Below are 219,064 nucleotides of genomic sequence, written 5' to 3' on the forward strand. Positions count from 1 at the left end.
CGAGCTTCAGCGGCAGGGTCTGGTACGCCATATCGGGCTGAGCAACGTCACGCCCACGCAGATCACGGAAGGACGCAAGATCGCTGAGATCGTCTGCGTGCAGAACCAGTATAATCTGGCGCATCGGGCCGATGACGCCCTGATTGACGATCTTGCCCGCGACGGCATCGCCTATGTGCCGTACTTTCCGCTCGGCGGGTTCAACCCGCTGCAATCGTCCATCCTGTCCGACGTCGCCGCACGCCTCGGCGTCACGCCCGTGCAGGTCGCGCTTGCCTGGCTGCTTCGCCGCGCACCGAACATCCTGCTGATCCCCGGCACTTCCTCTGTCATGCATCTGCGGGAAAATCTCGCCGCGACCGAACTCGATCTGCCGAACGATGCGCTCGACACACTGGATGGCATCGCGACAAGCATCGCCGCCTGAAGGGCGGACTAAAAGTTGTTAGCGATCCGCTTGCTTCGCAAAATTGTGGCGTAGCGGGCGGTTCGCAATCGGGCGGAAAGCTGAGAGCGTGGTGGTGCTTGGAACTGTCCGTTTTCCAGCCCGATCCGGTCCTTTGCTCTCTTGGGCATGATTGAGCGGCTGATGCACGCGGAACTAAGGAATGCCGCCTCGTAACGGGAAAGCACGCTGAGCCTTCTCGAATTGAAATACGCGGGTGAGGCGGCTTGAGACCGCCCGGTTCACCATTCCGCTCATTTTCGTCCTTTCCTTTTCGCTTCCGGAGCCACCTCGTCATGTCCGGCTGCAAAGGAGCCCGCGAGCGCCTTCATCTCGTGTTCGTCGAGCGTCTCCTTCTCCAGCAGGCGCCTGGCCGAGCGCTCCAGCACGTCCCGCCTTTCGCGCAAAAGAGAGACGGTGCGGTCGAAGGTTTCGTCGACGATCTTGCGCACCTCCTCGTCGACGGCGGCGGCCGTGGTCTCCGAATACTGCCGCTCTTCGGGACCCGGCGAAAGCTGGTTCGGCGTCAGCAGCGACCGCCGGTCCCGATCGAGCGCCACATGCCCCAGCCGGTCCGTCATGCCATAGCGTGTCACGATGGCGCGCGCGATGTCGGTCACTTTCGCGAGGTCGTCGGCCGCCCCCGTCGACAGATGGCCGTAAACGATCCACTCCGCGGCCCGGCCCCCCAGCAGCACCGACATCTTGTTCTCGAGCTCTTCGCGCGTCATCAGGAAGCGGTCTTCGGTCGGGCGCTGGATGGTGTAGCCAAGCGCCCCGATTCCGCGCGGTATGATCGAGACCTTGTGCACCGTGTCGACGCCGGGCAGCGCCATTGCGATCAGCGCATGGCCCATCTCGTGGTAGGCGACGATCTCGCGTTCCCTGGGATTGAGCAGCCGGTTGCGTTTCTCCAGACCCGCGACGATCCGCTCTATCGCATTGTTGAAATCGTCGAGCGCCACGGCGTCAGCTCTGCGGCGCGTGGCCAGCAGCGTCGCTTCGTTGACGAGGTTGGCGAGATCGGCGCCCGTGAAGCCGGGCGTCAATGCGGCGATTTTCTCGGCATCCACGTCCGAAGCGAGTTTCGCCTTCTTCAGGTGCACATCGAGTATCTGGATTCGCCCCGTCTTGTCGGGACGGTCGACCAGGACCTGCCGGTCGAAGCGGCCCGCACGCAGCAATGCCGGATCCAGAATCTCCGGCCGGTTGGTTGCGGCGAGCAGCACCAGGCCGGTCGAGGAATCGAAGCCGTCCAGTTCGACCAGGAGCTGGTTCAGCGTCTGCTCCTTCTCGTCATGGCCGCCGGCAAGCGGACCAATCCCGCGGGCGCGGCCGAGCGCGTCCAGCTCGTCGATGAAGATGATCGCGGGCGCCCTGGCGCGCGCCTGCTCGAACAGGTCTCGCACACGCGCCGCGCCGACGCCCACGAACATCTCTACGAATTCGGAGCCGGAGATCGAAAAGAACGGCACGCTGGCCTCGCCGGCAACCGCCTTCGACAGCAGCGTCTTGCCCGTCCCCGGCGGGCCTACAAGCAGAACGCCCTTGGGCATTCGCCCGCCAAGGCGGCCATAGCCGGACGGATCCTTCAGGAATTCGACGATCTCCTTGAGCTCGTCCTTGGCCTCGTCGACGCCCGCCACGTCGTCGAAAGTGACGCCGGTATTCGATTCGACATAGATCCTGGCCTTGCTCTTGCCGATCTGCATCAGGCCGCCGCCCATGCCGCCGCCCGCGCGCCGGAGAAGGTATATCCAGACGCCGGCAAAGAGCGCGACCGGAACCACCCAGGAGAGGAGATCGCGCAGGAACGTGCTCTCGATCTGGCCCGTGACAACCACGCCGTGCTGCTGCAATTCGCGCGCCAGACCCGGCTCGACGCGCGTTGTGACGAACATGGACCGGCCTTCCAGCGGCTCCTTGAACCGGCCTTGTATGAAATTGTCGGAAACGGCGACCTCGGCGATGCGCCCTTCGCGCATGAGCGTCTCGAACTCGCTGTATGGAATCTGCGCCACCTGCTGGGCCGTGGTGAAGAAATACTGGAACAGCAGCAATCCGAAAAAAGCGGCAACCCAGTACCATAGGTTGAACCGCGTCTTCCTGTTCAGGTCCATGGCAAGCCCTATCCGACAGGTTCATCGCCACGCCAGGAGCGGGGCCAGTCGGCCTCTCCTGCGGGGAGGTCATGTGTTGGATGTAGCGTACCAAGGGAAAAAGGCAGGCCCCGTTGCCGGGCCTGCCTTTAACGGTCAGGCGCTTCCGCTCAAACGGCTTCGGGCGGGATCACGCCTTTGGTGAAGAGGAAGCAGCCGTAGAAACGGGTTTCGCCGGTGGTGATCACGCAATAGGCGTTCTTGGCTTCCTCGTAGAAGGCGAAGCGCTCGATTCCATACATAGGCGCCGGCTTGCCCTCGGCGCGGTCGACCTCCGCCTGCACTTCCTTCTGGACCGGGAGAACCTCGTCCGGCGCGCCCATGACCTCCATGCGGCCGGCGGAGGGCTGCAGGGGCGTGTCCAGCGGCATCACCGAAAGGATGGCCTTGACGGCGCGCGCCGCCGAAACGTTGTCGATGCTGAGCAGCTTGCCGAGCCGGGTCTGGCGGGCGATGGAATCGGAAGGAAAATTGGTGTCGGAAACGACAAGCGTGTCGCCGTGACCCATGGAACGCAGCGCGTGCAGCACATCCGCATTCAAGGCCGGATCGATATTCTTGAGCATTAAAGTCCTCCCAATATAGTCATTTCCGCGGCAAATCGGCCACGGAGCGCATTTGGAAACCGCGGGCCCTGGCCATTCCCCGTCGCGGCCGACGTCGTCCGGGTAATATCCCGCCGGAACGGCCGAGTCTCCCTATTCGCCGTAGGGAATCCAGACATTCTTCACGTCGACGGCGCGGCGCAGGAACAGCGTGCCTTCAGCCGCTGTCCTGTCCATCCAGTCGGTCGCCTTGCCGTAGTCGACGAAGGTCCGCTTCAAATTGCCCGCCGACAGCTTTTCCGCCATCGTCGAAAGTTCGGCCGTTCCGAACGCCCACAGCGCATCGACGTCGTTGTGCGCGGCGAGCGTCTTGGCCAATTCGTCGGCCGAGCCGGTGACGATGTTGATGACGCCGGCCGGAACGTCCGACGTTTCGAGGATCGAGTAGAAGTCCGTGGCGGCCAGCGGATGCGGCTCGCTGGGAACAGCCACGACACGGTTTCCGGTGGCGATCAGTGGCGCGACAAGGCTTATGAACCCCAGCAGCGGCGCCTCCGGCGGACAGATCACGCCGACCACGCCCTGCGGCTCCGGCATGGCCAGCGCCACGCCCCGGAGCGGCGGCAGGTGCACCGCGCCTTCGAATTTGTCGGCCCATGCGCCGTAGCTGAACAGGCGCGAGATCGACGCATCGACCTCCGCCCGCGCGCCGGCAACGGACGCGCCGGTCATGGCGGCGATGCGGCCGGCGAACTCGTCGGCGCGGGCGCTCAGATTCTCGGCGATATAGTAGAGGATCTGCGCGCGATTGTGGGGCGTGGCGCTCGCCCAGCCGGAGGCGCTGCGCGCGGCCGCGACGGCGTTGCGGATATCCTTGCGGTTTCCCTCGCCCACTTCGCCCAGAACCTTGCCCTTGGCCGAGACGATGGCGCGGGAATAATTGCCGTCCGGCCTGGCCTGCTTGCCGCCAATGAACAGTTTCGCCGTCCGGTCCAGCGTTGGAACGGCAAAATCTCCGGCCACAGGCTTCAACTGCGGAACGCTGGCGGCGACGCGCGGCTTGCGGCCGATCCAGGCCTTCGGCTTCAGGTACTCGTAGCAGCCTTCGCGCCCGCCCTCGCGGCCGAAGCCTGATTCGCGCTTGCCCCCGAAGCCGACGGCTGCATCGAAGAGATTGGTGGCGTTCACCCAGACGACACCCGCCGCCAGTTGCGCCGCAACGTTGAGCGCAAGGCCGATCGTCTCGCTCCAGATGCTCGCGGAGAGGCCGTAGCGTGAATGGTTGGCCAGTTGCACCGCCTCTTCGGGCGTGCGGAAGGTCATGGATACAGCGACCGGGCCGAAGATTTCCTCCGTGGCGACAATCGATGTCGACTGGACGCCGGAAAGCAGCGTCGGCGGAAAGAAGCTGCCGCCCGTGGGCAGTTCGATTTTCGCCTGATGCAGGGTCGCCCCTTCGGAAACGCCTTTGCGGACCAGCCTCTCAATGCGGTCCAGTTGCACCGGCGCCACGATCGCACCCATGTCGATGCACTTGTCCAGCGGCTGCCCGACGCGCAGCGTCTGCATGCGGCGCTTCAGCCGCTGGTGGAAGAGATCGGCGACGCCTTCCTGGACCAGAAGCCGCGATCCGGCGCAGCAGACCTGGCCCTGGTTGAACCAGATGGCGTCGACAACGCCCTCGACCGCGCCGTCTATGTCGGCGTCGTCGAAAACGATGAACGGCGACTTGCCGCCGAGTTCGAGCGTCAGCGACTTTCCGCTGCCCGCTGTGCGTTCCCGGATGATGCGGCCGACCTCCGTCGATCCGGTAAAGGCGATCTTGTCGATGTCAGGATGATCGACGATCAGCGCCCCAGTCTCGCCCTCGCCGGTCACCACGTTCAGCACGCCGGCGGGAAGGCCGGCCGCCACCGCGAGTTCGGCGAAGAGAAGTGCCGTCAGCGAAGTGAATTCGGCGGGCTTCAACACGACCGTGTTGCCGAGCGCCAGCGCCGGCGCGATCTTCCAGGCAAGCATAAGGAACGGGAAATTCCACGGAATGATCTGGCCGACCACGCCGACCGGAACCTGGTCGGCGAACTCGGTTTCCTGTAGCTGCGCCCAGCCAGCATGATGGTAGAAATGCCGCGCCGCCAGCGGGACGTCGATGTCGCGCGTTTCGCGGATCGGCTTGCCGTTGTCGAGCGCCTCGACTACGGCGATCAGCCGCCCGTGGCGCTGGATCATCCGGGCGAGCGCATAGAGATGGCGCGCCCGGGCATGGCCAGGCAGCTTCGCCCATGCTCCCTGCGCCTTGCGGGCCGCGGCGACGGCCCTGTCGACATCGGCGCTCTCGCCGGCCGCGATCCTTGCCAGCACGGCGCCGGTGGCGGGTTCGTAGGTTTCGAAGCTCTTGCCTGACGCGGAAGGTGCGAAAGCGCCGTTGATGAAGTGGCCGAACTCAGACTTGTGCCGCGCCAGCCATGCCCGCGCTTCGGTGTCGGCCTCCGGCGCCGGACCATACGACATTTCGTCGAAATATTCTGCGACAGTCATCTCGGTCATCCGATCGGGTGTCTGTTGAAGGCCGAATAGGCACCAGTTGCGTGATGCTCGAGCTGGCGCTCGATATCGGCGAGCAAGCTCGACGCGCCGACGCGGAAAAGGTCCGGCTCCAGCCATTCGCGGCCAAGCTCGTCCTTCATCAGGAACTGGTAGTTCAGAATGTCCTTCGCCGTGGAAATGCCGCCGGCCGGCTTGTAGCCAATCTTGAAGCCAGTGCGCTCCTCGTAGGCGCGGATCGCCCTCAGCATGGTGAGCGTGACCAACAGCGTGGCGTTGACCCCTTCCTTGCCTGTCGAGGTTTTGATGAAGTCGGCACCGGCCATCATGCAGACCTGCGATGCCTTGGCGATGTTGCGCAGCGTCTTCAGGTCGCCGGTCGCCAGAATGGCTTTCACATGGGCGTCGCCGCAGGCCGCGCGGTAGTCCCGCATTTCATGGTAGAGCGCCTTCCAGTTTCCCGTCAGCACATGCTCACGGGTGATGACGATGTCGATCTCGCGGGCGCCGTCGGCGACGGACGCCTCGATCTCGCGCAGCTTCACGTCATGCGGCGCAAGGCCGGCGGGAAAGCCGGTCGAGACCGCGGCGACCGGTATGCCGGACGAGCCCAGCGCCTCGATGGCAGTCGCCACGAACCGGTGGTAAACGCAGACTGCGCCGGTGGTGATGGAGCGGCCTCCCATGCCGAGCGCTTCCAGGATATCGTGCCGCACCGGCGACATCGCCTTGGCGCAAAGCCGCTTCACGCGCTCAGGCGTGTCGTCGCCGCTCAGCGTCGTCAGGTCGATGCAGGTCACGGCCTTGAGAAGCCACGCCGCCTGCGCATCCTTCTTGACGGTCCGGCGTCCGGGCAGACTCGCGACGCGCCGTTCGCTCGCGGAAAGATTGACCCGCGTGTCCAGCACCCAGGAGAGGTCGAGATCCATCGCCTCGTTGCGCGGCCATCCGTTGAACCCGGGGATGGCATGGCCGGCCGCGCCGGCGACCGCCAAGCGGCGGGGTTCGTCAAGCGCTGCGTGTCTTGCGGCTTTTTCCAAGCTGGCTCTCCCTGGCCGATCAGAACCTATTGCGCGGGCGGCGTAAAGAGCATCCGCCGGATCGGCATTCTTGAGGGCCTTGTACGCCAGCGTGTGACCCTTATTCCACCATTTTGTTCGATCGGCCGAGCATCGCCGCGACTTCCGCGCACACAGCAAGGTCGGCCACCCCCGCGATTGGCACGAGCGGCGCACGCACCCGAGACCAGACGGCATCGCCGCTCTGGACGGCCATGATCGCCTTGATCGCCGGCACCACCGGAAGCGCGAGCAGGCGCTCCAGCACGGCGTCGGTCAGCGGATCGTCCTCGCCGCGGGTCAGCTTCGCCACCAGCTTCGGCGCCAGATTGGCGACGCCGCTGATCGCGCCGCTGGCGCCGCCCCGCACCGCCTTGGCGAGGTGGCCCTCATGGCCGACAAGGATGGCGAGATCCCGGTGCTCGGCAAGAAACGCGACGGTCTGCTCCCAGTCGCCGCTCGAATCCTTCACGCCCGCGATAGCCTGCGGAAAGGCGCGGCGGAGCCTGCCGACCAGGTCCGCGCCGATGCGGACACCGGTGAGCGACGGGATGTTATAGAGGATGATGTCGCGGCAGTCCGGGCCTGCGATTTCAAAGACCTCGCTGTACCAGCAATAGATGCCCTCGTCCGCCGGCTGCTTGAAATAGAAGGGCGGCGTGAGCAGGATTCCGCCGCAGCCGGCAGCCAGCGAGCGCCGTACATGCTCGCCGGCCTCCTGCGAGGACGGGCCATAGACGCATTCGACCAGACGACCGGCCTCGATGCCGGCTGCGGCCATGCGCTCATAGAGCGGAGCGCGTGCGGAGGCGGCTATCGAAACACCTTCGCCCGTCGTGCCGAAGGCGGTCACCACCTTCATCCCGCTGTCGAGCAGACGCCGGGCATGGGCGGCAAACCGCGCCCAGTCGATGTTTCCTGCTTCGTCGAAGGGCGTCACGAGCGCGGCGCTGATGCCGATCTTTTCACGCATCGGATGGGATTCTGGCAATGGGAAGACCTTTGTTCAGGCGGTTTCGAGGAGCAGTTTGCGGAGCACGCCGAGATCGGCCGGAAATTTGCCGGTGAAAATGCGGAACGCGTCGATGCCCTGGTGGAAGAACAGTTCGTAGCCGCTGAGCACAGTCAGGCCCGCGGCTTCCGCCTCCTGCTTGAACTGCGTTTCGACCGGCGTGTAGACGGCGTCGAAGGCCCAGCGCTGCTCACCGAGCAGTTCGGCCGAAACGGGCGAGCCAGGATAGCCGACCATGCCAACCGGCGTGCAGTTGACGATGCCGTCCGCGCTGGGCAGCACCGCCGAAACATCGCTGCCGAAGCCCGTCGCGATCCTGCCGCGGCCGGCGTCGCGGACGGTCGCGGCGAGCGACTCCGCCTTGCCGGGCTGCGTGTCGACGACGGTCAGTTCCTCCGCCCCGAGCGCGATCAGCCCGAAGGCGACCGCCTTGCCGACGCCGCCGGCCCCTACCATCACGACCCTGCCCGGCGCCATGTCGCCGAAGGCCTGGCGGTAAGCCGCGATAAAGCCGGTATAGTCGGTGTTGTGGCCCTTCGCGCCGCCCTCTTCGAAAACCACCGTATTGGCCGCGCCGATGCGGTGGACCAGCGGATCTTCGATCGTCACCCTGCCGGCGGCCGTCTCCTTGTAGGGATAAGTGATGTTCACCCCCCGCAGGCCGCTGTCGCGGCAGGCGTCGAAGACGGCGTCGAAATCCTTGCCCAGATCGCGCGGGATGAACAGGTCGTAGCTGACGTCCAGGCCGGAAAGCCGGCCTGCCAGGCGGTGGAGATCGGGCGAGCGCGAGCGCTTGATGTTGTCGCCGATCAGGCCGAGCCTGACGCGGCCGGGATGGTTCCCGGCCGATATGTCGCCGCGCGTCTCGGTCACCCCTGGTACCCGAATTGACGGGGCAGCCACAGCACCAGTTCGGGAAACAGGATCAGCAGCACCAGGGAGACCAGCAGCGCGAAAAAGAACGGCACGCCTTCGCGCACGATATTCTTGACCGGAATCCCGGTCGCCCCGTTGATGACGAAGAGCAGCATGCCGTAGGGCGGCGTGATCAGCCCGATCATGCAGTTGACGACCGTCACGACCCCGAAATGCACGAGGTCGATGCCGAGCACGCGGCAGGCCGGCACGAACAGCGGAACGATGACCAGGATGATCGTCGAGGCGTCGAGCACGCAGCCGAGAAGCAGGAAAAGTATGTTTGCGAAGACCAGGAACGAAAGCGGTGGCAGGTCGAGATAGGCGATGAGCCCCGCGATCGAATTCGGCACGTTCTCGGCGGCTACGATGTAGTTGAAGATCAGGGCGCTGCCGATGACGAGACCAACGGACGCAGATGAGCGCGCGCTTTCGGAAAACACGTTGTAGAGCGATTGCCAGGTCACCGCCCGGTAGAGCAGCGCCGCGAGCAGAAGCGCATAAGCGGCGGCGATGGCGGCGGCCTCCGTCGGCGTGGTCGCGCCGCCATAGATGCCAGCAAGCAGGATGACCGGCATCAGCAGCGCCGGCAGCGCCCTGAAGGTGATGCCCGGCAGCTTGCCCACCGGCACCACCTCCTCGGCCGGAATGCCGCGCTTGTGCGCCAGCCTGGAGGTTATCGCCATCAGCGACACGGTCATGAGAAGGCCGGGTACGACGCCGCCGAGGAACAAATAGCCGATCGAGGCGTCGGAAACGAGCGCGTACATGACCATCGGGATCGACGGCGGGATGATCGGCCCGATCGTGGCCGAAGCCGCCACCACCGCGCCGGCGAAGCCCGGTGCATAGTGGCCGCTCTTGATCATCATATTGATCGTGACCTTGCCGACGCCCGCCGCATCCGCAACCGCCGAGCCCGACATGCCGGAGAAGATCAGGCTGACGAGAATGTCGACCTGCGCCAGCCCGCCCCGGAACCGCCCAACAGCCGCCTTGCAGAATTCGAGCAGCCTGTCGCTGATCGTGCCTTCGTTCATGATGTTCGCCGCAACGATGAACAGCGGCACGGCGAGGATGATGAAGCTGTCGTAGATGCCCTGGATTATCTGCTCGGCGGCAAGCCCCATGTCCTGGCCGGCGACCGCGAGATAGACGACGGCCGCGACGATCATCGAATGCGCGATGGGGGCGCCGATGCCGGCGAGCAGGAACAGGACAAGCAGGCAAAGCTGGAACGCGAAGCTCATATCGTGGGCACCTCTTCATGATCGGCCAGGCTGCCGCCGCGGAGGAGGTGCACGACCCGCAGGGCGCTGCGGACGATCACGGCGAGCGCGAAAAGCGCATAGACGCTGAAGACGACATCGAGCCTAATGCCCAGCGTCGCGCTTTTCTTGATCTTGTAGAAGGTGATGTAGTCGAGCGAAGCCGGGAACGACGCCAGGAATCCGGCGAACAGGGCCGCTGCCGACACGAGGGCGAAGATCCGCCGCGTGCGATAGCCGACCCAGTGGTAGATCACGTCGAACTTGACCTGGTCGCGTTCGTCCAGGACGAAAGCCGAACCCCAGAACACCAGCCACAGCCAGGTGGTCAGGCACACTTCCTGCGTCCAGCCAAGCGGGTTGTTGAAGACGTAGCGGGAGACAATCTGGACCAGGAAGGCCAGGAACATGGCGGCGAGAAGCCCCGTCGCCACGTTGTCTGCCCGCGCCCTCAGCCAGCGGAGGGTTGCCGACATCGCTCGACGTCCCCGTCAGAGGGCGTTGATCTTGTCGACCATGCCTTCCGGCCAGTCCTTGGCGAATTCCGACTCCAGATAGGCCTTCTGCACATGGGTGCGGAAAGCCTCTACATCGGGCGTATAGACCTTCAGCCCTTGGTCCTTGAAGAACTGCTCGAGCTCGGCTTCGAGCTTGAGCTGGCGCTGCCGGCCGAGTTCAGCCGCATCGTCCGCCGCCTTCTGCACCGTCGCCTGCTGCTCAGGCGTGAGTGCATCCCAGACCTTCTTGGAGAAGGCGAGATAGTTCAGGTCGACCAGGTGGCTGGTCAGCACGATCTGCTTGGTGACTTCGTGGAATTTGGAATCCTTGACCGAAGGCAGCGGGTTGTCCTGGCCGTCGACGGCGCCGGTCTGCAGCGCGGTGTAGATCTCGGTGAAAGCGATCGGCACCGGATTGGCGCCAAGCGCGGAGCCCAGGAACTGCCAGGCGTCCGTGCCGGGCATCCGCAGCTTGATGCCGGCCATGTCGGCCGGGGTCTTGATCTCCTTGTCGACGCGGAGATTGACCTGGCGCCGGCCGAGATACATCACCGTCAGCAGCTTGACGCCGAGTTCGTCCTCGACCTTCTTCTTCATCGGCTCCATGAAATCGGCCGCGAACACCCGCTTCTGGTGCTCGGCGTCGCGATGCAGGTAGCCGGCGGTGAAGATCGAGAATTCCGGAAAGATCGTCGCCAGTTCCTGCGCCGACGTGATGGACATTTCGAGATTGCCGCGGGCGATGGCTTCGAGTTCGGTCCCCTGCTTGAACAGGGCCGCGTTCCAGTGCGGCTCGAAGGAGGCAAAACCGGCCACGGCGGGGCCGAAAACCTCGGTCAGCGCGACGGCGCGCTGGTCGGTCGGGGTGGCTGGCGCCGAGAGGCGCAGCGTGATCTTGTCCTGGGCGAAAGCGTGGCCTGCCGAGAGGCCGAAGACGCCTGCGGCAATGGCGAGGCCGGACGCGCCGAGAAATTTGCGGCGATCGATTCTGTTGGTCATGCTGATTCCTCCCTGAATGGCATGTATGCTGGCTACTCGCGCCAGGCGCAGGCGGCCAGAACGGCAACAATTGCACAGCCCCCTTACCAGTTCAACCCACAGACTCGTAGACATCATACATTTCCCGTTTTATATGACGAACCGCAGGCTTGCGGCCTAAGGTAGGAGGATTTGGTGTGCTTGCTTTCGTAGTTGTGCCGGCTCGTTCCGATGGCTGAGACCGGCGAACGACAAGTCCGCAGGAAGGCCCGTCTGGTGGTCATGGGCGCGGGCCTGATCGGCAAGAGACATATCGAACATGTGGCGCGAGAGGCCGAGCTGGCGGCGGTAGTCGACCCCTCTCCTGCTGCCCGTGAGATCGCGGAAGCGCACGGGGCGCCGTGGTTTCCGAGCCTCGCGGCGCTGCTGGACGATCGCTGCCCCGACGGCGTGATCATCGCCACACCCAATCAGCTTCACATCGAAAACGGGATGGAATGCGTGGCGGCAGGGCTCCCGATGCTGATCGAGAAGCCGATCGCCGACGATGTCGCCTCGGCGGAAACCCTGGTCGCGAGGGCCGAAGAGGCCGGCGTCCCGATCCTCGTCGGCCATCATCGCCGCCACAACCCGCTGATCCGCCGCGCCAGGGAAGAAATCCAGTCCGGCCGCATCGGCACGGTGATCGCGGTTCATGGCATGTGCTGGTTCTGCAAGCCGGACGATTATTTCGACGTGCAATGGCGGCGGCAGCCGGGCGCGGGTCCGGTCTTCCTCAACCTGATCCACGACATAGATCTTTTGCGCTACCTGTGCGGCGATGTCGTCTCGGTCCAGGCGCTCGAATCCAATGCGATCCGCGGAAATCCCGTCGAGGAGACAGCGGGCATCCTGCTGCGCTTTCGGAACGGCGCGATCGGAACCGTCACCGTGTCCGACGCGATCGTCGCGCCCTGGAGCTGGGAGCTGACGGCGATGGAAAACCCCGCCTACCCGCGCACGGGCCAGTCCTGCTACATGATCGGCGGCACGCATGGCTCACTGTCCATTCCCGACCTCGGCATCTGGCGAAATCCGGGCAAGAGAAGCTGGTGGGAACCGATCGAGCGGCAGTCGGTCGCGTACGGGACTGACGACCCCCTGGCGCTTCAAATCAGGCATTTCGCCGATGTGGCGCTGGGGCGCGCTAGCCCGCTCGTCTCGGGCCGCGAAGGCCTGGAGACGCTGAGGGTCATCGCCGCCGTGAAGGAGGCGGCGCGGCGCGGCGGGCCGGTCGAGATCGGCTAGGCGTTCAAAGATTTCGGCCTTTACGCTCCTCGGCGGGAGAAGCCCGGCAGTCAGCCGGCGAGGCCATGCTGGACGCCGGCCTCCACATGCCGGCGCAGCACCTCCTGCGCGGTCGCCGCGTCGCGTTTCAGCGCGGCGTCGAGCATCTGCCGATGCTCGTCGGCGGCGATCTGACCGCGGAAGGTAAGCGAGATCATCTGGTAGCGCAGATATTTGTCGAATACGGCCGCGTGGGTTTCCATCAGCACCCGAGAGCCGCAGGCCGAAATCAGCGCCTGATGAAACTCCCAGTCGTAGCGTTTCCAGTCCTTGGTCACCGATCGGTCGCCGCCGATCATCCGGAGTTCCATCTGGTGGAGCTTGTGGTGCGCAGCGACGACGCGGCCTTCCCAGTCCATGTCGCCCGCGGCGAAGGAGAGTTCGAGCGCGTAGCATTCGAGCAGTTGGCGAAGCGCCGCGACCTCCTTCAGGTTTTCGGCCGAAACCGGCGCGACTTCGAAGCCGCGCTGTCCTTCGGCGACCACCAGCCCTTCCGAAGCCAGGCGATTGAGGATTTCGCGAAGCGTCGAAACGCTCGCGCCGTAGCGGCTCTTCAGGCGGTCGAGCTTGAGCTTTTCGTCCGGTGCGAGCCGGCCGAAAAGTATGTCCGTCCTGATCTCGCGATAGGCGGTCTCGGCAATCGTAAGATTCGGATGTTCGTTCATCCGCTCGATATGCCATAAATTCCGGAAAATGTCATAGGTTTTGCAATCCGGCCTCGATGGAGGCCAGATCATGTAACCCGCGTTCGGAACCGTGCCTCCGAGCTAGAAGACGATCGTCTTGTGGCCGTTGAGCATGACGCGGGTTTCAAGATGCAGCTTGACCGCCCGCGCCAGCACCCTGCTTTCGATGTCGCGGCCGACCGCCACGAAATCGTCCGCGCTCATCGAATGCGTCACGCGCTCGGTTTCCTGGTCGATGATCGGCCCTTCGTCGAGGTCCGGCGTAACATAGTGCGCGGTTGCGCCGATCAGCTTGACGCCCCGCTCGAACGCCTGGTGGTAGGGCTTGGCGCCCTTGAAGCTCGGCAGGAACGAGTGGTGGATGTTGATCGCCCGGCCGTACAGGCGCTTGGAGAGCGCGTTCGAAAAGACCTGCATGTAGCGGGCGAGCACCACCAGTTCGGCGCCAGTCTCGCGGACCAGCGCGAGCAGCTTCTCCTCTTGCTCGGCCTTGTTGTCCTTGCTGACCGGCCAGCAATGATACGGGACGCCGTCCAGTTCGGCGTTCCGCCGGCTATCTTCATGGTTGGAGACGATCGCCGCGACCTCGGCGTTCAGCCATCCGACCCTGATCTGGTAGAGGATGTGCAGCAGCGCGTGGTCGAACTTCGACACCAGGACGACGATCTTCGGCCGCCGGCCTTGATCGACCAGCGTAGCCTTCATGCCGAAGCGCTCGATCGGCGATTTCAGCGCACGTTCGATGTCGTCCTTGGCCGCGCCGGCCGGCGCCGCGAATGCGATCCGCATGAAGAAGCGGTTCGTCTGGCGGTCCCAGAACTGGTTGCTCTCGGCGATATTGCCGCCCATGGCTGCAAGTTCGGTGGTGACGCCGGCCACGATGCCGGGGCGGTCGTCGCAGGAAAGGCTGAGTACGTAGATTTGATCCGCCACGGCGTGGTTCCTTGTGATGGGTAACTGTATGGGCGTTCATGCAGCTCGGCAGGCCCTCTGCCGCGAAATCGCGGCACGCCTGCCCGGCATATGATCGCAATTCTGGCCCAATACGTCGCCGTCGAAAAGATACCGGCAGTCGCAGCCGGCTATCGGGGATGGAGCCATGGACGAACCGGGCAGAATCCTGTCTTCGATATCCATCTGCCCGGCGAACATCCAGTCAGCTCCGCCATAAATCCGTCGAAGGCGATAAAGAATCGCCACGATTTTTGTTGACTGCTTTCGGGCCGCCGGACAATGGGATCGGCATCCGCGCCGGTCAGCCACCGGGCAGTCGGGAATAGGGAGGAACAAGGTGCCGGCTGCTCGAACGCCTTCGTTTGCACTCAACCACATGGTTGCGCCCTCGCTTCGCCCGGACGCCTTCTTCGCGCTGTGCCGGAAGGTGGGAGCGCCGCAGGCGGAAATCCGCAACGACCTCGCCGGCAATGCCATCGTCGACGGCACGCCCGCCGCCGAGATCGGCAGCCAGGCGCGCGACGCCGGGGTGTCGCTGATCAGCATCAACGCGCTGCAGCGCTTCAACGAATGGACGCCGGCCCTCGAGGCCGAGGCGGTGGAACTTGCCGACTATGCCCAGACCGCCGGAGCGGCGGCTCTGGTCCTCGTTCCGGTCAATGACGGTTCCGGACGCGCAGATGGCGAGCGCCAGCGGAACATCAGGACCGCGCTCCGCGCCCTGAAGCCTATCCTGCGCGACCGGGGAGTGCTCGGCCTGGTCGAGCCGCTGGGCTTCGCCGCCTGCTCCCTGCGCTCCAAGCAGGAGGCGGCGGACGCGGTCGCCGACATCGACGGCACCGGCACCTTCAAGCTGGTGCACGACACGTTTCATCACCACCTTGCCGGCGAGCCCGCGGTTTTCCCCGAGCTGACCGGCCTCGTTCATATTTCCGGCGTCGCCGACAGGAACCTGCCGATCGATGGCATGCGTGATGCGCATCGCGGGCTCGTCGACGAAGACGACCGCCTCGACAATATCGGCCAGATCCGCGCCTTGCTGAGCGCGGGCTATGCCGGCCCGCTCTCCTTCGAGCCGTTCTCGCCGGCTGTGCATGCGCTCGAATATCCCGCGCGAGCGCTCGCCGACAGCATCGCTTTCATTCGAGCCCGGCTGTAAGAGACCGTTTGAGAATTCGCTCCGGCGAGGCAGATAGCGTGGTTTTCGAGAACCGGAGCGCAGCGGACATTTGGGTCCGTGAGCACCGGAAGCGGAGAAAACTGCGTCAGGTGCCCGCCCGAGTAGAATTATCAAACGGTCTCTAAGACGCATTCGACATTTGCCATAATTGTTCATGAGGTGAGGGAATGACACTTGGATTTGCACTGCTGGGCGCCGGGCGCATCGGCAAGGTTCATGCGAAGGCGGTGGGATCGAACCCGCAGGCGCGGTTGGTAGCCGTAGCGGATGCTTTCGAAAAGGCGGCCAGCGATCTCGCGGCGGCCTATGGCGCGGAAGTGCGCTCCATCGACGAGATCGAGGAATCGCCGGACATCGATGCGGTCGTCATCTGCACGCCGACCGACACCCATGCCGACCTGATCGAGCGCTTCGCCGCGGCAGGCAAGGCGGTGTTCTGCGAAAAGCCGATCGACCTTGACGTAAAGCGGGTCAAGGAATGCCTCGCCGTGGTCGAAAAGACCGGCGCGACGCTGATGGTCGGCTTCAACCGCCGCTTCGACCCGCATTTCATGGCCGTCCGCAAGGCGATCGACGACGGCGCCATTGGCAAGGTCGAGATGGTTACCATCACCTCGCGCGACCCGGGCCCGCCGCCTCACGATTACATCACCCGCTCGGGCGGCATTTTCCGCGACATGACCATCCACGATTTCGATATGGCGCGCTTCCTGCTCGGCGAAGAGCCGGTCTCGGTGTCGGCGCATGCCTCGGTGCTCGTCGACAAGAAGATCGGCGAGCTCGGCGACTTCGACAGCGTCAGCGTCATCCTGGCGACTGCATCGGGCAAGCAGTGCATCATCTCAAATTCGCGCCGCGCCACCTACGGCTACGACCAGCGCATCGAGGTGCACGGCTCGGAAGGCATGATCGCCGCCGAAAATCAGCGCCCCGTGTCCATCGAAATCGCCAACGGCAAGGGCTATACGCGCCCGCCGCTGCACGATTTTTTCATGACCCGCTATCTCGACGCCTACGCCAACGAGATCGCGAGTTTCATCGCCGCGGTGAATTCCCACGCCAAGGCTTCTCCAAGCGGCCAGGACGGGCTCGTGGCGCTGACGCTTGCCGAGGCCGCATTGAGGTCGGCGAAGGAAGGCAAAACCATCCAGGTCAAGGATATCGGCTGAGCGATCGGCAGGCCGCCGCCCGGCGTATACGCGCGGCGGTTGCGGCTGCCCGGCTTCGCCCTAGATGGCGAAGCCATGGGCACGAAAGATTCCCTGAATATCGGCCTCGGCGTCGTCATCGGAGTGGCGATCGGCCTTGCCATGGACAACATGGTCATGGGCATCGGGATCGGCCTCGCGCTCGGCATAGCCATCGGGTTTATCGGCAGGTCTCCGCGCGGCCCGGAGTGACCTTCGTTCGCAGCGCCACTGCCCCAGGGCCCGCAAAAATTGCGGCAATTGCGGCCATCATGGTGTAATGATTGCCAAAACAGCGTGAAATCGCGGGCAATCGCTCGCCCGCGCGACAAGGAGTTTGGCATGGCCCGCAAAGAGGAAAGTCAGAACATGGCGGTGCCGCCGCATCTGCGGCTGCGTTCAGGCGAACTGAAGGCAGCCGCCACGGACGCGGTGGCCCGCGGCATCAATGACGACCGCATCGAGGCGCGCGAGAAGAAGACCGCCCGGCTGAAGGCGCTGCGCGAGGCGAAGGAGGAGAAGGAGCGCGCGGAAGCGGCTGCCAACCCGCCCCCCGCCAAGACGAAGAAGAAGCGCAGCCGCTAAATATCGCATGGTCGCATGGCGGCCGGGCACGGACATTCAGGACCAGAACATGTCAAAGACACCGCGCCGTCCAACTGATCCGATGGCCGCCGCCGAAGCCGCATTCAAACCGGCTAAAAAGCCCACGCCGCCCGCCCCGGTTCCCCAGCGAGTGCCCGCGCCACGCGAACTCGTCTCGATCAGGATCGACCGCGACGTCCTAGAATATTTCCAGGAGGAGGGGCCGGGCTGGCAGGAGCGCATCAACGCGGCGCTGCGCGAGGCGGCCGGCATGTCGGGCTTGTCCGAGGAAGGCAAGCGGCCCGAGGAACTGAACGCCACCAACGACGATTGACGCCTCCCAGCCGGCGGGATTCCCAAGAACAAAAAAGCCCGCCGGGCGCACCGGCGGGCTTTTTTTATGGGTGGCCAGCATCCAGGGGAGGGGGAAAGACGCTGGCCGGGTCCGGCAGGGAGGGAGGAGAGCCCCGCCGAAGAGCGTTAAAGGGATTTGTTGGCGACTGCGGTGATGTCGGCGCGGTTGATGCCGAGATCGTTGAGTTCGCGGTTCGACAGGCGGCTCAGCTCGTTCACGGTATCGCGATAGCGGCGCCAGTTGCGGTAATTGCGGATCAGGTTCATGCTACTCTCGTTCAGTCTGGTATTCGTTTGCCAGCAACAGATAAGTACGAGCGGTTCAATATTGAACAACCGCTGCTGCATGGCGGCATTGCAAATTTTGCATTTCACAAAACCGTGACCGGAAATCCGGACATTCAACCCTTGCGGGCGACAATGCCGTCGCAGAACGCCTCGACGATGAAGGTGATCTGCGCGGCGATCTCGGCCGGCGGCACGGCCATGAAGCGCCGCTGCTGGCCGAGGCTGACGATGCCGTGCACCGCCGAAAACAGCGATTTGGCGAGCAGCGACAGCCGCTCCTGGCTCTCGGTAGGCAAAAGCTGGCGCAGCGGCTTGACGATATGGCCGAGCAGGTGGACGTGCTCGGCCACCTGCCATTCCGGCACTTCCTTGGAAGCGCGGAAGCCGAGTTCGAAAATCGCCGACCACAGCCGCGGGTTGGCCAGCACGAACTCGAAATAGGTCTGGCCGAGCAGCGTCAGCGCGCGCTTGGGCAATGCGCTCGAAGGATCGCGCGCGAAGGCTGCCGCGACCGCCCCCTCGAGCCGTGCCACCGTGCGCGAATTGACCGCCGCCACCAGCGCGTCCATGTCCGGGAAAATATTGTAGATGGCGCCGACCGCGCAGCCGGCCTCCCCCGCCACATCACGCGCCGTCAGCGCCGGATAGCCTTTCTCGGCGATCCTGCGCTCGGCTATTTCGATCAGCGACCGCCTGAGCTGCTCGCGCCGTTCTTGCGTCTTCTTCGCCAATGCTCCATCCTTGGTCGTCACAATTTGAACACTGTTCACAAACATCTTGAACATCGTTCACGGTTGTGGCAATAAAGACGTGAACAAGGTTCAAGTCAAGGTTTACGGACTCGGGGGAGCCGTTCTGATGCCGACACTTTACGCGCTGAAGCCTGCATTCCAATCCACGCTCAGGCCGCTGGTCGACATGCTCGCCGCGAACGGCGCGACGGCCAACCAGGTGACGTTCGCAGCCGCCCTCCTGTCGGTCGCGGCCGGCGCAGCCATAGCGGCGTTTCCAACTATCGGCTGGGTTTTCCTGCTGCTTCCGGCCGTTCTGTTCATCCGCATGGCGCTGAACGCCATCGACGGCATGCTGGCGCGGGAGCATGGCCAGGCCTCGCGGCTCGGAATGTACCTCAACGAACTCTGCGATGTCGTCTCCGACCTCGCGCTCATCCTCCCCTTCGCGCTGGTCGCGGCCTTCCCTGCCTGGGGCGTGGCAGCCTTCGCCATCGCTGCGATCCTTGCCGAGTTTGCCGGCGTTCTCAGTGTGGCGGCAGGCTCCGGCCGAAACTATGCCGGCCCGTTCGGCAAGAGCGACCGCGCCCTGGCGCTCGGCGTCATCGCGGTAGCGGTTGCGGCTGGCTTTGCCCCTCCGCTGATCGCCTCGTGGATATTCCCGGCGATGGCGCTGCTGTCGCTGGTCACCGTCGTCAACCGGGTCCGCGCCGGCCTCGCCGCCGGCGCGGCCTGATTTGCACCCTCAAAGGAACCCGCAAATGCCGCACGAGACCTTGTCCGCCGCGCCGCCTGCCGCCGGGCGACCCGCATTCGAGCGCACCTTTCTCACGCATGACGGCGCGGAAATATTCTACCGCTGCTGGCCGGCGGCAAGTGCTGCCCCCAAGGGTGCAATCGTCCTGTTCCACCGCGGCCACGAACATGGCGGGCGCGTCGTCCATCTGGTCGACGAACTCGCAATGCCGGACTACGCCTTCTACGCCTGGGACGCGCGCGGCCACGGCAGGTCGCCCGGCCAGCGCGGCTATTCCCCCTCCTTCGCCGCATCGGTGCGCGACGTCGATTGCTTCATGCGCGAGATCGCGGCTAGGGATGGCTTCAAGTCCGGCGACATAGCGGTCGTCGCGCAATCCGTCGGCGCGGTGCTGGCCGCGACCTGGGTCCACGACTACGCGCCCGATATCCGCGCCCTGGTGCTGGCCTCACCCGCCTTCTCGGTAAAGCTCTATGTGCCCTTCGCCAAGGAAGGCATCGCCCTGTGGCAGAAGCTGCGCGGCGTGTTCTTCGTCAATTCTTACGTGAAGGCCAAATTCCTGACCCACGATCCGGAGCGCATCGCCTCCTTCGAGGCCGACCCGCTGATCACGCGGCCGATCGCCTCGAACATACTGGTCGAGCTTTACCGGAACGCCGCCCGCGTGGTGAGCGACGCCCGCGCCATCACCGTGCCGACGCAATTGCTGATCTCGGGCAGCGACTGGGTGGTCAGGCATGCCCCGCAGCACGAGTTCTTCGTCAATCTCGGCAGTTCCATCAAGGAGCGCCACGTCCTGAAGGGCTTTTTCCACGACACGCTGGGCGAGCACGACCGCGCGCCGGCGGTAGCAGAGGTGCGCCGCTTCATCGCCGAGCAGTTCGCCGCTCCCATCACCCACGCCGACCTCACCCAGGCGCATCTGTCGGGCTTCACCCGCGATGAAGCCGACCGGCTCGCCTCCCCGCTCGATGCGTTATCACCGAAGGGCCTCTATTGGGCGCTGAACCGCGCCTTCATAAAGCTGGGCGCGTGGTTCTCCAGCGGTCTCAAGACCGGCGTCGCCACCGGCTTCGATTCCGGTTCCACCCTCGACTATGTCTATGAAAACGAGGCGCGTGGCCTCGGGCCTGTCGGCCGCGCCGTCGACCGCATCTTCCTCGACGCAATCGGCTGGCGCGGCATCCGCCAGCGAAAGGTCCATCTAGAGGAGATGATCCCGGCGGCGATCGCTCGCCTGAAACAGGCCCGCCGGCCGGCAAATGTGCTCGACATCGCCGCCGGCCACGGCCGCTATGTACTCGACGCGATCGCCAAATGCCCCGACCAGCCGGCGACCGTGCGGTTGCAGGATTATTCCGACATCAATGTCGCGGCCGGCCAGAAGCTGATCGCGGGACGCAAGCTGCCGCCCAGTTTCTCGTTCCATCGCGCCGACGCGTTCGACGGCGATGCGCTCGCCGCGCAGGATCCGGCGCCCGACCTCGCAATCGTCTCCGGCCTCTACGAGCTGTTTCCGGACAATGCCCTGATCGCGCGGTCGCTCAGTGGGCTCGCCCGCGGCACGACGCCTGGCGCGCTGCTGATCTACACCAACCAGCCCTGGCACCCGCAGCTCGAAATGATCGCGCGCAGCCTGACCTCGCATCGCGGCGGCGAAGCCTGGGTGATGCGGCGGCGCACACAGGGCGAAATGGACCAACTCGTCGAAGCCGCCGGCTTCAGAAAACTCGACCAGCGCATCGACCAGTGGGGCATCTTCACCGTGTCGCTCGCCGAACGCATCTGAGGTTTTGTCCGAATGCACGCGCGAGCCGAAACCGTTGCAGCGCCCTACGGCCCGGTGGCGAAACGGGCAGCCTTGTGGCTGCTGTTTCTCGCCCCGTTCTTCTACCTGACCTACGGCGCCGCCAACTGGCTCGCCTCCCTGCGCGACGATGTCGGCAGCATCGTCTTCGACTGGGAGCGCGCCGTCCCCTTCATGGCCTGGACCATCGTGCCCTACTGGTCGATCAATCTGTTCTATGCGCTGTCGCTGTTCGTCAACGACACGAAAAGCGGCGTCGACCGTCTCGCCGGGCGCTATCTGACCGCGCAGATCGTCGCCGTCTCCTGTTTCTTGGCCTTTCCGCTGGCCGCGACCTTCGTGCGGCCCGAAACCACTGGCCTGCCGGGCTTCATGTTCGCCGTGCTCGGCGGTTTCGACAAGCCGTTCAACCAGGCGCCGTCGTTGCATATCGCCTTGCTCGTCATCATCTGGGATCACCTCAGCTGCCGGCTCTCCGGGCCGGCGAAAATCGTCTGGCACGGATGGTGCCTGCTCATCGGCGCGTCGGTGCTGACCACCTGGCAGCATCATTTCATCGACATCCCGACCGGCGTGCTGCTAGGCCTCTTCGCGCTGTGGCTGTTTCCGCGTGCCGGCACCCTGCCCTTTGCCGGCTTTGTGCTGACCGCCGATCCTTGGACAAGACGGCTCGGCGCTTACTACGCAGGAGCCGCGGCGCTGCTCCTCGCAGCCGCCGTGATCGGGACATTGGCTTCGGCCGTCTGGCTCGTTCTTTTGTGGCCGGCGCTGGCACTCGCCATCGTCGCCTTCGGTTATTTCGGCGCGGGCGCGAAAATCTTCCAGAAGGCAGATGACGGCACGGTCTCGCTTGCCAGCCGCCTCCTGCTGGCGCCCTACCGGCTCGCGGCGAGGATCAATGCCTGGGCCTGGACGCGGCGTCTTCCGGCGCGTGTCGAGATCGCCGACGGCGTATTCCTCGGCCGCTTTCCGGGCTCGGGCGAATACGGCGACTACGGATCGGTCGTCGATCTGGCCGCCGAGTTCGAAAAGCCATTCGGACCGACGCCCACATGGACCAGCATCGCCGTCATGGACCTAGTCTCGCCTTCCACGCCAGATCTCGAACGCGCCACGCAGGCGATCGAGGCGGCGCAAACGCGCGGGACCGTGCTTGTCTGCTGCGCGCTCGGCTTCCAGCGCAGCGCCGGCGCTGTCGCGCATTGGCTGGTTTCCACCGGCAGGGCAAAGGACTGGACCGCGGCGGAAGCGATGCTGCGCAACGCCGGACGGCCGGTCCATCTTTCGCCGCCGCTCATTGCAGCAAAGGAGCCAGCGGAGTGACGCCGGCACTGGGAATCCGCGACGGCTTTGCCGACTGGCTGGCGCGTCAGGCGCTGTGGCCGGCTGTGATCGTGGCGGCCGTGCTGGCAGCCGCACCGCTGGCCGCACTTGCCGGCGCGGTCGCGCCGAGTACCTGGCCGATGGCAATAATCGGCGTTGTCGCCACGGTAGGCGGGCTGGCCGTCCTCGCTCTGTCGGCGCTCATCCGCTTCGACGCCGCGCTTTTCTACCTGATGGCGAGTTACGACGACGAGGCCACCGGCGGGGCAGCGGTCGACGATGTGCTGGCCCGCATGCGCCTGAAGCCGCAACCCGCCCGCGTGCGCGGCCTTCCCGAACGCGTGGCCGGCGCGCTGCGGCTGGTTTTCCGGCAACGCCTCGCCTTGTCTGTCTTCGTGCTTGCTGTCGCGGCCGCACCGCTGGCATTCCAGTCATGAGCGAGACGATGGAAGTCCAGGACAGGTTCGAAACGCCCGGCGACGCGAAGCCGAAGGGCCGCCGTCTGCTCGGCGCGATTGCCTCGGCCGCTCTGGCCGTGCTGGCGCGCGCCGTCACCGGCGTGCGGCCGATCTGGAGCGGTTCCGGACCGTCTGAGCGCCAGCGCATCTACTTCGCCAACCACGCCAGCCATGGCGACTTCATCCTGCTGTCGGCCTGCCTGTCCGCGCCCGAACGGGCCCGCACCCGCGCCGTCGCTGCCGCCGACTACTGGGGCAAGACTAGGCTGCGCCGCTTCATCGCCGAGGATATGCTTGGTTCCGTGCTGGTGCACCGCGCCTGGACCGAGCCCGCCCAGAACCCGATCAAAATCATGCTCGACGTTTTGGACAAGGGCGATTCCCTCATCATCTTTCCGGAGGGGACGCGCAACATGACCGACGAGCCGCTACTGCGCTTTCGCTCCGGCCTCTACAACCTCTCGATCGCCCGGCCCGACGTCGAACTCGTCCCCTGCTGGATCGAGAACATGTCGCGCGTGCTGCCCAAGGGCCAGTTCCTGCCGGTGCCGCTTCTGTGCCGCGTAGTCTTCGGCTCGCCGATCGCCGTCGCCGAAAACGAGGACCGCCGCGATTTCCTGAACCGCGCCCACGCCGCACTTCTGGCGCTCGACCCGTCCACCAGCCGGAGATCTTCCCGATGATGCGCGAAACCACGCTTCTGGTCCTTGCGCTTGCCGGCGTGCTCACCACCGCCAGCGTCGTAGCCGGCATATTGACCTGGCGCGCCGCCGATCCTCAAAGCGCTACGCTGGTCAATCTCAACCAGCGCATCAAGGCCTGGTGGGTGATGGTGGCGCTGATCGCCATCGCTTTCCTGTTCGGCAAGGACGGCATGATTGTGCTGTTCGCGCTGATCTCGTTTGCGGCGCTGCGCGAATTCGTGACGCTCACCCATTCGCGGCGCAGCGACCACTGGGTGCTGCTCGGCATGTTCGGCATCATCATCCCGGTGCAGTACTGGCTGGTGTGGACCGAATGGTACGGCCTCTTCACCATCTTCATTCCGGTTTATTGCTTCCTGATCATGCCGGCGATCACCGCGCTGCACGGCGACACCGAGCGCTTTCTGGAGCGCATAGCAGCGCAGCAATGGGCGGTGATGCTGGCGGTCTATTGCGTCAGCCACGTCCCGGCGCTGATGACCTTGCCGATCCCCGGCTACGAAAATCGCAGCCTGCTGCTCATCGCCTTCCTGATTGTCACCGTCCAGGGCAGCGACGTGTTGCAGTATATTTTCGGCAAGCTTTTCGGAAAGCACCGCTTTTCGCCGACCGTGTCGCCATCCAAGACCTGGGAGGGCCTGATCGGCGGCCTGCTGAGCGCCAGTGCGCTCGGCGCGCTGCTCTACTGGCTGACCCCGTTTTCGCCGCTCGAAGCGGCCGGCGTGGCGTTCCTCGCCTGCCTGATGGGCTTCCTCGGCGGCCTCGTCGCCTCGGCGATCAAGCGCGACCAGGGCGTCAAGGATTGGGGCCATCTGATCGAAGGCCATGGCGGCATGATGGACCGCGCCGACAGCCTTGTCTTCGCGGCCCCGGTTTTCTTTCACATCGTCCGCTATTTTTGGACGGTGTGAAGCTTACTTCACGATGACGATGCTGGTGTTGTCCGGGCCGAAGGCCTGGACGAGTTCGTAGAACTCCGAGGCGTTTTGGGGGTGCAGCCGGATGCAGCCATGCGAGGCGGGCCGGCCCAGCCGCTTGATGTGCGGCGTGGCGTGAACCGCATAGCCGCCATGGAAGAAGATCGAATGCGGCATCGGCGCATTGTCGTATTTGCGCGAGTACCACATCTTGTGCATGCGCGTCGGCTTGAACGAACCGGTCGGCGTCCTGTAGCCTTTGCCGGCGGTCGAGACCTTCCAGGCGAAAGCCGGCCGGCCGTCTATTGTCACGTCCATTCTCTGCTCCGAGATCGAGATGCGGGCAACGACCTGACTGCCGGAGGCATGCGCGCTTCCGGCTTCCAGGAAAAGCGCGATGCCGGCAAGAGCGGCGGCGATGACGTTGATGAGCTTCGCGGTAAGTGTGGCGTTCATTGTTCCCTCCATCATGGCCGTCCGGCCAAATTCGATGGATGCCTTATCCGCCTGCAATGTTTCGGTTCAATTTCGCCGATTAGCGTTTTGGTTTCGAGTTTGTTTCCGTTTTTGGCCCGTTGCTCGGCTAGCACGGCGGCTTCAGCAACCGCTCTGCAACAAAGCCGCCGCCGCGCGGCATCATCCGGAAACATCGCGCCGGTAGTTCTGCGCAAAATCAACCGGAACTGGCGAGATGATGAGAAGGATTGGATCGACCTGGCTGGTGCGGGTGGGTATCGCCACGGCGGCGCTCGCCGGCGCCGGCATGATGGCGGATCCCGCCCACAAAGTGGCCTCGGGAGCGGCTGCCGGCGCAAGCGACGCGACCCTCCTGCATGCAGCGGCCTTGTTTGCGATCGTCTGGCTGATCGCCGGCATCCGCATCCGCCCCGGCCATTGGCGGCTCGGCTTCGACCCGCTGCCGGTCAGGTTCCCCGGCGGCCAACGGTCGCCCGCCGCGTCTGAACAGGCATCCACCGGCGGCGATTCCACCGCATCCGGCAAGTTTTGACCCGTTTTTCAAGTCTCAGGAACGCCGCCATGAATTCGAAATTTGCCGCCGGCGCGCTCACCGCGCTCATCTACTTCCAGGGCCTGCTCGGCTTCGCTGGTCTCGCCACCGTGCTGCTCAAGGAGCGGGCCGATGTCAGCGAGCCGGCCCATCATGCAAGCCTGCCCCATGCCGGGCCTGCGGCCACGGCGCTGTAAGCGGCGTGGGCCGCCGCGCATCATGGTTCACGTTGTTGCGAGGGCGGATCGAAACGGTAGCCGCTGCCGCGGATGGTGACGATGCATTCGGTGTCGAGCTTGCGGCGCAGCCGCACGATCCTGGAATCGATCGAGCGGTCGAACGCTTCCGCGCTTTCGGCGGGTGCGGCCGCCATGATGTCGTCGCGCGTCAGCACCTTGCGCGGGCTGGCGAGAAAAAGCCGCAGCAGCGCTATCTGACCGGCCGAAAGCTGCTCCTCCCCGCCCGAATGGTGCATGACCAGCGCGGCCTTCAGGTCGACGGTCGCGTTCTCGAAGGCGACGAGTTCCGGCGCGGGCCTGCCCCTGCGCGCCAGGAGGCCGCCTATGCGGGCTGCAAGCTCACGCACATTGACCGGGATGTCGACCACGTCGGCCGCTCCGAGTTCGAGCGCCAGCACCTTGTCGACCAGGTCGGCGGGGCGGCACATGACGATGAAAGCCGGCCCGCCTTCGCCGAACCGCTTCAGCAGGTCGCGCGCGGCGCCAGGCGCCATCCCTTCGCCTACAACAACAACATCCAGATCCGCCGCCGAAAGCAGCTCCTCCGCCGCCCACGCCTCGGCGGACTCGCGAACCTCCAGACCCCGCCGCTCGAGGTGGTCGGCAAGTTCAGCGAAAACATCGCCCGCTATGCAGATAAGCCCGATCGCCGGTCTTCTTGCCATGCATCGATCCCGTAATAACCAGCAAATTCAGATGATCACTGGACAACATGTTTATACCCAATCTACTTTCCGCTGAAAGCGGGGCGAGACCAGACTGCGCGCACGTATCGCCATTGTCGAAGACGAGCCCGATTTGCGGGACGCCGTAGCCGAGTATCTCGGCGCGAACGGCTATGACGTGACCGCCGTCGGCGACGCCAGGTCGATGCGCGAACTGGTCGAGACCAACGCGTTCCACCTCGCCATCCTCGATATCGCCATGCCCGGCGAGGACGGCCTGTCGCTCGGTCGTTGGCTGCGCTCCAGAATGCCGATCGGGATCATCTACGCGACCGCCGCCGGCGCCTCGATCGACCGCATCGTCGGACTGGAACTCGGCGCCGACGATTACATGGTCAAGCCTTACGAGTTGCGCGAGATGCTGGCGCGGGTGCGCAGCGTTCTCAGGCGCGTGCCGCAACCCGACGAGATCCGCCCGGCGAAGCCGGCCGGGCAGGGGCGGCGCATCGTCTCTTTTGGTGGCTTCAGCGCCGACCTCGACGGCCGCATGATAACCGGCCCGGATGGCGCGCTGATCGATATGGCCAAGAGCGAATTCGACGTGCTTGAAGTATTCCTGACCCGCGCCAACCGGCTGCTGACCCGCGCAGCGCTTTCCGAGGCGATCGGATTTGCCGAAGAGCCGGAAATCTCGCGCGCCGTCGACATTCGCATCATGCGGCTGCGCAAGAAGATCGAGGACGATCCGGCCAACCCGAAATTCCTGCGCACGGTGCGCGGCGAAGGCTACATCTTCGCGCTCCCCGAGAACGGCGGCGACGCCCATTGAGCGCCAGGCGCCGATCGGGTTTAGGGTATGTTGAGATTCAGGTCAGACCGAGCCGGCATCGAAGATAGGCGCGCAGTGACCAGAACGGCGGATTTCGAAAACCGGAGCGAAGCACACGTTCAGGTGCGTGAACACCGGAAGCGCAGAAAATCGACATTCGCAGGCCGGCATCACCTGAATGTCGACATGCCCTAGAGAACCCGCGGAAACAGCCTGCATGATCGACACCACGCCCCCCAGCATCGACCCGCAGATCGCCGATCCGGGCGCAACCGTAGCGGCGGCCCGCATCGCGCGCCGGCTGCGGCACGCCGATGATTGGCAGCAGGAGATTGGCGATATCCTCGAATTGCTCGGCCGCTCACTGGACATCCACCGTTCCATTCTCTTCCGGCTGCGGGAAACTCCCGAGAAGAGCCTTGTCCAGTCCATCCCCGCCTACTGGCTGGACGAAACCATCGAGGGCATCTCCGGCCCTCCCACCATCATCCTGCAGTCGGATATCCATTCCGATCCGCTGCTTGGGCGGCTTGCGATGGAGGGGCGGCAAGGCAAGATGTTCGCGGGCCTGACCAGCGAGATCGACGGCTTTCTCCGAAAAGATTTCGACCGGCAGAAAATCAAGTCCTTCCTCTCTGTCACCGTATTCGCCCACGGCCATGTCTGGGGCACCGTCGCCATCAACGACTGCGTCAGGGAGCGCGTTTGGACCGACGAGGAGAAGGCGGCGCTCGAAATCGTGGCGCTGGCTCTGGGCGACGCGATCGAACGCTCGCGCTCCGAGCGGCACGTCAGCGAGATCATCCACGCCGCGATCCTTCAGGCCGCCCTCGATGCCGTCATCATCATCGACGAAAGCGGCAAGATCCTCGAATTCAATCCAGCCGCCGAGAAGATGTTCGGCTACGAGCGCGCTAACGTCATCGGCAATGACGTTCTCGACACCATCATTCCCGAATTCTACCGCGCCGGCCACGCCAATGGCGGGGAGTACATGCAGCGCCGCGGCGCGCCGATGATCGGACGCCGTCTCGAAACCGTTTCGCAGCACGCTTCCGGGCAGATTTTTCCGATAGAGCTGACGGCGACCGAGGTGAAGGTCGCCGACCGGCGTCTCTTCATCGGCTCGATCCGCGACCTGCGCGAAAGGCGGCAGGCCGAGGAGGAGATCGGCCGGCAGCGGGAAAAGCTGCACCAGAACGAGAAGATGGCCGCGATGGGTTCGCTGCTGGCCGGCGTTTCGCACGAGCTCAATAACCCGCTTGCCGTGGTGGTGGCGCAGTCGACGCTGCTGCACGAATTCGCGCCGGACCCGCAGACCAAGCTGCGCGCCGAAAAAGTCCGAGCCGCGGCCGAGCGCTGCGGCCGCATCGTCAAGAGCTTTCTCGGCATGGTGCGGCTGCACTCGACCGCGCAGAGCGAAATGGACCTGAACGCCGTGATACGCGCAGCCCTCGAGGTCACCGCCTATGGCGCGCGCAGCAGCGGCATCGGCATCGATACCGAATTCGCTGGCGAGCCGCTGACCGTCATGGGCGATCCGGATCACCTGACGCAGGTGGCGGCGAACTTCCTGGTCAACAGCCAGCACGCGCTCGCCGCCTGGAACGGCGACCGCCGCATCAAGGTGAGCACATTCCGCACCGTCGACGGAAATTGCGGCTTCGCCGTCGCCGACACCGGCCCGGGCATACCCGAAGCGATCCGCCACCGCGTCTTCGAATCCTATTTCACCACCAAGCCGGTCGGGGTGGGCACCGGCATCGGCCTGTCGATCTCCAAATCGATCGTCGAACGCCACAATGGCAAGATACGCTTCGAGGAGGTCGAGCCGACCGGCGCCCGCTTCGTCGTCGAACTGCGGGCGATCGACGCCGGCGCGATCGTGGCGGCGGGCGCGAGCGTGCCGTCCGGCGGATTGCGCCATGCGCTGATCATTGACGACGAGCCGGACGTGGCCGGCTCGCTTTCGGACCTGCTGGAGCTGATGGGCGTCAAGTCGCGCGTCGTCTCGGTCTGGACGTCGGCCGCCGATGTCCTGAACGGCTATGACACCGACATCGTGTTCAGCGACCTGCGCATGCCGGGCGCCAGCGGCATGACGGTCTACCGGCAGCTCCTCGATCAGCGGCCGGGCCTTGCGCGGCGCTTCGTGCTGGTGACCGGCGACATGATCGGCGCGCGCGCCGAAGTCGAGGCGCTTCCCGCCCATCTCAAGCCGCAGATACTGGAAAAGCCCTTCAGCACGCTCGATGTCCGCGGTGTGCTCGCCGCGATCAACGACCAGATCGATCTCGCGCGCTGATCTCCACGCCGGGCCAAAAAGACCCCTCACCGAGGGGCGTCGGTGAAGGGCTGAAGCTGTGGGAGGATGCGGCTTGCGCCTGTCAGAAGATGTTGGGCGTATGGCTCAGCGGTTCGGCGCTGGCGACCATGCGGACCTTGCGCGCCGGCGCGTGCCCCGTTTCCTTGGCGATGACGGTGAGGCAGTCGGCAGTCTCGGCGCCCCACGCCTGGCCGCGGCAGGCGATCTCGGTTAGCGAGAGCGGTAGTCGATATGTCGTGGGCGTCGTGCCCGCTTCGTCCGTCAGCTTGAGCGGCGCGCCGAACGAGGCCCAAGCCGGCCCGGAGGCCGGGATCAGCGCCATCGAAAGGAATGCGGTGGCCACGATGACGGAAAACATCACCATGGGATGCTCGTTCGAGCGCTGGCGCAGCGCCAGGCGCGGAAAACGGGCGAAGCGTTCGCGCGGTTCTAGATGCCGGCCGAACTGGGAGGCCGTTGCGGTGGTCGACATGGGTGTTGCCTTGACGGTTCGTTCACTCTTGTTAACGAAGGTAAACGCCGATTGTATCTGCCCGATGTTGCCCAGCAGGATGCGTGTAACAGGCGCGAAACAAAATCGGGCTATATGCACGGCGCTCTTCGCTACAATAACATTACGAGGACCGGGCCAGGTTCGTCTGTGGCAAAGCTCACACCGATAACACCCGGAAATGCCGCCGGTTTTCCGATCGCCCGCGCCGTAAAGGATGACGATTCAGCCGCCCCGCGCGCAGCGTGTAGGCGGAGCCGGAACAACCGGATTTCATTAACGCATTGCAAATTAAACGTTATTGTGTCTATATTGAACGCACGTTCAATAACTACGTGAGAACGAGCATGAATTTGCACCGGCGCGATTTGGCGATTCCGCACGATTGGGACCGCCGCGGTCTGCCGGGCTGGAGCTATCACAGCGCGGCCTTTCTCGACCTCGAAAAGGAGCATCTCTTCCGCAACCACTGGCAGATCGTCGGTCATGTCGGTGACTTGCCGGATGCCGGCGATTACCTGACCATGGACGTGGTCGGCGAGCGCGCGCTGGTGGTGCGCGGCAAGGATGGCGTCGTGCGAGCCTTCCACAATATCTGCCGCCACCGCGGCAGCCGCGTCGTGGCCGAGAACCAGGGCTCCTGCAAGAACGCGCTTGTCTGCCCGTTCCATGGCTGGGTCTATAATCTCGACGGCACGCTGCGCGGCGCGGCCCACCCGAAGAGCTTCCCCGATCTAGACAAGACCGAGTTCGGGCTAGTTCCGCTCGATCTGGAAATCTGGATGGGCCTGATCTTCGTGCGCTTCCGCTCGGGGCCGCAGCCTTCCGTCGCCGAGCTTATGCAGCCGGTCGAGGCCGAGATCGCGCATTACCGGATCGCGGAGATGGTTCCGTCCTTCGGCAACTGGTCGCAGAAAACGCCGGTGAACTGGAAATCGGTACGCGATGTCGACAATGAGGGCTATCACGTCGCCATGGCCCATCCCGCGCTGCAGGACCTCTACGGCGCGACTTATTTCGACGAGCCCTTCGTTAACGGCGTGTCGCGTTCCTTCGCCACCTACAACCCGCATGCCGGGCGCTGCTGGAGCGTGCGCAACTACATCAGGCTCGCGCCCGAGCCGAAGCGCCTGCCCGAGCATTTGAAGAAGGCCTGGATTTACTACGGCATCTTCCCCAACATGGTGATCTCGGTGATGCCGGAATCGGTGCAGTTTTATCAGGAGTTCCCGCTCTCGACCGGCGAAACGCTGCTGCGCGGCGCGATCTATCGCTATGCCGACGAGAGCCGTGAGCAGGCCGCCGCCCGCTACCTCTCCTTCCGCATCGACCGCGAGACCATGTCCGAGGACGTGCAGCTCTCGGTCTGGTCGAACAGATCCATGATGTCGGAGGCGTTTTCCGGCTTCTATCTGTCCGATCTCGAATATGGCGTGCGCACCCACCATGACCACTTGCGCGCCATGCTGCCGGTGCTGGAGCTTTCCGAAGCGCCGGACGAGCGCGAGATGTGGAACGTCAATGAGGCGATGCGCTCGCGCGGATAACGCGGCCCTCCGCTTATTGAAGAGTGCACGCCGGTTTTTTCCTTTCCTTTGTCCAAATCGGCCGATCTGGCGCGTCATTGTGCCGGCGGGGCATGGACCCTGCCGCCAATAAGAGAGGAGACAGCAATGCAATATCTTCTGATACTCTACGTGAACGAGGCCGGCTGGCCTGAGCTCACCCCGGCCCAGCAGGAAGAGGGCACCGCCGCCTATATGGCCTATTCCGAAGCGCTGCGGAAAGCCGGCGCGCTGGTCGCCAGCAACCGCCTCCGCCCGAGTTCGTCCGCCACGACCATCCGCACTGCCGGCGACAAGCCGCAGGTGCTGGACGGACCCTACGCCGAATCCAGGGAGCAGATCGGCGGCTATTACCTTATCGAAGCGCCCGACCACGATGCCGCCATGGCATGGGCGGCGCGGTGCCCGACCGTCGATCACGGCGTCGTCGAAGTGCGCGAGGTCTGGCAGATGAGCGAATACGCGCGTCGCTAGCGACGCTGTTGCGGAGGCGGAGTGCATGCCGAGACTGGTCGTCTTCAACAACATTTCCCTCGACGGATATTTCACCGGGAGCAACGGCGATCTCGGATGGGCCTATGACGGCCGCGACGATCCGGACTACGACGCCTTCATCGCCGGCAACGCCAGATCGGGCGGCATGCTTCTGCTCGGCCGGATCACATACGTCATGATGGTCCACTATTGGCCGACGCCGGCTGCGGCGCAGAACGACCCCGTCGTCGCCGAGCGCATGAACGCCATGCCCAAGCTCGTATTCTCCAGGACGCTGGAAAATCCGGCTTGGGAGAACACGGGCGTCTCCAGGGATGCAGTGGCGGAGGTGCGGAGGCTCAAGCACGGCGCCGTTCCCGACATGACCGTCCTCGGCAGCGGCGGCATCGTCGCGCAACTGGCGCGGCAAGGGCTGATCGACGAATATCAGTTCATGCTGAACCCGGTTGCGCTCGGCGCCGGAAGAACGTTGTTTGAAGGCATGGAGGACGAGATCCCGATGAAGCTCGTAATGACGCGGTCCTTCGGCAACGGAAAGATCTTCCTGCGCTATGAGCCGGCCGGGTGAAGCGAAGCTTATGACAGCCGGCGACGGGTCGATGGCGGCGCGAGCCGAGGCCGAAGGCGTCGCCCGGCGCAGCTACGGCAAGCTCGTGGCCTACCTCGCCGCGCGCTCCGGCGATGTCGCGGTGGCCGAAGACGCGCTGTCGGAAGCCTTCGCGGCGGCGCTTGCCGACTGGTCGGCGAAGGGCTGCCCGCAAAATCCCGAGGCGTGGCTGCTGACGGTCGCGCGCCGCAAGCTGATCGACGCCGGCCGCCGGCGCCGCATCGGCGATCTTGCCGGCGGGCAATTGCGGATCGCCGCCGAGGAGTTGGAGGCCGCCGAGGACGAAGACATCCCCGACAGGCGCCTGGCGCTGATGTTCGCCTGCGCCGACCCGCGGATTGAGCCAGGCGTTCGCGCGCCGCTGATGCTGCAGGCGGTGCTGGGCCTCGACGCGGCGGCGATCGCCTCGGTGTTCCTGGTCTCGCCGGCTGCCATGGGCAAGCGCCTGGTGCGGGCCAAGGCCGCGATCAAAGAGGCCGGCATTCCCTTTGCCACGCCCGGGCGCGACGAGTTGCACGAGCGGCTGGAGGCCGTGCTCGACGCCATCTACGCCGCCTTCGCGGAAGGCTGGACGCAGCCGCTTGGAACCGATGCCCTCCGCGGCGACCTTGCCGGCGAGGCGATCTTCCTGGCGCGGCTGGTCGTAGCGCTGCTGCCCGACGAGCCGGAAGCGCTCGGCCTGCTTGCGCTGATGCTCCACATCGAGACGCGGCGGGCGGCGAGGCGCAGCGCGGATGGCGACTACGTGCCCCTGGCCGAACAGGACGCCACGCGTTGGGACGCCCGCATGATCGACGAGGCCGAGGCGGCCCTGCGGCGCGCCTCGATGCTGCGTGCGATCGGCCGCTACCAGCTCGAGGCGGCGCTGCAATCGGCTCATGTCCACCGCTGCAGGACCGGGCGGAACAATTGGCGCGACGTGCTGCAGCTTTACGACGCCATTCTGGTGCTGACTGGCTCGCCGGTGGCGGCGGTCAACCGCGCGCTGGCGATCGCCGAATTACAGGGCGCGGATGCCGGCCTCAAAGCCATGCCGGAGGCGTCGCCGGAAAACCGGCTGAACGAATACCAGCCCTACTGGGCGGCGCGCGCCGAGCTTCTCGCCCGCAACGGCGCGGCCGCCGAGGCGCGCCACGCCTACGACATCGCGACGGGCCTCTCGTCCGACCCGGCGATCCGCCGTTTCCTGCTCAAGCGGCGCGAGGCGTTGCGGGAGTAGCTTGGGATCCCTCGGCAGCGCGCAGCGTCTCTTCTGCTGCGCCGAGATGAAGGCCTAAACTCCGAATCGACCCGGCGCTAGAGCGGCTTCATCTCGCCCATTGCAACGCAGGATTTCCAATAAACGCGCCCGTTCTTCGGCAGGTTGTTCCCACCGTCGCTCCGATTGGCGTCACCTAACCTCCATATAAGTTTCTTGGCTTTTGCCCAACCTTCTGCGCTGTCGTTAACCATCTGTTAACCATGCTCGCCATAGACCTGATCAACGGAAAATTAATGAACATGAACAACGTGCTAACAGACACCCGCCCCATCCGCCTCAAGGGCCGCTCCTTTCTCGCGCTCGTGCTTACTCCGGAACTGCCCTTCGACGGCTGGCTGGCGCGGCTCGACGACCTAGCCGCCCGCTCGGCGGGCTTTTTCCTGCGGCGGCCGATCGTTCTCGACGTCGAAGGCCTCGACATCGACCGGTCGCAGTTGAAGGAACTGATCGGCGAGCTTGCCAACCGCAGCGTGCGGGTCCTGGGCGTCGATGGCGCGCGTTCATCGCAACTCGGCGCCGACATACCCCCTGCACTGACGGGCGGGCGGGAGGCATCGGATTTCGAAGCGCCGGCGGCGGAAACGGCGGCCGACGCAGACCCCGGCAAGCCCGAAGCACTCGACCACTATCCCGACCCGCAGCCGGTCAGGGCAATGCCTTCGATCATCATCAGCCAGCCGGTGCGTTCCGGGCAGTCGGTGGTTTTCCCCGAAGGCGATGTCACCATTATCGGATCGGTGGCGTCTGGCGCCGAAGTCGTCGCCGGCGGTTCGATCCATGTCTACGGAACGCTGCGGGGACGCGCGTTAGCCGGGTCGGTGGGCAATTCCTCGGCGCGCATCTTCTGCAGCAAGCTTGAAGCGGAGCTTTTGGCGATCGACGGTCTCTACAAGACGTCCGACGACTTGGAACCTGGGCTTCGCGGACAGGCTGTCCAGCTTTGGCTCGAAGGCGATGCGATCGTGGCGAAGACACTCAATTGAGCCGGCGGGCGGCTAACGGACAGGAGACGAGGATGGCAAAAATAATAGTGGTCACGTCGGGCAAGGGCGGCGTTGGCAAGACGACTTCCACCGCCGCGCTCGGCGCCGCGCTTGCACAGCGGAACGAGAAGACGGTCGTCGTGGATTTCGACGTCGGCCTGCGCAATCTCGATCTGGTCATGGGCGCGGAGCGGAGGGTCGTCTACGACCTGGTCAACGTCATCCAGGGCGACGCGAAGCTGCCGCAGGCGCTGATCCGCGACAAGCGGCTGGAGACGCTCTACCTGCTGCCGGCGTCGCAAACCCGCGACAAGGACAATTTGACGGCGGAGGGCGTCAGACGGGTGATGGACGAGTTGAGGAAATCCTTCGACTGGATCATCTGCGACAGCCCGGCCGGCATCGAGCGGGGCGCGACGCTGGCGATGCGCCACGCCGACATTGCGGTCGTCGTGACCAATCCGGAAGTCTCGTCGGTGCGCGATTCGGATCGCATCATCGGCCTTCTCGATGCCAAGACCGCCAAGGCCGAGCGCGGCGAGCGAGTGGAAAAACATCTTCTCCTGACCCGCTACGATGCAAATCGCGCCGAGCGCGGCGACATGCTGAAGGTCGACGACGTGCTCGAGATCCTGTCGATCCCGCTGCTTGGCATCATCCCCGAAAGCATGGATGTCCTGCGCGCCTCCAACCTCGGCACGCCGGTCACGCTCGCCAATAATCGCAGTGCACCTGCATTGGCCTATCACGATGCCGCGCGCCGGCTCGCCGGCGAAACAGTGCCGATTACCATTCCAGGCGAAAAGCGCAGCCTGTTCGGCAAGATATTCGGAAGGAGGGCGGCATGAAGTTCTTCGATTTCTTCAGCAAGCAGAGTTCTTCGTCGGCTCCGAAGGCACGCGAGCGCCTGCAGGTCCTGCTCGCCCACGAGCGGTCATCAGTAGGCCAGTCCGACCTGGTGGTGCGCCTTCGGGAGGAAATTCTCTCGGCCATCGGCAAGCATGTGAAGATCGACCGGGACAAGGTCACCGTGAAGATGGACCGCGGAGAAAAGGTTTCGACACTGGAAATCGATGTCGAAATCCCCCTGTCCGCGAAACTGCGGGCGGCGTGACAGCAGCCCGATACACTGTGGCGGCATATTAGAGCATCGTGCCGAAAAGTAGATGCCGGTTTTCGGCAAAACGATGCGAAAACAAAAAGCTAGAGCGAAAAGCCCGATGTCGAAATCGGGCGGATGGCTCTAGCCGCCTTATCGACTAAAGGAGACGAGCATGACACGGCTTGCACTTCTCGAGCGGCTCAAGGAACTCCAGCAGATGCCAAAGTTCCAGAACCGCGACATCAGTACAATCAGCGCATGCTTGTCCAAGGAAGCCTTGGCCAAGCACGTGGAACTCTGTGAAAAGGCTGTCGGCACTCCGATACGGCCGGCCCAGCACGAAACCCGAGCGAACTACGCCTGATCCAACCGCCCGCGGAAGGTTCAAGGCGAAGCTCCTTATCCGCTCCTTCTTGCTGCACCGGCAGGAAGACTCCTTGATCCAGCCGCAAGCCCAAATCGCTGGATTTGGCGACCCAGGAAGCGTAAACTTAGTTTTTGGTCCAGGCGATGGAACAGAGACTAGCCGCAATTCTGGCTGCCGATATGGCGGGCTACAGTCGGCTGATGGAGGCCGATGAATCCGGCACGCTCGCACGCCTTCGGACCCATCGCATAGAGCTGGTCGATCCCGCCATCGCGAAGAACAAGGGCCGGATCATCAAGACCACCGGTGATGGCATGCTCGTTGAGTTCCAGAGCGTGACCGATGCCGTGAAATGCGCCGTGGAAATCCAACAACGTATGAAGCGGCGCAATTCGGACGTGCCGCAGGAACGGCGTATCGAATACAGGATCGGCATAAATCTCGGCGACATCATCTTCGAGGATGACGACATTTTTGGCGACGGCGTCAATATCGCGTCGCGCATCGAGCAACTCGCGGACGTAGGCGGCATCTGCGTGACCGCAGCGGTGGCGACCCAAATTGCCGACCGTCTCGAAATTGCCATCGAGGATCTGGGCGAGAAGACGCTGAAGAACATCAGCCGTCCGGTTCGCCTCTATCGCATCGGGTTTGACGGTCCCGTCCTGCCGGAGATCGAAGAAAAACGATCCATTTCGAAACCTTCGATAGTAGTGCTGCCATTCAACAATATGAGCGGCGACCCCGAGCAGGAATTTTTCGCGGACGGACTGACAGAGGACATCATCACGGAATTGTCCCGCCACCACGAGCTGTTCGTCATCTCGCGCAATTCCAGCTTCGTCTACAAGAATCGCGCGGTGAATGTGCGCGAGGTCGCCGAGAAGCTCGGCGCTCAATATCTCGTGGAAGGAAGCGTCCGCAAGATCGGCGACAGGGTGCGCGTGACCGTCCAGCTCATCGACACCGCGAATGACGCTCATATTTGGGCGGACAAATATGACCGGAAGCTGGATGACATATTCGCGATTCAGGATGAGGTAACCGCGGCGATCGCAGCCACGCTGCCCGGTCGTGTCGAGGCGGCTCAGCGGGACCAGCTGGCGCGGGCGAAACCTGCAAACATGGTCGCGTATGAATGCGTGCTTGCTGCCAAGGTGCTGCATCACCGAAGCACGATTGCGGACAATGAACGGGCGCAGCGCTTGATAGTCCGAGCCGTCGCGCTCGATCCCGATTATGCCCATGCCCATGCTTGGCGCGCCTGCATTCTTGGCCAGGCCTGGGTCCACGACTGGTGTGAAGACAAGGATGCTGTTTGGAACGAAATCATGGCCGCGCTGGACCGGGCGCTGGCGCTGGACGACAACGACGCTGATGTCCATCGTATCCTCGCGGCGGTGAACGTGAACAACAATGCGCTGACGACGGCGCGTTACCATCAAGAGCGCGCCCTCGCCCTCAATCCCAATTACGACCTCGTGGTGGTGCAGCAAGGCGAGTTGTTGACGTGGCTGGGCAGGCCGGAAGAGGGAATTGAATGGATCCGAAAGGCTATGCAGCTGAACCCGCATCACCCGGAGAGGTTCTGGAGCCATCTGGGAAAGGCGCATTTCGCCGCGCGCCAGTATGGCGAGGCGATCGAGGCTTTCATGCATCTGTCAACCATGGACTCGGTTCAGCACGCTTTCGCCGCTGCCTGCTACGGCTGGCTGGGCGACGAAATCGCGGCAGCAGCACATGTGGGCAAGATCAGAACACTCGACCCCAAATTCGACCTCGATACATTTATCGAGACTCTGCATTATGCCCAGGAGTCTGATGTGCAGCACGTGCGTGAAGGACTGCTGAGAGCCGGTATTGCCCACCTGCAGTGATTTTCGTTGACGCTGTCCCGCGGCGGCGAATTGGGGTTCGCAAACGCGTCATCTGGCGCCCATCGGGGGCTTGGACCTGTTGTAGCTGGGCAAGCCAAGACATCGCTAGTGGATTGATTCCAACGTTTGGAACCCGCGGTTTCGGGCGGCGATGATGTCATCGGGGTTGGCTTTCCAGATGAATGGTTGCGGGTTCTCGGCATTGTATTCGCGGATAAAGCGGTTGATGGCGGCCTGAAGATCGACAACGGAATGGAAGACGCCGTGCTTGAGCCTGCGCCGGGTGAGTTTGGCGAAGAAGCCCTCGACGGCGTTGAGCCAGGAGCAGGATGTTGGGGTGAAATGGAAGGTCCAGCGCGGGTGGCGGTCGAGCCAGGCGCGGACCTTGTCTTTTTTGTGCGCGGCGTAATTGTCGAGGATCACATGGATTGCCTTGTCCGCCGGCACCTCGCGCTCGATGCGGTTGAGGAAGCGGATGAACTCCTGATGGCGGTGGCGCTGCATGTTCTGCGCCATGACCGTGCCGTCCAGCACGTTGAGGGCAGCGAAGAGCGTCGTTGTGCCGTGCCGCTTGTAGTCGTGTGTCATCGTGCCGGCGCGGCCCTTCTTCATTGGCAGGCCGGGCTGGGTTCGGTCGAGGGCCTGGATCTGCGACTTCTCGTCGACCGACAGCACCACGGCATGGGCCGGCGGATCGACATACAAGCCAACGATGGTCGTCAGCTTCTCGGCGAAGGCCGGGTCGTTGGAGAGCTTGAAGTGCCGCCAGCGATGCGGGCTGAGACCGTGGGCCTTCCAGATACCCTGCACCGTCGACGCTGCAATGCCGGCGACCTTGGCCATCGCGCGCAGCGTCCAATGGGTCGCCTCATGCGGCGGCGTCGCCTGCGTCAGGCGGACGATCTCGGCGACATGCTTCGGCGGGACCGGCGCCTTTCCAGGCGGACGGGACCGGTCGCGAAGCAGTCCATCGACGCCTTCGTGCATGAACCGCTCCTGCCAGCGCCAGACACAGGTCTTGGACTTGTCGGTCTCGGCCATGATTGCCGAGGTGCCCAGACCATCGCCGCTCAGAAGGACAATACGCGCCCGCCAGACATGCTTCTGCGGGCTTCCAGGGGCCGCGACGATCGCTTGCAAGCGCTGACGATCGCTGGCCGAAACGGTGAAGGAGATGCCATTGCGCATGCATCAAACTCGCACGCCACACCGCAAAACGGAATCCCAAAATCGGACTCTTTTGATCCGATCAATCCACTAGGCCGCCGCTGGCGACCCAGTTGCGAGCGTCCGTCGCGCAATACTACGCTAGGCAAGCCGAGGGTCGAGCGGCAATGGCTGAGGCAAAAAACCCGCCCCGCCGCACTGGTCGGCAGGGCGATTGGTCTTCAAGCCGTGGCTGGCTACTGCGTCTTTTGAGGATCGTCAGCCGGGTTGACATATTTGAGGCCCCACGGGCCATTGGTGGTGACCTGGAGCACCGTCTCCTCGTCAAAGTAGACGAAATGCGCCGTGTCGGGCGACAGCGCGAAAAAGCTGCCCGCAGGCATCGCCTTGGCGGCGCTCCGATCGGCGGTCTCGCCCATTCCAAGATGAGTAGTCCCTGATATCACTGTGACCACCTCATCCGCAGGATGTGTGTGCGGTGCTACCGCATACCCAGCCGGCGCTTTGAGTCGAAGGGCAAACAAACCTTCCTTGGTAGGATCGCCGAACAGGACCGCGGCTTCCGCCCCGGCAGGAAGCACTTTGGGGGCAGGGCCCCACTTGACGTCGTCAGGAGCGATCATTGTGTGCGCTTCCTCTGCCGAGGCAAAGGAGGCGAACCCGCAGAATCCGACAAAGCTGAGTGCGAATACCGATGCGATTTTCATGATGAACCTCCCCGTGCAGGCGGCCTTCCACCTCGGCTGCGCGCCGGGGCAGGCTCGCTGAACGTTTCAGAATAAGTCCGCGAAACACGTCTCAACAAGCGCTTCACGCGTGTATTCGGGAGTTGGAATTCGCCTATTCAACTACGACAGTACAGCCTTGATCTGAGGCTGTTGAAGACCCTGGTTCGGGTGAGAGGCAAACGGCCGCTGCCCATCACCCGACGCAGAAATTTTGACATGACAGACCGATGGCGGTCTCGGATCATTTCACGTCCACACCCCTCATGACAAACCTACCGAACAGGACCGACAATCATTCCCGATGGCGCGCATCGCATCAGTGGTTTTCCGCGGCAGCAGCCACCTCGAGCGCCTCGATTTCAGCCGCGTATCAGCTGACGTCTCACGAATTCCAAACGCCTGCAACAATTTCGTGATACGAATGAGGCCTCGCGCGCAATCATGCGCGCTTGTCCAGGTCAAGATCGGACACATTATGGAAATCCCTACATGGACGAAGCCCGCCGTTTACGGCGCGGGTGCAGGGGCCGTCGCGCTCGCAATTGTCGGTTTTACTTGGGGCGGATGGGTCACAGGCGGCGCCGCTCAGAAGATGGCGGAAAGCGCTTCTGTCGCGGCCGTAACGTCCGCAATGACGCCGTATTGCGTTGCACAGTCAAAAAGCGATCCCCGGTCGATAGAGCTGCTTGCGGAACTGAAAGCCGCACAAGGCTACAATCGGCGCGGTGTCATTGAAAAGGCCGGGTGGGCGACGCCGCTTGGCACAGAAAAGCCAAATACCGAGCTGGCAAGGGCATGTGATGCTGCCCTGGCAGCCGGTTAGGCAGTGATTTCTGTAGCGGAGTTGCCTGAAGCAACCCCGTGCTGATCACGGAAGCATCGAAATGCGTATCGCCTGCTTAGGTGCGGGCGATGCGAGCATCTCCAAGGCTATGCCAGGAAAATCGAACGGATGCCTGTTCGGAGCCGATAGGAACCGTCTACTTGGGAGAGTCGGCGCGGCTTCGGCTCACTCCCGTTGAAGACGTTCAGGTTGGCTGCGGCGACTACCGCCTTCGGACCCATCCACCCCCTCAACCCCTCCACACCCCCTCGCGCCGCAGATCGTCCATGGTCCGCGAGATGCCCTCGCGCAGGATCGCCACCATGTCGTCGATCTGCTCCTGCGTGATGATCAGCGGCGGCGACATCACGCACATATTGATCAGCGGGCGCACCAGCAGGCCGAGTTCGTGGCAGTGTGCGTCGATGCGGCTGCCGACCTGCCGGTCCAGCTGAAGCGGGTCGTTGCTCTCGCGGTCGGCGACGCATTCGACGCAGGCCATAAGGCCGAGGCCGCGAACCTCGCCGACCAGCGGCAGCTCTTCCAGCGTCTTCAGCCGCGCCTGGAAATAGGGCGCGATCGCCTGTGCATGGTCGAGGAGGCCGCCTTCGAGGAGGTCGAGGTTCTTCAGCGCGACGGCGCAGCCGACCGGATGGCTCGAATAAGTGAGCCCGTGTGCGAACATCGCGTCGGGATGGTTAGAGCGCCTCAGATCCTCGAGCAGTCGCTGCGACACCATCACGCCGCCGAGCGGAAAATAGCCGGAGGTGACGCCCTTGGCGAAGGTGATCATGTCCGGCTCGATGCCGAACACATCGCCCGACGCGAAGACGTGGCCGAGCCGCCCGAAAGCGGTGACCACTTCGTCGGAAATGAACAATATGTCGTTGGCGCGGCAGAGTTCCCAGATGCGCTTCAGGTAGTTTTCCGGCGGCACGATGACGCCACCCGAAGCCTGCACCGGCTCGGCGATGAATGCGCCGATCTTTTTCGCGCCGAGGCGTGAAACCGCGTCGCCGAACTCGCCGACCAGGAAATCGCAGAACGCCTCGACGCTCATGCCGGCCGGCCGGCGGAACGGGTTGGGTGCAGTCAGCTTGACCACCAGATCGTCGGCGCCGTCCATCCAGTCGCGGTCGCGCGGCCGGCCGTTGAGGGAGGCCGACAGGTAGGTCGAGCCGTGATAGGCGCCGCCGCGCGACAGGATCAGCTTCTTCTCCGGCCGCCCGCGCGCATTGTTGTAGAACTGCATGAAGCGCAGCGCCGTCTCGACGGCGGTCGAGCCGCCGGTCGTGTAGAAGATATGGTTGAGGTCGCCCGGCGCAAGCGCGGCCAGCCGCCCGGCCAGCACCGCCGAGGGCTCGTTCATCGTGTACCACGGCGTGTTGTAGGAAAGCTGCATGGTCTGGTCGTACATCACCCACGCAAGCTCATCGCGCCGGTGACCGGCATTGACGCACCACATGCCGGCCGGCCCGTCGATCAGCCGCCGCCCTTCGCCGTCGGTGATGTAGATGCCGTCGCCGTCGCCGATCAGCCCGCGCGCCTCCGCTCCTATCGCGCCGGCGGTCGGCCACGGCTGGATCAGATGGCGTCTCGCAAGATCCGCCGCTTGGTCCCCGCTTCCCGTCTCCTCGAAATAAAGAACCGCCCCCATTTTCGCCTCGCATGCTTACCATGAGCGCTAGGCAAAAAAATCGCCAAGCGCTGGGAATTCCGTATTTTGCAAACGCAAATTTTGAATGTCTGTTCAATCAACACTCGCAGAAACAGCGCTTGATTTCAATCGGCCGATGCGGTCAAGATCAGGAAAGTTCGGGGCGACGGGAACCGTCCTCGACGGGCAAAAAAGCCTTGAGGCGGCTGATGGCGCGACAGCCAACATTATCTGATGAGACTGCGGACCAACGGGCCTTGCGCCAGTTGGGATGCGGGGCAGTCTCACGCAGAGCTACCCCCATCCCTAGCGCCTCCCCTCAAGGAGGAGGGGTTAGGGGTGGGGGTATGACCCCAGTCCACAGCCCGGAAGCCTCAATGCCCTGTCGACCCACGCCGAACGGCCCGCTAGAATGACGGCGGCCGCGGAAGGGCAGGCGACGCCGCGCATCCGCCGCGCGGCCCAAAAATCCCTTCTGCAATCAGAACAGGCGCAAGGCTGGGCGCTGATCAGCCCGACCTTCCTGTTCGCGCTGGTGCTGCTCGTCGCGCCCATCCTGGTGGTCATCGCGCACAGCTTCTGGACGCAGAACTACCTGACCATCGACCGCACCTTCACGCTGGAGCAGTACCGCATCGCGCTGACCGAACCGATCTATCGCGACCTGCTGTTGCGTTCGCTCACCGTTGCGCTGCTGGTCAGCGTCTTCACCGTCGTGCTCGCCTACCCGATTGCCTATTTCATCTCCTTCCATGGCGGGCGTCACAAGGGCCTATGGCTGTTCCTCATCACGATCCCGTTCTGGACCAGCTATCTGCTGCGCGTCATGTCGTGGAAGGTCATCCTCGGCTACAACGGCGTCTTGAATTCGGGGCTGATGGGGCTGGGCGTCATCGACGAGCCGTCCACCGCGCTGCTCTACAACACCACGGCCGTCGTCATCACGCTCACTCATGCCTGGGCGGCCTTCGCCATCCTGCCCATTTACGTGTCGCTGGAAAAGGTCGACCGCACGCTGCTGGAAGCCGCGACCGATCTCGGCGACGGGCCGCTGCGGCGCTTCCTGCGCATTACGCTGCCGCTTTCCGTGCCCGGCATCATGTCGGCGCTGCTCATTGTCATGATCCCGACCGTCGGCGATTTCGTCACCCCGCGCCTCGTCGGCGGAAAGGACGGCGTCATGATCGCCAACGCCATCCAGGCGCAGTTCGGCAAGGCGTCGAACTGGCCGCTGGGGGCAGCACTTTCGGTGACGACGATGGCGGTCGTCACCGCGATGGCCGCCGTTTCGGTGTTCGTGATCCGCGGCGCGGCGAGGCTCGCGCGATGACCGCGATGCGAAAGCTCCTCGCCAACTGGCTGCCGGCCTACGCCTACCTCTACATCGTCTTCCTCTATATGCCGGTGCTGCTGCTGCCGGTCTTCTCGGTCAATGCCTCGCCGATCCCCAAATTCCCGCTGACCGGCGTCACGCTCGACTGGTATGCCGGCCTGCCGCGGACGCCTGCGCTGCTCGACGCTGCCTGGAACAGTCTTGTCGTCGGCGTCGCCGCATCGCTGCTGTCGACGCTGCTTGGCATCTGCGCCGCCCGCGCCATCACCCGCTACCGCTTTCCGGGCCGCCGCGCCGTCTCCGGCCTGATCATGGCGCCGCTGGTGCTGCCCGAGATCATCGTGGCGATCTCGCTGCTTCTGGTGCTGCTGCAGCTCGGCCTCAGTTTGTCGCTGTTCACCGTCGTGCTCGGCCATGTGCTGATCTGCATCCCCTATTCGATGACGGTGCTGACCTCGGGCTTCGAAGGTTTCGACCGCAGCCTCGAGGAGGCATCCGCCGATCTCGGCGAAAGCGCATTCGGCACGTTCCGCCGCGTGACGCTGCCGATGGTCGCACCGGCGATCGTCTCCAGCCTGCTCGTATCCTTCACCATCTCGCTCGACGAATTCGTCATGGCCTTCTTCCTCACCGGCACCGACCCGACCCTGCCGGTCTATATCTGGGGCCAACTCCGCTTCGCCGCCAAGCTGCCCGGCGTGCTGGCGCTGGGCACGCTGCTGCTTCTGGCCTCGTTCCTGCTCCTCACGCTCGCCGAAATGCTCCGTCGCCGCGCCGAAAGGCGCACCAAGATGGGAGGCGTCCTTGCCTGAACGCACCATGATCGAGATCGCCGGCGTCACCCGCAGCTACGGCGCGTTCAAGGCGCTGGACGACGCCTCGCTTAGCATCCGCGAAGGCGAGTTCTTCTCGCTGCTCGGCCCGTCGGGTTGCGGCAAGACCACGCTTTTGCGGATGATCGCCGGTTTCGATACCCCGACCTCCGGCTCGATCGCCATCGACGGCCAGCCGATGAACGGCATTCCGGCCAACCGCCGCCCGACCAACATGGTGTTCCAGAGCTACGCCATCTTCCCGCACCTCAACGTCGAGCAGAATGTCGGCTACGGGCTGAAGCGGCTGCGGCTCGACGCCGGCGAGGAGAAGCGCCGCGTCGAGGAGGCGCTGGCGCAGGTGTCGCTGTCAGGGCTGGGCAAGCGCGGCGCGACCGAGCTTTCCGGCGGCCAGCGCCAACGCGTCGCGCTCGCCCGCGCGCTGGTCATGCGGCCCAAGGTGCTGCTGCTCGACGAGCCGCTGTCTGCGCTCGACAAGAAGCTGCGCGAGCAGATGCAGGTCGAGCTTCGCCGCCTGCAGAAGGCCGTCGGCATCACCTTCATCCTGGTCACCCACGACCAGTATGAGGCGCTGGCCATATCGGACCGAATCGCGGTGATGTTTGGCGGTCGCATCGCCCAGGTGGCCGCGCCGAAGGAGATCTACCAGCGCCCGGTCAACCGTCAGGTCGCCGATTTCCTCGGCGGCATGAATTTCGTCCAGGCCGAGATCGTCGGCGAGGACGCGAACCAGATCGTGGTCGACACCCGCGCCTTCGGCCGGGTCAGGACCGACAAGCCGAAGCTGTTCCACCGCAATGGCGGCGCGGCCACGCTGGGCATCCGCCCCGAGCGCCTGCGCGTTCTGTGGGACGACGCGACCGCCAAATTCGAGGTGGCCGGCAAGGTCGTCGACCGCCACTATTTCGGCGAGATCACCCATCTGATCGTCGAGATACCCGGGCTGGAGAAACCGCTGTCGGTCACCGAGACCAACGATTTCGGCGCCGACGACATCCCGGTCGGCGCCCCGATAAGGCTCGCCTACGACCCCGACGCTCTGGTCGCGATGGGAGAGTAGCTTCCTTCTCCCCCGTTTACGGGGAGAAGGTGCCGGCAGGCGGATGAGGGGCGGCGCCAAATTCCGCAAGGCTCGCATTGCCCCTCACCCGGCCGCTTCGCGGCCACCCTCTCCCCGTGAACGGGGAGAGGGAAAGCCTCAATACCCCGCTTTGATCTTCTCGAACTCGGCGATCATCTTCTGCTTGAGCTCGGTCGGCACGGGCGACTGGAACAGCGTCTTGTCGACGAACTTTTCGACGTCGTCATAGCCCTTTTCCGCCAGCACCTTCGGGTCGATGCCGGCCATGCTCTTGGCGTTGGCGTGGCCGTAGCCCCAGTCGGTGATGAGGAAGGTCGCGACTTCGGGCGCGCTGATGGCGTTCAGATAATCGTAGGCCTTCTCCTCGCTGCCCGGCGCATCCTTCAGCCTGACATAGCCGCAGACCCAGGTCGACAGGCCCTCGGCCGCGTCGCGGTTGGACTTTATCGGCGCGCCGCTGGCCGCCGCCTGCACGGCCGCGTCGTTCCAGGCCCAGGCGAGGTCGACCTCGCCGCCGCTCATTGCCTGCACGATCTCGGTCGTGTCGGCCCAGTAGAGGCGGACGTTCTCGTGGACTTCGCGCAGGAAGGCCGAGGCTTCGGCAAACTGCGCGTCGGTCATCTGCGTCCAGTCCTTCAGGCCGATGGCGAGGCTCGCCAGTGCATAGGCGTCGTCGACATTGTCGCCGATCGACACGCGATCCTTGAATTTCGGGTCGGCGAAAGCCTTCAGCGACTGCACTTCCTTTTCGTCGACCTTTTCGGAATTGTAGGTGAGCAGCGTATTGCCCCAGTCCCAGGGCATGAACCATGCGGTGCCGTCGGCGGTCATCGCCAGATCCTTCATCGCCATGATGCCGGGATTGAGATCGTTCCAGCCCTCGATCTTCGATGTGTCGAGCGGCTGCAGCAGCCCGGCTTCACGCCATTTGACTACGCTCTGCGAGCACGGATGCGAAAGGTCGGCTTTGAAGCCGGCTCGGATCTTCTGGAAAGCCTCCTCCTCGTCGCCGAAGAATGCGTAGGTCGGCGAATCGCCGTTCTTGGCGATATAGCCGGGGTGGAATTCCGGAAGTTCATATCCGGACCAGTCGAAGACGATCAGGTCCGTATCCTCGGCCAGCGCATTAGTTGCTGCCGATGCCGAAAGCGCAGCGGCCAGCGCGAGCCGCGCGATCTTCCCGTTGAATGCTCTCATCGTTCCATCCTCCCTGTCGTTCAGGCCGGCCTTTTCGACCGCTCCGCCTCCCGCGAAAAATGCTTCGGAAAAGCCGAGGCGAGATATTCCGTGGCCGCCAGATGCGCCGTTTCCCGCGTGACGTTCTCCGTGCCCATCATCAGGCGCAGCCACAGGCCCTCGAGCATGGCGCTGAGCCCCAGCGCCATGGAATGCGGCTCGAAATCATAGCCTGCATCGGCCTTCAGCGCCGCGCAGAGATCGATGATGACGTTCTGGTAGGCCTCGTCGCGCGCGCCGCACAGCGCCTGGTAGGTCGGGCGCGATTTGGCCTCGCCCCAGAAGGCGCACCAGGCCGCCAGCTTCCGCTTGTTGCAGATCGACCGGTCGAAATCGGCCGCCACCAGCATCTGCAGCTGCCGCGCCGGATCGTCGCTGGCCTTCTCCCGAGTGGCGCGCCAGTGGGCCGCATACTCGTCGGCCATGTATTGCAGCGTGGCGACGAGCAGCTTTTCCTTGCTCTCGAAATGGAAGTTGACGATGCCGCGCGAAAGACCGGCGCCGTCCGCGACATCGGCCATCGTCGTTTCGGAATAGCCGCGCTTGGCGAGCGAATCGATCGTCGCCTCGATCAGCTGCTGCCGCCGGGTTTCCTTGGACGCCTTGCGGCCGCGCTTTTCGGTTTCCTGTGTCGCCTCTTTCGGCATGGCCGCATCCGTCCTGAGCATCGCCGGCTACGAACCCCGCTCCGGCTTCCATGCGCGCAGATGAGTGGGGCGGTGCTCGCCACTGTCAAGCACCTTCTGCATGGCCTCCCAGGTGCGGATGTTCTTGTCGACATAGGCCGCGCCGACCGCCGTGGCGACGCTCTGGTAGAGCGGTCCCTTGAGCCGCGCCAGTTCGCCGCGCGCGACTTCGCGATACCACCCGTTGCGGTCGGTGACTTCGATATCGACAAACCCTGCGCACTCTATCGCGAGCCGGTAACGCTCCGGAGATTTCATGCTGAAAGAAAGCCCCTCGGCCTCGACATAGGCCTTCATGTCGGTCGAGAGTTCGCCGTCATGGCCGATCAGCCAGTCGCTGGCGGCAAACACGCCGCCCGGCTTCAGCACGCGGAAAATTTCGGCGAACAGAGCGTCCTTGTCCGGCACATGCAAAAGCGCGTCTTTCGAGAAGACCACATCGAAGGCTTCATCGCCAAAGGGAAGCGGACCGGGCGCGGCCTGGACGAAACGCGCGCGCTCCGACAGACCGCGCTTTTCAGCCCGCCGCCGAGCGGCCGACACGACCGGCTCTTCGACATCGAATCCCGTTGCATGGTCCGCGCCGTGCTTTTCAACCAGATGCAGCGTAACGCCGCCTGAACCGCAGCCGATGTCGAGCACGCTTTTGCCCCGGAGCGAAAGCCCTTTAAGGACGCGATCGACTTCTTCCGGCCCGCCGGGCGACAGATAGCCCTCGCCCCACAGCGCCTCCAGGAACCGGATCGCGGCGTCGTCATATTCGGGCTGGGCGCGGGCGCTGCCGATCACTGTTTTGCCGCCATGCCTCTTCGGTTATCGCTCGCCTCAACCGTATAGCGCGCAAGCAGAATTGCAAGCGTTGTTTGTTGAACATTCATTCAGAATATCTGGACAGGATACGGCTTGGCGTGTCAGATTTTGACGGGAAGAGGAGGCCGTTCATTTGAAACCTTGGGACGCAATCATGATCGGCGGCGGCCATAACGGCCTCGTCAATGCCTGCTACCTGCAGCGGGCCGGTCTGAACGTGCTGGTGGTCGAGAAGAACGAATGGGTCGGGGGCGCGGCGACCAGCCGCGAGCTGACGCCGGGCTTCCTCTACTCCAACTGCTCCTATGTCTGCTCGCTGTTCCGCCCCGAGATCATGCGCGATCTCGAACTGCCGCGCTTCGGCCTCCAGGTGATCTCCTATGAGGGCGGAGCGGTGTTCACCAGCGACGGCGACTATCTCGCCAACTACCGCGACCATCATGCGCACCGCCGCGAATTCGCACGCTTCTCGCCGAAGGACGCCGAGGCCTATGACCGCTATACCCGCGACGTGACGCGGCAATGCCGCTTCATCCAGCCGCTGCTGATGCGCTCCGCACCCGACCCGACGAGTCTCAAGCCGCGCGACCTCGGGGAGCTTCTGTATTTGGCAAAAAAATTCGCCGGGCTTGGCGCCGCCGAAATGGCGCAGACGCTGCGCTTCTGGACCATGTCGATCTCGGATTTTCTCGACGAATATTTCGAGACAGACGTTATCAAGGCCAATTTCGCGCTGTCAGGCATCATCGGAACTGCGCTCGGGCCGATGTCGCCCGGCACCGCCTATGTGCTGCTGCACCACTATATGGGCGAGGTCGACGGCTCGGTCGGCGCATGGGGCTATGCGCGCGGCGGCATGGGCGCGGTCACCCGCGCGCTGGCCGATTCCTTCCGTGCTTCGGGCGGCACGATCCGCACCGGCGCCGAGGTCGAGCAGGTTCTGGTCAAGGGCGGCAAGGCCATGGGCGTGGTGCTGGCCGGCGGCGAGGAAATCCGCGGCCGGCTGGTTGTTTCCAACGCCGATGTGAAACGCACCTTCCTGAAACTCGTCGAGGAGAAAGAGCTGCCGGAGATTTTTCTCCGGCGGGTGAAAAACTTCAAGATCGCGGCTCCTCCGGCAAGGTCAACATCGCGCTCGATTCTATGCCGGAATTTCTGGCGCTGCCCAAGGACTCGCCGGTCTATCGCGGCGACATGCATTTCACCGATTCCATCGAGCGCATGGAGCGCGGCTATGACGACTGGAAGGCGGGCCGCTGGTCGGCCGACCCCTTCCTCGACATGGTCATCCCGACCACGCTCGACCCGACCATGGCGCCGCCCGGCAAGCATTTCATGAGCTGCTTCGTGCAATATTGCCCGCCCAAGGTGGAAGGACGCGACTGGACCGACGCCGACCGCGACGGCTTCGCCGAAACCGTCATCTCGCAGATAGCCGATTATTCGCCAGGCTTCCGCGACCGCATCGTCTATATGGAAGTGCGCACGCCGCGCGAACTCGAGGCCGAGGTCGGGCTCACCGAAGGCAACATCTTCCAGGGCGAGCTGACCTTCGACCAGCTTCTATTCAACCGGCCGGTGCCGGGCTACGCCCAATACCGCTCGCCGGTCCGCGGGCTCTATATGTGCGGCTCCTCTACCCATCCGGGCGGCGGCGTCATGGGCGCTCCGGGCCGCAACGCAGCCGCCGAAATCCTGCGCGACCTCTCCCTCGGCGCGAAGCATATGAGCCCGGCCCATGACGTCATTTGATGCAATCGTCATTGGCGGCGGCCATAACGGCCTCGTCTGCGCGGCTATGCTGGCCAAGTCCGGCCGCAAGGTGCTGGTCCTGGAAGCCGCAAACGAGGTCGGCGGGGCCGCGCGCACGGAAGAATTTTATCCAGCCTTCCGCGCATCCAACGCACACATCCTGAACCGGCTGCATCCCGACGTGGTAAAGACGCTGGAGCTGGAAAAGCACGGCCTGGAGCTGTCGAGCGAACACATGCCGTCAATTGCTTTGTCGGCTAAGGATGCCCCACTGACGCTTTACGGCGCTTATGGCGAAAGCCTGGCCGGAGCTTCAGTGGCCGAGCAGGTGGCATGGAAGGAGTTTCGCGCGCAACTGCTTCGCTATGCCGGCATACTGAAGCCGATGCTTTCGCGCCGCCCGCCCGATCTCGGCGGCATCTCGCTCGCCGAGACTTCGGCTCTTGGCCTCACTGCGCTGTCGCTTAAACGACTCGGCAAGGAGGATATGCGCGACTTCCTGCGCATGCTGCTGATGAACGTCGCCGACGTGCTCGACGAACAATTGCAGGACGACCGGCTGAAGGGACTGCTGGCCTTCGACGCGGTGCTCGGCAGCCATCTCGGGCCGCGCTCGCCGACATCGCTGCTCGGGCTTTATTATCGTCTTACGGGCGAGATCGGCGGCGCGCCGGGCGCCCAGGTCGTACCGCGGGGCGGAATGGGCCAAATCGCGGCCGCGATCGCCGCTGCTGCGGCGAAAGCCGGCGTAATCGTACGCACCGAAGCGGTTGTGAACAAAATCCGCATCGAAAACGGCCGCGCCAAGGGCGTTGTGCTTGAAAACGCTGAGGAAATTTCGTGCGGGTTGATAGTGTCGGCGATTGATCCATCCTCCACCTTCCTCCACCTCGTCGGCCCGCGCGAGATCGACACCGGCTTCGTGCGGAAGGTGAAAAACATCAGAAATCAAGGAGATGCGGCCAAGCTGCACCTCGCGCTCGACTGCCCGCCGGAGTTTCTGGGCGTGCGCGCCGAGGATCACCGCGGCCGGCTGGTCATTGCGCCGTCGGCCGACCATGTCGAACGCGCTTTCAACCCGGCGAAATATGGCGAATTCTCCACTGAGCCGGTAATGGAAATCACGCTGCCCAGCCTTTCCGACCCGTCGCTCGCGCCCGACGGCACCTGTGTTTTGTCCGCAATTGTCCAATACGCGCCCTATAAATTGAAGGAAGGCTGGGAGACAGGCAAGCCTAAATTCCTCAAGATTATCATGGGCTTGCTGGAGTTATACGCGCCCGGCATCGGCGCAACCGTACGTCACGCCGAACTGCTGACGCCGGCCGACATCGAGGCGCGTTACCGCATGCCCGGCGGCCATTGGCACCACGGCGAACTGCAGGCGGACCAGATGCTGATGTCGCGTCCGGTCTCCGGTTGGTCGGGCTACGACACGCCGATCGAGGGGCTTTTCCTGTGCGGCGCCGGCTCACATCCAGGCGGCGGCGTCTCCGGCGCGCCTGGTCTGAACGCCGCCCGGCGTATACTGGCGGCGAGGATCTAAGCCATGGAAAACATTAATGTAATTTCCTCGATTTCCGACCGCATCGCCGCGCAATCGCATTTCCGCACGCTGCGCCTGCCCTCGCCCTTTCAGCCGCGCATCGAGGTGTTGGCGAAGACCGAGGACTGGTACGATTGGGCCGGCTACAAGGCCCCGAACTCATTGTGGGATTCGGAGCTCGAATATTTCGCGATCCGCAGCCAGTCGGCACTTTTCGACATTTCGCCGATGGTCAAATACCGGATCGATGGGCCCTCCGCCGAGGCCTGCCTCAACCGGATAACCCTGAGGAACGTTGCCAAGCTGAAGCCGGGCCGAGTGCATTATACCGCATGGTGCGACGACGAAGGTCATGTGCTGGACGACGGCACGCTGTTCCGACTCACCGAGCAAAAATTCCGGCTATGCTGCCAGGAACGGCATCTGGCGTGGTTGCTCGACAGCGCTTGCGGCTTCGACGTTCGGATCAAGGAGGAGACCGAAGCGATCGCCGGCCTGGCGCTGCAGGGGCCGATCTCGTTCGCGCTGCTGCGCGACGCCGGATTCGCCGGCATCGAGAAACTGCAGCTGTTCGATCTTGCTGATTTTCCTCACGAAAATGGTGCCGTCACCATTTCCCGCACCGGCTTCACCGGCGACCTCGGCTACGAACTTTTTGTCGAAACGAAGCTCGCGCTCAGCCTCTGGGATCGCCTTTGGCAGGCCGGCGAACATCGCGGCCTGCGCGCCATCGGCTACCACGCGCTGAACCGCGCCCGGCTCGAAGCCGGGCTGATCGTGGCCAATGCCGACTTCTCCACCGCCGAGCACGCGCTGCGGGCCGACCGCGCGCGCATGCCCGACGAGATCGGGCTGGGCTTCATGGTCAATGAGAACAAGGGCCATTTCAACGGCAGGCACGCCATCCTCGAGGCGCGACAGAACAAGTCACTGCGCCATATCCTGATCGGGCTGGAGATCGAGGGCAACATCCCGGCCGAGCATGCCATCGTCTATCACCAAAAGAAGCGCGAGGTCGGGCTGGTCAGCGCTGCGATCTGGTCGCCGATGGCCAAGAGAAACATAGCGATTGCAAGCCTTTCGCGGCCTTTCGGCGATACGACCACCGACGATCTCTGGGTCGAGATCTACGCCATGCGCGAACTGAAATACGAGCGGCTGATGAAACGCGCCAAGGTCGTGCCCCGGCCATTCATCAAGCTGGACCGCCGGTCCGCCAACCCGCCCGCCGACTTTTGATATGCCCGAGCCGGACAAGGAAACCGCCGAACAATGGGCGCTGGTCAACACGCCGCTCGGCGAGCCGTGGTCGGGGCGCACACGCTATGCGGCGGCGATGTATTTCTACAAACGCGGCGAATTGAGCGCGGAGGCCCTGGAAGTCTACAGACTCTGCGCGAGACGTGATCCGGAAGACCCGCTGCCGATCATCCGCGAGCGGGGAGTCGGAAGCGAGTGGCTGGAGAGGATGGAGCAGCAATGAAGGTGCGTTCTTCAATGCTCACTGCTTCAGCACATCCGCCCAATCCTTGTGGCGGCGGAATTCGAGCGCTACGAACCGGCAGAGCGGCGTGATCTTCGTGCCTGAAGCGCGGGCGTCGTCGACGGCGCGCACGACCAACCGCTCGGCCACGCCGCGGCCGCGATAGGCGGGGGGCACCCAGGTGTGGTCGATGATGATATGGTCCGGCCCGCTTTCGACATAGGTGAGTTCGGCCGGTTCGCCCTCGGGCATTTCGAGCACGTAGCGGCCCCGGTGGCCGCGCTTTTCCAGCCTTATGCTTAGCTCCGTCGTCTGCATCGCCGCCTCGATCTCCTCAACCTCTCCAGACGAAATGGCTGCTTGAGCCATTGGTTCCTGCCCGCAGGAATCGGACCACCCCGGCAGGTTGCGCGGTTAGCCTTTCAGCACGTCCGCCCATTCGGCATGCTTGCGGAACTGCGCGTTGGCGAAGGGGCAGAGCGGGATGATCTTCTTGCCCGCGGCGCGCATGTCCTCGACGGCGCGGGTGACGAGCCTCAGCCCCGCGCCCTGCCCGCGAAACGCATCCGGAACCTCGGTGTGGTCGATTATGATCAGATGCTCACCGGCCTTGCTGAAGGTCATCTCCGCCACGTCGCCGGCGGCCGAGCGGATGAAATATCGTCCCTTCGAGCCGGTGTCTTCCAGACGGATTTCAGGCAGCGTGTCGTTCATGGTTGCTCCTATGCTTAGGCCGTGGCCAGAAACCGCTTGGCCGCTTCGATCTCGTCCGGCCGGATCTCGTGCCCGCCTTCATGCCAGTGCAATGTGACATCGGCCCCGGCCGACCGCAAATACGCGTCGAGCCGCCCCGTGAGGTTGGGCGGGCAGATCGGATCGCGGCGGCCGGCGGTGATCAGAATCCGCTTTCCCGTGAGGCTGCCCTTCACCTGCGGCTCGAACGGGATCAGCGGGTGCATGAGAACCGCCGTGTCGAACAGGTCCGGTTCGAGAAAGACTGTCGATGCGAGGATGTTCGCGCCGTTGGAATAGCCGAGGCCAAGCACCGCCGAGGGCTTTTGCGCCTCGACAAGCGCCCGGACGAATGCCATCATCTTGCCGGTGCGCAGCGCAAGGTCGTCCATGTCGTAGACGCCCTCGCCGGTGCGCCGGAAGAACCGCGCCGCGCCATATTCCGAGACGTCGCCGCGCGGCGAGACGATCGACGCGCCCGGCAGCATCTCCTGCCCGAGTGAGACGAGCTGGTTCTCGTCGCCGCCGGTGCCGTGGAACAGGAACATGAGCGGCGCGCCCGGCGCGCCGGCTATGGCCTTGTGGATGTAGGCGTCAGCGGACATGGCGGCTCAGCCCTCCAGCGGCTGCAGGTGCTTTTCGAGATAATCGCGCAGGTGCGCATGCTGCTTCGGCAGCTTGAGCGCCTCTCCGAGATGAGCCGTGTTCTCGTCGCGATCAAAGCCCGGCTCGTTGGTTGCGACCTCGAACAGGACGCCGCCCGGCGTGCGGAAGTAGATCGACCAGAAATAGTCGCGGTCGATCACCGGCGTCACCTGGTAGCCCGTGTCCATCAGCGCCTTGCGAACCTCGAGCTGCTTTGCCCGATTTTCGACGGCAAAGGCGATGTGGTGAACCGAGCCGGCGCCGAGATCGGCAAAGGGCGCGCCGGGCACGGTTTCGATGTCGATGACATCGGCCCCGTTGCCATCCTTGATGGCCAGCCGCTTGATGTTGCCGGAGGCGTCGACATCCTCGTAGCCCATGAACTTCAGGAGTTCTTCCATCGCGCCGCCGTCCCGCAGCCTGAGCGAAGCCGAATGGAAGCCGCGTATGGCGTCATCGGCGGGAACGCCGGCCTCGGTCCACGGCTTACGCGGATCATCCTTCGTCTCGACGAGCGCGAAGGAATCGCCGTCCGGCCCGGAAAACGCCAGCCGGTTCTCGCCGAAGCGTGTTTCGCGCTTCACGTCCTTTACGCCCTCGTCGGCGAACCGCTTTTCCCAATAGCCGAGTGTGCCCTGCGGCACCGCAAAGACCGTTGTTCCGACCTCGCCCACGCCATGCCTGCCCTTGCCGATATTCGGGAAGGGAAAGTAGGTCATGACTGAGCCCGGCGTGCCGACCTCGTCGGCATAATAGAGATGATAAACGTCCGGCGCGTCGAAATTGACGGTCTTCTTGACCCGGCGCAGCCCGAGCTTGCCGGTGAAGAATTCGTTGTTGCGGCGCGCATCCTTGGCCATCGACGTGACGTGGTGCAGGCCCTTGATCTGGTCGAGCATTTCCTTGCTCCTTGTTCACAGGCGGCCTCGCCGCCTCTCGGCCCCTTATGTCGGTTGAACGGGCAGCCGGGGTAGAGGCCGAAGTCAGAATGCACTGTCGTCGATCTGTGAACGCACCATGGTGGTCCGTTCACAGGTTCTTGCACACCCGCAGTCTTGCACGCCCGCCAGATTTCCGCTCCACCTGTCGCATACGAGAACGAGGGAGCTCAGCTTGGCACGGAAACCCAACCGCCCCAACGTCCTGCTTATCACCTGCGATCAGTGGCGCGGCGACTGCCTGTCGGCCGCCGGTCATCCGACGGTAGAGACGCCCAACGCGGATGCGCTGGCTCGCGAGGGCGTGATGTTTGCCCGGCACTTTGCCGGAGCCGCTCCCTGCTCGCCGGCCCGCGCCTGCCTCTATACCGGTCTCTACCAGATGAACAACCGCGTTTGCCGCAACGGCACGCCGCTGGACGCGCGGCACGACAATCTGGCGCTGGCGGCAAGACGGCTCGGCTACGAGCCGACCCTGTTCGGCTACACGGATGTCGCGCCCGATCCCCGCTTGCACGCGCCGGGGGATCCGCTGCTGCGCAGCTATGAAGGCGTGCTGCCGGGGCTCTCGGCGCGCCAGCTTCTTCCGGAGCACCAGAAACCCTGGCTGAGCTGGCTCGCCGCCCGCGGTGTCGAATCGAGCGCCGGTTATCCCGACATACACCGGCCGGTGGCCGGCGGTCCCGGCTTGACCAACGCATCGCCGGTTTATTCCCGCGACGAGACGCCGACCGCCTTTATGGCCGGCGAATTCATCCGTTGGCTCGGTGAACAGGAAAAGGACGCGCCCTGGTTCGCGCATGTCTCGTTCATCAGTCCGCATCCGCCCTTCATCGCGCCGGAGCCGTTCAACGAGATGTACGATCCGGCCGAAGGCCCGGAGTTTCGGCGCGGCCGGGATTGGAAGAGCGAGGCCAGGAGCCATCCCTTTCTCGACTACGAACTTGGGCAGCAAAAGCGGTCGAAATTCATCCCCGGCGCGAAGGGCAAGGTCCGCGACTGGGGCGACGATGCCTTCCGCGCGATCCGGGCGATCTATTACGGCATGGTCTCCGAAGTCGACGCGCAGCTCGGCCGCGTCTGGCAGGCGGTCAGGGAGCGCGGCGCGTGGGACGATACTGTCGTGATCCTGACCTCCGATCATGCCGAGATGCTGGGCGACCACTTCATGCTCGGAAAGGGCGGCTTCTTCGACCAGAGTTACCATATCCCGCTGATCGTGCGCGATCCGCGCTACCGTCGGGAGGCAGGCACGGTTGTCGACCGCTTCACCGAGGCGGTGGACATCATGCCGACGCTGCTCGAACTGCTCGACGGACCGGTCCCCGCGCATCTCGACGGCCGCTCGCTCAAACCCTTCGTCGCTGGCGAGAAGCCTCTGGCATGGCGCGATGCCGCGCATTGGGAGTTTGATTTCCGCTCGATCTCGACGGGTGACGCCGAAAGGCGTTTCGGCATCGGGCCGCAAGTCTGCAATCTCGCCGTGATACGGTCCGAACGCTTCAAATACGTCCATTTCGGCGGTGGCCTGCCGCCTCTCCTCTACGATCTCTCGGCCGACCCCAATGAAATTCGCAACGTGGCTGGCGAGCCGGAATATCTAGCCGTCAGGCTGGAATATGCCGAGCGTCTGCTTTCCTGGCGGGCCGAACATCTCGACCAGTCGCTTGCGCTTGTCGAACTGACCGAGAACGGGGTTTTGCGCCACGGCCGGTGAGGCCCTGGACAAGAAAAACCCGCGCCGTTGCCGGCGCGGGTTTCGTCACGGTATGCGGGGATGACTACTGGTTCATCATCAAGCGCTGTTCGTCGCGCTTCTCGGCGAAGGTAGCCTCATCATAGGCCGGCTGTGCGTCCAGCTGCTCCTTGGTGAAGCCGGTGTAGAGGTACTTGTTGCTATCCGCATCGGTCATGAATGCGAGATTGTCCATCGCCACAGCGACTTTCTTCTCGCCGACGCCAAGGAACCCGCCGACATCGACGATGATCGAATCGACCTTCTCGCCTTCGAGGACGACGTCGCCGATTTCGCCGATCATCTCGTCATTGGCGCCGTAGACGGTGGTGCCAACCAGGGCTTCCGAGGTGATTTCGCCAGCCGGCATTTCCGTCAGCTTGGACTTGTCGACCGCTGCCGTCGTGGTCTGGTCAGTGGCCGGAGCGGCCGGATCAGCCGGAGCGGCCGCGGTCTGGTCGTCCGCAGGGGCGGCCGGAGCAGGAGCGGTTGCGGTCTGGTCGTCCGCCGGTGCGGTAGGCTCAGCCGGAGCTGCTGCCGTTTGATCGTCAGCCGGAGCAGCCGGCTCAGCCGGGGCCGTCGCGGTCTGGTCGTCGGCTGGTGCCATAGGCTCGGCCGGGGCCGGAGCCGGGGCAGTCGCGGTCTGGTCGCCTGCCGGAGGCGGCTGCGTGCCGGCGGTTGTCGCCGGAGCAGGCTCATAAGCGCGGGGGTCGAAATCGGCCTGCGCTTCGAGCTGTTCCTTGGTGGTGGGTACGACCAGCCAGCGGTCGCCGTCGCGTTCTGCCCAGTCGACCTCGGCGTAGTTGATGGCCACGTTCTTTTCGCCTAGGCCAAGGAAGCCCCCAACGCCGATGACGATGGATTCGATCTCGCCATTGGAGCCGATGACAATATCATTGACGTCGCCGATGTTCTCGGCGTCGTCGCCGGTGCCGTTGTAGACGGTTTCGCCGATCAGGTTGGTTGCGAGATGGCCGTCGGCGCGTGCAACTGGCGCCTCAGCCGGGGCCTGGACAGTCGGGTCTGGCGCGGCAGGCGCGGGCGCAGTGGTGTCCTGCGCATAGGCCATCGTCGACAACAATGTCGCGATGGCCGTTGTAGCCAGAAGATTGCGGATCATGACAAGTTCTCCTTGTGCGTGAACTTCGATGCACTGTCGCGCCTGGCTGCACCGTCGCAGGGAGGCCGGGCGCGGCCTCACACCCTCACAACGTCGTGACTCCGTTCTAGTTCCGAATTGACTTGGGCGCTTGGTGCGGTTCCAGGAGCCTATCGAGTCGCGCCAGGAACGTCCGGTTGTCCTGATTTCCATACCGGCTTGCCGCGGAACGGGCGGCTAATTCAGCCGGATCAGTTTGGGTTTGCGGGAGGCTGCTCGTTGCCCTGCGTCGTCACGGCGCCCGGCTGCTCGACGCTTCCCGTATCTATCGCCTCGCCCCAGATCTCCACGCCGCCCCAGATGACGAAGGCGAGCACCAAGCCTACCAGAAGTATGACGAGAACCCGGTCGCCACGGCTGCCCTGGCGCGATTTGCCGGGCGGTATTGTCTTGGGCACACCTCTTCTCCGCTGCCGTTGCCTATGCAAGGTCAATGCCTGCGGCTTGGCTTGGTTCCGGGCCGGTCGACCTCAGTCGCGGTCGAGATCTTCCTTCTTGGCCTTCGGACTGCGGTTCTCACGGTAAATCGCGTAGGCGACGAGGGCGATGGCCGGGGCGACCGCCACTCCAAGCCCGCCCTTGCGGCGAAGCAGCGTGGGCAGGGCAGCCAGTGCGGAGGCCACGGCGACCGCCGTCAGATCGCTCGCCCGCCGGTCCTTCGCCCGCCTTGCCTGAGCGCGCGAGATGATGGAGTGGACGACAAGCACGAGCCCGCTCAGAAGCAGGAAAGCGACGCCGATGCCGATCGCCGCTTCGAGCGCTCCATACCGATAGGACGCCCAGATATAGACGGCGCCTATCAGGAAGCCGACGCCGCAGAGCGCGCCGGCGGCGGCTACCAGATAGACAATCGCTGCCTGTCGCGCGCGGCGGATGGCAAGCTTGGTCTCACCCGACGCGAGACCTGCGATCAGCGACGCGAGCATTCGGACGCCCCCGGTGAGTTCTAGCGGCGCGATAGCAGGGCAAACAGGAATCCCACCCCGGCCGCTATTGCGAGCGACGTCACCGGCTTTTCGCGTACTGTCGCGATCACCTGTTCCTGGATATCGTTGGCGTTGCTGCGCAGACCCTCGATCGCTGCCTCTCCCTGGGTGCGCAATTGTTCCACGCCCTCAGCTGCCGCCCTGCGGGCCGCGCTGTAGGAATGTTCCCTAGTGGTCGCCAACTGCTCGGCGAGTTTTGCGATATCGGCCCGCAACTGGCGGATGTCCGCTTCAAGATCGGAGCTCGGTCCCGCTTCGCCCGCGGATTTCGAGGATCTGCCTGCTGCTGCGGCCATGATTCAACTCCTTGTGCTGGTTCGCTGCCGGAACGCCCGATAAGCAGCGAGGTTCCGTCAAGGAACGAAAGGCCATGAGAATGCGTTTTCCGCGGCAAGTCCAGCCGGAAATGTCTGATGGCCAATCGCACTGCCAAGAAGGCACCGATCGTACGATTGCCGCCAAAGTCGAATGTCGAGATATTTCTGGCGCAGGCGGCGCAGGTGTCCGTTATCGTCATTGGCGTTGTTGCACTGGTGTTCGCACTGGCCGCCGGCGAATACATCCTGGCGCCGATCTCGCTGGGCATCGTCATTGGCCTCATGCTCGGCCCGATCGCCGCCCGGCTCGAACGGCAAGGGCTATCGCCGGGAATTTCGGCGACCGTCGTCGTTCTCATCTTCATCTTCATAGTCTGCCTCTTCGCCCTCGCGCTGGCTGCTCCGCTCTCGTTCTGGATCGGCCGCCTGCCGCAGATATGGAGCGATCTCCAGGGGCAACTGGCGCGGTTGAAAGAACCGCTCGAGGCGCTGGGCGGCATCCGCGAACAACTGCGCAATCTGACCGGCGACGAAGGCCTCGCGGTCTCCGTCAATGAAGGCATGGGATTCGAGAGCCTGGCGAGGCTCGCCCCGGCCGTCATTGCCCAGATACTGATCTTTTTCGCCAGCCTCTATTTTTTCGTCGCGACTCGGCATCAGACGCGCCTTGCCATCCTGAACCTGTGCTTCAGGCGCCGCCTGCGCTGGCGCGTCGCGCATATCTTCCGCGACGTCGAAGGTCTTGTCTCGCGCTACCTGCTCTCGATCGGCATCATCAATATCGCCGAAGGATTTGCCGTCGGCGTCGGGCTGTTCCTGATCGGCGTCCCCTCCGCGCCGCTCTGGGGCGCGCTCGCGGCGCTATCCAACTTCGTGCCGTTCATCGGACCGGCGGTTATGGTGGTGATCCTGTTCGCTATCGGGCTGACCGAGTTCGACACGTTCACCGGCAGCCTGCTCCCGGTGGCGGTCTTTCTCGGCATCAACCTTATCGAGGGGCAGTTCGTGACCCCAATGGTGATCGGACGGGCGATGACGCTCAACCCGCTGGTCGTGCTGCTCGCGCTGGTCTTCTGGATATGGCTGTGGGGACCGCTCGGTGGCTTCATCGCAATTCCCGCGCTCCTGGTCACCTACGCGGTCATCAGGAACGTCGTCCCCGGTTTGAACTGGGGAGACTAGGCCGGTTGACCGCGGTCGATCAGCGGGCGCGCAGCCTTCTTGAACCGGCTAACAAAGCGAGTTCCTTCGTCTCGAACTCGCGAAACATTGGCATCAGCTGCAACGGACATAGCGGGCAGTCCGCTTCTCGATATCTCTTTTTTAAATGACAAGGGGCCAATTTGCGTCCATGAGTCCGGCAGTTTCAAGGAGAGATTACAATTGGCTGATTTGCTTGCGGGAATGCGGATTCTGGTTCTGGAGGACGAAGTTCTGATCGCCATGGATGTCGAGCAGCTTTGCCGCGACAGCGGCGCCGCGGGCGTCGTCGTTGCGCGGAGCCTCGCCGAGATAGACCCCGACCGCGCGGCTTCCGAATTCGATGCCGCCATCGTCGACGTCATGCTCGACGGCACGTCCACGCTCGCATTCGCCCGGCACATCCAGGAACGCAACGTGCCGTTCGTCTTCGCCTCGGGCTACACCGATCTCGACGAGATCTTCTCGGCCTTCCCCGGCGTGTCCGTGGTCGGCAAGCCGTACTCCGGTTCGGATCTCGTTGAGGCGGTGGCCGCCGCCGCCCGCCGCCGGTCAAGCGGCGTTTGAACCCATCACCTGCGCCGAGATCGCGTCGGGGCCATAGTCGGCCTCGCCCGAGATCTTGAGAATCTCCTGCAGGCGGTTGCGGGCGCGGCTGACCCTGCTCTTTATGGTGCCGACGGCGCAATTGCAGATTTCGGCGGCTTCCTCGTAGGAAAATCCGGAAGCGCCGATCAATATGATCGCCTCGCGCTGGTCCTCGGGAAGCTGCTCTAGCGCGGCTCGGAAGTCCTCCAGGTCGAGGAGGCCGTGCTGGCTCGGGTGTACCGCGAGACGTTCGGTCATGATGCCGTCGCTGTCCTGGATCTCCCGTCCGCGCTTGCGCATCTGCGAATAGAACTCATTGCGCAGGATGGTGAACAGCCAAGCCTTGAGATTGGTGCCCATCTGGAAGCTCTCGTGCTTGTCCCACGCCTTGACCAGCGTTTCCTGGACGAGGTCGTCGGCCTTGTCCGAATTCTGGGTCAGCGATACGGCAAAGGCTCTCAGGCTCGGTATGGTGCCAAGCAGATCGTTCTTGAACTGCGGGGTTACCACCATTCCGGTCAAGCCTTCTTTCGCTTCTGCGTGGGTTCGGCATTTTCAAGCTGGCTGAGCAGTTCGGCGAAGCGGTCGGGCACTTCGTCGGAAACCAGTTCGTCATAATATTGCTTCAGCTTGCGGCCGATTTCGGAGTTCGCGCCGAGCGGATCCTTCGATCCGTTCCGCCGCGCTTTCGCACCGACTGCACCGGTGGATTGCTTTGTCATACTTGTGTATCGCCCTGTTTGTCCCATCGACCCCAACCCGCCCTCTTTTTCTGAATCCGAGGCGGGATGGCGCGGCCATCTGGCTGCCCAAATTCCGGCTATAACGGGGCCAGTTGAATTAAGTTCCGCAAGGCGGGAACTTTTTCGGAGTTTCGGCGTTAACGGGTTCGGTAACAGTCTGCCAAAAGCGGATCAGGTGAGGGAACCGTACATTATGAGTCTATCCGCAACTATTGCTCCCCATTTACCTTTTCTTCGACGTTTCTCCCGGGCGGTATCTGGTTCACAGCAAAGTGGCGACGCGCTTGTGGCGGCAATGCTGGAGGCGTTGATCGCCGATGTAAGCATTTTCCCCGAGGCTTCCAACGAACGCATCGCGCTTTACAAGACCTTTGCCAAGCTTTTCACCTCTATTGCGATCCGGGTGCCTCAGGAAACGCCGAGTTCGGCCTGGGAGCAGCGCGCCGCCGCCAATCTGACGGCGATCTCGCCCCTTCCCCGCCAGGCATTCCTGCTGGTCGCGGTGGAGGGCTTCACCGACGAGGAAGCGGCCGAGATACTCAGCGTGTCGGAAAACGAGTTCAGCGCGCTCCTGTCCCAGGCCAGCGCGGAGATTTCGCGCCAGGTCGCCACCGACATCCTCATAATCGAGGACGAGCCCCTGATAGCCATGGACATCGAGGAGATGGTGGAGGGTCTTGGCCACAGGGTGGTTGGAATCGCGCGAACCCATGCCGAAGCCACCGCCATGTTCAACAAGACAAGGCCGAGGATGGTGCTGGCCGATATCCAGTTGGCCGACGGCAGCTCCGGCATCGACGCCGTCAACGAGATCCTGGCGTCCGCCGCGGTTCCGGTCATCTTCATCACCGCATTCCCGGAGCGCCTGCTGACCGGAGAGCGTCCCGAGCCTGCCTTCCTGGTCACCAAGCCGTTCAATCCCGACATGGTGAAGGCTTTGATCAGCCAGGCGCTGTTTTTTGACCGGCAGGCCAGGGCAGCCGCTTGACCTCATGGCATGAGATGGAGCAAGGCCGCCTCTGGCGGCCTTTTTCTTTTGTCCGGCACTTTCCTTATTCAGGAACCAACATCGGCCGCCGACGTTTTACCGAACAATCCGAAGGAGATGACCGATGCTTTATTGGGCGCTTGTTTTTCTCGTGGTCGCCATCATAGCCGGCGCGCTGGGCTTCGGCGGCATAGCCGGAACCTCCGCCGGGATAGCCCAGATACTGTTCTTCGTATTCCTGGCGTTCTTGGTGATCTCTTTGATCGCCGGGCTGTTCAGACGGGCCTAGGCGAAACGGAATGCTGGATGCCGTCCCCCTCAAACGGTCTCCAGTGATCCGCCGGGCGAAGCCTCAACGGGTGGAGCCCGGCGGAGCCTGTTGAAGGGAACCCCTTTCGGACGGAGCCGTTTCCATCCAAAGCAGGGTTGAGCCGGCTCATGAATTCATCGCGGAAAATAAGCAACCAGGAGGGGAGCGCGATGGACCTGCAGTTGGCCAGCAGCAATCCGGAGATCGGCCGCAGCCTGCTGCACGCCCTTCGCAACACCGGCATCTCGGTGCTCTGCCAGGATCGTGACCTTCGCGTGCTCTGGTCGCAGAATATACCGGCCGCATGGTCGCAGACCGACGTTTCCGGCAAGACCGACCACGAATTTCTTCCCGCACAGCAAGCCGACCGGTTGCAGACGGCGAAACGCGCCGTTATCGCCACGGGTCAGCCCGAAAGTCTGGAGATAAGCCTTCCGGACCGGGAGGGCGCGCGCTGGTTCGCTATCTGGATCGACCCCGACAAGTTTCCGAACGGAACGGCCCAGGCGGTAGTCACCACGGCCGTAGACATTACCGAGCAGAAGCGGCGCGAGCAGACGCTACGAAATCTTCTGCGCGAAGTCTCCCATCGCTCGAAGAACCTTCTGGCCATCATCCAGGGCATCGCCGCGCAGACCGGACGCCATTCGGATACGATCGAGATATTCCTGGCGCGCTTTCGCGGGCGCCTGCAATCGCTGGCCTCCTCGCAGGATCTCGTGACCTCGTCTAACTGGCGCGGCGCCGGCCTCCGCGAACTCGTTGTCGGACAGGTCAGCCGCTACAGCGCCAAGCCGCGGGACAGCGTCCGCTTCGAGGGCGAAAACCCCTACCTCAACCCTAACGCGGCCCTGCATATCGGCCTGGCAATGCATGAGCTGGCGGTGAACTCGGTCAGCTACGGCGCGCTCGCCCGGCCCGACGGTTTCGTCACGGTCGCGGCGCACTTGATCGCACCGCCCGAGAACATGGACTTGAACCTGTCGTGGTCGGAAAAAATCGCCATCAACGGTAATAACGGGAAGAAGCGTTTCGGCAGCGTCGCCCTGGAGCGTGTCGTGCCGGCCTCGCTGAACGGCACTGCGACGCTGGAGATTTCCGGCGACCGCCTCGACTACCGCCTGCTGGTGCCGCACGGCAGTTTCGAGATCGAATAGCGGGAGCCAATGCAAGGGCGAGAACGCCAGATTAACCTGGGTGCCGCGAGAGGACGAGGCCCGCCATGATCCGGCACTATCTTCGTGTCATGGGCGGAAATCGCCTTGCGGTGGATGTCGGAGGGAATCCCTCCAGTCCCGCTCTAGTGCTGCTGCATGGTTTTCCGAGTTCAGCACGCGCGTTCCGGCGTCTGGCCCCGATGCTCGTTGACGACCTGTTTGTCATCACTCCCGATCTACCGGGATTGGGGAGTCCGATGTCCTCGCCTCGACATCTTTCGAGGCAATGGGGAAGGCAATCCTCGAAGTCCTCGACCACTTTTCCGTCGGTCGTCGCTTCATCTATCTTCACGATTTCGGCGCCCCGGTCGGCTTTCATGTCGCGATGCAAGCGCCCGCGTTGGTGGCGGGTCTGATCATCCAGAATGCCAACGCCCACACAAGCGGGTTCGGCCCTCAATGGGCGGACACCATCGCCTATTGGTCGAAGCCTACCCCGGAGAATGAGGCCGCCGCCACCGCTCACCTGACCTGGGAAGGGGTGCGGAACGAGTATGTCGGGGGCGTACCCGACGATATCGCGAAGTCCATCTCCGCCGAAAACTGGGACGAGGACTGGCGCGTGATGAGCCTGCCCGGAAGGCTTGAGGCCCAACGTGCTCTCGTGGCGGACTATGGGAACTATATGCGCCGTTTCGCCGAGATCCAGGGCTATCTACAAAGCCATCAGCCGCCTGCACTGATGGTATGGGGTCGCCATGACCCCTTCTTCGAACTCGCCGAAATCATGAGTTGGATGAAAGACCTTCCCCGGATGGACGCCCACATTCTCGACGCCGGTCACATGTTGCTCGAAAGCCGTGCGGAAGCGGCAGCTCGCCTGATCCTTGACTTCGCCAACAGACAAAAAGGCTTGGGGTGAATCCGCCGGACTTCGTGGGAATTACAGTGACCGCCTCGACTACCGCCGGCTGGTGCCGCACGGCAGTTCGAGATCGAATAGCGGGAGCCCATGCATGGGCAAAAACGCCAGATTAACCAGGCGTTTACCATAAAGTCCCACGCTTTGCCTGACTCGCATGGAACCGGGAGCCGTGCTTGCCGTTTAGTGCAGTCGAGAGCCGCAGGAGAGATGCATGGTCGCCGAGATGCAAAGGCTGGAAAATGCCGCTCGGATCGCCATGGGCGACGTCCAGGCGCCAGACCAGAACAAACCACAACCACATCTGTTGCCCCATGCCTCGGCCTCGCTTGTCGCCGCTGTGTTGGCCGTGGTCGGCTTCGGCCTGATCGCAATCGCGCTGATCTGACCGCCCCGGATTACCCTTAGGCCCCAACGCGGAGTTTTCTGGGCGTGCGGCTGCACTTCGCCGGCGATTGTGACGGCAACACGGCTCCATGAAGATGCCTCCGGCAAACGGATCTCGTGGAACCATCCTGTCCGGCCTTTCGTTTCTTCGGCGAGAGGATTCACCCCATGGAACACATCGCTGCTCTTCTGTTGGTCATCGGATGCTCGCAAGATCTGCAGCAGTGTCACGAACTCCCCGCCCCCGTTCCGCTTTATGAAACGGCCGAGGAATGCGAGGGCGAAGTTGCTCCGACGCTGAGCGTGCTCAAAAACCAGAGCCCGAAGGTCTTCGTCCAGTGCGTGACCGTCGACCCGGCGCTCGCGGAGGAAGACGCGGTGCTGACTTGGGATATCCTGCCTGACGGTACGCTGTACGCCTCCCTTGACGCGCCTGACGTTATGGTTGCATCTACTCGGGACCGCCGCGAAAAAGACTCTCTTACCCAAGAATGATTTCGGACGGGACACCAGTTTTGATCGTGCAAGTCACCGATTGCGTGACGAAAAGTGAGGAGTGACCATATATGAAGAACGTCATTTTTGCTGTCGCCGCGATGATCGCAGTGACGGGTTGCACCACTGCGGAGCAGGACGCGACGGTGGGCGGCGGCATCGGCGCGGCGGTCGGCGCGCTGGCGACGGGCGACGCAGGCGGCGCGATCGTCGGCGGCGTGGTCGGCGCGGCTTCGGGCGTGCTGCTCGGCAAGGCCACCCGCACGGGCTGGTGCCGCTACCGCGACCGCTATGGGCGTATCTACGAAGCCCGCTGCCGCTAAATTTACCGCTCTCCTGATGAAGAAGCCGCTGGCCATATGATGGCCGGCGGCTTTTCTTCTCAGGCGGCAATCGCCATGGCGCCCGGGCCGGGGATCGCTCCTGGCGGGCACTTGCCGAGGATGATCATGCCGAGCACTTCGTCCTTGGTCACATCGCCGGTACGGGCCGTGCCGACAACCTGGCCGTTCTTCATCACGCAGACGCGGTCGGCGAGGTCGAACACGTCGTGGATGTCGTGGCTGATCAGGAAGATGCCGATGCCTTCCGACTTGAGTTGCTTCACCAGTTCGCCGACCTGGGCGGTCTCCTGCGGCCCGAGAGCGGCGGTCGGCTCGTCCATAATCAGGATGCGGGCGTTGAACAGGATGGCGCGGGCGATGGCGACGGACTGTCGCTGGCCGCCCGATAGCTTGCTGACCGGATCCTTGAAGCGTTGGAAACGCGAATTGAGCCTGCCCATCACCTTGCGGGCCTCGGACTCCATCGCCGAATCGTCGAGCGTGCCCCAAGGCGTGCGCAGTTCGCGGCCGAGGAACAGGTTGGCGGCGGCGTCGACATTGTCCGCCAGCGCCAGCGTCTGGTAAATGGTCTCGATGCCGTATTTCTTGGCGTCGCGCGGGTTGGCGATCGTGGCCTCCTCGCCATTGACGTAGATCACGCCGGCATCGCGCTTGTAGGCGCCGGACAGTATCTTGATCAGCGTCGACTTGCCGGCGCCGTTGTGGCCGAGAAGCGCCACCACTTCGCCCGGATAGAGATCGACCGAAGCGTCGTCGACGGCGCGTATGCCGCCGAACGCGATCGACATGTTCTTCATCTCGACGAGCGGTGCTGCTGGAGCGTCCATGTTTTTCGCCTCCTAGATGATGCGCTTGCGGTAGAGCGTGTCGAGCCAGACGGCCACGACCAGCACCACTCCGACGACGATGTTCTGCAGCGGCGTGTCGACGCCGAGCAGCACCATGCCCGACTGCAGCGACTGCATCAAAAGCGCGCCGAGCATGGCGCCGGCGATCGTGCCGGCACCGCCGGCGAGCGAGGTGCCGCCGATGACGGCCGCGGCGATCACCAGAAGCTCGTCGAGCGTGCCCAGCGAATTGGTCGCAGCGTTGAGGCGCGCGCTCGAGATGCTGGCGCCGATGGCGGCAAGCAGCCCCATCAGCATGAATATCTTCATGATGACCCAGCGCGTGTTGATGCCGGCGAGCTCGGCGGCTTCCGGATTGCCGCCAATGGCGAACACATAGCGGCCGAAGCGGGTACGGGTTGCGATAAAGGTCATGACGATGCCGACGGCTACGGCGATCAGCACCGGTATGGCGATGCCGTGGGCGATGAACAGGCCGCCTTCGGGCAGCGTGATGTTGTTGGCCTCGGCATAGCGCCTGACGATGCCGATCGGCCATGGATAGGAGTTGGCGATCCACACCGCGCCGAGAATGGCAGCGCACGCGATCGCTCCGATGAAGCCTTCGGCCCAGACAGGGCGCAGGGGAAAGCGGAAGCGCTTGCGCCGCGAACGGGCGACGAGAAGCAGAAGCACGAAGGCGACGCAGGCGAGAATGCCGACCGCCCAGCTCGCCGTCGCGCCTATCGAGCCTTCCGGCCCGCCGCCGATCAGCCGGAACGTCGGGTCCATCGGGGCGACGGTCCGCCCGCTGGTCACCCACCAGGCCGCGCCGCGCCACACAAGAAGCCCGCCCAGCGTGACGATGAAGGCGGGAATGCCGAGATAGGCGATCAGGAAGCCTTGGAAGCCGCCAATGGCGAGGCCGACCAGCAGGCCCGAGATCAGCGCCAGGATCCAGATCGACGGGCTGCCGAGCGGTATGCCCATCACCTGCGGCAGGAATTCGGCCTGGACCACGCCCATGATCATGCCGATCAGCCCGAGCGCCGAGCCGATCGACAGGTCGATGTTGCGGGTGACGATGACCAGCACCATGCCCGTCGCCATGACCGCGATCGACGAGGACTGGACAGACAGATTCCACAGATTGCGGGGCGTCAGGAACAGGCCGCCCGAGAGGATGTGGAAGCCGACCCAGATGATCAGCAAGGCGCCGATCATGCCCAGCATCCGCGTGTCGAGCTCTGTCGCCCTGAGGAAGCGGGCGACGGGCCCAAGCTCGGACGCGCGGGCGCGGTCTGCCGGCGCTGTCGAGGTCACCTCGGTCATGACGTTCCTCCCGCCGGCATCCGTCTCGCGCGGACCGCCGGACAATTTTCAGCTTAGCGAAACGCCGCGGTTTTCGTCAAACCGCGGCGTTGGCGTATTGGTCGAAGGTCAGTTGCAGGCCGGCACCGTGCCGGCGGCGACACCCTGGCAGACCACGTCTTTGGAGACCCAGCCCGCGTCGATGACGACGTTCAAATTGTCCTTGGTGATCGCGATCGGCGTGAGGAACACCGAGTTCATCTCGACGCCGGCGGGGCCGCCGTTGAACTTGACGACGTTCGGGATCGCATCCATGGCCGTGCCGTCGGCGAGCTGCGAGGCGATTTCAGCCGCCGCCTTGCCGAGTTCGCGCGAGTCCTTCCAGACCGAGACGGTCTGCGTGCCGAGCGCGATGCGGTTCAGCGCGGCATGGTCGCCGTCCTGGCCCGACACCGGAACCGCGCCGGCCAGGCCCTGCGCCGACAAGGCAGCGATGGCGCCGCCGGCCGTGCCGTCATTGGAGGCTACGACCGCGTCGATCTTGTTGTCGTTGGCGGTCAGGAACTGCTCCATGTTCTTCTGGGCGTTGGCGGGCAGCCAGCCGTCGGTGTAGGCCTCGCCGACATTCTTGATCTTGCCGGCGTCGATTGCTTCCTTGAGCACTTCCATCTGGCCGGCGAACAGGAAATCGGCGTTCGGATCGGAGCCCGAACCCTTGATGAAGACGTAGTTGCCTTCCGGCTTCACGGCGAACACGCCCTTGGCCTGCAAGCGGCCGACTTCCTTGTTGTCGAAGGTCAGGTAGAAGGCGTCCTTGTTTTCGATCAGGCGATCGTAGCCGACCACCGGAATGCCCTCGGCGACCGCCTTCTCGACGGCCGGCGCAATCGCGCTCGAATCCTGCGCCAGGATGATCAGCGCGTTGGCGCCCTGGCCGATCAGGCTTTCGACATCGGTGAGCTGCTTGCCCGGATTGGACTGGGCATCCGCGGAGATGTACTTGTCGCCGGCTGCTTCGAGCGCCGCCTTGATCGCCGCCTCGTCAGTCTTCCAGCGCTCTTCCTGGAAGTTGGACCAGGATACGCCAATGATCTTGTCCTTCGCCTCGGCCACTGCCGCAAGCGACACGGTCATCGCCACACCCGCCAGAATGGCGGTTGCAAATTTTTTCATGATTACCTCCCTAGTGCGCCCGGAGGCGCATTGAACGTCGTCCGAAGCTCTTTTTTCGAGCCTCGAAAAAAGAATGACGCATGCGGCGACTTCTGTCAATATTGTTGCGGCGCTGTTGACGGACCTTGGCTTGGAAGGGAAGGTCTGCGGCGGCAGCCGCGGGAGGATTGCAGGAAATGTCGGTCGGAATCCGTCACGACGATTTGCGCAGGCGCAACCGCGCAATGGTCATCTCGGCGGTGCGCCGCGCCTTCCAGCCGTCGCGCACCGAGATCGCTCGCGCCACCGGCCTCAGCCACTCCACGATATCGGCGATTTCGTCGGACCTGATCGCCGAGGGCATCCTGGCCGAGACCAAAAGCGGCGAGGCGGTTTCGCTGAAGCGGGGACGGCCGCAGGTAGCACTGGCGCTGAAGCCTGAAGCGGCAGCCGTCGTCACCATCGTCCTGGCGCTGAATTTCCTTTCCGTCGCCGTTGTCGACTATGCCGGCCAGACGGTCACCAGCGAGCAGCGCAAGCTGTCGACGCTGACCTTGCCCGAGGACGAGCTGATAGGCGAATGCCTGGCGATGGTGCGGCGGCGGCTCGGCGCAGCGGGCGGAAGGCGCATCATGCGCATGGTGCTTGCCGTCCAGGGCACGACCGACGCCGGGCGGCGCACCATGCTGTGGTCGCCGATCACCCCGCATTCGGGCATCGGCTTCGCCGATACGCTCGAAGGCGAGTTCGGCATTCCGGTGACGGTCGAGAACGACTGCAACATGATCGCCGAGGCGCTGAAGTGGCGCGATCCCGAGCGCTACCGCGACGATTTCATCGCGATCCTGCTGTCGCACGGCATCGGCATGGGCCTGGTGCTGAAGGGCGAGCTTTTCACCGGCACTCAATCTTCAGGCGGCGAGTTCGGGCACATGATCCACCGTCCCGATGGCGCTCTTTGCCGCTGCGGACGCCGCGGCTGCGTCGAGGCCTATGCCGGCAATTACGCGATCTGGCGGGCCGCCCGTCAATCGAGCGAGGACGAGGAGCCGGTAGCCGACATCAGCGACGCCGACATGAAAGCGCTCGCGGCAACCGCCCGCGCGAAAGAAGGGCCCGAGCGCGAGGCGTTCCGTCGGGCCGGCGAGGCGATCGGCTTCGGCCTAGGCAGCCTGTTCGCGCTCATCGACCCCGCCCCGGTGGCGATGGTCGGCATAGGCGCCGCCGCCTTCGACTTGATCGAGCCGCCTCTGCGCGAGGCGATCGCCAGAACCGCCGGCGGCCAGCATTCAGGCGCGATCTCCTTCGCCGTCGAGCCGGACGAGGTTCCGCTGATCCGCGAAGGCTGCGCCATGCGCGCGCTGACCCTCATCGACCAGGAAATCTTCGCCGCCGGCGCGCCAACGGAAACGCCTGCCAGGAAGACCGAAGTGGCGTAAACGCTATTCCTCGCGGATTGCGTAGCCGGCGCCGCGGATGGTGCGGATGACGTCCGGCATGCGGCCGTTGTTGACCGCCTTGCGCAGCCGCCCGACATGCACGTCGACGGTACGCTCGTCGATATAGATCGTCTCGCCCCACACATTGTCGAGCAATTGCCCGCGCGAGAACACCCGGCCTGGATGCCGCATCATGAATTCCAGCAGCCGGAACTCGGTCGGCCCGAGCTTGACCTCGCTCTTCTTGCGGTAGACCCGGTGCGCCTCGCGGTCGAGAACGATGTCGCCGACCTTGAGCACGCTGGACAGCACCTCGGGCTTTGCCCGCCGCAGCAGCGCCTTGACCCGCGCCATGAATTCCGGCGTCGAGAACGGCTTGACCAGATAGTCGTCGGCGCCGGTGGCGAGCCCCCTGACGCGATCGCTTTCCTCGCCGCGGGCAGTCAGCATGATGATCGGCAGGCGCTCGGTTTCAGGTCGCATTCTTAGCCGGCGGCAGAGCTCGATGCCCGAAAGCGCCGGCAGCATCCAGTCCAGCACCAGAAGGTCCGGCACGTTCTCCTGCAGCCTTATCTCGGCCTCGTCGCCGCGCGGCACGATCTCGACCTGATAGCCTTCGGATTCCAGATTGTAGCGCAGGAGCACGCCCAGCGGCTCCTCGTCTTCGACAACCATGATTTTCGGAGCGATCATAAATGAAATCCCAATGCCGATTTGCTTACTCGGCCGACACCGTCTGCGTGGTCTCGTCGAGCTTCGGCCGGTTCGGCGGCAGTTGCGAACCGGTCATGACGAAATAGGCGTTTTCGGCGATGTTGGTGACATGGTCGCCTATGCGCTCGAGGTTCTTGGCGCAGAACAGGAGATGCGTGCAGGCGGTGATGTTGCGCGGGTCTTCCATCATGTAGGTCAGCAATTCGCGGAACACCGACGTGTATTTGACGTCGATCTTCTCGTCATCGGCGCGCAGCGTCTGCAGCGCCTCCGGTTCGCGCGCGACATATTTGTCGACCACGCCATGAACCTGGGCGAGCACCATCTGGGCCATGGCGTCGATGCTGTGCGAGAGGTCGCGCGGCGTCGCGCTCTGGCCGACAGCGCTGACGCGCTTGGCGATGTTCTTGGCGAGATCGCCTATACGCTCGAGATCGCCTGCCATGCGGATAGCGCCGAGCACGGCGCGCAGATCCTGCGCCATCGGCTGGCGCTTGGCGATCAGCGTGATGGCGCGGTCGTCGAGTTCGCGCTGCCTGGCGTCCATGATGGCGTCGTCGGAGATGACCCGCTGCGCCAGTGCATTGTCGGATGACAGAAGCGCCCTGATCGAAGCGCCGACCATCGCGCCGGCGAGATCGCCCATGTCGCGGATCAGCCGGTCGACATGCCCGAGTTCTTCGTCGAAAGAGGCAACCGTGTGCTCACCCATTCTATCGTCCTCGCCTTGTCACTCAGCCGAACCGGCCGGTGATATAGTCCTGCGTGCGTTTGTCGTCGGGGTTCGTGAACATTTTGTCGGTCGCACCCTCCTCGACCAGATAGCCGAGGTGGAACATGGCGGTGCGCTGCGAAACGCGGGCCGCCTGCTGCATCGAATGGGTGACGATGACAATCGTGTAGTTCTCGCGCAATTCATCGATCAGTTCCTCCACCCTGGCGGTGGCGATCGGGTCGAGTGCCGAGCACGGCTCGTCCATAAGGATCACTTCGGGCGAGACGGCAATTGCGCGCGCGATGCACAGGCGCTGCTGCTGGCCGCCGGATAGCCCGGTGCCGGATTCGAGCAGGCGGTCCTTCACCTCGTTGAACAGGCCGGCCTTCTTCAGGCTGGATTCGACGATGCCATCGAGATCCGTCTTGTTTTTCGCAAGGCCATGGATACGCGGGCCGTAGGCGACGTTCTCGTAGATCGACTTGGGAAACGGGTTGGGCTTCTGGAATACCATGCCGACGCGGGCGCGCAGTTCGACCACGTCGATCTTCGGATCGTAGACGTCCTCGCCGTCGAGCGTGATCTTGCCCGACACCCGCGCGATGTCGATCGTGTCGTTCATGCGGTTCAGACAGCGCAGGAAGGTCGACTTGCCGCAGCCGGACGGGCCGATCAACGCCGTCACCTGGTTTTCGCGAACATCGAGGTCGACATCGAACAGCGCGCGCTTCTCGCCGTAGTGAACATTGACCTTCTCACCCTTCATCTTGATCGGGGGCTCGTTGGTTCTCTGCGCCAGCTTCTGTTCCATTCCGGCTTCGGTCATGATGTTCATATCCTCTGCTCCCCTTACCAGCGCCGCTCGAAGCGCTTGCGCAGGATCACCGCGATGGCGTTCATGATGACCAGAAACGCCAGCAAAATCAAAATTGCCGCCGAGGTCTTCTGCTGAAAGCCGGGTTCGGGGAAATCCGCCCACATGAAAATCTGAACCGGCAGGATGGTCGCCGGGTCGGTGAAGCCGCCGGGAATGTCGACGATGAAGGCAACCATGCCGATCATCAGCAGCGGCGCGGTCTCGCCCAGCGCATGCGCCATCCCCAATATAGTGCCGGTCATGATGCCGGGCATCGCCAGCGGCAGCACGTGATGGAACACGGTCTGCACCTTGGATGCGCCGATGCCGAGCGCCGCCTCCCGGATCGACGGCGGCACGGCGCGCAGCGAGGCGCGCGAGGCGATGATGATGATCGGCAAGGTCATCAGCGCCAGCACCATGCCGCCGACCACCGGCGCGGAGCGCGGCAGGCCGAAGAAATTCAGGAACACGGCAAGGCCGAGCAGACCGAAGACGATCGACGGCACCGCAGCCAGGTTGTTGATGTTGACCTCGATGATCGTCGTCAGCCGGTTCTTGGGCGCGAACTCCTCGAGATAGATCGCCGCCGAAACGCCGATCGGGAAGGCGATGGCGAGCGTCACGATCATTGTCAGGAACGATCCGACGACCGCGCCCCAGATGCCGGCGAGTTCCGGCTCGCGGCTGGCGCCGGTGAAGAAGAAGATCGAGTTAAAGCGGCTTTCGGTCAGGTCTTCGCTCTTCAGCCTGTCGAGCCAGACAATCTCCTTGTCGGAGATTTTGCGCGACGATTCCGGCGTGTCGATGACGCGTAGCGCCGCCTGTCCAGTGGCCGCCGGAGCGGTGCTGTCGAGCGCCTCGATGACCAGGCCCTTGGCGACGGCTGTGCCGTTTTCGCCCGGCGTCAGCGCCGTCAGCTTGACCGTGCCGCCGTCGAGCGCGACCAAAAGAGAAGCAGCGCCGCTGGTCAGCGTCAGCGCGCCGTTCTCGCCCTCCGTAGCGCCATGGCCGCGGGCGAGAGCCAACATGCCATCGTCGCCAAAAGTCAACTCGATGTCGCCGGTCGTACCCGAAGGTGTGACGGTCGTGGCGATCGCTTCGTCGGTACCGACATCGGCGAGCAGGCCCTTCAGGTAGAGGTCGGCGAAATCATCGAGCGGAACGGCGTAGTCCACCGACGTGCCGAGCATGCCCGGATTTTCGGCGATATCCTTGCGCAGGAAGGTTCCGGCGCCTGTCGAGATCAGGCCGCGCAGCAGACGCCTGTCCTGCCTGCTCGTCACATCCGGGAATTCGGCGGTCAGCGCGTCGTTGATGACGCCCTGGAAATCGAAGCCATCGAGCTTGGCCGGATCGACCTTTGCCGCCGACAGATCGAGCGGCAGCATCAGGTAGTTCATGCGTAGCGCCGGCCACGCCTGCGTAACCACGGTAGAAAGGAGCAGCACCAGGAAAAAGCCGGCCAGCGCCACGGCCCCCGCGCCCAGCCATTTGAACCGCATCTCGGCCGCATAACGGGCCTTCAGCCGCGCTTTCGCCGCATCGTCGGTATGGACGCTGACGGGGCGTCCGCCGCCCAATGTCGAGATCGCATCAGTCATATTGCTCTCGGTACTTCTGGACGACGCGCAGGGCGACGATGTTGAGGGCGAGCGTGATGCAGAACAGCACCAGGCCAAGCGCGAAGGCGGCCAGCGTCTTGGCGCTGTCGAACTCCTGATCGCCGACCAGCAGCGTCACGATCTGAACCGTCACGGTGGTCACAGCTTCGAGCGGATTGGCCGTCAGGTTCGCGGCAAGGCCGGCCGCCATCACCACGATCATGGTTTCGCCGATGGCGCGGCTGACCGCCAGGAGCATCGCCGAGACGATGCCCGGCAGGGCCGCGGGCAGCACAACCTTGCGGATGGTCTCGGACTTGGTCGCGCCGAGACCGGCGGAGCCGTCGCGCAGCGATTGCGGCACGGCGTTGATGACGTCGTCGGACAGCGACGAGACGAAGGGGATGATCATGATGCCCATGACCACGCCGGCGGCGAGCGCCGATTCCGACGCGACGTTGAGGCCCAGGCTCTCGCCCATGCCGCGGAAGAACGGCGCGACGGTTAGCGCGGCAAAGAAGCCGTAGACCACGGTCGGGATGCCGGCGAGGATTTCCAGCACCGGCTTGGCGACCGCGCGGACGCTTTTCGACGCATAGTCGGACAGATAGATCGCCGCCATCAGGCCGATCGGTGCAGCGACAAGCATGGCAATGAAGGTGATGAGCAGCGTGCCGGCGAAGAGCGGTATGGCGCCGAAAATGTCCTCGTTGACGGCGCCCGCTTCGGTGCCCGCGCCGGTGAAGGCGCTCTGCGGCGACCAGTGGGTGCCGAACAGGAACTTGTAGAACGGCACCTGCTGGAAGAAGCGCAGGGATTCGAAGATCAGCGACAGCACGATGCCGATCGTGGTCAGGATCGCGACGACGGAGCATGCGATAAGGAATGCGCGCAGGATGCGCTCGACAACATGGCGCGCGCGGTAGGCCGGCGCAATGCGCCCATAGGCCCAGAAAAACCCGCCGGCTGCGAGGACGAGCGCGACGATCCAGATGATCCAGAGGCTGGTCGTGTGGATGGATTTATAGACGGCGGCAGCCGCCTCTTTCGCGGGATCGGTGAAGCCGACCAACCCACCGAAGGCAATGGCGCGGGCGTCGCGGATGAACGCCTCGACCTGGGGAACGCCCATTCCGGACAGTTCGGCCGCGAAACGGTCGGCAATGATCGAAGATTCCACGCCCGGCGTAACCATCGCCCAGATGAGGACCGCAAGCAGTGCGGGGCCGGCGGTGAACAGCGCCAGGAACATGGCGTGCTGGCCGGGCAGCGAATGCAGCCGCGCGACCTCGCCGTTGACGCTCGCGATGGCGCGATTGCGGCCGATCCAGTATGCGGCCGCGGCAAGGGCCAGAAGAAGAAAAACGAGATAACCGACCATGATGCAGGACGTCCCCTCGACCGCCGGTTATTCACCGGCTCAAAGCACGAGACCTCAGGCCTCGCGCTTCGCATTTTGTCCTAAAACATGCGGGGCCAAGGCGAAATCCACCCCGGCCCCGACACGCTTATCAGGAACCCATGCCCTTCAGAGCCTTGGCGTTCTCGGCGACCGACGCGCGTTCTGCGTCCGGCAGCGGGATCAGGCCCTTGTCGGCCAGGTAACCATCGGGGCCCCAGGCAGCTTCAGAGGTGTATTCGGCGATGAACTCTTCCATGCCGGGGATGACGCCGACATGTTCCTTCTTCGCATAGACGAATAGCGAGCGGGATACGCCGTAGTCGCCCGAGGCGATGTTCTCGAAGGTCGGCTCGACACCGCCAACCTTGGAGCCCTGCAGCTTGTCGGCGTTCTGGTCGAGGAAGGAGAAGCCGAAGATGCCGAAGGCGTTAGCGTTGGCCTCGAGCTTCTGCACGATCAGATTGTCGTTTTCGCCGGCTTCGACATAGGCGCCGTCCTCGCGGATTTCGCCGCAGCCCTTTTCGTTGGCCGCCTTGACTTCTTCCTGGCAGGCCGCGTCCATGACCAGCTCGACGAAAGCGTCGCGCGTGCCGGAGGTCGGCGGCGGGCCGAGCACTTCGATCTTGGTCGCCGGCAGCGAAGCGTCGACATCCGACCAGTTCACATACGGGTTCGGGACGACCTTGCCGTCGACGGCGACATTCTTGGCGAGCGCCTTGAATATCTGGTCCTTGGTGACGTCAATGACGGTGCCAGCCTTGGAGTTGGCGAGCACGATGCCGTCGAAGCCGACCTTGATCTCGACCGGCGTCACGCCATTGCCCTTGCAGGTTTCGAGTTCGCTATCCTTGATGGCGCGCGAGGCGTTGGTGAAATCGGCGGTGTTCTCGCCGACGCCGGCGCAGAACAGCTTCATGCCGCCGCCCGTTCCGGTCGATTCGACAACCGGGGTCTTCAGCTGGCCGCCCTGGCCGAGCTTCTCGGCAACGGCCGTGGTGAACGGAAACACGGTCGACGAACCGACGATCTGGATCTGGTCGCGCGCAGCGGCGTAGCCGGCGGAGGCGGCGAGCGCCAACGCCGCAGCCGACGCTGTAAGGGGGAATTTCTTCATGTGGCCTACTCCTGTCGGAATTGTTCTCGACGCTCTCTTTGTCAGCGTCGCGTGAGGCCATAGCGCCCGTTTGTAACAGTTGCATGACACTTTCGTGTCGGCTGGATAACGCCTGCGGCGGCCCGCTCGAGCCCAACACCGGAGCTGGCGCGCAGATGTTTCCGGAATCAAGCGCTTAGGCCAGCAACAGCTAAACCAAGCCGGCTATGCGCCGGTTCCGGAACTGCACGAATTTTATTTGCCTGGAGGAAGGTTCGGCGCTCAGCTGGCGTTGCGCCGGTCGCCGGCCTTGTCCCCGGCCCAGCGCTCGATCTTGTCCAGCAACGCCTTCGGACTGATCGGTTTGGGCAGGTAGTCGTCCATGCCGGCTTCGATGCAGCGTTCACGATCGCCCTTCAGCGCATGCGCCGTGACGCCGACGATCGGAATGCGGCCCTGCGTCGCCGCTTCAAGCTCTCGTATGGCGGCCGTCGCCTCCAGCCCGTTCATCATCGGCATGGAGACATCCATCAGGATCATGCGTGGGTTCATTTCCTGGAACGCGGCAACCGCCAGCCGGCCATTGCCGACGATCTGGAAGGTGCAATCGGTTTCGCCGAGTATCTGCGTGAAGACCAGTTGATTGACCTCGTTGTCTTCCGCCACAAGAATGTCGAGCCGGTGTCCGTCCAGTTTCGGAGCCCGGTTGCGCGGCCGCACGCTTTCGACCGGCTGTACTGTTTCGCGCACGGCTTCGGGCGCGGCCGCCGCAGGGTGGGCGCCCTGCACGAAGCGCCGCTTCTGGATGGTGGAGACCAGAGCCTCGAGAAGCGTCGAGGAGCGCGCCGGCTTGATAAGCTGCGCATCTATCGAGAGATCGCGGTAGCTCGCGGTCGCCAGCGACTGATCGACGGATGTCAGCATGACGATGGGCGTATCCGCCAGGTTCGGCGTTGCGCGGACCGTGCGCGCCATTTCCGCGCCCGTCATTCCCGGCATCTGGTAGTCGAGCACGACGCAATCGACCGGCACGCCATAGGCCGCCGCCGCCTCAAGAACTTTCAAGCCCTCGGCCCCGCTTTCGGCCGCGCAGGAATCGAACGTCCACGACGCCATCTGCTCGGTCAGAATCGCCCGGTTGACCGCATTGTCGTCGACGACCAGGATTCGCGCGCCTGTCACGTCGACCGGCGCCGCCCGGCGGCCGTTCGGCCTTCCGGCGTTCGGCAGCGACAGCGTGAACCAGAAGGTCGAACCCTTGCCCTCGGTGCTCTCCACGCCGATCTCGCCGTCCATAAGGTGGACGAGGCGCGAGGTGATCGCCAGGCCGAGGCCGGTACCTTCATGCCGCCTCGTCGACGAGGTGTCGACCTGGCTGAACTTCTCGAACACCTGCTTCAGCTTGTCCTGCGGAATGCCGATGCCCGTGTCGGTCACCGAAACGCGCAGCTTCGACATGCCGCCGTCGATGTCTCCCGTCACATCGACCAGTACATGGCCCGAATCCGTGAACTTGACCGCGTTGCCGACGAGGTTGGTGACGATCTGGCGGATGCGGCCGACATCGCCCACCACGAGATCGTGGAGGTGCGGCGCGACCCGCACGATGAGTTCGAGATCCTTTTCCTTGGCGCGAGTCGAAACCAGCGTCGCCACATCCTCGATCGCCTCGCCCAGATTGAACGGGGCCGGGTCGAGCACAAGCTGCCCGGCGTCGATCTTGGAGAAGTCGAGAATGTCGTTGATGATCGTCAGCAGCGCATTGCCCGACTTCACGATGATGTCGGTGAAAGTCTTCTGCTTCGGGTCCAGGTCGGATTTGGCGAGGAGTTCGGCCATACCGAGAACGCCGTTCATCGGCGTGCGGATTTCATGGCTCATGTTGGCCAGGAACTCCGATTTTGCGCGGTCGGCGAGCACTGCCCTGCGTTGCGCCTCCTGAAGCTCGCTCTCGCGCTGCTTCAGTTCGGTGATGTCGGTGCTGGACCCGATGAGATGGACGGAACCGTCGATCGAGACCAACCGGTTCTTCTTGGCGATGAGTTGACGCACCATGCCGTCGGGCTGGGTCAGGGTCTCCTCGAATTCGTTCAGTTGGCCCGTGCGCAGCACTTCGAGGTCGCGTTCCGCAAAACCCTCGCCTTCCTCGCCGAAGAAATCGCGGTCGGTAAGACCGATCGCGGCTTCCTGCGAGACCCCTGTCATATTGGCCCAGGCCTTGTTGACGAACTCGAACGCCAGGTCGGCATTTTTCACGTAGGTCGAAACCGGAAGCTCGTCGAGCACGTGCCGGAACAGGTCGATCTGCCGCATGCTGTCGCGGAGAGCCTCCTCGCGCTCCTTCAACTCGGTGATCTCGACGCGCACGCCAATGAAAGTGCCGTCGTCGGTGCGCGTGTCGAATACCTGATACCAGCGCCCGTCGGGGTTCCTGCGCTGGAAAACCGAATGGCGGAGGCGATAATGCCGCAGCATTCCCTCGAGCCAGTTTTCGTGATCGGTTTCGTAGATCGCATCGAGTTCCGGGTCGCCGCTGGCGCGGAAATAACCCACGGAGTGACCAAGTTCGAGCGCTTCGCGGAAACTGCACCCCACCTGCCAGGTCGGCTTTAGCGCCGGCAAGGAATCCTGAAGTTTTCTGTTCGCAAAGACGAATTTGTCGTCGCGGTCGTAGATGATGACGCCGGCGGGCAGCGATTCCAGCACGTTGGCCAGATGCTGGCGCGCCTCCTGCGCCTCGTTCTCGCGGCTCTTGATGTCCGACACGTCGAACATCAAGCCGGAAACATAAGCCTTTCCGCTGGCGGTCTGGATCCGGTTCTTCCGCACGATCCTGGTGCGGCTTTCATCTGAAACCTCCGCAGCTTTCTCGAATTCCAGAGATTCACCGCTGGCGAGCAGCTGGCGTTCGGCCTCGGCGAATGCGGCAGCTTCCTTCGGCCCGAACAAATCAAGGTCGGACTTGCCCACCAGGTCCCGCGGCGTCAGACCGAACATGCCGGAAAAGGCTTCGTTGGCCATGACGAAATTCAGGTCGCTGTCCTTGACGAAGATCGGATCCCTGACGCCATTGATCACGGCCTCCGCCAATCTGGACCTTTCATGGGTCGCGGCGAGTTCGGCTTCGCGCTGCTTCATCTCTGTGACGTCGTAATAGGAGACAAGCCGCTTGCCGCCCGACAGCGCCGTCACGGAGTAGATCATCGTGCAGCCGTCGGCGCGGCTGAATTCACGCGGCGCAACATCGCCAGCGCGGATTTCGGCCAGCCGCGAGGCGACGTAGCGTTCCCATTCGACCTCGTCGACGTCGTAGATGCCGTTGTGCCGGTTGATGTCCATCAGCGCCCGGAACGGGCTGCCTACGGCGACGTCGCCCGGCGCGAGCTTCCATATATCGTAAAATGCCCGGTTGATGATTTCCGCATTCAGATGGGCGTCGAGCAGCACGACGCCCATCTTCATGGAATCGATCGTCCGCTCGAGATCGAACAGCAATTGCTCCGTCCGCTCGTCGGCATGGTGCGCCTGGACGCCGGGTTGCGTGGATTTCTCGCGCGTCGCTTCCAGTTCCTGAAGGGCCGCCACCATTGCGGTGACGTTGCGCGCTACGCCGCGATAGCCAACGAACGCGCCCGCCGTGTCGAACCTCGGAAATCCGGTGGTCGAGATCCAGCGGCAGTCCGGCCGCCCCCCGGCAAGCTCATAGACGAAGTCGCGGAACGGCCGGTGGGCCTGCAGATCTTCCAGATGGTCGATGGCGCTCTTGCTGCCCTTGGCGACCTGGCTGAGGAAATCGAAGCGGAAACGTCCGAGCACCTCGTCGGGCGAAACGCCGGTGACCTGCTCGTAATTGCCCGATAGCCACGAAAAGCGGAGCTCGCCGTCGGTTTCCCAGATCCAGTCCGAACCGGCGTCGACGATCTGGCGCATCTCCTCGGCGCCGAGATCGAGAGGGGCACAGAATCCGGCGCCGGAATAAAGTGCGCCGTTGCTCCGACGCGGCCGCTCTGCGCCTTCAGCTTCGATCATGCCTTCCCCATTCCGCCCTGCTCGGCGGCCCGCCACAGCTCGATCGGCAATATGGGCGACAAGCCTTAACGATCCGCTAACCTTAACGGATCGCTGTCCGCCAAACGGAAGCAGGGGGCAGCATTGTCATTTCGAGGGCGGCCGCTAATTTCAGTCCGCGGAAACAAACCCGGACCGGAGATGCAAATGCCGAAAATGCCGATCGAGACCGCGCCCAGGGACGGCAGCAGCATTGAGGTCTGCTGGACCGACCGCGACGGCCAGGAGAACCAGTCCGTCGCGCGATACCGGTCGATCGAAAGGCTGAAGGCGGCCGGCGGCGACTGGGACGAAGCCGATACCGGCTGGTGGACGTTCATCGATAGCGAAACACAGAAAAGGATTTCACCGCATTCCTGGATTTCGGGCGAGCATGAGGACTGACTTCAGGCGCCTTTTTCGCCCCCTCAGATTTCCTGCTCCGCCACCGCCGGGCCGAACTCGCTCTTCTTCCGCCTCTGAAGCAAGCCACGGATCTCTTCCAGCACCGCATCGGCGGCCGCGAGATGGGCACGGTCGCGCGGACTCAGGCAATGAGGCCGCTGGAGCCTCAGGCGCGCGGTCGCGTAAGTAGCAAGATGGGCGGCGTGGATACGGGAAAGCTCGCGGAACGCTTTCTCGCCGGTGCTTGTGCGGGGCGAAGTCATTGTGGTTCCTTCCTCGGCGAGCCAACGTCCGCTTTCGGACAAAGTTGCGGCGGACCTGGCGGCGTGGTTAAGCAATTGTTACCCGGCCCAGCCGGCGCTAGACGTGGCCCGACTGGCCCGCAGGAAAGCCGGCTTATTGGTCCAGCGGCGCCGCAGGCTGTTTGTCACTTGATATTGGCCCGGCCATTTGCATCATCGCGCCAATGCCAAGGGGTCCGATGCAAGCAGTTTTCGACGGCCACAACGACGTTCTGCTCCGTCTCTGGAAGCGCCGGAAGGAAGGCGCCGATCCGATCGCCGATATGGCAGGGGGCGTGGCGGCCGGCCATATCGACCTGCCGCGCGCCCGCGCGGGCGGCCTGATCGGCGGCCTCTGCGCCATCTACATTCCATCCGGCGCCCTGGTGCTCGACAAGCCCCGAGAAGATGGTCGCTATTCGACCCCACTTTCCGAACCGCTCGAACGGGCGCCGTCGCTGGACATAGCCATCGAGATGGCGGCGATCGCCTTGCAGCTGGAGCGCGCCGGCTCGTGGAACCTTTGCCGGTCCAGCGCCGACATCGATGCGGCGATGGTTGGCGAGAAATTCGCCGCGGTGCTGCACATGGAAGGCTGCGAGGCGATAGGCGAGGACCTCGCCGCGCTGGAAGTGTTTTACGCCGCCGGCCTGCGCTCGCTCGGCCCAGTCTGGAGCCGCAACAACATCTTCGCGCATGGGGTTCCCTTCGCGTACCCGATGAGCCCCGACACCGGGCCGGGCCTGACCGACGCCGGCCGCGCCCTCGTGCGGGAGTGCAATCGCCTCGGCGTGCTGATCGACCTGTCACACATCACCGAAAAAGGTTTTTGGGACGTGGCGAAGCTGAGCGACCAGCCATTGGTCGCGAGCCATTCGAACGCCCATGCGCTCGTTCCCGTCGCCCGCAACCTCACCGACCGGCAGCTCGGCGCCATTCGCGAAAGCAACGGCCTGGTCGGCTTGAATTTCGCCGTCACGATGCTGCGCCCCGACGGCCGCGAAAACGCCGATACGCCGATCAGCGACATGATCCGCCATATCGACTATCTCGTCGAGCATCTCGGCATCGACGGGGTGGCAATCGGTTCGGACTTCGACGGCGCGTTGATCCCGAAGGAAATCGGCGACGCGAGCGGTCTTCAGAACCTCGTTGCCGGACTGAAAAGCGCCGGATATGGTGACGGCGATCTCGCGAAAATATGCCGCGAAAACTGGTTCAGGGTGCTGCGTTCCGCCTGGAAGGAGCACCCGGCGAACTGATCCAAAGACAAAACTCGTCAACAAAAAAACAGGGAACACTTAAAATGATGATGGGAAAGATAAACGGACGCTACCGCGTTCTTCTCGCAGGCGCCGCACTGTCGGCGATGGTTTTCGCAGGCGCGCCTGCTTACGCCGAAACCCCGGCCGACACGCTTGTCGAGGGCTTTGCCATCGACGACATCATCTCCATGGATCCGGGTGAGGCTTTCGAACTCTCGACCGCGGAAATGACCAGCAACACCTACGACCTGCTGGTGCGCCTTGACATGGACGACACCTCAAAGGTCAAGGGCGACCTGGCCGAGAGCTGGACGGTTTCCGACGACGGCCTGACCTATACATTCAAGCTGAAGCCCGGCATGAAATTCGCCTCCGGCAACCCGATCACCGCGGAAGACGTCGCCTATTCGTTCGAGCGCGTCATCAAGCTCGACAAGAGCCCGGCTTTCATCCTGTCGCAATTCGGACTGACCGGCGACAATGTGACGGAAAAAGCCAAGGCGGCCGACGAGACGACCTTCGTCTTCACCGTCGACAAGGCCTATGCGCCAAGCTTCGTGCTCAACTGCCTGACCGCCACGGTCGGCTCGGTGGTCGACAAGAAGCTGGTGCTGGAGCACATCAAGCCGGTGACGCCGAGCGACGACTACAAATACGACAACGACTTCGGCAATGAGTGGCTGAAGACCGGCTATGCCGGCTCCGGCGCCTACAAGTTGCGCGAATGGCGCGCCAATGAAGCCGTCGTGCTCGAGCGCAACGACAATTATCACGGCGAGAAAGCCAAGCTTGCCCGTGTCATCTACCGCCACATGAAGGAGAGCTCCGGTCAGCGTCTCGCGCTCGAGTCGGGCGACATCGACATCGCCCGCAACCTTGAGCCGAACGATCTGGAGGCCGTCTCCAAGAACCCCGACCTCAAGACCACCAGCGCGCCGAAGGGCACCGTCTACTATATCAGCCTGAACCAGAAGAACCCGACACTGGCCAAACCGGAAGTGCGCGAGGCCTTCAAATATCTCGTCGACTACGACGCGATCGGCGAAACGCTGATCAAGGGCATCGGCGAGATCCACCAGACCTTCCTGCCCAAGGGCGTGCTCGGCGAACTCGACGAGAATCCCTTCAAGCTGGACGTCGCCAAAGCCAAGGAATTGCTGGCGAAGGCCGGGCTGGCCGAAGGTTTCTCGGTGACGATGGACGTGCGCAACACGCAGCCGGTGACCGGCATTGCCGAATCCTTCCAGCAGAGCCTGGCTGAGGCCGGCGTGAAGCTGGAAATCATCCCCGGCGACGGCAAGCAGACGTTGACCAAATACCGGGCACGCAACCACGACATGTATATCGGCCAGTGGGGCATGGATTATTTCGATCCGAACTCCAATGCCGAAACCTTTGCCAGCAATCCGGACAATTCGGACGAGGGCAAGGTATCGACGCTCGCCTGGCGCAATGCCTGGGACGTTCCGGAACTGACGGAAAAGACGAAGGCGGCCCTGCTGGAGAAGGATGCGGCCAACCGCGCCGCGGCCTACCAGGAACTGCAGAAAACGGTCCTGGAAACCAGCCCCTTCATCATCATTTTCCAGCAGACCGAGGTTGCCGGCTATCGCGGCAATCTCAAGGACTTCAAGCTCGGGCCGAGCTTCGACACCAATTTCACCTACACGATCTCGAAGGAATAGCTCCAAGAGGCGTGTGGCTTGTCCATGGCTGAAACCAGGACGGAAGCGCGGCGCAGAGGCGCGCGCGCTTCCGCCGTCACGTCGGCGATCGCGCGCTTCCTCGTGATCGCCGTCACGACTTATCTCGGGCTTCTCGCAGTCACCTTCTTCATCGGGCGCGTGATCCCGATCGATCCGGTGCTGGCGATCGTCGGCGACCGCGCGCCGGCCCATGTGGTCGACCGAACGCGCGAGGAGATGGGCCTCAACCTGCCGCTCTACCAACAGTTCTTCATTTATGTGAAAGGCGCGCTGGCCGGGGAGTTCGGCACGTCGGTGCTGACGACCAATCCGGTCATGACGGACATCCGCCGCGCCTTTCCGGCAACGATGGAACTGGCGACGCTCGGCACCATCATCGGCTCCGTGATCGGCGTACCGCTCGGCGTGCTGGCGGCCGTGAAACGCGGCAGCATCATCGACCAGATCGTGCGCGTCATCGGGCTGATCGGTTATTCCGTGCCGATCTTCTGGCTCGGCCTGCTGGCGCTGGTGCTGTTCTACGCCAAACTGGGCTGGGTCGCGTATCCCGGCCGCATCGACATCACATACGAATACACGTTCACCTCGGTGACAGGATTTTTCCTGCTGGATGCGTTGTGGCAGCGGCAGTGGGATGTGTTTCGCGACGTGTTCCGCCACATCATCCTGCCGGCATCGCTGCTCGGCTATTTCTCTCTCGCCTATATCAGCCGCATGACGCGCTCCTTTATGCTCAACGAGCTTAGCCAGGAGTATGTGGCGGCGGCGCGCGCCAAGGGGCTCAGCGAGACCCGCATCATCTGGCGGCACGCGCTGCGCAATGCCGCCGTGCCGCTGGTTACCGTCATCGCGCTTTCCTATGCCGGGCTGCTCGAAGGCTCGGTGCTGACCGAGACGGTGTTTTCATGGCCGGGGCTTGGTCTCTACATCACCAATTCGCTGCAGAATGCCGACATGAACGCGGTGCTGGGCGGCACGATCGTCATCGGCTCGGTGTTCATCGCGCTCAACCTGTTTTCCGACCTGCTCTACCGGACCCTTGATCCAAGGACGCGGGCGCGATGAGCGCGACCGTCCAGACCACCCGAGATTGGCTGCTGACGGAACGGCCGGGGTCGCGCCTGCAGGCAAGGCTAGGCCGCGCTTACAACAGCTGGCAGCGGTTTTCATCCAATCGGCTGGCAGTGATCGGGCTCGGCATCATCCTGCTTCTTCTGTTCGTCGCGGCCTTCGCCGACGCGCTGTCGCCCTACTCGCCCGTGATCGGCGACCTGCGCGGATCGCGGCTGATGCCGGCCAATGCCGAACATTGGCTTGGCACGGACGACCAGGGCCGCGACATCCTTTCGCGCATCATCCATGGATCGCGGCTAACGCTCTATGTGGTGATCCTGGTCGCCATCATCGCTGCGCCCATCGGGCTCCTGGTCGGCACCGTCGCCGGTTATGCCGGCGGCTGGACCGACGCCGTGCTGATGCGCATCACCGACATCTTTCTCGCCTTTCCCAAACTGATCCTGGCGCTGGCCTTCGTTGCAGCGCTCGGGCCCGGCATCGAGAATGCGGTGCTCGCCATCGCCATCACCTCATGGCCGCCATATGCCCGCATTGCGCGCGCGGAAACCATGACGGTGCGCAATTCGGACTACATCGCCGCAGTCCGGCTGATGGGCGCGTCACCAATGCGGATCGTGTTACGGCACATCATGCCGCTCTGTATCTCCTCGTTAATCGTGCGCGTCACGCTCGACATGGCCGGCATCATCCTGACGGCGGCCGGCCTCGGCTTCCTCGGACTTGGCGCGCAGCCACCGCTGCCCGAGTGGGGCGCGATGATCGCGTCGGGCCGGCGCTTCATCCTCGACCAGTGGTGGGTGGCCGCAGCGCCCGGCGCGGCGATCCTGATCGTCAGCCTCGGCTTCAATCTTCTCGGCGACGGCCTGCGCGACGCGCTTGACCCGCGAGGCGGCGATCAGTGAAACCATTGCTCGACGTCGCGGATTTGAGGGTGCGCTTTCCGACCAGAGCCGGGATGATCGAAGCGGTGCGTGGCATCTCCTTCTCGCTCGGACGCGAGCGGCTGGGCATCGTCGGCGAATCCGGCTCGGGAAAGTCCCAGACCGGCCGCGCGATCATGGGGCTGACGCCGCCCAACGCGCTGATTTCGGCGGACAAGCTCGAATTCGACGGCATCGACCTATTGCGCGCGCCCCCGAAATTGCGCCGCGACCTGCGTGGCAACCGCATCGCCATGATCCTGCAGGACCCGAAATATTCGCTGAACCCGGTAATGAGCATAGGCCGGCAGATCGTAGAGACGTTGCGGACGCATGAGGACGTGGGAAAATCGGAGGCGCGCGACCGTGCGCTCGCTATGCTGGAAGCGGTGCAGATCAGGGATGCGCGGCGCGTCTACGACCTTTACCCGCATGAGGTTTCGGGCGGCATGGGCCAGCGCGCCATGATCGCCATGATGCTGGTCGCCGGTCCCGAGTTGCTGATCGCCGACGAGCCGACATCGGCGCTCGACGTGACGGTGCAGCTCGATATCCTCGGCATTCTCGACCGCCTGGTGCGCGAGCGCGGCATGGGGCTGATCTTCATCTCGCACGACCTGCGCCTGGTGTCATCCTTCTGCGACCGCGTCATCGTCATGTACGCCGGCAGGATCGTGGAGGAACTGCCGGCAACGGAACTCGCCAATGCCGAGCATCCCTATACGCGCGGGCTCCTGAACTGCATGCCCGAGATCGGCGCCGGCCGCCACCCGCTGCCTGTGCTCGACCGCCGGCCGGAGTGGGCGTTATGAGCTCCGCCCTGACAATCGACCGGCTCGAGGTCGCCTATGATCATTTCCGCGCGCTGAAGGGCGTCAGCCTCGATGTCGCCGCCGGCGAGTCCTTCGGCCTCGTCGGCGAATCCGGCTCGGGGAAATCGACGCTGCTGCGCGCCGTCGCCGGCCTCGCTCCGGTGACCGGCGGGCAGATCATCGTCAACGGCGCAAAGCTCGGCCACAGGCGCGACAAGGCGTTCTACCGCCAGGTCCAGATGGTGTTCCAGGATCCCTACGGCTCGCTGCATCCGCGCCAGACCGTCGACCGGCTGCTGCTGGAGCCGCTGGTCATCCATGGCTTCAAGGACATCGAGCCGCGCATCATCCGCGCGCTTGACGAGGTGGGCCTGGGCTCCGGCTTCCGCTTCCGCTATTCGCACCAGCTTTCCGGCGGCCAGCGCCAGCGCGTGGCGATCGCCCGCGCGCTGATCCTCGAACCGTCGATCCTGCTTCTCGACGAGCCGACATCGGCGCTCGACGCCTCGGTGCAGGCCGAGGTGCTCAATCTCCTGGAACAGGTGCGCCGCGATCGCCGCCTGACCTTCGTCATGGTCAGCCACGATCTGGCGGTGATCACCCATATGTGCGACCGGCTGATGGTCATGCAGGAAGGTGAGGAGGTCGAACGGCTGTCGGCTCCGGACCTTTCGGCGCGGCGGGTGACCAAGGACTATACGCGCAACCTGCTTGTCGCCAGCGAGGGTTTCAGGCGCACTGCCTAAACGCGGTGATCGCCAATGTCGATTTCAGTCGAACGAAGTAGGAGATTATTTAGTGTCGCTCGAACTCATCAACCCCGATGATCTGCCAACTCCAGAGATGTACACGCAGGTTGTCGTCGCGACTGGATCCAAGCTGGTATTCGTCTCAGGTCAGCAGCCCGAAGACATACACGGCAAGCTCGTTGGGCATGGTGATTTTGCGGCGCAAGCGCGCCTGGCATTCGGCAATCTCGGCCGAGCGCTCAGTGCGGCAGGTGCACGGCCTGAGCAAGTTTGCAAGATCACAATCTACATTGTCGATTATAGGCGCGATGAACACGTTCCGATCATCGAAGAAGCGCAGATTTCGCTGTTTGGAGATCACAAACCAGCGAATGTGGTGGTCGGGGTAGCGATAATGTCCCCAGGCTACCTCATAGAGGTCGACGCGATAGCGGTCATTGACGAGGCCATCAGAAGCTAGCGTCGCTACAATGCCATTTTTCTCTCCGTCAAAAGCCAGTCATTCCACCCGGCGAACGAATAATATCCAAAATGTGGTTTGTAGCAGATAACTAGAACATTCGACTCTGATGGAAATTGCTCCTCACCTGCCTCCTGAGCGAAGTCGAATGGGCGGCACCCTCTCCGGGGGAAGGAAAGCAGGCCCTGCGTTGACTACCCCCTTTAGCCATCCTGAGCTTGTCGAAGGATCGCGGAGAGCGGGTAAGGGTGAGGGGCTTCTTCTGTTTGAGAGCCAAGGCAGCCAGCCCGCGCGCCGCATGAGCCACAGGGAAAACGTTTCATCTGTGGGTTTTGCCTAGCCGCTCGCACATCGGCGTTGCCGCGGTGCTAAGCAGGGCGGCAGATTTCGACCCGAGTCTCGGCTTGCGGCATCACGAGGGCAGTACATGACAGTCGTTACGGGGGCCGGAAAAACCGCATGAAAGTCGGCATCGACATGGGGGTGACGTCCGCCGGGACGCCGGCGACGCTCGACCTCGAGGAATTGCTGGCGACGCGCCTTCTGGTCCAGGGCAACTCCGGCTCCGGCAAATCGCATCTGCTGCGCCGCCTGCTTGAACAGAGCGCACCATGGGTCCAGCAATGCGTCATCGACCCGGAGGGCGACTTCGTCACACTGACGGAAAAGTTCGGCCATGTGGTGGTCGACGCCGCCCGCACCGAGGGCGAGCTCACCCGCATCGCCGCGCGCATCCGCCAGCATCGCGTCTCCGTGGTGCTCAATCTCGAAGGCCTTGATGTCGAGCAGCAGATGCGCGCCGCGGCGGCCTTTCTAGGTGGCCTGTTCGATGCCGAGCGCGACTACTGGTATCCGGTCTTGGTAGTGGTCGACGAGGCGCAGCTTTTCGCACCGGCGGTGGCCGGCGAAGTCAGCGACGACACCCGAAAGCTCTCGCTCGGCGCGATGACCAACCTGATGTGCCGCGGCCGCAAGCGTGGGCTTGCCGGCGTGATCGCCACACAGCGGCTGGCCAAGCTCGCCAAGAACGTCGCGGCGGAAGCCTCGAACTTCCTGATGGGCCGCACCTTCCTCGACATCGACATGGCGCGCGCCGCCGACCTGCTCGGTATGGAGCGGCGTCAGGCGGAGATGTTCCGCGACCTTGGCCGCGGCCATTTCGTAGCGCTCGGCCCGGCGATGTCGCGCAGGCCGCTGCCCATCACCATCGGCACGGTCGAGACCGCGCCGCGCTCGTCAAGCCCGAAGCTGACGCCGCTGCCCGACGCGCCGGAAGATGCGAGCGAACTGATCTTCACGCCCGGCCCCGAGGAACGGCGGCCGATCGTCCGCCGTCCGCCGCCGCCTCCAGTGCCGACCCCGACCGCAGACATTCTTGCTCAGCTGTCGCGCCCAAAACCTCTGGCGGAACCGGCAGCCGAACCACAGTTCCCAGCGATCGACCAGGCCGAGCGCGAGGCGCTGGTGGAAAGCGTGTTGCGCGAAATATTGGAGGACGCCGACGCTTCGTTCCGCTCCGACGCCGTTCTCTATCAGGATTTCCTGGTGCGCTGCCGCATACGCCGCGTGCCGGGCGAACCTCTGACGCTGCCGGTCTTTCGGCGAAGATTCGCCGTCGCCCGCGCCGGCGTCGACCAGAAGACCGCCTCCGGCGAGGCGTGGCAGCAGGCGCTGGCGATGTCGGAGAGCGTTCCCGACGACATACAGGGCGTGTTCCTGCTCGTCGCGCAGGCCGCGATCACCTCCGCCCCCTGCCCTTCCGACGCCGAACTGGCGCGCGCCTATGGCAGCCATTCGGCAAGGCGCGCGCGGCGGCTCCTGACCTATTTCGAGGAACGCGGGCTCCTGGTGCTGCGCACCGATTTTCGCGGCAACCGTGTCGCGGCCTTTCCCGATCTCGGCTGCGAGACCGCGCCCGGCGATCCGAACCGGCCTGACGCCGGTTTGGACGAGCGACTGGCGGCGGAATAGGCCAGCCGAAAATATGCTGAAGAAATTTTTAGAATCGGCTGGAACCTTTTCCGGGCCAGCCGGTTTTAGCGATGCAGCAGGCGTCAGGATCCCCTCCACCAGCCTGTTGCGAGCATAAAAAAGCCGCCTTCCCCCCGAGGCGGCTTTTTTTATGCGCTATCCGATCCTATTCGCACACGACGCGTATGCGGCCGCTCGCCTGAGTGTCATTCCTGCAGACCAGCGGCTTTGCCGGCTCGTTGTTGGCTGCCGGCTTGATGCTGGCTGCCGACTGCGGCGGTGGCGCCGCAGCGGCGCGGCGCGGCCGCGGGCGCGCCTTTGCCGGTGCGGGTTTTATGGGGGCGACCTGCTGCGGCGCGGGTGGCTTGCGCGGAAATTGTGCCGCGGCGGTTTGCACGGGAGCCGGCTGCGACGCTCGCCAACCGGGGAGCCGGAGCTTGAACAGGTTTGGGATCTTGGGCTGCGCAAGCTCCAGCCTGTTGAGTTCGATCGAGCCGTCCGAAGTCCGCGTGCACGCGGCCGCCGCCAGAATGGCGCAGCACGCCAGAACGGAGATTGCCAGCCGCGATGCTGGTTCGAACCGCTTTGCCGGTATTGACGAGGCCACCGATTCCACCGATTGCACCGAGTTCCGGAAGCAGCCCCGCCACCGAATGATTGGTATATGCCGAAAAACTGGTACGCCCAAGGGTAGCCAGTCTCTCCCCTGACATCAATAGGTTAGAATGTCCAACCCCCGCAAGTCCGGGTGTTGATGCGATTGGGCTTCTTCCCCCGTTGTCCAACCGGATTTCCGCTGCGGTGCACTGGCTGCTGTCGACGCCACCGGCCGAACGTGGCCATGTCATCCCTAAACTGAAAAGGCGCTTCGATCTGACCGCCCTGGAGGCGTGTATCGCCTGCCGAGAGGCTGGAAAGCGAACCGCCGCCCCGAGGAACGAGGTCGGGAGCGGCGGCATCACAGGGACAGTTGAAACCTTTGCGGCGGCTTCACGCAAACATATAGCGCGACAAGCCGGTTTCGCAAACATAGCAATCGTGGGGTAAGCCTGACGTGCAAGAATCCCGCAACCATTGCTCGACCCGTGTCTGCTCGGAAGTTCCCGGCGGCGATGGTGGTGCGTTGCGTTCAATCGGCGGTCTTCTCACGATCTTGACCCTGCCGATCGCCTCGACAAGAGGCGCCGATGAAGATCATCAGGCCCGCCGCGGCCGTAGGCAATTCGCGGAATCAAAAAAATACACGGCTCTGGTGTGCCCATTCCACCCGTGTGCCTTGAGACCGGGCAAACCCCGGGAACGGTATCGAACGGCGTGTGGCTGTCATCGGGATGACGACCTGACCAGCGCGCGCCGTGGATGCGCCGAAAAAAGCAGCCGGCGGACAGCGTAGGGACAATGCGCTGCCCCTCTTGCGGGAGGGGAAGGGAAGCCGAGTACGCGGTGCACTGTGCGCCTCCCTCGTCGGGGACTTGAAGGAAGGCCAAGGGCCATACCTCAAGGCGGAAAGGGCGGAGCTATGGAAGGGACGCCTGAAATGAGCGACATAACAAGCCTACGATCAATCAAGCCCGCCGCTGCCGAACCTGCGCCCGTTCGCATGGCCGGATATTTCGAGCCGGACCGTCAGGCGGAGAAGCCAATAGAGAGCGACAGCGATTACGATCATGACGCCAAGAGCCGCTGCCGAAGCCGCCCAGGTTCTTTCTGCGATCAGGAAAAAGAACGGCGGCAAGATCATCAACCAAGCGATAAGAACGGCAGCATAGAAGAACACGCCGCGGATTGCCTCCCAGAGGATCCATTCGATGCCTTCGAGACTGGATCGAACTTCGTCCTTATCGGTCACGTAGGGCAGCGTCTCGCAGGCCTCCTCAAAGGCGGCATGATAGTCCCGGCCCGTAAACGCCATGGCGCAGCACTCCCGCTTAGCTCGGCACTGCAAGCTATTGCTGTAAACGATCGACCACAACAGCCGGGAGAGTTGGGAGGCGCCGCATGAGCACGCTCATCATCATCGCCGCAGCGTCGGCGCCGGTTTTGTTGTCGGCGACTGGCGTGCTGTGGCCAGACATGCCCGCCTCCTCGAACAGATCATCCGAGATGACGACGCCGACCGCATCGAGCGCGAGACCTATCACCGAGCATCGTCGCCCCGGTGCCAGGCCGGGAGGAAGCATGACGGGGTGGCTATCTGCGAGGGCGAGCCCGAGATTTTCCACGCCTGGAGCAAATTGGGCTCTTGGCGATGTGTTGAAGCTCGGGGCCGCGGGCACGGTCATGAGGAACGACAGGCCGATTGCACGTCAGGCAGCGGTAGGCGACGTGCCGCCCGAGGTAAACCGCGTCGCGGGCTCTGCAGGTCAGGTAATCATTTGCTGCTGGAGACCAGCGGAGCGCTTCAAGCATCTTCGGCACGGGAATCACCTCCAATGTGCCGGGCTACTGTTGTCGATTGCTCAAATGCTGCCAAGACGCTCATCTGCCCATAAGGAGTGCGGGGCACATCCCATCCCCGACCTGCTCCATGTGGCCACCCGTGCCGCTTCTCCACTCGCATTGAGTGTTGCCGGTCGGGGGATGTTAGGGCTGTTTGGCCAGTAGACGGGGGTCTGCCGCGCCAAAACTTTCGAGAACGGGAAAGGACCCACGCAATGACGGTCATGCCAAATCCTGATGTCAATGCTGGCGAGACTGCCACTGAAGGAGACCAAGTAAATCCTTCTCGTGATTTGAGAACCGTCCAGATGGGCTGGCGAACCCCGGGGCAAACGCTGCTTTCGGCTGCCCGCATCGAAGCAGAAGCGGCTCAAGCGTCTCCTGCCAAGGCATTCGCGGCCCGCATGTTCGCCCAAGGCCTTTCGGAGCAGGTCGTCTAATCGCTCGGCCGTCAAGGGGGTGAGTGCAAGGCAGTCGTCCTTTCTGTTCATGCTCGTTCGTTCGTATGCCGGGTACAGGGTCGTCTACGCGGTCGATGCAAAGATCGCCGCAGGATGAGTTTCGCAGGTGAGATCTTCCTATGTTCGTTGCGCAATCTGCTTAACGAAGCAGTTGCTTCCCGCTTCGCGGAATGATCTCAGCCACGTCCCGGCAGGGACGGCTCGGTGCGTCCTGTAAGAACGCTATTGGTTGAATGGCCTGAAGAAAATCGTCGTGGTCGAGCGTCTGCAGGATCAGGCGGCGGGCGTTCCTCCGTGCGGATCGAACAGCTCGCCCGTCCGGAGCATCGCATGCATGATCACTGCCAGCTTGCGCGCCAGGGCCACGGCGGCTCGTTTGAAGCCGAGCCGTTCTTTGAGCTCCAACGCCCAGGTTCGCAGGGTGCTGGTATCCGTCGACCGGTTCAGGATGACCGCGGCCGCTTCGTATAGCAGTCCGCGCAACTGATTGTCGCCACGGCGCGAGATATGGCCGTCATTATCGACTTCGCCGGACTGGTAGCGTCTCGGGGTCAGGCCTACCCATGCGCCCACGGCGCGCGAGTTTCTGAAGTTCGCCGGATCCTCCACGGCCGCGGCAAAGGCGGTGGCTGTGACGGTGCCGACACCGGGCACCGACATGAGCAGACGGCAGTGCTGGTCTTCACGAGCCATCGCGGCCAGTTGCTTGCTCAGCTCTGCTATCTGATATCGGATATTGCTCCATGCCCGAAGCATTGGCACGACGATGCGCGCCAGCTTTGCTTCGCCCTGCAGAAGATCGTGAACGTTGCGCTCGAACACGCTGCCGGCACCCTTGGGCACAACAAGGCCGAACGTCTTCATCAATCCGCGGATTTGGTTGGATATCTGCAAACGCATCTTGAGAAGCTGGCGCCGCGCGGTGATCAGCGTGCGGATCAGCATGCTATCGAAACCTTTGACCCGAACCTCTCGGTAGAAGCCGACCTCGGCCAGATGTGCCAGGCCATCGGCATCGTTCGCATCGGTCTTGTTCGCGGCCATGTCGAGCGCGGCCTTGGCATGCCGCGCGTCGATGCAGATCACCGGCAGCCCCTCTGCCATCAGCGCATGGTAGAACCACACCGACAGCGGCCCCGTCTCGAATACCACCCGCCGCACATCGGGTGCGCGCTTGCGGATCAGCGCCGCGAGCAGTTGCGGGTCGGACGCGCACTTGCCCCGCCAAATCCTCTTGCCGTCCTGCCGGATCGATATTGCCGTCTCTTTCATGGATACGTCGAGACCGATATACTGCTCCATGGCTGTCCTCCGTTCGATGCCTGGGCCCGGTGTCCATCGTGAGCCCGTTCTTCATCCTATCGGGGGACAGCCAGCCGGCTAGAGCTCCGAACATCGCCGCCACAGCTTTGGTGGCCACCGCTCCCGCGATTACGTCATGTTCGTTGTGAGGTGCCTGCTGCACTGCAATCATTCGGGGCAGGAGGAGAGTTGGTCCCGGCCGACGCAGGGCAAGGGTCCGGCGCACTGGCGTTGAAAAACACGGTCGACAACCCGGACTATGTCGCAGCCGACGCCAGCCGCAATCGGCTGGAACTGGCCAGTCGCGCAGGGGTACTCGAAACCGCGCTCGATGCGGCCGACACAATCAACGCACAAAATAGCCTCGAGAAGATGTTAGCCCATCAGATGGCTGCTGTTCACCGTTCGGCTATGGTGCTTGCGGCACAATCTGACCGACGTTTGGAGCGGCTTGCCCGCTCAAACCTCAGCTACCCGGACATAGATTTGAAGACAGTCGAAGCCGCCACAAGGCTCGCAGGAGCTGTGGCCCGCTCAACCTTGGCCTTCCAGCAGGGACTGCTCACGCTCCATAAGATCAGAAACGGGGGTTCCCAGCGGATTGTGGTGCAGCATGTCACGGTTTCCCCCGGTGGTCAGGCCGTGGTCGCCGGCGAGATGAAGACAGGGGGTGGGGGTAGCCGGCGCAACCGGGAGGGGGTTGCCAAAAATGGCCGATGAACCTCAGGCACCCGGAAACCCTCGGTGGCGTGAGCATCTTGAGCTTGCAAATGCCGCCACTCGCTGCGGAGCCAGGCGGCGGGACGGCGGTTCATGCCTGTCCCCAGCCATGCCGAATGGACGCTGCCGAATGCACGGGGGTAAGAGCACCGGACCAAGAACGGCGGAGGGGCTCGAGAGATCCCGCAAGGCAAACTGGCGGCACGGATACTACGCTGCGGAAGCGAAGCTCGAACGGATGCAGGCGCGGATCGAGATGGCCGCACTCCGGAAGCTGCTGAAGCTCTGAAGGATTTCGCCGGGGTGAGGCGCAGACAAGGCAAGCCATTCCGCCCTCCAAGCCGCGGATGGCCGCTTTGCGCCCCAGTATCGGTCGTACAGCTCTCGTATGCCTACTCCGAAAAGCGGACATCAAGTTCGTAAAGGTGAGAATGAAAGAACAACTTCTCCGTCGGCGCTGCTACGCAACATGTCGGATGCTGCTCCAGCGTATTAGCCGCAGAACGATGTCGAGGACGAAACAGTGCCCTCCTTGGAATGAACATGAGGAATGACCCCACCTAGTCTAGAGCAAATGCAGTTGAGCGCTCCGTGGGGGGGCCGAGCGAACGCTGTAAAATTCCTCAAGACATCCGATGAACTCGCTCCGCCCTCCATAGCTAGGATGGCGAACGGCAGTAGCCTCAAGTCCAAGATCAGCCAAAGCAGCCTGAGCATCACGCCCGATTGCAACAAGGTGTTTCGGACGCAAAGCATCAACTAGCGCTTCTAAAATAGGTTTGCATGCCAGACGCTCGTTGCGGGTATGACACCGATTTGTCATCGGTTCATTGGCCCCATGTGGATGAAATGGAAAGACGTTCCAGAGAAAGATCGGCTGCTTAATTGAACGCAGCATCTGCCATACAACGCTCGCGGTGCGTTCTGCTACGGGTGGGCCCTTGGTGGCCCTCCTCAGCGGTTCAGTTCCGAGAAGTTCTGCATGCCAATCGAGATGCGCCTCGTCGGTCAACGCGAGACCTGTTCGGCGGCCACCACGATACCCGAGATCTCTAGCAATCCAGAAGGAATGAACCCCTCTCTCAATTGCTGCTTTCAAGACGGCTTCGAGGTTCCGCCGCCGGACTGCTGGCGCATCCTCCGCGTCAAACTCTGGACATGCATCGGCATACGGATTGAACGTATTGGCAAAATGGTAGGAAGCGAGTTCTTCGACAAAGGCACCTGGTTTCATGGCGCAAGCTCCTGCACAATCATATCACGCTTGTCCAGATCAAGGATGAGGCGTCCGCGTCGGTGCTCGCGCAAAAATCGATAGGCGGCGTTACCTTTCAGGATCGCTTCCTCCCAAAGCCACAGCGGACATTTTTCCGCCTCGAACCCCTGAACGAAACTCCGAACAGTCTTCAGCAGATTGAAGTCCACCTCGGTGCGTCCCTCAAAGAACTGATGTTCCTTGGCTCTCGCGAAGACGTAGGCCGCGACGCCCTCTTCCAGAATGATCGCGCGCGCACCGTCCTCGCCATCGTCGACCTTGGTCTTGCTCTTTCTTTTCAGTTTCAGCAGAGCGCGAGTCACGGGCGACCAACCGAGTATGGCCGCATAGGCATAGTGAAAGGCGTCATGAAATCTGTAAAAGTCTTCCACGACGCTATTATCGGTAAGGCGGTCACCGATATTGACGCCGTTGCACCGCTGATAGACGTATTGCTTCGGGCCAGAATAGCGCTCGAAGATCTCAATCTCGATATTCCGAGGAAGCTGTTCTTCGGGAGGAAACTCAAGATCGAACAGGGGAGGCGGGGTGCGATCCGTTGGCCAACGGTCCTGCGCCTTCCACAGATTGTGAGCAGCCGCTTCGCCCAGTATCACGCCTGCCTCGTTGGCAGCATGCACCAGATTGCGGAAGATAATTCTCAGCTTTTCCGCAAAAGCGGCTGGATCGGCACCTGAAAGAGCTTGACCCTCGCTATCGGCGAGATTGCCGACGGAGTTCGCCAATTTCAAAAGTGTTCGTGCGAATTCCGTCGTCGGAGCAGCGAGGTTGAGCGTTTGTTGCGGTTGCAGATTGACGAAGAGAAGTGCCTCGTTTGAGCCGTGCCCAAATTCGTCTGCAATATCCGCAAGCCGGATATTTGCGTGGGCTGCAATGACGGCCAAATACCAGAGTGCGTCACCAAACTCCTCGATGACGCCGCTTTCGTACGAGTCGTAAGCCTTCGAGTCCCGCTGCTTCTTTTTTACTTCACTAAGGAGGCTGCCGGTTTCACCAAACAGCCCTAGAATTGGCAAGCTCAAATTTCCGGATTTCAGGCGTGTTCGATCTGTCCTGACCGCCAAATTTTGATATTCGTTTAGTGATAAAGACGATCCATCCATCGCGAATCCCCCGCGGGAGAAGATTGCCAGATGATCGTGGCGTAAGGAATCGCAGAGACTGAACTTAGGCGTGCTGTTGCTTTCCAGTCACACGTAATGGAGCAACGCACTCGGTCAATCAAAGTGCCGTATCCGGCACCGGCAAAGCGGTTAAGCGTCACCAATCCCCAGGTTCACCTACATACCCACGCTCGAGCAACGTTGCCAGCCAAGCCTCGATGGTGACCCGCTGCTCGTCTGAAAACCGGCATTTGTGGCCTGGACCTTTTTTGATCAAAAAACGCACGTCTTCCGGGATGACGGGAGCCGACTTCCCGAAATATGCGAAGTCGGTCGCAAGCATGACCTTTTCCGTCGTGCCGGTATCGCGTTCCCGATTTGCCACACTCAGACTGCCGTCGTCCTCGCTATGAAAAGAGTCGATCTGCTGGAATATGCCGTCGCCACCGGTATGGTAGATGTTGTCGCCATAGCGATGCATCATGCTGCCGTTCATGTTTGGCTTTTTGCGTATGAAGCGCGGGTCTGACCAATAGCCGTCGAACGAGGTGATTTCCGATATTCGCATCCAGTAGACGAGGCGGTCAGTAGCCTGCAGGTCTGCCGAGCCTGTTCCGATTATGAGGTCGCCTGCGCTGGCAAACTTTCGGATTATCGGCTTGCAGTTTGCTAGCGTACATACTCCCCAGAACGGGTTCGGAGCAAAGCCAAGGTCATGTTCGACGACATAGGAGTAGATTCGGCTCACGGCTCAGCACTTATTGCGTTTGGTGCGAGGTTTTGGCCTCTTCTCCCCGCCGCGCTGTTCCCAGATTTCCGTCTCGCCCTTCAGCGTCGGCGTCAAGGCGTCGGAACCGCTGTCAACTGTGGTGGCGTATTTTCCGATCGATTCAGGGACACCGCCTGTCCCGCCCTCGTCCGCGCGCAACCAAATCGCCACGACCCGAATGCCAGCGCCGGCAAAAGCCATCGTCCGAGCGTCAATGATACCGACGTCTTCTGGCGCGGCTGGGAGCCCGACAACGCCGATGTCAGTGTGCGGGTCGACCGAGGAAACATCATCCGGAACATCGTATCGTGGATCGTATCCTGCTGCTTGCAAGATCACCTCGATTGTTTCGAGATCGTCGCTATTGAGGTGTCCATTGAAAACATATGCGTCGGCCATTCACGATCCTCCTAAAGCCTTGAAAGCCAAGCTCGCAACCAGGCCGGAGACCGCAGCCACTGCAAACGCGCCAGCAAGTGACAGTATACCGACGGCGTACGAAATGCGCCGCTCGATTTGATCCATCCTTTTGTTGATCGAGTTAAGCGATGCGGTCTCCGTCGGGAGTAACCCCATCAGTGTCGTGTCGATTTCCCGAAATCCGGGTTTTTTCCGGGCATACTTTTCCGTTGCGCCATCGAGACGCGCGAACCAGATCAAGAATGCGTCCTGGTCGCAACGCACCGTCACTGTCTGCGGTCCCGCGTTGAAGATAGCGAACAGAAGCTTTCCCTTGTACCCCGGATCAACGTGAAACCCGCTTACATTCACGAGGCCGCTGTTTTTTAGCGTACTCTTCATGTTGATGAAGCCGAGCAAGTTATGCGGGAGTGTTACGAACTCTCGCGTGGTCAGATAGGCGAACTGCCCGGGCGGGATCAAGACGGCCGCCTTGTGCTCAAGACGTTGAACTAGGCCCGGCTTGCGGGTGTCTCGACCTTCAGGGCTAACGAACGCCTCATCACCAATCCGTAGAGTATAGGCAGCGCCATCAACCCGCGCCGGATCGAATGGTGTAATCCAGTCGCCACCTTGAGCGGCAAGGAGGTCACCCGATAGAAACATTTATGTCTCCTGGCCGTAAACCTGCCTACGCGCCAGCTGCCAGCGACGTTCGTCTACCAGGGCGTCGAGATCGAAACCAGTGGCCACCGCGCTGCAGATGATCCACTCTGAGAGCGCGGCATTTGCAGCAAGAGCGATCGAACGGAATTCCTCAAGATGATCGATTTTTTCGCATGCGTCGGCGAAACGTCCAGCATGGTCTGTGAAGGAAAGGTCTGAGGGTGCCTCGACGATCGGCTGTCCGACTTCTACGTCCGGCAACGCTTGATTAAGCGCATTCGCAGCGCTCAGAACAACGAGGAAAGCGTCGACAAGCGTTTCCTTTCTGGTTTTGACTTCGGCATCACCTCGGGCAAACCGTCCCGCATATTTCGCGAAATGCAACCCGTAATGCTTGAGGCGTTCCGAGCGCGATAGCGACAAAATATCGAAGTGATTGTGCAAATCGTGCTCATACTGTGCCCGCTGACGAGCCCGCATCGAAATGCGGGGCGCCTTCGGACTTGCCTTTCGATGCTTAGCTGTGACTGACGCCATCGTTGTAGCCCGCCTCCGCTTGCTCAAGTTGCTCATATGCAAGTATGCCGGCCATTAACATGGCCTGGATGGGCTCGATCTCCGCGGAAACGGCTTTAGTCACTTCGCCGGCGTCAATTTCAAAACGCTTGGCAAGCCGGAGAGCCTTTTCTTCTTCTCCCTCAATGCATCCGATAACGATACGTTGGCCCAGAAAGTCGACTTCGATCTGCCCGATATCCTCAAAGGCTGGATGCTTCGCGTCGTTCATAGGATCACTCCTTTGTCGTTGTGGCGCTCGCAGGGCGCAGATTATCGAGCGTCAACCCGTTGTTGCACACTGTTGCGGTTCAAAGAGGTAGTGGGGGAAGTGGGGGCGTCACAAGCTTCTATAAGATCGAAAACCTCGCCGCGTTGCAGGTCCGGATCAAGGCACGCGTGCGTGGATTGGATTGTTAGCGTCCCAATGTCGAAACCCGCTTCGTTGGCGATGAACTGCAGCAGGCGTCCGAGGCCAATCAGATTGCCAAGCGTGCGCTGGACATAGTAATGGTTGCGATAGACGGCCATCATGCTGAGCCGCCACGTATTCCCGTTGCGCTCGGGCTTCAACTCAATGAAGCTCAAGCATTGCCTGTTCATTTTCTTGCGTAGATCGCGAGCCGGATCGAAGAGTGCGATCTCGGTCACGTTGCTGAAAAACTTAGCTTCTCCGCTTCTCATCGCCCGGAGCGTTTCGATATTCTCGGAAAGCTGATTCACGGTGCCCGCAGCCTTGCCGCTGCCTTTCGGCCAAGCGACCATACGCTGAAAATAACGACCCCATTCGCCCTGACGATGCATGCGGCGCTCATAGACCTGCATGTAACGTTCCGTCAGCGCTTTGATGCCATCGCCTCTATCAAGGGCGGCGGGGAAGATCGTATTTGTGACCGTGCTCACGCTGCATTTGTCATGATCGCGCAGGAACGCGTCGACATTGCACACGATCTCGTCCTCTCCCGGCAAGAATCCAACTGGATCCTCAATGTGCAGCATAAGCCCGTGTTGATCGCCATCCGTCTTGAGCCGACGGGCAGCCCTAACCCACGCGGAGACGGGGGTGGGTGCGGGCTTCATGGGATTGTACATCGTCGGATGCTCCATGTTGGATGACAAAGGCGCTTGCAAAACGGCGGGTGAGATAAGTCTCGGGGATCCAGGCATATCCAGCCCATCCCCAACTCGGCCCCCAGGAGTTGCGGAGCAGGAAATGCGATACGCCACTCAGGTCACCGTATCCGGCCAGGACGACCGCATGCGCCAGTGCAGGATCAATCGGAATGAGATCCTCTGCCATCAGCGCTTCCGGTCCAACAAATCGGGCCGGGTGATAAAACGCGGGAGAAATAAACAAGGTGATCACGACGGGCGAGCCCGCATTGATCTCAGAGCGCCAGCGGTCAGCATTGCCGCTGCGTTGGCCGGTTTCACAGCGGACGACGACCGGGGGTTGGCCAGGCGGCTGATAGGGGCCGGGAAAAACGTCGCGACCCTGATAAGGCCAGAAAACCTCATCGGGTTGGCCGTCATTCAAAATCACCGCACAGGTTGCTTCGATCGTCGAGCCTTGATCCGGCTCCAGGCCATCACGTCGCGTTGCGTGGTAGTAGAGCCATTCAGGAGACAACTCGCTTGGATGGTTATGTGCTGCACGGTGGGTCGCGCTCGCCGCGAAAGACAGACAGGTGGGGCGGCGACCTTGATCGCGGACCGGCTCAAGCTGCCTTCTCAGATCGGCGACGACATTCAACATTAGCGCGCACCGCCCGCGTGTCTGAACGAGGGGCGAAACAGCCCGGCATCGTGCGAATAGACAGGCCTATAGTCGAACGACCAATATTTGGGATCGTCCTCCGGCGCCCACGGCCGGCGTTCCGACAACGTGTAGACACCGTGCGCGGTCGCGCCGGAAGCACGCGCGAGCACATGTCGGATCGTAGGAGCGCCAACGACTCCCTCAGCGACGTGTTCGCGACCATCCTTGAGGATCGCGAAACCAGCCTTTTCCAGTTCATCGAAGTTCCAGACGTAACCGGCGTTACTGTCTTCCCGCAGCTTGACGAAGAATAAGTCGTCCAAGCCGGCTTCAATTACCGTGCCTTCGTCTCGCTCCGACAAGTGCCAAACATCGATGTTTTGCGTGGACTCAATTGGATGGTCGGGCACGAGTGCGCGCTTGATCGTCGCAGGCTTTGACTTGAGAAGTTGCTGCCGGATACCAGCCCCGATAACCCTGTTGCGCACCAGAGCGTAGAGGGTCGCGCGATAGCTTGCGCCAACACGTAACGCCATCTGGTAGACGATGTCAGGATGCTGAAGATGCTGCGGCGTCCAATGCTGACGCTGCATCAGTGTCGTGATCAACCAGTCAGGCACAAGGAAGTATGAGGCGAAGGCATCAGCCTCCTGCTCTGCCGGCGGAAGGTTTATGTAGTCTCGAGCATGATCCGGCGACCGGCGCAGAATACTGTCATCGTCAGCGTGGGGATCATGGTTTAGCACATGGTGGCCGAGTTCATGAGCCGCGGTAAAGCGCTGTTGGCCAAGCGGGCGACGCGTTGTCAGGATGATTCCTGGATTACCTTGCTCGCGCAGATAAGCCCCCAGCAGCGGTTCGAGCTTGCGAAACAGCAAGGGGACATTCTGTCTGTGGATTGCACCGAAGACGTCCACGCGATTCCCTCGCGCGGCGCCTTGATCCAGGCCGAGGTCACGCTGCAGGCGCAGGGCAGCCCGCATGCCTTTCAGTACTGCATCGCGTGTGGGCGCCCTAGCCATTCTTGTTCACCTTCGACCGAGAACGCAGGAATTCGGCGAAGCTTGCCAACTCACCTTTATCGTTCTCCGATAGATCGCTCACCGTGCGCGCCAGAAACGCGACGTCCTCGGGCACGTGGTGCTCAATTTCGCCGGTAAACCAAGACGTCGGCCGCTCATAGAGAGCGGCCAAGCTTTTCATTTCAAGGGCGCCGACTCCCCGCTTGCCTGCCTCCATTTCCGAAATTGCCGAGCGGCGGACTTTCAGATGGCTCGCGGCTTCTTCTTGCGTAATGCCCACATATTCGCGCGCTTCCTTGAGGCGCTTGCCGAGCTGAACGGCCTCGGAGTTTGAACCTGCAAATCCGACGGGGGTCCGGGCCATATTACGCCTCCTCGCTTTCACGCTGGCTCACGCGCCATAGCTCGCGACAGATTTCCATGACGGTCACGACGCAGTGCTCCACACTGCTGAAGCCACCAGCTGGCATTACGTCGTCCGGGAGATCGAGTGCGAACTCCTCCTCGAGCCGCAGAACGACCCGAACCATCACGAGCGAGTCGACCGCAGGCTCCCACGCCGGGCGCGGGGCAGGGCGGTCATTAAGCGCCGTACTGATTTCATTTCGGATGGCGTCTTCGAACGCGCGAGCAGGAAACATGATCATACCTCCAATGTCTACTGATCCGACGCGGGTCTAGCATATGTCTGAAAATCAGACAATAGCCGCCGTAAAAGATCTTCGCGGAAGGTTCGCTGCCTTGCGAGACGGGACTCAGGTTTCACCGTGAAGAAAATGCCGCGCATTGGCTTGACATGTACTGGCAGCTATCCGGGGCAATGGCCTCAATAGCGGGCTGTCTGCTCACGGCCGCGAATGTAACCAATGGCTTCGTGCCTACAGATCCGTCACTGCGGGCGATCTTGTAGCCCCTAAAGTCGACACCCTATCGGAATGGCGGCCGGACCGAAGAAAGGCAGGGATGCTGACAGGCGCGACCGACTCGGAACGCCGAAAAAGATCAGCGCTAGGAGACTCCAAAAAGGCAGAACGGCGGGGTGCTCACCTTCGACATACTGCAAATTGAGCTTATCCAGCGCCAAGGCGTGATCTTCATGCCGCCCGTCGGCGAAAATCAGACCGAGGTCCCTTTTTGATCAGATCGACCCGAGAACAAGCGCTGCTAAACCGGCAGCCCGAGGATCATATTCCAGCCATTGCTGACGTTCTCGATGATCGCTCGCAGAGATCGATCGCCACCGGTCGCAACTACCACAACCTGTGGCGTGCCGTTTGCACGGCCTTCGTCGAAAGCAACCGGCTTGCCGTGGGAAATCCGCACTACGACTCCGGTATGCGGTACCTCAATGATGTTCGGGTCCTTTAGCTCCGCATGCTTCACTGCGTTTGCGAGGCCACCCAGGATGCGATGGTCGTCAGGACGAGCATCTCCCGTGACTGAATGAGAATTGGCCTGGATGAGGGCTCGCATCGCAGCGATACTCTCAGGGTGTGGGTTCACCGCGTTCCGCTCAAACGCAACCTCCGCGAAATGATAAAGAAAGATCGCAGCAGACATGCCTGTTCGAAGGGCCTCATATGCTGCGTCCTGAGCCGCATAGGCATCACCTGCGGCAGTTGCGTTGACCAGCCATTCTTCTGCTTGGATAAACTGGTGATTGGAGCGACGAACCAATCTCTCCCAATGCGTTTCAATGACCAGCTGGCCCATCCCGCGCCTCCCAAATTTAGCCTGCTCTGTTTAGCATGATCTGAAGCACTGAAGCACTTCGCGCTGTTCGCAAAGACGGCGTGGTAATACCACACCATCTTGACAATGGACGCCCCCTGCGCGCCTCCGTGATTTGCGCAGCTTATCGATCGTGACACAGGGGTGTGCTGATCGGGGCGGATACGCTTGTCGGCGATTCGGCGTACGGGCACCCGCGCCGTAGATGCAACAAGAAAGATTGTCTTTTGCGACGTGCGGCAGGACGCGATAAAGACTTACATTGATGAATATGGTCGAGCGCTTCTAAAAGATGCTGCCTTGCAGAGCGCGTTCATTCGCAAATTTGATGGCCTGGGAAGAGCTTCTACCCGTTCAGGATTCATCGCATGATGCCACCCTCGCGACACAGGCCGCAGAGAAATTTTACCATGGACTCGAACGAGCGAAGTGATGAAGAAGTAGCTGCCGCGCATCTATTAGGAAGCGTCGCGACGGATCATTTTCTACAGACGCTAGCTGCTCTCGTAGAAGAGACGACCAACGTCGATGCACTAGAATTTCTCGCCCGCGCTTCTATGTCGGTGATTATTCACGGTTTGAATCCCTCAAAGCGAGTAGACGAATCCGATCTGCAGCTTTTTCATCTTGAGCTAATCCAGGCTCTGGCTCTGTCACGCAAGCACATCGCCTGCGATTCTAACACCGATTATCCGGCCGTTACTGAGCGTATCACCAGACTTATTAGGCAAAACGCAAAGGCCTATCAGGATCAAGAGAAAAGCAAGGTTTCGCCCGACACAGCCGAAAAACCGTCAACAGGAAATGTTGAACCTGATCCGACGCTGGACGCTTGCAGTTAGGGGGCGCGGCAGGGGTTTCAAACTCGGCAGTATGCTTCAGAGCTAGCAATGTCGGTCAATGGGTCTTTCCGGCATCACTATGGTTGCGACGCGACAGAAGTCGTTGCTGCACTTTCGGCGATCATCGACATTTGTGAAAGCCGGGTTCAGGCTCACTTGGAAGATATGCGCGCCTGGATGACTCGGAAAAACTCCGAAAGGGCGATGCTTGAGGCATTCATCCGGAACCTCGAACCAGATGAGCGGGCAAAGATTTCTTCCCGTGCCGCTGTGGTCCAACATGACCGGCAACAACTCTTCGAACTGTTGTGGAACATCAACGAACAACGCTGGATGAGCCTTTTCACGTTTTCCTATGCTGAGCTGGTCGCAACTGCGCCGATCGGACAGAGACGGTCGATCATCTCTGTGCTCTGGCAGTTGTCGCTCGATTTCGGTGCGGTTACGGAGGCGGACCTTCAACACCTGCATCTTGATAACCCGATTCAACGCAGGCCGCTCATTAAGCTGAACGATCGCAGCTTTTTCTGTGTCGGACCTCAGATAGTAGGTGTTCATCTCGCAGAGATTGTCGAAAGCCTTTGCGGGAAAGTGCCAACGCTCAAGAAGGCCGCCGAGCGAGCGCGGGCGGACTGGCTAGAAGCTCGGCTAAGTGCCACAGTACGAGAATACTTGCCCCAAGCCGATGTTCGCGAGCAGGTGAAATGGAGCGATGACGCTTCGGTCATCGCCTGCTGAACGTCAACATCTCTCAACAGAAACAGATCGAGAGATTGATGAAAAAGGGAATGAGAAAGAAGAGCGGAAAGCCGCATCTTTTCTTTCATTCCGGATCACATTCGGCGTGCTCAAGAAGATGCAGACAATCGCCGTCGCGGTCGGCGCTCCAGTGCCCCCGGGGCAATTTGAGCACAACCTCATGACTTGCGCAGAGAGTGCGCTTGATCAGGGGGGTCAGGATGAAATTCTGGTCTTGTATTGGTTTATGCCACGAACTTCAGAACCATACGACTTTATCGGGGTCGTCAAGCGACGGCGATTTCAAGCACCCATTACGCAGTTCGGTACCCCGGCATAGGTATTGGCCGGGTGATGATCCGTTTCATCAATTTAGGAGCCGCAGAACTCAGGTGACAGGCTCACCGAGATTAAGCGAGGGTCTTCTTTTAGGAGCGGACCGTTTTCGTTACCGAGCGCTCAACGTCAGCTTATTGATCCCCAGTCCCCGAAACCGGACGGTCTGAAGTCGGCCCCATTGGGGTCATAGCGGCACTCGCTGTGGATCGACCGCTTACAGCCAAATTCGCTCATTCGAATTGTCGCTGGCGTGCCTGCCTGCCAATAGGGCAAGGCCTAACGTCAGGTTGCGAGCGGGCCGAAATGACGGCGGAATTCCTGCCACATGGGTTGACGCCGAGTTTTGGCACAGCTACGGATAGGGCACATACCCTAATGGCAGGAGAATGACCGCGATGAACTTCGGATATGCTCGTACGTCGACCGCCGATCAGACCGCAGGTCTAGACGCCCAGATTGCAGCGCTAGAGGCTGCGGGCTGCAAACGGGTGTACCGAGAACATGCTTCGGCGGTTGGCAAGCGCGAACAGTTCGATCGGCTGGTGGAGCGTCTTGAAGAAGGCGACACGCTGACGGTCACGAAGATGGACCGGCTGGCCCGCAACGTGCGGCAACTCCTCGCCATCGTGGAGGAACTCGAGGGGCGTCGGGTAGCCCTTCGCATCCTCGACTTCAATGGCGGGGTCCTTGACACCAAGACACCGACTGGGAAGCTCATGCTCCAGATGTTTGGTGCCTTCGCTGAGTTCGAGAGATCGGTTATGCTGGAAAGGCAGCGCATCGGTATCGACGCCGCCAAGGGTGACAAGGCCAAGTATCCGGGCAGGCAGCCCACTGCCATGCGCCAGCGGGACAGGGTTAGGGAACTCGACAATCAAGGTATGTCCCGCGCGAACATCGCTGCCACCTTGAAGATTAGCGAACGAAGCGTCTATCGCGCGCTCGCAGGTTGATCGAGGGCATCACTCCGAAGAAATGAACTCTTGGGCTCCCGACGTGCGTGATGCGCGGTCGCTAGGGCCGGTCCAGAAGAGCGGTGAACACAAAAGTCGCAAAAGCGCCTCGATCTCGGCCGTTGAGGTCCACGAGGCCAGGATAATGTGGCCCCCCATCTCAAGAGCAGCAAACTTGATCTGATCCAGCCGCTCCAGGCCGTGTTGTTCGCGGGCTGCGCACAAAATTTCTTCAAGCGACCCGCGCGCCTCATGGCGCGGCCTGGGGCGCGGCCGGGAGGAAGCATGACGGTGTCAGGCATGACTGCTCAGATTCCGCTGCCCGCGACCGCAGTCAACGCGAACGCAATAGGGCACGAAGGCGGAACGTCGCAGACAACTGTGGATATATCCTGCGAGTTATCCACACGCCAAGGAACGGAACTGGAACGCAGGCGATGTAGGGGTCAGCAGCGTACTACGTTCCGGGTTGTTGCTCCACTGGCGGGGCCTCGTCCTCCTCAACCGGCGATTCAGGCACCGGCTCCCTGTCGTGCTGGAATTGAACCGTCCAGGGTAAAGGCTCCAGCCATTCCTCCCGCCTTTCAATCCAAATCTCATGGTCGGGCGCAATGTCGCTCGGCGCTTGATCCAGACTCCCAAGCATCACTTCGGCTTCGTCGTCGCGGAGCGAGAAAATGCGGCCGCCGCATTCCCTGCAGAAGCTGCGGCCCTTGTATTTGCCCACCTCACCAGTCCCCTGGAACTTGCTTCGAGGCCATATCCCAAACGCCGAATAGAAGGACCCGCTGGCCTTGCGGCAATCAAGGCAATGACAAAGGCCCGCTCTCAGCGGCTGGCCTTGCACCTGAAAACGGACGGCGCCGCACAGGCACCCGCCTTCGCGTTTGACGGGATGTAGGTAGGACATATCGTGCTCCTTTCCGCGCTCAACGGTGGCCGTCCGACAACCGTTCCCAACGCCATTTGCTTTGCTTTTGCCGCGGGTGCTGCCGCGAGCAATAGCCAGTCTCTTCGATCGGTAACCAGCGGGCAGGGTGGCCGCGCGCTTGGTGGCGCAACTCCGTTCGCACAAAGAGTTTCCAATGGGGGGTGATCGGTCCAGGCCGCCTCGCTCGTTAGACCCGCGGCATTCCTCAGGTCTCATAAACCGCAACAATTTTGGAGATCCGAAATGACTGACGAAAAGACGAATGCTGTCGAACTCGCAAAGACAGATCTTCGGGCCGCCTGCGATATGGTGATCGAGCGTAGCGCGGCCATGATGGTTGAGGAACTCGGCGCACCGATCGAGATGATGCTCGATCGCATGCTGACCGACGCCGGCCCAAGCATGTGTGCAACAGGCAAGCCCAGCCGCGGCGATAGCACCGGCGACCATACCGGGCGCGAAGCACCAAGCGGGCAATCTGCCGATCATCCAGAGGAATTTCCACAAGAACGGAACTGTTGCCACGCGCATGACTGCGCCGCTCGAGCTCCGGTTCGAAGGCTCGGCCGGCGGCATAGAAGGTTACGCCAGCGCGTTCGGCGGAACGTGACGCCGATGGAGAAGGTTCATCCCTCGATCTCTCTATGGTTAACCCGGGGGCGGTCGCAAAGTTCGCAGGATTGCCGGCCCCCGGACCCGCGTCACCGCCAGCAAACGACGGCTTTCCCGGAGTGTGTATGCCGAATTCTTGGACGAGCGACCTCTTGGTCCGCTACCGGAACGTTCGCCAATGCGAAATATTGACCCTAGTCGGACATCGGTGAAGACCATACGAGCGACTGCTTTAGCTCGGAATGTGGACAATAACGATCCAGAGCTGGTCCGTGCACATCACTGGTTCGATTCGACGTGGCGCGCGTTTTGGCTTTGGTCGATGACGGGGGTCGTTGCGGCATCGATCTGGCTCAGAATGTGCTCCGAAATGCCTCGCGCGATCTCCCGTTCGCCCATGATGATCAGGTTCGCGCCGAACTTCTTCAGGTAATCCACCTCAGCATCGGAATGAGCGCGGGCGATGATCTCGAGCTTCGGATTGACGGCATGGGCGTGCTCGATGAGATTGCCACTCTCGAACGGATTTGGGATGGCGCTGATCAACCATCGGGCTGAGGCGACGTTGGCAGCCTCAAGTAATCCCGGCTGGGCGGCATTTCCCGAAATGACATCAACGCCGCTTGCGCGGAGTTGATCTACAATTGCCTGCCGTTCCTCGATTACCAAGTAGGGCTGCCTTGCCTTTTGCAACGTCTCTGCAACCAGGCTGCCAACCCGACCATGGCCGACAAGCACGGCATGGTCGGTAAGATTGGAAATTCCGAGCTCGGGTGTTTCGGCTCTACCTTCTTGTGCCGCAATGGTTCGCTCTCGTGCTTTGAGCCACGGCGTCAGCCGATCCAAGCCCGCGAATAGGAGCGGGTTGATGAGGATCGGAGGATCGCGCCGGCGAGCACCAGGTCACGTCCCGCCTCGGGAAGAAGTTCGAGCTCGACACCCAGCCCCGCAAGGATGAAGGAGAACTCGCCGATTTGTGCTAGGCTTAGGCCAAGTGTCAGGGCCACGTAGGGCGGATAGCCGAACACGAATGCGATGGCCGATGCGGCTGTGGCATTGCCAATGACGATGATCAGAAATGTCGCGCCGACGAGCAGCGGCTGCTCAACCAGGATCATGGGGTTGAACAGCATGCCGACCGAGACGAAGAACAGGACGGCGAATGCGTCGCGGAGTGGAAGCGTTTCCTGAGCGGCGCTTTGGCTTAGCTGGGATTCGGCAAGGACCATTCCGGCGAAAAAAGCGCCAAGTGCAAACGAGACGCCGAAAAGTTCGGATGCTCCAAAAGCAACACCGAGAGCAATCGCCAGGACGGCCAAACGGAAAAGTTCTCGTGAACCCGTGTGAGCAACGTAGTGAAGTATCCACGGGATGACACGCCGGCCAACGATAACCATAATCGCGAAGAAGGCCGCCAATTTGGCTAACGTAAGTCCGAGCGCACCCCAGACAGTATGCGGCTCAGAGAACGTGAACAGGCCGCCGCCGGCAGTGTTCGCCTGGTTGGCATTGCCGCCGAGAACCCCGGCGAAGGCCGGTAACAGTACGAGCGCTAGGATCATGGCGAGATCCTCCACGATCAGCCAGCCGACTGCGATGCGTCCTCCATCCGTTTCGAGTTGCCGCTTTTCCTGCAGCGTCCGCAGAACCACGACCGTACTTGCAACCGACAGGGCCAACCCAAACACCACTCCGGCTCCGATCGGCCAGCCGATCGCCTGCGTCACGACGAGCCCGAGCATCGTCACTATTGCCATTTGACCGACAGCGCCAGGAAGCGCGATCTTTCTTACCGAGAGCAGATCGTTCAACGAGAAATGTAGTCCTATGCCAAACATCAGCAGGATTACGCCGAGTTCGGCGAGTTGGCGCGCCAGTGCTTGGTCGGCAACGAAGCCGGGCGTGAACGGGCCTATCAAGACACCAGCCACGAGGTAGCCGACCAGCGGTGATAGGCGAAGTCGGTTCGCTAGCGTGCCGAGAATGAAGGCAAGTCCGAGGCCGGCGACAAGGGTGGCGATAAGTGGCGCGTGAGGCATCTCTCCCAATCCAGTTCCGGCCACCTGGCGCTCTGGTCAAGCGTGGCACGAACCCACAGATAATGGACTAAGACGCGGCGGTCTCAACATCTTTAGCAAAAGCGTGCCGAAGCATATGTCGCCTTCAGGCCGCACAGCAGACCCCCAAGGCACCTGGACGTTTGAAGAGGGTCAGCTTGGTCCGGCTTCTTGTTGTTCGCAGCGCCTGCTTCCTCGACTTTGGCTGGAATGTGAATGCAGTCTGGACCTACTTGGGTTTGGGAGTGCTCTCCACTGCTGTATCGGCTTGGGCAATCTTGGACGACCGCAATCATCAACAAGCCGCATCTCCTTTCCGCCATCCTTGCCAACCGCAGAGGCATTGCCCGTTGTGACATTGAGGGGATCACTGCCGTCCTTCCTTTCCCGGATATGATCGGAGAAGAGGCGTGATGGCCGGCACGACGCAGGACGGTAGCCGCCAGGGCCCGGTGCTCCGGGGTGAGCAGTTCAGCGTGTGCCTTCTTCTCCGGCGGGCGCGCGCAGCGGGTGTCGAGGGTGCGCAGCGCTGGCTTCGGCATTCGGACCATTGCGACGCCTCGGAGATGATGTTTTGTTGCCCTCCTTCAGGGAAGGATTTGTTAATGCTTCGACCCATATCGGCCCCACATGTCTCCAATGGCGATGTGACATTTGAGTGTTGGGACGAGCAGTTCGGGAAAGTGCATGTGACCGTTAGCGCCGAAGCTATCGAGGATTACGCTAACCCACGCGGATTGAAGGGCTCTCTTAGCCAGAAATTAGCAGCAGCTTTTGACGACGTCGTTGAAGCTGCTGGCAGGGTGTATGACAAAGACGCGGGCAGACCTCGCAGCATCTTGGTCACCACCCGGGATCTGAACGGTTGATTGCTGGTGTAGTGCTCTGCCTCAGATGCCGGGCGCTACCGTGCGGGTCTGCCTTTGGGCCGCCCGCCGAAGGGAAGAGCAGACAAAGGTCAGCGTTTACGCGAGGCACGCGAGGAAATGAACGTGTTTTTGGGAGCCTAAGCGGTCACTCGCAACGCGGACGGCGGAGGTCACCGATGGTGCACGAGCGCTGGTTGCGCTCAATGTCCGGTTTTGGGAACGGATATAGGCTGCGGGAGGGCTCGAAAGGGTTAAGAATACTGGTTGCAGCGAAGAAAATCGGGTCAGGAATGTCCGACTAGGATCATGGCATCACGTTGATGCCCATTCGGTTTGACACTCGAACGTTTCCATCAACGTGAATTCCCGCCATATCAGCCAGTGTTAACCGGCCGAGATTGGGAGCCCTGCTTCATGATAATCTCGCGGTGCGGGTAAGGGATGCCAACTCCGTTCTCCTTGAACGTATCCCACAGCGCGAGCAGCACTTTTCCGCGCACGTTGGTCAGGCCCTGCTGAGGCTCATGGACCCAGAAGCGCAGGACGAAATCCAGCGAGGATTCGCCGAAGGCCGTGAGCCAGCAGACCGGCCGTCGATCCGCTTCCACGCGCGGGACGGTCAAGGCGGCCTGTATCGCTAGCTGGCTGACCTTATGCGGGTCCGCGTCATAAGAAACGCCGAATTCCACGTCGAGCCGTACAAGGTCGTCGCGGAAGGTCCAGTTGATCACCCGCTGGGTGATGAAGTCCTCGTTCGGGATCAGGTATTCGCGGCCGTCCCGCGTCACCACTGAGACAAAACGGGCCCGCAGGTCGCGTATCCATCCGAAGGTATCTTCGAGTGAAATCGTGTCCCCCGGCTTGATCGATTTGTCGAGCAGGATAATCACGCCGGAAATGAAATTCGAAACGACCTTTTGCAGTCCGAAACCCACGCCAAGGCCGACGGCCCCGGAAAACACCGTCAATGCCGTGAGATCAACACCAACTGAAGAAAGCGCAACCGAACCGGCAAACAGCACAAGTCCGATTTTTGCGAACTTGCCTATCAGGACGCGGATCGACGGTGTGAGCTCTTCCGAACTCTGAACGCGCTCGTCGAGATACCTGCCAACAACCACAGCGAGCCAGACGGTCGCGGTCAGCAGCAGTGTCGCCTTCAACACCGTGAGGGCCGACAGGCGAATCTGGCCCAGAGGCAAAGCGAAGTAGTCCAGGAATGCCGCCGCGTCGTCACTGATGCCAAGGATGACAAGGGCCGCATAGATCCAGGCAAGCCAACCAAGAGTGCGCGCCGCCAGCCGATTGCGGATGATGCGCGAGAGCACCGAAGCGAACAGCCAGGCTAGTGACAGCGCCAACGCGATGGAAATGATATAACTCCTGCTCGGCCAAGTGACGCCACGCAAGAGAGCGAGGGCAACGAGCAGAAAAACCGTGAAAAGAAGCCAGTCGGTGCGCCGTAACAGTGCAACCGCGACCCGCAGCAGCCCGGGATGTCCTTTGATCTGGCGCGCCCGGGTTTCCAGAAGCGGTTCGATGCGACTTGCAGTGAGCTTTGCCGCCAGAAAAAGCCCAACGATGATACCGGTCTGATAGAAGAACCAGGGCGCGCCGCCATAGTCGAACCAACCGCGGGCCCACACCAGCGCTTCATCGACGGCGTTGCGAAAATCCATTTCCACACAACCGTTATGGCGCACGCATTGTGATCGGCAAGCTTAGCCAGAAGAGAACCGGGATTGCGACATCGATCCATCGATCTAACGTGGGAGGCCCATCAGGAACCGGTCCGAGGGCGATGCTCGGTTCAGGCGCTATGGAACTCTTTCCGCAAGCAAAAGGTTGAGGGGATCGAAGGGGCTCGACTAATGGAGAGCCGTCATGGACAACAAGCACTATGATGGAGCCGATCTAATTTCCGTCGTGAAGGCTTGCGCCCATAGCAGATGCGCAGGGTCGTTGCTGTCGACCTCCAAGGCGGTCGAAGAACTCCGGATAATCTCAGGGGATTTTGTCACCCCTGACGAGGAGATGGCAGAAGCAATATCCGAGATTGCCATCGCGCTAGGCTGTACGGTCGTTTTCGACGAACGAGCGGGCGCTGACACTCTGAACATGACGCCACGACACGTTGCCGGCCGCGCCGCCTAGAGGAGCTGCGACAGAGTCGCTCACGAAGGCTTTGGGGTGGGGTCAATCCTTATTCTAAAGCGTCGCGATCGGCGGGGATCGGTGGTGCGTCCTCGCCCTCCCCCGTCAGGAGAAATTTTGTTAATGCTGCCATCAAGGCTTCTGCGGTCCGTCGATCCAGTTGCAGTTCGATAGGCTCGCCATCGTCATCCGTCAGCTCCAAGGTCCCAATTAGCGGCGCTCTGGAGAGTATGGTGATATCCCCATCCTGATACTCTGCCGTCTTCAACGGGTCGTCATTCACTATATTCCCTCTCCCTGTTGAGGAGCGCGGGGCTGGTGATCCCCGCCACGACCATATTCTTTCCGCTCCACCCGATCCAATTCTTGCAGTTTGCGCCGGTGTTCGGCAGACGCCGCTTTAGGCACGGCAAAGCACGGGTGCGATTGGAGGTTGCCCATCTGCTGCCGAACCAATCGGGATGCCCTGGCGTGATACGATTGCCGTCTCATGCACGTTCAATTTGCCAGCTATTAGTTAGTTCCACTTTTTAACGGTTTAGGTTGCTAGAATGTTCTCTCGAAGCGCCCACCGCATTGCTTATGAGCCTGCCTGCCTTTTAGGTATTTCCTTACCGAATAACTGATCCGGTGTTCGACAACTGGCATCGTCTGTCGCAAACGAACCGCCTGACGGAAACCGATTTGGTCGAACAGTCGGGAGCACCATACCGAGGTGGCGAGGTAGCGCTCGCCATCCGCGCTTTTTTTCAGCCGAGATCATGATAGATCTGCGTTACCGCAAAGAGATTGGCACGGACACAAGCAGCATGGTCATCATATCAAATGGAGGCGCATACTTGCAGGCCAACGCAATCGAATGCAGTTTGCGCAGGTTGATGCCATCCTTCCACGACAACCGCGCGGTATCTTGTGAATAGAGCAGCCATTCGCGCGGCGGTCCACGTCGCAGCTGTCTTTGCCCTCTATCTCTCGGCAGCGATGCTCATTCCCGCTGCGGTCGACCTTTATTATGGCCACGAGGATTGGCCGGTTTTTGCGTTTTCGGCATTTTTTCGCCGGCGGGCTGTCACTGGCGGTGGCGCTGGCTACACATGGCACCCCGCCGCCGGTAACCACCCGGTTCGGGTTTCTTCTGGTAAACCTTCTTTGGCTGACGATGGCGGTCGCTGGCACCGTACCGTTTCTTTTCTCCTCGCTTGATCTCAGCCTGACGGATGCTGTTTTCGAGTCGGTCTCCGGCATTACGACCACCGGGTCGACGATCATCAACGGGTTGGATTCAGCACCGCCGGGATTGCTGATGTGGCGCTCACTGCTCAGCTTCATGGGCGGCATCGGTGTGATCGCGCTCGGCCTCTTTCTGCTCCCGTTCCTGAATATCGGTGGCGTTTCGTACTTCAAGATCGAGTCCTCAGATATCGAGGACCGACCTTTCGAACGCTTTCAGACCTTCACGCTCGGCATCATCGGCATCTATACGGTGCTCGTCGTAGCCTGTGGCTTCTGTTACGCGGCGGCCGGAATGGAGTCGTTTCATGCGATCAACCACGCTATGTCGACTGTCGCCACGGGTGGTTTCTCGACCCATGACACGTCCTTCATCCGCTATTCGGGATCGCCGGGCATACTGTGGACCGGGACCGTCTTCATGTTCATCGGCTCGCTGCCCTTCTCGATCATAATCCTGTTTGCCTTTCGCGGCCGCTTCGACGCATTGCGCGACCCGCAGATACGGGTTTTCGCCGGATATACCGTCGTCTTTGCGCTCGCAGTGACAATCTATCTGCGGGTCAAGCTGGACATGCCGTTCCTCGACGCGCTGACCCATTCCGCGTTCAATTTCGTCTCGATCATCTCGACCGGAGGCTTTGCCAGCGACGATTATACGCGCTGGGGGCCATTTGCCGTGGCCTGCATCTTCGTGGCGACTTTTCTGGGAGGCTGCTCGGGCTCGACGACAGGTGGCATAAAGGCCTACCGGTTCCTGATCCTGTTCGAGCTGATGGGCAATGGTCTGCGCCGCCTGGTCTATCCGCATACGGTCTTGCCGGTGCGCTATGGCGAGCGCACGGTCGGCGACGACATGCAACGCGCTGTGGTGCTGTTCATTGCCTCGTTTTTCGTCCTTTGGGCAATCATCACCGTGCTTCTGGGCGCGACGGGACTCGATTTCATTACTGCAGTGACGGGATCGCTGTCGTCGCTCACCAATGTCGGTCCAGGCCTCGGGCCAGTGATCGGGCCGTTGGGCAATTTTTCGACGCTGCCCGACGCGGCGAAATGGATCTGTTCAGTGACTATGTTGCTGGGCCGCCTCGAAATTCTGGCTGTCATCGTTGTGTTTTCGCCCACTTTTTGGCGCGGTTGAAGTTTTGGGTGCGCCGCGGTTCTGCCAGGCAACCAAAAGAACAATCCATCTCAGACCTTTGTTCATAACTAATCAGATGTCGCAGCCCAGGCGATAGCCGATGTCGACTCATGCGGCTGCTTCAGCATGTCCCGATGCCTGAGCGCACCCGTCTCAGGCTCGGCAGCGCCCCTAACGGAAAAGCATCACCGGCACTTTGCACGACCGTATCATCTCGGTCGTCGTAGAGCCGATGACAAGGCTGCGGATGCGCGAGTGCCCGTAGGCTCCCATGACCAGGAGGTTGACGCCCTCGGTCTCGACCATCCGGGCAATGACAGCGTCGGGTTGACCCGCAACGATGTCGGCTTCGATGGAATGTCCGCCGGCCTCAAGAATGGAACCTGCATCCTGGAGCCGTTTTTGGGCTTCTGGCGTGTCTTGCGCAACCATCAGAAGCCGACAGAATAGGCCTTCGAACAACCGGATTCGAGCGACGTGGTCAACAGCCTTCAAGCTGCTAGCGCCGCCGTCGAAGGCGATCAGAAAGCTCTCGATGGGTTTGAAGGCTCGTGATGCGACGAAGATGGGCTTACGACTCGAACGGGCGATGCGCTCGAGGTTCGACCCCAGATGCAGCTTTGCGAAATCGGCACCTTCGCCACGTTTGCCGATCACCACCATATCGGCATCGGCTTCGATCTCGGCGATCGTTTCGACGATATCCCCGAGCCGCAGCCTGGTCGCAACATCTGTGACGCCGGAAGCCTCGACCGCAGCCTGGGCGTCCTCAAGAATTGCGCGGCCACGCTTCTGCGCGAGCTTTGCTCGCTGCTCGTCGAGCGCGCTCAATTCAGCGAGCAGCGTGCTTCGAGCGCCGAGCGCGATGCTCCCGCTTAGATCCGCCGGCGCGCTTGCGGTTTTGCGACGGCCGAGGACTTGAAGAATCTCGTTGGGCGATCCTGTGCGCTTTGCGATCCAGGCTGCGTGGTCGCAAACGCTCTTCGAGTAGATCGACCCGTCTACCAGCGCGATCAGTTTCGACATTTGTTTCCTCCCTCAGTGTCCCATGAGGCGTTCGAGCGCGCCCGGCTTGTCGTGGATGGCGAGCCTGTCCACGATCGTCTCGCTCGCCTCGTTCAGTCCTATGATATCGACCGCCGCTCCCTCCCGGCGGAATTTCAGCACGATCATGTCGAGCGCAGCGACGCTGGAGATTTCCCAGATATGTGCCCGGCTGACATCGATGGTGACCTTCTCCAGCGCTTCCTTGAAATCGAAGGCGGCGGTGAAGTCGTCGGCCGACGCAAAGAAGACCTGGCCTTCGACGACGTAGGTTCGTGCCGCCCCATCCTCCGACAGCGTGGATGTGACCCGGAAATCTGCGCGATCTTCCAGGCAAAGAAAATGCCGGACAGAAGAACGCCGACGAGGACGCCGATCGCCAGATTGTGGGTGAAGACGACGCAGACGACGGTCGCCAGCACGACGACGGACGAACTGCGCGGGTGGTGCTTGAGGTTCCTTACCGACGACCAGGAGAATGTTCCGATCGAGACCATGATCATGATGGCGACGAGCGCCGCCATCGGTATCTGCTTCACCCAGTCGCCGAGAACGACGATCATGAACAACAAGAACATACCCGCGCAGAACGTCGACAGGCGACCCCTGCCGCCGGACTTCACATTGATGATCGACTGGCCGATCATGGCGCAGCCCGCCATGCCGCCGATGAACCCGGTCGCGGTGATGGCGATGCCCTGGCCGATGCATTCCTGGTTCTTGTCGCTCGGCGTATCGGTAAGGTCGTCGACGATCGAGCGGTCATTAGCGATTCCAGCAATCCGACTGCCGCCACCGCCGCCGAGTACGGGCACGGGCGATGACGACGTCATTCCGCTACCCTGATTTCCTCGGTTGCCACGCTTGATGTCCCGGATGCGCAAGGCGTATGGTTTCACGATTGTAAGGCGGCTTAAGCCGCCCGGAGGCGATCGATGGACAGGATGCAGTTCCCACTGCCGGTGCGCATCGTGACCGAAGCCGGTGAGGCGGTGACCGAAATCTACGATGTTGAAGAGGCGCTCACGTTTCTTCAGAACTGGCCAGCCGCACGGGGCAGCCCGATCTTCCAAAGGGCCTTGAATGCCTGTTTCGCCGTTACGATAGACGAGGGCACAGTCGAGGAAGCGCGAAAGGCCTTGGCGGCGTTCGCCCGGATTGCCGGTGTTCTGGCCAAAGATGAGCCGCTGCCGAGGTTGCGGGAAGTCGAGGATTGGACAAGGTCGCCGGCAAGGTGAGCCCCCATGCTGCGGGAAATCTACTGGACCAAGCCTGTGCGCGTCGAAACCGCGGGCCGGTTCCGTGTCATCAGCTCCACGCAGGCCGCAGCGCAATGGCTGCTCTACCACTGGCCGACGGAAGGCGGGCCTGAGCACCGGGCAGCTCGGGTGGCGTGCATCGCAGTTCTGAAGAACGAAGCCGCCAGATCATGCGCGACAGGCATTCATTGCCGCCGCCAAGGAAGCCGGCATCCTGATCGGCGACGCCGTTCGCGTTCCGATCCCAAAGCACATTGAAAGGATGATCCCACCATGAGCGATACGCCCATGCCGGTCACCGGCTTCTCCGTGGACGTGGCCATGGCCGAAGATGGCCAGACAATGGTTGCTTTGCTCACGCTGGAGACCGCGAACTGACATTCGAGTTTGCCATCAATGAAGCCGGCGCCCAAGCGATGGTCGGGAACCTGCAGCAGTTCCTCGATTCTATCCGATCGTTAGCGGGTTGACCGGCTCGATGCAGTCGGCGCCGTCGTCTTTGGACGAGTTGACCTGACGGCCGACGCGGTAGAATTCGAGGTTGCCGTTGAGGTTCTGCGAAAGCACCTGCTTCGGAGCCGTGTTAGTGGGTTCAAGCCAGGCATCATAGGCGGACTGGTCGAGAATGACCGGCATGCGGTCGTGGATCTGGCTCACGGGCTCGACCGCCGGCGCCGTGATGATTGTGCAGCTGGTGATGCCGAGCTTCTTGTTGTTCGCCCAGAGCCCGGCAAACGAGAACGGCTGGTGATCCGGCAGGTGGATGTGCCACGGGTCCCTGCCGTCATCAACTGCGGATTTCGTCCATTCGTAAAAGCCGTCGGCCGGAATCAGGCAGCGCGTCGACTGAAAGGCATCCTTGAACGCACCGGAGGTGTCGACCGATTCGATGCGGGCGTTGAACATCGCCGCCTTCGGCATCTCCTTCGCCCACCACGGGACCAGCCACCAGCGGCCTTCGCGGAGCTTGTGGTTGCCATCCTCGCCGGCCGTGACGAACGGCACATCGACAGTCGGCGCGATGTTGTAGGCCGGTGCCGTGTTTTTGTTGATCTCATAGTCCAGCGTCAGCCGGTAGAGCCGGACGATTTCCGGCCAGGGGAGGTATCTTGTGAAACGTCCGCACATGGGCGGCGACATTATCCGAAGAAATTTTCAGTCGCCAGAAGTTGTTGGGACATCTGCAGAACGCTGGAAGGGATGGTGAAAGCCGGCGTTCAAGGATGGGAATGACGCCGGCTCGTGATGGCGACGGCCCCGCTAGACAGCCAAAAAATCGGCGTTGGTGACAGCCAAGCCGCTGGCGAGATCGGCGAACAGGAAATTGCCGCCGGCGGCATTGCCGTTCGAGTCGTAGTAAACTTGACCGTTGGCGCTGTTGTAGATGATGCGGTCGTCGGCATCCTGGGCCAGGCCGCTGGCGTTCGAGCGGAAGGCATTCGCCGAAAGCACGCCGGCGCCGAGGGCGGTGAAGATCGCATCATCGAGCTGGATCGTGTCGTCGACCGGCTTGAAGTCGGTGATCGTGTCGATGTTCGTTGCACCGAGCGCCGTGTTGAAGACGAAGGTGTCATTGCCGTAGCCGCCCGTCAGGGTATCGCTGCCTTCCCGGCCGTTCATCGCGTTGTTGGCGCCGTTGCCGACGATGGTGTTGGCGAGGCCGTTGCCTGTCGTGTTGATGTTGCCCGAGCCCGAGAGCCGGATCATCTCGACGAACTGGTCGGAGAAGGCCTTGGACACGGTGGTGTAGACGGTATCAGTGCCGGCGCCATCGGTCTCGATCGTGCGGTCGAGCACATTGTCGACATAGTAGGTGTCGTTGCCCAAGCCACCTTCCATGACATCAATGCCGCCCCGGCCGTCAATGGCGTTGTTGCCGGCATTGCCGGTGATGGTGTTGGCGAGATTGTTGCCGATGGCGTTGATCGAGCCGCTGCCCAAAAGCTCGACGTTTTCGACGAACTGCGAGACCACGGAATAGCTGACGGTGGTGCGCACCGTATCCATGCCCGTACCGGCACCGTTCGCCTCGATCACCCTGGCGGCGAACGCGCTAACATAATACGTGTCGTTGCCAAAGCCTCCTTCCATGTGGTCGACGCCTGGGCCGCCGTTCAGAACGTCGTCACCTCCGTTGCCAAGAATGCTGTCGTCCCCATCACGGCCGAACAATATATCTCCAGAAGACCCGCCTAACAGCACGTCATTCACGAGACTTCCTTCTATATTCCGAGCAGACGAGCCGAAGAGCCCGGAGATCGATGTAGCGGCGAGCGCGGGTCCAAACGTTTGCTCTCCAGGATCAAACACGATGGTGAAGGCGTTAGATCCGTCAAACCAGTAGGTTATATACGTGAGCGGAGTGTTGGATGGGTATTCAAATAAAAGCCCGTTGCCTTCGGGTGGAGTAAAGTTCCCCTGAACCCGAAGCCTAGATATCGGTTCACCATCAACGACATACTCAACGAGATCATCTTCCCAATATTCAAAATCCAAACTGTTTTTGAATGGGGCCGTTGAACCCAATAGACATGTCTATGGAGGCGTATTGTGAAGTTACAAGTAGACTAACCACATTTTCAAACCCCTCCAATCATTCGGCCAAAGGTGAGGGCTTCGCCCCCGCTTACCCAGTAGGGTAGCCGCCAGTTCCCGTCGACACAATTTAAATGACGGCCTGTTGCCCACGCGGTGCATTGTGAAAGAAAAAGGCCGGCGTCCTTGTTGTGGGGTTTCGACGAGGAGGGACAGACGCCGCCCGGGCCATATGGGGATATGGTAATGATCAGATATACCGCTGCGAGGCGCTGACGGCAGCTTGGCCGATTTGATTAGGCCGTCGTTTCTTTGGCCTCTTGGCCTCCCGCGCCAGGACGATGTAGTTCCATCAGCCGTTCAGTCCCACCGTTTCGTCTGCCATGGTCAATCCCGCCACGCGGTGTTTGGCTAATCAATGGAGCACGTGAGAGCGCTGCACTGACGATAAGATATGTATCCCCGGATAAGTCGCCGGACGCGAAGCTAACGACATCCTCAGCCTGGTAAGTGGATATTGCGGGAGACTTGCCGGGCCTTCGGTCGGCCACGTGCGGTGCCTGAAAGGCGAGGGAGGCTTGCGCCATGCAACGCTGACCGAGGTGCGTGAAGACTAATCTGCCCTGCAGATTTCCTTGCTGAACATGGTGCCGTTTCGATTGAAAGCCCTGAGATTATCGAGCGTGCCGGCGTCATCCACCGTGTCACCCCAGCTGCCGACGATTGCAAGGAGTTCGTCTGGAGCACCGAGCTTCGAAAGCGCGAAGTAGATTTCGTTGACAATGGCCCGTTTGGTAGAGTCGTCTCCCGGCGAAACGTTGATTTGGGTCTCTCTCATCGATCACCTGTTAAAGTGTAGGGCAGATCGCCGAAGGATAGGACTTTGCATTCAGCGATCTGCCCTCACCCCTATGAAATCGACAGTCACTTAATGATGTGCACGATCTTGCGGGTATCCGGTTCGACAAGAATCGTCTGGCCGCCGGCGACGACGTAGCTGTACTTAACGTTCGGAAGGTCGACTTTGTGCACCTCGACCGTCTCCGGCAGAGTGGCTCCGACTTCGATCTTCACGTCGGCAGGCAGTTCGACCGACGCCACGTTCTGTTTCGTCACATACTCCCGAATAACGGTCTCCTGTTCAGGAGCGATCACGACGGTCTGAGCAGTCGCAATGCTGACGCTGCCAAGAAGCAGAAGGCCAGCAGCGATGCCGGAAAGATGCATTCTCATAAATTTTCTCCCTTGTATAAACAATTGATTAGCCGTCGCATTGCGGCAGCAGCAGATCATAAACACCGTGACAAGCACCTCCGCCCGGCGACCCAAATCAAACTCGACTAGACAAAATATGTTCCTTTGGAAGCCCTTATTGAAGTCGACAGGACCTGCCTGGTAGCATTCTTCCCCAAATCACCAAATTTGCCGCTATTTCGCATGCTCGCGGAAGGCGTACGTGGGAACCAACCCGAAACGACCCCGTTTATCGCGATGATCCGCATCCGCAGGGCGGAGGTGGCGACAGCCCGGCGGGACGCCCCCATGTCTCCTCGACATATTCCCGCCGGGCTGTTTCTAGCCGACGCTCAAAGCGGGTTAACCGGCACGATACAGTCGGGGCTTTCATATTTGGATGAATTGACCTGCTGGCCGACGCGGTAGAATTCGAGCTTGTCATTGAGGTTCTGCGAAAGCACCTGCTTCGGAGCTGTGGTGGTCGGATCAAACCACGCACCGTAGGCGGCCTGGTCGAGAATGACCGGCAGACGATCGTGAATCCGGCTCACAGGCTCGACGGCCGGCTTCTCCCGGTTCGGTTACACGATGACAATATCGCTGTTGGTAAGCGCGAGGCCGCTGGCAAGGTCGGCAAACAGGAAGTTGCCGCCGGCAGCATTGCCGTTGCTGTCGTACCAGACCCTGCCTGAATCGCTTTCGTAGATGACGCGGTCGTCGGCGTCCTGCGCGGCGCCGGTGACATTGGTGCGGAAAGCGCCGGCCGCCAGCACGCCCAGTCCAAGCGTCGTGAATATGGCGTTGTCGATCTGAATGGTGTCGTTGGCGACGTTGAAGTCGGTAATGGTGTCGATGTTGCCTGATCCGAGGGCTGTATTGAACACGAAGGTATCGTTGCCGAAGCCGCCGGTCAGAGTGTCGGCGCCGCCGCGGCCGTTCATCGCGTTGTTGGCACCGTTGCCGATGATGGTGTTGTCGAGGTTGTTTCCCGTCGTGTTGATGTTGTCGGCGCCCGAGAGCCGGATCACCTCGACGAACTGGTCGACGAAAGCCTTGGACACGCTGGTGTAGACGGTGTCGGTGCCGACGACATTGGCCTCGATCGTCTTGTCGAGCACGTTGTCGACGTAGTAGGTGTCGTTACCTGCTCCGCCGATCATCGTGTCGACGCCGCCCCGGCCGTCAATGGCGTTGTTGCCGGCATTCCCGGTGATGGTGTTGGCGAGATTGTTGCCGATAGCGTTGAACGAGCCGCTGCCCAAGAGCTCGATGTTCTCGACGAACTGCGACACCACGGAAAAGCTGACGGTGGTGCGCACCGTATCGGTGCCGGTGCCTGCGCCATTCGCTTCGATTACCTTGTCGGCGATATTGTCGACGTAATAGGTGTCGTTGCCTGCGCCGCCGAGCATCGTGTCTGCGCCGGCCCCGCCGTCTATGATGTCGCGCAGATCATCGCCGGTCAGGGTCTCATTCGTTCCATCGCCAGTCGTGGTGCGGACGAACTCCGTGCCCTGCGCAGACACATGGTACCCGGAAAGGTCGCCCACGGTATCGTCATCCTGCCAAGCCGCGAAGAAACGGCCTCCGCCCAAGCCAGCTAGGCTCGATGCAGTCTGATCGCTGGACGTGACCTCCAGGTTGAACTCTGCGCCTATTTTGTTGCCTGAGAAATCAAATACCTGACCGAGTACATCGTTATCTCCATTGCGGTCCGAGGTGTAGCTCACCAGGAGGTACTTGCTGGAGATGACGGCAATATCGGGACTGGACACCAAGTCGCTACCAAAATCGATGATGCCGGTGTTGCCGACTTGATTGCCCGAAGCATCGAAGCATTTGACCTCGATTTCGGTGTCACTCGCGCTGCCGCCAAACTGGTCGACATAGGCGAGGGCGAAGCCGCCATTCGGCAGCGCGGCAAGCACTGGATTGTCCTGGTCGTCGGGGTCGGCATTGGCCGTGAACTCCGTACTCACCGAGCCACCGGCAGAATTGTAGACGCGGAATTTGACGTTGGTGTCGCCACCACCAACATCCTCCGTCCAGGTGACGACGAAATTGCCGCCAGTCAGACCGACCACGGCAGGCTGCGACACTGCCAGGCTTGCCGTATTGCCCCCTGCAATCGTCGCGCCGGCACGAACCGAGCCGTCATTGTTGTAGATCACGAATTCAGCGTTGGTATTCGTTCCGGAACCGGCGAACTCATCGGTGTAGACCACCACAAATCCCCCGCCAGAAAGGGCCGCGACAGCCGGGTCGGTCTGATTGTCTGTGGCCTGGCCCTCCGCCTGCGTAACAATGTTTTGGGTGTTCACACCGGCACCCGAGGGATCGAAGACATGGAACTCCACATCGTCTTCCGTGCCGCCGTCATTATCCTCGTTGACAACCACCACATTGCCGTTTGAGAGAACCGCGACGGCTGAGTCATCCTCGTCGTCCGCCCCGCCACCGGCAGACACCACGATATCCTCGACGTCGAGCGCATTGCCATTCGCGTCGAAGCGCCGGAACATCACATCCTGGAACAATGGGTCACCGGCCCTGTCGCTTTCGAAGGAGAAGAAGAGGTCGCCATTGGCTAGGACCGCCACATCTGGCGCGGCCTGATCGTTGGCTGTCGTGTTGTTGACCACGAACTCGGAAACGAAATTCTGGAAGGAGTAGGTGACGGTCGCCATGATGATATTGCTCCTGAATATCTCAGCCGATTACGTGCGGCGCCGGCTATATCGAGGTTTCCTGTAACCGCATGATGTCGCCCGATACGCGGCGCGGTTGCAGTTCCGTTTCAGTAAGTCCGGGGGTTGCGCAGCCAAATGAGCGGATTGCTCGCCGTCTCACGCTCGACGTGATCTACCGGGATCTCTTCATTCGCGGTTAGGACAGCAAACCTATGGCGCTTCTCTGTTGCGCAGAAGGTCGCATTCATGCAAGCAATCGTCATCCCTCAGCAGGAGAAGCGAAGTTGCTTGCACGAACGGTGATCTTGCGAAATTTCATTTTTCATTCCTCTCCGACATAAACCCCGCCGCTGCCTGCGGGCTCAATAGGGCGGAAAAATGATTATCGCCGGCTTTGGCTTGCCCTGGTTGCGCAGTTTCGCGCGAGCTTTCTGTTGCGCCAAAGAGGCCCGCTATGTTGGTCGGCGGGCCTTCACACTTCATGCGACCCATCAGCGAATCGATATCCGCATCGCCGAAAATCTGGATCAGGTCCGAGGGAAAGTAGCTGTGCGTCCGCTTGCAGTAGGGAGCACCGGACGCGGACCATCTGTCTGCGCTGGTTAATATTGGACAGCGGGTAGTCGTTTCCCTTCGGCCAATAGGGTTCCGGCATGGACTGAAATAGGAACGCATTCCTTCCGCCGTCAAGCTCATATTGACTCCTTCGTTCTCATTTTGTTCACTGTGGCATGCGTACGAAAAAGAGGTGCCCAATGTACAAGGAAACTCCCCTGACAGTGGCTGAGGAAGTCGCACTGCAGCATGCGGCCGAAAAGCTGATCGCTCCACGGCGGCGACAAGCTGAAGGCTCTCAAGGCTGCGATGCTCCACAATGGCTATCTCGAAGGCCAGCTAGAACAGATCTCCGAAGCAGTTCCGGGGCTTATCAAGATCCGCTACGACGGCCCTATGGCTTCGAACTAGGCGGCCTGATGATGCCTAGAAATTATCCGACCAGCATGACGATCTGGAGCGCGACGTCGACGCCGTCATCGTCTCCTGCGACGGCGACGCGAGAGCAGCGGTTCGCGCCCTGATCGGGCAGGTTGCCTACCTGGAGCGCGAGATTCAATGTTTTCGGGTCGCGGTCTCCTCAGGCTTCGGCCGGCAGTGGCATCACAAGAGATGGGAGGTCGAGACTGATGCCGGGTCGGAGGATGGGTGAGCTCTCTTACTCAGCGATCGACCGCGCCTACCCATATCAGGTGGCGCTGCCAGACGACATTTGCTGCATGCACAACCTGGCTCTGATCATGGAGTTTTGCAGGAAACGTGGTGTCATCCATCTGACGCGACACGTCACGGCAATCTGGCCAAACGGCAAGCAGGAGCACTATCGCCTCCACTGCTTTGCCGATCTAGCATCCGCAGAGTCCTTCAAGGATCATTTCGGCGGTGTGATGTTCGATCCGAAGCGCGATCGCGAGAATGGTCGGGCACGAGGTGCATGGCACCGGAAGGATGAATACAAGAGGATTCTGGAAAGCGGCCCATTAAGAGTGCCGGAAATCTTACGGGATTAGATCATGTGCGGTCGTTACACTCGATATCTGTCCTGGACCGAAATTAGCCGGCTTTACCGGCTCACCACGGACTCGGAGCGGCAGCGTAACGACTGGCAGACGCACTTCTGCTCAGCGAGATATTCATGCTGACGACTCCATCCTGAGGCAATGCGCGTCTGGCGGTCCGCGACGCCGAGCTTGCGCTCGAGCGCCGCTCGAGTCTGGTTTCGGCTTCCTTGCAATCCAACCCCTGAACAGCGCTGAAAGGACCGGCAATGACTGTGCTTGCTTTGCAGCGGCGGCTGATCAAGCTAGTACGTCATGTCTGTGCGACGGTGCTCGTGGAGTAGCGGCGCGACCCGAAGTAGCGATCTGCAAGTCGCTGGAGCAAGCTTTTCCTGAACGGGTTGCGTCCCCAATCCCGCGACACGCCAGGAAATGACGGAGCTGGTCGGCGGTCCTTCAATTCTGGAAACGGTTGCTGGGTTCCTCGTGACGGACGCGGCCGTCTGTCGGGGGGATAGGGGCCGCACTTCGTATCGGCGCCCTGTGTAAACAGACAGCATTCGCCCTTCTCGTTGATGAGATAACCATGGCGGATCCAACCTACGAACTCGCCGTCGCAGGTGTGGACCTTGTCGCCTTTTCGCGTAGCCAGCGGTCTGCCGTCCCAAGAGTAAATACGACCTGTTTGGGTGACGTAGCAGACAGCATGGCCGTTGCTGTCGAAGAACTCCATCCGCGCGGCCCCTGCCAAAGAAATACGCGCGATACTTGCACCTTCAACTTCAACAATCAATCCGCCGCTAGTGTCTCAGCAGTGGCGGCCAAAAGCTGCACCGAAGGCGGCAGCAGACCCCACCTTCCCAGAAAATCACAGGAAATCACCGATGACGAGGACGCTGGACATCCAGCGCCGTCTGGCGGGACTCGGCTTAAACCCCGGGCCCCTTGACGGCGTCCGCGGCCCTAAAGGCAGAACCTCGTTAAGTGCAAAAGCGGCACCTGCATCAACCGCTTGTCACCCCACGAAGAGTAGCAAAGGAGGATGTAGTTTCTTGAGATTTGGCAACGACTTCGATTGCAAAGGTATTCCGGACGTTCCACGGACAATGATCTTGATGTTGGGTTGCTTGCGGACCTCAATTGTGAATTTGGCCAAGAGGTTGATGCCCGAAGAATTCAGAAATTCAAGATCCGTTAGATTGATCGTTATGGAAGGAGGAGACGAAGCAAGAACATTCATCATCAAAGACAGAATTGATTCATATTCCCGAGTGGCAAGCCTCATGACGCCATCGAAGTAGATATCGCTTCCTTCATTCCAGACACGATAGCGCTCTGTGATGATTTCCATGTCGTGCCTTTGTTTCCCTTATGCATGCATTTGCGAGATCTGAAGCGAAGTCCGTGACCTCAAGGGCAGCGTCGCCACGCTTCACGAACGCATGGACCGGTTCGTTGAACCCGAATGCGCGGCGGAACAAGCTGCCACCTGTCAGATAGAACCGGGCCCGGCGGTTCCGGGCAACTCCCTGAACTTTGCCCGCGTCTCTTCGGAGGCGCGGGCTTTTTGCGTTTGGGTTTGGGAACAGAATGCTTACGCTGTAGTTTTCGAGCCCAAGGGGAGTTTTCCCTCCACTCACCCCATCCCTTTGGCTAAGAAGCCCGCCGCCGCTTGGGGCCCCCACTCGTGCGCGGCGGGCTTTTTGCGTTTCAGACTTGGCAGATGACTTCTTCTACATGGATCCGGTGCGGTTCAGCGAGCGCAGCAACTGCAGCGCTTTGCGATCGTCGATCGTGTCGCCGCGGCTCCCCTCGATGCAGAGCAGTTCGAAGTGCTCGCCATATTTGGCGCGGGCGATCTCCAGCTCGCGGCGTACTTTCTCTCGGAGGGCTTCTTCCAAGGAAACGAGTTCCGCGTCGGCTGTCATTTTCGGCTTCTGGGTGGCCCTTTTCAATGCAGCGTAATCATTGCCATAGAAGAGCTTCATGAGCGCGCGTGCTTTGATTGGCGAAAGATCGAACCTGTCGGCGATATCGCTGACGTCGTAGTCCTGATTGGCCGCCTCGCGGGCACGCCCCTGCCTGCCAATCTTGCCCTTGTCGTCGACCATCTCGCTATCCTGCCCGCTCTGCCTGTTCCGCAACGCGGCCCCGCTTCGATCGTTCCCTTCCTTGTACGTTCCCGCAAAACTCTAGCTAAGAAAGGAACCGGATGCTCGGTGGCGAGTTCCCGGCTGACTTCAGGGGACGTTTGTCATGGCCAGGGCCAGCCTTCTCGTGCGCGCAATGCAGCTTGCGGAGAGCGGGGAGCACATCGATTGCCTTACCGTGGAAAGCGCCTTGGCCGTTGAGGGCTATGCCGACGCATTCGAAGTCTTCAAAAACGACCGCCTGCGCGCTGGCATTCGGGCCATGTGCCAAAAACACTGGCCACCGTATCCCGAGGCAGAAGCGAACGACAATCGGCCTTCGAGGGCCGACGCAGACGCCGCCCAAGAAGCCCCTCACAGCTGACACTTTTGTCATGATTGGTACCAAGACTTTAATCCTAAACGCTCTGGCATTACTTTCTTGCCCCAAGGGCAAGGGGCAAGGGCAAATGCCGCAATTTGAGACTAAGCTTGGCGTCTGGGAGCCAGACGAGCTCAAGGTTTTGGAAGCCGTGTTCGAGGAGGCTTGTGGGCTATTGCAAATCGACCGGCATTCGCCCGACGCCGAGAACATTGCGCTCAAGATTATGTTGATGTTTCAAAGCGGCGTTGATGACCGCAGGCAGTTGCTCGAGGCGGCGATTACACTGCCTTATGCCGACGCGACCCAAGTCGACTTACGGTGTAACTGATCCGACGGCTGGCCTGCCCCCGTTCGCCGAGAAAGACCCGCTCGCCCGGCTGCTCGGATCAAGCACACGCTCGGCGGCGACTGGATTGAGTTCCAATCCGGCGATGAACGATCCGGCCCGGATCGTCATGGTGGACCGCAAGATGACGCGGCAGTAGGTTCGTCTGATTGCGTCGCCGGAACCAAACCTATGCGTGCAGCATTTATTGATTGCATCCCTTCCATAGGGCGGAGGATGGCAGACAGCCCGGCGGGACGACAAAGTCCCCCTCCAAATCTCGCCGGGCTGTTCTGTTCGCCGCCGCCTGAGCTCTTTTGATCGGGCCTGGCCGCTCGCTCCTCTCAGCGAATTGATAGGCTCGATGCAGTCGGCGCCCTCGTATTTCGACGAGTTCACCTGTCGGCCGGCGCGTTAGAACTCCGGCAGTTGCCTTCTCTGCTTCTCCGGTTCGGTTAGACGATTACGAAGTCGTTGTTGGTGATGGCGAGGCCAGGGTCGAGGTCGGCGAACAGGTAGTTGCCGCCGGCGGCGTTGCCGTTGCTGTCGTACCAAAGCCTGCCAGAGTCGCTTTCGTAGATGATACGGTCGTCGGCGTCCTGTGCGGCGCCGCTCAGATTGGTCCTGAACTGGCCGGCCAACAAGGTGCCGAGGCCGCCACCGCCGCCACCGGCTTGCGTGAAGATAAAATCTTCAAGCTGGATAATGTCATCCACAACGTTGAAATCGGTGATGGTGTCGACGTTGGTCGTGCCGTTCAGCCCGGTCCGGAACAAGAAGCTATCTGCGCCGAGCGCCCCGGTGAGAACATTGTTTGCGGCATTGCCGGCGATCGTGTTGGCGAGATTGTTGCCCGTGGCATTGATCACTGCGGTTCCGGTCAGCGTGATGTTCTCAACGAATTGCGCGGCGGCCGAATAGGTCACGGACGAGTTCACCGTATCGGTGCCGGTGCCGGCTCCGTTCGCCTCGACCACCTTGTCGGCGGCATTGTCGATGTAATAGGTATCGTTGCCCAATCCACCCGTCATCGTGTCGGCACCACCGCGCCCGTCGATGGCGTTATTGCCATCGTTGCCGGTGATGGTGTTGTTCAGATTGTTGCCGACGGCATTGATCGAGCCGGTGCCAAGCAACACCATCTTCTCGACGAACTGCGCAACCACCGAATAGTTGACGGAGGTTCGGACGGTGTCAATGCCCGTGCCGGCTCCGTTCGCTTCGAAAACTTTGTCGCCGATGTTGTCGACGATGAACGTGTCGTTGCCGGCGCCGCCGAACATGGTGTCGACGCCGGAGCCGCCGTCAAGCGTGTCGCTGTCATTGCCGCCGAACAGCAGATCGTCTTCGCTGCCGCCGTTCAGTTCGTCGTTGCCGCCGCCGCCGAGCAAGTAGTCCTTACCACCGAGACCGTGAACGATGTCGCGCAACTGGTCGCCCTCGAAATAGTCGTGCGCACCATCCCCGGTCGTGGTGCGCACGATCTCCGTCACTTCGGCGGTGATCTGCCCGCCGGTGCCGTCCGAACTATTGTCCTGCCAGGCGGTGACGAACTTCCCGGATAGAAGGCCGGCGACAGCCGACTTCACATCCATATCGGCGGAAACGGTGATGGAGAATTCACCCATCACCGCGACACCGTCAGCGGTGTACACGCGCGCTATGACATCGGAATCGGTCACGGTATACTGCCTGGTCCAACTGACCACGATGAAGCCGTTCTCCAGGACCGTGATGTCGGGTTCGATATCGGGCTGCGTGGAAGGATTGTTGACGCGGATGAAACTGCCAGGCGTGATATTGGCGCCGCCGTTGAAAATCTGCAGCGCGATGCCCGAATTGCCGCTGTCAGCGCCGTCCCAGCCCGTGTCGGTATAGACCACCGCCCATTTGCCGTCCGCCAGGCCGACAACCTTCGACTGGGTGTTGTCGGCGCCAGTGGCGATGTTGAAGTCGTTCACATGCGTCGATCCGTCGGCATTGTAGACACGGGCGCGTATCGTCGTCTGGTCGGCCAGATCGGTGTCGGTATAGGTGACGACATAGCCGCCGGTGCTCAATGCCGCGACGGCGCTGTCTGCCTGGTCGCCTTCGAGCGTATTGACCTGCTGGCCGGCATCGATTTTTAGGCCATCGTTGTTGTAGTGATTTCTGTAGATGTTGCTCGAGTAGGTCTGCGTAACCACGAAACCGCCGAATTCCAGGGCCGCGACCTGAATGTCTGTATCCTCGCCCGCTATATTAATGCCGACATAAATCTCACCTCCGATTGGCTCGCCGGCGGCCGTGAACAAATGACCCTTGACGCCGGCATCGCCGGGCGCATCATCCTTCCAGGTCACCAGTACATTCCCGTTATCGAGTTCGACCACTTGCGGCTGGCCCAGCGCCTTGGTGGCCCCGTCGGAAGGTACCTTGAACGTGCCGACCGGGTTGTGGGCGGCATCGTAGAAGTCGACCAGGACAAAGCCGTCGGCAATGTTGTTATTGTTATAGGCGACGGCGAAGCCGCCATTCGACAGGCCGGTCACCTCCGGCAGAAGCTGGTCGCCGGGTTCGAAGCTGTTGGCCTGGAATTTGGTCTTGGTTGCAAGGTGGGAGTAGGTGCTGGTGACGGCCATCTTGGTACTTTCCTAAGAGACAGCGGGATCGCTCCGGGGCGAGTGCCTTCGGCGAAAACTGTCGACAAACGTGGGGGTTGACCGACTCAGTCGGTTGCGAGGAACGCCGCTATTTCGACGCCTACTGTAACCGGAAGATGTCGCCCGATACGCGGCTGGTTGCAGGCCGTTTCATTCAACGTTAACGTTGAACGAACAGAGCGGCTGACTGTCGGCGCGATGGTGTAGGGGCCGTGTTCTTGTTGATCTCGTAATCCAGCGTAAGCCGGTAGAGCCGGACGATTTCCGGCCAAGGGAGATAGCGTGTGAAGGTCCGCACATGGCGGGACCTTATCCGGATAAACTTTCAGCTGCCAGAAAATGTGACCACGTGCGGAAAGCCGAAAGAAGGGTCTGAGCCGGCGTTCAAGGATGGGAATGACGCCGGCTCGTGATGGCGACGGCCCCGCTAGACGACCAAAAAGTCGGCGTTGGTGACAGCCAAGCCGCTGGCGAGATCGGCAAACAGGAAATTGCCGCCGGCGGCATTGCCGTTCGAGTCGTAGTAAACTTGACCGTTGGCGCTGTTGTAGATGATGCGGTCGTCGGCATCCTGGGCCAGGCCGCTGGCGTTCGAGCGGAAGGCATTCGCCGAAAGCACGCCGGCGCCGAGGGCGGTGAAGATCGCATCATCGAGCTGGATCGTGTCGTCGACCGGCTTGAAGTCGGTGATCGTGTCGATGTTGCCGCCCCCCAGCGCGGTGTTAAACACGAAGCTGTCGTTGCCGTAGCCACCGGTCAGCGTGTCGGCGCCTTCACGGCCGTTTATTCCGTTGTTGGCGTTGTTGCCGACTATGGTGTTAGCCAGGGCGTTGCCTGTCGTGTTGATGTTGCTCGCGCCGACGAGCCGGATCACTTCGACGAATTGGTCTGAAAAAGCCTTGGAAACTGTGGTGTACACGGTGTCGGTGCCTGCGCCATTGGCCTCGACGGTCTTGTCGAGCACGTTGTCGACATAGTAGGTGTCGTTGCCCGCGCCGCCCTCCATCCTATCGACGCCGCCGCGCCCATCCATGGCGTTGTTGCCTGCGTTACCGGTGATGGTGTTGGCGAGATTATTGCCGACGGCATTGATCGAGCCGCTGCCCAAAAGCACCATGTTCTCGACGAACTGCGACACCACCGAGAAGCTGACGCTGGTGCGCACCGTGTCAACGCCCGCGCCGTTGGCCTCGATCACCGTGTCGCCGATGTTGTCGACGTAAAGCGCGTCGTTTCCTAACCCACCTTCAAGCCGGTCAGTCCCCGCTCCGCCAATCAGCGTGTCGTTTCCGTCTCCGCCGACGAGGGTGTCTCCTCCGTCGCCGCCCGCAATGTAGTCGTTGCCGCCGCGGCCTGACAGCGTGTTTGCGTGACCACCACCGTAAAGCTTGTCATCGAAGTCCGTGGCAACAATGTTTCGGACCCCAACGATCGAATCCGTATTCCCAAAGCCGTCGATTACGGTGTCGGGAGCGATCCCACCCTGAAAGTGGGTAGCGGATTGATTGGCGATAATGCCCAGAGTACCACCGTGCGCGCATCGAGTCGGTAATCTGCAATATCTTTGTCGACCCCACCGCCGCCAACAAAAACGTCATTCCCAGCCAACCCATGATAGCGATCCTGCCCTCCGCCTCCATCGAGACGGTTGTCGCCTGCATTCCCAATGATTGTGTTGTCTAGGCCATTTCCGGTGACGTCAATGTTGGAGGCGCCACCCAAGGTAATACTGCTGATCCCAGCTCCGAGTATCAAGTCGATGCCGCCAACCGCAGCAGGCGCGCTGATCGTAAGGTTCTCGACAGTAATCGTGACGGTTTCGTTCCCGGCATAGCTATCGCTTACGAGAATCGTGTCGCCCGGGGCGGAATTAGCTACGGCCAATGCTATTGTGGGATAGTCGCTTGGGACGTGAATTACAGGCATCGTACATCTCCCCCTTGTAATAGTTGGCGGATGCTACGCCTGTTTCGCACAGGGCGGAAGAAGATTCCGGGGGACCAGAAGTGGTACAATAGCTCACCCTTTGGTTTTGAGGTCCGGCACTTGTCGATTGCGATGCCAGCCGCGGGAATAGCCAAACGAAACCGCCGCCCGAGTCAGTTCCAGTTCATGCTCCAGAAAACCGTTTGCAGCCAGCAGCGCAATGACGGCATCGCCGCCGCACAACGCAACAGCCTCATCGGCGGCTCTCTCCAGATCGGGAACAGCTTCGCCGTCCGGCGCCGGGTGTGGTTCGGTCATGACAATCTTCCTTGATGGAGGAAATTTCTGACACAAAACCCCTTGCCGACGCAAGGCATATGTTCCTAATTCGTTCTCGTGCCGGAACAGCCTCCATCGAAGCGACCAAGCGCCTGGACACTTTAAAAAGGGCACAGCGCTTGCCAGTTGGTTCGCGTCCAGTGTGCGCATTGCAACATCAAGCGATGGTACGCGCCGGCCGATCTGCAACGGCTGGCCGGCGATGTGCCGGCAACTGCAATCAAGATGCGCTGTGAGAAGTGCGGCAAGCGCGAATGGATGCGCATCAGCTTCGAAAGTCTGCCCGCCGCTGAGCGCCAGGGGATCCGCGTAAGGCGGCTTGCCGACATCAAGATGAGGCGCGTTCCAGTTTGGCGGGATGAGTAGCGTCAGTTCCAGCCCTTCCAGAGAACATACGCCGCCACGATATTCGCAGCGGCGGCGAGGAGCCATGCTGGTATCGAAGGCCGCCAGAACGCGTACGCGGCCAGGACCAACGCAACGAGCGACGCTACACCCATAATTGGCTTCCCCCATCCGTCAGGGCAACAAGCGCCCCTGCGCCTAGGCCGCAAACTCATAAATTGAGGTACCGCTTTGTGACGAGTTCTGATTCAAGGCTTCTTTTGGAGGCCTGAATGCGCCGTTACGAACTGAGTGACTTTGAATGGAGTGTGATCCAGCCTCATCTGCCGAACAAGGTTCGCGGCGTGGCGCGCGTTGACGACCGCAAGGTTCTGAACGGCATTCTTTGGCGTTTCCGGACCGGATCGCCCTGGGCGGATGTGCCGGATCGATATGGCCCCTACACCACATGCTACAACCGGTTCGTGCGATGGCGCAAAGCCGGGGTCTGGGATCGGCTGCTCGCTGCGGTTTCCAAGGCTTTCGACGGCGAGATCATCATGATCGACTCCTCCTGTGTCCGCGTTCATCAACATGCGGCCACGGCAAAAAAGGGGGCGATGACGATGGTTGCATGGGACGTTCCCGCGGCGGGCTCACGACCAAGATCCACGCGCTCGTCGATGCCGAAGGCCGACCGGTCGATCTCGTCCTGACCGCAGGGCAGGCACATGACGGCAAACCCGCAGTCGCCATGCTCGACGTCCTTCAGCCCGATGCGATCCTGCTCGCAGATCGCGCCTACGACAGCAACGTCATTCGCGACCTGGCGGCGCAGCGAGGCGCATGGGCAAACATCCCGCCGAAGAAAACCCGAACCGGCAGCTTCCCCTTCAGCGCATGGGTCTACAAGCAGCGCAATCTCATCGAGCGATACTTCAACAAACTCAAACACTTCAGAGGCATCGCAACGCGCTACGACAGAGACCCGCTAAACTTCCTCGCAGCAATCAAACTCGCGTCGGTTCGCATCTGGTTGAAAAGTTATGAGTCTGCGGCCTAGTATCGCGATACGCATCAGGCCTTCAACCAAGCTCTGTATGCCCGGCCGCTCGCGAACGTCGACCGTGAGAGTGATTATAGCGGCCGCTCCACCGCTAAGCACTGTGACCGCTGCGATTGAAATGAGAGCAAGCTGTGATTCCATGGGAGCCTCCTATTGGAATAGGAGGATTTTCCCATGTGACTGGCCCCTGTGGACAAGATGAATGGAAATCGGGTGGAAGTGCGCGGGAAATGGCGGGTTCCGGCTCGATTTTATCCACGCTTCCGGGGTCTCAAGGCCTTAGCTACTGAGCGCATCCACAAAGCGGCACAGACGCGCGTGTTGGCCCGGCGCGCCAATGTGGGTCCAGCGGCCCATGTCGGCTCTAGTTGAACTTTTCAACCAGCGCAGCAATCTGCTGGGGTTCCGGATCTGATATGATGGAGATTACCGCCCAACAACCCAGCGCTCCTGCTAACACCAAAGGACCGATCTCCTTCGCGCGTGATAGAAACCGCCAATTGCGGCGAGGAGCGCCGACCGGGCCGCAGCTAGGCGCCCATGCCAGGCTGCTCATGCGACGTGCGGCTTCGGCACTCGATGGAGCATTCATCAAGCAGGTGTATTCGATCCCGTTGCTGACATAGCGGCAAGTGTACTTGGGCATGGTCGTGCAAAGCTCTCTAAAGGTGGCCAAACGGGGATCGAGGACGCAATGTTCCAAATTCCGAGGGCAGGGCCTCGAGCCGGCCAGCACAAGGTCACGAGCGCGCAGCCTCCTTCAGCTTAACTCTGCAGGCGCAGCCGGTCTGTGCGATACACCACAGGCGGCCGTCGTCGCGAGCGGCCCGGAATTGTTGCGGAAAATCCAGGGCGCTTCCTTGCCGGTTACGTCGATGATTGTCTGTTGCAGCGCGTCGTGAAGCCGGCTCATGGCGCGGTAGTCATCGCATTTGACACGGAGGCCGTCGCCATAGGGGGTATGGTAACGATCAGAGTATAGGGCTGCCAGGCGCCGAAGGCAGCTTGGCCGATTTGATTAGGGCTATCGTTTCTCTGGCCTTTTGGCCTCACGCGCCAGGGCGACGATGTAGTTCCATCAGCCGTTCTTCCCACCGTTTCGTCTGCCATGGTCAATCCCGCCATGCGGTGTTTGGCTAATCAATAGAGCGCTGCACTGACGATAAGATATGTATTCCCGGATAGGTTGCTGGATGCGAAGGTAACGACAATTTTCGGCCTGGTAGTAGATTGTTCTCAAGGGCTGGGGCGCAGACCTCCCCAGTTCGACTTGGAGCCCGGCCGTTACGTCCCTTCCGGTCACTCGTTCGGAAGGGCACTGGCAGCCTGCTTATAGCCAGGATGCAGTTCGGCCCTCGGTGTGCGCATCCATGGCGCTTTATCGCCCGTGACTGCCTCAATCGCGGTGACGATTGGCTGGGTGAGGTAGGTGGTTTTCTTGCGCCTGGACATGGCTATTTCCGAACGGTTGAGAATCGCCGCACTAGGACATTATTCCTGACGCGCTGTTTGGGATCAAGGTGACGATGAGACCGGGACTTCACGTAGATCTCAGAGAGGCGGGAGGAAAAGTGCTATGCGTATCGTTATTGCCGGCTTGATGCTGGCAGCTTCAACAGGAATCTCATTCCCTGGATGCGAATTGGTCACCGGTCCGTGCTCCACCGACAGTTCCGGCAACACTTACTTCACGGAGCAGAACCTCGGCGGCGGTTACAACACCTATCGGAATGGGGATCTTAGCTCGCAGACCAGCCAGAATTTGGGTGGCAGCTATACCGAGACGTTTTCGAACGGCGCTACGCGCACCCATTCCGACAATCCGTATGGCTCGCAGTTCGGGCAGCTGCCTACGAGCCAGTTCGGAACCATCGATCTATACAACGACTGACTGAGACCTTCGCTCGTGCCGGTCGGGACGGTGATCCCTTGCCGGTATCCGACTCGTCGCTGTAGCATCACGCCGCGACGAGTATGGGGTTGGGTATGGGTGCGCTTGAGGACAAGCTGTTCGACGACTACGTGACGATCAAGGCGGCGCGCGGCCAACGCCAGAACATCTCCAGCACCCGCCAGGCGGCCGAGTGGCTGCTCTACAAGTGGCCGACCGAGGAGGACACGGACAAGGCTTGGCGGGCGCGCAAGGCCTGCTTTGAAGCTCTGCAGGGCAAAGTAGATGCCGCAGCAGCTCGCAAGGCTTTCCGCGATGCCGCGGAGGAGGCCGGCATCCTGATCAGCGGCGATCGGCGCCCGACTTTCAGGCCCGTAAAGCGGAAAAGATAGCGGGCATCTTTCCGGAAGTCTGTCCCGGAATCCGGAACATCCAGGCCACTAACGCGGTTCGGCGTCAGATCGTGGGTTCCCATCAGTTTCCACGATCGAAAAGGCCCAGCCAATGGGGCCGAAGCCCGCCGCGTTCGACGTGACACCCTCCTACGTGGCGGGCTCTGCGCAATAATCTTGCATCATAGCGCAGTTTCGCGCAAACATCCCGCATGCTCCTCGCGCCCTGGTCATCCGCTGCCTCTGCGGCGGCCTAGGACGCGTTCGAGGCGCCTACACCGGCCAGAGCAGAACGCGCTGGCGGGGCTGTGTGGGCGAATCCGGGGCTTCCGGGATCGGCCAGCCGCAAACAAAAAGACCCGGCACAATCTGGCGGGAGGTGCCGGGTCCTTTAGGTCACGAGGAGTCCAATGCAGCGGTAACATCTCAAAGCCTGCGCCCGTTTGGTTAATGAGCGGTTAAGGAGGGCGACGATTGGAACCGCGGAGCCAGCACTGTCATCCAGCGAGGCGTTTCCTTCAAGTGTAGAGGCGAATGTGCTCACGCCTTCCCTTTTCCCAGCCTGACGCCTGCGCCGCCATCCACACGGGATCAAGTAAGTTGTCGCGTCATCGGCGCGTCCGGAGTAGTCGCACAGTTGGTCTGCGGCTGAGCCATTTATCGGCAAGAGCCGTGCTTCCTTGTTTTTTGGACCTCGTTATCTAGTTTCTGTTCCGACAGGTGTGCTTGTTAGCGGTTGCTTCGCTGCAGGGAGATCCTTTGACGAAATCTATTCACGACCGGGGAGTGTTGAAGCCAGTTGATCTCGCCAAGCTTCAGCGGGTCTTCGACGAGGCCTGCCGGAATTGCGAGGCCGAGCCCGATTCAGATGACGCAAGGGAGATTGCGCTAAGGTTGCTCGCTCTGCATGACGCTGGGCTGGTCGATGAGGAACTACTGGTGGCGGCAACCAGTTTCCGGCCGCTTAAAATTCGAACACCACTTGCAAACCAGAATTGAACCTTGGCTCGGCCAGGTCTGCGATCGGTATGGGAGGCGCACCTGGCGCTCTCCTCCGGCTGATTGTCGAGACCGGCAGCGGGGGAGAACTCCACGCCGGGACCATCTCGGCAATATCGATCATCCTGCAATCAGGCATGGTGGAGATCGGCGGCAGTCTCTTCGAGCGGCTCGACGGGATCGATCTGGGGCGGCTCAGGCGGACTTGGTGCGCGTTGCCGGGCTCTACGGCCTCAGAGTTGATGGCCGCCGCACTCGTCGCGCTTCTACAGGCCCAGGAAATGGCAAGGACGGCTTAGCCACGGGCAGCCTTCCGTTGCAGTCTGTTACGAACCGTCAAGGAACGCTTCCGACAAGCCGTCGTTGACGCCTCGAATTGGGAGGCTCTAATGGACAAAAGTATTTATGAAGCACGCTGGTTGCTCGCACCGATTGTCGGCCTGTGGATCGTCGTGGCAGTCGCTGGAGCTACGCTGAGTTGACGGGCCTGATGCGACCCCTCCCAAGTGACGTAGACGCCGAAGTTGTTGTCGCGTTCGACCGCCTTCTCGACGGGCATGCCAAAACAAGGCCCGTGTCCATCATGTGGCTGATCGACGAAGTCCGCCAGAGGATGGTATCTTCGATGTCGACCGACGCCTTGGAGATGCTGGCAGTCGAAATGGCTGCGGCTCGACATCTTCCGGTCATGCTGGATCGAAAACCCAAGTCAGCGCGACGTCGTGCCCCGTCCCAGGGGACCGAAACCGGAGGCGCGTAATTGAAGGTTCAGCGAATCACTGTGACTGCTCAACAGCAAATGTCGGCGCGTCGTCGCCTCCGCCAGATTGGAGGGTGTTGTCCCAGGGTCAACAAAGCTGCACCAGGGCCTCTGATGATTGCATTCTAAGCCCTCACCCCATCGTCGCCGAGGCAAAAAGCCATTCAAATCCCCGGCGACTTCACGTTCCAATAGGAGTACCTAACACTTCGATTGCATGGATTTCTCCATCCGGGTGACGATTGGGTCGTAATCGACCTTCAAGTCCCGATGGTACTCCATCAGGAGGAAAGCGGCGCGGTCATCACACACGGTGATCGCTTTGACGTAGCGGATCATGTCATCTTTGACGCCGGAATAGGCCGCCCAATCGTATTCCACCCGCTCGTAGGTGACCTCCCAACCTTCCTTCTCGTCACTGCTGATCTGGTCCTCGATCGCTACGCGGAAATCGTGGGGTTCTACCTTGATGCCCCAGACCGCCAAGAGATCGCCCTCGGGTGAGACGAATGCCGCGCCGCCACCGCCTTCATATTCTTTGATCAGCTCGTAGGTCGGCGGTACGTCGAAGATGAAATCGAATTTCTTGATGCCGAACTGCTGCCATTCCTGCGCTGTTGCCTGAGTCAGGAAGAGTACAAGGGCTGAGGAGATAATTGAGGCTCGCTTCACTGCTCGCTCCCATTCGCTCAGCAAAAGCTCTGCGTCAGCCGAGTTGACGGAACATTAGGCAACGCGAATATATCATCGCTTCTCGAAGGCAGTCATTTAAAAGTGACACACCGGGTGTCGCTGTCTGAAACTGGACAGGCGGCTCTTTTATCGGAACCGGCCTTAGCCTTCGCCGTTTGGCTGGTCCAGGGGTCAATCCATCACGCATCACCCTTGGAGCCCGCCGTTGTCCAAGCCCCTCTTGCGCGGCGGGCTTCTTGTGTTCAGCAGCCTCGCCCCGGATGCAGGTAAGCCGGCGGTGTCTGCATCCAGGGCGCTTTGTCGCCGGTTATGGCCTCAATGGCCGTGACAATTGCCGCATTCAATGCTGTCAGCGCGCGGGAATGGTCGCATGACGGAGCTATGAACAGATCGTGGTTGCCTCGGACGACCTGGAGGCGAGCCTTCTCCAACTTGGCGACCGCTACGGTTCGCCCTGGCGGGCTTTTTTCTCTAGGGGGCGACGCTATTGGCCCCTGGTATTTCATCGAACATAACCACATAGCCCAAGGCGATGGCGGTATCCATTATTGCAATCGCTAGCTCCTCGTCGGGGGTCACAAAGTCTCCCGACAACATCCGGAATTTCCCGATGGCCTTGGAGGTAAACAGCAGCGACCCCTCGTGGGCGATATTGACACAGGCATTCACGGCCGAAAGCAGATCGGCTCGATCGAACTTGCTGTTGTCCACAAAGGCTCTCCGTCAGTCGAGGCCCTTCGGGCAATTCAACCCACAGCTACCGAATGAGTTGCATTAGAAAAGGCTGATGGAACATCGCATGATCAAGTGCAAGGTTAGCGACCCCAGACCCGGCCACGGTTCGCCCTGGCGGTTGTTTGTTCGTTGGGACAACCTCCGACAGCGAACTGTCACTTTGGCAGAGGCTTTAAACCATTGTCTGAGCCCCGCGGCCTAGGGAGGTGGGTTTTTTCCTTGGCCAGAATGCCGGTGATTCGTGCGAAGCTTGCGAAAGATTTGCGGGCATCTTCCGTTGAAAGCTGCGCGGCGATTGCTGCCGAACAGGCGTTAAGCGCGCATCGATAGACAGGGCCTTGCCGAGCGCCCGGCCACTGCTGAAGGAAGTACAGTGCCTCTTCAACGCTTTCGATCTCTTCGACCGGCTCCCCGGGCGCTGCAAAGACCTGAACAGGCTTACGGAACCGCAGGCGGTCCACATTCATCTCCAGATTCGCGGTTTTGCCGCTAGTCTTCAATCATCTCAACATAGGCTTGTCGATCATGATGATAAGTGGCGCTTCCCAGCCAGCATAGCAGGATGCGCGGGCCCCCGACCAGATTGGTGAGCCCCCGCTCTATCAGGAGAGGCCGCCTCATTACGGGTTAGTTCTTCGTGGGGCTCTCTGTGCGGACCTCGTGCTCCGCGCCAATCACCTGAAGGCGTGCGAACTCGTGCCGCTCGTAAAGCTCTAAATAACGCTTGCGGCCGTCTCTGCTTTGCCTGCGCAACGTGTCGTCAATCCGCTCCGCGAGCCATTGGCGCTTGTGCTCGATATACCAGATGGATTCTTCCACTGTCAGTCCGACAAGCGTCAGCCGGCCTTTGCTGTCTATGGTAAGGGCACGGTCCGCCGTCAACGCTTCCTCTTCGCCTGGCGTGAGTTCTAGCGGCACGTTCATCAATTCCGCCCTCTCTCATGTCGCGCGCATGTCGCACGGATTTGCCGATAGTCGCAGGAAACCCTTGGAAATCAACGGGAGCCGTTTGCAACATGACGCGACATGAAACGGCAGCGCCGGTCAGTTAGCCTTCCGATAAATAGCTGAATTCATTGATAGAATTTTGGTACGGTTGGGTGGGCTCGAACCACCGACCTCCGGATCCACAATCCGGCGCTCTAACCAAGTGAGCTACAACCGCACTTCGCCCCGAGTAGGCCACTAGCGACCAACAACAGCAAATCCCCGACGACTCCCGCACGGTGCATGATCAACCCTCCCAAGCCTGGCGCACCGTCGTGCAAGCAAGGAAAGGCGTCAAGCGTTGCGGAGCCTCACACCGACCGGCGGCGGCCTGCGCGGGGACTCCTTGTGCCCGGTATCCGTAACCGCCGAGAAGGAAGCGCGTGTTTGGTCGCCAGGTGAATTCGGGAACTGCCCCGAACGTCTGGAGTTCAACGGCGCATGGATTTGAAGCTTTTCCCTTCGCCAGTGCCTATCCGATTTGGCAAAATCGGGCTGATACACAGCGTCGCCACTGTGGAGGAGGCCGCGAAATTGCTGCGGGATCCCCGTTGGCCTAATAAGGGCCGCGTCAACCTGCGGGCTCGCATGGCTTGCATTGATGCGTCAAACGGCCTGGGAACTTGCCACGATGCCTGGGCGGCGTTCGTCAAGGCCGCCCGCGAGGCCGAGGTGCTGGTGGAGGGCGACTGATGCCGACACGGTCGGGACCGTCCCGGTCATGTCAGTGTCCTTTCGGTTTTCGGAGGATTAGTTTGAAGCTGAGTTTCATGAGGACGTACTCACGTTGTGTGAGCGCAGGCGCTGAATCGTTATGATCGGCGACGACCGCCGCCCTGCGCCCAAGCCGATGAAGCGGAAAAGATAACGGCATCATTCTGGAAGGCTGCCCCGGAATTTTCCGGAACATCCGGCCACTAGCACGGTTCGGTGCCAGATCGTGGGGTCCCTCAACTCCTTCGACCGAAAGGCCCAGCTAATGAGGCCGAGGCCCGCCGCCGACACTCCCTCTCTGTTGTGCGCGGCGGGCTTCTTTGCTTTCGGCGATGCCCTCTCGGCAGGCAGCCGTGAGATCGCCCTCGAGGTCAATTGTCGCTTTCGTGCAAGAAATCGTCATTCCTAAGCAGAAGATGCGAACTTGCTTGCACGACCACCTGCCGCCCGTAAAATCCCTCTGCAGCGTTCTACATCGAAATCATTCCCGCCAACGTCTATCCACTGCCAGGGCAAACGAAGGCGCCCGCCACCATCCGAAGGCTCATCGACAAGCACGGCGCCGAGCACGCGCGCCTCGTGCTGTGCATCTTGGCCGAAGGCAAGGGAAACGACGCCCTGATTGACGAAACCAGCCTGTCGGCCATCCGACCTGCTCCTGGCCTGTCCCGACATCGTGGATGGCAGCACGTCGGATCTCCTCGCGCTCTTCGATACCGTTCCGCTCGGCCCATACATGGCTATTGCCAACGAACTACGCATTCCAGCGGCCGGGGCGTGATGCTCGTCGCATCCCTTCCCGCCGGCGCAGCATTGACAGGAGCCGCCAAGAAGCCACGCCGAAGCATCGAGGAACTTTTGAACCAGTTGCCTCCTGAAGTCGCTACCGATCTCCGGGCCAAGCTTACCGCGATCCTCTCCTATGGTTTAGCCAGGCTGAGAGCGGGGGAAAACAAATATGTGGTGCTCGCGGATGTGAGGGCGCAGATCAGAGCAGCTGGACCGTCGGCGCCAAAAAGAGCCCGGCTGAAAGTGGCTGGGCATTTTCATGTGGCTGGGCTGTCTTCCTTGTCGTCGCCTGGGTGCAAAGGGAAGCCGGCGTCCTTGCTGCCTTTGTTGGCAATCATCGTTCGCAGCGCATCCATGAACGTTGGGCTCAGATGACCGTCCGACTTGGCGATCGTCTCCAGCAGCCGGATGGTCGCAGACTGCTGTTCCTGCATCCACTTGAAAACCGCAGTTGTGTGCGTCGCGTCGCGGGCAGCCAACTCTGCGATCTCGCCAGACTCGGCCAAAATCTCGCCCAGATGGAAACTCTGTTCGAGCCGACGAACTATCTCAGCGGTAAGCGATCGCTTGTTTTGCCGAGCATGCGCCTCCAGCCGCTCCTTTAGTTCAGCGGGGAACCTGAGATTTACCTGGGGATCCGTCCTTGCCATGCCTCTCCATAAAGCACCGTACTATTGACCGCAATAAAGACCCGTGCTTTATGGGTGAACAACGAAGCAAGCCTAGAAGGTTCGAGCAATGGCCCGCGGTGATCCTCAGGTTCCTGTCCGGCTTCCCCCAGATGTCAAGGCGTTCATCAAAGCGGAAGCGCAAGAGAACGCCAGTTCGCAAACCTCCGAGATTGTTCGCGCCATACGTGCCGCTATGAGGGCCAAGGCTCGCGAGCACGATTCGTCCCCCGCGGAGGCATGAGTTTCGAATGAACCGACCAGCGCCATTCCGCCAGGCTGATCTCTCCCGCGCGCTGAAGGCGTGGCGTTCGGCCGGCTTGGAGCTCGGGCGCGTCGAGATCGAGCCGAGTGGCAAGATCGTGATGACGCCGCGCCGCGGTGAGAGTGATCCGGTCAACGGCTATCCCAACGAATGGGACGATACGCTGCAATGAAAAAGCGGACCCGCAACCCGTTCCCAGGCTTGACCCGCGTCGTCGACCAGCACGGCAAGGTTCGCTGGCGCTTCCGCATGAAGGGCCGTCCCGCTTGCTACATCACCGGCGAATATGCGTCTGTCGAGTTCCGCGCCGCATATGAGGCCGCGTCCAAGAAATCGCCTGACATGCTGCCAGTGATGGCGCGGGCCGAATTCGGCACCTTCAACTGGCTGATTGAGCACTACATGCGCCTGCCGAAGTGGCAAAAGCTGGCGCCAATCAGCAAGCGCAATCTCTTGCACGAGTTCGGCCGGTTCCGAGTCGACCATGGTTCGAAGCGGGTGAAGATGCTTCGGCGTGAACATGTCGAGGCGCTGATCGCCAAAAAGAGCGGCACGCCTGCGGCCGCTAATCGCCTTCTGAAATTGCTGCGGAGACTCTGCCGCTTCGCAATCCTCAAGGGCGTCATTGTCGCTGATCCGACCGTCGGGACCGATCGCTATGCCGAGAACCCTGACGGCTATCACACATGGACGGAGGAGGAGATCCTGCAGTTCGAGGCGCACCACGGCATAGAATCGAAAGCGGTGCTGGCGCTGCGCCTGATCCTCAACACCGGAGCCGCGCGGCAGGACGTCATCCGTCTTGGCCGGCAGAGCGTCCGGGACGGTCGCATCGCCTACAGGCGCGGCAAGACCGGCGGCGACGTCGACCTGCCGATGCTAGGCGAGCTCCTCGAGGTTCTGGCTCCGCTGCCGTCTGACCGATTGCTGTTCCTGACCCACACCGGCGCGCGACCCTACAAGGCCACGACGTTCGGCAACTGGTTCAGGGACCAATGCGTCGCCGCAGGGCTCCCGAATTGCTCCTCGCACGGGCTGCGGAAAGCCGGCGCGACCCGTCTCGCCGATGCCGGCGCGACCGAACTGGAGATCATGTCCTTCCTCGGTCACCGAACTCCCGACGAGGCTCGCAAGTACGTCAAGAAATTCAACCGGGCCAGGCTAGGCGATTCCGGAATGGAGAAGGTCGCGAGAGCGAAAAGGGAACAAGGTGTGTCCAACCATGTCGAAAGGTTAGACATTCGTCGGCGCAACGATTTGAAAGTAAAGCGGGATTAGAAAATGGTGGTACGCCCAAGGGGAATCGAACCCCTGTTCCCGCCGTGAGAGGGCGGTGTCCTGACCGCTAGACGATGGGCGCTGACAGTTCGGCGCGTATAATCCGGCGGCCGGAAAAATGCAACCGCGATTCGCGAGCCATAGGCAGCGACCGCAAGCGTACGTGCGGATTCATGTCATAGAGCCCCTTACGCGCACGAAGGGATGCGCGGCGCTCTAGCGACGCGGCTCGATCAGATCCCAGAGATTGCCGTAGAGATCGGCGAAAACCGCGACCGTACCATAAGCCTCACGGCGCGGTTCTTCGCGAAACTCGACGCTTCGCGCCAACATGGCTTCGTGGTCGCGGGAGAAATCGTCAGTTTCAAGGAACAAGAAAACCCGGCCGCCGGTCTGGTTGCCGATGCGCGAGCGCTGCTCGTCGCCATCGGCCCGTGCGAGAAGCAGATGCGGGCCGGCGCCGGCGGTGGGGCTGACCGTGACCCAGCGCTTGCCACCGCCGAGGTCTACGTCCTGGACGAGGCGGAAGCCGAGCTTCTGCGTGTACCAGGCAATGGCTTCGTCGTAATCGGCCACGACCAGCGCGACTGTGGCGATCTTTCGCGCAGGCGTCTCTGCCATCGTTCCGCTCACTCGGATTTCAGATCGAAGCGGCCGATTATTCGGCGCTCGGCGATGTCGTAGAGGAAAATCGCCCGCCCGCCGCCGGCAAGCTCGGCATCCAGCGTGATGCGGTTTCCCGACAGCGAATGCGAAACGAGCCTCGCGCCGGCGGGAAGCAAGATGTCGCCGGCGATCACGCCACTTTCGGCCGGAGACGGCACGGCCTCGTTGCCGCCGACGGCCGCGACCTCGCTCGGCACGCCGGTTTTGTAGACAATCGCCGCCAGCACCGCCATAAGGGCCAGGAACAGCAGGCCGAGATTGATCGCTACGAAGCGGACGAGCTTGCGGCGCACCTTCTCGACGGCCGGGTCGAGCGGTTTTTCCTCGTTATCGTCAATCGCTGGCCGCGCCATAGTGGGAAAAACCTGGAATTGTCTGCAATGAGCGACCCTGATAGCGAAGCCGGCGCTGCAATGAAAGGGCTGACGGCCGGCCCCGACGCCGCAGGACTGCGGCTCGACCAGTGGCTCGCGGCAGCTCTCGGGCCGGATTTTTCGCGCAACCGCGTCCAGACGCTGATAAGGCAGGGTGCGGTTCGCGTCGGCGGCGCGGTCGTCAGCGAGCCGAAGCGCAAGATGGTCTCGGGCGACGCCATATCCTTGGAGCTGCCCGAACCGGAACCGGCGGAGCCGGCCGGCGAAGACATCCCGCTCGACATACTTTTCGAAGACGACCAGCTGATCGTACTCAACAAGCCGCCGGGCCTTGTGGTGCATCCCGGCGCCGGCAACTGGACCGGTACGCTCGTCAACGCACTGATCCACCATTGCAGCGACAGCCTTTCGGGCATAGGCGGCGTCAAGCGGCCGGGCATCGTGCACCGCCTCGACAAAGACACCAGCGGCGTCATGGTCGTTGCCAAGACTGACCGCGCGCACCAGGCGCTGTCGGAAGCCTTCGCCGATCACGGGCGGGCCGGCGACCTCGAACGGGCCTATATGGCGCTGGTCTGGAACATCCCGCAGCGCAGGGCCGGCACGATTGACGCGCCGCTCGGCCGCGCCTCCGACAGGACCCGACGGGCGGTGGTGCCGGAAGGCCGCGACGACGCCCGCCACGCCGTAACTCACTACGCCGTGCTGGAGCGCTTCGGCGAAAAGCAGGAGGAATTCGCCAAATCCGCCCTGGTCGAATGCCGCCTGGAAACCGGCCGCACGCATCAGATCCGCGTGCACATGGCCCATATTGGCCACCCCGTGATCGGCGATCCCGACTACGGCGCGGCCTTCCGCAGCAAGGCCAACCGCCTGCCCGAACCACTCAGATCGCAGGTCAATGCCTTTCCGCGCCAGGCGCTGCATGCGCGGCTTCTGGCCTTCCGCCATCCGGTTTCGGGCGAGCTGATGCGCTTCGAGGCGCCGTTGCCGGCCGACATGGAAGAGCTCGTCGCCGGCTTTCGGAATCTCTGAACCTCGGTTGAGAAAACCTGAATGGCGTTGTTCACTTTGGCGTGACACACTGTTTAGGATTGAACAAATACTGGATTTTCCGGTTTTGTTCCTATATAAGGGTGTTTGTCGCGGACGGGCGGCAACGCCACCGCGCCATATGCCTGCCTTGTTCAGGGGGCAAATATTCGAGAGGAGGGTGCTTTATGGCCCAGACACTACCAAGCATTGTTTCCGGGGAAGGCGGCCTCAGCCGCTATCTGGAAGAAATCCGCCGTTTTCCGATGCTTCAGCCGCAGGAAGAGTACATGCTCGCCAAGCGGTATCAGGAGCATGAGGATACAGGCGCGGCCCACAAGCTCGTGACCAGCCATCTGCGCCTCGTGGCCAAGATCGCCATGGGCTATCGCGGCTATGGACTGCCGATCGGCGAGGTCATTTCCGAGGGCAATGTCGGCCTGATGCAGGCCGTCAAGAAATTCGAACCGGAGCGCGGCTTCCGGCTGGCGACCTACGCCATGTGGTGGATCAAGGCGTCGATCCAGGAATACATCCTGCGCTCGTGGAGCCTCGTGAAGATGGGCACCACCGCCAACCAGAAACGGCTGTTCTTCAACCTGCGCAAGGTGAAGGGCAAGATCCAGGCGCTGGACGAGGGCGACCTTAAGCCGGAGCAGATCACCGAGATCGCGACCCGGCTTAACGTCAGCGAGGCCGAGGTCGTCTCGATGAACCGCCGGCTCTCGGGCGATGCCTCGCTCAATGCGCCGATCCGCGCCACCGAAGGCGAATCCGGCGAATGGCAGGACTGGCTGGTCGACGACCACGACAGCGCCGAAACGGTGCTGATCGAGCAGGACGAGCTGGAAAACCGCCGCTCGATGCTGGCCGGCGCGATGTCGGTCCTCAATGATCGCGAAAAGCGCATCTTCGAGGCCCGTCGCCTGTCGGAAGAGCCGCTGACGCTCGAGGAGTTGTCGAGCGAGTTCGACATCAGCCGCGAGCGCGTCCGCCAGATCGAGGTGCGCGCCTTCGAGAAGGTGCAGGATGCGGTGAAAGCCGCGGCCAAGCGCCAGGCCCAGGCCCTGCGCACCATCGAGGCCCAGCCGGCGGCGTAAGCCCCGGCGCTTCGGCGAGATGAACTGAAAGCAAAAACCGCGTCGGCTTGCCGGCGCGGTTTTTGTTTGGAGCCTGAGGCAGTCGCGCCTCTCCCTTCTCCCCTTGTGGGAGAAGGCGGACTGGTGCGCAGCACCAAGACGGATGAGGGGTTGGAAGAAATGAGGCGGGGAAATCAGGGCACGACATTGTCGAATGCTGTGCAATTGCGGCCGTTGGCACTCCGTCCAGCACCCCTCATCCGACCTCGCTTTCGCTCGGCCACCTTCTCCCACAAGGGGAGAAGGGACAACGCGCCTCGCTACTCCTTCCGCACCGCCAGCTTCAGCGCCAGGTCTTCCATCCGCTGCGCCAGGCCGCTGAGCGCGCCGGTGAGTGCGGCGTCGTTCTTGTCGGCCTTGATGAGCGCATCGTCGCGGGTCTTGCGGAGCGTCATGATCTCGCTCTCCATACCCTTGACGCGCTTTTGTAGTTCGGCCAACTCGTCCATGACCATGATCCCGGACATCACGGTCAGCCGCTGGTCGCCGATTTCGCCGAAGGAATCCTTCAAATGCGAAACGTAGCGGTCGAAGCGCTGGGCGAGGTCAATCAGATGTTCTTCCTGGCCCTCGTCGCAGGCCATGCGGTAGGCTTTGCCGTCGATCGTGACTGTCACTTGCGCCATCTGATCACCTGTCCAGAACCGCGCGGATAGTTTCCATGGCCGTTACGAGACGCCGGGAAACTTCCTTGTTGGCCTCCTCCAGCCTCTCGGCGCGGGCCTCGGAATTGTCGAGTTCCTGCGCCAGCCGGCTGCGGTCGGCGTTCATGCGCTGCACTTCGGCTTCGGCTTCGGAATAATCCTGTTCGTGTTCGAGGCGGGCCGCGACGCCTTGTTCCAGCGCGTCGATGGCCCTGCCGAGCCGGCTAATGACTTCCTTGAGCGTCGTTTCCCCGGTCATGGCTCCTGTCCAACCCCGCCCATCACTGAATCGTCCGCATTCAGAACGATTTATCCCCGAAACATTAGGCGTCGTGTGAAGCAGCCGTCAACAAAGTGATTCGGGCTGTCCCCTGCTATCGCGCGACGGCCCGCCGCAAGGGTTCGGAGTTCAGCCGGAAAGAGCGCCGCTTTTGTTGACTCACGCGGCGCGCCTGCTATGTGTCGCCTGCCTTTTTCGGGGGACACGACGCAGCTGTTGCCCCGCCGTTCAATCTGCAGCGAGCACATGATGAACCAGCGCGAAAAACATGACCGGATGGCCAATGCGATCCGCTTCCTTTCGATGGACGCGGTCGAAAAGGCGAATTCCGGCCATCCCGGCCTGCCTATGGGCGCGGCCGACATGGCGACGGTGCTCTACACCCGCTTCATGAAGCACGACCCGAAGAACCCGTCCTGGCCGGACCGCGACCGCTTCATCCTGTCGGCCGGCCACGGCTCCATGCTGCTCTACTCCCTGCTCTATCTGACCGGCTACGAAGACATCACGATCGACGAGATCAAGAACTTCCGCCAGCTCGGCTCGCGCACCGCCGGCCATCCCGAATACGGCCATGCCGCCGGCATCGAGACCACCACCGGCCCGCTCGGCCAGGGCTTGGCCAATTCGGTCGGCATGGCGCTCGCAGAGCGCATCCTCAACGCGCGCTTCGGCGACGCCCTGGTCGACCACTACACCTATGTGATCGCCGGCGACGGCTGCCTTATGGAAGGCATAAGCCAGGAGGCGATCTCGCTTGCCGGACACTTGAAACTGTCGAAGCTGATCGTGCTCTGGGACGACAACAACATCTCCATCGACGGCCCCGTATCCCTCGCCGATTCCACCGACCAGCTTGAGCGTTTCGCCGCCTCCGGCTGGAACACCATGCGCTGCGACGGCCATGACCCGGACGCCATAGCCGACGCGATCGAACTGGCCCGCCATTCCGACCGCCCGACGCTGATCGCCTGCAAGACCACAATCGGCTTCGGCGCACCGACCAAGGCTGGCACCAACAAGGTGCATGGCTCGCCACTCGGTGCCGAAGAGATCGCGGCCACGCGCAAAACGCTGGGCTGGACCGCCCCGGCGTTCGAGGTGCCTTCCGACATCCTCGATGCATGGCGCCTGTCCGGCCTCAATGCCGGCAGGAAGCGCAAGGAATGGGAACAGCGCCTCGCCGCCGCCGAAGGCGAGATCCGCGCCGAATTCGAGCGCCGCATGCGCGGCGAACTACCCGGCGGCCTGGACGGGATGATCGCGGAGTACAAGCAGAAGCTCGCCCGCGATAGGCCGAAGGTCGCCACCCGCAAATCGAGCGAAATGGCGCTGGAGGTCATCAACGCGGCTGTGCCGGAAACCATCGGCGGCTCAGCCGACCTGACCGGCTCCAACAACACCAAGACCAGCCAGACCAAGCCGATTTCGGCCGGCAACTACGGCGAGCGCTACGTTCACTACGGCGTCCGCGAGCATGGCATGGCCGCCGCGATGAACGGCATGGCGCTGCATGGCGGCGTCATCCCCTATTCGGGCACGTTTCTCGTCTTTTCCGACTATGCGCGCCCGGCCATGCGGCTGGCCTCGCTGATGGGCATACGCTCGATCTTCGTGATGACCCACGATTCGATCGGCCTCGGCGAGGACGGCCCGACGCATCAGCCGGTAGAGCAGTTGGCGGCGTTGCGCGCGATCCCGAACCACACCGTGTTCCGCCCCGCCGACGCGACCGAAGTCGCCGAATGCTGGCAGCTCGCGCTGGACTCGGCGAAGACGCCATCGACCATTGCGCTTACCCGCCAGAACCTTTCGGCGGTGCGCACCGAGTTTGTCGAGGAGAACCTCTGCGCCTATGGCGCCTACGAACTCGCGACGGCCAACGGCGATGCGCAGGTGACGATCTTCGCCAGTGGCTCCGAGGTCGAGATCGCACTGGCTGCCCGCACTGCATTGCAGGCGCACGGCCACCCAACCCGCGTCGTGTCGGTGCCAGCCTTCGAACTGTTCGAGAAGCAGAGCGACGACTACAAGGCCGCGATAATCGGCAACGCGCCCGTCAAGATCGCCATCGAAGCGGCGATCCGGCTCGGCTGGGATCGCTTCATCGGCCTGGACGGCATCTTCATCGGCATGACCGGCTTTGGCGCCAGCGGGTCGATCGAGCAGCTCTACCCGCATTTCGGCATCACCGCCGAAGCGACGGTGAAGGCAGCGGAAGCGCGGCTGCACAAGAAGTCACATTGATCTTTGCCACGGGCGCGTTGATCTTGGCCCCGCGGCACCGACTTTCGCCCCCCAAGGAGAACCGAGCATGACTGTCAGAGTTGCCATTAACGGATTTGGCCGCATCGGCCGCAACATCGTGCGCGCCATCTACGAATCCGGCCGCACGGATATCGATGTCGTCGCCGTCAACGATCTCGGCCCGGTCGAGACCAACGCTCATCTGTTGCGCTATGACAGCGTCCATGGCCGCTTCCCGCGCGACGTGGAAGTCCACGGCGACATGATCAGCGTCGGCAAGGAGAAGTTCAAGGTGCTGGCGGTGAAGGACCCGTCGCAGCTGCCCTGGAAGGATCTCGGCGTCGACATCGCGCTCGAATGCACCGGCATCTTCACCGCCAGGGACAAGGCGTCCGCGCATCTTGCCGCCGGGGCCAAGCGCGTCATCGTCTCCGCCCCTTCGGACGGCGCCGACCTGACCGTGGTCTACGGCTGCAACCACGACAAGATCACCAAAGACCACATGGTGATCTCCAACGCCTCCTGCACCACCAACTGCCTGGCGCCCGTGGCGATGGTCCTCAACAATGCCATCGGCATCGAAAAGGGCTTCATGACGACCATCCATGCCTATACCGGCGACCAGCCGACACTGGACACGATGCACAAGGACCTCTACCGCGCCCGCGCCGCGGCGATGTCGATGATCCCGACCTCGACCGGCGCAGCCAAGGCCGTGGGCCTGGTGCTGCCGGAACTGAAGGGCAAGCTCGACGGCGTCTCGATCCGCGTGCCGGTGCCGAACGTCTCGGTGATCGATTTCAAATTCGTCGCCAAGCGCAACGTCACGGTGGAAGAGGTCAACGAGATTCTCGTCGCCGCCGCCAACGGCCCGCTGAAAGGCATCCTCGCCTACACCAACGAGCCGCTGGTTTCGATCGACATGAACCACAACCCGGCATCCTCGACCTTCGCGCTCGACCAGACCAAGGTGATCGAGGGCAACCTCGTGCGCGTCATGTCCTGGTACGACAATGAATGGGGCTTCTCGAACCGCATGGCCGACACCGCCGCCGCGTTCGGCAAGGTCATCGCCTGACGCCGGGTTCGAAATTCACACGATCAAAACGCCCGGCATCGTCCGGGCGTTTTTTGTTTAGGGGCTGCGGCAAATGCGGCGCAGAGCCATGATAATCATGCAATTTTCTTGCGCGCCACCTTACCTTCGCCGCACTCTGCGTTAAGCAGGAGAACACGCAGAGGGGAAGGGGTTGAATGGAGCAGTCGATCTATCTCGTTACGCTGGTCGGTGCTGCTCTTGTGCTGGCCGCTGCGTTTTCGAGCCTGATCGCCTTCCGGTTCGGCGCCCCGCTGCTTCTGCTCTTTCTCGGCATCGGCTTGGCCTCGGGCGTCGACGGCCTCGGCATCCAGTTCGACAACGCGCAGTTCGCCTATTTCGTCGGCTCGCTGGCGCTGGCGGTCATCCTGTTCGATTCGGGCTTCGGCACTCCGCTCAACGTGCTCCGCCAGGCAGCGCTGCCGGCCCTGTCGCTCGCGACAATCGGCGTGCTGGTGACGGCCGGCATATTCGGCGTCGTCGCCTTCTACATGACCGACTTCACCTGGCTGGAAAGCTTCCTGCTGGGAGCGGCCGTCGCCTCGACCGACGCGGCGGCCGTGTTCTTCCTGCTGCGCGCCGGCAACGTCAATTTGCGCGAACGCGTCCGCTCTACGCTCGAAATCGAGTCCGGCACCAACGATCCGATCGCCATCTTCCTGACCATCACACTGGTCGAGATCATCGCCGCGGGCGCAAACCCCAATGCCGAACTCCTGTTCATCGACCTCGTTATCGGCTTCGTCGTGCATATGGGGCTTGGCGCGGCGGCGGGACTGATCGGCGGCTTCCTGATCGTGCGCCTGGTCGAACGGCTCAATCTCGACCAGGCGCTGCTGCCGATCTTCGTCTTGACCCTGTCGCTGATAGTGTTCGCCGCCGCCGGCGCGATCCACGGGTCGGGCTTTCTCGCGGTCTATCTGGCGGGGCTCGTCGCCGGCAATTCCGATATACGCGCGGTGTCGGTGCTGAGGCGCTTCCAGGCCGGCATGTCCTGGCTGGCCCAGATCATCATGTTCCTGGTGCTCGGCCTGTTCGCGACGCCGTCGCAATTTCCCGAGATCCTGGCAGTCGCCTTCGTGCTCGGCCTGTTCCTGATCTTCGTCGCCCGCCCGCTGGCGGTCTGGATCTGCCTGCTGCCCTTCAACATGCCGCGCCAGGAGACGGCGTTCATCTCCTGGGTGGGCCTGCGCGGCGCTGTGTCGATCCTGCTCGCCATCACGCCGATACTCGGCGGGCTGGAAAATGGCCGCGATATCTTCAACATCGCCTTCATCGTGGTGCTCGTTTCGCTGGTGATCCAGGGCTGGACTGTCGGCCCGCTGGCCCGCCGCCTGGGGCTGATCGTGCCGGCGCGGCTCGGCCCGCTGGAAAAGGTGGAGCTGGAGCTCCCCGGCTCAGCCCATCACGAACTCCTCGCCTATACGATCGTGCCTGGCAGCCCGGTGGCGCGCGGCCAGCGCATTCCCCGCTGGGCGCGCCCCTCCCTGGTGGTGCGCGAAGGCCGGTCGATCAAGTACCAGGACGCCGGCCGGTTGCTTGCCGGCGATCATGTCTACATCTTCGTGCCCGACCGCTATCCGCGTCTGCTCGACCGGCTGTTCGCCAGCCGGACCGAAGTCGATCCGGAGGACGCCGATTTCTTCGGCGCCTTCGCCGTGGACCCGACCCGTCCGGCCGCGGACCTCGAAGCAGCTTACGGAACGGGCCTGATCGAGGCCGAAACCGCTATGACCATCGGCCAGCTGATTCTCTCCCGGCTCGGCGGACGCGCCGAATATGCCGATCGGGTCACCATCGGGCCGATCGAGCTGATCGTGCGCGAGGTCGACGAGAAGGGCCGCATCATTTCCGTCGGCGTGTCGCTGGAGCCGGCCCCGCCGGCGCCGCCGATCCCCGCCTTCCTGAGCGCCAGTGAAATCGGCGACCGGTTGCGCAGTCTTTTCGCCAGGCTTAAGAAACGCGGTGTCGCATCGGCGCCGGCCGCCGATGCCGAGACGCCCGATTCCTACAACAGCCGCGGCCATTGAACTCATTGCATCCGCCGTTCGGCGCGATAGGCTGCGGCAAATTAAGTTCAAAGGTGGTGTAATGGCCGGTTTCAGGACGCTCGACGATATTGGCAATGCGAAGGGCAAGCGCGTCCTGGTCCGCGTCGATTTGAATGTGCCCGTCTCCGACGGCAAGATCAGCGACTTCACCCGCATCGAGCGGATCATGCCGACCCTCACCGAACTGTCGGACAAGGGCGCCAAGGTCATCCTGCTGGCACATTTCGGCCGGCCGAAGGACGGCCCGGATCCGGTCTTCTCGCTCGACCCGGTGGCGAACGCCGTTTCCGCGATGATCGGCCGCCCGGTCGCCTTCGCCGCCGATTGCGTCGGCAAGGAAGCCGCGGACGCCGTATCCGCGATGAAGGACGGCGACATCCTGCTCCTGGAAAATACGCGCTTCCACAAGGGCGAGGAGAAGAACGATCCGGCCTTCGCCAAGGCGCTCGCCGCCAATGGCGACATCTACGTCAACGATGCCTTCTCGGCCGCGCACCGCGCGCATGCCTCGACCGAAGGCCTCGCCCACCTGCTGCCGGCCTATGCCGGGCGCACGATGGAGGCGGAACTGCAGGCGCTGGAAAAGGGCCTCGGCAACCCCGCCCGCCCGGTGGTCGCCATCGTCGGCGGCGCCAAGGTATCGAGCAAGCTCGATCTCCTGATGAACCTGGTGAAAAAGGTCGACGCGCTGGTGATCGGCGGCGGCATGGCCAACACCTTCCTCGCCGCGCGCGGCGAAAGCGTCGGCAAGTCGCTTTGCGAGCACGACCTGGCCCCGACGGCGCGCCAGATCATGATCGAGGCGGCGAGCGCCGGCTGCGCCATCATCCTGCCGTCCGACGGCGTCGTCGCCCGCGAATTCAAGGCGGGCGCGGCCAACGAGACGGTGGCGATCGACGCCGTGCCCGTGGATGCCATGATCCTCGACGTCGGTCCCAAAACCGTAGAGACGGTAAACCAGTGGATCGACCGCGCGGCGACGCTGGTCTGGAACGGACCGCTCGGCGCGTTCGAGATCGAGCCCTTCGATGCCGCGACCGTTGCCGCAGCCAAACACGCAGCAGAGCGCACCCGCGAGGGCAAGCTGATTTCCGTGGCCGGCGGAGGCGATACGGTCTCGGCGCTCAACCATGCGGGCGCGGCCGACGATTTCACCTATGTTTCCACCGCGGGCGGCGCATTTCTCGAATGGATGGAAGGCAAGGACCTGCCGGGAGTGGATGTGCTCAAGGCGTAGAGCACTTTGCAGCCAGGTGGACCCGAATGCATTCGGCTTCTTCTCGGGGCGGATGAAACACTTCCACACCGCAAGTGATATCTTTCAATCGATTCAGGTTTTTGCTGGCATTCCATCGCAAAAAATCTTCTGATAATCGCCCGGGCAGACAATCAGGAGAGTGATGAGATGAACAAGGAAATGGCCGCGCAGGCCGCAAACAAGGACGGCTTCATTGCAGCGCTCGATCAGTCGGGCGGCTCTACACCGAAAGCGCTCAAGCTTTACGGCGTCGATGAAAGCGCCTGGTCGAATGAAGCGGAGATGTTCGACCTCGTTCACCAGATGCGCACGCGGATCATCAAGTCACCCACCTTCACCGGCGACAAGGTGATGGGCGCGATCCTGTTCGAGCAGACCATGGATCGCGACATCGACGGCACGCCGACGGCGCAATATCTATGGGAAAAGCGCGGCGTGGTGCCGTTCCTGAAAGTCGACAAGGGGCTGGCGGACGCGAAGGACGGGGTGAAGCTGATGAAGCCCATGCCGGATCTCGACGCGCTCCTGAAACGCGCCGTCGCGAAGGGAGTATTTGGCACCAAGATGCGTTCGGTGATCGACGCGGCGAACCCGAAAGGCATCGCTGCCGTCGTCGACCAGCAGTTCGAAGTCGGCAAGCAGATACTGTCTCACGGCCTCGTCCCGATCATCGAGCCGGAAGTCACGATCTCGATCCCGGACAAGGCGGAAGCGGAAGACATCCTGCTTAAGGAAATCACGAAGCAGCTCGACAGCGTGCCGGCCGGCAAGCAGATCATGCTGAAGTTGACGCTGCCGACGAAAGCCAACCTCTACAAGCCGCTGATCGACGATCCGCGCGTCATGCGCGTGGTCGCTCTCTCCGGTGGCTACTCCCGCGATGAAGCGAATGAAAAGCTCGCGCAGAACAAGGGCATGATCGCGAGCTTTTCGCGCGCATTGACCGAGGGTCTGTCGGCGGGCCAGAGCGATCAGCAATTCAACGCCGCGCTGGCTTCGGCGATCGACAGCATTTTCGAAGCATCCCGCGCCGGCTGACTGGTACCCGCGGCGGCTTAGGGGGAACGACAGCTCCAATGTCGCGCATCGCCACTCTCCTCACCTGGTTCGCATTCCCGGTCTATGTCTGGCAGGGCATCGGCGTGCGCCGGCGCACCGAGCGCATGTTCCCGGCAAAGGGGCCTGTGCTCCACGCCATCGCGGGCGGCGAGCCGCCGCTTTCGCTTCTGGTGCTCGGCGATTCCTCTGCCGCCTCGGTCGGCATCGGCCATTCCGAAAACGGCCTTGCCGCGCAGCTTGCTCTGATCCTCTCCAAGCGCACCGGCCGAGCCGTCCGCTGGCGCGCGGCTGGTTTCAATTCGGCGACCTCCGGGCAGATCCGCGATCACGTCCTGCCGAACCTTTCGGCAGAACCGTGGACGCATATCGTGCTGTCCATCGGCACCAACGACACCAAGAACTTCCATTCGCTTCCGCGCTTCAAGAAGGAGTTCGGCGGTCTTCTTTATGCCCTTCGCGCCAAATGGCCGGAGGCGCGTGTCGTCTGGTCGCCGGTGGTCGAGTTCACCCGCGTCCCGGCGCTGCCGCCGCTGCTTGGGCGCATCCTCGAAATCCGGGCGCAGGCGATCAACGGGCTGGGCGAGCGCTTGTGCCTGGAGCGCGGCGCGGTACCATCCGCGCGCCTGCCGATCCTCGATCCTCAGCTTGGCTTCTCGACCGACGGCTTCCATGCCTCGGAAGCAGGCTACCGCGCCTGGGCCGAGCATCTGGCCGACCTGGTGCTCGGCGAGGCTGAAAATTCAGCCCTGCCCGTGGCTTAAGAGAACCGTCAGCGAGATCGCCCCCAGCGCGACGACCGCCAGCTTCCAGAAATCGCGCCTGTGCCGCAGGCCCGGCAGGCCGAGCGGCTTGATGATCTGGATGACCATCATGGCGACGATGACGAGCGACAGGGCTTTGGACATGCGGCGTTTGAGCAGGAACGCAGCACTCTGTCAAAGCACCGGCTAACCCATTAGGCCGATGGACGCACGGGTCGGCGATTAGCTAGGGTATGTTGAGATTCAGGTCAGGCCGAGCCGGAATCGAAGAGGGCGCGGAGCGACCAAAATGGTGGATTTCGAGAACCGGAGCGGAGCGTACATTCGGGTACGTGAGCACCGGAAGCGCAGAAAGCCGCCATTTGCAGGCCGGGATCACCTGAATATCAACATACCCTAGGGAGGGCGGCGGCATGGCATCGCGCTATCGCGAAGTTTACGAAAGCTGGAAACGCGATCCCGAAGGTTTTTGGGCGGAGGCCGCGCGCGCGATCGACTGGTTCAAGCCGTGGGACGCGGTCTTCGACCCGAATTCCGGGCCGTACGGCCGCTGGTTCCCCGGGGCAGAGTGCAACGCCTGCCACAATGCCGTTGATCGCCATGCCGACGGCGAAAGGGCCAGGCAGCTCGCCCTCATCCACGACAGCGCCTACACCGGCGAGCGCAGAAAATTCACCTACGCCGAGCTCAAGGCGGAAGTGGTCGCGCTGGCCGCCGTGCTCAGGGACCGCGGCGTCGAAAAGGGCGATCGCGTCATCATCTACATGCCGATGGTGCCGGAGGCGGTGTTCGCCATGCTTGCCTGCGCCCGGCTGGGCGCGATCCACTCCGTCGTCTTCGGCGGCTTCGCCGCCAAGGAACTGGCGACCCGCATCGAGGACGCGACGCCGAAGCTGATACTCACTGCCTCGTGCGGCATCGAGCCCGGCCGTGTGATCGCCTATAAGCCCCTGCTCGATCAGGCGATCGAATTCTCGCGCCACAAGCCCGAGGGCTGCATCATCCTGCAGCGGCCGCAGCAGACCTGCGAGCTGACCGCAGGCCGCGACATCGACTACGCGGAAAGTGTGGCGGCCGCTAAGGCTGCGGCGCGAAAAGTACCCTGCGTTCCGGTCCTCGCGACCGACCCGCTCTACATCCTCTACACCTCGGGCACCACCGGCCAGCCAAAGGGCGTGGTGCGCGACAATGGCGGCCATATGGTCGCGCTGAAATGGTCGATGGAAAACGAGTTCGGCGTGAAGCCGGGCGAAACATTCTGGGCTGCGTCGGACGTCGGCTGGGTGGTCGGCCATTCCTACATCGTCTATGCGCCGCTGCTGCATGGCTGCACGACCATCCTTTACGAGGGCAAGCCGGTCGGCACGCCGGACGCCGGAACTTTCTGGCGGGTCATAGCCGAGCACGGCGTCGTCGCCCTGTTCACCGCGCCGACCGCCTTCCGCGCCATCAAGGGCCAGGATCCAAAAGGCGAGTTCGTGCCGAACTACGATCTGTCGCGCTTCCGCACCCTGTTCCTCGCCGGCGAGCGCGCCGACCCCGAGACGGTCAAATGGGCCGAGCAGAAGCTTTCCGTGCCGGTTATCGACCATTGGTGGCAGACCGAGACCGGCGGGCCCATCAGCCAGAACCCGGTCGGGCTCGGTCTACTGCCGGTGAAATACGGCTCGCCCGGCGTGCCGATGCCGGGCTACGACGTTCGGATTCTCGACGACGCCGGCCATGCCGTTCCGCGCGGCACGCTCGGCAATGTGGTCATAAAACTGCCGCTGCCGCCCGGCTGCCTGCCGACGCTGTGGAATGCCGACCGGCGCTTCCACGAGGCCTATCTCGCCGAGTTTCCCGGCTTCTACAAAACCGCCGACGCCGGCTACATCGACGAGGACGGCTATCTCTTCATCATGGCGCGCACCGACGACATCATCAATGTCGCCGGGCACCGCCTGTCGACCGGCGCGATGGAGGAGGTGCTGGCCGAGCATCGGGACGTCGCCGAATGCGCCGTTGTGGGCATCGCCGACGCCATGAAGGGCCAGATTCCCTGCGGCTTCGTCGTGCTCAATTCTGGCGTCGCGCGCGATGCGGAGGCGATCGAAAAGGAGATCGTCCAGCTCGTCCGCGACCGCATCGGGCCGGTCGCCGCCTTCAAGACGGTGGTGATCATCAAGCGGCTGCCCAAGACCCGCTCCGGCAAGATCCTGCGCGCGACCATGCAGAAGATCGCCGACGGCGAAGCCTGGACCATGCCCGCCACCATCGACGACCCCGCGATCCTCGACGAAATCACGCAGGCATTGCGGGCAAAGGGCGTCGGAGGGTAGTCCATCCGGCGTGCAACCCCGAACATTTCGTATCGCGCGCTAGCGCCTCGGACCTGTCGCGGACCTTCGTTCGGATGGCCGCCGGCAGGTTTAATCTCATTGCTGACGTTTGGCCGACGAGGAATCCTTTGGGCTCCTTGCCGCGCCGCGTATCGCAAACTTCCTCGCGCGAGCTGAACAGCGGCCTGCGGCCAGCAGATTTGCCCGCCGGCGGTAACAGTTCGACACCAAATTTTACCGAGCCGGCCAATCTTTTGCTGCGGCGTGTGATTATTTCATGACGGTTTTATGACGATGCGAAAAGGCGAAGCACCATGAGCCGAGAGAATGTGGCGTTCGCCATCGCAACGTTTATTGGTGTAGTGCTGCTTTTTACGATCGGCTTGTCCAGACCGGATTTGTTTGTCGAGGACGGTCTGGTGGAGAACCTGAGTGCCGTTGGCTTTGCGGCCGCCACGCTGTTCGCTCTGAGTGCGGCTCTTCAAGGACGTGTCTCGTTGACGTCCGCCGAGAGGAGGATTCTCGTCGGAACGAGCGCTCTGTCGTTGGTGCTCTTTCTCAGTGAAATCAGTTTTGGCGCTCGCATTTTCGGTATCCAGATGCCGCAGATGAGCGGCGGCGGCGAGTTCGACGGCGGGCATGACATCGTTATCCTCGTGGTTCGCCAACTACGCGACGCAGGGCCCACCGGCATACTCGCGGCGGTCATAGCGGGAGGGCTTCTCCTGGCCATCGTATTTGCCGTTCTGCGCCGGTTTCGACAGCGGGCTCAGATGCTCGCAGCGCATGTCCTCTCGAAACCGTTCGTGTTCCGCTTGGCTATGGCCCTTGGCCTCCTCGCGAGCGCCGTAACCCTTGATGTCATTCCATCGTACAAGGCGTCGATCCTGGAAGAGGTCCTGGAATTCTCCGTCAGCGTTGTGTTGATCCTGGCCGTGTCTGCGCTCTTTCGGTCAAAGAGTGTGGTGGCTGTTCAGCGCGGCTGTCGCCATGTGCGCGGCAATTTCCTGCCTCACCCCTGCCAGTCAGATGGAGAATGAAGCGTGCCTTCGAAACAGAATCTGGACCTGATCGCCAAACTGAAAGGCATGATTCATGATTGCCTGAAGGACTGTGTCTCCAGGGACGAGCCGCTGGCGATTCTCGACTTTCCGGACATCCGCAACTGCGGCGATTCCGCCATCTGGCTGGGCGAGATGGCCTATCTGCAAGATCGGTTCGGCAAGCGGCCTGCCTATGTCTCGCGAATGGACGATTTCTCGGCTGAAGACCTCGAACGCATCATGCCGACGGGTCCAATCTTCATTCATGGCGGCGGCAATTTCGGAGATATCTGGGATGCGCATCAGGATTTCCGCGAGCGAGTGATCGAACGCTTCCCCGATCGTCAAATCATCCAGTTTCCCCAGTCGATCCATTACAAATCGTGGGAACGAGTGCGAAAGAGCGCGCAGGTCATTGGACGCCACAGGAATTTCGTGCTGCTGGTCCGCGACGAGGAATCGAAGCAGTTCGCGGAAAAGCATTTCGATTGCCAGGTGCGCCTTTGCCCGGACATGGCCTTCTGCATCGGCCCGGTTCAGCCCGCTCCGCCAGAATTCCCGGTGCTTGCGATGCTCAGGTCAGATCTTGAGAAGGCGGTCGATGCCGATCGCTCAGCCAATCCGGGCGTCCCGAAGGAAGACTGGATTACCGAGTCCGCCAAGTACGTCCGCGTTTCCAAGGCGTTCGGCGCAATGTCGGCATTCCTGGCGCTCAAACCGGCTGAGGTGCGGCTGCGCAAGCTTGATGCGGCGGCGCACAACCGCTTCAGGCGCGGCATCCGGCAAATATCGCGCGGGCGCGCGGTCGTGACCGATCGCCTGCACGTCCACATTTGCTCGCTGCTCCTCGGGCGGCCGCACGCCGTCCTCGACAACAATTATGGCAAGATACGACGGTTCATGGCCGCATTCTCCGGTGGAAGCGATCTCTCCTATAAGGCGACCTCGCTGGAGGATGGAATTGCCTGGGCGCGTGCCCAAGCCGATTAGAGCCAACCGGAGCGGCGCTGAGGGACAAAGGCTTTGGGGCGATAGCCTCGCCCGGCGGAGGAAGTCGTTCCGACAGGTGGACCAGCTCTGGGTCGACGACATGGCGACTGCCGGCCGCGGTCGACCGGGCAGGCCCGCGTGATCAGTGAAGTTCGATCTGGTGCTCCCGCCGGGATGCGGCGGATCCAGTCTGGTGGAGGCTCAGGGCCTTGAGAATAGCGTCGTGGCTTTGAAGCACCATGACTTCTCCGCGCGTGTGCACCAACAACGTCCTGTCGCCGTGCTCCTTGATCATGACCAGTTGCGTCGAGTTCAAAGAGATGGTCTGGCCACCGCTATCAGGTAGCTGAATCCACATGATTTTGTTCCCCGGCGTGGTCCATCGACCCTCACTTGGGTGGATGCCAAAGCACCCAACCCCGGGAGGGCGGTCTGAGCGTGGATGACATGTTATGGTTCAATCAAGGGCGCCGCAGCCCCCATTTGGGGGATGGTGTTGGTGCGCGGACTTCGGTAACGGATCGTGGGCTAGGCTCAGACCGACCTATTGCGCCGGACTATCGTAAGCTGCAAATTGCTCGGGATAGCTGAACAGCGGCGTGAGGCAATCCCATGGTGCGGAACTGGATCGTCAGGTTCTGGCTGTCCTTCTCGACGACCGGGCTGCTGCTCGGCACGCTGTTCTTCGCGGCCTCGCTGACGCCCACTCTCCTGCCGCGCAACTATCTGACCCAAGGCGTGCTGTCGGGATGCAGCCTGGCCGTCGGATATGGCATCGGCGTGTTCCTGCACTGGCTTTGGGAATATATGGAACTGCCTGAGCCCAAGGCCCGGATCAGGCGGAACACCAAGCTCGTCGCCGCACTCGCCTGCGCCGTTGTCGGAATCGTCTTCCTGTGGCGGGCGACGGGATGGCAGAACTCGGTCCGCGAAGTGATGAGCATGGAGCCGGTCGACAGCGCCCACCCGCTCGAAGTCGGCCTGATCGCGCTCGCCACCTTCCTCGTCCTCATCGCGCTGGCCCGATTGTTCCGGCTGACGCTCGTCTACATATCCGAAAAGCTCAACCGGTTCGTGCCGAGGCGCGTTTCGTATGTCATCGGCAGCACCATCGCGATCCTGCTGTTCTGGTCGATCGCCGACGGCATCCTGTTCCGATACGCGCTGCGCGCCGCCGACAGCTCGTTCCGGACGCTCGATGCTCTGCTGGAACCCACGACGCAGCAACCGTCGGACCCGACCAAGACCGGCAGCGCCGCATCGCTGGTCCGCTGGGACGAACTCGGCAGGAGAGGGCGCGAATTCGTCGCGACGGGACCGACGCGCGCGGAGTTGAACGCCTTCCTCGGCAGGGAGGCGCTCGAGCCCGTCCGCGTCTATGTCGGCCTGCAATCGGCCGAAACCCCGCAGGAGCGGGCAAAGCTTGCCCTGGAAGAGATCAAGCGCACCGGCGGGTTCGAGCGCTCGGTGCTTCTCGTCATCATGCCGACCGGCACCGGCTGGATCGACCCCGCGGCTATGAACCCGGTGGAATACCTCCATGCCGGCGACATCGCCAGCGTCGCCATCCAGTATTCATATCTCGCAAGCTGGCTGTCGCTGCTGGTCGAGCCCGGCTATGGCGGGGAGGCCGCCCGCGCCCTGTTCTCGGAAGTCTACGGCTACTGGACCACCCTGCCCAAGGACCAGCGCCCCCGCCTCTATCTCTACGGCCTCAGCCTCGGCGCGCTGAGTTCGGAGTTGTCGACAGAATTGTTCGAGGTGCTCGGCGACCCCTATCATGGCGCGCTGTGGAGCGGCCCGCCCTTTCAAAGCAGCGGCTGGCGCTCGATCACCAATCGCCGCAATCCAGGTTCGCCGGAATGGCTCCCCCGCTTCCGCGACGGCTCCTTCGTCCGCTTCACCAGCCAGGAGAATGCGCTCGACATTCCGGACGCCAAATGGGGGCCGCTGCGCATCGTCTACCTGCAATACGCCAGCGATCCGATCACCTTCTTCGACTACCATTCGTTCTACCGCGAGCCAGACTGGATGAAGGCGCCGCGCGGGCCGGATGTTTCGCCGGAACTGCGCTGGTATCCTGTCGTCACCTTCCTGCAACTCGCGCTCGACATGGCGATGGGCACGACGACTCCCATGGGATACGGCCATGTCTATGCGCCCGAACACCATGTCGACGCCTGGATGGAAGTGACCGACGTCCAGGGCTGGACACCTGAGGACGTCGAAAGGCTGAGGCGGAAGTTGGAAACGCGGTAGCCGACGCCAGGCTGCGGCCTGTTTGCGCGGCTGGCTTTGCGGTTCACGCAAAAACAACCCGGAAATGCAACCCTGCTGCGGTCCTGTGGCGGGAGGCCGGTTCTTTGTCAGTCAAGCTATGGTCACGTTCCTTCGACCTGTTCCTTGTTGTGCTGGGATTGGCGGCGCTGCTGTGCCTGAGTCCACTGGGCACCGCACTGGCGATGATTGCGGCGATCGCCGTGATCGGCCTGCCGATCACGCTGGCGATGGCGGCGATACCGACGCTGTTCTTGGTCCTGCTCACCGCCCGATTGATCTATCTCGCGCTGCTTGCCTTCGGCTTGCGCGCCAAGATCCTCAGCGCCGTCCTCGCGCTCGGGATATTGGCCATTGTTCCCTGGCAGGAAAACCGCCGGCTTGACGCCATTGCGGACTCGGTGATTGACGGCGACATGAACCGACTGGCTGGCCCGCCGTCTATCGAAACGCTCGCCGTTGTAACCCCGAAGGCCTATCACGCGACCGGCATCTGCGACGATTTCTGCCAGCGCACGCTGCTGAACAAGGTTGTCGGTTCGCTGATCATGGTAAAGCAGGAGACGCCACTGGCGGAACCGGCCGATGACGTCTCCGGGACAATGTACCGGCTGGAAAAGCGGTCGATTTGTCCGCCGATCGATCTGAAGGACGGAGTCGGCAACCTGGAGATTCCCGGCGAAAAGCGGGAATGGGGCGACAAGACGCCCGCCGACCTTTTGCGCCTCAAAGCCGCAGAGGGGCTATGCCTCATCGCCGAAAAGGCGCCCATCGCCAACGCCGACGCGGTGTTGGTCCGGGGTCCGGTCCGCAGGGGCATGTCGCCAGACACCGCGGGATTCTCGCCCGTCGCCGATACCGTAAGCGCCGATCGCCTGTCCTTCTATGTTCGGGATAACGGAGCGCTGGTCGAACGGTATCGGTCGACCGGTGTCACCTATTACAGGCTGCTGCCGATACTCGCACCGAGCTATGCCTCGAGTTCCGGCATGGGGTTGAAACCGGGCCTGCTGCGCCGCGCCGCCTATAGGGGCGGCGCCCGGCAATACGATCCCGCGCCTCCGCTTGAGCCGTTCCTGAGCGATGTCCTGGGGTTCGACCTCGTCTTGCGCGGAGGGGATGCGAAGCAGGCAACCACGCGCCTGATCGCCGCCGCGCTGGATCGGCCGGGGCTGGTCGACCGCGCCTCGGCGAAGGTCATGAGCGATTTTTTCGAAGACATCCATCGCCGCAAGGATGTGATGGAAGACGATGCGCGGCTGGCTTTGCGGATCCTCAAGGACCGCAGAGTTCCCGTGCCGCGCCTGGCCTCCGCTCCGGTGAGAAAATTCGCCACGGCCGACGGTGCGTTGACGCCACAGTTCGCCGAAGCCCTGTTCGACCGCCTGTCCGACGCCAAGCCAGGAGAGCGGGAGGACGATCCCGACTACCTGGGCTATACGCTCGATTATCTCGGCGACGCCATAGCCGCCCTTCCCGACGAGGCCATACGTCCCTACCGCGCCGCGCTTGAAAAACTCGCCCGCGATCGCGAGGCTCGCGTCGAGGCTTATAGCGCGCTGACGAGGCTGAGCGTCTTCGGAGCGGACGGCGTTCCGACGCTGATCTACCTGATAGACGATGCGGCAAGCCGCAAGGTGAAAAATAAAGCCGGAAACGAATGGCAGCACCCATATCTTGCGGGGTTGATCGGATTGTGCCGCACTGGGCCGGCGGGCAATGCGGCCATTCCCATGATCTACGATCGCCTCGCCAGTGGAGTCATGGTGAAATTCGGCTCTTATCGGGATCTGACCATCAATACGCTGGTTCATCTCGGCGCTGGCGCCGAGGACATCTGGGCTCACATGGAAACCGGCGACAGGAATCACACCCGCGAACGCCTCGACCGCCAGGTCCAAAGAGCGGGCACGAAAGTCGACTGCTCCTATTAGCCGGTTTTTCCGCAGGCAGGTCATCGGCAGACGACCTCCGCAATTTTGTTCCTCGATCGGCGCAATCCAGGGAACGCGCTTCCGCAACCGGGATGCCTCCCCAAACTGCTGGTCTTGTTCGGGGCCGCCGCTGTCCTAAATTGCAGCGTCATCCTCCAGCGGCGAAAAATCCCCGCCAGACTAACGGAAAACACACATGAACTGGCTCAAATCCCTCATCATCGCCGGCGCCATCCAGGCGCTTGCCATCCTGCCCGGCCATGCCGGCGCAAACCTCGACGCCATCAAGTCGGCAGGAGTCTTCAAGATCGGCACCGAAGGCACCTACGCCCCGTTCACCTATCACGACGAGAGCGGCAAGCTTGTCGGCTTCGACGTAGAGATCGGCGAGGAGATCGCCAAGCGGCTCGGCGTGAAGGCCGAATTCCTCGAAGGCAAGTGGGACGGCCTCATCGCAGGCCTCGATGCCAGCCGCTACGACGCCGTCATCAACCAGGTCGGCATCACCGAGGAGCGCAAGGCGAAATACGATTTCTCCGATCCGTATATCGCCTCCAAGGCGGCGCTGATCGTCCGCGAAGACAATGCCGAGATCAAGGGTTTTGCCGATCTCACCGGCAAGAGGGCGGCGCAGTCGCTGACCAGCAATTACGGCAAGATGGCGGAGCAAGCGGGTGCCGAACTCATCGGCACTGATGGCTTCGACCAGTCGATCGCGCTCGTCGTACAGGGCCGCGCCGACGCCACCATCAACGACAGCCTGTCCTTCCTCGATTTCAAGAAGAAGCAGCCCAACGCGCCGGTGAAGATCGCTGCGACCGAGGACGAAGCGGCCTATTCCGGCGTCATCGTCCGCAAGGGCGACCCCGAACTCGTGGCCGCGATCAACGAGGCCCTCAAGGAGATGAAGGCCGACGGCGCCTATCAGAGGATAGCCGACAAGTATTTCGGCCAGGACGTTTCGCAGTAAACCAGCGGGAGGCCATGGGCCGCGCCTTGCGGCCCGTGCCCTCGACCCGTTAAACCCGATTGACCGTTTGACGGGAGTTTTCCGGTGCCGCACTGGCTGCAATTGATGCTCGATTCGCTCGGCCCGCTTCTGTGGGCCGGTCTCATTTTCACGATCCCGCTGACGCTGCTGTCCTTCGTGCTCGGCCTCAGCCTCGGATTGATCTCGGCGCTGATCCGCCTGTTCGGGCCGAGGCCGCTGGCGGCAGCCGTCCGCTTCTATGTCTGGATCATCCGCGGCACGCCGCTGCTGGTCCAGCTTTTCCTCATCTTCTACGGCCTGCCCTCGATCGGCATCGTGCTCGACGCATTCCCGGCGGCGCTTATCGGCTTCACGTTGAACATCGGCGCCTACACCTCGGAGATCATCCGCGCGGCAATCTCGTCGGTTGCCAAGGGTCAGTGGGAGGCGTCCTTCTCGATCGGCATGTCGTGGGGCCAGACCATGCGCCGCACCATCCTGCCGCAGGCGGCCCGCGTCGCCGTACCGCCGCTGTCGAACACCTTCATCTCGCTGGTCAAGGACACCTCGCTCGCCGCCGCCATCACTGTGCCCGAACTCTTCCAGGCCGCCCAGCGCATCGTCGCAACCACCTATGAGCCGCTGATCCTCTACGTCCAGGCGGCGATCATCTATCTCGCCATCAGTTCGGTGCTTTCGGCGCTGCAGGCGCGGCTGGAGGTACGTCTCGGCCGCTATGGCGGCTTCATGGAGGCGCGCTCGTGATAGAGCTGTCGCATATCGAGAAGAAGTTCGGCGACCACACCGTGCTGGACGACGTCAGCGTTTCCTTCGCGGAAGGCAGCGTCACCGCGCTTGTCGGCCCGTCGGGCGGGGGCAAGTCGACGCTGCTGCGCTGCATCAACCTTCTGGAGATCCCGACTTCCGGCCGCGTCCGGATCGGCGACGATGCGCTCGACTTTCATCCCGGCGACAAGGTCGGCTGGGCAGCCATCCAGCGGCTGCGCCGGCAAACCGGAATGGTGTTCCAGAATTTCCAGCTTTTTCCACACCGCACCGCCATCGACAATGTGTCGGAGGCGCTGACGACCGTGCTGAAATGGCCGAAGCAGAGAGCCTTGCAGCGCGCGCGCGAACTCCTCGAAAAGGTCGGGCTGGCGCACAAGGCCGAAGCCTGGCCGGCGACGCTGTCCGGCGGCCAGCAGCAGCGCGTGGCGATCGCACGGGCGCTCGCACCCTCGCCGAAGGTTCTGCTTTGCGACGAGCCGACCTCCGCGCTCGATCCAGAACTGGCGGGCGAGGTGGTGGAGGTGCTGGCCCAGCTCGCGCGCGAAGGCACCACGATGGTCATCGCCACCCACGACCTGCGCCTCGCCTCCACAATAGCGCAGGAAGCGATTTTCCTCGATGCTGGCGTGGTTGTCGAAAAGGGCCCTGCCCGCGACCTGTTTTCCAATCCCGAGCGCCAGCGCACCAAGCGCTTCATCGCGACGCTTACGCAAAAGCCCGTCGAGCAGGAAGGCAGCGGGATTTGAACCACGGCCGAAGCCGGCACGACTTCCCTTCCCGTCAAGCCCCTGTCCGAGGCCTGCCCCGCCCGCTATAAGGACGGCAAAGCAGGAGAAAACGGCATGGCGCTCGACGGCAAGACGGCGATCGTGACGGGCGGAGGCGGCGGCATCGGCTTCGCCATCGCGCAACGTTTCCTGCGCGACGGCGCCCGCGTGATGATTGCCGACACAGACCAGGAAAAGGGCGCGAAGGCCGAGCGCGATCTGGCCAAGCTCGGCGAGGTGCAGTTCGTCAAGGCCGACATCGGCAAGCGGCTCGACATCCACAATCTCGTGGCCGCTACCATCGACGCCTTTGGTGACATCGACATCCTTGTCAACAACGCGGCGATCGTTCACGGCGCGGATTTTCTCGACCTCAGGGAGGACGATTTCGACCGCGTGCTCCGCGTCAATCTGAAAGGCCCCTTCCTCGCCGGCCAGGCCGTCGCCCGCTACATGGTCGAAAAGGTCAAGGCCGGCGGCGCGGCCGGATCGATCGTTAACATGTCTTCGGTGAACGCCGTCTTCGCGATCGCCGAGCAGCTCGCCTATTCGGTGTCGAAGGGCGGCGTCAACCAGTTGACCAAGGCGATGGCGCTGTCGCTGGCGCCTTACGGCATAAGGGTCAACGCGATCGGCCCGGGCTCGATCCTGACCGAAATGCTGGAAGCCACCAACAGCGATCCGGCGGACAGAAAGCGCCTGCTGTCGCGCACGCCGCTCGGACGCCTGGGCGAGCCGTCGGAGATCGCCGCCGTCGCGGCTTTCCTGGCTTCGGAGGACGCCAGCTACATCACCGGCCAGACGATTTACGCCGATGGCGGGCGGTTGCCGCTGAACTATACAGTCGCTGTGCCGGAAACCTGATTTGAAGCGGTTGCTCCTGACAGACTGCTGTCAGTAGGGGTGTGCGATAGTGTCTCCATCAAACAAGGAGGCACCGCCATGAACATCACGCCGAACATCTTCCGCGCCATCAGGCACTATGCCGGCAAGGTTCAGACAATGCGCGACGAAGTCCGCACCGAGCGGCTTCTCAACTCGCTGCCGGCATCCGTCCGCAAGGACATCGGCTGGCCGGACAATTACGCGATTCGCCGCTCCCGTCGCGGCTGAGCCGGTAAACCGATTTCTTCCGGCAGGACAGGCGTTCTGCCGGAAGTTCAAAACGGAGGAGACCGACATGTCCGCTGCAAAAACCATAGGGTTCATTTTCATCGACGGTTTCGCGGACTGGGAATACGGCCTCCTGTCGGCCTCCGCGGTCGAGTGGTTCGGGGCGCGGGCCGTCTCGCTCTCGCCCGGCGGCTCACCCAGGAAATCGATGAGCGGCTTCCATCTGACGCCGGACCGCAGCCTCGAAGTTGCGGAAAACGCCGATCTCGACGCCGTGGCCGTCATCGGATCAGACCACTGGGCTTCCAACTCACATCCCGATCCTTCGCCCCTGTTGAAGGCAGTGGCGGCGCGCGGCGGCGTTGTCGGCGGCATTTGCGCAGGCACGCTGGCGCTCGCCCGCTCTGGCCTCTTCGAAACCGCCAGGCATACCAGCAATGGCCGCGACTGGATCCTGAGGCACGAGCCCGACTATGCCGGCTCGGCGCATTACGAGGACCTGCCGTACGCGGTCGCCGATGGCAGGATCGTATCTGCCCCCGGCTCCGCGCCAGGCACGTTCGCGCTTGCGTTCATGAAGGCGCTATATCCGGAGCAGGAAGGGCAGCTCGCCGAAATGAAGACGCTCTTCGCCAGGGAATTCACCGGCGCGCCGGCCCGAGCCTCCTGACAATATGCTGTCAGGAGCAGCGTGCCATGGTGATCGGACCGATCGAGGGAGAAGACATATGAACGCCCATGTACCTGCCCACGCCGCCGTCTGGTTCGAGATCCCGGTAACCGACATGGAGCGCGCCCGCATATTTTACGGCGCCGTTCTTCAAAACGAGCTTTCGCTGAACGAGGACGGGCCGAATCCGATGGGAATGTTCGTCGCCAGGGATCGGGACTCGGTCGCCGGCCACGTATATCCAGGCAAGCCCGCGGCTGCTGGAACAGGCCCGACCATCCATCTTTCAGTCGCTGCGCCGATCGAAGCGGCAATGGAGCGCGTGACCGGAAATGGCGGCCGGATCGTTTCGCCGGTCATCGAGATTCCCGCCGGGCGTTTCGCATACTGCCTCGACCCGGACGGCAACAGTTTTGGCTTGTTCGTGAAGTAGGTGATAGATGAAGGACTGCGGATTGGCAGGTTAGCACATGCGGCGCGCAGACAGACTTTTCCAGATCGTCCAGCACTTTCGCGGTGGCCGGCTCGTCACTGCGCAGAAGCTCGGCCAATGGCTGGAGGTTTCCGAGCGAACGATCTACCGCGATATCGCCGACCTTCAGTCGACCGGTGTCCCTATCGATGGCGAAGCCGGTGTCGGCTACATTATGAGAGAGGGTTTCGACCTTCCACCGCTGATGTTCACACGCGATGAAATCGTTGCCCTGGTCGCCGGCGCCCGCATGGTCAGGGCCTTTGGCGGCGCGGCCATGGCGCGCGCCGCCGACGAGGCGCTGGTCAAGATCGGCGCGGTCCTGCCCGACGCCGAGAAGGACCGCATCGCCCGTACCGAGATCCATACGCCGATGTGGGTGGTCAGCGATGCCGACCGCGTGAACATCGATCTGATCGAGCGAGCAGTCGAAAAGCGCCAGGTGCTTACGCTCGACTACCACGACGAGGCCGGGCGCGGCTCGGTGCGCGACGTGCGCCCACTTGGCCTGTGGTTCTGGGGCAAGGTCTGGACGCTTGTCGCGTGGTGCGAGATGCGCAACGATTTTCGCGCTTTCCGCATCGACCGGATCGCCACGGTGAACCCCGCCGACCGCACCTTCAAGCCCGAGCGCGGCAAGACGCTGACCGATTTCTACCGCACCATGGAGCGCGGCGGAGAATCCGGCGACCGGGCGGCGCAGACTTGATTGCGACCCATGCCGTGACTTTTCGGACGCCAGCCGAAATGCAGGACGGCGATTGGTGCGGCCCTTCTTCTTCGTAGCGCTCGTGATTTACCGCGTGCCGAGGACCCATGCCGTGACGGTCGGGACAGCTGAGACTATGCAGGAGGGCGACGGCGCGGACCTTGCTGTTCGATTCTGGACCGCCGAAGCACTGCCGCAAGGGTACGGCGGTTCAGAACCAGCAACGGCCCGATCCGTGCCGATCGGTCGTGAGAGGCGCTTGCCAGGGAACAAATTCCCGCTCCCACAAAATTTTTAACGCCCTGAAATCAACGTCTTGCACGATTTCTTCGCTTTTTTCGCGCTCGCTTTTTTCCACACCCTCCCCTGATGCCCGCATACTCCATCCCGCAGCTTGCTGGTGGGAACGGGTGTGCACGACCGGCATCCAGGCAAGTGTGGCGCCGGAGATGTTCCCCGCATGGTCGTGCGGGGCGCTCCGGCCCCGGGTCGAACCTGTGCGCCCGCTCCTTGTCCCAGAATACCGGGACAGGGCATGGGCCGGGAGCGGCAAGGGGAGAAAACGCCGGCGGCGCATGGCAGCGCGTCACTAAATTAAATTGATTAGGCGTCGCTGCCATGCGCCGCTTCCCACACCCCGGCTTCGAGAAGAAGCGCATGACCCGGAAGACAAAACCCGAGATCGAATTCAGCCCCGAATGCCAAGTCGCCCTGGACCGCCTTGTCGCTTTGGCGCACCAGCTGGCTGCGATGCTCCCCGGCGACAGCCTGTCGCCTGAAACCGGCCTCACCGACACGCCGCCCTCGCAGGCGCTGGCGATGGGCATGATCTGCTTCCTGATGCGCGCCGACCCGGAGGATATCCGCGCCGCGCTCTTCGCCGAGAAGTCGCTCGGCGAACTGCCGTTCAGGCCCTTCCCCGCCGGCCACACCAGACAGGCGCCGCTGGCGGAGATGTTTTAAGACAGAGGAGACCCCGTCGGCCTCTATCTCCTTGCACAGGCCCCTCCATCGCCCTCGGCGGTGGAGGGCCCACGCGAAAGCGTGGTGGAGGAGGCACGTGGACAGGCGGTTTTGGCAAACTTCTCCTGGAAAAAGGAGACGAAACTACTCGTCTTCCTCTTTGTCCTTCGACTTCAGCGCCGTCAGCTTCGCGAACACGGCGTTGGCGTCGAGTTCCTTGTCCTCGTCCTTCGGCTTCTCGGTCTCGGGCGTCAGCCGCTCGGTCATCGAGGCCGGCAGCAGCGTGTCGCCGGTCGGAGCCGCCGGCTGCTTGCCGTGCGAGGCGCGCTGCACCTCGATGTCCAGGTCGATCTGCGAGCAGAGGCCGAGCGTCACCGGGTCCATTGGCACCAGGCTGGCCGAGTTCCAGTGCTTGCGTTCACGGATCTGGTCGATGGTCGACTTGGTCGTGCCAACCAGCCGCGAAATCTGCGCGTCCTTCAATTCGGGATGGTTGCGCACCAGCCAGAGGATTGCGTTGGGGCGATCCTGGCGCTTGGACAGCGGCGTGTAGCGCGGGCCCTTGCGCTTCGATTCCGGCACGCGCACCTTCGGGTCGAGCAGCTTCAGCCGGTGGTTCGGATCGGCGACGGCCTTGGCAATCTCCTCGCGGCTGAGCTGGCCGGTCATGATCGGATCCATGCCCTTGATCCCCTGCGCCGATTCGCCATCGGCGATTGCCTTCACCTCGAGCGGATGCAGGCCGCAGAACTGCGCGATCTGCTCGAAGGAGAGCGCAGTATTGTCGACCAGCCAGACTGCGGTCGCCTTGGGCATCAAAAGCGTATTGGCCATCAGATAATATCCTCTCGTTCGCCCGCGTCCCGTGCGCGGGCGGTGGTCAGACCACCGGAAATGGGAATTCGGGGCGTATATAACGCTGTTTCCGGCCCGGGGCAAGAAATCTTCGCCGGAGCCGCGGCTGTCGTGGAACCGTCGCGAAAGCGTCATCCCGCTGAAATATCAGGCGCTCAAAGCAAGACCGCACCCTATCGAACAGGAGAGGTCTTCGATGCCCCGCCATTCCCGCCTTTTCGCCCTGACCGCCGCATTCGCGGCGTCCGTCGCGATGCCTGCCCATGCCGAGATGATGTTCAACCGGATCGCCACCTTCGCCGTCGCCGACAATCTACCGGCCGACGCCGACCGGACCAAGCCGACCTCCTCCGAAATCATCGCAGCGAGCGAGGACGGCATGACGCTGGTTTATTCCGACAGCCCGTTTGGAGCCGTCGGCTTCATCGACATCACTGACCCGAAAGCTCCGAAAGCCGCCGGCACGGTGAAGATCGACGGCGAACCGACCTCGGTCGTTGTTTCCGGAGTCAAAGTGCTGGCCGGCATCAGCACGTCGGAAAGCAAGGCCGCCCCCTCCGGGAACCTTGCCGTCATCGACCTCGCCTCGAAAACCATCGAGAGCACTTGCGATCTCGGCGGCCAGCCGGATTCGCTTGCATTGAGCAAGGACGGGAAATTCCTGGCAGTCGCCATCGAGAACGAGCGTGACGAAGAGCTGAACGATGGCGAGATCCCGCAATTGCCGGCCGGCGACCTGAAGATATTCACGCTCTCGGCCGGCCTGCCCGACTGCGCAACGATGAAGACCGTGACGTTGACCGGCCTCGCCGAAGTGGCCGGCGACGATCCGGAACCGGAATTCGTCGCCTTCAACGAAGCGGGCGAGATCGCGGTAACGCTGCAGGAAAACAACCACATCGCCATCGTCGACGCCGCGACAGGCCAGGTCACCACGCATTTCTCGGCGGGTGCCACCTCGCTCGAAAACATCGACACGAAAAAGGACGGTGCGCTGAACTTCACCGGCAAGATGGAAGACGTCGCGCGGGAACCCGATGCGGTGAAATGGCTCGATAACGATCGCCTCGTCATCGCCAATGAGGGGGACTACAAGGGCGGTTCGCGCGGCTTCACCATCTTCGACAAGGCCGGCAAGGTGCTGTTCGAGGCCGGCAACGCCCTCGACCACGCCGCAGCCAATGTCGGCCACTATCCGGAGGCCCGCAACAAGAAGGGCGTCGAGCCGGAAGGCCTGGAAGCCGCCAAATTCGGCGACGAGCAGCTGTTCTTCGTGGCGCTCGAACGCGCCTCGCTGATCGGCGTCTACAAGGACGCGGGTGCAGCCCCGGAACTTCTCCAGCTTCTGCCTTCCGGCGTCGGCCCGGAAGGCCTGGTTGCCATCCCCTCGCGCAACCTCCTGGTCACGGCTAACGAGACCGACCTTGTCGAAGACGGCCTCGCCCGCTCGCATGTCATGATCTACGAGCGCGCCGAGGGTGCGGCGGCATATCCGCAGATCACGGCGTCGCTGACCGATGACGGCACGCCGCTCGGCTGGGGCGCGCTTTCGGGGCTCGCCGCCGATCCGAAGGATGCCGGCAAGCTCTATGCCGTGTCGGACTCGGTCTATCGCTCCGCGCCTTCGATTTTCACCGTCGACACGACGCAAACGCCGGCGCTGATCACCGCAAAGACGATCGTCACGCGCGACGGCTCGCCGGCCCAAAAGCTCGATCTCGAAGGCATCGCGCCGGATAGCGAGGGCGGCTTCTGGCTGGCATCGGAGGGCAATTCGGACAAGCTGACCCCGCACGGCATCATCCGCGTCAACGACAAGGGCGAGATCAAGCAGGAGATCGCCTTTCCGGCGGAACTTCTGGCTCATGAAATCCGCTTCGGGCTGGAGGGCATCACCACCATCGGCGAAGGCGACGACCTCATGCTTGTGATGGCCATGCAGCGCGAGTGGAAGGACGATCCCAAGGGCCATGTCAAGCTTCTCGCCTACAAGCCGAAGGCGAAGGAATGGTCGGCCGTGCGCTATCCGCTCGAAGCTGCCGGCGCGGGCTGGATCGGCCTGTCGGAAATCACCGCCCACAACGGCAAGCTCTATATCGTCGAGCGTGACAATCTGATCGGCGCAGATGCCAAGGTGAAGCGCGTCTACAGCGTGGCGCTCGACGCCTTCAAGCCGGCCGCACTCGGCGGCGAATTGCCGTTAGTCGAAAAGACGCTGGTTCGCGACCTGATCGACGATCTGAAGTCAGCCGCCAACGGCTATGTCGCAGACAAGGTCGAGGGTTTCACCATCGACGCCGGCGGCGAAGCCTTCGTCGTCACCGATAATGACGGCGCCGACGATTCGTCCGGCGAAACCCTCTTCATCCGCCTCGGCAACATCGAAGCGGTGAACTGAACGCCGAGCCCGTGATTTCCTCTCCCCCTCGCAACAGGGGAGAGGAGGCCGCTACCGTGCATCAGACGATAGGCGTCACGGTGCAGCCGCGGGCGCGCAGCCGCGGCAGTATGCCGGTTTCGCCCGTGAGTATGCCGATGGGCAGGACCACGAAGGCGGTCGGGGCATCCGTGGAGTCAAGCAACCCAAGAAGACGATCGAACGCCAGTGCTCCAGCCTTCTCTTCCTCGATAAACGTCGAGGGATCGGGTATGCCCTGGTTGGCAATTTCGGCGGTAAAGCGATAGATTTCCTCTCCCCGCCTGGCGCGATAGAGCTGTTCCAGATGGGCGCCGATGGGCCCGACGCGCCGGCGCACATCAAGGAGAAAGGCGATCTTCGGTTCGTCGATAGTGTCGTTTAAGACGATGGGGTCGCGCGGAAGCCAAAACTGCTCCCGTATCTCCTTCTCGGTGATGAGGAAGGCTACTGGGCGACCGCGCGACCTGGAATGCCGCGCGAGCACGTCACCGAGATAGGGGTTCGGCGGGGTCTGACCCTCGCCCATCAGAAGCCAGGAAACCTCGATTCCCGACAATTCTTCGATGGGTACGCCGTCGGGAAGCCCGGCCAGGGCCGCGCGGAGCTCATCGGCGACGGGTCGGCTGATGCTCTTCCATATCGGAGGCAGAGTTCTTCGCGGCAGATCCCAGGCGGTCATCTCGACGTTGGGGAAGGCAGCGATGATACGCTGCGTTTCATCGATCAGCCTTTTGCCGTCGCTGACAATGTCCGGGACGAGCGAAGCATCAATTCGCGCATAACCGAACAGCACGTTCGCGTTCCGGCCGGGCATGGCCGCGCGCCAAAAGACCGCCTGCTCCTGATCGGCCGCGTAAGCCCTCGGTTCCCGAACCGAGACAGTCAATGCTGCGACGGCCAGAAATTGCCTACGCGTGATCGGCATCGGATTCCCTGCCGGCGGATGGCTGTCCGATCTACCTAGCGGCGGCGGGAGGCGCGTCAAGGCGCTCCCGGTTGCCTATGCAACATCCAGCACGATCTTGCCGATGTGCTCGCCCTCCTCCATCCGCTCATGCGCCCGCCAGGCTTCCCTGAGCGGAAAAATCATGTCCATGACCGGGACCACCCGCCGCGCCGCCAGCAGCGGCCAGACCTGGGCCTCGAGGGCGGCCGCGATCCGGCCCTTGAACTCGACGGTGCGCGGCCTGAGCGTCGAACCGGTATGCACGAGCCGCTTGACCATCAGCTTGGAAAAATCGGCGCTCGCCACCGCTCCACCCTGGGTGGCGATCTGGACGATGCGGCCCTCGACCGCCGCCGCATCGTAATTGCGCCCGACATAGTCGCCGCCGACCATGTCGAGGATGACGTTGGCGCCGCGCCCGTCCGTCACTTCCTTCACGGCCGCGACGAAATCCTGCTCGCGGTAATTGACCGCCCGGTCGGCGCCGAGCTTCAGGCAGGCCTCGCATTTTTCCGCCGAGCCGGCAGTCGTGATCACATAGGCGCCGAGGGCAGAGGCGAGCTGGATCGCCGTAGTGCCGATGCCCGACGAGCCGCCATGGACGAGCAGCGTTTCGCCGGCCTTCAGGCCGCCGCGCTCGAACACATTGTGCCAGACTGTGAAGAAGGTCTCCGGCAGCGCCGCCGCCTCGGTGAGCGTAAAGCCCTGCGGCACGGGCAGCGCGTTGCTTTCATGCACTTTGGCGTATTCGGCGTAACCGCCCCCCGGTGTCAACGCGCAGACCGCGTCGCCCGGCCGCCAGCGCCTGGCCCCCTGGCCGACCGCGACAACCTCGCCCGACACCTCCAGGCCCGGCAGATCGGATGCGCCCGGCGGCGGCGGATAAGCGCCCTTGCGCTGCTGCACATCGGGACGGTTGACGCCGGCGGCGCGCACGCGAATGAGTATCTCGCCTTCGCCGGGCTCCGGCACGTCGCGCTTTTCGGGCTTCAACACCAAGGGCCCTCCAGGCTGCGAAATCGCCACCGCCGTCATTTTCGCCGGTATCTTGTCTCCGTTAGCCATTCTAGGCATCCTCTTTGGGGTCGGCCCTGCCCGCGGGCGATTGCATCGCCGCCCGCCTGTTATGTAGTCTGGCGGCCAATCAGGCAAATTGGAGATGCGACGATGGCGATCTTCGAGGACGAACCGAAAAAGCCCGCGAACAGGCACGAGATCGGCAAGGATCTTTCGCTGCTGTCCGTCTCGGAGCTTGCCGAACGGATCGGGCTATTGCGCGAAGAGATCGCCCGGCTGGAAGCCGAACTGAACGCCAAGAGCGCGACCAAGAGCGCGGCGGAAGCGCTTTTCAACCGTCGATAGTCGCACCGCCGCCGCCGGAACGCCTCAAAGGGCGGTATGTTCGGGGCTGATTCTCCTCCAGCCGGACCAGCGCATGTTCATGTTCGCCGCCTACCGACCGATCCTCTCGCTCCTGCGCGGCACGGCCTTCCTGCTTGCGGCGTCCGGCCTGCACGGACTGCTTCTGCCGTTGAGAGGCCAGGAGGAAGGGTTTTCGACGGCCGTGCTCGGCCTTTTGGGAACCGCATGGGCGGGCGGCTTCGTCGCCGGCTGCTTCTTTGCGCCGCGCCTTGTGCGGCGCGCCGGCCATGTCCGCGCCTTCGGTGCATTCGCGGCTTCCGGCGCGATCGTCGCATTGCTGACGGGACTGCTCATCAACGAGCCCGCCTGGATCGTGCTGCGCGCCTTCACCGGCTTCACCATGGCCGGCGCCTTCATGGTCATCGAAAGCTGGCTCAACGAGAAGTCCACCAACGAGAACCGCGGCACCGTGTTCGGCCTCTACATGATGGTCACATACGCTTCCATCATGGCCGGGCAGATGATCGTGGCAGCAGGCGACGTGAAATCCGCCTCGCTGTTCATGGTGGCCGGCATCTTCTTTTGCCTGTCGCTCATCCCGACAGCGGTTTCGACCGCCGCAACCCCCAAGCCGCTGCAGGACGTGTCGCTCGATCTGAAGGGGCTTTACGCCAATTCGCCTGTCGCCTCCGTCGCCTGCGTGCTGATCGGCATCGCCAATGGGGCATGGGGCACGCTCGGGGCGGTCTATGGCGCGCGGATCGGCATCTCGACCCCCGAGATCGCGTTGATGATGAGCCTCGTCGTGGTCGCCGGCGCGGCCATGCAATTGCCAGTCGGGCGGGTTTCCGACAAGACCGACCGCCGCTTCGTCCTCGCCGCCGCTTCGCTGGGATCGGCGGTGTTCGCGCTCCTGGTCTTCGTGGCGACGCCGCGCTCGGGCGTCTTCGTCATCGCAATGACGGCCTGCTACGGTGCGCTTGCCTACACGCTCTATTCCCTCGCCGTCGCCCACGCCAACGACCACGCCAGTCCGGAGGATTTTGTCAAGGTCTCGGGTGGCCTGCTGCTGCTCTACGGCTTCGGGACCATGATCGGTCCGGTGATTGGCGCCGTGCTGATGGGCTCGATGCGGCCGGAGAGCCTGTTCCTGGCCACCGCGCTCGCCCATTTCACGCTTGCCGGCTACACCGTGCTTCGCATCGGCCGCCGTGCGCCGGTCCCGGTAGAGGACCGCGAAGCCTTCAAGACGCTGCCTTCCGAGCGCGGTGTGACGCCCGAGGCAGTGCGGCTCGACCCGCGCACGCCGGCCGAACAAGACAGTTGAGATTTGGCGATTATTGCCTCACAAAGAGCGATGATCCTGACAGATGCTTTCGTGGCCATTGCGGATCCCAACCGGCGCCATCTCCTGGAGGAGTTGCGCCGCGGCCCGAAGACCGTCGGGCAATTGGCGTTAGGTCTGCCGGTCTCGAGGCCCGCCGTATCGCAGCACCTGAAGGTCCTGCTCGACGCCGGACTGGTCAATGCCCGTCCCGAGGGCGCGCGCCGCGTCTATGCCGTCAGCGAACACGGTTTCCTCAAGCTCAATATCTGGCTGGATCAGTTCTGGCAGGCTTGAACGCCCGCGGGACGGTTTTCCGCCGCAAAAATCACAGCCCTGTCACCCGCACCGGCAGCGCCTGAATGACAAGATAATAGCCCCGGCGACACGGCGTGCCGCCGGCAAGCTGTCCGCGCCTTATGGGCGCGCTGTCTTCAGCCTTAATGTTTCGTGGGATTTGCCTTCAGTTTCTCAATCTCGTCCTTGAGTGCCAACTTGCGCCGCTTCAGAGTCACGATTTCCAGGTCGTCCACGGAAGGATGGGTCATCGCCTGGTCGAGTTCGCGTTCGATATCGCCGTGTTTCCGCTGCAGCTCTTCAAGATGGTTTGCAAGAGACATGATTGGTTCTCCCTTTCATGGATTTCCTCGGACAATACGCGTCACGGGCGCGTCCACCGCTGGGCGCTCCATGACGGTACGATGACAGTGTGCCACCAGATGGTTTGGATGTCGAATGCGTGTTCGTAGGATTTCCTGAAAGCTCGAAATGTGCTAAGGGCTGCGCGCCGGGCGGCTTGGTCCTCCGGACCCGCCCTGATTGGCGCAACGTGGGCGCCGGAACCCTACAGACGGTACATAATGTCGGACCAGGAACAGACCGAGATTCGTCTTGAGTTTGCGAAGCTGAAGCAGGAACACGCGGACTTCGACGCCGCGATCAACGCCATGATCGCGACCTCCTGTGATCCGCTGCAGATCCAGCGCATGAAGAAAAAGAAGCTGATCCTGAAGGACAGGCTCTCCAAGCTCGAAGACAAGATAATCCCTGATATCATCGCCTGACAGGGCGGCGAGAGGCTGGCGCTGTCCTTGCGGCAGGCGCGGATTTCCGTTATTCGCCACCCTTCAACCGGCCGGGGATCGAGTTTGAGCAGCAGAAGCGCCGACGTAGCGATCATCATGGGCAGCCAATCAGATTGGGCGACCATGTCGCATGCCGCCGAAACGCTCGCAGCGCTCGGCGTCTCCCACGAAAAGCGCATCATCTCGGCGCACCGCACGCCGGAGCGCCTCTACGATTTTGCCCGGGGCGCCAAGGCGGCGGGATTCAAGATCATCATCGCCGGCGCCGGCGGCGCGGCCCACCTGCCCGGCATGACCGCAGCGCTGACGCCACTGCCGGTGTTCGGCGTGCCGGTCGAGATCGAAGGCGCTTTCCGGCCAGGATTCGTTACTGTCCATCGTCCAGATGCCGGCCGGAATTCCTGTTGGCACGCTCGCCATCGGCAAGGCCGGAGCCATCAACGCAGCGCTGCTGGCCGCCGCCGTGCTGGCGCTCGGCGACCCGGAACTCGCAGCCAGGCTCGATGCATGGCGGGCCGCTCAGACGGCGAAGGTGGCCGACGCCCCCACGGACGCATCGTGACGCAAGCCCTCGTAGCAGGCTCGACCATCGGCATCATCGGCGGCGGCCAGCTCGGCCGCATGCTGGCGATGGCGGCGGCCCGGCTCGGCTACCGAACGATTATTCTCGAACCGCAGGCAGACTGCCCGGCCGCGCAGACCGCCAACCGGCAGATCGCTGCCGCCTATGACGATCGCGCCGCACTCGCCGAATTGGCTGCCGCTTGCGACGTGGTCACCTACGAATTCGAGAATGTTCCGGTCGAAGCGGCGAAATTCCTGGCTGCGGCCGTGCCGGTGCACCCGCCGGCCCGCGCGCTTGAAGTCGCCCAGGACCGCCTCGCCGAAAAGACCTTCCTGAACGGCATCGGGATATCCACAGCCGATTTCCGTCCTGTGGATAACGACCGCGACCTGGCGGCGGCGCTGGCGGCGTTCGGCGGCAGCGGAATACTGAAGACACGCCGCATGGGCTATGACGGCAAGGGCCAGCGGGTCTTCCGCGAGTTTGCCGGCGATGTCGCAGGCATTTTCGACGCGATGGGCGGCGTTCCGCTCATTCTGGAGTCGTTCGTTTCATTCGAGCGCGAAATTTCGGTGATCGCGGCGCGGGGCGCCGACGGCGCGTCGGCCGCCTACGATCCGGCGGAAAACATCCACCGCGCCGGCATCCTCCACACCTCCACCGTGCCGGCCTCGATCCGGCCCGACACCGCAAAGGCGGCGGTCGAGGCGGCTTTCGCGATCCTGCGGGCGCTGGATTATGTCGGCGTCATCGGCGTCGAACTTTTCGTGCTGCCCGACGGCAGCATTCTATCCAACGAGATCGCGCCGCGCGTTCACAATTCCGGCCACTGGACCGAGGCCGCGTGCGCCGTCTCGCAGTTCGAGCAGCATATCCGCGCGGTCGCCGGCCTGCCGCTCGGCGACACGCGGCGCCATTCCGACTGCCTGATGGAAAACCTTATCGGCGACGATGTTCTCCGCGCCGAAGCGCTTCTGGCGGAGCCCGACCTTGTCCTGCATCTCTACGGCAAGTCCGAGGTCCGCCCCGGCCGCAAGATGGGTCATTTCACGCGGCTGAAGCCGAGGGGCATTTAGTTGGCTGTGTCGATTATTCCGCACGCACACGCGAAGTGGCGCCGCATGGTTGCTGAGTGGGAAGCGCTCGATCCCGGAACCATGACAAGTCGCAGCGGGCGGTTGACACACGCCAGCCACCTCGTCTATGAGCCAGTCACGAATTTGGGCGCGCTCTTGGGCGCGTCTTTTAGTTAGGCCCGATAAGGCCCCATTCGACAGGCAAGACCATGAAGATCAAAAACTCGCTCAAGGCCCTCAAGGGTCGCCATCGCGACAACCAGCTGGTTCGCCGCAAGGGCCGCGTCTACATCATCAACAAGACCGCGCCGCGCTACAAGGCTCGCCAGGGCTGATCGCGCCTTCACGCGAAATTCAGTTTGACGTTCTGCGGCGCGGGGTTAGATTCCGCGCATGCGGAACTTTTTTGCATTTCTGCCAGCAGTTGCCCTTACGATCGCGCTAGCACCTGCCAGCGCTGCCGAAACGGCGGCTCCTCCCCCCACTGAACCAGTTGCCGTCGCGAAGCCCGAAAACCGCCTCGAAACGCTGTATGGCGAGTTGAAGCGCCAGCGAAACGAAAAGGCGGCCGAGCGCATCGCCTCCAGGATTTTCGAGGAGTGGAACCACTCCGGCAGCGCGTCCATCGATCTGATGATGCTCTGGTCGCAAAAGGCCATCGAGGCGGAGAAGTTCGACGTCGCCCTCGATTTCCTCGACCAGGTAGTGACGCTGTCGCCCGATTTCGCCGAGGGCTGGAATCGCCGCGCCACCGTCCACTTCATGATGCGCAGTTTCGGCAAGTCGATGGCCGACATCGACCGCACGCTGCAGCTCGAGCCGCGCCATTTCGGCGCGCTGGCCGGCATGGCGCAGATCATGAAGGAGCGCGGCAGCAAGGAACTGGCGCTTGAAGCATACCAGCGGGTTCTCGACATCTATCCTATGATGCGCAGTGCCCAGAACGAGGTCGCAACCCTTTCGGAAGAACTCGCCGGCGAAGGCATCTGAGGCGTCCCGGCGAGGACGCATATTCGTTTCGATTCGATTTCAGCTCCCGTTTCCGCTCCCTCCGGCCGAACATCTCCTGCGTGAACCTGATCTACGCCCTCGTCGCCTTTCTGCTCGCGCTGATGCTGGTTCTGGCCGGCGTCACTCGCATCGGAACGTGGCTGATCGAACGCCGCAATCCTCCCGTGGGCAGTTTCGCCGAAATCGACGGGGCCCGCCTGCACTACGTCCATGTGCCTGCGCCGGAAAATCCCGACCTTCCGCCGATTGTCTTCATCCACGGCGCCAGCGCCAATCTCCGAGACCAGATGATACCGCTGAAGCCGCTCCTGGAGGGTCGGGCGGAGATGCTGTTTCTCGACCGTCCCGGACACGGCTGGTCGGGCCGCGGGTCAGGCAACAATGAGAGCCCACCTGCGCAGGCCGCCACGATCGCAGCCCTGATGGACCAGCTCGGCATCGGGAACGCGATTATTGTCGGGCATTCCTTTGGAGGCTCGATCGCTGCCGCATTCGCGCTCGGCCATCCTGAGAAGACGCGCGGGCTAGCGTTCGCCGCCGCCGCCACCCATCCGTGGCCGGGCGGCAAGACTTCCTGGTATTACCATCTGACGACGATCCCCGTGCTCGGCCTGCTGTTTTCGGAAACCCTGGCAAACCCGATGGGTTCGCGGCGCATCGTCCAGTCCGCAACCTGCGTCTTCGCGCCCAATCCGGTGCCGGAGGCCTATCTCGACGATGCGGCGATCTCGCTGGTTCTGGAGACCCCGCGCCTTCCGCTCCAACGCGGTCGATGTCGAGGGGCTGTACCGCCATGTGCTGGAAGCCGCGCTGCGCTACCGCGAGATCGCGGCTCCGACAGTGATCATCTCAGGCGACTACGACACCGTCGTCTATGAGGAGTTGCACTCGGTGGGGCTTGCCCGCGACATCCCCGGCGCGGAACTCGTGTGGGTGAAGAATCTCGGCCACAAGCCGGACTGGATCGCGCGCGACCTGGTTGTCGCGGCGATCGAGAAAGCCGCCGGGATCGATCGCGACCTTCCCGCTGCCGCCCGTGTGGTAGAGGCGCGGATCGCCGCCGACCGCTCCGGCGAAGGCGTCTGCATCAACGAGAAGGCGCCGACGGCGGAGCCGGAGTTGGCGCCGGAATAGCGAATAGCGAATAGCGAATAGCGAATAGCGAATAGCGAGAAAGTATCTCGCGGCGAGCGCGAACAAGGAATTTTTCTTCCCTATTCGCTATTCGCTACTCCCTATTTGCTACGTTCCTTCACACCCCATGCCCGTCCGTCCCAACATATGCGATCCGCAGCATGTTGGTGGCGCCCGGCGTGCGCAGCGGCACGCCGGCGGTGACGATCACGCGGTCGCCGGAACCCGCGAACGTCTCGGCATAGGCGATGCGGCAGGCGCGGTCGACCATGTCGTCCAGGTCGACGGCGTCCGGCGTGACCACGCAATGAGTGCCCCAGACCAGCGACAGCCGCCGCGCCGTCTCGACGACCGGCGACAGCGCGATGATGGGCACCTGCGGACGCTCGCGCGCGGCGCGCAGGCCAGTCGTGCCGGAGGCGGTATAGGTGACGATCGCAGCCAGTTTAAGCGTCTCGGCGATCTGGCGGGCCGCGAGCGAGATGGCGTCCGCGCCGGTCGCTTCCGGCTCGGAGCGTTGTGCATTGATGATGCCGGGGAAGGTCGGATCCTGCTCCACCTTCTCGGCGATCCGGTTCATCGTCGCAACGGCTTCAACCGGATATTCGCCAGCCGCAGATTCGGCCGACAGCATGATCGCGTCGGCGCCTTCGAATACGGCGGTGGCGACGTCCGACACCTCGGCGCGGGTCGGCACCGGGGCGGATATCATCGATTCCAGCATCTGGGTGGCAACGACCACCGGCTTGCCGGCGCGGCGGCAGGCGCGCGTGATCTGCTTCTGGATGCCGGGCACCGCCTCGAGCGGCATTTCGACCCCGAGATCGCCGCGCGCCACCATGACGGCGTCCGAAAGCTCGATGATCTCGGCGAGCCGCGCGACGGCTTGAGGTTTTTCGATCTTGGACAGGAGCAGCGCCCGGCCGCGCGCGATCTTGCGCGCTTCGGCGAGATCCTCGGGGCGCTGGATGAACGACAGCGCCACCCAGTCCACGCCTGTGGACAGGACGGCATCGAGGTCGGCTCGATCCTTTTCGGTGAGCGCGCCGACCGGCAGGTCTGTGTCGGGCAGGCTGACGCCCTTCTTGTCCGAAATCCTGTTGCCGGCGATCACCGTGCAGACGATGGATCTGCCGTCGCTTCTGACGGCCTTCAGCTCCAGCTTGCCGTCGTCGATCAGCAGGCGGTGGCCCGCTTCAACGGAAGTGAGGATTTCCGGATGCGGCAGGTGCACGCGCGAGGCGTCTCCGAGCGCCGGATTGTCATCGAGCGTGAACGTCTGGCCCGCTTCGAGCGACACCTTGCCTGCCGCGAATTTGCCGACCCTGAGCTTCGGTCCCTGGAGGTCCGCCAGTATGCCGATGGGGCGGCCGAGCTTGGCTTCGACGGAGCGGATGCGCTCGACCAGCGTCCGCATCAGCGGATGATCGGTATGGCTCATATTGATGCGGAATGCGTCGGCGCCGGCCTGGAAGAGCTTTTGGATCATTTCCTCGGATGAGGAGGCGGGACCGAGCGTGGCGAGTATCTTGACCTTGCGGCTGCGTCTCATTGAGGGGGTGTTCCCGTGACGGCGGTGGCGCCGTCCGTTGCGGGCTCGTCGGTGAGCTGGACCATCCAGCTCGCCTGCTCGCCCGTGTCGTATTCCTGGAAACCGGCGCGCTGGAAACCGCGAGCGACGCAGTCGTTGACGCCGGCGATCTTGAACTCTTTTTCGGCCACGCACATGTTGATCGGGCCGTCCCAGCGCCCGCCGCGCTCCGCGTCTTCCGCATATAGATAATAGAACCGCGACGACAACGGGCCTTCGATGAGCGTCTTGCAGGACGAGCCTTCAATGTGCCACCAGCCCTCGGTCACCCAGCCGGCCTTGGCGCGGTAGCCGATGCCGACGCCAACGAGATTCTGCGTGGCGTTGCAGACGCGGAAATCGGCAAATGCGGCGGTGGCGGAAAAAAGCGGGACAACCAGGGCAAGGGTCAGCGCAGCCAAGGCGGAGCGAACCCGCGTGCCTCCGGCCATGAACATTCCCAAACTCCTCGATCGCGCGGCAATCATCTTCGAAGCCCCTTTTCGGAAAAGTCCGGGCGCATGTCAACGCGCGCAACCGGGCCTATCCAATCGATTTAGAGGCCGCCGCGCAGCGCTTCGTTCCGCCCGTTGCCGATTTCGGCCAAAAAGATTGGCGAAACAACGGCGTTGCGCAAGACAACGCTTCGTGGAAAGACAGCCGAACTCCTTCAACGACCGGTTTCCGGGACGCTTCCAGCCCATGCGATCTGCAGTTTTCGCTCCTTTCGAGATCATCGACGGCGACCGCAAGCGCGGCATGGTTCTGTTGGCCGACCATGCGCGGCGCGAGCTGCCCGAGGAATATGCCGGCCTGGGACTGCCGGCGGAAGAATTCCAGCGCCACATCGCCTATGACATCGGCGTCGAGATGGTGACGCGCAAGCTCGCGGCGCTCACCGGCGCGCCGGCGGTGCTGGCCAACTTTTCAAGGCTGCTGATCGACCCGAACCGCGGCGAGGACGACCCGACGCTGATTCGCCAGCTCTATGACGGCACGGTTGTGCCCGGCAACTATCCCATGGCCGAGGAAGAGCGCGAAAGGCGGCTCGAACGCTACTACCGGCCCTATCATGAAGCAGTCGGCGCGCTCGTTTCTTCGGTGGCGAAAGAATCGGGCGCGGCGCCTTTCATCTTCTCCGTACATTCCTTCACGCCGATCATGCAGGGCCATGTGCGCCCGTGGCAGGTCGGCGTGCTATGGGACATGGACCATCGCGCCGCTTGGCCGCTCATCGAGATGCTGGCAGCGGACCACACACTGACCGTCGGCGACAACGAGCCCTATGACGGCGCGCTGCGCGGCGACACCATGTTCCGGCATGCCATCGTCAACGGCTACGCGCATGCGCTGATCGAGATCCGCCAGGATCTGATTGCCGAACAAGCCGGCGCCGACGATTGGGCGGCGAGGCTCGCCCCGATCGTTGACGCCATCAACGCCCGCTCCGATATACACGAGGTAAGGCAATTCGGCTCGCGTACCGGGCCGGTGTGAAGGATCCTTCCCATGACGCAATTGACCGACGAGCAGAAGCGCGATTTCGAGGCGGCGGCCTTCCGCACACTGGTCGAGCATCTGCGGACCCGCAGCGACGTTCAGAACATCGACATGATGAATCTTGCCGGCTTCTGCCGCAACTGCCTGTCCAACTGGTACGGCGACGCTGCAAACTCAGCCGGCGTCGACATGTCCAAAGACGAATCGCGCGAAATCATCTACGGCATGCCCTATGCCGAATGGCAGGCGCTCCACCAGACCGATGCTTCCGAGGCCAAGAAGGCCGAGTTCGAAGCCAGGCGCCCCAAGGACCACTGAGTTTCTCTTCCTCTCCTTGGGAGAAGGATTCCGCCCTTGACCCCTCTCGCGCCATCGGGCATCGAACGCTCCACCTTGAGCCGCGAGTCGCGGACCCCTTCCCCTGGAGAAAAGCATGGCCGACGAGATCACCGAAACCAGCCAGACTGTTGCCGCCGGCCAACTCCGCGCCTTCATCGAGCGCGTCGAGCGGTTGGAAGAGGAAAAGCAGACGATCGCCGATGACATCAAGGAGGTGTTCGCGGAAATGAAGGGCACCGGCTTCGACACCAAGGCGGTCCGCACCATCATCCGGCTGCGCAAGAAGGATCAGGCCGAGCGCCAGGAAGAGGAAGCGATCCTCGACCTCTACAAGGCCGCCCTCGGCATGGAATGAGGCCGGATGCTGGCGTGGGCGGCCTTTGACCGCCTTCCCAGCGTTCCGGATTCACCTGAAGGCGATCATGCTGACTATGATGAAGACCGGAATCAACACGGCACCCGACCACAGCATGTAGCCGAAGAAGCTCGGCATGCGCACGCCTTGCTGGCGGGCGATGGCGTAGACCATGAAATTGGGCGCGTTGCCGATATAGGTGTTGGCGCCCATGAACACCGCGCCGGCAGAAATCGCCGCAAGCGTGGTGCCGAGCGTGGTCATCAGCGTCTCCGGATCGCCGCCGGCGAGTTCGAAGAAGACCAGGTAGGTCGGCGCATTGTCTAGGAATGACGACAGCAGGCCGGTCATCCAGAAATAGGCGAAATCGTTCGGGCCGCCGTCGGGGCCGGTCACCAACGCCACGAGCGGCGCGAGCGCGCCTTCCGCGCCGGCCCGCAGGATCGCGATGACCGGGATGATGCAGATGAAGATCCCGGCGAACAGCTTCGCCACCTCCAAAATTGGTCCCCAGTTGAAGCCGTTGGCGCGGCGGTATTCTTTCTTCGTGACATAGAGCGAGATCAGCGCCAGCGCCACGATGATGCCGTCGCGCACCAGGTTCTGCAGCTCCACCTCCACGCCCTCGAAGGTGAAGGCGGTTCCCGGCTTCCACACCGCGGACATCAGGATCGCAGCAATCACGCCGGCAAGCAGCGGAATGTTGGCGAGGCCGCGAAGGCGCACCTTGGTGTCGGGCGTCGGATCCTTGATCTTGGGCATGCCCTCCTCGCGAAGGTGCAGGACGATGTCGATCACGACGAAGGCGGTAAGCACGAGCGCGCCGACGATCAGCGTTTGGGCCCACAGATTGGCCGTCGTCCAGAAAAAGTCGACGCCGCGCAGGAAGCCGACGAACAGCGGCGGATCGCCGAGCGGTGTCAGCGAACCGCCTATGTTGGAAACCAGAAAGATGAAAAACACCACGACGTGGGCGTTGAGCGGCCGGTTGTCATTGGCCCGGATCATCGGTCGGATCATGATCATCGACGCGCCGGTGGTGCCGACGACCGAGGCGAGGCATGCGCCTATGACCAGCAGCACGGCGTTCATGGCCGGCGTGCCGTGAATGTTGCCCGCGACGAGTATGCCACCCGAAATGGTGAACAGCGCAAACAACAGGATGATGAACGACATGTACTCGAGGAGCACCGTATGCAGGACCGCCACGGTCGTTGCTTCGGTCCCGAACGACAGCGCCATCGGCACCACGACCAGCGCCGACCAGACGGCGGTGATCTTGCCGTAGTGGTGCTCCCAAAAATGCGGGTAGAGCAGCGGGCCGGTGGCGATCGAAAGCAGGATGCCGGCGAAAGGCAACGCCCAGAGAAGCGACATTGTCTCGCCGGGCAGGCCGTGTACTTCCGCTGCCGCGGCCGGACTTGCGGTCGCCGTCAAGGCAAGGACAAGTGCGCCGGCGGCCGCCGCCGCATTGCTCGAGACCCGCATTCGATTCATTCTCCCCGCATTGCGATAGCCGGCGTCTAGCATGGCAGGATGCGAGCGCCAAATCGCTCCGTCCCCCTTTGACAACGCGCCGCGCCCGGCCGATTAACGGGGCCTGAAAGTAGCAGCGCAAGGCAGGCCGGGAATGTCGTTTTTTGCGTCACGCTGGCGCGGCGAAGCGCCGCTCGATCGCCTGTTCTGGCGCGACATGGTGCTGGTCGGCACCTTGCTGAATTTGCTGACGACCGCCGCTGCGATTCTGATGCTCGGGCTGAAGGCACCGATGGCGGCTGTGCTTGCGGTGCATTTTTTGCCCCTGCCCTACAATCTGTTCCTGTTCGCCGCCGTCTGGCGCACGGCTGACGCCACGGGCAATGCCAGGGCTGCCTTCTTCAGGAGCGGCGCGCTTCTGTGGCTGGTCGCCGCGACGGTCATCTGACGCGATCAGGCGATGGCGGCGAGATAGCGGTCGACCGACACGGCAACCGCCTGCTTGCCGCCGCCGATCACGTTGGTGTTCCACCAGGCGCCGTAAATGTCGTCGAAATCGAACGGCTCGACCGCTGCGGCGATCTTGCGTACGGCCGCCGCGTTCAGCGGGATGTGGTTCGGATAGCTGTACATGAAGCTGACATGGCGGCGGGTCGGCACGACCTGCAGAATGTCGCCGGCGAGGAGGGCGTTTCCCCGGCCGCGCTTCCAGTGCAGCACCTGGCCGCCTGCGAAATGCCCGCCGCAACGGATGAGCGTCAGCGACGGGTTGATGGCGAGCGTTTCGCCTTCCCAGCTGACGATCGACGGATGCGGCCGCATGATCCACTGGCGGTCGTCGGAATGCAGATAGATCGGCACGCCGCCGAAGGCTTCGCTCCAGTCGACCATCACCGAGTAATAGTGGCTGTGCGAGATGGCGATCGCCTGCAGACCGCCGCGCCGCGTGATCTCGGCCACCGCCTCGTCGCTTACCATCGAGACGCAGTCCCACAGGACATTGCCGTGCGGCGTTTCGGCGAGCAGCGCGCGCTGGCCGATGGCGAAGCGCGGCTCGATGCCGAAGGCGAGCACGCCGGCATCCTCCCGCATCACTAGATTGTGGCTGTCCGCCAGCTCCCGCGCGGTGGTCCAGGCCTGGCCCTCCCAGCGCACATATTGCCGCTCATCCTCGCAGACCGGGCAGCGCTCGGGCGGCGTATCGCGTTTCGCGAACTGGACGCCGCATTGCATGCAGATGAAGCAGGTCATGCCGCTCTCAGGCAGCCGGCTCGAAGTTGAGCGCCACGCCGTTGATGCAATAGCGCTGGTAGGTCGGCGGCGGCCCATCCGGGAAGACATGGCCCAGATGGCTGCCGCAGCGGGCGCAGTGGACTTCGGTGCGCGCCATGCCGAGGCTGCGGTCGGTCGTCGTCTCCACGGAACCCGGAACCGGGTCGTTGAAGCTCGGCCAGCCGGTTCCGCTTTCGAATTTCAGCTTAGATTCGAACAGCGGCTGGTCGCAGCCGGCGCATTTGAAGGTGCCGGCGCGCTTCTCATAGAGCAGGGCGCAACTGCCGGGGCGCTCGGTGCCGTGCTGGCGCATGATGTAATATTGCTCAGGTGTCAGCTTCGCACGCCATTCGGCGTCGGTGCGGGTGACGGGGTAGCGATGCTCGTCCATTTGACCTCCTGCCTTTGCGGCTTGCTGTCGCCTCAACATAGGTATTCGTCGTGGGTGCGCCTAGCCTGCGGTGCGTCCTTCAATGCTTCCTCGACAGTTCCCTGGTCGCGCTTTCCAGCCCGGCCAGGGTCAGTGGATACATGCGGTTGGCAAATATCTCGCGGACGATGGCGATCGAATGCGTGTAGCCCCAGTGCTTCTGGGTAATTGGATTCACCCACACCGCATTCGGCCATTGCTGGAGCACGCGGGCGAGCCAGAGCGCGCCGGCTTCCGCGTTCCAGTGCTCGACGGAGCCGCCGGATTGCGCGATTTCATAGGGGCTCATCGAGGCGTCGCCGACGAAGATCACCTTGTAGTCGTGGCTGTATTTGTGGAGCACGTCGAAGGTCGGGATCACCTCGGAATGACGGCGGCGATTGTCCTTCCACACACCCTCGTAGAGGCAGTTGTGGAAATAAAAATATTCGAGCTGGCGAAACTCCGCCCGGACCGCCGAAAACAACTCTTCCACCACCTTGATGTGGTCGTCCATCGAGCCGCCGACATCGAAGAACATCAGGAGCTTGACCGCATTGCGCCGCTCCGGTCGGGTCTTGACGTCGAGATAGCCGTGCTCGGCGGTGGCGTGGATGGTGCCGGGCAAGTCGAACTCCTCCTCAGCACCCTCGCGCACCCAGCGGCGCAAGCGCTTCAGCGCGATCTTGATGTTGCGCGTGCCGAGTTCGACGGAATCGTCGAAATTTTTGAACTCGCGCTTATCCCAGACCTTTACCGCGCGTCGGTGGCGGCTTTCGTGCTGGCCGATCCTGACCCCTTCGGGATTGTAGCCATAGGCCCCAAACGGCGAGGTGCCGCCCGTGCCGATCCATTTCGAACCGCCCTGATGCCGCCCCTTCTGCTCCTCCAGCCGCTTCCTTAGCGTCTCCATCAGCTTCTCGAAGCCGCCCAGCGCCTCAACCAGCTTCTTCTCGTCGTCTGTCAGGTGCTTTTCGGCCAGGCGGCGCAGCCATTCTTCCGGGATGTTCGCGACGTCGATCCCCGCCTCGCCGGAGACCGCCTCGACGCCCTTGAACACGTGCGAGAATACCTGGTCGAAGCGGTCGATGTGGCGCTCATCCTTCACCAGCGCCGACCGGGCGAGATAATAAAATCCCTCGACATCGTACTGGACCAGCCCCGCATCCATGCCTTCGAGCAGCGTCAGATATTCCCGCAGCGAGACGGGAATTTTCGCGACCTTCAGTTCGAGGAAGAAGGGGATGAACATGGGGTCCAGACCCTAGTGCGGCGGCAACAAATCGTATTCGATGAAGCCCGTCCTTCGCGCCACGCGGTCGTAGAGTTTTCGCGCGGTGGCGTTGGTCTCGTGGGTCATCCAGTAGACATTGGCGACGCCCCTGGCCTCTGCGTGGCCGCGGACTGCCTCGATCAGCGCCGCGCCTGCGCCTGAGCCCCGCGCGTCCGGATCGGTGAACAGATCCTGCAGGTAGCAATTGCCCTCCAGCGACCAGCAGGAGCGGTGATAGAGGAAGTGCACCAGGCCGACAGGCTTGCCGTCGAGGAACGCCAGAAAACCTTTCGGCTCGAATTCGCCTTCGGTGAACAGCCGCTTCCACGTCGTCTGGTAGACCTCCTCCGGCACCGTCGCCTCGTAGAAGGTGAGGTAGTCGGTCCACAGCCGCCGCCATTCGGCATGGTCGGACTGCTCGAGCGGGCGGATGGTGATTGCGGTCATTTTCTCTACCCCTGCCTTCGCGCCATGAATGCCAGCCGCTCGAAGAGATGCACGTCCTGCTCGTTCTTCAAAAGCGCGCCGTGCAGTTTCGGCAGCGCGTTCTTCGGGTCGGCCCGCAGATCCTCCGGTGCGATGTCGTCGGCCACGAGCAACCGTATCCAGTCGAGCGCTTCGGAAGTGGACGGCTTCTTCTTGAGGCCGGGCACGTCGCGGATCTCGTAGAACTGCGTCAGCGCCGCGCGCACCAGGTTCTGCTTGATGCCGGGATAATGCACGTCGACGATTTTTGTCAGCGTCTCGGCGTCGGGAAAGCGGATGTAGTGGAAGAAGCAGCGGCGCAGGAAAGCGTCGGGCAGCTCCTTCTCATTGTTGGAGGTGATGATGACGATCGGCCGGTTTTCGGCGCGGATCGTCTCGCCGGTCTCGTAGACGAAGAACTCCATGCGATCGAGTTCCTGCAGGAGGTCGTTGGGAAACTCGATGTCGGCCTTGTCGATCTCGTCGATCAGCAGCACCACCTTGCGATCGGCGGCGAAGGCGTCCCAGAGCTTGCCGCGCCTGATGTAGTTGCGGATATCGTTGAAACGCTCGTCGCCGAGCTGGCTGTCGCGCAGCCGCGACACCGCGTCATATTCGTAGAGCCCCTGCTGCGCCTTGGTCGTCGACTTGACGTGCCACTCGATCAGGTCGAGGCCGAGAGCGGCCGCCACCTGCCGGGCAAGCTCGGTCTTGCCGGTACCGGGCTCGCCCTTGACCAGCAGCGGCCGCTCCAGCGCGATCGCCGCATTGACAGCCACCATCAGATCCTTTTCGGCGACATAGGCCGCCGTGCCTTCAAAACGCATTCGCTGCTCCATGTTTTGCGCCGGACAGTAGGGTCGGGTGCGGGAGAGGGCAAGGGTGCCGGCGAAGGGGAGGTGGTAGGGCGCGGTAGGGCTGGGGGAGTATCTCCCTTCTCCGCTTGTGGGAGAAGGTGGCCGACCCTGAGCTTGTCGAAGGGGCGGTCGGATGAGGGGTGTTGGACGGAGTGCCACGTCCATTGTTAGTCGCATTGTGAGAGCTCAATCTTCGCCGCCTCATTTCTTCCAACACCCCTCATCCGCCTTCACTTCGTTCAGGCACCTTCTCCCACAAGGGGAGAAGGGAGAGGCATGCACTTCTCCCTCGCCACGCTGCGTTTCCGCCCTGGCTATTGTGGGAAAATGGGAAGACGGGCGGGCAGGAAAGCACCGCACGAATTCGTAAAGAAGAACAGGCACTCCCATGCCCGCCCGTCCGGTGTCTGTCGCCACGGTCGACCGGTCACGCGCCCCGCTCCATGTTCTTTCCATGGACAATGACGCGCGGATGATCCGCCTCCTGTGCGATCACGCATTGGTGCCTGACCCACAGCATGCCGGCCCGTCGGACGCCCTCGGAGACGTGGATACCGAACCCACGCCGGGAGGTCACCGCCATTCTGCCTGATACCCGGTGCGCACCAGGTCCCGCCAGAACGGTGAGGAGATTATGCGCGAGGGGCAGGGGGGTGGGGACAAACGGGGATGCGAAGATTCTTCTCGCCGGCTGTCATGCCATTGATCCGCAACAGTTCTTTTTGCGAACGAGCCGAAATGGAAGTGGATTCTATCCACAGTTGGGTGACAGTGCGTTCCGCGAACCGGCGGCCTGCCCGGCCCTCCGCTATGGCTCCGGGCGTTCGAAGCTCAAAAAGCCAAATCATTGGCTTTTTGCCGGCTTCGCCGGACAGCCCTGCCGGGTCCCCGCTGCTTCGCAGCGTCCCGGCGTTCGCTGCCTTTCGCCCTGCCACCGGCATGGCGAATTCGCGTTCCGCGAACCGGCGGCTCACCCCATGGAATCGATCTTGCGCTGCATGGCGGCGATCTGTTCCTTCAGTTCCTGAAGGTCGTCGGCTTTCGGAGAGGCTTCCTTCTTCGCCGGCTCGGGGGGCGCGGGCGCAGTCGAGCCGGCCGGCGGGAAGGGCGTGAACAGGCGCATCGCATTCTGGAACATCTCCATGTTGCGCCGCGTCTGTTCTTCCAGCGCCTTAAGCGGGGCCGGCATCTTCATCATGTCGATCGGCCCCTTGCCGAGCGCCGACTTCATCTGCTCGCGAAATCGCTCCTGCTCCTTGGCGAAAGCACTCATCGACTGTTCGAGAAAACTCGGCACGATCATCTGCATCTGGTCGCCATAGAAGGCGATGAGCTGGCGCAGGAACGGGATCGGCAGCATGTTCTGGCCGTCCTTGTTCTCCAGCTCGAAAATGATCTGCGTCAGCACCGGATGGGTGATGTCGTCGCCGGTCTTGGCGTCCTGGACGGTGAAATCCTCGCCCTTCTTGACCATCTCGGCCAGGTCTTCCAGCGTCACATACGTGCTGGTGCCCGTATTGTATAGCCGTCGGTTGGCGTATTTTTTTATCACAACCGGATCGTCTTTTGCGGGCATTCACATTCCTCCCAGGAAGTCCCGGGCTTGCGTAAGCAGCCGGTAACGATTGCGCCGCAAACAGGATATGCGCAAAAGCTTCATAATTCCAAGCGCTTTGTGCAGTGCGAAAGCGCATGCTGCAGTCATGCTGCGCAGAACGGCGTCTCACGCCGCACGCCAGCGGTCCGATGCAGGGCAATTCGATTTGACTCGGCTGGTGGAAAGGGCAAGAAAAGCCTGAACCCTGCACCAGCCCGGAGACGAAAATGTCCGCTTCGAACGCAATCGTAGTCGCCAGCGCCGCCCGTACGCCTGTCGGTTCCTTCAATGGCGCCTTCGCCAACACCACGGCGCACGAGCTCGGCGCGGTCGTGATCAAGGAGGTGCTGGCGCGCGCCGGCGTCGACGGGCAGGAGGTCGACGAGGTCATCCTCGGCCAGGTGCTGACTGCCGGCCAGGGCCAGAATCCGGCCCGCCAGGCATCTATCAACGCCGGCCTGCCGAAGGAGACGACGGCCTGGGGCCTGAACCAGGTGTGCGGCTCGGGACTGCGCGCTATCGCGCTCGGCATGCAGCAGATCGCCACCGGCGACGCAAAGATCATCGTCGCAGGCGGCCAGGAATCGATGTCGCTGTCGCCGCACTGCCAGCATATGCGCGCCGGCGTGAAGATGGGCGATTTCAAGCTGATCGACACGATGATCAAGGATGGGCTGTGGGACGCCTTCCACGGCTACCATATGGGCACGACGGCCGAGAACGTCGCCCGCCAGTTCCAGATCACCCGCGAAGCGCAGGACGAGTTCGCGCTCGCCTCGCAGAACAAGGCGGAGGCAGCGCAGAAGGCCGGAAAGTTCAAGGACGAGATCGTTGCGGTGACGGTGAAGGGCCGCAAGGGCGACACCATCGTCGACCAGGACGAGTATATCCGCCACGGCGCAACGATCGAGGCCATGCAGAAGCTGCGCCCGGCCTTCGACAAGGACGGCACGGTGACCGCGGCCAACGCGTCGGGGCTGAACGACGGCGCGGCGGCAACCGTGCTGATGACGGAGGCCGAAGCCTCGCGGCGCGGGATCACGCCGCTGGTGCGCATCGTTTCCTGGGCGACGGCCGGCGTCGATCCGCAGGTCATGGGCACCGGCCCGATTCCGGCCTCGCGCCGCGCGCTGGAAAAGGCCGGCTGGTCGATCTCCGACCTGGACCTGGTCGAGGCCAACGAGGCGTTCGCCGCGCAAGCCTGCGCGGTCAACAAGGACCTCGGCTGGAATCCCGAAATCGTCAACGTCAATGGCGGCGCCATCGCCATCGGCCACCCGATCGGCGCATCCGGCGCGCGCATCTTCAACACGCTGGTCCATGAGATGAAGCGCCGCGGCGCCAAGAAGGGCCTCGCCACGCTGTGCATCGGAGGCGGCATGGGCGTGGCGATGTGCGTGGAGGCGATGTGAAGACGAGCGAATAGGGAGTAGCGAGTAGGGAATTAGCTCCTGGCGATCAGGCATTCTTCCCTATTCGCTACTCCCTATTCGCTACTCGCTAATAAATGGAGGAGGACCACCAATGACCAGAACCGCACTAGTCACCGGCGGATCGCGCGGCATAGGCGCGGCGATCTCGATCGCGTTGAAAAAAGCCGGCTACAACGTTGCCGCGAACTATGCCGGCAATGACGAGGCGGCGAAGAAGTTCACCGACGAGACCGGCATAGCCACCTACAGGTGGTCGGTGGCCGATTACGATTCCTGCGTCGCCGGCATCAAGGCGGTCGAGGAGGATCTCGGGCCGGTGGACGTCCTGGTCAACAATGCCGGCATCACCCGCGACGCGCCGTTTCATAAGATGACGCCGCAGCAGTGGAACGAGGTCATCGGCACCAATTTGAACGGCGTCTTCAACATGACGCATCCGGTGTGGAACGGCATGCGCGAACGCAAATTCGGCCGCGTCATCACCATCTCGTCGATCAACGGCCAGAAGGGCCAGTTCGCGCAGGCGAACTATTCGGCGGCAAAGGCGGGCGACCTCGGCTTCACCAAGGCGCTGGCGCAGGAGGGCGCGCGGGCGGGGATCACCGTCAACGCGATCTGCCCCGGCTATATAGCCACCGACATGGTGATGGCCGTGCCGGAGAAGGTGCGGGAATCGATCATCGCGCAGATCCCGGTCGGGCGGCTCGGCGAAGCGGACGAGATCGCGCGCTGCGCCGTGTTTCTCGCCTCCGACGAAGCCGGTTTCATCACCGGCTCGACGATCACCGCCAATGGCGGGCAATATTTCGCCTGATCGGCGACGCTGATATCGCAAACGCCGGGCCGATTGTGCCCGGCGCTTTCGCGAGAAATCTTGCATCAGCAGGAAATGAAAACGGCGCCACAAGGGCGCCGTTTCTCCGACATGCCGTGGGTTCAGGCCGGCGTGCCGGCGGTCGCGCCGGGACGCTTTTCGAACAGCGCGTTGTTGGCAAGCCCGGCAAGGGCGGCGCCGACGATGGGCGCGACCCAGAACAGCCAGAGCTGCTGGATCGCCCAGCCGCCGACCAGCAACGCCGGTCCGGTCGAGCGCGCCGGGTTCACCGAGGTGTTGGTCACCGGTATCGAGATCAGATGGATGAGCGTCAGCGTCAGGCCGATGGCGATCGGCGCGAAGCCGGCGGGCACGTCGCCCGAGGTGACGCGCAGGATTATCATCAGGAACATGAAGGTCAGCACGATCTCGGCAACGAGCGCCGCGCCCATCGAATAGCCGCCGGGCGAGTGCTCGCCATAACCGTTGGAAGCGAAGCCGCCCGCCAGCGAGAAATCCGCCTTGCCGCTGGCGATGAGATAGAGGACCACCGAGCCCGCGACCGCGCCGACGATCTGGGCGGCGATGTAGGGAACCAGGTCCTTCGCCGGAAACCGCCCGCCGACAAAAAGGCCGACTGAGACGGCCGGATTGAAATGGCCGCCCGAAATGCCGCCGACGGCGTAAGCCATCGTCAGGACCGTCAGGCCGAACGCGAACGATACGCCCAGCAGCCCGATGCCGACATCGGGGAAGGCGGCGGCGAGGACGGCGCTGCCGCAGCCGCCGAAGACAAGCCAGAACGTGCCGAGGAACTCTGCGAAAAGACGCTTGGACATGGTGATTTTCCCTCCTGGTACCACCGCCGAAGAAGGCCACAAAAATGCGAAAAACACAATCGGAGGATGCAACAGGATGCTCCCCGCAAGTCACGCGAGGGCTGTCGGCCAGATGAGGAGAAACGGAGCGTCTGTGCGCTGACGGCACAGCTTCGTTAACGCAAGCGAGGTGCCGTGCGGCGGCGGCGGCGCCGATCCCGGTTTTCTGGACGCCGCTCTCCGCTCCGCCACAAGATGTAGCCATGAACAAAGCCGGAAACCTGCTCGACAAGCGATTCGTCGCCGCTTCGTTCCGCCTTTGATCGAAGCGTTAACGGAATTTGCGTCCGGCGCTGCGTCCGACGCAAGGAACCGGAAAGATTTCGGCGCCGTCCACCGCCATCACCCGTTAGGCGACGGTCGATGGCAGGCGTCGACGGGCAAAGATTAACGCAAGCGGAAAATCCGGTCCGATCGGCCGCAATTGCGATTCACGATGTGGATCGGAAAAACCTGTCAAGGCCCAGATGTTGTGGCGAACAAAGCGGGAAACCGGCGGAATCAGCGATTCGTCGCCGATTCGTTCCGTGTTTGGCCGAGTAGTTAAGCGGGCGCGGAGGAGCGTCCATTGCCGAGTGCGCCTGGATCTGAAACGCACAGGGATTTCAAATGCTTAGGCTTCCGTTGGGCAGCACAGCGACGCGCCTCGCACCCAAAAGTTAACGGTTTCGGCGAAGCGCGTGCTTTTGGCGTGGCGGCGATTCACGATCTGGTGCGCGGAGGGGTCGGCCAAGCTAGATGTTGCCGTGAACAAAGCCTGAATCGCGGCGAGTCACTGATTCGTGTCCGATTCGTTCCAGACTCGTTCCAACGTTAATTTTGATGCTTTTCGCTTTCGTTTCCGGGATTGAAACCCTATTTGTCGCTCATCAGCCGATTGTCGCTCCCGCGGCCCCCGTTTCCCTGCGTTGCGAGACGCCAAGCCGACAAGCCGAGCCAGAAAGGCCGCTTCCCGTTCCGATGAATCTGCAGCAGCCAAAGAACGATCCGCTCATCCTTTCGGGACGAGACGTGACGGCCGTGCTCGGCCCGACCAACACCGGCAAGACGCATCTGGCGATCGAGCGCATGGTGGCGCATGAGAGCGGCGTGATCGGCCTGCCGCTCAGGCTGCTGGCGCGCGAGGTCTATGGCCGCGTCTGCGAAAAGGTCGGGGCGAACAAGGTCGCGCTGGTAACCGGCGAGGAGAAAATCCTGCCGGCCGGCGCGAAATATTCGGTGTGCACGGTCGAGGCCATGCCGCGCGAGACCGACGCCGCCTTCGTGGCGATCGACGAGGTGCAGCTCGCCGGCGATCTCGAACGCGGGCACATCTTCACCGATCGCATCCTGCACCTGCGCGGCCGCCAGGAAACGCTGCTGCTCGGCGCGGCAACGATGCAGGGCATCCTCCAGCGCCTGCTGCGCGGCGTTTCGGTGGTGACGCGGCCGCGGCTTTCGCACCTCGCCTATTCCGGGTCGAAGAAGCTGACGCGGCTGCCGAGCCGCTCGGCCATCGTCGCCTTCTCGGCCGACGAGGTTTATGCGATCGGCGAATTGATCCGCCGTCAGCGCGGCGGCGTCGCCGTGGTGCTCGGCGCGCTCAGCCCGCGCACCCGCAACGCCCAGGTCGCGCTCTACCAGTCGGGCGATGTCGATTTCCTTGTCGCCACCGACGCCATCGGTATGGGGCTGAATCTCGATCTCGACCACGTGGCCTTCGCGCAGAACCGCAAGTTCGACGGCTTCCAGTACCGCAACCTCAACGCCGCCGAACTCGGACAGATCGCCGGCCGCGCCGGGCGGCATCTGCGCGACGGCACTTTCGGCGTCACAGGCCAGGTCGATCCGTTTCCGGACGAACTGGTCGACAAGATCGAGAGCCACGATTTCGATCCGGTCAAGGTGCTGCAATGGCGCACCGCCCATTTCGATTTCTCCAGCATCGATGCCCTCAAACGTTCGATCGACACGACCGCGCCGGTCGAAGGCTTGACGCGCGCCCTGCCGGCGGTCGACAGCCGGGCGCTGGAGCAGCTTTCGCTCGACCCGGAAATCCAGGCGCTTGCCACCGGCCGCGAGCGGGTGGCGCGACTGTGGGAAGTCTGCGCGCTGCCGGACTATCGCAAGATCGCACCGGCGCAGCACTCGGAACTCGTCGCCTCGATCTACCTCGACATTGCGCGCCATGGCCATGTCGACGAAAATTACATGGCCGAACAGGTGCGCCGCGCCGACACGGTCGAGGGCGACATCGACACCCTGTCGCACCGCATCGCGCAGATCCGCACCTGGACCTACGTCTCGAATCGGCCGGGATGGCTTGCAGATCCGCAGCACTGGCAGCAAAAAACGCGCGAGATCGAGGACAGATTGTCGGATGCGCTGCATGAGCGGTTGACGAAACGCTTCGTAGACCGCAGGACTTCCGTCCTCATGCGCCGCCTTAGAGAAAATACGATGCTTGAAGCCGAAATAAGCCCTGCCGGAACAGTCCTCGTCGAAGGCCACCATGTCGGAGAACTACAGGGGTTCCGTTTCACGGCCGATCAGTCCGCCGGCGGCGAAGACGGCAAGGCGATCAAGGCCGCCGCGCAAAAGGCGCTGGCGCTGGAATTCGACAGCCGCGCGGAGCGGTTTGCCGCTTCCGGCAACGGCGACATCGCGCTCGGCTCCGACGGCATCCTGCGCTGGATCGGCGCTCCGATCGGAACGCTCGCCGCGACCGACGACGCGCTCAGGCCGCGCGTCATCCTGCTTGCCGACGAACAGCTCACCGGCCCGGCCCGCGACAAGGTGGCAGCGCGCGCGGAGCGCTTCGTCAACCACCAGATCGACACGGCGCTGAAGCCGCTGATCGAGCTCAAGGGCGCCGAACAGCTCTCGGGCATCGCGCGCGGCATCGCCTTCCAGCTTGTCGAGCATTTCGGGCTGATAAACCGGCGCGAGATCGCCGACGACATCAAGTCGCTCGACCAGGAAGGACGCGCGGGGCTGCGCCGTCTCGGCGTGCGCTTCGGCGCCTACCACGTCTTCGTGCCGAGTCTGATCAAGCCCGGCCCGGCCAGCCTTGTGACGCTGCTTTGGGCTCTGAAGAACGACGGCAAGGACAAGCCCGGCTTCGGCGATGTCGTCCACGCGCTTGCGGCCGGCAGGACTTCGGTGGTCGTCGACCCCACCTTCGACCGCGCATTCTACAAGCTCGCCGGCTTTCGCATGCTGGGACGCCGCGCCGTGCGCGTCGACATTCTGGAGCGGCTTGCCGACCTGATCCGTCCGGCGCTGGCCTGGAAGGCCGGGACCGGCGCGCGGCCCGATGGCGCGTTCGACGGCAGCGCCTTCCTGGTGACGCCGGCGATGATGTCGATCCTCGGCGCCAATGCCGACGACATCGAGGAAATCCTGAAAGGCCTCGGCTATCGCGCCGAGCCGAAGCCGGCGCCCGAGGTGAAGGCACGGCTCGAGGCGCTGGACCAAGCCGCACGCGAGGCGGCGGAAGCCGCCGCCGCGAAGCGGGAAGCAGAGAAGGCGGCGAAGGAAGCCGAGAAAGCAGCAGCGGAAGCCGAGAAGGCTGCGGCCGCCGAGCAGAAGTCCGGCGAGACAGTCGAAGCGCCGATCGCCGCCGACGGTGATATGCCCGCCGCTGGGGCGGATGAAGTGGCCGCAAGCGCCGAAGCGTCCTCCTCGCTTGCGGGGGAAGTGTCTGCGGAGCAGACGGAGGGGCGTGGAGACGACGTGCTCGGTTCTTCGCCACCCGCACCCGAACTGACTGCGTCGGAGGGAGAAGCTGTCGCTTCCGAGCCATTGTCGTCCGCCGCCGAGGCAATCGCGCCGGTTGTGCAGGATGAGCCTGTCGTGGAGGACCAGCCTGCCGAAGCCGAGGCTCCTACGGAAGCCGCCACGCCGCCGCTCGAAGCTGCGACCTGGAGGCCTGATGCGGACGAGTTACCCGCTGACCTGGCTCCGGCTGTGCCCGGACCGGAGAGCGTCGGCGAAGCTGCCGCACCTGCGGCAGAAGTCGATACGGAACACGTGGATGGTGCGGGTTTGAGCTCTGTCGCGGAGTCTGCCGAAGCGACAAACATCAAGCCCGCGCCGAAAGGTGACGGCGAGGAAGCCGAGGAGCCCAAGCCTATCCTTTTGTGGCGGCCGGCCCGGTTCGAGCAGCGGCCGCGCCATCACCGGCAGGACAACCGCCAGCGCCGCGGCCAGCACGACGGCGGCGCCGGAGGCGACGGCAAGGCGCAGGGCGAGCGGACGCAGCGAGACGGCGATCGTCCGCCGCGCAGCGACGCCCGGCCGCCGCGCGAGAATGGCGGCAAGGAGCGTTTCGAGCGCGGCAAGTTCAAGGGCAAGCCGAGCCCCGACGGACAGCAGCGGCCGGATCGCCGCGACAACCGTCCGGGTGACAAGGGCGGCTTCCAAGGCAAGCAGCCGTTCCAGGCAAGGCCACCGCGCGAGGAGCGCCCGGTGCGCGTCGACCCGGATTCGCCCTTCGCCAAGCTCGCTGCGTTGCGCGACCAGCTCAAGAAGTAGATGGTCGCCGAAGGCCGGCAGCGCATCGACAAGTGGCTGTTCTTCGCGCGCGTGGTCAAGTCGCGTTCGCTGGCCGCCAAACTGGCGGTCGCAGGGCGGGTCCGCATCAATGGCGACAAGGCCGGCCAGGCGTCGGATTCGGTTAAGCCAGGCGACGTGCTGACCATCACGCTCGAGCGGCGGATACTGGTCTACAAAGTGCTGCAGCAGGGCAGCCGCCGCGGTCCCGCCGAGGAGGCGCGGACGCTCTACGAGGATTTGTCGCCGCCGCCTGCGCCGAAGGGCGAGGCTCCTCCCGACGCGCTGCCGCCGCTGCGCGAAGCAGGCAGCGGCCGCCCGACCAAGAAGGAGCGGCGCGAGACCGACCGGCTGCGCAACGGCGAGGAATAAAGCGCCGTCCGCACCATCAAGCCGAACGGCCGTGAAATTGCGTTCCGCCTACAGGTCGCTGCGGGGAATGGCCGCCCTTGCAACAGCCCTGTAAAGGCGATACCTCACCGCCCATATTAGTCGAGAAAGCAAGGCTCCGGAGCCGCAGCATGACCTATATCGTCACCGACAACTGCATCAAATGCAAATATATGGATTGCATTGAAGTGTGTCCGGTCGACTGCTTCTACGAAGGCGAGAACATGCTCGTCATCCATCCGGACGAGTGCATCGACTGCGGCGTCTGCGAGCCCGAATGCCCGGCAGACGCGATCAAGCCCGACACCGAGCCGGGTCTCGACAAATGGCTGCAGATCAACACCGAATACGCTTCGAAATGGCCTAATATTACCGCCAAGAAGGAACCGCCCGAGGACGCGAAATCGTTTGACGGCGTAGAAGGCAAGTTCGAGAAGTATTTTTCGGAAAATCCCGGCGAGGGCGATTAGAGCGTCCGTTGCGCGTCCGAAAGGACGCGCGGGCGCTCCGGACTTTGAACCTGCGCATGATCCTTTCAGAAAACCTATTCCGGATTTTGGCGTCATGCGCTAAAACCTTGCCAGCAGGATTTCTTGAGCCGACTGTCATGCCCGGCGTTGTCGCCGCTTGACACGCTGTTGCTTCGCGCGTGCAGCAAATTGTTGATTCTTGCTGGTTTTTGTGATAGGGGTACTAAATATGCCGCTGACACACCGTCGATATATGGCGCTGAGCCTTAATCACTGAAAGGTGAAAACCCCAATCCGGACCAAGGCAACTTGGGCCAGGCAACGCTTATTTCAGGCGGATTGCCCGGGCCTTTGGGCTTTTTCCGGTGGTTTGGTCTGTTTGCGGCACTAGATTCGGCCAATCGGGCCGCAGCAGGTCAGCCGGCACTGCAGCCGGCCCAACAAGGAGTTCACCGCGTATGGCAACCGCAATCCCGCAGAAGAAATCCGCAGTCCGGCACGGGTTCAAGACCAGCGAGTACATCGTTTATCCGGCCCATGGCGTAGGCCAGATCGTGTCGATCGACGAGCAGGAAGTCGCGGGCCACAAGCTTGAACTCTTCGTCATCGATTTCGCCAAGGACAAGATGCGGCTGAAAGTGCCGGTCGCCAAGGCGACCGCGATTGGCATGCGCAAGCTTTCCGAGACGGATTATGTCGACCGCGCGCTCAAGGTCCTGCAGGGCCGCGCCCGCGTAAAGCGCACCATGTGGTCGCGCCGCGCGCAGGAATATGATGCGAAGATCAATTCCGGCGACCTGCTTTCGATCTCGGAAGTGGTGCGCGACCTCTACCGCGCCGAGAACCAGCCTGAGCAGTCCTATTCCGAGCGGCAGCTCTACGAAGCGGCGCTCGACCGCATGGCGCGCGAAATCGCCGCAGTCAACCGCGTCTCCGAAACCGAAGCAGTGCGGATGATCGAGACCAATCTCAACAAGGGTCCGAAGCGCGGCGCCAAGGCCGACAACGAGGAAGCCGAGGTCGCGGAACAGGAAGAGGCCGCATAAGCGCCTTCACCCACGCAATCGACAAGAACCCGGCGGCGACGCCGGGTTTTTTGTTGTCCTGCGACAGCCGGGCCGCCTCAGCTTCAACCAGCATTTCCCGGCCTGCGGATGACGCCGCTTGCCACCCGGCGGCCACGGCCTACAATCGCTGAACCCACACAGACAGGAGCGCCGCCATGGACGAAGACAAATTCAACATGTCGATCCGCAAATTCCTGAAGGAGGTCGGCGTCACCTCGCAGCGGGAGATCGAGGCGGTCGTGCGCGAGGGCAGGACGAGCGGCAACAAACTGCGCGTCCGCATGACCCTGACGGCCGAAGGCACCGATCTGAACCATGTGGTGGACGGCGAGATCAATCTCTCCTGAGTATCTATTGATATTCAGGTGATGCCGGCCTGCAAATGGCTGCTTTCATTGATTCCGGGATAATTAAAACCACTCCGGCCGCATCTTGAGCGTGGTGTCGTCGAGGCTGTCGAGGAGCGCGCGCTGGGTGCGGGTCTTCGGCAGTTCATAGGCGAAGAAATAGCGGCAGGCGGCGAGTTTCCCGTCGAGGAAATCATTGTCCGGTTCGGGAGCGGCGCGCCTGCGCGTCGCCGCCATCGCCTGGCGCAGCCACATCCAGGCGATGACCACATGGCCCATCATGTCGAGGTAGATCGTCGCATTGGCGAGGCCGAGCCGCGCATCCGAGCCGACAGTTCCGGCAAGCTTGCCGGTGGTGGCGACGGCCTCGGCGAGATGCGACGCCAGATCCGCCGCATGTGCGGTCAGCCCCTCGACGCCATGCGCCTGCGTCACATCGGCCATGATCCTTGCGGCGAGCGTCTTCACACCAGCGCCGTTCTCCTGCATCACCTTGCGGCCAAGCAGGTCGAGCGCCTGAATGCCGTGCGTGCCTTCATGGATCGCGTTCAGGCGGTTGTCGCGGTAGAGCCGCTCGACGGGATAGTCGCGTGTATAACCATAGCCGCCGAGCACCTGGATGGCGTGCTTGTTGGCTTCGAGACAGAATTCCGACGGCCAGGATTTCGCGATCGGCGTCAGGAGATCGAGCAGGATGCGCGTCTCGTGGCGCGCCTCCTCGCTGGGTGCGGCCTTGATCGCGTCGACCAGGAAAGCGGCGTAGAGCAGCAGCGCCAGCGAGCCTTCCACGGCGGTTTTCTGGGCCAAAAGCAGACGCCTCACATCGGCATGCTCGATGATCGGAATTTGCGGCGAGGAGGCGTCCTTGCCGTCCGGGTGGCGGCCCTGCAAACGCTCGCGGGCATAGGCCAGCGAGGCGCGGTAGCCGGCCGCGCCGAGGGCTGCCGCGCCGAGGCCGACGCCGATGCGCGCCTCGTTCATCATCTGGAACATGTAGCTCAGGCCCTTGTCGGGCTCACCGACGAGGTAGCCGCGGCACGGGCCGTCCTCACCGAGATTGAGCGCCGCGTTGGTTGCGCCGCGATAGCCCATCTTGTGGTTCAGCCCTGCGAGCGCAACGCCGTTCGGCGAGCCAATTGAGCCGTCGTCGTCGACAAGGAATTTCGGCACGATGAACAGCGAAATGCCCTTCACGCCGGGCGGACTGCCGGGGATCTTCGCCAGGACCATGTGGACGATGTTTTCGGAAATCTCCTGGTCGCCGCCCGAGATCCACATCTTCCTGCCGGTCAGGAAATAGGAGCCGTCCTCCTGCGGCTCGGCCTTTGTCGTGATATCGGCCAGGGAAGAGCCGGCCTGCGGCTCCGAAAGGCACATGGTGCCGAAGAACCGGCCTTCCACCAGAGGCTTCAGGAAGCGCGCCTTCTGCTCGGGCGATCCGAAGGCGTCGATCAGATTGGCCGCGGCCGCAGTCAGGAACGGATAGGCCGCCGTGGCGACGTTGGCCATGGAGAAGATGAAGCCCACGGCGCTGCGCACGGTTTCCGGCATCTGCGCGCCGCCCAGTTCCTGATCGAAGCCGGCGCCGAAAAACCCGGCTTCGCGATAGGCTGCGAGTGCGGCACCGACGCGCTCGTCCATGACCACTTTTCCGTCGGCGAATTTCGGCTCGTTGAGGTCGAGATCTGCCGCATGCGGCAGGAAATGCTCCATCGCGATCTGCTCCGCCGTGTCCAGGACACCGTCGATAGCGGCGCGGTCGTAGTCCGCGATCTGGGCAAGGCGGCGAGGCTCGCCGTGGGGAGAGCGTCGAAAAGCTGGAAGGTGATGTCTGCGCGGTCGACCGAGATCATGGAACATTCCTGGGCACGGGGCGTTGGGAGGCGTCTAGGGCGGTTTGCCTTGAGGTCAAGGCCAAAGCCCCCGACGACGCTCCGCAAACCGGAGCGCGGTCCCCCTTAAAGGATCGGGATTAGTGGAATAGCCGGCAAATGCGCCAGAGTTTGGGAGCGCGGGTATGCGAGACAAAGCCAAGAGAGCGATGATCCGGGCAGCCATGAAGGCGCCTTATCTCGATCGCGGCGAAGAACACGAGCTTGCGCTTCGCTGGAAGCAGCACCGCGACCAGGATGCCATGCACCGCATCACCACAGCGCACATGCGGCTGGTCATCTCCATGGCGATGAAGTTCCGCTATTTCGGCCTGTCGATGGGCGACCTGATCCAGGAGGGCCATGTCGGTCTCCTGGAGGCGGCGGCGCGCTTCGAACCGGAGCGCGACGTGCGCTTCTCGACCTATGCGACATGGTGGATACGCGCATCGATGCAGGACTATATCTTGCGGAACTGGTCGATCGTGCGCGGCGGGACCAGTTCGGCGCAGAAGGCGCTGTTCTTCAATTTGAGACGGCTGCGAGCCAAGCTGGCGCAAGGACCGGAGACCATGTCCGGGACGGCCCTCTACAAGGAAATCTCAACCGCGCTCGGCGTTTCCGAGGCCGATGTGGCAATGATGGATTCGCGCCTGTCGGGCCCGGACACCTCGCTCAACGCACCGCTGGTCGACGATGGCGGCAGTTCGGCCGACCGAATGGACTTCCTCGTTTCGGACGCGCCGCTTCCTGACGAGATCGTCGGCGAGACGATCGACGACGAACGCCGCTCAGGCTGGCTGAGAAATGCGCTGGGGGTCCTCAACGAGCGTGAGATGCGCATCATCGCCGAAAGGCGGCTGCAGGACGAAGGCGCGACGCTGGAGGCGCTCGGCGAGACGCTCGGCATCTCCAAGGAGCGCGTGCGCCAGATCGAGAGCCGGGCGCTGGAAAAGCTGAAATCGGCCCTGGTGAAGGAAAGCCCGGCGTTCCTGTCGTCGGCGGCCTAACTCAGATCACCTGTCGGAAATGATCTTGACCTTGTCGCCGGCCGAAACCGTCGCGCCCGGCGACAGCGCGTTGAGCAGTTTGAACAGTTCAAGTTTCTTGTCGACCCCGGCCATGCGGGCGGCTAGCGATCCGATGGTGTCGCCGGGCTTCACGCTGACCACGCGGATACGCAGCGGCTTGAGCGCCGCCTTTTCGCTGGCGCTCAGCGCCTTGAAGCTGCCGCTGACGGCGCGCGCGACCGGGTCGAGCGAAGTGTTGGCCAGGGGCGCTGCCGTCAAGAGCCGGTAGACCTGCCCGCCGGCGCGGATGACCGTTATGTCGAACTGCCAGCCTTCGGCGCGCGCGCTGGCCACCGCCGCCTGATTGCCGTTGATGGTTTCGGCGCGCACGCTGGCCTCATTGAGACCGGCGACCCAGCCGCTGCGGACATAATCGGTCAGCTGCACGTTGGCGTCGAGAGATACGCCGTCGAAGCGGATTGCCATGTCGCCCGGGCCGGTGGCGGTGACCGCCGCGGCCGAATTGTCGATGACGAAGCCGGGCGGCACCGAGAACGACACGCCGAGCCCCGGATGCAGGAAGGTGTTGCCGCGCACATAACCTTCCTCCGGCGTATCGCCGAACAGCAGGCCGTCGATGCCCGCCAGGAAGGAGTCGCGGTCGGTTACGCCGGTTCCCTGGGTGCCGAACTGGCGTGCATGGCGCTGCGCCAACTCGATGCGCTGCGGCGCGTTGGGATGGCTCGCCAGGAAGTCGAGATTGGGGTCGCTCGCCCCGCTGATGCTGCGCATCTCGCTGTAGGTGGCCATAGACTGCAGAAAACGCCCGGCGGCGAACGGGTCGAAGCCGGCCTGGCCGCTGGCCTTGATGCCGATGGCGTCGGCCTCCAGTTCCTGGTTGCGCGAGAACTGTGCGAGGCGAAGCTTGCCGCGGATCAGCGCCGCCTTGGCGGTCGGATTTTCGCCGAGGACGTCGGTGACGACTTTGGTGGCCAGCACCTCCTCGGCTTCCTTCTGCTGGCGCTGAAGGCCGTGATTGGCGGTCACGTGGCCCATCTCGTGCGCGATGACGGCGGCAAGCTCGGCCGAATCATTGGCCAGCGCCAGAAGCCCGCGTGTCACGTAGAGATATCCGCCCGGCAGCGCAAAGGCGTTGACGTTGGGCGAGTTGAGGATGGTGATCCTGTAGGCCTGGGTCGGGTTGCCGGAAACGGTGGTCAGATTGCCCACCACCTTGGCCACCATGCGCTCCAGCTTGGGGTCGGAATACTCGCCGCCATAGGTCGCGAGAATACGCGGATGCTGGCCGCGTGCGATCTCCGCGAGCCTGTCGTTGCGCGAAACATTGTCGACGGTGATCGGATTGTCGGAAGGCTGGAAACCAGACTTCCTTGATGTCGGGCGTCAATGACTGGCAGCCCGCGAGAAGCGCAGCCAAAGCGACCGCCACGCCGAAACGCACGCCAAAACGCGCCGGCTTAGGCGCAGTCACGTCTCTGGTCTGGCGGGTCGGCAGAATGCGTTCCTTTCTCGCGGAATCCGGAGCATGATCGCTGATCATGGTTACCCGTACCTGAACACGGCGATGGCGGAGATGCTCGAATGCGGTTTGCCTGCTAATTATGTCCGCTTCCGGGCGGTTTTGCGTGAAGCCCCCGCTGTCTCTTCCGTACCGATATAATGCCTGAACGCCGCAGGTCCATCGGGCCCGAAGAAAAACTCCGTCTCACCGCCGGCAGCGACGGTTCCATTATCGAGGAAAATCATGCGCTGCGCTACGCGGCGCGCGTCCTCCGGCCGGTGGGTGACGAGGACCACGGTCATCTTGCGCTCTTCATGAACGTCCTGGACGAGGTCCAGCATGTCGTCGCGCAGCGCCGGGCCGAGCGCCGCAAAAGGCTCGTCCAGGAGCAGGACCGGGCGGTCGCGCACCAGCACGCGGGCCAGCGCGACGCGCTGGCGCTCGCCGCCGGAAAGCTCACGCGGCAGGCGCTTCTCCTTGCCGGCAAGCCCGGTGCGTGCGAGTGCCTCGGCTATCGCTTCGCGATCCCGATCCTTCAGCCTTAGCGCCGGCGAGCGGCCGAGCCCGACATTCTGCTCGACGCTCAGATGCGCGAAAAGGTTGTTTTCCTGGAACACCATCGACACCGGCCGCGCGGCGGGTTCCAGATGGGTGACGTCCGCTCCGCCGATCAGGATACGGCCAGCCTGCGGCGTCTCGAATCCGGCAATCAGGTTGAGCAGCGTCGATTTTCCGGAGCCACTGGGGCCCATGACAGCTGTGATGACGGACGCCTCGATCCCGGCGTCGAAATTCATTGCAGCCTCGCCATAGCTGAAGGCGACACGGTCGAGCCGGATTGCAGCGCCAGTGGTCATCGCGGGAAAAAAGCCTTTCCAAGCCGGTCGGCGAGCATCATCAGGGCCAGACAGAGCAGACCGAGCAGCAGGGCGAGGCCTGCGGCATCGTCGGTTCGGTAGCTGCCCATGCGCGCCAGAAGCAGGTAGGGCAGGGTCTGCACGGCATCGCTGCCGAACAGCGCTATCACGCCAAGATCGCCGAGCGACAGCGCCATGGCGAAGGCCAGCGCGGTCATCAGCGGCCGCCGCAGCACCGGCCAGTCGACCAGCCTCAACCGGTTCCAGCCGGCGATGCCGAGTTGCGCGCACAGGCGCTCGTGGCGCTCGCTTGCCGCATCGTGGGCTGGGCGGATGGCGCGGATGGCAAAGGGCATCGCCATGACCGCGTTGACAGTCACCACCATGATGGGGGCCACGGCGAAGACATCGCCGAAATGACGCAGGAGCACAAACCATCCTGCACCGATGACGATCGGCGGCACGACGAGGACAAAACCTGCGCCTGTGTCGACCACGTTTTCCAGGAGCGTCTTGCTTCCGGCGCGGCGACTGAGCGCCAACGCCCGCCGCGCCATGACCAGCGACAGCGCCAATGCCGCCGAAAGCAGCGCCGATAGCGTCGCCAGAACGATGCTGGTCGCCGTCGCCTGCTGCACCGCGGTTTCACCCGCCAATCGGCCAAGGTCAGCATCCAGCCCGGCGATAACCGTCGCCAGCATCGGGCCGGCGACGAACAGCAGCGCAACGATGAGGAGCACGGCGTTGAGCGCCGTTTCGGCAGCGCTCGCGGAGACGAAGCGGCGCGGCGCGACCGACAGATTGGCGTCTCCGGCAAGATTGGCGCCGAGCCGCATCAGCGCGGCAACCACCGCCATGGTCAGCGCGATCTGCAGGATTGTCAGCGCGACGGCGCGGGCGGGATCGAAGTCGAAGCGCAGCGACTGGTAGATCGCCACTTCCAGCGTGGTGGCGCGCGGCCCGCCGCCCAGCGTCAGAACGATCGTGAAAGATGTTATGCAGAGCATGAAGACCAGCCCTGCGATGCCAGGCAGGCTGGCCCGCAGCGCCGGCCACTCGATCAGGCGGAAGGCTGATCTTGCCCCCATGCCGAGTTGGCTGGCGAGCCGCCACTGGTCGGCGGGCACGGTGTCGAGCGCTTCGAGAAACAGCCGGGCCGCCAGCGGCAGGTTGAAGAAGACATGCGCGACGAGGATGCCGGACAGGCCGTAAATGCCCGGCCAGCTCTGGCCGGCCATGGCGCTGAAAGCGTCAGCGAAAAAACCGGCGCGGCCGTAGAGCGCCAGCACGCCGAGCGCCGCGACGATGGCCGGCAGCGCCAGCGGCACGGCGAAGAGGCGCAGGATCAGGGCACGGCCGGGGAAGCTTGGATGGCGAGACAAGGCGCGGGCGACGAAGATTGCAGGAACGACCGACAGCGTTGTCGACAGCAGCGCCTGCCACAGCGTGAAGCGCACGACGCGGAGCAGGTAGGAATCGAAGGCAGCGAGCGCGCCGGACATGTCCTGCACGCCTTCGGCGGCGAGGCCGGCGAACGCGCCGCCGATCAGGATTGTGATAGCCGCCAGCGAGACGATGCCGGCGGTGATGCGGGGGTTGGTCGCAGTCAGTCTCGCCATGCGGGCGCTGCCCCTCACCCTTACCCTCTCCCCGTGGAGAACGGGGAGAGGGGGTCGCCAGCGTTGCTGACATCTCTCCTCTCCCCATCCTGAGCTTGTCGAAGGACACAGGGAGAGGATGCCCTCCATTCGACTTCGCTCAGGAGGCAGGTGAGGGGCAGCCGGCTCATGGCCGATTAAATCTCCGGCGGCGGGCAAGCATTATTCGCTCATCACCGCCAGCCACTCGTCGACCCAGGCCTTGCGGTTCTCGGCGATCTCCTCCGGAGTGAAGGCCAGCGTCTTTGCCGGCTGCACCAGATTGGCGAATGCCGGGTTGAGCGGCTTCTCGGTCCGGCCCGCCGGGAACATCCAGTTGGTCTCCGGAATGACGTCCTGGAAGCCGGGCCCGGTCATGAACGCCATGAACTTTTGCGACAGCGGATTTTTTGCGCCGGTGGTGGTAACGCCAGCCACTTCGACCTGGAGGTAATGGCCTTCCTCGAAGGCCGCCGCCTGGTATTTTTGTGTGTTTTCCGCCACGACATGGTAGGCCGGCGAGGTGGTGTAGGACAGCACCATGGGGGCTTCGCCCTTGGTGAACAGGCCGTAGGACTCGCTCCAGCCCGGCGTCACTGTCAGCACGCGCTTTTGCAACTTTGCCCATGCGTCCGGCGCCTCGTCGCCATAGACCGACTTGACCCAGAGCAGCAGGCCGAGACCGGGCGTCGAGGTGCGCGGATCCTGGATGACGATCTTCTGTTCCGGATCGCCCTCGACCAGTTCCCTCAGGCTTTTGGGCGGGTTCTTCAGCTTCTCCGTGTCGTAGACGATGGCGAAATAGCCGTAGTCGAACGGCACGAAGATGTCGTCGGTCCAGCCGCCGGGAACTTTTATGCCGGCGACATCGGCACCGGACGGCGCAAACAGGCCGGTCGCCTCGGCTTCGGCGGTCAGGTTGGTATCGAGGCCGAGCACGATGTCGGCCTTGGTCGACGCGCCTTCCAGCTTGACGCGGTTGAGCAGCGCCACGCCGTCTGCCACCGCGACGAATTCGAGGTCGCAGGCGCAATCGGCCTCGAAGGCCTTCTCGACCTGCGGTCCCGGCCCCCATTCGGCGGTGAAGCTCTCATAGGTGTAGACGGTGAGTTTTTCCTGCGCGAAAGCCGGAACGGCCGCGGCGGAAATCGCGAGTGCTGAGACAAGGGACAACAAAATGCGCATCGGCGCCTCCTTCATTCGTGTTGAAAGGGAATTGAAGCGCCGGGCGTCCGAAGCATCTAATCCCTCCGCCGGTGCAAACCGGATCAGGTTCAGCGGGTTGGCGATCTGCCTCTCAGCCGGCATGCGAAACGTCGCATCCGGCACCCCGTTAGAGCGGTTCAAGACATAGGCCCGTCGGGCGGACGGGGCAAGCGCTCGTTTGCGGAGCGGCGCGCAATCGCCACCTTCCGTTTCGGGGGCGGCGCGTGATAAGGGCCACCGCCATGAGCAGATTTGCAATCCTCCTCGGCGGCGGTCTCGTCCGCACGCCGCGTCTCGACGCGCAGGTCGCAGGCGCGCGGGTCATCGCGGCCGACTCCGGGATACGGCACGCGGCATCGCTTGGCGTCACGCCGGAACTGTGGGTCGGCGACTTCGATTCCGTGCCGCCCATGCTGCCGGCGCACTACGCCGATATTCCACGCAAGACCTTTCCGCACGAGAAGGACAAGACCGACGGCGAACTGGCCATCGCCGACGCGCTCGGCCTCGGCGCGACCTCGCTGGTGCTGTGCGGCGCGTTTGGCGGACAGCGTGCCGATCACGAATTCCTGCATCTGGCGCTGGCGGTCCAACTCGCCGAAGCCGGCATCGAAGTGACGCTGACCAGCGGCTCGCAGGAAGGATTTCCGCTGCTGCCGGGCACGGCCGATTTCGACTATGAAGACGGCACGCTGTTTTCCATTCTCGGCTTCTCCGAGCTCTTCGGGCTGTCGGTCGAAGGCGCAAAATGGCCGCTCCGCAATGTCGAGGTGGCGTTCGGCTCGTCGCTGACGATCTCCAACGAGACGCGCGGACGCCTGCGCATTTCGCTGGAACGCGGCCGCGCCGTCCTGCTCGCCCACCCTTACCCGCTTCCGGAATACTGAACGACATGGCGCCACCGCTTCTCAATCTCGACGGCATCAGACTGACCTTCGGCGGCGCGCCATTGCTCGACGGGGCATCGCTTTCGGCCTCGGCCGGCGAGCGCATCGCGCTGGTCGGCCGCAACGGTTCGGGCAAGTCGACGCTGCTCAAGATCGCCGCCGGCCTGGTCGAGCCGCAGGACGGCGAGGTGTTCCGCCAGCCGTCGGCGACGATCCGCTACCTGCCGCAGATGCCCGACATGGAAGGGTTCGCGAGCGTCCGCGCTTATGTCGAGGCCGGGCTCGGGCCGGCCGACGATCCCTATCGCGCCACCTATCTGATGGAGCATCTCGGCCTGACCGGCGAGGAAAACCCGGACGATCTTTCCGGCGGCGAGGCGCGGCGCGCCGCGCTTGCCCGCGTCATGGCGCCTGAACCCGACATTCTGCTGCTCGACGAGCCGACCAACCATCTCGACCTGCAGGTCATCGAATGGCTGGAAGAGGAGCTGATCCGCTCGTCGTCGGCGCTGATCGTGATTTCGCATGACCGCCGCTTCCTGGAGCGCGTGTCGCGGAACACCGTCTGGCTCGATCGCGGCCAGACCCGCCGGCTGGAAAAGGGTTTTGCGCATTTCGAGGAATGGCGGGACACCATCCTCGAAGAAGAGGAGCGCGAGCAGCACAAGCTTGGCCGCCAGATCGTTCGCGAGGAGCATTGGCTGCGTTATGGCGTGACAGCCCGGCGCAAGCGCAACATGCGTCGGCTCGGCGAGCTCCAGTCGATGCGGCAACGCTTTCGCGGCCATCGCGGCGCGGAGGGCGTCGCCACGATGGCGGCCAGCGATGCGGCCGAATCCGGGAAGCTGGTCATCGAGGCGAAAAACATCGAGAAGAGCTTCGCCGATTCGACTGTCGTGAAGGGCTTTTCCACCCGCATCCAGCGCGGCGACCGCATCGGTCTGGTCGGGCCGAACGGAGCGGGCAAGACGACGCTGCTCAAAATGCTGACCGGCGAGTTGAAGCCCGACGCCGGCACTGTACGCCTCGGCACGAATCTCGAAATCGCCACTCTCGACCAGAAGCGCGAGGCGGTCGATCCGCAGGAGACGCTGGCGCACTTCCTCACCGACGGGCGCGGCGAGACCCTGGTCATCAATGGCGAGGAGCGCCACGTCGTCTCCTACATGAAGGATTTCCTGTTCAAGGCCGAACAGGCGCGAACGCCGGTGCGCGAGCTTTCGGGCGGCGAGCGGGCGCGGCTGATCCTGGCGCGGGTGCTGGCCCGCCCGGCCAACCTTCTGGTTCTGGACGAGCCGACCAACGACCTCGACATGGAGACGCTGGAGCTCTTGCAGGAGCTTGTCGCGGGGTTCGCGGGCACGGTCATCCTGGTCAGCCACGATCGCGATTTCCTCGACCGCACCGTGACCAGCATCATCGCGCCGGATGGCGACGGCCGCTGGATCGAATATGCGGGCGGCTATTCGGACATGCTGGCTCAGCGCGGCGGCACAAGGCTCGACGACCGGCGCGCCATTCCGAAAACTCCGGCGGAAGCATCCCGCGCAGACTCTGCTCCGGCGAAAGGCCCTGCGAAAAAGCTGTCGTTCAAGCAGAAATTCGCGCTGGAGAACCTGCCAACGAAAATGGCGGCGGTGTCGGCATCGATCTCGGCGCTCGAGAACAACATTGCCGATCCCGCTTTCTATGAACGCGACCCAAAAGGCTTCCAGAAAACCATCGCCGCCCTCGACAAGGAGCGCGCCACGCTCGCCACGATGGAGGAGGAGTGGCTGGAGCTCGAAATGCTGAGGGAAGAACTGGAAGGCTGAGCGGCGTTGCGATCGCATTTTGATGCGCATAGATTATGCGC

228 protein-coding genes, 2 tRNA genes, 10 pseudogenes and 1 riboswitch (1 of these 241 cut by a window edge) are annotated in these 219,064 nt (G+C 62.6%); of the genes and pseudogenes, 125 read left to right on the plus strand and 115 right to left on the minus strand.

The window, feature by feature from the left end:
- Positions 1 to 427 carry the 3' portion of an aldo/keto reductase family oxidoreductase gene (locus ACG873_RS21035; protein WP_394887304.1) on the plus strand. It extends 452 nt beyond the left edge of the window, so 427 of the gene's 879 nt are visible here — the last part of the coding sequence; its start codon lies beyond the left edge, outside the window; its stop codon occupies positions 425 to 427.
- Between the two features lie 272 nt (positions 428 to 699).
- Here the strand turns inward: ACG873_RS21035 and ftsH are convergent, their stop codons facing one another.
- From ftsH to ACG873_RS21080, 9 genes are all read right to left on the minus strand, one after another.
- Positions 700 to 2,565, minus strand: coding sequence for an ATP-dependent zinc metalloprotease FtsH (gene ftsH / locus ACG873_RS21040; RefSeq protein WP_394887306.1), 1,866 nt, complete (start codon positions 2,563 to 2,565; stop codon positions 700 to 702).
- Between the two features lie 149 nt (positions 2,566 to 2,714).
- Entirely contained in the window at positions 2,715 to 3,170 is a 456-nt protein-coding gene (locus ACG873_RS21045) for an RbsD/FucU family protein (protein ID WP_394887308.1), read from the minus strand.
- Positions 3,171 to 3,302: 132 nt separating this feature from the next.
- Positions 3,303 to 5,687: an aldehyde dehydrogenase family protein gene (locus ACG873_RS21050; RefSeq protein ID WP_394887309.1), complete on the minus strand. Its 2,385-nt coding sequence runs from the start codon at positions 5,685 to 5,687 to the stop codon at positions 3,303 to 3,305.
- A 5-nt stretch (positions 5,688 to 5,692) separates the two neighbouring features.
- Positions 5,693 to 6,622 carry a deoxyribose-phosphate aldolase gene (gene deoC / locus ACG873_RS21055; protein ID WP_394893628.1) on the minus strand — a complete coding sequence of 310 codons (930 nt, stop codon included), beginning with the start codon at positions 6,620 to 6,622 and terminating at the stop codon, positions 5,693 to 5,695.
- 211 nt (positions 6,623 to 6,833) lie between these two features.
- Positions 6,834 to 7,724: a dihydrodipicolinate synthase family protein gene (locus tag ACG873_RS21060; protein ID WP_394887311.1), complete on the minus strand. Its 891-nt coding sequence runs from the start codon at positions 7,722 to 7,724 to the stop codon at positions 6,834 to 6,836.
- Positions 7,725 to 7,757: 33 nt separating this feature from the next.
- The gene (locus ACG873_RS21065) at positions 7,758 to 8,636 is read right to left on the minus strand and encodes a shikimate dehydrogenase family protein (RefSeq protein ID WP_394887313.1); all 879 of its coding nucleotides are present in this window, start codon (positions 8,634 to 8,636) and stop codon (positions 7,758 to 7,760) included.
- A complete protein-coding gene (locus ACG873_RS21070; RefSeq protein ID WP_394887315.1) occupies positions 8,633 to 9,928 on the minus strand; it encodes a TRAP transporter large permease in 1,296 nt (431 codons plus the stop codon). The genes ACG873_RS21065 and ACG873_RS21070 overlap by 4 nt, the downstream gene beginning before the upstream one ends.
- Positions 9,925 to 10,422: a TRAP transporter small permease gene (locus ACG873_RS21075; protein WP_394887317.1), complete on the minus strand. Its 498-nt coding sequence runs from the start codon at positions 10,420 to 10,422 to the stop codon at positions 9,925 to 9,927. Before ACG873_RS21075 ends, ACG873_RS21070 begins: the two co-directional genes overlap by 4 nt.
- A gap of 15 nt (positions 10,423 to 10,437) precedes the next feature.
- Positions 10,438 to 11,442 carry a sialic acid TRAP transporter substrate-binding protein SiaP gene (locus ACG873_RS21080; RefSeq protein ID WP_394887319.1) on the minus strand — a complete coding sequence of 335 codons (1,005 nt, stop codon included), beginning with the start codon at positions 11,440 to 11,442 and terminating at the stop codon, positions 10,438 to 10,440.
- Positions 11,443 to 11,652: 210 nt separating this feature from the next.
- Here ACG873_RS21080 and ACG873_RS21085 point away from each other — a divergent pair, with 210 nt between their 5' ends.
- A complete protein-coding gene (locus tag ACG873_RS21085; protein WP_394887321.1) occupies positions 11,653 to 12,708 on the plus strand; it encodes a Gfo/Idh/MocA family protein in 1,056 nt (351 codons plus the stop codon).
- Positions 12,709 to 12,758: 50 nt separating this feature from the next.
- Here ACG873_RS21085 and ACG873_RS21090 read toward each other — a convergent pair whose 3' ends face one another.
- Both ACG873_RS21090 and purU read right to left on the minus strand, forming a co-directional pair.
- A complete protein-coding gene (locus ACG873_RS21090) occupies positions 12,759 to 13,412 on the minus strand; it encodes a GntR family transcriptional regulator (RefSeq protein WP_394887323.1) in 654 nt (217 codons plus the stop codon).
- 102 nt (positions 13,413 to 13,514) lie between these two features.
- Complete coding sequence (gene purU / locus ACG873_RS21095; RefSeq protein ID WP_394887325.1) at positions 13,515 to 14,366, minus strand: formyltetrahydrofolate deformylase; 852 nt, start codon at positions 14,364 to 14,366, stop codon at positions 13,515 to 13,517.
- A 397-nt stretch (positions 14,367 to 14,763) separates the two neighbouring features.
- On the opposite strand from purU, the gene ACG873_RS21100 reads away from it, so the two are divergent.
- From ACG873_RS21100 to ACG873_RS21120, 5 genes are all read left to right on the plus strand, one after another.
- Positions 14,764 to 15,546 carry a TIM barrel protein gene (locus tag ACG873_RS21100; RefSeq protein WP_394893630.1) on the plus strand — a complete coding sequence of 261 codons (783 nt, stop codon included), beginning with the start codon at positions 14,764 to 14,766 and terminating at the stop codon, positions 15,544 to 15,546.
- Positions 15,547 to 15,734: 188 nt separating this feature from the next.
- Positions 15,735 to 16,736, plus strand: coding sequence for an inositol 2-dehydrogenase (gene iolG, locus ACG873_RS21105; RefSeq protein WP_394887327.1), 1,002 nt, complete (start codon positions 15,735 to 15,737; stop codon positions 16,734 to 16,736).
- A 75-nt stretch (positions 16,737 to 16,811) separates the two neighbouring features.
- Complete coding sequence (locus ACG873_RS21110; protein ID WP_394887329.1) at positions 16,812 to 16,967, plus strand: hypothetical protein; 156 nt, start codon at positions 16,812 to 16,814, stop codon at positions 16,965 to 16,967.
- Between the two features lie 129 nt (positions 16,968 to 17,096).
- On the plus strand, positions 17,097 to 17,339 hold the full coding sequence (locus ACG873_RS21115; RefSeq protein WP_394887331.1) for a hypothetical protein: 243 nt from the start codon (positions 17,097 to 17,099) through the stop codon (positions 17,337 to 17,339).
- Between the two features lie 49 nt (positions 17,340 to 17,388).
- Positions 17,389 to 17,673, plus strand: coding sequence for a BrnA antitoxin family protein (locus ACG873_RS21120; RefSeq protein WP_394887333.1), 285 nt, complete (start codon positions 17,389 to 17,391; stop codon positions 17,671 to 17,673).
- Between the two features lie 146 nt (positions 17,674 to 17,819).
- Here ACG873_RS21120 and ACG873_RS21125 read toward each other — a convergent pair whose 3' ends face one another.
- Positions 17,820 to 17,960 carry a DUF1127 domain-containing protein gene (locus tag ACG873_RS21125; protein ID WP_165031048.1) on the minus strand — a complete coding sequence of 47 codons (141 nt, stop codon included), beginning with the start codon at positions 17,958 to 17,960 and terminating at the stop codon, positions 17,820 to 17,822.
- A gap of 134 nt (positions 17,961 to 18,094) precedes the next feature.
- Positions 18,095 to 18,712, minus strand: coding sequence for a TetR/AcrR family transcriptional regulator (locus ACG873_RS21130; protein ID WP_394887335.1), 618 nt, complete (start codon positions 18,710 to 18,712; stop codon positions 18,095 to 18,097).
- A 127-nt stretch (positions 18,713 to 18,839) separates the two neighbouring features.
- Here ACG873_RS21130 and ACG873_RS21135 point away from each other — a divergent pair, with 127 nt between their 5' ends.
- Genes ACG873_RS21135 through ACG873_RS21160 form a run of 6 tightly spaced genes read left to right on the plus strand, consistent with a single transcriptional unit; the run spans position 18,840 to position 24,672 of the window.
- Positions 18,840 to 19,448 carry a CDP-alcohol phosphatidyltransferase family protein gene (locus ACG873_RS21135; protein ID WP_394887337.1) on the plus strand — a complete coding sequence of 203 codons (609 nt, stop codon included), beginning with the start codon at positions 18,840 to 18,842 and terminating at the stop codon, positions 19,446 to 19,448.
- A 25-nt stretch (positions 19,449 to 19,473) separates the two neighbouring features.
- Positions 19,474 to 21,258, plus strand: a complete 1,785-nt coding sequence (locus tag ACG873_RS21140) for a bifunctional alpha/beta hydrolase/class I SAM-dependent methyltransferase (protein ID WP_394887339.1) — start codon at positions 19,474 to 19,476, stop codon at positions 21,256 to 21,258.
- A 12-nt stretch (positions 21,259 to 21,270) separates the two neighbouring features.
- Positions 21,271 to 22,599 (plus strand): phosphatase PAP2/dual specificity phosphatase family protein, encoded by a 1,329-nt coding sequence (locus tag ACG873_RS21145; protein ID WP_394887340.1) that lies wholly within the window; start codon positions 21,271 to 21,273, stop codon positions 22,597 to 22,599.
- Positions 22,596 to 23,036, plus strand: a complete 441-nt coding sequence (locus ACG873_RS21150; protein WP_394887342.1) for a hypothetical protein — start codon at positions 22,596 to 22,598, stop codon at positions 23,034 to 23,036. Before ACG873_RS21145 ends, ACG873_RS21150 begins: the two co-directional genes overlap by 4 nt.
- Positions 23,033 to 23,740, plus strand: coding sequence for a lysophospholipid acyltransferase family protein (locus ACG873_RS21155; RefSeq protein WP_394887343.1), 708 nt, complete (start codon positions 23,033 to 23,035; stop codon positions 23,738 to 23,740). Before ACG873_RS21150 ends, ACG873_RS21155 begins: the two co-directional genes overlap by 4 nt.
- Positions 23,740 to 24,672 carry a phosphatidate cytidylyltransferase gene (locus tag ACG873_RS21160; RefSeq protein ID WP_394893632.1) on the plus strand — a complete coding sequence of 311 codons (933 nt, stop codon included), beginning with the start codon at positions 23,740 to 23,742 and terminating at the stop codon, positions 24,670 to 24,672. The genes ACG873_RS21155 and ACG873_RS21160 overlap by 1 nt, the downstream gene beginning before the upstream one ends.
- Positions 24,673 to 24,675: 3 nt before the next feature.
- Here the strand turns inward: ACG873_RS21160 and ACG873_RS21165 are convergent, their stop codons facing one another.
- Entirely contained in the window at positions 24,676 to 25,134 is a 459-nt protein-coding gene (locus ACG873_RS21165; protein WP_394887345.1) for a L,D-transpeptidase, read from the minus strand.
- A 235-nt stretch (positions 25,135 to 25,369) separates the two neighbouring features.
- Here ACG873_RS21165 and ACG873_RS21170 point away from each other — a divergent pair, with 235 nt between their 5' ends.
- Together ACG873_RS21170 and ACG873_RS21175 are read left to right on the plus strand one after the other, a co-directional pair.
- Positions 25,370 to 25,687: a hypothetical protein gene (locus tag ACG873_RS21170; protein WP_394887347.1), complete on the plus strand. Its 318-nt coding sequence runs from the start codon at positions 25,370 to 25,372 to the stop codon at positions 25,685 to 25,687.
- 29 nt (positions 25,688 to 25,716) lie between these two features.
- Positions 25,717 to 25,884, plus strand: a complete 168-nt coding sequence (locus tag ACG873_RS21175) for a hypothetical protein (RefSeq protein WP_394887348.1) — start codon at positions 25,717 to 25,719, stop codon at positions 25,882 to 25,884.
- Between the two features lie 20 nt (positions 25,885 to 25,904).
- Here ACG873_RS21175 and ACG873_RS21180 read toward each other — a convergent pair whose 3' ends face one another.
- Positions 25,905 to 26,591 carry a winged helix-turn-helix domain-containing protein gene (locus ACG873_RS21180; RefSeq protein ID WP_394887350.1) on the minus strand — a complete coding sequence of 229 codons (687 nt, stop codon included), beginning with the start codon at positions 26,589 to 26,591 and terminating at the stop codon, positions 25,905 to 25,907.
- A 133-nt stretch (positions 26,592 to 26,724) separates the two neighbouring features.
- Here ACG873_RS21180 and ACG873_RS21185 point away from each other — a divergent pair, with 133 nt between their 5' ends.
- Complete coding sequence (locus ACG873_RS21185) at positions 26,725 to 27,420, plus strand: response regulator (protein ID WP_394887352.1); 696 nt, start codon at positions 26,725 to 26,727, stop codon at positions 27,418 to 27,420.
- A 42-nt stretch (positions 27,421 to 27,462) separates the two neighbouring features.
- On the opposite strand, the gene ACG873_RS21190 is transcribed toward ACG873_RS21185, so the two are convergent.
- Positions 27,463 to 27,648, minus strand: coding sequence for a hypothetical protein (locus ACG873_RS21190; protein ID WP_394887353.1), 186 nt, complete (start codon positions 27,646 to 27,648; stop codon positions 27,463 to 27,465).
- Between ACG873_RS21190 and ACG873_RS21195 the strand changes: the two genes are divergently transcribed.
- Complete coding sequence (locus ACG873_RS21195; RefSeq protein ID WP_394887354.1) at positions 27,638 to 29,725, plus strand: PAS domain S-box protein; 2,088 nt, start codon at positions 27,638 to 27,640, stop codon at positions 29,723 to 29,725. The two genes, ACG873_RS21190 and ACG873_RS21195, sit on opposite strands and share 11 nt — an antisense overlap.
- Positions 29,726 to 29,807: 82 nt before the next feature.
- Here the strand turns inward: ACG873_RS21195 and ACG873_RS21200 are convergent, their stop codons facing one another.
- Positions 29,808 to 30,218: a hypothetical protein gene (locus ACG873_RS21200; RefSeq protein ID WP_394887355.1), complete on the minus strand. Its 411-nt coding sequence runs from the start codon at positions 30,216 to 30,218 to the stop codon at positions 29,808 to 29,810.
- A gap of 365 nt (positions 30,219 to 30,583) precedes the next feature.
- On the opposite strand from ACG873_RS21200, the gene ACG873_RS21205 reads away from it, so the two are divergent.
- From ACG873_RS21205 to ACG873_RS21245, 9 genes are all read left to right on the plus strand, one after another.
- A complete protein-coding gene (locus ACG873_RS21205; protein ID WP_394887357.1) occupies positions 30,584 to 31,783 on the plus strand; it encodes an aromatic ring-hydroxylating oxygenase subunit alpha in 1,200 nt (399 codons plus the stop codon).
- Between the two features lie 126 nt (positions 31,784 to 31,909).
- On the plus strand, positions 31,910 to 32,275 hold the full coding sequence (locus ACG873_RS21210; RefSeq protein ID WP_394887359.1) for a YciI family protein: 366 nt from the start codon (positions 31,910 to 31,912) through the stop codon (positions 32,273 to 32,275).
- A gap of 25 nt (positions 32,276 to 32,300) precedes the next feature.
- Positions 32,301 to 32,864 (plus strand): dihydrofolate reductase family protein, encoded by a 564-nt coding sequence (locus ACG873_RS21215; protein ID WP_394887360.1) that lies wholly within the window; start codon positions 32,301 to 32,303, stop codon positions 32,862 to 32,864.
- A gap of 10 nt (positions 32,865 to 32,874) precedes the next feature.
- A complete protein-coding gene (locus ACG873_RS21220) occupies positions 32,875 to 34,122 on the plus strand; it encodes an RNA polymerase sigma factor (RefSeq protein WP_394887361.1) in 1,248 nt (415 codons plus the stop codon).
- Positions 34,123 to 34,403: 281 nt separating this feature from the next.
- Positions 34,404 to 35,147: a septum site-determining protein MinC gene (gene minC, locus ACG873_RS21225; RefSeq protein ID WP_394893633.1), complete on the plus strand. Its 744-nt coding sequence runs from the start codon at positions 34,404 to 34,406 to the stop codon at positions 35,145 to 35,147.
- A 32-nt stretch (positions 35,148 to 35,179) separates the two neighbouring features.
- Positions 35,180 to 35,995 (plus strand): septum site-determining protein MinD, encoded by an 816-nt coding sequence (minD, locus tag ACG873_RS21230; RefSeq protein ID WP_394887362.1) that lies wholly within the window; start codon positions 35,180 to 35,182, stop codon positions 35,993 to 35,995.
- Entirely contained in the window at positions 35,992 to 36,261 is a 270-nt protein-coding gene (gene minE / locus ACG873_RS21235) for a cell division topological specificity factor MinE (protein WP_394887364.1), read from the plus strand. Before minD ends, minE begins: the two co-directional genes overlap by 4 nt.
- A 160-nt stretch (positions 36,262 to 36,421) precedes the next feature.
- The gene (locus tag ACG873_RS21240; RefSeq protein ID WP_394887365.1) at positions 36,422 to 36,613 is read left to right on the plus strand and encodes a hypothetical protein; all 192 of its coding nucleotides are present in this window, start codon (positions 36,422 to 36,424) and stop codon (positions 36,611 to 36,613) included.
- Positions 36,614 to 36,759: 146 nt separating this feature from the next.
- Positions 36,760 to 38,493, plus strand: coding sequence for an adenylate/guanylate cyclase domain-containing protein (locus ACG873_RS21245; protein ID WP_394887367.1), 1,734 nt, complete (start codon positions 36,760 to 36,762; stop codon positions 38,491 to 38,493).
- A 105-nt stretch (positions 38,494 to 38,598) separates the two neighbouring features.
- On the opposite strand, the gene ACG873_RS21250 is transcribed toward ACG873_RS21245, so the two are convergent.
- Positions 38,599 to 39,681 (minus strand): IS630 family transposase, encoded by a 1,083-nt coding sequence (locus ACG873_RS21250; protein ID WP_394887369.1) that lies wholly within the window; start codon positions 39,679 to 39,681, stop codon positions 38,599 to 38,601.
- Between the two features lie 215 nt (positions 39,682 to 39,896).
- Positions 39,897 to 40,367 (minus strand): cupin domain-containing protein, encoded by a 471-nt coding sequence (locus ACG873_RS21255; RefSeq protein ID WP_394887371.1) that lies wholly within the window; start codon positions 40,365 to 40,367, stop codon positions 39,897 to 39,899.
- A gap of 322 nt (positions 40,368 to 40,689) precedes the next feature.
- Here ACG873_RS21255 and ACG873_RS21260 point away from each other — a divergent pair, with 322 nt between their 5' ends.
- Positions 40,690 to 41,211, plus strand: coding sequence for a hypothetical protein (locus ACG873_RS21260; RefSeq protein WP_394887373.1), 522 nt, complete (start codon positions 40,690 to 40,692; stop codon positions 41,209 to 41,211).
- 250 nt (positions 41,212 to 41,461) lie between these two features.
- On the opposite strand, the gene ACG873_RS21265 is transcribed toward ACG873_RS21260, so the two are convergent.
- Entirely contained in the window at positions 41,462 to 42,868 is a 1,407-nt protein-coding gene (locus ACG873_RS21265) for an aminotransferase (protein WP_394887375.1), read from the minus strand.
- Between the two features lie 412 nt (positions 42,869 to 43,280).
- On the opposite strand from ACG873_RS21265, the gene ACG873_RS21270 reads away from it, so the two are divergent.
- The 3 genes from ACG873_RS21270 to ACG873_RS21280 are packed head-to-tail and all read left to right on the plus strand — an operon-like array spanning position 43,281 to position 46,094.
- Positions 43,281 to 44,198, plus strand: a complete 918-nt coding sequence (locus ACG873_RS21270) for an ABC transporter permease (RefSeq protein ID WP_394887377.1) — start codon at positions 43,281 to 43,283, stop codon at positions 44,196 to 44,198.
- Positions 44,195 to 45,013, plus strand: coding sequence for an ABC transporter permease (locus ACG873_RS21275; protein WP_394887379.1), 819 nt, complete (start codon positions 44,195 to 44,197; stop codon positions 45,011 to 45,013). Before ACG873_RS21270 ends, ACG873_RS21275 begins: the two co-directional genes overlap by 4 nt.
- Positions 45,014 to 45,020: 7 nt before the next feature.
- A complete protein-coding gene (locus ACG873_RS21280; RefSeq protein WP_394893635.1) occupies positions 45,021 to 46,094 on the plus strand; it encodes an ABC transporter ATP-binding protein in 1,074 nt (357 codons plus the stop codon).
- Between the two features lie 138 nt (positions 46,095 to 46,232).
- Here the strand turns inward: ACG873_RS21280 and ACG873_RS21285 are convergent, their stop codons facing one another.
- From ACG873_RS21285 to ACG873_RS21295, 3 genes are read right to left on the minus strand one after another with little or no spacing between them, the layout of a single operon-like run.
- Entirely contained in the window at positions 46,233 to 47,312 is a 1,080-nt protein-coding gene (locus tag ACG873_RS21285; protein WP_394887381.1) for an ABC transporter substrate-binding protein, read from the minus strand.
- A gap of 20 nt (positions 47,313 to 47,332) precedes the next feature.
- Complete coding sequence (gene betI, locus ACG873_RS21290; protein ID WP_394887382.1) at positions 47,333 to 47,998, minus strand: transcriptional regulator BetI; 666 nt, start codon at positions 47,996 to 47,998, stop codon at positions 47,333 to 47,335.
- Between the two features lie 27 nt (positions 47,999 to 48,025).
- Positions 48,026 to 48,826 carry a class I SAM-dependent methyltransferase gene (locus ACG873_RS21295; RefSeq protein WP_394887383.1) on the minus strand — a complete coding sequence of 267 codons (801 nt, stop codon included), beginning with the start codon at positions 48,824 to 48,826 and terminating at the stop codon, positions 48,026 to 48,028.
- Between the two features lie 154 nt (positions 48,827 to 48,980).
- Between ACG873_RS21295 and ACG873_RS21300 the strand changes: the two are divergent.
- From ACG873_RS21300 to ACG873_RS21315, 4 genes and pseudogenes are all read left to right on the plus strand, one after another.
- A pseudogene (locus ACG873_RS21300) lies at positions 48,981 to 50,599 on the plus strand (phytoene desaturase family protein).
- The gene (locus ACG873_RS21305) at positions 50,586 to 52,145 is read left to right on the plus strand and encodes a phytoene desaturase family protein (protein ID WP_394887384.1); all 1,560 of its coding nucleotides are present in this window, start codon (positions 50,586 to 50,588) and stop codon (positions 52,143 to 52,145) included. The pseudogene ACG873_RS21300 and the gene ACG873_RS21305 overlap by 14 nt, the downstream one beginning before the upstream one ends.
- Before the next feature lie 3 nt (positions 52,146 to 52,148).
- Complete coding sequence (locus ACG873_RS21310; RefSeq protein ID WP_394887386.1) at positions 52,149 to 53,384, plus strand: aminomethyltransferase family protein; 1,236 nt, start codon at positions 52,149 to 52,151, stop codon at positions 53,382 to 53,384.
- A gap of 1 nt (position 53,385) precedes the next feature.
- Complete coding sequence (locus tag ACG873_RS21315; protein WP_394887387.1) at positions 53,386 to 53,628, plus strand: hypothetical protein; 243 nt, start codon at positions 53,386 to 53,388, stop codon at positions 53,626 to 53,628.
- A gap of 18 nt (positions 53,629 to 53,646) precedes the next feature.
- Here ACG873_RS21315 and ACG873_RS21320 read toward each other — a convergent pair whose 3' ends face one another.
- The 4 genes from ACG873_RS21320 to ACG873_RS21335 form a co-directional block, all read right to left on the minus strand.
- Complete coding sequence (locus ACG873_RS21320) at positions 53,647 to 53,946, minus strand: GNAT family N-acetyltransferase (protein WP_394893636.1); 300 nt, start codon at positions 53,944 to 53,946, stop codon at positions 53,647 to 53,649.
- Between the two features lie 96 nt (positions 53,947 to 54,042).
- Positions 54,043 to 54,342 carry a GNAT family N-acetyltransferase gene (locus ACG873_RS21325; protein ID WP_394887389.1) on the minus strand — a complete coding sequence of 100 codons (300 nt, stop codon included), beginning with the start codon at positions 54,340 to 54,342 and terminating at the stop codon, positions 54,043 to 54,045.
- 14 nt (positions 54,343 to 54,356) lie between these two features.
- A complete protein-coding gene (locus ACG873_RS21330; RefSeq protein ID WP_394887391.1) occupies positions 54,357 to 54,965 on the minus strand; it encodes an alpha/beta hydrolase in 609 nt (202 codons plus the stop codon).
- Between the two features lie 6 nt (positions 54,966 to 54,971).
- Positions 54,972 to 55,904 (minus strand): VOC family protein, encoded by a 933-nt coding sequence (locus ACG873_RS21335; RefSeq protein ID WP_394887392.1) that lies wholly within the window; start codon positions 55,902 to 55,904, stop codon positions 54,972 to 54,974.
- A gap of 214 nt (positions 55,905 to 56,118) precedes the next feature.
- Here ACG873_RS21335 and ACG873_RS21340 point away from each other — a divergent pair, with 214 nt between their 5' ends.
- A complete protein-coding gene (locus ACG873_RS21340) occupies positions 56,119 to 57,660 on the plus strand; it encodes an alkaline phosphatase family protein (RefSeq protein WP_394887394.1) in 1,542 nt (513 codons plus the stop codon).
- Between the two features lie 64 nt (positions 57,661 to 57,724).
- Here ACG873_RS21340 and ACG873_RS21345 read toward each other — a convergent pair whose 3' ends face one another.
- From ACG873_RS21345 to ACG873_RS21360, 4 genes are all read right to left on the minus strand, one after another.
- On the minus strand, positions 57,725 to 58,798 hold the full coding sequence (locus tag ACG873_RS21345; RefSeq protein WP_394887396.1) for a PRC-barrel domain-containing protein: 1,074 nt from the start codon (positions 58,796 to 58,798) through the stop codon (positions 57,725 to 57,727).
- A gap of 230 nt (positions 58,799 to 59,028) precedes the next feature.
- A complete protein-coding gene (locus tag ACG873_RS21350; RefSeq protein WP_394887398.1) occupies positions 59,029 to 59,235 on the minus strand; it encodes a hypothetical protein in 207 nt (68 codons plus the stop codon).
- A 72-nt stretch (positions 59,236 to 59,307) separates the two neighbouring features.
- Positions 59,308 to 59,763, minus strand: coding sequence for a hypothetical protein (locus ACG873_RS21355; protein ID WP_394887400.1), 456 nt, complete (start codon positions 59,761 to 59,763; stop codon positions 59,308 to 59,310).
- Between the two features lie 20 nt (positions 59,764 to 59,783).
- Entirely contained in the window at positions 59,784 to 60,119 is a 336-nt protein-coding gene (locus ACG873_RS21360; RefSeq protein WP_394887402.1) for a DUF883 family protein, read from the minus strand.
- Positions 60,120 to 60,236: 117 nt separating this feature from the next.
- Here ACG873_RS21360 and ACG873_RS21365 point away from each other — a divergent pair, with 117 nt between their 5' ends.
- Positions 60,237 to 61,322 carry an AI-2E family transporter gene (locus tag ACG873_RS21365; protein WP_394887404.1) on the plus strand — a complete coding sequence of 362 codons (1,086 nt, stop codon included), beginning with the start codon at positions 60,237 to 60,239 and terminating at the stop codon, positions 61,320 to 61,322.
- Between the two features lie 201 nt (positions 61,323 to 61,523).
- On the plus strand, positions 61,524 to 61,907 hold the full coding sequence (locus ACG873_RS21370; RefSeq protein WP_394887406.1) for a response regulator: 384 nt from the start codon (positions 61,524 to 61,526) through the stop codon (positions 61,905 to 61,907).
- On the opposite strand, the gene ACG873_RS21375 is transcribed toward ACG873_RS21370, so the two are convergent.
- Positions 61,893 to 62,441 carry an RNA polymerase sigma factor gene (locus ACG873_RS21375; protein ID WP_394893638.1) on the minus strand — a complete coding sequence of 183 codons (549 nt, stop codon included), beginning with the start codon at positions 62,439 to 62,441 and terminating at the stop codon, positions 61,893 to 61,895. The genes ACG873_RS21370 and ACG873_RS21375 overlap by 15 nt on opposite strands.
- A gap of 5 nt (positions 62,442 to 62,446) precedes the next feature.
- A complete protein-coding gene (locus ACG873_RS21380; protein WP_394887408.1) occupies positions 62,447 to 62,650 on the minus strand; it encodes a NepR family anti-sigma factor in 204 nt (67 codons plus the stop codon).
- Between the two features lie 214 nt (positions 62,651 to 62,864).
- On the opposite strand from ACG873_RS21380, the gene ACG873_RS21385 reads away from it, so the two are divergent.
- From ACG873_RS21385 to ACG873_RS21415, 7 genes and pseudogenes are all read left to right on the plus strand, one after another.
- Positions 62,865 to 63,659: a response regulator gene (locus ACG873_RS21385; RefSeq protein ID WP_394893639.1), complete on the plus strand. Its 795-nt coding sequence runs from the start codon at positions 62,865 to 62,867 to the stop codon at positions 63,657 to 63,659.
- A 124-nt stretch (positions 63,660 to 63,783) separates the two neighbouring features.
- Entirely contained in the window at positions 63,784 to 63,948 is a 165-nt protein-coding gene (locus ACG873_RS21390; protein ID WP_108606680.1) for a DUF1328 domain-containing protein, read from the plus strand.
- A 191-nt stretch (positions 63,949 to 64,139) separates the two neighbouring features.
- Complete coding sequence (locus tag ACG873_RS21395; RefSeq protein ID WP_394887411.1) at positions 64,140 to 65,126, plus strand: sensor histidine kinase; 987 nt, start codon at positions 64,140 to 64,142, stop codon at positions 65,124 to 65,126.
- Positions 65,127 to 65,215: 89 nt separating this feature from the next.
- Positions 65,216 to 66,048: pseudogene (locus ACG873_RS21400) on the plus strand (alpha/beta fold hydrolase).
- A 214-nt stretch (positions 66,049 to 66,262) separates the two neighbouring features.
- Positions 66,263 to 66,436 carry a hypothetical protein gene (locus ACG873_RS21405; protein WP_394887413.1) on the plus strand — a complete coding sequence of 58 codons (174 nt, stop codon included), beginning with the start codon at positions 66,263 to 66,265 and terminating at the stop codon, positions 66,434 to 66,436.
- A 167-nt stretch (positions 66,437 to 66,603) separates the two neighbouring features.
- Entirely contained in the window at positions 66,604 to 66,930 is a 327-nt protein-coding gene (locus ACG873_RS21410) for a hypothetical protein (RefSeq protein WP_394887415.1), read from the plus strand.
- 71 nt (positions 66,931 to 67,001) lie between these two features.
- Complete coding sequence (locus tag ACG873_RS21415) at positions 67,002 to 67,253, plus strand: hypothetical protein (RefSeq protein WP_394887417.1); 252 nt, start codon at positions 67,002 to 67,004, stop codon at positions 67,251 to 67,253.
- Positions 67,254 to 67,312: 59 nt separating this feature from the next.
- Here the strand turns inward: ACG873_RS21415 and ACG873_RS21420 are convergent, their stop codons facing one another.
- The 3 genes from ACG873_RS21420 to xylF form a co-directional block, all read right to left on the minus strand.
- Positions 67,313 to 68,101 (minus strand): ATP-binding cassette domain-containing protein, encoded by a 789-nt coding sequence (locus ACG873_RS21420; protein WP_394887419.1) that lies wholly within the window; start codon positions 68,099 to 68,101, stop codon positions 67,313 to 67,315.
- A gap of 12 nt (positions 68,102 to 68,113) precedes the next feature.
- Complete coding sequence (locus tag ACG873_RS21425) at positions 68,114 to 69,433, minus strand: sugar ABC transporter permease (RefSeq protein WP_394887421.1); 1,320 nt, start codon at positions 69,431 to 69,433, stop codon at positions 68,114 to 68,116.
- Positions 69,434 to 69,541: 108 nt separating this feature from the next.
- On the minus strand, positions 69,542 to 70,585 hold the full coding sequence (gene xylF, locus ACG873_RS21430) for a D-xylose ABC transporter substrate-binding protein (RefSeq protein ID WP_394887423.1): 1,044 nt from the start codon (positions 70,583 to 70,585) through the stop codon (positions 69,542 to 69,544).
- Between the two features lie 176 nt (positions 70,586 to 70,761).
- On the opposite strand from xylF, the gene ACG873_RS21435 reads away from it, so the two are divergent.
- Positions 70,762 to 72,003 (plus strand): ROK family protein, encoded by a 1,242-nt coding sequence (locus tag ACG873_RS21435; protein ID WP_394887425.1) that lies wholly within the window; start codon positions 70,762 to 70,764, stop codon positions 72,001 to 72,003.
- A gap of 3 nt (positions 72,004 to 72,006) precedes the next feature.
- Here ACG873_RS21435 and phoB read toward each other — a convergent pair whose 3' ends face one another.
- The 7 genes from phoB to ACG873_RS21470 form a co-directional block, all read right to left on the minus strand.
- Positions 72,007 to 72,696 (minus strand): phosphate regulon transcriptional regulator PhoB, encoded by a 690-nt coding sequence (phoB, locus tag ACG873_RS21440; RefSeq protein WP_394887427.1) that lies wholly within the window; start codon positions 72,694 to 72,696, stop codon positions 72,007 to 72,009.
- Between the two features lie 25 nt (positions 72,697 to 72,721).
- Positions 72,722 to 73,429, minus strand: a complete 708-nt coding sequence (gene phoU / locus ACG873_RS21445) for a phosphate signaling complex protein PhoU (protein ID WP_394887429.1) — start codon at positions 73,427 to 73,429, stop codon at positions 72,722 to 72,724.
- Between the two features lie 22 nt (positions 73,430 to 73,451).
- Complete coding sequence (gene pstB / locus ACG873_RS21450; protein ID WP_394887431.1) at positions 73,452 to 74,267, minus strand: phosphate ABC transporter ATP-binding protein PstB; 816 nt, start codon at positions 74,265 to 74,267, stop codon at positions 73,452 to 73,454.
- 14 nt (positions 74,268 to 74,281) lie between these two features.
- Entirely contained in the window at positions 74,282 to 75,892 is a 1,611-nt protein-coding gene (pstA, locus tag ACG873_RS21455) for a phosphate ABC transporter permease PstA (protein ID WP_394887432.1), read from the minus strand.
- Entirely contained in the window at positions 75,885 to 77,273 is a 1,389-nt protein-coding gene (pstC, locus tag ACG873_RS21460) for a phosphate ABC transporter permease subunit PstC (RefSeq protein WP_394887434.1), read from the minus strand. The genes pstA and pstC overlap by 8 nt, the downstream gene beginning before the upstream one ends.
- A gap of 130 nt (positions 77,274 to 77,403) precedes the next feature.
- Positions 77,404 to 78,408, minus strand: a complete 1,005-nt coding sequence (locus tag ACG873_RS21465) for a PstS family phosphate ABC transporter substrate-binding protein (RefSeq protein WP_394887436.1) — start codon at positions 78,406 to 78,408, stop codon at positions 77,404 to 77,406.
- Positions 78,409 to 78,669: 261 nt separating this feature from the next.
- Positions 78,670 to 82,416 (minus strand): PAS domain-containing protein, encoded by a 3,747-nt coding sequence (locus tag ACG873_RS21470; protein WP_394887438.1) that lies wholly within the window; start codon positions 82,414 to 82,416, stop codon positions 78,670 to 78,672.
- A 186-nt stretch (positions 82,417 to 82,602) separates the two neighbouring features.
- On the opposite strand from ACG873_RS21470, the gene ACG873_RS21475 reads away from it, so the two are divergent.
- On the plus strand, positions 82,603 to 82,839 hold the full coding sequence (locus ACG873_RS21475) for a hypothetical protein (RefSeq protein ID WP_394887440.1): 237 nt from the start codon (positions 82,603 to 82,605) through the stop codon (positions 82,837 to 82,839).
- A 23-nt stretch (positions 82,840 to 82,862) separates the two neighbouring features.
- On the opposite strand, the gene ACG873_RS21480 is transcribed toward ACG873_RS21475, so the two are convergent.
- Positions 82,863 to 83,102, minus strand: a complete 240-nt coding sequence (locus tag ACG873_RS21480) for a hypothetical protein (protein WP_394887442.1) — start codon at positions 83,100 to 83,102, stop codon at positions 82,863 to 82,865.
- 218 nt (positions 83,103 to 83,320) lie between these two features.
- Here ACG873_RS21480 and ACG873_RS21485 point away from each other — a divergent pair, with 218 nt between their 5' ends.
- From ACG873_RS21485 to ACG873_RS21520, 8 genes are all read left to right on the plus strand, one after another.
- Complete coding sequence (locus tag ACG873_RS21485) at positions 83,321 to 84,382, plus strand: dipeptidase (protein WP_394887444.1); 1,062 nt, start codon at positions 83,321 to 83,323, stop codon at positions 84,380 to 84,382.
- A gap of 47 nt (positions 84,383 to 84,429) precedes the next feature.
- Positions 84,430 to 86,070, plus strand: coding sequence for an ABC transporter substrate-binding protein (locus ACG873_RS21490; protein WP_394893641.1), 1,641 nt, complete (start codon positions 84,430 to 84,432; stop codon positions 86,068 to 86,070).
- Positions 86,071 to 86,094: 24 nt separating this feature from the next.
- Positions 86,095 to 87,156 carry an ABC transporter permease gene (locus ACG873_RS21495; protein ID WP_394887446.1) on the plus strand — a complete coding sequence of 354 codons (1,062 nt, stop codon included), beginning with the start codon at positions 86,095 to 86,097 and terminating at the stop codon, positions 87,154 to 87,156.
- A complete protein-coding gene (nikC, locus tag ACG873_RS21500; protein ID WP_394887448.1) occupies positions 87,153 to 88,070 on the plus strand; it encodes a nickel transporter permease in 918 nt (305 codons plus the stop codon). Before ACG873_RS21495 ends, nikC begins: the two co-directional genes overlap by 4 nt.
- Positions 88,067 to 88,900: an ABC transporter ATP-binding protein gene (locus tag ACG873_RS21505; protein WP_394887450.1), complete on the plus strand. Its 834-nt coding sequence runs from the start codon at positions 88,067 to 88,069 to the stop codon at positions 88,898 to 88,900. Before nikC ends, ACG873_RS21505 begins: the two co-directional genes overlap by 4 nt.
- On the plus strand, positions 88,897 to 89,646 hold the full coding sequence (locus tag ACG873_RS21510; protein WP_394887452.1) for an ABC transporter ATP-binding protein: 750 nt from the start codon (positions 88,897 to 88,899) through the stop codon (positions 89,644 to 89,646). The genes ACG873_RS21505 and ACG873_RS21510 overlap by 4 nt, the downstream gene beginning before the upstream one ends.
- Before the next feature lie 52 nt (positions 89,647 to 89,698).
- Positions 89,699 to 90,109, plus strand: coding sequence for a RidA family protein (locus ACG873_RS21515; protein ID WP_394887453.1), 411 nt, complete (start codon positions 89,699 to 89,701; stop codon positions 90,107 to 90,109).
- A 459-nt stretch (positions 90,110 to 90,568) separates the two neighbouring features.
- Positions 90,569 to 92,080: an ATP-binding protein gene (locus ACG873_RS21520; RefSeq protein WP_394887455.1), complete on the plus strand. Its 1,512-nt coding sequence runs from the start codon at positions 90,569 to 90,571 to the stop codon at positions 92,078 to 92,080.
- 1,561 nt (positions 92,081 to 93,641) lie between these two features.
- Here the strand turns inward: ACG873_RS21520 and ACG873_RS21525 are convergent.
- Positions 93,642 to 93,992, minus strand: coding sequence for a hypothetical protein (locus ACG873_RS21525; protein WP_394887457.1), 351 nt, complete (start codon positions 93,990 to 93,992; stop codon positions 93,642 to 93,644).
- A 34-nt stretch (positions 93,993 to 94,026) separates the two neighbouring features.
- Positions 94,027 to 94,362 carry a hypothetical protein gene (locus ACG873_RS21530; RefSeq protein WP_394887459.1) on the minus strand — a complete coding sequence of 112 codons (336 nt, stop codon included), beginning with the start codon at positions 94,360 to 94,362 and terminating at the stop codon, positions 94,027 to 94,029.
- A gap of 372 nt (positions 94,363 to 94,734) precedes the next feature.
- Here ACG873_RS21530 and ACG873_RS21535 point away from each other — a divergent pair, with 372 nt between their 5' ends.
- Positions 94,735 to 94,959: a hypothetical protein gene (locus tag ACG873_RS21535; RefSeq protein WP_394887461.1), complete on the plus strand. Its 225-nt coding sequence runs from the start codon at positions 94,735 to 94,737 to the stop codon at positions 94,957 to 94,959.
- Between the two features lie 294 nt (positions 94,960 to 95,253).
- Here ACG873_RS21535 and ACG873_RS21540 read toward each other — a convergent pair whose 3' ends face one another.
- Positions 95,254 to 96,282, minus strand: coding sequence for an IS110 family transposase (locus tag ACG873_RS21540; RefSeq protein ID WP_394885887.1), 1,029 nt, complete (start codon positions 96,280 to 96,282; stop codon positions 95,254 to 95,256).
- 189 nt (positions 96,283 to 96,471) lie between these two features.
- Here ACG873_RS21540 and ACG873_RS21545 point away from each other — a divergent pair, with 189 nt between their 5' ends.
- Together ACG873_RS21545 and ACG873_RS21550 are read left to right on the plus strand one after the other, a co-directional pair.
- Positions 96,472 to 97,002, plus strand: coding sequence for a hypothetical protein (locus ACG873_RS21545; protein ID WP_394887463.1), 531 nt, complete (start codon positions 96,472 to 96,474; stop codon positions 97,000 to 97,002).
- Positions 97,003 to 97,132: 130 nt separating this feature from the next.
- On the plus strand, positions 97,133 to 97,291 hold the full coding sequence (locus tag ACG873_RS21550; RefSeq protein WP_394893820.1) for a hypothetical protein: 159 nt from the start codon (positions 97,133 to 97,135) through the stop codon (positions 97,289 to 97,291).
- A 276-nt stretch (positions 97,292 to 97,567) separates the two neighbouring features.
- On the opposite strand, the gene ACG873_RS21555 is transcribed toward ACG873_RS21550, so the two are convergent.
- From ACG873_RS21555 to ACG873_RS21615, 13 genes are all read right to left on the minus strand, one after another.
- On the minus strand, positions 97,568 to 98,236 hold the full coding sequence (locus tag ACG873_RS21555) for a uracil-DNA glycosylase (RefSeq protein WP_394887465.1): 669 nt from the start codon (positions 98,234 to 98,236) through the stop codon (positions 97,568 to 97,570).
- On the minus strand, positions 98,233 to 99,381 hold the full coding sequence (locus tag ACG873_RS21560; protein WP_394887467.1) for a nucleoside triphosphate pyrophosphohydrolase family protein: 1,149 nt from the start codon (positions 99,379 to 99,381) through the stop codon (positions 98,233 to 98,235). The genes ACG873_RS21555 and ACG873_RS21560 overlap by 4 nt, the downstream gene beginning before the upstream one ends.
- 157 nt (positions 99,382 to 99,538) lie before the next feature.
- Positions 99,539 to 100,129 carry a hypothetical protein gene (locus ACG873_RS21565; protein WP_394887469.1) on the minus strand — a complete coding sequence of 197 codons (591 nt, stop codon included), beginning with the start codon at positions 100,127 to 100,129 and terminating at the stop codon, positions 99,539 to 99,541.
- Positions 100,130 to 100,132: 3 nt separating this feature from the next.
- Entirely contained in the window at positions 100,133 to 100,549 is a 417-nt protein-coding gene (locus ACG873_RS21570) for a hypothetical protein (protein WP_394887471.1), read from the minus strand.
- Positions 100,550 to 101,215, minus strand: coding sequence for a dCTP deaminase (locus tag ACG873_RS21575; RefSeq protein ID WP_394887473.1), 666 nt, complete (start codon positions 101,213 to 101,215; stop codon positions 100,550 to 100,552).
- Positions 101,216 to 101,752 carry a hypothetical protein gene (locus ACG873_RS21580; protein WP_394887475.1) on the minus strand — a complete coding sequence of 179 codons (537 nt, stop codon included), beginning with the start codon at positions 101,750 to 101,752 and terminating at the stop codon, positions 101,216 to 101,218.
- Positions 101,733 to 102,002, minus strand: a complete 270-nt coding sequence (zapA, locus tag ACG873_RS21585) for a cell division protein ZapA (RefSeq protein WP_394887477.1) — start codon at positions 102,000 to 102,002, stop codon at positions 101,733 to 101,735. The genes ACG873_RS21580 and zapA overlap by 20 nt, the downstream gene beginning before the upstream one ends.
- Before the next feature lie 41 nt (positions 102,003 to 102,043).
- On the minus strand, positions 102,044 to 102,862 hold the full coding sequence (locus tag ACG873_RS21590; protein WP_394887478.1) for a hypothetical protein: 819 nt from the start codon (positions 102,860 to 102,862) through the stop codon (positions 102,044 to 102,046).
- Positions 102,813 to 103,526 (minus strand): C1 family peptidase, encoded by a 714-nt coding sequence (locus ACG873_RS21595; RefSeq protein WP_394887480.1) that lies wholly within the window; start codon positions 103,524 to 103,526, stop codon positions 102,813 to 102,815. Before ACG873_RS21595 ends, ACG873_RS21590 begins: the two co-directional genes overlap by 50 nt.
- Complete coding sequence (locus tag ACG873_RS21600) at positions 103,526 to 104,551, minus strand: ImmA/IrrE family metallo-endopeptidase (RefSeq protein ID WP_394887481.1); 1,026 nt, start codon at positions 104,549 to 104,551, stop codon at positions 103,526 to 103,528. The genes ACG873_RS21595 and ACG873_RS21600 overlap by 1 nt, the downstream gene beginning before the upstream one ends.
- On the minus strand, positions 104,544 to 104,915 hold the full coding sequence (locus ACG873_RS21605) for a helix-turn-helix domain-containing protein (protein ID WP_394887482.1): 372 nt from the start codon (positions 104,913 to 104,915) through the stop codon (positions 104,544 to 104,546). Before ACG873_RS21605 ends, ACG873_RS21600 begins: the two co-directional genes overlap by 8 nt.
- Before the next feature lies 1 nt (position 104,916).
- Complete coding sequence (locus ACG873_RS21610) at positions 104,917 to 105,192, minus strand: hypothetical protein (RefSeq protein ID WP_394887484.1); 276 nt, start codon at positions 105,190 to 105,192, stop codon at positions 104,917 to 104,919.
- A 523-nt stretch (positions 105,193 to 105,715) separates the two neighbouring features.
- Positions 105,716 to 106,264: a hypothetical protein gene (locus ACG873_RS21615; RefSeq protein ID WP_394887486.1), complete on the minus strand. Its 549-nt coding sequence runs from the start codon at positions 106,262 to 106,264 to the stop codon at positions 105,716 to 105,718.
- Positions 106,265 to 106,692: 428 nt separating this feature from the next.
- On the opposite strand from ACG873_RS21615, the gene ACG873_RS21620 reads away from it, so the two are divergent.
- The 4 genes from ACG873_RS21620 to ACG873_RS21635 all read left to right on the plus strand — a co-directional run bounded on the left by ACG873_RS21620 (position 106,693) and on the right by ACG873_RS21635 (position 109,154).
- Positions 106,693 to 107,124, plus strand: coding sequence for a hypothetical protein (locus ACG873_RS21620; protein WP_394887487.1), 432 nt, complete (start codon positions 106,693 to 106,695; stop codon positions 107,122 to 107,124).
- A 48-nt stretch (positions 107,125 to 107,172) separates the two neighbouring features.
- Positions 107,173 to 107,862, plus strand: coding sequence for a hypothetical protein (locus ACG873_RS21625; RefSeq protein ID WP_394887489.1), 690 nt, complete (start codon positions 107,173 to 107,175; stop codon positions 107,860 to 107,862).
- Positions 107,837 to 108,202: a hypothetical protein gene (locus ACG873_RS21630; protein ID WP_394887491.1), complete on the plus strand. Its 366-nt coding sequence runs from the start codon at positions 107,837 to 107,839 to the stop codon at positions 108,200 to 108,202. The genes ACG873_RS21625 and ACG873_RS21630 overlap by 26 nt, the downstream gene beginning before the upstream one ends.
- Before the next feature lie 385 nt (positions 108,203 to 108,587).
- The gene (locus tag ACG873_RS21635; protein WP_394887493.1) at positions 108,588 to 109,154 is read left to right on the plus strand and encodes a recombinase family protein; all 567 of its coding nucleotides are present in this window, start codon (positions 108,588 to 108,590) and stop codon (positions 109,152 to 109,154) included.
- A gap of 457 nt (positions 109,155 to 109,611) precedes the next feature.
- Here ACG873_RS21635 and ACG873_RS21640 read toward each other — a convergent pair whose 3' ends face one another.
- On the minus strand, positions 109,612 to 110,064 hold the full coding sequence (locus ACG873_RS21640) for a GFA family protein (protein WP_394887495.1): 453 nt from the start codon (positions 110,062 to 110,064) through the stop codon (positions 109,612 to 109,614).
- Between the two features lie 264 nt (positions 110,065 to 110,328).
- Between ACG873_RS21640 and ACG873_RS21645 the strand changes: the two genes are divergently transcribed.
- Positions 110,329 to 110,889 carry a hypothetical protein gene (locus tag ACG873_RS21645; RefSeq protein ID WP_394887496.1) on the plus strand — a complete coding sequence of 187 codons (561 nt, stop codon included), beginning with the start codon at positions 110,329 to 110,331 and terminating at the stop codon, positions 110,887 to 110,889.
- An 87-nt stretch (positions 110,890 to 110,976) separates the two neighbouring features.
- Here ACG873_RS21645 and ybaL read toward each other — a convergent pair.
- A pseudogene (gene ybaL, locus ACG873_RS21650) lies at positions 110,977 to 112,736 on the minus strand (YbaL family putative K(+) efflux transporter).
- Between the two features lie 431 nt (positions 112,737 to 113,167).
- Between ybaL and ACG873_RS21655 the strand changes: the two are divergent.
- The gene (locus ACG873_RS21655; protein WP_394887498.1) at positions 113,168 to 113,623 is read left to right on the plus strand and encodes a hypothetical protein; all 456 of its coding nucleotides are present in this window, start codon (positions 113,168 to 113,170) and stop codon (positions 113,621 to 113,623) included.
- A gap of 374 nt (positions 113,624 to 113,997) precedes the next feature.
- On the opposite strand, the gene ACG873_RS21660 is transcribed toward ACG873_RS21655, so the two are convergent.
- Complete coding sequence (locus ACG873_RS21660) at positions 113,998 to 115,302, minus strand: mechanosensitive ion channel family protein (protein WP_394887500.1); 1,305 nt, start codon at positions 115,300 to 115,302, stop codon at positions 113,998 to 114,000.
- Between the two features lie 205 nt (positions 115,303 to 115,507).
- Between ACG873_RS21660 and ACG873_RS21665 the strand changes: the two genes are divergently transcribed.
- The gene (locus ACG873_RS21665) at positions 115,508 to 115,777 is read left to right on the plus strand and encodes a hypothetical protein (RefSeq protein WP_394887502.1); all 270 of its coding nucleotides are present in this window, start codon (positions 115,508 to 115,510) and stop codon (positions 115,775 to 115,777) included.
- A 49-nt stretch (positions 115,778 to 115,826) separates the two neighbouring features.
- Here ACG873_RS21665 and ACG873_RS21670 read toward each other — a convergent pair whose 3' ends face one another.
- Positions 115,827 to 116,060 (minus strand): hypothetical protein, encoded by a 234-nt coding sequence (locus ACG873_RS21670; RefSeq protein WP_394887504.1) that lies wholly within the window; start codon positions 116,058 to 116,060, stop codon positions 115,827 to 115,829.
- 629 nt (positions 116,061 to 116,689) lie between these two features.
- On the opposite strand from ACG873_RS21670, the pseudogene ACG873_RS21675 reads away from it, so the two are divergent.
- Positions 116,690 to 118,148: pseudogene (locus ACG873_RS21675) on the plus strand (TrkH family potassium uptake protein).
- A 171-nt stretch (positions 118,149 to 118,319) separates the two neighbouring features.
- Here ACG873_RS21675 and ACG873_RS21680 read toward each other — a convergent pair.
- Entirely contained in the window at positions 118,320 to 119,174 is an 855-nt protein-coding gene (locus ACG873_RS21680) for a universal stress protein (protein ID WP_394887506.1), read from the minus strand.
- A gap of 12 nt (positions 119,175 to 119,186) precedes the next feature.
- Positions 119,187 to 120,003, minus strand: a pseudogene (locus ACG873_RS21685) (SulP family inorganic anion transporter); the annotation flags it as partial.
- Positions 120,004 to 120,127: 124 nt separating this feature from the next.
- Here ACG873_RS21685 and ACG873_RS21690 point away from each other — a divergent pair.
- Positions 120,128 to 120,430: a DUF982 domain-containing protein gene (locus tag ACG873_RS21690; RefSeq protein ID WP_394885793.1), complete on the plus strand. Its 303-nt coding sequence runs from the start codon at positions 120,128 to 120,130 to the stop codon at positions 120,428 to 120,430.
- Positions 120,431 to 120,436: 6 nt separating this feature from the next.
- Positions 120,437 to 120,728, plus strand: a pseudogene (locus ACG873_RS21695) (DUF982 domain-containing protein).
- A 170-nt stretch (positions 120,729 to 120,898) separates the two neighbouring features.
- Here ACG873_RS21695 and ACG873_RS21700 read toward each other — a convergent pair.
- From ACG873_RS21700 to ACG873_RS21735, 8 genes are all read right to left on the minus strand, one after another.
- Positions 120,899 to 121,579, minus strand: a complete 681-nt coding sequence (locus ACG873_RS21700; protein WP_394887508.1) for an SOS response-associated peptidase — start codon at positions 121,577 to 121,579, stop codon at positions 120,899 to 120,901.
- 132 nt (positions 121,580 to 121,711) lie between these two features.
- On the minus strand, positions 121,712 to 122,623 hold the full coding sequence (locus tag ACG873_RS21705) for a calcium-binding protein (protein WP_394887510.1): 912 nt from the start codon (positions 122,621 to 122,623) through the stop codon (positions 121,712 to 121,714).
- Positions 122,624 to 123,599: 976 nt separating this feature from the next.
- Positions 123,600 to 123,824: a hypothetical protein gene (locus tag ACG873_RS21710; protein ID WP_394887512.1), complete on the minus strand. Its 225-nt coding sequence runs from the start codon at positions 123,822 to 123,824 to the stop codon at positions 123,600 to 123,602.
- A gap of 86 nt (positions 123,825 to 123,910) precedes the next feature.
- A complete protein-coding gene (locus ACG873_RS21715; protein ID WP_394887514.1) occupies positions 123,911 to 124,219 on the minus strand; it encodes a DUF1236 domain-containing protein in 309 nt (102 codons plus the stop codon).
- 353 nt (positions 124,220 to 124,572) lie between these two features.
- Entirely contained in the window at positions 124,573 to 124,773 is a 201-nt protein-coding gene (locus ACG873_RS21720; protein ID WP_394887516.1) for an SOS response-associated peptidase family protein, read from the minus strand.
- 30 nt (positions 124,774 to 124,803) lie between these two features.
- Positions 124,804 to 126,909: a hypothetical protein gene (locus ACG873_RS21725; RefSeq protein ID WP_394887518.1), complete on the minus strand. Its 2,106-nt coding sequence runs from the start codon at positions 126,907 to 126,909 to the stop codon at positions 124,804 to 124,806.
- 318 nt (positions 126,910 to 127,227) lie between these two features.
- Complete coding sequence (locus ACG873_RS21730) at positions 127,228 to 127,608, minus strand: hypothetical protein (protein WP_394887520.1); 381 nt, start codon at positions 127,606 to 127,608, stop codon at positions 127,228 to 127,230.
- 292 nt (positions 127,609 to 127,900) lie between these two features.
- Positions 127,901 to 128,026 (minus strand): hypothetical protein, encoded by a 126-nt coding sequence (locus tag ACG873_RS21735; protein WP_394887522.1) that lies wholly within the window; start codon positions 128,024 to 128,026, stop codon positions 127,901 to 127,903.
- Positions 128,027 to 128,111: 85 nt separating this feature from the next.
- Here ACG873_RS21735 and ACG873_RS21740 point away from each other — a divergent pair, with 85 nt between their 5' ends.
- Positions 128,112 to 128,477, plus strand: coding sequence for a hypothetical protein (locus tag ACG873_RS21740; RefSeq protein WP_394887524.1), 366 nt, complete (start codon positions 128,112 to 128,114; stop codon positions 128,475 to 128,477).
- A gap of 301 nt (positions 128,478 to 128,778) precedes the next feature.
- Here the strand turns inward: ACG873_RS21740 and ACG873_RS21745 are convergent, their stop codons facing one another.
- From ACG873_RS21745 to ACG873_RS21755, 3 genes are all read right to left on the minus strand, one after another.
- Complete coding sequence (locus tag ACG873_RS21745; protein WP_394887526.1) at positions 128,779 to 129,198, minus strand: 4-fold beta flower protein; 420 nt, start codon at positions 129,196 to 129,198, stop codon at positions 128,779 to 128,781.
- 282 nt (positions 129,199 to 129,480) lie between these two features.
- Positions 129,481 to 129,816 (minus strand): slr1659 superfamily regulator, encoded by a 336-nt coding sequence (locus ACG873_RS21750; RefSeq protein ID WP_394887528.1) that lies wholly within the window; start codon positions 129,814 to 129,816, stop codon positions 129,481 to 129,483.
- Between the two features lie 382 nt (positions 129,817 to 130,198).
- The gene (locus ACG873_RS21755; RefSeq protein WP_394887530.1) at positions 130,199 to 130,576 is read right to left on the minus strand and encodes a hypothetical protein; all 378 of its coding nucleotides are present in this window, start codon (positions 130,574 to 130,576) and stop codon (positions 130,199 to 130,201) included.
- A gap of 145 nt (positions 130,577 to 130,721) precedes the next feature.
- Here ACG873_RS21755 and ACG873_RS21760 point away from each other — a divergent pair, with 145 nt between their 5' ends.
- Both ACG873_RS21760 and ACG873_RS21765 read left to right on the plus strand, forming a co-directional pair.
- On the plus strand, positions 130,722 to 130,979 hold the full coding sequence (locus ACG873_RS21760; protein ID WP_394887532.1) for a hypothetical protein: 258 nt from the start codon (positions 130,722 to 130,724) through the stop codon (positions 130,977 to 130,979).
- 10 nt (positions 130,980 to 130,989) lie between these two features.
- Positions 130,990 to 131,307, plus strand: coding sequence for a hypothetical protein (locus ACG873_RS21765; RefSeq protein ID WP_394887534.1), 318 nt, complete (start codon positions 130,990 to 130,992; stop codon positions 131,305 to 131,307).
- 452 nt (positions 131,308 to 131,759) lie between these two features.
- Here ACG873_RS21765 and ACG873_RS21770 read toward each other — a convergent pair whose 3' ends face one another.
- The 5 genes and pseudogenes from ACG873_RS21770 to ACG873_RS21790 all read right to left on the minus strand — a co-directional run bounded on the left by ACG873_RS21770 (position 131,760) and on the right by ACG873_RS21790 (position 136,643).
- A complete protein-coding gene (locus ACG873_RS21770) occupies positions 131,760 to 133,925 on the minus strand; it encodes a calcium-binding protein (RefSeq protein ID WP_394887536.1) in 2,166 nt (721 codons plus the stop codon).
- Between the two features lie 448 nt (positions 133,926 to 134,373).
- Positions 134,374 to 135,144: a hypothetical protein gene (locus ACG873_RS21775; RefSeq protein ID WP_394887538.1), complete on the minus strand. Its 771-nt coding sequence runs from the start codon at positions 135,142 to 135,144 to the stop codon at positions 134,374 to 134,376.
- Positions 135,145 to 135,219: 75 nt separating this feature from the next.
- A pseudogene (locus tag ACG873_RS21780) lies at positions 135,220 to 135,468 on the minus strand (calcium-binding protein); the annotation flags it as partial.
- Entirely contained in the window at positions 135,405 to 135,872 is a 468-nt protein-coding gene (locus ACG873_RS21785; protein WP_394887540.1) for a calcium-binding protein, read from the minus strand. The pseudogene ACG873_RS21780 and the gene ACG873_RS21785, both read right to left, overlap by 64 nt.
- Before the next feature lie 93 nt (positions 135,873 to 135,965).
- Positions 135,966 to 136,643 carry a hypothetical protein gene (locus ACG873_RS21790; RefSeq protein ID WP_394887542.1) on the minus strand — a complete coding sequence of 226 codons (678 nt, stop codon included), beginning with the start codon at positions 136,641 to 136,643 and terminating at the stop codon, positions 135,966 to 135,968.
- Between the two features lie 185 nt (positions 136,644 to 136,828).
- Between ACG873_RS21790 and ACG873_RS21795 the strand changes: the two genes are divergently transcribed.
- Positions 136,829 to 137,598, plus strand: a protein-coding gene (locus tag ACG873_RS21795) for an IS5 family transposase (protein WP_394885678.1) whose coding sequence is annotated in 2 segments (ribosomal slippage) — positions 136,829 to 137,149 and positions 137,152 to 137,598 — 768 coding nt in all. Because the reading frame shifts where the segments join, the coding sequence is not laid out codon by codon here.
- Between the two features lie 1,302 nt (positions 137,599 to 138,900).
- On the opposite strand, the gene ACG873_RS21800 is transcribed toward ACG873_RS21795, so the two are convergent.
- The gene (locus tag ACG873_RS21800) at positions 138,901 to 139,053 is read right to left on the minus strand and encodes a hypothetical protein (protein WP_394887544.1); all 153 of its coding nucleotides are present in this window, start codon (positions 139,051 to 139,053) and stop codon (positions 138,901 to 138,903) included.
- Between the two features lie 124 nt (positions 139,054 to 139,177).
- On the opposite strand from ACG873_RS21800, the gene ACG873_RS21805 reads away from it, so the two are divergent.
- The 4 genes from ACG873_RS21805 (at position 139,178) to ACG873_RS21820 (ending at position 141,182) form a co-directional block, all read left to right on the plus strand.
- Entirely contained in the window at positions 139,178 to 139,492 is a 315-nt protein-coding gene (locus tag ACG873_RS21805) for a hypothetical protein (protein ID WP_394887546.1), read from the plus strand.
- Positions 139,493 to 139,587: 95 nt separating this feature from the next.
- The gene (locus ACG873_RS21810; protein WP_394887548.1) at positions 139,588 to 139,884 is read left to right on the plus strand and encodes a DUF982 domain-containing protein; all 297 of its coding nucleotides are present in this window, start codon (positions 139,588 to 139,590) and stop codon (positions 139,882 to 139,884) included.
- 759 nt (positions 139,885 to 140,643) lie between these two features.
- Positions 140,644 to 140,883: a hypothetical protein gene (locus tag ACG873_RS21815; RefSeq protein ID WP_394887549.1), complete on the plus strand. Its 240-nt coding sequence runs from the start codon at positions 140,644 to 140,646 to the stop codon at positions 140,881 to 140,883.
- 29 nt (positions 140,884 to 140,912) lie between these two features.
- A complete protein-coding gene (locus ACG873_RS21820; protein WP_394887551.1) occupies positions 140,913 to 141,182 on the plus strand; it encodes a hypothetical protein in 270 nt (89 codons plus the stop codon).
- A gap of 662 nt (positions 141,183 to 141,844) precedes the next feature.
- On the opposite strand, the gene ACG873_RS21825 is transcribed toward ACG873_RS21820, so the two are convergent.
- From ACG873_RS21825 to ACG873_RS21845, 5 genes are all read right to left on the minus strand, one after another.
- The gene (locus ACG873_RS21825) at positions 141,845 to 142,315 is read right to left on the minus strand and encodes a hypothetical protein (protein ID WP_394887553.1); all 471 of its coding nucleotides are present in this window, start codon (positions 142,313 to 142,315) and stop codon (positions 141,845 to 141,847) included.
- Between the two features lie 492 nt (positions 142,316 to 142,807).
- Positions 142,808 to 143,047, minus strand: coding sequence for a hypothetical protein (locus tag ACG873_RS21830; RefSeq protein WP_394887554.1), 240 nt, complete (start codon positions 143,045 to 143,047; stop codon positions 142,808 to 142,810).
- Positions 143,048 to 143,226: 179 nt separating this feature from the next.
- Entirely contained in the window at positions 143,227 to 143,532 is a 306-nt protein-coding gene (locus ACG873_RS21835; protein ID WP_394887556.1) for a DUF982 domain-containing protein, read from the minus strand.
- 166 nt (positions 143,533 to 143,698) lie between these two features.
- Positions 143,699 to 143,995 carry a hypothetical protein gene (locus ACG873_RS21840; RefSeq protein WP_394887557.1) on the minus strand — a complete coding sequence of 99 codons (297 nt, stop codon included), beginning with the start codon at positions 143,993 to 143,995 and terminating at the stop codon, positions 143,699 to 143,701.
- Between the two features lie 164 nt (positions 143,996 to 144,159).
- Positions 144,160 to 144,236: transfer RNA gene (locus ACG873_RS21845), tRNA-His, on the minus strand.
- 263 nt (positions 144,237 to 144,499) lie between these two features.
- Between ACG873_RS21845 and ACG873_RS21850 the strand changes: the two genes are divergently transcribed.
- A complete protein-coding gene (locus tag ACG873_RS21850; protein WP_394887559.1) occupies positions 144,500 to 144,751 on the plus strand; it encodes a DUF982 domain-containing protein in 252 nt (83 codons plus the stop codon).
- 1,067 nt (positions 144,752 to 145,818) lie between these two features.
- Here the strand turns inward: ACG873_RS21850 and ACG873_RS21855 are convergent.
- Positions 145,819 to 146,211 (minus strand): Arc family DNA-binding protein, encoded by a 393-nt coding sequence (locus ACG873_RS21855; RefSeq protein ID WP_394887560.1) that lies wholly within the window; start codon positions 146,209 to 146,211, stop codon positions 145,819 to 145,821.
- An 88-nt stretch (positions 146,212 to 146,299) separates the two neighbouring features.
- Between ACG873_RS21855 and ACG873_RS21860 the strand changes: the two genes are divergently transcribed.
- From ACG873_RS21860 to ACG873_RS21870, 3 genes are read left to right on the plus strand one after another with little or no spacing between them, the layout of a single operon-like run.
- Positions 146,300 to 146,473: an Arc family DNA-binding protein gene (locus ACG873_RS21860; protein ID WP_394887562.1), complete on the plus strand. Its 174-nt coding sequence runs from the start codon at positions 146,300 to 146,302 to the stop codon at positions 146,471 to 146,473.
- 7 nt (positions 146,474 to 146,480) lie between these two features.
- The gene (locus ACG873_RS21865) at positions 146,481 to 146,666 is read left to right on the plus strand and encodes a hypothetical protein (protein ID WP_394887564.1); all 186 of its coding nucleotides are present in this window, start codon (positions 146,481 to 146,483) and stop codon (positions 146,664 to 146,666) included.
- A complete protein-coding gene (locus tag ACG873_RS21870; protein WP_394887565.1) occupies positions 146,663 to 147,772 on the plus strand; it encodes a tyrosine-type recombinase/integrase in 1,110 nt (369 codons plus the stop codon). Before ACG873_RS21865 ends, ACG873_RS21870 begins: the two co-directional genes overlap by 4 nt.
- Positions 147,773 to 147,779: 7 nt before the next feature.
- Here the strand turns inward: ACG873_RS21870 and ACG873_RS21875 are convergent.
- The 3 genes from ACG873_RS21875 to ACG873_RS21885 all read right to left on the minus strand — a co-directional run bounded on the left by ACG873_RS21875 (position 147,780) and on the right by ACG873_RS21885 (position 148,791).
- Positions 147,780 to 147,854: transfer RNA gene (locus ACG873_RS21875), tRNA-Glu, on the minus strand.
- A gap of 134 nt (positions 147,855 to 147,988) precedes the next feature.
- Complete coding sequence (locus ACG873_RS21880) at positions 147,989 to 148,393, minus strand: VOC family protein (protein WP_394887567.1); 405 nt, start codon at positions 148,391 to 148,393, stop codon at positions 147,989 to 147,991.
- Positions 148,394 to 148,401: 8 nt separating this feature from the next.
- Complete coding sequence (locus ACG873_RS21885; protein ID WP_394887569.1) at positions 148,402 to 148,791, minus strand: fimbrial protein; 390 nt, start codon at positions 148,789 to 148,791, stop codon at positions 148,402 to 148,404.
- Positions 148,792 to 148,818: 27 nt separating this feature from the next.
- Here ACG873_RS21885 and ACG873_RS21890 point away from each other — a divergent pair, with 27 nt between their 5' ends.
- Together ACG873_RS21890 and rpoH are read left to right on the plus strand one after the other, a co-directional pair.
- A complete protein-coding gene (locus ACG873_RS21890; RefSeq protein ID WP_394887571.1) occupies positions 148,819 to 149,847 on the plus strand; it encodes an RluA family pseudouridine synthase in 1,029 nt (342 codons plus the stop codon).
- A 185-nt stretch (positions 149,848 to 150,032) separates the two neighbouring features.
- Positions 150,033 to 150,944: an RNA polymerase sigma factor RpoH gene (gene rpoH, locus ACG873_RS21895; protein WP_394887572.1), complete on the plus strand. Its 912-nt coding sequence runs from the start codon at positions 150,033 to 150,035 to the stop codon at positions 150,942 to 150,944.
- Between the two features lie 299 nt (positions 150,945 to 151,243).
- On the opposite strand, the gene ACG873_RS21900 is transcribed toward rpoH, so the two are convergent.
- Both ACG873_RS21900 and ACG873_RS21905 read right to left on the minus strand, forming a co-directional pair.
- On the minus strand, positions 151,244 to 151,609 hold the full coding sequence (locus tag ACG873_RS21900; RefSeq protein WP_394887574.1) for a cell division protein ZapA: 366 nt from the start codon (positions 151,607 to 151,609) through the stop codon (positions 151,244 to 151,246).
- 4 nt (positions 151,610 to 151,613) lie between these two features.
- Positions 151,614 to 151,886, minus strand: a complete 273-nt coding sequence (locus ACG873_RS21905) for a DUF4164 domain-containing protein (RefSeq protein WP_394887576.1) — start codon at positions 151,884 to 151,886, stop codon at positions 151,614 to 151,616.
- Positions 151,887 to 152,156: 270 nt separating this feature from the next.
- Here ACG873_RS21905 and tkt point away from each other — a divergent pair, with 270 nt between their 5' ends.
- The 6 genes from tkt to ACG873_RS21935 all read left to right on the plus strand — a co-directional run bounded on the left by tkt (position 152,157) and on the right by ACG873_RS21935 (position 160,379).
- Positions 152,157 to 154,154, plus strand: coding sequence for a transketolase (tkt, locus tag ACG873_RS21910; RefSeq protein ID WP_394893643.1), 1,998 nt, complete (start codon positions 152,157 to 152,159; stop codon positions 154,152 to 154,154).
- Between the two features lie 67 nt (positions 154,155 to 154,221).
- The gene (gene gap / locus ACG873_RS21915) at positions 154,222 to 155,232 is read left to right on the plus strand and encodes a type I glyceraldehyde-3-phosphate dehydrogenase (protein WP_394887578.1); all 1,011 of its coding nucleotides are present in this window, start codon (positions 154,222 to 154,224) and stop codon (positions 155,230 to 155,232) included.
- Positions 155,233 to 155,408: 176 nt separating this feature from the next.
- Positions 155,409 to 157,280, plus strand: a complete 1,872-nt coding sequence (locus ACG873_RS21920; protein ID WP_394887580.1) for a potassium/proton antiporter — start codon at positions 155,409 to 155,411, stop codon at positions 157,278 to 157,280.
- A gap of 61 nt (positions 157,281 to 157,341) precedes the next feature.
- Positions 157,342 to 158,538 (plus strand): phosphoglycerate kinase, encoded by a 1,197-nt coding sequence (locus ACG873_RS21925; RefSeq protein ID WP_394887582.1) that lies wholly within the window; start codon positions 157,342 to 157,344, stop codon positions 158,536 to 158,538.
- A gap of 168 nt (positions 158,539 to 158,706) precedes the next feature.
- On the plus strand, positions 158,707 to 159,597 hold the full coding sequence (locus ACG873_RS21930) for a fructose bisphosphate aldolase (protein WP_394887584.1): 891 nt from the start codon (positions 158,707 to 158,709) through the stop codon (positions 159,595 to 159,597).
- A gap of 38 nt (positions 159,598 to 159,635) precedes the next feature.
- The gene (locus tag ACG873_RS21935; protein WP_394887586.1) at positions 159,636 to 160,379 is read left to right on the plus strand and encodes an SGNH/GDSL hydrolase family protein; all 744 of its coding nucleotides are present in this window, start codon (positions 159,636 to 159,638) and stop codon (positions 160,377 to 160,379) included.
- Here ACG873_RS21935 and ACG873_RS21940 read toward each other — a convergent pair.
- Positions 160,359 to 160,523: a hypothetical protein gene (locus ACG873_RS21940; protein WP_394887588.1), complete on the minus strand. Its 165-nt coding sequence runs from the start codon at positions 160,521 to 160,523 to the stop codon at positions 160,359 to 160,361. The two genes, ACG873_RS21935 and ACG873_RS21940, sit on opposite strands and share 21 nt — an antisense overlap.
- A gap of 269 nt (positions 160,524 to 160,792) precedes the next feature.
- Between ACG873_RS21940 and ACG873_RS21945 the strand changes: the two genes are divergently transcribed.
- The 3 genes from ACG873_RS21945 to ACG873_RS21955 all read left to right on the plus strand — a co-directional run bounded on the left by ACG873_RS21945 (position 160,793) and on the right by ACG873_RS21955 (position 164,733).
- Positions 160,793 to 162,700 (plus strand): propionyl-CoA synthetase, encoded by a 1,908-nt coding sequence (locus tag ACG873_RS21945; protein WP_394887589.1) that lies wholly within the window; start codon positions 160,793 to 160,795, stop codon positions 162,698 to 162,700.
- 314 nt (positions 162,701 to 163,014) lie between these two features.
- Entirely contained in the window at positions 163,015 to 163,740 is a 726-nt protein-coding gene (locus tag ACG873_RS21950; RefSeq protein ID WP_394887590.1) for a hypothetical protein, read from the plus strand.
- Between the two features lie 48 nt (positions 163,741 to 163,788).
- Positions 163,789 to 164,733: a polysaccharide pyruvyl transferase family protein gene (locus ACG873_RS21955; RefSeq protein ID WP_394893644.1), complete on the plus strand. Its 945-nt coding sequence runs from the start codon at positions 163,789 to 163,791 to the stop codon at positions 164,731 to 164,733.
- 142 nt (positions 164,734 to 164,875) lie between these two features.
- Here the strand turns inward: ACG873_RS21955 and ACG873_RS21960 are convergent, their stop codons facing one another.
- Complete coding sequence (locus ACG873_RS21960) at positions 164,876 to 165,091, minus strand: hypothetical protein (protein WP_394887592.1); 216 nt, start codon at positions 165,089 to 165,091, stop codon at positions 164,876 to 164,878.
- Positions 165,092 to 165,345: 254 nt separating this feature from the next.
- Between ACG873_RS21960 and ACG873_RS21965 the strand changes: the two genes are divergently transcribed.
- From ACG873_RS21965 to ACG873_RS22015, 11 genes are all read left to right on the plus strand, one after another.
- Positions 165,346 to 166,992 carry an alpha/beta hydrolase gene (locus ACG873_RS21965; RefSeq protein ID WP_394887594.1) on the plus strand — a complete coding sequence of 549 codons (1,647 nt, stop codon included), beginning with the start codon at positions 165,346 to 165,348 and terminating at the stop codon, positions 166,990 to 166,992.
- A 104-nt stretch (positions 166,993 to 167,096) separates the two neighbouring features.
- Positions 167,097 to 168,944, plus strand: coding sequence for a hypothetical protein (locus ACG873_RS21970; protein WP_394887596.1), 1,848 nt, complete (start codon positions 167,097 to 167,099; stop codon positions 168,942 to 168,944).
- Positions 168,945 to 169,140: 196 nt separating this feature from the next.
- Positions 169,141 to 169,914: an amino acid ABC transporter substrate-binding protein gene (locus ACG873_RS21975; protein WP_394887598.1), complete on the plus strand. Its 774-nt coding sequence runs from the start codon at positions 169,141 to 169,143 to the stop codon at positions 169,912 to 169,914.
- An 84-nt stretch (positions 169,915 to 169,998) separates the two neighbouring features.
- Positions 169,999 to 170,679, plus strand: a complete 681-nt coding sequence (locus ACG873_RS21980; protein ID WP_394887599.1) for an amino acid ABC transporter permease — start codon at positions 169,999 to 170,001, stop codon at positions 170,677 to 170,679.
- The gene (locus ACG873_RS21985) at positions 170,676 to 171,449 is read left to right on the plus strand and encodes an amino acid ABC transporter ATP-binding protein (protein WP_394887601.1); all 774 of its coding nucleotides are present in this window, start codon (positions 170,676 to 170,678) and stop codon (positions 171,447 to 171,449) included. Before ACG873_RS21980 ends, ACG873_RS21985 begins: the two co-directional genes overlap by 4 nt.
- A 96-nt stretch (positions 171,450 to 171,545) precedes the next feature.
- Positions 171,546 to 172,334 carry an SDR family NAD(P)-dependent oxidoreductase gene (locus ACG873_RS21990; RefSeq protein ID WP_394887603.1) on the plus strand — a complete coding sequence of 263 codons (789 nt, stop codon included), beginning with the start codon at positions 171,546 to 171,548 and terminating at the stop codon, positions 172,332 to 172,334.
- Positions 172,335 to 172,412: 78 nt separating this feature from the next.
- Positions 172,413 to 172,583 (plus strand): hypothetical protein, encoded by a 171-nt coding sequence (locus tag ACG873_RS21995; RefSeq protein WP_165027836.1) that lies wholly within the window; start codon positions 172,413 to 172,415, stop codon positions 172,581 to 172,583.
- 67 nt (positions 172,584 to 172,650) lie between these two features.
- Entirely contained in the window at positions 172,651 to 173,253 is a 603-nt protein-coding gene (locus tag ACG873_RS22000; protein ID WP_394887604.1) for a DJ-1/PfpI family protein, read from the plus strand.
- 58 nt (positions 173,254 to 173,311) lie between these two features.
- Positions 173,312 to 173,686 carry a VOC family protein gene (locus ACG873_RS22005; protein WP_394887605.1) on the plus strand — a complete coding sequence of 125 codons (375 nt, stop codon included), beginning with the start codon at positions 173,312 to 173,314 and terminating at the stop codon, positions 173,684 to 173,686.
- Positions 173,687 to 173,723: 37 nt separating this feature from the next.
- Entirely contained in the window at positions 173,724 to 174,434 is a 711-nt protein-coding gene (locus ACG873_RS22010) for a helix-turn-helix transcriptional regulator (RefSeq protein WP_394887607.1), read from the plus strand.
- Between the two features lie 618 nt (positions 174,435 to 175,052).
- On the plus strand, positions 175,053 to 175,397 hold the full coding sequence (locus ACG873_RS22015) for a hypothetical protein (RefSeq protein ID WP_394887609.1): 345 nt from the start codon (positions 175,053 to 175,055) through the stop codon (positions 175,395 to 175,397).
- Between the two features lie 144 nt (positions 175,398 to 175,541).
- Here ACG873_RS22015 and ACG873_RS22020 read toward each other — a convergent pair whose 3' ends face one another.
- On the minus strand, positions 175,542 to 176,231 hold the full coding sequence (locus ACG873_RS22020; protein ID WP_394887611.1) for a DUF1013 domain-containing protein: 690 nt from the start codon (positions 176,229 to 176,231) through the stop codon (positions 175,542 to 175,544).
- Between the two features lie 217 nt (positions 176,232 to 176,448).
- On the opposite strand from ACG873_RS22020, the gene ACG873_RS22025 reads away from it, so the two are divergent.
- Positions 176,449 to 178,650, plus strand: coding sequence for an esterase-like activity of phytase family protein (locus ACG873_RS22025; protein ID WP_394887613.1), 2,202 nt, complete (start codon positions 176,449 to 176,451; stop codon positions 178,648 to 178,650).
- A 61-nt stretch (positions 178,651 to 178,711) separates the two neighbouring features.
- Here the strand turns inward: ACG873_RS22025 and ACG873_RS22030 are convergent, their stop codons facing one another.
- Together ACG873_RS22030 and ACG873_RS22035 are read right to left on the minus strand one after the other, a co-directional pair.
- The gene (locus tag ACG873_RS22030; protein WP_394887615.1) at positions 178,712 to 179,596 is read right to left on the minus strand and encodes a hypothetical protein; all 885 of its coding nucleotides are present in this window, start codon (positions 179,594 to 179,596) and stop codon (positions 178,712 to 178,714) included.
- 75 nt (positions 179,597 to 179,671) lie between these two features.
- The gene (locus ACG873_RS22035; RefSeq protein WP_394887616.1) at positions 179,672 to 180,682 is read right to left on the minus strand and encodes an NAD(P)H-quinone oxidoreductase; all 1,011 of its coding nucleotides are present in this window, start codon (positions 180,680 to 180,682) and stop codon (positions 179,672 to 179,674) included.
- 102 nt (positions 180,683 to 180,784) lie between these two features.
- Between ACG873_RS22035 and ACG873_RS22040 the strand changes: the two genes are divergently transcribed.
- From ACG873_RS22040 to ACG873_RS22050, 3 genes are all read left to right on the plus strand, one after another.
- Positions 180,785 to 180,979, plus strand: coding sequence for a DUF1192 domain-containing protein (locus ACG873_RS22040; RefSeq protein WP_394887618.1), 195 nt, complete (start codon positions 180,785 to 180,787; stop codon positions 180,977 to 180,979).
- Positions 180,980 to 181,058: 79 nt separating this feature from the next.
- Positions 181,059 to 182,306: an MFS transporter gene (locus ACG873_RS22045; RefSeq protein ID WP_394893645.1), complete on the plus strand. Its 1,248-nt coding sequence runs from the start codon at positions 181,059 to 181,061 to the stop codon at positions 182,304 to 182,306.
- A gap of 30 nt (positions 182,307 to 182,336) precedes the next feature.
- Positions 182,337 to 182,600: an ArsR/SmtB family transcription factor gene (locus ACG873_RS22050; protein ID WP_394893646.1), complete on the plus strand. Its 264-nt coding sequence runs from the start codon at positions 182,337 to 182,339 to the stop codon at positions 182,598 to 182,600.
- A 143-nt stretch (positions 182,601 to 182,743) separates the two neighbouring features.
- Here ACG873_RS22050 and ACG873_RS22055 read toward each other — a convergent pair whose 3' ends face one another.
- Complete coding sequence (locus tag ACG873_RS22055) at positions 182,744 to 182,923, minus strand: YdcH family protein (protein WP_008834853.1); 180 nt, start codon at positions 182,921 to 182,923, stop codon at positions 182,744 to 182,746.
- Between the two features lie 240 nt (positions 182,924 to 183,163).
- On the opposite strand from ACG873_RS22055, the gene ACG873_RS22060 reads away from it, so the two are divergent.
- From ACG873_RS22060 to ACG873_RS22085, 6 genes and pseudogenes are all read left to right on the plus strand, one after another.
- On the plus strand, positions 183,164 to 183,367 hold the full coding sequence (locus ACG873_RS22060; protein ID WP_008834854.1) for a YdcH family protein: 204 nt from the start codon (positions 183,164 to 183,166) through the stop codon (positions 183,365 to 183,367).
- Between the two features lie 117 nt (positions 183,368 to 183,484).
- A pseudogene (gene purE / locus ACG873_RS22065) lies at positions 183,485 to 183,950 on the plus strand (5-(carboxyamino)imidazole ribonucleotide mutase).
- Positions 183,896 to 185,029: a 5-(carboxyamino)imidazole ribonucleotide synthase gene (locus tag ACG873_RS22070; protein WP_394887620.1), complete on the plus strand. Its 1,134-nt coding sequence runs from the start codon at positions 183,896 to 183,898 to the stop codon at positions 185,027 to 185,029. Before purE ends, ACG873_RS22070 begins: the two are co-directional and overlap by 55 nt.
- Before the next feature lie 209 nt (positions 185,030 to 185,238).
- Positions 185,239 to 185,364: a type B 50S ribosomal protein L36 gene (gene ykgO / locus ACG873_RS22075; protein ID WP_047568381.1), complete on the plus strand. Its 126-nt coding sequence runs from the start codon at positions 185,239 to 185,241 to the stop codon at positions 185,362 to 185,364.
- Between the two features lie 58 nt (positions 185,365 to 185,422).
- A complete protein-coding gene (locus ACG873_RS22080) occupies positions 185,423 to 186,019 on the plus strand; it encodes a tetratricopeptide repeat protein (protein WP_394887622.1) in 597 nt (198 codons plus the stop codon).
- Between the two features lie 80 nt (positions 186,020 to 186,099).
- A pseudogene (locus ACG873_RS22085) lies at positions 186,100 to 187,174 on the plus strand (alpha/beta fold hydrolase).
- 118 nt (positions 187,175 to 187,292) lie between these two features.
- Here the strand turns inward: ACG873_RS22085 and pyk are convergent.
- Complete coding sequence (gene pyk, locus ACG873_RS22090; RefSeq protein ID WP_394887624.1) at positions 187,293 to 188,726, minus strand: pyruvate kinase; 1,434 nt, start codon at positions 188,724 to 188,726, stop codon at positions 187,293 to 187,295.
- On the minus strand, positions 188,723 to 189,202 hold the full coding sequence (locus ACG873_RS22095; protein ID WP_394887626.1) for a DUF1036 domain-containing protein: 480 nt from the start codon (positions 189,200 to 189,202) through the stop codon (positions 188,723 to 188,725). The genes pyk and ACG873_RS22095 overlap by 4 nt, the downstream gene beginning before the upstream one ends.
- A 244-nt stretch (positions 189,203 to 189,446) precedes the next feature.
- On the opposite strand from ACG873_RS22095, the gene ACG873_RS22100 reads away from it, so the two are divergent.
- From ACG873_RS22100 to ACG873_RS22110, 3 genes are all read left to right on the plus strand, one after another.
- Entirely contained in the window at positions 189,447 to 190,241 is a 795-nt protein-coding gene (locus ACG873_RS22100) for an N-formylglutamate amidohydrolase (protein WP_394887628.1), read from the plus strand.
- A gap of 12 nt (positions 190,242 to 190,253) precedes the next feature.
- Positions 190,254 to 190,562: a DUF1244 domain-containing protein gene (locus ACG873_RS22105; protein WP_394887630.1), complete on the plus strand. Its 309-nt coding sequence runs from the start codon at positions 190,254 to 190,256 to the stop codon at positions 190,560 to 190,562.
- 115 nt (positions 190,563 to 190,677) lie between these two features.
- A complete protein-coding gene (locus ACG873_RS22110; protein ID WP_008834845.1) occupies positions 190,678 to 190,938 on the plus strand; it encodes a DUF2312 domain-containing protein in 261 nt (86 codons plus the stop codon).
- A 51-nt stretch (positions 190,939 to 190,989) separates the two neighbouring features.
- Here the strand turns inward: ACG873_RS22110 and ACG873_RS22115 are convergent, their stop codons facing one another.
- Positions 190,990 to 192,426 (minus strand): sodium:proton antiporter, encoded by a 1,437-nt coding sequence (locus ACG873_RS22115; RefSeq protein ID WP_394887632.1) that lies wholly within the window; start codon positions 192,424 to 192,426, stop codon positions 190,990 to 190,992.
- Between the two features lie 142 nt (positions 192,427 to 192,568).
- On the opposite strand from ACG873_RS22115, the gene ACG873_RS22120 reads away from it, so the two are divergent.
- Positions 192,569 to 192,862 (plus strand): hypothetical protein, encoded by a 294-nt coding sequence (locus ACG873_RS22120; protein ID WP_394887634.1) that lies wholly within the window; start codon positions 192,569 to 192,571, stop codon positions 192,860 to 192,862.
- Between the two features lie 5 nt (positions 192,863 to 192,867).
- Here the strand turns inward: ACG873_RS22120 and ACG873_RS22125 are convergent, their stop codons facing one another.
- From ACG873_RS22125 to phaR, 6 genes are all read right to left on the minus strand, one after another.
- Positions 192,868 to 193,665 carry an MBL fold metallo-hydrolase gene (locus ACG873_RS22125; RefSeq protein WP_394887636.1) on the minus strand — a complete coding sequence of 266 codons (798 nt, stop codon included), beginning with the start codon at positions 193,663 to 193,665 and terminating at the stop codon, positions 192,868 to 192,870.
- A gap of 7 nt (positions 193,666 to 193,672) precedes the next feature.
- Positions 193,673 to 194,077 carry a peptide-methionine (R)-S-oxide reductase MsrB gene (gene msrB / locus ACG873_RS22130; protein WP_394887638.1) on the minus strand — a complete coding sequence of 135 codons (405 nt, stop codon included), beginning with the start codon at positions 194,075 to 194,077 and terminating at the stop codon, positions 193,673 to 193,675.
- A gap of 79 nt (positions 194,078 to 194,156) precedes the next feature.
- The gene (locus ACG873_RS22135) at positions 194,157 to 195,347 is read right to left on the minus strand and encodes a vWA domain-containing protein (protein ID WP_394887640.1); all 1,191 of its coding nucleotides are present in this window, start codon (positions 195,345 to 195,347) and stop codon (positions 194,157 to 194,159) included.
- Between the two features lie 12 nt (positions 195,348 to 195,359).
- Entirely contained in the window at positions 195,360 to 195,815 is a 456-nt protein-coding gene (locus ACG873_RS22140; RefSeq protein ID WP_394887641.1) for a GNAT family N-acetyltransferase, read from the minus strand.
- A gap of 5 nt (positions 195,816 to 195,820) precedes the next feature.
- Positions 195,821 to 196,660 carry an AAA family ATPase gene (locus ACG873_RS22145; protein ID WP_394887642.1) on the minus strand — a complete coding sequence of 280 codons (840 nt, stop codon included), beginning with the start codon at positions 196,658 to 196,660 and terminating at the stop codon, positions 195,821 to 195,823.
- Positions 196,661 to 197,660: 1,000 nt separating this feature from the next.
- Entirely contained in the window at positions 197,661 to 198,266 is a 606-nt protein-coding gene (gene phaR, locus ACG873_RS22150; protein WP_394887644.1) for a polyhydroxyalkanoate synthesis repressor PhaR, read from the minus strand.
- A 248-nt stretch (positions 198,267 to 198,514) separates the two neighbouring features.
- Here phaR and ACG873_RS22155 point away from each other — a divergent pair, with 248 nt between their 5' ends.
- On the plus strand, positions 198,515 to 199,699 hold the full coding sequence (locus tag ACG873_RS22155; RefSeq protein ID WP_394887645.1) for an acetyl-CoA C-acetyltransferase: 1,185 nt from the start codon (positions 198,515 to 198,517) through the stop codon (positions 199,697 to 199,699).
- Positions 199,700 to 199,811: 112 nt separating this feature from the next.
- A complete protein-coding gene (phbB, locus tag ACG873_RS22160; RefSeq protein ID WP_394887647.1) occupies positions 199,812 to 200,534 on the plus strand; it encodes an acetoacetyl-CoA reductase in 723 nt (240 codons plus the stop codon).
- A 122-nt stretch (positions 200,535 to 200,656) separates the two neighbouring features.
- Here phbB and aqpZ read toward each other — a convergent pair whose 3' ends face one another.
- Complete coding sequence (gene aqpZ, locus ACG873_RS22165) at positions 200,657 to 201,373, minus strand: aquaporin Z (RefSeq protein WP_394887648.1); 717 nt, start codon at positions 201,371 to 201,373, stop codon at positions 200,657 to 200,659.
- Positions 201,374 to 202,372: 999 nt separating this feature from the next.
- Here aqpZ and ACG873_RS22170 point away from each other — a divergent pair.
- The 5 genes from ACG873_RS22170 to ACG873_RS22190 all read left to right on the plus strand — a co-directional run bounded on the left by ACG873_RS22170 (position 202,373) and on the right by ACG873_RS22190 (position 208,219).
- Positions 202,373 to 205,927, plus strand: a complete 3,555-nt coding sequence (locus ACG873_RS22170; protein WP_394887650.1) for a helicase-related protein — start codon at positions 202,373 to 202,375, stop codon at positions 205,925 to 205,927.
- Complete coding sequence (locus tag ACG873_RS22175; RefSeq protein WP_394887652.1) at positions 205,928 to 206,317, plus strand: RNA-binding S4 domain-containing protein; 390 nt, start codon at positions 205,928 to 205,930, stop codon at positions 206,315 to 206,317. It begins immediately after the preceding gene.
- A gap of 149 nt (positions 206,318 to 206,466) precedes the next feature.
- Positions 206,467 to 206,805, plus strand: coding sequence for a ferredoxin FdxA (gene fdxA, locus ACG873_RS22180; RefSeq protein WP_394887654.1), 339 nt, complete (start codon positions 206,467 to 206,469; stop codon positions 206,803 to 206,805).
- Positions 206,806 to 207,263: 458 nt separating this feature from the next.
- On the plus strand, positions 207,264 to 207,851 hold the full coding sequence (locus ACG873_RS22185; protein WP_394887656.1) for a CarD family transcriptional regulator: 588 nt from the start codon (positions 207,264 to 207,266) through the stop codon (positions 207,849 to 207,851).
- Positions 207,852 to 208,027: 176 nt separating this feature from the next.
- Complete coding sequence (locus ACG873_RS22190; RefSeq protein ID WP_394887658.1) at positions 208,028 to 208,219, plus strand: DUF6494 family protein; 192 nt, start codon at positions 208,028 to 208,030, stop codon at positions 208,217 to 208,219.
- A gap of 63 nt (positions 208,220 to 208,282) precedes the next feature.
- Here the strand turns inward: ACG873_RS22190 and ACG873_RS22195 are convergent, their stop codons facing one another.
- The gene (locus tag ACG873_RS22195; protein WP_394887660.1) at positions 208,283 to 210,079 is read right to left on the minus strand and encodes an acyl-CoA dehydrogenase; all 1,797 of its coding nucleotides are present in this window, start codon (positions 210,077 to 210,079) and stop codon (positions 208,283 to 208,285) included.
- Between the two features lie 157 nt (positions 210,080 to 210,236).
- Between ACG873_RS22195 and ACG873_RS22200 the strand changes: the two genes are divergently transcribed.
- Positions 210,237 to 211,100, plus strand: a complete 864-nt coding sequence (locus ACG873_RS22200; protein WP_394887662.1) for an RNA polymerase factor sigma-32 — start codon at positions 210,237 to 210,239, stop codon at positions 211,098 to 211,100.
- Between the two features lie 6 nt (positions 211,101 to 211,106).
- On the opposite strand, the pseudogene ACG873_RS22205 reads toward ACG873_RS22200, so the two are convergent.
- The 4 genes and pseudogenes from ACG873_RS22205 to thiB form a co-directional block, all read right to left on the minus strand.
- Positions 211,107 to 212,661, minus strand: a pseudogene (locus ACG873_RS22205) (M48 family metalloprotease).
- Positions 212,662 to 212,720: 59 nt separating this feature from the next.
- A complete protein-coding gene (gene thiQ / locus ACG873_RS22210) occupies positions 212,721 to 213,479 on the minus strand; it encodes a thiamine ABC transporter ATP-binding protein (RefSeq protein ID WP_394887664.1) in 759 nt (252 codons plus the stop codon).
- Complete coding sequence (thiP, locus tag ACG873_RS22215) at positions 213,476 to 215,098, minus strand: thiamine/thiamine pyrophosphate ABC transporter permease (RefSeq protein ID WP_394887666.1); 1,623 nt, start codon at positions 215,096 to 215,098, stop codon at positions 213,476 to 213,478. Before thiP ends, thiQ begins: the two co-directional genes overlap by 4 nt.
- Positions 215,099 to 215,299: 201 nt before the next feature.
- Positions 215,300 to 216,301 (minus strand): thiamine ABC transporter substrate binding subunit, encoded by a 1,002-nt coding sequence (gene thiB / locus ACG873_RS22220; RefSeq protein WP_394887668.1) that lies wholly within the window; start codon positions 216,299 to 216,301, stop codon positions 215,300 to 215,302.
- 43 nt (positions 216,302 to 216,344) lie between these two features.
- A riboswitch (TPP riboswitch) is annotated at positions 216,345 to 216,459 on the minus strand.
- Positions 216,460 to 216,564: 105 nt separating this feature from the next.
- Here thiB and ACG873_RS22225 point away from each other — a divergent pair.
- A complete protein-coding gene (locus ACG873_RS22225) occupies positions 216,565 to 217,209 on the plus strand; it encodes a thiamine diphosphokinase (protein ID WP_394887670.1) in 645 nt (214 codons plus the stop codon).
- 5 nt (positions 217,210 to 217,214) lie between these two features.
- Positions 217,215 to 219,023 (plus strand): ABC-F family ATP-binding cassette domain-containing protein, encoded by a 1,809-nt coding sequence (locus ACG873_RS22230; RefSeq protein WP_394887672.1) that lies wholly within the window; start codon positions 217,215 to 217,217, stop codon positions 219,021 to 219,023.
- The last annotated feature ends 41 nt before the right edge of the window (positions 219,024 to 219,064 follow it).

The organism is Allomesorhizobium aridi (assembly GCF_043769475.1).
Taxonomy (GTDB): Bacteria; Pseudomonadota; Alphaproteobacteria; order Rhizobiales; family Rhizobiaceae; genus Allomesorhizobium.

What these genes read in the sequence shown, in the direction of transcription:
- ACG873_RS21770 (WP_394887536.1), bottom strand. Translation starts at nt 133,925, where the DNA reads ATGGCCGTCACCAGCACCTACTCCCACCTTGCAACCAAGACCAAATTC.
- ACG873_RS21535 (WP_394887461.1), top strand. Translation starts at nt 94,735, where the DNA reads ATGACGGTCATGCCAAATCCTGATGTCAATGCTGGCGAGACTGCCACT.
- ACG873_RS21540 (WP_394885887.1), bottom strand. Translation starts at nt 96,282, where the DNA reads ATGGAGCAGTATATCGGTCTCGACGTATCCATGAAAGAGACGGCAATA.
- minE (WP_394887364.1), top strand. Translation starts at nt 35,992, where the DNA reads ATGAAGTTCTTCGATTTCTTCAGCAAGCAGAGTTCTTCGTCGGCTCCG.
- ACG873_RS21920 (WP_394887580.1), top strand. Translation starts at nt 155,409, where the DNA reads ATGGAGCAGTCGATCTATCTCGTTACGCTGGTCGGTGCTGCTCTTGTG.
- ACG873_RS21480 (WP_394887442.1), bottom strand. Translation starts at nt 83,102, where the DNA reads ATGACTTCGCCCCGCACAAGCACCGGCGAGAAAGCGTTCCGCGAGCTT.
- ACG873_RS21860 (WP_394887562.1), top strand. Translation starts at nt 146,300, where the DNA reads ATGGCCCGCGGTGATCCTCAGGTTCCTGTCCGGCTTCCCCCAGATGTC.
- ACG873_RS22125 (WP_394887636.1), bottom strand. Translation starts at nt 193,665, where the DNA reads ATGACCTGCTTCATCTGCATGCAATGCGGCGTCCAGTTCGCGAAACGC.
- fdxA (WP_394887654.1), top strand. Translation starts at nt 206,467, where the DNA reads ATGACCTATATCGTCACCGACAACTGCATCAAATGCAAATATATGGAT.
- ACG873_RS21435 (WP_394887425.1), top strand. Translation starts at nt 70,762, where the DNA reads ATGTCGGTCGGAATCCGTCACGACGATTTGCGCAGGCGCAACCGCGCA.
- thiQ (WP_394887664.1), bottom strand. Translation starts at nt 213,479, where the DNA reads ATGACCACTGGCGCTGCAATCCGGCTCGACCGTGTCGCCTTCAGCTAT.
- ACG873_RS21220 (WP_394887361.1), top strand. Translation starts at nt 32,875, where the DNA reads ATGACAGCCGGCGACGGGTCGATGGCGGCGCGAGCCGAGGCCGAAGGC.
- ACG873_RS21275 (WP_394887379.1), top strand. Translation starts at nt 44,195, where the DNA reads ATGACCGCGATGCGAAAGCTCCTCGCCAACTGGCTGCCGGCCTACGCC.
- ACG873_RS21630 (WP_394887491.1), top strand. Translation starts at nt 107,837, where the DNA reads ATGACGCTTCGGTCATCGCCTGCTGAACGTCAACATCTCTCAACAGAA.
- ACG873_RS21665 (WP_394887502.1), top strand. Translation starts at nt 115,508, where the DNA reads ATGGACAACAAGCACTATGATGGAGCCGATCTAATTTCCGTCGTGAAG.
- ACG873_RS21615 (WP_394887486.1), bottom strand. Translation starts at nt 106,264, where the DNA reads ATGGGCCAGCTGGTCATTGAAACGCATTGGGAGAGATTGGTTCGTCGC.
- ACG873_RS21310 (WP_394887386.1), top strand. Translation starts at nt 52,149, where the DNA reads ATGGAAAACATTAATGTAATTTCCTCGATTTCCGACCGCATCGCCGCG.
- ACG873_RS21595 (WP_394887480.1), bottom strand. Translation starts at nt 103,526, where the DNA reads ATGTTGAATGTCGTCGCCGATCTGAGAAGGCAGCTTGAGCCGGTCCGC.
- iolG (WP_394887327.1), top strand. Translation starts at nt 15,735, where the DNA reads ATGACACTTGGATTTGCACTGCTGGGCGCCGGGCGCATCGGCAAGGTT.
- phbB (WP_394887647.1), top strand. Translation starts at nt 199,812, where the DNA reads ATGACCAGAACCGCACTAGTCACCGGCGGATCGCGCGGCATAGGCGCG.
- ACG873_RS21730 (WP_394887520.1), bottom strand. Translation starts at nt 127,608, where the DNA reads ATGAGCTTGACGGCGGAAGGAATGCGTTCCTATTTCAGTCCATGCCGG.
- ACG873_RS22070 (WP_394887620.1), top strand. Translation starts at nt 183,896, where the DNA reads ATGGCGGGCCGCTCAGACGGCGAAGGTGGCCGACGCCCCCACGGACGC.
- ACG873_RS22025 (WP_394887613.1), top strand. Translation starts at nt 176,449, where the DNA reads ATGCCCCGCCATTCCCGCCTTTTCGCCCTGACCGCCGCATTCGCGGCG.
- ACG873_RS21810 (WP_394887548.1), top strand. Translation starts at nt 139,588, where the DNA reads ATGGGTGCGCTTGAGGACAAGCTGTTCGACGACTACGTGACGATCAAG.
- ACG873_RS21155 (WP_394887343.1), top strand. Translation starts at nt 23,033, where the DNA reads ATGAGCGAGACGATGGAAGTCCAGGACAGGTTCGAAACGCCCGGCGAC.
- ACG873_RS22185 (WP_394887656.1), top strand. Translation starts at nt 207,264, where the DNA reads ATGGCAACCGCAATCCCGCAGAAGAAATCCGCAGTCCGGCACGGGTTC.
- ACG873_RS21270 (WP_394887377.1), top strand. Translation starts at nt 43,281, where the DNA reads ATGACGGCGGCCGCGGAAGGGCAGGCGACGCCGCGCATCCGCCGCGCG.
- ACG873_RS21090 (WP_394887323.1), bottom strand. Translation starts at nt 13,412, where the DNA reads ATGAACGAACATCCGAATCTTACGATTGCCGAGACCGCCTATCGCGAG.
- ACG873_RS21680 (WP_394887506.1), bottom strand. Translation starts at nt 119,174, where the DNA reads ATGTCGAAACTGATCGCGCTGGTAGACGGGTCGATCTACTCGAAGAGC.
- ACG873_RS21950 (WP_394887590.1), top strand. Translation starts at nt 163,015, where the DNA reads ATGAGCCGAGAGAATGTGGCGTTCGCCATCGCAACGTTTATTGGTGTA.
- ACG873_RS21655 (WP_394887498.1), top strand. Translation starts at nt 113,168, where the DNA reads ATGGCCGGCACGACGCAGGACGGTAGCCGCCAGGGCCCGGTGCTCCGG.
- ACG873_RS21590 (WP_394887478.1), bottom strand. Translation starts at nt 102,862, where the DNA reads ATGTACAATCCCATGAAGCCCGCACCCACCCCCGTCTCCGCGTGGGTT.
- ACG873_RS21205 (WP_394887357.1), top strand. Translation starts at nt 30,584, where the DNA reads ATGAATTTGCACCGGCGCGATTTGGCGATTCCGCACGATTGGGACCGC.
- ACG873_RS21140 (WP_394887339.1), top strand. Translation starts at nt 19,474, where the DNA reads ATGCCGCACGAGACCTTGTCCGCCGCGCCGCCTGCCGCCGGGCGACCC.
- ACG873_RS21260 (WP_394887373.1), top strand. Translation starts at nt 40,690, where the DNA reads ATGGCGCGCATCGCATCAGTGGTTTTCCGCGGCAGCAGCCACCTCGAG.
- ACG873_RS21485 (WP_394887444.1), top strand. Translation starts at nt 83,321, where the DNA reads ATGCAAGCAGTTTTCGACGGCCACAACGACGTTCTGCTCCGTCTCTGG.
- ACG873_RS21405 (WP_394887413.1), top strand. Translation starts at nt 66,263, where the DNA reads ATGGTCGCCGAGATGCAAAGGCTGGAAAATGCCGCTCGGATCGCCATG.
- ACG873_RS21165 (WP_394887345.1), bottom strand. Translation starts at nt 25,134, where the DNA reads ATGAACGCCACACTTACCGCGAAGCTCATCAACGTCATCGCCGCCGCT.
- pstA (WP_394887432.1), bottom strand. Translation starts at nt 75,892, where the DNA reads ATGACTGATGCGATCTCGACATTGGGCGGCGGACGCCCCGTCAGCGTC.
- ACG873_RS21805 (WP_394887546.1), top strand. Translation starts at nt 139,178, where the DNA reads ATGCGTATCGTTATTGCCGGCTTGATGCTGGCAGCTTCAACAGGAATC.
- ACG873_RS21100 (WP_394893630.1), top strand. Translation starts at nt 14,764, where the DNA reads ATGGTTGCGCCCTCGCTTCGCCCGGACGCCTTCTTCGCGCTGTGCCGG.
- ACG873_RS21200 (WP_394887355.1), bottom strand. Translation starts at nt 30,218, where the DNA reads ATGTCGACCACCGCAACGGCCTCCCAGTTCGGCCGGCATCTAGAACCG.
- ACG873_RS21195 (WP_394887354.1), top strand. Translation starts at nt 27,638, where the DNA reads ATGATCGACACCACGCCCCCCAGCATCGACCCGCAGATCGCCGATCCG.
- ACG873_RS21955 (WP_394893644.1), top strand. Translation starts at nt 163,789, where the DNA reads ATGATTCATGATTGCCTGAAGGACTGTGTCTCCAGGGACGAGCCGCTG.
- ACG873_RS21610 (WP_394887484.1), bottom strand. Translation starts at nt 105,192, where the DNA reads ATGTTTCCTGCTCGCGCGTTCGAAGACGCCATCCGAAATGAAATCAGT.
- ACG873_RS21360 (WP_394887402.1), bottom strand. Translation starts at nt 60,119, where the DNA reads ATGGCCGCAGCAGCAGGCAGATCCTCGAAATCCGCGGGCGAAGCGGGA.
- ACG873_RS21530 (WP_394887459.1), bottom strand. Translation starts at nt 94,362, where the DNA reads ATGACCGTGCCCGCGGCCCCGAGCTTCAACACATCGCCAAGAGCCCAA.
- ACG873_RS22050 (WP_394893646.1), top strand. Translation starts at nt 182,337, where the DNA reads ATGATCCTGACAGATGCTTTCGTGGCCATTGCGGATCCCAACCGGCGC.
- ACG873_RS22020 (WP_394887611.1), bottom strand. Translation starts at nt 176,231, where the DNA reads ATGGCCAATACGCTTTTGATGCCCAAGGCGACCGCAGTCTGGCTGGTC.
- ACG873_RS21075 (WP_394887317.1), bottom strand. Translation starts at nt 10,422, where the DNA reads ATGTCGGCAACCCTCCGCTGGCTGAGGGCGCGGGCAGACAACGTGGCG.
- ACG873_RS21425 (WP_394887421.1), bottom strand. Translation starts at nt 69,433, where the DNA reads ATGACCGAGGTGACCTCGACAGCGCCGGCAGACCGCGCCCGCGCGTCC.
- ACG873_RS22030 (WP_394887615.1), bottom strand. Translation starts at nt 179,596, where the DNA reads ATGCCGATCACGCGTAGGCAATTTCTGGCCGTCGCAGCATTGACTGTC.
- ACG873_RS22145 (WP_394887642.1), bottom strand. Translation starts at nt 196,660, where the DNA reads ATGCGTTTTGAAGGCACGGCGGCCTATGTCGCCGAAAAGGATCTGATG.
- ACG873_RS21550 (WP_394893820.1), top strand. Translation starts at nt 97,133, where the DNA reads ATGCACGGGGGTAAGAGCACCGGACCAAGAACGGCGGAGGGGCTCGAG.
- ACG873_RS21320 (WP_394893636.1), bottom strand. Translation starts at nt 53,946, where the DNA reads ATGCAGACGACGGAGCTAAGCATAAGGCTGGAAAAGCGCGGCCACCGG.
- ACG873_RS21250 (WP_394887369.1), bottom strand. Translation starts at nt 39,681, where the DNA reads ATGCGCAATGGCATCTCCTTCACCGTTTCGGCCAGCGATCGTCAGCGC.
- ACG873_RS21285 (WP_394887381.1), bottom strand. Translation starts at nt 47,312, where the DNA reads ATGAGAGCATTCAACGGGAAGATCGCGCGGCTCGCGCTGGCCGCTGCG.
- aqpZ (WP_394887648.1), bottom strand. Translation starts at nt 201,373, where the DNA reads ATGTCCAAGCGTCTTTTCGCAGAGTTCCTCGGCACGTTCTGGCTTGTC.
- ACG873_RS22045 (WP_394893645.1), top strand. Translation starts at nt 181,059, where the DNA reads ATGTTCGCCGCCTACCGACCGATCCTCTCGCTCCTGCGCGGCACGGCC.
- ACG873_RS22080 (WP_394887622.1), top strand. Translation starts at nt 185,423, where the DNA reads ATGCGGAACTTTTTTGCATTTCTGCCAGCAGTTGCCCTTACGATCGCG.
- ykgO (WP_047568381.1), top strand. Translation starts at nt 185,239, where the DNA reads ATGAAGATCAAAAACTCGCTCAAGGCCCTCAAGGGTCGCCATCGCGAC.
- ACG873_RS21625 (WP_394887489.1), top strand. Translation starts at nt 107,173, where the DNA reads ATGTCGGTCAATGGGTCTTTCCGGCATCACTATGGTTGCGACGCGACA.
- ACG873_RS22035 (WP_394887616.1), bottom strand. Translation starts at nt 180,682, where the DNA reads ATGGCTAACGGAGACAAGATACCGGCGAAAATGACGGCGGTGGCGATT.
- ACG873_RS21990 (WP_394887603.1), top strand. Translation starts at nt 171,546, where the DNA reads ATGGCGCTCGACGGCAAGACGGCGATCGTGACGGGCGGAGGCGGCGGC.
- ACG873_RS22010 (WP_394887607.1), top strand. Translation starts at nt 173,724, where the DNA reads ATGCGGCGCGCAGACAGACTTTTCCAGATCGTCCAGCACTTTCGCGGT.
- ACG873_RS21255 (WP_394887371.1), bottom strand. Translation starts at nt 40,367, where the DNA reads ATGAAAATCGCATCGGTATTCGCACTCAGCTTTGTCGGATTCTGCGGG.
- ACG873_RS21975 (WP_394887598.1), top strand. Translation starts at nt 169,141, where the DNA reads ATGAACTGGCTCAAATCCCTCATCATCGCCGGCGCCATCCAGGCGCTT.
- ACG873_RS21395 (WP_394887411.1), top strand. Translation starts at nt 64,140, where the DNA reads ATGGACCTGCAGTTGGCCAGCAGCAATCCGGAGATCGGCCGCAGCCTG.
- ACG873_RS22200 (WP_394887662.1), top strand. Translation starts at nt 210,237, where the DNA reads ATGCGAGACAAAGCCAAGAGAGCGATGATCCGGGCAGCCATGAAGGCG.
- ACG873_RS21900 (WP_394887574.1), bottom strand. Translation starts at nt 151,609, where the DNA reads ATGGCGCAAGTGACAGTCACGATCGACGGCAAAGCCTACCGCATGGCC.
- ACG873_RS21870 (WP_394887565.1), top strand. Translation starts at nt 146,663, where the DNA reads ATGAAAAAGCGGACCCGCAACCCGTTCCCAGGCTTGACCCGCGTCGTC.
- ACG873_RS21115 (WP_394887331.1), top strand. Translation starts at nt 17,097, where the DNA reads ATGGCCCGCAAAGAGGAAAGTCAGAACATGGCGGTGCCGCCGCATCTG.
- ACG873_RS21785 (WP_394887540.1), bottom strand. Translation starts at nt 135,872, where the DNA reads ATGCCTGTAATTCACGTCCCAAGCGACTATCCCACAATAGCATTGGCC.
- ACG873_RS21325 (WP_394887389.1), bottom strand. Translation starts at nt 54,342, where the DNA reads ATGAACGACACGCTGCCTGAAATCCGTCTGGAAGACACCGGCTCGAAG.
- ACG873_RS21700 (WP_394887508.1), bottom strand. Translation starts at nt 121,579, where the DNA reads ATGTGCGGACGTTTCACAAGATACCTCCCCTGGCCGGAAATCGTCCGG.
- ACG873_RS21135 (WP_394887337.1), top strand. Translation starts at nt 18,840, where the DNA reads ATGCCGACACTTTACGCGCTGAAGCCTGCATTCCAATCCACGCTCAGG.
- ACG873_RS21635 (WP_394887493.1), top strand. Translation starts at nt 108,588, where the DNA reads ATGACCGCGATGAACTTCGGATATGCTCGTACGTCGACCGCCGATCAG.
- ACG873_RS21960 (WP_394887592.1), bottom strand. Translation starts at nt 165,091, where the DNA reads ATGTGGATTCAGCTACCTGATAGCGGTGGCCAGACCATCTCTTTGAAC.
- ACG873_RS21940 (WP_394887588.1), bottom strand. Translation starts at nt 160,523, where the DNA reads ATGTCCAAAGCCCTGTCGCTCGTCATCGTCGCCATGATGGTCATCCAG.
- ACG873_RS21890 (WP_394887571.1), top strand. Translation starts at nt 148,819, where the DNA reads ATGAGCGACCCTGATAGCGAAGCCGGCGCTGCAATGAAAGGGCTGACG.
- ACG873_RS22225 (WP_394887670.1), top strand. Translation starts at nt 216,565, where the DNA reads ATGAGCAGATTTGCAATCCTCCTCGGCGGCGGTCTCGTCCGCACGCCG.
- ACG873_RS21995 (WP_165027836.1), top strand. Translation starts at nt 172,413, where the DNA reads ATGAACATCACGCCGAACATCTTCCGCGCCATCAGGCACTATGCCGGC.
- ACG873_RS21375 (WP_394893638.1), bottom strand. Translation starts at nt 62,441, where the DNA reads ATGGTGGTAACCCCGCAGTTCAAGAACGATCTGCTTGGCACCATACCG.
- phoU (WP_394887429.1), bottom strand. Translation starts at nt 73,429, where the DNA reads ATGGGTGAGCACACGGTTGCCTCTTTCGACGAAGAACTCGGGCATGTC.
- ACG873_RS21330 (WP_394887391.1), bottom strand. Translation starts at nt 54,965, where the DNA reads ATGTCCGCTGACGCCTACATCCACAAGGCCATAGCCGGCGCGCCGGGC.
- ACG873_RS21740 (WP_394887524.1), top strand. Translation starts at nt 128,112, where the DNA reads ATGGGTGAGCTCTCTTACTCAGCGATCGACCGCGCCTACCCATATCAG.
- ACG873_RS21865 (WP_394887564.1), top strand. Translation starts at nt 146,481, where the DNA reads ATGAACCGACCAGCGCCATTCCGCCAGGCTGATCTCTCCCGCGCGCTG.
- ACG873_RS22140 (WP_394887641.1), bottom strand. Translation starts at nt 195,815, where the DNA reads ATGACCGCAATCACCATCCGCCCGCTCGAGCAGTCCGACCATGCCGAA.
- minD (WP_394887362.1), top strand. Translation starts at nt 35,180, where the DNA reads ATGGCAAAAATAATAGTGGTCACGTCGGGCAAGGGCGGCGTTGGCAAG.
- ACG873_RS21280 (WP_394893635.1), top strand. Translation starts at nt 45,021, where the DNA reads ATGATCGAGATCGCCGGCGTCACCCGCAGCTACGGCGCGTTCAAGGCG.
- betI (WP_394887382.1), bottom strand. Translation starts at nt 47,998, where the DNA reads ATGCCGAAAGAGGCGACACAGGAAACCGAAAAGCGCGGCCGCAAGGCG.
- ACG873_RS22155 (WP_394887645.1), top strand. Translation starts at nt 198,515, where the DNA reads ATGTCCGCTTCGAACGCAATCGTAGTCGCCAGCGCCGCCCGTACGCCT.
- ACG873_RS21415 (WP_394887417.1), top strand. Translation starts at nt 67,002, where the DNA reads ATGAAGAACGTCATTTTTGCTGTCGCCGCGATGATCGCAGTGACGGGT.
- ACG873_RS21820 (WP_394887551.1), top strand. Translation starts at nt 140,913, where the DNA reads ATGGGAGGCGCACCTGGCGCTCTCCTCCGGCTGATTGTCGAGACCGGC.
- ACG873_RS21240 (WP_394887365.1), top strand. Translation starts at nt 36,422, where the DNA reads ATGACACGGCTTGCACTTCTCGAGCGGCTCAAGGAACTCCAGCAGATG.
- ACG873_RS21045 (WP_394887308.1), bottom strand. Translation starts at nt 3,170, where the DNA reads ATGCTCAAGAATATCGATCCGGCCTTGAATGCGGATGTGCTGCACGCG.
- ACG873_RS21790 (WP_394887542.1), bottom strand. Translation starts at nt 136,643, where the DNA reads ATGGCTCCTCGCCGCCGCTGCGAATATCGTGGCGGCGTATGTTCTCTG.
- ACG873_RS22015 (WP_394887609.1), top strand. Translation starts at nt 175,053, where the DNA reads ATGCGCCGCTTCCCACACCCCGGCTTCGAGAAGAAGCGCATGACCCGG.
- deoC (WP_394893628.1), bottom strand. Translation starts at nt 6,622, where the DNA reads ATGGATCTCGACCTCTCCTGGGTGCTGGACACGCGGGTCAATCTTTCC.
- ACG873_RS21265 (WP_394887375.1), bottom strand. Translation starts at nt 42,868, where the DNA reads ATGGGGGCGGTTCTTTATTTCGAGGAGACGGGAAGCGGGGACCAAGCG.
- zapA (WP_394887477.1), bottom strand. Translation starts at nt 102,002, where the DNA reads ATGAACGACGCGAAGCATCCAGCCTTTGAGGATATCGGGCAGATCGAA.
- ACG873_RS22135 (WP_394887640.1), bottom strand. Translation starts at nt 195,347, where the DNA reads ATGTTCATCCCCTTCTTCCTCGAACTGAAGGTCGCGAAAATTCCCGTC.
- ACG873_RS21345 (WP_394887396.1), bottom strand. Translation starts at nt 58,798, where the DNA reads ATGATCCGCAATCTTCTGGCTACAACGGCCATCGCGACATTGTTGTCG.
- ACG873_RS21305 (WP_394887384.1), top strand. Translation starts at nt 50,586, where the DNA reads ATGACGTCATTTGATGCAATCGTCATTGGCGGCGGCCATAACGGCCTC.
- ACG873_RS21125 (WP_165031048.1), bottom strand. Translation starts at nt 17,960, where the DNA reads ATGAACCTGATCCGCAATTACCGCAACTGGCGCCGCTATCGCGATACC.
- ACG873_RS21110 (WP_394887329.1), top strand. Translation starts at nt 16,812, where the DNA reads ATGGGCACGAAAGATTCCCTGAATATCGGCCTCGGCGTCGTCATCGGA.
- ACG873_RS22190 (WP_394887658.1), top strand. Translation starts at nt 208,028, where the DNA reads ATGGACGAAGACAAATTCAACATGTCGATCCGCAAATTCCTGAAGGAG.
- ACG873_RS21070 (WP_394887315.1), bottom strand. Translation starts at nt 9,928, where the DNA reads ATGAGCTTCGCGTTCCAGCTTTGCCTGCTTGTCCTGTTCCTGCTCGCC.
- ACG873_RS21050 (WP_394887309.1), bottom strand. Translation starts at nt 5,687, where the DNA reads ATGACTGTCGCAGAATATTTCGACGAAATGTCGTATGGTCCGGCGCCG.
- ACG873_RS22115 (WP_394887632.1), bottom strand. Translation starts at nt 192,426, where the DNA reads ATGCGGGTCTCGAGCAATGCGGCGGCGGCCGCCGGCGCACTTGTCCTT.
- ACG873_RS21855 (WP_394887560.1), bottom strand. Translation starts at nt 146,211, where the DNA reads ATGGCAAGGACGGATCCCCAGGTAAATCTCAGGTTCCCCGCTGAACTA.
- ACG873_RS21850 (WP_394887559.1), top strand. Translation starts at nt 144,500, where the DNA reads ATGGATTTGAAGCTTTTCCCTTCGCCAGTGCCTATCCGATTTGGCAAA.
- ACG873_RS22170 (WP_394887650.1), top strand. Translation starts at nt 202,373, where the DNA reads ATGAATCTGCAGCAGCCAAAGAACGATCCGCTCATCCTTTCGGGACGA.
- ACG873_RS21410 (WP_394887415.1), top strand. Translation starts at nt 66,604, where the DNA reads ATGGAACACATCGCTGCTCTTCTGTTGGTCATCGGATGCTCGCAAGAT.
- ACG873_RS21750 (WP_394887528.1), bottom strand. Translation starts at nt 129,816, where the DNA reads ATGGAAATCATCACAGAGCGCTATCGTGTCTGGAATGAAGGAAGCGAT.
- ACG873_RS22120 (WP_394887634.1), top strand. Translation starts at nt 192,569, where the DNA reads ATGTCGTTTTTTGCGTCACGCTGGCGCGGCGAAGCGCCGCTCGATCGC.
- ACG873_RS21885 (WP_394887569.1), bottom strand. Translation starts at nt 148,791, where the DNA reads ATGGCGCGGCCAGCGATTGACGATAACGAGGAAAAACCGCTCGACCCG.
- ACG873_RS21580 (WP_394887475.1), bottom strand. Translation starts at nt 101,752, where the DNA reads ATGGCGTCAGTCACAGCTAAGCATCGAAAGGCAAGTCCGAAGGCGCCC.
- phaR (WP_394887644.1), bottom strand. Translation starts at nt 198,266, where the DNA reads ATGCCCGCAAAAGACGATCCGGTTGTGATAAAAAAATACGCCAACCGA.
- ACG873_RS21365 (WP_394887404.1), top strand. Translation starts at nt 60,237, where the DNA reads ATGGCCAATCGCACTGCCAAGAAGGCACCGATCGTACGATTGCCGCCA.
- ACG873_RS21385 (WP_394893639.1), top strand. Translation starts at nt 62,865, where the DNA reads ATGAGTCTATCCGCAACTATTGCTCCCCATTTACCTTTTCTTCGACGT.
- ACG873_RS21605 (WP_394887482.1), bottom strand. Translation starts at nt 104,915, where the DNA reads ATGGCCCGGACCCCCGTCGGATTTGCAGGTTCAAACTCCGAGGCCGTT.
- ACG873_RS21760 (WP_394887532.1), top strand. Translation starts at nt 130,722, where the DNA reads ATGGCCAGGGCCAGCCTTCTCGTGCGCGCAATGCAGCTTGCGGAGAGC.
- ACG873_RS21765 (WP_394887534.1), top strand. Translation starts at nt 130,990, where the DNA reads ATGATTGGTACCAAGACTTTAATCCTAAACGCTCTGGCATTACTTTCT.
- ACG873_RS21745 (WP_394887526.1), bottom strand. Translation starts at nt 129,198, where the DNA reads ATGGAGTTCTTCGACAGCAACGGCCATGCTGTCTGCTACGTCACCCAA.
- ACG873_RS21925 (WP_394887582.1), top strand. Translation starts at nt 157,342, where the DNA reads ATGGCCGGTTTCAGGACGCTCGACGATATTGGCAATGCGAAGGGCAAG.
- ACG873_RS22230 (WP_394887672.1), top strand. Translation starts at nt 217,215, where the DNA reads ATGGCGCCACCGCTTCTCAATCTCGACGGCATCAGACTGACCTTCGGC.
- ACG873_RS21145 (WP_394887340.1), top strand. Translation starts at nt 21,271, where the DNA reads ATGCACGCGCGAGCCGAAACCGTTGCAGCGCCCTACGGCCCGGTGGCG.
- thiP (WP_394887666.1), bottom strand. Translation starts at nt 215,098, where the DNA reads ATGGCGAGACTGACTGCGACCAACCCCCGCATCACCGCCGGCATCGTC.
- pstC (WP_394887434.1), bottom strand. Translation starts at nt 77,273, where the DNA reads ATGGTCGGTTATCTCGTTTTTCTTCTTCTGGCCCTTGCCGCGGCCGCA.
- ACG873_RS21470 (WP_394887438.1), bottom strand. Translation starts at nt 82,416, where the DNA reads ATGATCGAAGCTGAAGGCGCAGAGCGGCCGCGTCGGAGCAACGGCGCA.
- ACG873_RS21600 (WP_394887481.1), bottom strand. Translation starts at nt 104,551, where the DNA reads ATGGCTAGGGCGCCCACACGCGATGCAGTACTGAAAGGCATGCGGGCT.
- ACG873_RS22040 (WP_394887618.1), top strand. Translation starts at nt 180,785, where the DNA reads ATGGCGATCTTCGAGGACGAACCGAAAAAGCCCGCGAACAGGCACGAG.
- ACG873_RS21660 (WP_394887500.1), bottom strand. Translation starts at nt 115,302, where the DNA reads ATGGATTTTCGCAACGCCGTCGATGAAGCGCTGGTGTGGGCCCGCGGT.
- ACG873_RS21175 (WP_394887348.1), top strand. Translation starts at nt 25,717, where the DNA reads ATGAATTCGAAATTTGCCGCCGGCGCGCTCACCGCGCTCATCTACTTC.
- ACG873_RS21420 (WP_394887419.1), bottom strand. Translation starts at nt 68,101, where the DNA reads ATGGACGCTCCAGCAGCACCGCTCGTCGAGATGAAGAACATGTCGATC.
- ACG873_RS22055 (WP_008834853.1), bottom strand. Translation starts at nt 182,923, where the DNA reads ATGTCTCTTGCAAACCATCTTGAAGAGCTGCAGCGGAAACACGGCGAT.
- ACG873_RS21520 (WP_394887455.1), top strand. Translation starts at nt 90,569, where the DNA reads ATGAAAGTCGGCATCGACATGGGGGTGACGTCCGCCGGGACGCCGGCG.
- ACG873_RS22060 (WP_008834854.1), top strand. Translation starts at nt 183,164, where the DNA reads ATGTCGGACCAGGAACAGACCGAGATTCGTCTTGAGTTTGCGAAGCTG.
- rpoH (WP_394887572.1), top strand. Translation starts at nt 150,033, where the DNA reads ATGGCCCAGACACTACCAAGCATTGTTTCCGGGGAAGGCGGCCTCAGC.
- ACG873_RS21725 (WP_394887518.1), bottom strand. Translation starts at nt 126,909, where the DNA reads ATGGCGACCGTCACCTACTCCTTCCAGAATTTCGTTTCCGAGTTCGTG.
- ACG873_RS21715 (WP_394887514.1), bottom strand. Translation starts at nt 124,219, where the DNA reads ATGAGAATGCATCTTTCCGGCATCGCTGCTGGCCTTCTGCTTCTTGGC.
- ACG873_RS21640 (WP_394887495.1), bottom strand. Translation starts at nt 110,064, where the DNA reads ATGTCCTACCTACATCCCGTCAAACGCGAAGGCGGGTGCCTGTGCGGC.
- ACG873_RS21355 (WP_394887400.1), bottom strand. Translation starts at nt 59,763, where the DNA reads ATGCTCGCGTCGCTGATCGCAGGTCTCGCGTCGGGTGAGACCAAGCTT.
- ACG873_RS21380 (WP_394887408.1), bottom strand. Translation starts at nt 62,650, where the DNA reads ATGACAAAGCAATCCACCGGTGCAGTCGGTGCGAAAGCGCGGCGGAAC.
- phoB (WP_394887427.1), bottom strand. Translation starts at nt 72,696, where the DNA reads ATGATCGCTCCGAAAATCATGGTTGTCGAAGACGAGGAGCCGCTGGGC.
- ACG873_RS21755 (WP_394887530.1), bottom strand. Translation starts at nt 130,576, where the DNA reads ATGGTCGACGACAAGGGCAAGATTGGCAGGCAGGGGCGTGCCCGCGAG.
- ACG873_RS21965 (WP_394887594.1), top strand. Translation starts at nt 165,346, where the DNA reads ATGGTGCGGAACTGGATCGTCAGGTTCTGGCTGTCCTTCTCGACGACC.
- ACG873_RS21245 (WP_394887367.1), top strand. Translation starts at nt 36,760, where the DNA reads ATGGAACAGAGACTAGCCGCAATTCTGGCTGCCGATATGGCGGGCTAC.
- ACG873_RS21525 (WP_394887457.1), bottom strand. Translation starts at nt 93,992, where the DNA reads ATGGCGTTTACGGGCCGGGACTATCATGCCGCCTTTGAGGAGGCCTGC.
- ACG873_RS21560 (WP_394887467.1), bottom strand. Translation starts at nt 99,381, where the DNA reads ATGGATGGATCGTCTTTATCACTAAACGAATATCAAAATTTGGCGGTC.
- ACG873_RS22100 (WP_394887628.1), top strand. Translation starts at nt 189,447, where the DNA reads ATGCGATCTGCAGTTTTCGCTCCTTTCGAGATCATCGACGGCGACCGC.
- ACG873_RS22095 (WP_394887626.1), bottom strand. Translation starts at nt 189,202, where the DNA reads ATGTTCATGGCCGGAGGCACGCGGGTTCGCTCCGCCTTGGCTGCGCTG.
- ACG873_RS21880 (WP_394887567.1), bottom strand. Translation starts at nt 148,393, where the DNA reads ATGGCAGAGACGCCTGCGCGAAAGATCGCCACAGTCGCGCTGGTCGTG.
- ACG873_RS21490 (WP_394893641.1), top strand. Translation starts at nt 84,430, where the DNA reads ATGATGGGAAAGATAAACGGACGCTACCGCGTTCTTCTCGCAGGCGCC.
- ACG873_RS21570 (WP_394887471.1), bottom strand. Translation starts at nt 100,549, where the DNA reads ATGGCCGACGCATATGTTTTCAATGGACACCTCAATAGCGACGATCTC.
- ACG873_RS21690 (WP_394885793.1), top strand. Translation starts at nt 120,128, where the DNA reads ATGGACAGGATGCAGTTCCCACTGCCGGTGCGCATCGTGACCGAAGCC.
- ACG873_RS22110 (WP_008834845.1), top strand. Translation starts at nt 190,678, where the DNA reads ATGGCCGACGAGATCACCGAAACCAGCCAGACTGTTGCCGCCGGCCAA.
- ACG873_RS21465 (WP_394887436.1), bottom strand. Translation starts at nt 78,408, where the DNA reads ATGAAGAAATTCCCCCTTACAGCGTCGGCTGCGGCGTTGGCGCTCGCC.
- ACG873_RS21080 (WP_394887319.1), bottom strand. Translation starts at nt 11,442, where the DNA reads ATGACCAACAGAATCGATCGCCGCAAATTTCTCGGCGCGTCCGGCCTC.
- ACG873_RS21930 (WP_394887584.1), top strand. Translation starts at nt 158,707, where the DNA reads ATGAACAAGGAAATGGCCGCGCAGGCCGCAAACAAGGACGGCTTCATT.
- ACG873_RS21120 (WP_394887333.1), top strand. Translation starts at nt 17,389, where the DNA reads ATGTCAAAGACACCGCGCCGTCCAACTGATCCGATGGCCGCCGCCGAA.
- ACG873_RS21510 (WP_394887452.1), top strand. Translation starts at nt 88,897, where the DNA reads ATGAGCTCCGCCCTGACAATCGACCGGCTCGAGGTCGCCTATGATCAT.
- pstB (WP_394887431.1), bottom strand. Translation starts at nt 74,267, where the DNA reads ATGAACATCATGACCGAAGCCGGAATGGAACAGAAGCTGGCGCAGAGA.
- ACG873_RS21170 (WP_394887347.1), top strand. Translation starts at nt 25,370, where the DNA reads ATGATGAGAAGGATTGGATCGACCTGGCTGGTGCGGGTGGGTATCGCC.
- ACG873_RS21840 (WP_394887557.1), bottom strand. Translation starts at nt 143,995, where the DNA reads ATGAACGTGCCGCTAGAACTCACGCCAGGCGAAGAGGAAGCGTTGACG.
- ACG873_RS21905 (WP_394887576.1), bottom strand. Translation starts at nt 151,886, where the DNA reads ATGACCGGGGAAACGACGCTCAAGGAAGTCATTAGCCGGCTCGGCAGG.
- ftsH (WP_394887306.1), bottom strand. Translation starts at nt 2,565, where the DNA reads ATGGACCTGAACAGGAAGACGCGGTTCAACCTATGGTACTGGGTTGCC.
- ACG873_RS21555 (WP_394887465.1), bottom strand. Translation starts at nt 98,236, where the DNA reads ATGAAACCAGGTGCCTTTGTCGAAGAACTCGCTTCCTACCATTTTGCC.
- ACG873_RS21575 (WP_394887473.1), bottom strand. Translation starts at nt 101,215, where the DNA reads ATGTTTCTATCGGGTGACCTCCTTGCCGCTCAAGGTGGCGACTGGATT.
- ACG873_RS22175 (WP_394887652.1), top strand. Translation starts at nt 205,928, where the DNA reads ATGGTCGCCGAAGGCCGGCAGCGCATCGACAAGTGGCTGTTCTTCGCG.
- ACG873_RS21160 (WP_394893632.1), top strand. Translation starts at nt 23,740, where the DNA reads ATGCGCGAAACCACGCTTCTGGTCCTTGCGCTTGCCGGCGTGCTCACC.
- ACG873_RS21315 (WP_394887387.1), top strand. Translation starts at nt 53,386, where the DNA reads ATGCCCGAGCCGGACAAGGAAACCGCCGAACAATGGGCGCTGGTCAAC.
- ACG873_RS22000 (WP_394887604.1), top strand. Translation starts at nt 172,651, where the DNA reads ATGTCCGCTGCAAAAACCATAGGGTTCATTTTCATCGACGGTTTCGCG.
- ACG873_RS21800 (WP_394887544.1), bottom strand. Translation starts at nt 139,053, where the DNA reads ATGTCCAGGCGCAAGAAAACCACCTACCTCACCCAGCCAATCGTCACC.
- ACG873_RS21085 (WP_394887321.1), top strand. Translation starts at nt 11,653, where the DNA reads ATGGCTGAGACCGGCGAACGACAAGTCCGCAGGAAGGCCCGTCTGGTG.
- nikC (WP_394887448.1), top strand. Translation starts at nt 87,153, where the DNA reads ATGAGCGCGACCGTCCAGACCACCCGAGATTGGCTGCTGACGGAACGG.
- ACG873_RS21620 (WP_394887487.1), top strand. Translation starts at nt 106,693, where the DNA reads ATGGACTCGAACGAGCGAAGTGATGAAGAAGTAGCTGCCGCGCATCTA.
- ACG873_RS21215 (WP_394887360.1), top strand. Translation starts at nt 32,301, where the DNA reads ATGCCGAGACTGGTCGTCTTCAACAACATTTCCCTCGACGGATATTTC.
- ACG873_RS21475 (WP_394887440.1), top strand. Translation starts at nt 82,603, where the DNA reads ATGCCGAAAATGCCGATCGAGACCGCGCCCAGGGACGGCAGCAGCATT.
- ACG873_RS21180 (WP_394887350.1), bottom strand. Translation starts at nt 26,591, where the DNA reads ATGGCAAGAAGACCGGCGATCGGGCTTATCTGCATAGCGGGCGATGTT.
- ACG873_RS21060 (WP_394887311.1), bottom strand. Translation starts at nt 7,724, where the DNA reads ATGCGTGAAAAGATCGGCATCAGCGCCGCGCTCGTGACGCCCTTCGAC.
- ACG873_RS22195 (WP_394887660.1), bottom strand. Translation starts at nt 210,079, where the DNA reads ATGTTCCATGATCTCGGTCGACCGCGCAGACATCACCTTCCAGCTTTT.
- xylF (WP_394887423.1), bottom strand. Translation starts at nt 70,585, where the DNA reads ATGAAAAAATTTGCAACCGCCATTCTGGCGGGTGTGGCGATGACCGTG.
- ACG873_RS21495 (WP_394887446.1), top strand. Translation starts at nt 86,095, where the DNA reads ATGGCTGAAACCAGGACGGAAGCGCGGCGCAGAGGCGCGCGCGCTTCC.
- gap (WP_394887578.1), top strand. Translation starts at nt 154,222, where the DNA reads ATGACTGTCAGAGTTGCCATTAACGGATTTGGCCGCATCGGCCGCAAC.
- ACG873_RS21935 (WP_394887586.1), top strand. Translation starts at nt 159,636, where the DNA reads ATGTCGCGCATCGCCACTCTCCTCACCTGGTTCGCATTCCCGGTCTAT.
- ACG873_RS21945 (WP_394887589.1), top strand. Translation starts at nt 160,793, where the DNA reads ATGGCATCGCGCTATCGCGAAGTTTACGAAAGCTGGAAACGCGATCCC.
- ACG873_RS21390 (WP_108606680.1), top strand. Translation starts at nt 63,784, where the DNA reads ATGCTTTATTGGGCGCTTGTTTTTCTCGTGGTCGCCATCATAGCCGGC.
- thiB (WP_394887668.1), bottom strand. Translation starts at nt 216,301, where the DNA reads ATGCGCATTTTGTTGTCCCTTGTCTCAGCACTCGCGATTTCCGCCGCG.
- ACG873_RS21645 (WP_394887496.1), top strand. Translation starts at nt 110,329, where the DNA reads ATGACTGACGAAAAGACGAATGCTGTCGAACTCGCAAAGACAGATCTT.
- pyk (WP_394887624.1), bottom strand. Translation starts at nt 188,726, where the DNA reads ATGAGACGCAGCCGCAAGGTCAAGATACTCGCCACGCTCGGTCCCGCC.
- tkt (WP_394893643.1), top strand. Translation starts at nt 152,157, where the DNA reads ATGAACCAGCGCGAAAAACATGACCGGATGGCCAATGCGATCCGCTTC.
- ACG873_RS21335 (WP_394887392.1), bottom strand. Translation starts at nt 55,904, where the DNA reads ATGCTCGACCAGATCAAGGGCCTGCACCACGTCACGTCGATGGCCAAG.
- minC (WP_394893633.1), top strand. Translation starts at nt 34,404, where the DNA reads ATGAACAACGTGCTAACAGACACCCGCCCCATCCGCCTCAAGGGCCGC.
- msrB (WP_394887638.1), bottom strand. Translation starts at nt 194,077, where the DNA reads ATGGACGAGCATCGCTACCCCGTCACCCGCACCGACGCCGAATGGCGT.
- ACG873_RS22005 (WP_394887605.1), top strand. Translation starts at nt 173,312, where the DNA reads ATGAACGCCCATGTACCTGCCCACGCCGCCGTCTGGTTCGAGATCCCG.
- ACG873_RS21210 (WP_394887359.1), top strand. Translation starts at nt 31,910, where the DNA reads ATGCAATATCTTCTGATACTCTACGTGAACGAGGCCGGCTGGCCTGAG.
- ACG873_RS22105 (WP_394887630.1), top strand. Translation starts at nt 190,254, where the DNA reads ATGACGCAATTGACCGACGAGCAGAAGCGCGATTTCGAGGCGGCGGCC.
- ACG873_RS21710 (WP_394887512.1), bottom strand. Translation starts at nt 123,824, where the DNA reads ATGAGAGAGACCCAAATCAACGTTTCGCCGGGAGACGACTCTACCAAA.